Origin of the sequence: Klebsiella quasivariicola (assembly GCF_002269255.1) — a bacterium.
Classification (GTDB): Bacteria; Pseudomonadota; Gammaproteobacteria; order Enterobacterales; family Enterobacteriaceae; genus Klebsiella; species Klebsiella quasivariicola.
On the sequence record NZ_CP022823.1, the window covers coordinates 1712882 to 1943567 of the forward strand.

General features: G+C 55.9%; 196 protein-coding genes, 5 pseudogenes, 1 riboswitch and 1 other annotated feature (2 of these 203 cut by a window edge). Of the genes and pseudogenes, 107 read left to right on the forward strand and 94 right to left on the reverse strand.

Annotated elements, in window-relative coordinates; translation table 11 throughout:
* Together B8P98_RS08705 and B8P98_RS08715 are read left to right on the forward strand one after the other, a co-directional pair.
* Positions 1-275, forward strand: partial view of a Bcr/CflA family multidrug efflux MFS transporter gene (locus B8P98_RS08705; protein ID WP_095032880.1) — the 3' portion only. The gene continues 922 nt to the left of window position 1, outside the view; 275 of the gene's 1197 nt are visible here — the last part of the coding sequence; its start codon lies off the left edge, out of view; its stop codon occupies positions 273-275.
* A 330-nt stretch (positions 276-605) separates the two neighbouring features.
* Positions 606-950, forward strand: coding sequence for a YejG family protein (locus B8P98_RS08715; protein WP_025711629.1), 345 nt, complete (start codon positions 606-608; stop codon positions 948-950).
* 3 nt (positions 951-953) lie between these two features.
* On the opposite strand, the gene yejF is transcribed toward B8P98_RS08715, so the two are convergent.
* The 9 genes from yejF to B8P98_RS08760 all read right to left on the reverse strand — a co-directional run bounded on the left by yejF (position 954) and on the right by B8P98_RS08760 (position 12606).
* Entirely contained in the window at positions 954-2543 is a 1590-nt protein-coding gene (gene yejF, locus B8P98_RS08720) for a microcin C ABC transporter ATP-binding protein YejF (protein WP_087806199.1), read from the reverse strand.
* A 1-nt stretch (position 2544) separates the two neighbouring features.
* Entirely contained in the window at positions 2545-3570 is a 1026-nt protein-coding gene (locus tag B8P98_RS08725) for a microcin C ABC transporter permease (protein WP_080896932.1), read from the reverse strand.
* Positions 3570-4664 (reverse strand): microcin C ABC transporter permease YejB, encoded by a 1095-nt coding sequence (locus tag B8P98_RS08730; RefSeq protein ID WP_008804006.1) that lies wholly within the window; start codon positions 4662-4664, stop codon positions 3570-3572. The genes B8P98_RS08725 and B8P98_RS08730 overlap by 1 nt, the downstream gene beginning before the upstream one ends.
* A 9-nt stretch (positions 4665-4673) precedes the next feature.
* Positions 4674-6476, reverse strand: a complete 1803-nt coding sequence (locus tag B8P98_RS08735; RefSeq protein WP_095032882.1) for an extracellular solute-binding protein — start codon at positions 6474-6476, stop codon at positions 4674-4676.
* A gap of 68 nt (positions 6477-6544) precedes the next feature.
* Positions 6545-8107: a cyclic di-GMP phosphodiesterase gene (locus tag B8P98_RS08740; protein ID WP_025711634.1), complete on the reverse strand. Its 1563-nt coding sequence runs from the start codon at positions 8105-8107 to the stop codon at positions 6545-6547.
* Between the two features lie 187 nt (positions 8108-8294).
* Positions 8295-8864 (reverse strand): bifunctional murein DD-endopeptidase/murein LD-carboxypeptidase, encoded by a 570-nt coding sequence (gene mepS / locus B8P98_RS08745; protein WP_004201653.1) that lies wholly within the window; start codon positions 8862-8864, stop codon positions 8295-8297.
* Positions 8865-9290: 426 nt separating this feature from the next.
* On the reverse strand, positions 9291-10004 hold the full coding sequence (locus B8P98_RS08750) for a phosphatase PAP2 family protein (RefSeq protein ID WP_025711635.1): 714 nt from the start codon (positions 10002-10004) through the stop codon (positions 9291-9293).
* A 37-nt stretch (positions 10005-10041) separates the two neighbouring features.
* Complete coding sequence (locus B8P98_RS08755; protein WP_025711636.1) at positions 10042-11019, reverse strand: CobW family GTP-binding protein; 978 nt, start codon at positions 11017-11019, stop codon at positions 10042-10044.
* A gap of 120 nt (positions 11020-11139) precedes the next feature.
* Positions 11140-12606: a mannitol dehydrogenase family protein gene (locus B8P98_RS08760; protein WP_095032883.1), complete on the reverse strand. Its 1467-nt coding sequence runs from the start codon at positions 12604-12606 to the stop codon at positions 11140-11142.
* Positions 12607-12812: 206 nt separating this feature from the next.
* Between B8P98_RS08760 and uxuA the strand changes: the two genes are divergently transcribed.
* The gene (uxuA, locus tag B8P98_RS08765) at positions 12813-14003 is read left to right on the forward strand and encodes a mannonate dehydratase (RefSeq protein WP_025711639.1); all 1191 of its coding nucleotides are present in this window, start codon (positions 12813-12815) and stop codon (positions 14001-14003) included.
* Between the two features lie 641 nt (positions 14004-14644).
* Here the strand turns inward: uxuA and yeiP are convergent.
* Positions 14645-15217 (reverse strand): elongation factor P-like protein YeiP, encoded by a 573-nt coding sequence (gene yeiP / locus B8P98_RS08780; protein WP_002912951.1) that lies wholly within the window; start codon positions 15215-15217, stop codon positions 14645-14647.
* A 147-nt stretch (positions 15218-15364) separates the two neighbouring features.
* Between yeiP and B8P98_RS08785 the strand changes: the two genes are divergently transcribed.
* Complete coding sequence (locus B8P98_RS08785) at positions 15365-15619, forward strand: YkgJ family cysteine cluster protein (protein WP_025714775.1); 255 nt, start codon at positions 15365-15367, stop codon at positions 15617-15619.
* Positions 15620-15621: 2 nt separating this feature from the next.
* Here B8P98_RS08785 and B8P98_RS08790 read toward each other — a convergent pair whose 3' ends face one another.
* Entirely contained in the window at positions 15622-16554 is a 933-nt protein-coding gene (locus tag B8P98_RS08790) for a LysR family transcriptional regulator (RefSeq protein ID WP_025714776.1), read from the reverse strand.
* A gap of 214 nt (positions 16555-16768) precedes the next feature.
* Between B8P98_RS08790 and B8P98_RS08795 the strand changes: the two genes are divergently transcribed.
* Positions 16769-17113, forward strand: a complete 345-nt coding sequence (locus B8P98_RS08795; RefSeq protein WP_025713897.1) for a DUF3302 domain-containing protein — start codon at positions 16769-16771, stop codon at positions 17111-17113.
* 1 nt (position 17114) lies between these two features.
* A complete protein-coding gene (locus tag B8P98_RS08800; RefSeq protein ID WP_025713896.1) occupies positions 17115-18251 on the forward strand; it encodes an HlyD family secretion protein in 1137 nt (378 codons plus the stop codon).
* 33 nt (positions 18252-18284) lie between these two features.
* Here the strand turns inward: B8P98_RS08800 and setB are convergent, their stop codons facing one another.
* Positions 18285-19466 carry a sugar efflux transporter SetB gene (gene setB, locus B8P98_RS08805; protein ID WP_025713895.1) on the reverse strand — a complete coding sequence of 394 codons (1182 nt, stop codon included), beginning with the start codon at positions 19464-19466 and terminating at the stop codon, positions 18285-18287.
* Between the two features lie 334 nt (positions 19467-19800).
* On the opposite strand from setB, the gene fruB reads away from it, so the two are divergent.
* The 4 genes from fruB to B8P98_RS08830 all read left to right on the forward strand — a co-directional run bounded on the left by fruB (position 19801) and on the right by B8P98_RS08830 (position 24940).
* Entirely contained in the window at positions 19801-20931 is a 1131-nt protein-coding gene (fruB, locus tag B8P98_RS08815) for a fused PTS fructose transporter subunit IIA/HPr protein (protein WP_048292132.1), read from the forward strand.
* Positions 20932-21870: a 1-phosphofructokinase gene (gene fruK / locus B8P98_RS08820; RefSeq protein ID WP_004103928.1), complete on the forward strand. Its 939-nt coding sequence runs from the start codon at positions 20932-20934 to the stop codon at positions 21868-21870. It begins immediately after the preceding gene.
* 16 nt (positions 21871-21886) lie between these two features.
* On the forward strand, positions 21887-23581 hold the full coding sequence (gene fruA, locus B8P98_RS08825) for a PTS fructose transporter subunit IIBC (RefSeq protein WP_025713892.1): 1695 nt from the start codon (positions 21887-21889) through the stop codon (positions 23579-23581).
* Between the two features lie 103 nt (positions 23582-23684).
* Positions 23685-24940 (forward strand): IS3 family transposase gene (locus tag B8P98_RS08830; RefSeq protein ID WP_095032884.1). Its coding sequence is split into 2 segments (ribosomal slippage): positions 23685-24036 and positions 24036-24940, totalling 1257 coding nucleotides; the frame shifts between segments, so codons are not numbered across the junction.
* 9 nt (positions 24941-24949) lie between these two features.
* Here the strand turns inward: B8P98_RS08830 and nfo are convergent.
* Together nfo and B8P98_RS08840 are read right to left on the reverse strand one after the other, a co-directional pair.
* Positions 24950-25804, reverse strand: coding sequence for a deoxyribonuclease IV (gene nfo / locus B8P98_RS08835; protein WP_095032885.1), 855 nt, complete (start codon positions 25802-25804; stop codon positions 24950-24952).
* 72 nt (positions 25805-25876) lie between these two features.
* Positions 25877-26926: a YeiH family protein gene (locus tag B8P98_RS08840; RefSeq protein WP_012967550.1), complete on the reverse strand. Its 1050-nt coding sequence runs from the start codon at positions 26924-26926 to the stop codon at positions 25877-25879.
* A gap of 266 nt (positions 26927-27192) precedes the next feature.
* On the opposite strand from B8P98_RS08840, the gene yieE reads away from it, so the two are divergent.
* Together yieE and B8P98_RS08855 are read left to right on the forward strand one after the other, a co-directional pair.
* Positions 27193-28059: a DNA-binding transcriptional regulator YeiE gene (gene yieE / locus B8P98_RS08850; protein WP_095032886.1), complete on the forward strand. Its 867-nt coding sequence runs from the start codon at positions 27193-27195 to the stop codon at positions 28057-28059.
* 178 nt (positions 28060-28237) lie between these two features.
* On the forward strand, positions 28238-29707 hold the full coding sequence (locus B8P98_RS08855) for an amino acid permease (RefSeq protein ID WP_002912929.1): 1470 nt from the start codon (positions 28238-28240) through the stop codon (positions 29705-29707).
* A gap of 50 nt (positions 29708-29757) precedes the next feature.
* On the opposite strand, the gene B8P98_RS08860 is transcribed toward B8P98_RS08855, so the two are convergent.
* Complete coding sequence (locus tag B8P98_RS08860; RefSeq protein WP_080896980.1) at positions 29758-31086, reverse strand: IS4 family transposase; 1329 nt, start codon at positions 31084-31086, stop codon at positions 29758-29760.
* A 358-nt stretch (positions 31087-31444) separates the two neighbouring features.
* On the opposite strand from B8P98_RS08860, the gene cirA reads away from it, so the two are divergent.
* The gene (gene cirA, locus B8P98_RS08865; protein WP_025713887.1) at positions 31445-33418 is read left to right on the forward strand and encodes a catecholate siderophore receptor CirA; all 1974 of its coding nucleotides are present in this window, start codon (positions 31445-31447) and stop codon (positions 33416-33418) included.
* A 71-nt stretch (positions 33419-33489) separates the two neighbouring features.
* Here the strand turns inward: cirA and fghA are convergent, their stop codons facing one another.
* Positions 33490-34323 (reverse strand): S-formylglutathione hydrolase, encoded by an 834-nt coding sequence (gene fghA / locus B8P98_RS08870; protein ID WP_095032887.1) that lies wholly within the window; start codon positions 34321-34323, stop codon positions 33490-33492.
* A gap of 360 nt (positions 34324-34683) precedes the next feature.
* Between fghA and folE the strand changes: the two genes are divergently transcribed.
* The 6 genes from folE (at position 34684) to mglC (ending at position 41664) form a co-directional block, all read left to right on the forward strand.
* On the forward strand, positions 34684-35352 hold the full coding sequence (folE, locus tag B8P98_RS08875; protein ID WP_023290444.1) for a GTP cyclohydrolase I FolE: 669 nt from the start codon (positions 34684-34686) through the stop codon (positions 35350-35352).
* A gap of 15 nt (positions 35353-35367) precedes the next feature.
* Complete coding sequence (yeiB, locus tag B8P98_RS08880) at positions 35368-36525, forward strand: DUF418 domain-containing protein YeiB (RefSeq protein ID WP_080896936.1); 1158 nt, start codon at positions 35368-35370, stop codon at positions 36523-36525.
* 155 nt (positions 36526-36680) lie between these two features.
* Positions 36681-37703 carry an HTH-type transcriptional regulator GalS gene (galS, locus tag B8P98_RS08885; RefSeq protein WP_025713884.1) on the forward strand — a complete coding sequence of 341 codons (1023 nt, stop codon included), beginning with the start codon at positions 36681-36683 and terminating at the stop codon, positions 37701-37703.
* 297 nt (positions 37704-38000) lie between these two features.
* A complete protein-coding gene (gene mglB / locus B8P98_RS08890; protein ID WP_025713883.1) occupies positions 38001-38999 on the forward strand; it encodes a galactose/glucose ABC transporter substrate-binding protein MglB in 999 nt (332 codons plus the stop codon).
* A 118-nt stretch (positions 39000-39117) separates the two neighbouring features.
* Complete coding sequence (gene mglA / locus B8P98_RS08895; RefSeq protein WP_080896937.1) at positions 39118-40638, forward strand: galactose/methyl galactoside ABC transporter ATP-binding protein MglA; 1521 nt, start codon at positions 39118-39120, stop codon at positions 40636-40638.
* A 15-nt stretch (positions 40639-40653) separates the two neighbouring features.
* On the forward strand, positions 40654-41664 hold the full coding sequence (gene mglC / locus B8P98_RS08900; RefSeq protein WP_002912871.1) for a galactose/methyl galactoside ABC transporter permease MglC: 1011 nt from the start codon (positions 40654-40656) through the stop codon (positions 41662-41664).
* A 41-nt stretch (positions 41665-41705) separates the two neighbouring features.
* Here mglC and B8P98_RS08905 read toward each other — a convergent pair whose 3' ends face one another.
* The 9 genes from B8P98_RS08905 to B8P98_RS08945 all read right to left on the reverse strand — a co-directional run bounded on the left by B8P98_RS08905 (position 41706) and on the right by B8P98_RS08945 (position 48718).
* Complete coding sequence (locus B8P98_RS08905) at positions 41706-42152, reverse strand: helix-turn-helix transcriptional regulator (protein WP_012541033.1); 447 nt, start codon at positions 42150-42152, stop codon at positions 41706-41708.
* Positions 42149-42799, reverse strand: coding sequence for a HipA domain-containing protein (locus tag B8P98_RS32120; protein WP_223170034.1), 651 nt, complete (start codon positions 42797-42799; stop codon positions 42149-42151). Before B8P98_RS32120 ends, B8P98_RS08905 begins: the two co-directional genes overlap by 4 nt.
* Positions 42732-43253 carry a hypothetical protein gene (locus B8P98_RS32125; protein WP_025714688.1) on the reverse strand — a complete coding sequence of 174 codons (522 nt, stop codon included), beginning with the start codon at positions 43251-43253 and terminating at the stop codon, positions 42732-42734. The genes B8P98_RS32120 and B8P98_RS32125 overlap by 68 nt, the downstream gene beginning before the upstream one ends.
* 114 nt (positions 43254-43367) lie before the next feature.
* Positions 43368-44099 (reverse strand): outer membrane permeability protein SanA, encoded by a 732-nt coding sequence (gene sanA / locus B8P98_RS08915; RefSeq protein ID WP_008804033.1) that lies wholly within the window; start codon positions 44097-44099, stop codon positions 43368-43370.
* Between the two features lie 190 nt (positions 44100-44289).
* On the reverse strand, positions 44290-45276 hold the full coding sequence (locus tag B8P98_RS08920) for an IS110 family RNA-guided transposase (RefSeq protein WP_025714927.1): 987 nt from the start codon (positions 45274-45276) through the stop codon (positions 44290-44292).
* A gap of 305 nt (positions 45277-45581) precedes the next feature.
* Positions 45582-46466, reverse strand: coding sequence for a cytidine deaminase (gene cdd, locus B8P98_RS08930; protein ID WP_080898064.1), 885 nt, complete (start codon positions 46464-46466; stop codon positions 45582-45584).
* Between the two features lie 129 nt (positions 46467-46595).
* Complete coding sequence (locus tag B8P98_RS08935; protein WP_080898063.1) at positions 46596-47291, reverse strand: CidB/LrgB family autolysis modulator; 696 nt, start codon at positions 47289-47291, stop codon at positions 46596-46598.
* A complete protein-coding gene (locus B8P98_RS08940; protein ID WP_004201620.1) occupies positions 47281-47685 on the reverse strand; it encodes a CidA/LrgA family protein in 405 nt (134 codons plus the stop codon). Before B8P98_RS08940 ends, B8P98_RS08935 begins: the two co-directional genes overlap by 11 nt.
* A 127-nt stretch (positions 47686-47812) precedes the next feature.
* Positions 47813-48718: a LysR substrate-binding domain-containing protein gene (locus B8P98_RS08945; RefSeq protein ID WP_025713966.1), complete on the reverse strand. Its 906-nt coding sequence runs from the start codon at positions 48716-48718 to the stop codon at positions 47813-47815.
* Positions 48719-48845: 127 nt separating this feature from the next.
* Here B8P98_RS08945 and mhbT point away from each other — a divergent pair, with 127 nt between their 5' ends.
* The 10 genes and pseudogenes from mhbT to B8P98_RS08995 all read left to right on the forward strand — a co-directional run bounded on the left by mhbT (position 48846) and on the right by B8P98_RS08995 (position 60960).
* Positions 48846-50204, forward strand: a complete 1359-nt coding sequence (mhbT, locus tag B8P98_RS08950) for a 3-hydroxybenzoate transporter MhbT (RefSeq protein WP_080898062.1) — start codon at positions 48846-48848, stop codon at positions 50202-50204.
* 11 nt (positions 50205-50215) lie between these two features.
* Positions 50216-51253 (forward strand): gentisate 1,2-dioxygenase, encoded by a 1038-nt coding sequence (gtdA, locus tag B8P98_RS08955; RefSeq protein ID WP_080898061.1) that lies wholly within the window; start codon positions 50216-50218, stop codon positions 51251-51253.
* A gap of 17 nt (positions 51254-51270) precedes the next feature.
* Positions 51271-51972, forward strand: coding sequence for a fumarylacetoacetate hydrolase family protein (locus B8P98_RS08960; RefSeq protein WP_080898060.1), 702 nt, complete (start codon positions 51271-51273; stop codon positions 51970-51972).
* 8 nt (positions 51973-51980) lie between these two features.
* Positions 51981-52625 carry a maleylacetoacetate isomerase gene (maiA, locus tag B8P98_RS08965; RefSeq protein WP_025713962.1) on the forward strand — a complete coding sequence of 215 codons (645 nt, stop codon included), beginning with the start codon at positions 51981-51983 and terminating at the stop codon, positions 52623-52625.
* Positions 52626-52637: 12 nt separating this feature from the next.
* The gene (locus B8P98_RS08970; protein WP_025713961.1) at positions 52638-53831 is read left to right on the forward strand and encodes a 3-hydroxybenzoate 6-monooxygenase; all 1194 of its coding nucleotides are present in this window, start codon (positions 52638-52640) and stop codon (positions 53829-53831) included.
* 74 nt (positions 53832-53905) lie between these two features.
* The gene (gene dusC, locus B8P98_RS08975; protein ID WP_025713960.1) at positions 53906-54838 is read left to right on the forward strand and encodes a tRNA dihydrouridine(16) synthase DusC; all 933 of its coding nucleotides are present in this window, start codon (positions 53906-53908) and stop codon (positions 54836-54838) included.
* 352 nt (positions 54839-55190) lie between these two features.
* Positions 55191-56555 (forward strand): carbohydrate porin, encoded by a 1365-nt coding sequence (locus B8P98_RS08980; RefSeq protein WP_080898057.1) that lies wholly within the window; start codon positions 55191-55193, stop codon positions 56553-56555.
* Positions 56556-56710: 155 nt separating this feature from the next.
* Complete coding sequence (bglG, locus tag B8P98_RS08985; protein WP_080925013.1) at positions 56711-57544, forward strand: transcriptional antiterminator BglG; 834 nt, start codon at positions 56711-56713, stop codon at positions 57542-57544.
* A 31-nt stretch (positions 57545-57575) separates the two neighbouring features.
* Positions 57576-59550: pseudogene (gene bglF / locus B8P98_RS08990) on the forward strand (PTS beta-glucoside transporter subunit IIABC).
* Between the two features lie 15 nt (positions 59551-59565).
* Positions 59566-60960, forward strand: coding sequence for a glycoside hydrolase family 1 protein (locus B8P98_RS08995; protein WP_025713955.1), 1395 nt, complete (start codon positions 59566-59568; stop codon positions 60958-60960).
* A 33-nt stretch (positions 60961-60993) separates the two neighbouring features.
* On the opposite strand, the gene B8P98_RS09000 is transcribed toward B8P98_RS08995, so the two are convergent.
* Positions 60994-61728: a class I SAM-dependent methyltransferase gene (locus B8P98_RS09000; RefSeq protein WP_025713954.1), complete on the reverse strand. Its 735-nt coding sequence runs from the start codon at positions 61726-61728 to the stop codon at positions 60994-60996.
* A 128-nt stretch (positions 61729-61856) separates the two neighbouring features.
* Between B8P98_RS09000 and mdtQ the strand changes: the two genes are divergently transcribed.
* A complete protein-coding gene (gene mdtQ, locus B8P98_RS09005; protein WP_025713953.1) occupies positions 61857-63296 on the forward strand; it encodes a multidrug resistance outer membrane protein MdtQ in 1440 nt (479 codons plus the stop codon).
* A 33-nt stretch (positions 63297-63329) separates the two neighbouring features.
* Here mdtQ and B8P98_RS09010 read toward each other — a convergent pair whose 3' ends face one another.
* Positions 63330-63899 carry a DedA family protein gene (locus B8P98_RS09010; RefSeq protein ID WP_025713952.1) on the reverse strand — a complete coding sequence of 190 codons (570 nt, stop codon included), beginning with the start codon at positions 63897-63899 and terminating at the stop codon, positions 63330-63332.
* Positions 63900-64051: 152 nt separating this feature from the next.
* On the opposite strand from B8P98_RS09010, the gene B8P98_RS09015 reads away from it, so the two are divergent.
* Both B8P98_RS09015 and pbpG read left to right on the forward strand, forming a co-directional pair.
* Positions 64052-64639, forward strand: a complete 588-nt coding sequence (locus tag B8P98_RS09015; RefSeq protein WP_008804043.1) for a Yip1 family protein — start codon at positions 64052-64054, stop codon at positions 64637-64639.
* Positions 64640-64827: 188 nt separating this feature from the next.
* Entirely contained in the window at positions 64828-65778 is a 951-nt protein-coding gene (gene pbpG, locus B8P98_RS09020; protein ID WP_167382646.1) for a D-alanyl-D-alanine endopeptidase, read from the forward strand.
* A gap of 315 nt (positions 65779-66093) precedes the next feature.
* Here the strand turns inward: pbpG and B8P98_RS09025 are convergent, their stop codons facing one another.
* The 3 genes from B8P98_RS09025 to dld form a co-directional block, all read right to left on the reverse strand.
* The gene (locus B8P98_RS09025) at positions 66094-67116 is read right to left on the reverse strand and encodes an IS110 family RNA-guided transposase (RefSeq protein ID WP_095032646.1); all 1023 of its coding nucleotides are present in this window, start codon (positions 67114-67116) and stop codon (positions 66094-66096) included.
* Positions 67117-67343: 227 nt separating this feature from the next.
* Complete coding sequence (locus B8P98_RS09030) at positions 67344-67898, reverse strand: GNAT family N-acetyltransferase (RefSeq protein WP_008804045.1); 555 nt, start codon at positions 67896-67898, stop codon at positions 67344-67346.
* Between the two features lie 86 nt (positions 67899-67984).
* Positions 67985-69730, reverse strand: coding sequence for a D-lactate dehydrogenase (gene dld / locus B8P98_RS09035; RefSeq protein WP_095032889.1), 1746 nt, complete (start codon positions 69728-69730; stop codon positions 67985-67987).
* Between the two features lie 194 nt (positions 69731-69924).
* On the opposite strand from dld, the gene bglX reads away from it, so the two are divergent.
* The 5 genes from bglX to B8P98_RS09060 all read left to right on the forward strand — a co-directional run bounded on the left by bglX (position 69925) and on the right by B8P98_RS09060 (position 76102).
* Positions 69925-72222, forward strand: a complete 2298-nt coding sequence (bglX, locus tag B8P98_RS09040; RefSeq protein WP_095032890.1) for a beta-glucosidase BglX — start codon at positions 69925-69927, stop codon at positions 72220-72222.
* Positions 72223-72358: 136 nt separating this feature from the next.
* Positions 72359-73276: a glycine betaine ABC transporter substrate-binding protein OsmF gene (gene osmF, locus B8P98_RS09045; RefSeq protein WP_025713102.1), complete on the forward strand. Its 918-nt coding sequence runs from the start codon at positions 72359-72361 to the stop codon at positions 73274-73276.
* Between the two features lie 7 nt (positions 73277-73283).
* Positions 73284-74441: an ABC transporter permease gene (locus B8P98_RS09050; RefSeq protein ID WP_025713101.1), complete on the forward strand. Its 1158-nt coding sequence runs from the start codon at positions 73284-73286 to the stop codon at positions 74439-74441.
* Positions 74434-75381 carry an ABC transporter ATP-binding protein gene (locus B8P98_RS09055; RefSeq protein ID WP_095032891.1) on the forward strand — a complete coding sequence of 316 codons (948 nt, stop codon included), beginning with the start codon at positions 74434-74436 and terminating at the stop codon, positions 75379-75381. Before B8P98_RS09050 ends, B8P98_RS09055 begins: the two co-directional genes overlap by 8 nt.
* Positions 75365-76102 carry an ABC transporter permease gene (locus tag B8P98_RS09060; RefSeq protein ID WP_080924819.1) on the forward strand — a complete coding sequence of 246 codons (738 nt, stop codon included), beginning with the start codon at positions 75365-75367 and terminating at the stop codon, positions 76100-76102. The genes B8P98_RS09055 and B8P98_RS09060 overlap by 17 nt, the downstream gene beginning before the upstream one ends.
* Here the strand turns inward: B8P98_RS09060 and B8P98_RS09065 are convergent.
* Entirely contained in the window at positions 76077-76190 is a 114-nt protein-coding gene (locus B8P98_RS09065) for a protein YohO (protein ID WP_002912762.1), read from the reverse strand. The genes B8P98_RS09060 and B8P98_RS09065 overlap by 26 nt on opposite strands.
* Before the next feature lie 229 nt (positions 76191-76419).
* Here B8P98_RS09065 and B8P98_RS09070 point away from each other — a divergent pair, with 229 nt between their 5' ends.
* Genes B8P98_RS09070 through B8P98_RS09080 form a run of 3 tightly spaced genes read left to right on the forward strand, consistent with a single transcriptional unit; the run spans position 76420 to position 79339 of the window.
* Positions 76420-78108, forward strand: a complete 1689-nt coding sequence (locus B8P98_RS09070; RefSeq protein ID WP_025713098.1) for a sensor histidine kinase — start codon at positions 76420-76422, stop codon at positions 78106-78108.
* Positions 78102-78821, forward strand: a complete 720-nt coding sequence (btsR, locus tag B8P98_RS09075) for a two-component system response regulator BtsR (protein ID WP_080897445.1) — start codon at positions 78102-78104, stop codon at positions 78819-78821. Before B8P98_RS09070 ends, btsR begins: the two co-directional genes overlap by 7 nt.
* 47 nt (positions 78822-78868) lie before the next feature.
* Complete coding sequence (locus B8P98_RS09080) at positions 78869-79339, forward strand: YehS family protein (RefSeq protein ID WP_080897446.1); 471 nt, start codon at positions 78869-78871, stop codon at positions 79337-79339.
* Between the two features lie 110 nt (positions 79340-79449).
* Here B8P98_RS09080 and metG read toward each other — a convergent pair whose 3' ends face one another.
* Positions 79450-81483 carry a methionine--tRNA ligase gene (gene metG / locus B8P98_RS09085; RefSeq protein ID WP_002912753.1) on the reverse strand — a complete coding sequence of 678 codons (2034 nt, stop codon included), beginning with the start codon at positions 81481-81483 and terminating at the stop codon, positions 79450-79452.
* Positions 81484-81636: 153 nt separating this feature from the next.
* Between metG and apbC the strand changes: the two genes are divergently transcribed.
* Positions 81637-82746 carry an iron-sulfur cluster carrier protein ApbC gene (apbC, locus tag B8P98_RS09090; RefSeq protein ID WP_025713094.1) on the forward strand — a complete coding sequence of 370 codons (1110 nt, stop codon included), beginning with the start codon at positions 81637-81639 and terminating at the stop codon, positions 82744-82746.
* Here the strand turns inward: apbC and B8P98_RS09095 are convergent.
* Entirely contained in the window at positions 82743-83204 is a 462-nt protein-coding gene (locus B8P98_RS09095; protein ID WP_025713093.1) for a GNAT family N-acetyltransferase, read from the reverse strand. The genes apbC and B8P98_RS09095 overlap by 4 nt on opposite strands.
* Positions 83179-83496, reverse strand: coding sequence for an RcnB family protein (locus tag B8P98_RS09100; RefSeq protein ID WP_025713092.1), 318 nt, complete (start codon positions 83494-83496; stop codon positions 83179-83181). Before B8P98_RS09100 ends, B8P98_RS09095 begins: the two co-directional genes overlap by 26 nt.
* A 183-nt stretch (positions 83497-83679) precedes the next feature.
* Here B8P98_RS09100 and B8P98_RS09105 point away from each other — a divergent pair, with 183 nt between their 5' ends.
* The gene (locus B8P98_RS09105) at positions 83680-84579 is read left to right on the forward strand and encodes a LysR family transcriptional regulator (RefSeq protein ID WP_080897450.1); all 900 of its coding nucleotides are present in this window, start codon (positions 83680-83682) and stop codon (positions 84577-84579) included.
* Here B8P98_RS09105 and B8P98_RS09110 read toward each other — a convergent pair.
* Both B8P98_RS09110 and B8P98_RS09115 read right to left on the reverse strand, forming a co-directional pair.
* Positions 84569-85912, reverse strand: a complete 1344-nt coding sequence (locus B8P98_RS09110; RefSeq protein ID WP_080897451.1) for an NCS2 family permease — start codon at positions 85910-85912, stop codon at positions 84569-84571. The two genes, B8P98_RS09105 and B8P98_RS09110, sit on opposite strands and share 11 nt — an antisense overlap.
* A 2-nt stretch (positions 85913-85914) precedes the next feature.
* Positions 85915-87726, reverse strand: coding sequence for an adenine deaminase (locus B8P98_RS09115; protein WP_095032892.1), 1812 nt, complete (start codon positions 87724-87726; stop codon positions 85915-85917).
* Positions 87727-87846: 120 nt separating this feature from the next.
* Here B8P98_RS09115 and B8P98_RS09120 point away from each other — a divergent pair, with 120 nt between their 5' ends.
* Complete coding sequence (locus B8P98_RS09120) at positions 87847-88770, forward strand: LysR family transcriptional regulator (RefSeq protein WP_117125817.1); 924 nt, start codon at positions 87847-87849, stop codon at positions 88768-88770.
* An 86-nt stretch (positions 88771-88856) separates the two neighbouring features.
* Here the strand turns inward: B8P98_RS09120 and B8P98_RS09125 are convergent, their stop codons facing one another.
* The gene (locus tag B8P98_RS09125; protein WP_025713087.1) at positions 88857-90833 is read right to left on the reverse strand and encodes an alkyl/aryl-sulfatase; all 1977 of its coding nucleotides are present in this window, start codon (positions 90831-90833) and stop codon (positions 88857-88859) included.
* Between the two features lie 203 nt (positions 90834-91036).
* Between B8P98_RS09125 and B8P98_RS09130 the strand changes: the two genes are divergently transcribed.
* A complete protein-coding gene (locus B8P98_RS09130; protein ID WP_025713086.1) occupies positions 91037-91672 on the forward strand; it encodes a helix-turn-helix domain-containing protein in 636 nt (211 codons plus the stop codon).
* Between the two features lie 67 nt (positions 91673-91739).
* Here B8P98_RS09130 and B8P98_RS09135 read toward each other — a convergent pair whose 3' ends face one another.
* On the reverse strand, positions 91740-93716 hold the full coding sequence (locus tag B8P98_RS09135) for an alkyl/aryl-sulfatase (RefSeq protein WP_095032893.1): 1977 nt from the start codon (positions 93714-93716) through the stop codon (positions 91740-91742).
* A gap of 230 nt (positions 93717-93946) precedes the next feature.
* Positions 93947-94044, forward strand: a riboswitch (TPP riboswitch).
* Between the two features lie 34 nt (positions 94045-94078).
* On the opposite strand from B8P98_RS09135, the gene thiM reads away from it, so the two are divergent.
* The 3 genes from thiM to fbaB all read left to right on the forward strand — a co-directional run bounded on the left by thiM (position 94079) and on the right by fbaB (position 96849).
* Positions 94079-94852 (forward strand): hydroxyethylthiazole kinase, encoded by a 774-nt coding sequence (gene thiM, locus B8P98_RS09140; RefSeq protein WP_080897456.1) that lies wholly within the window; start codon positions 94079-94081, stop codon positions 94850-94852.
* Positions 94849-95649: a bifunctional hydroxymethylpyrimidine kinase/phosphomethylpyrimidine kinase gene (gene thiD / locus B8P98_RS09145; RefSeq protein WP_080897457.1), complete on the forward strand. Its 801-nt coding sequence runs from the start codon at positions 94849-94851 to the stop codon at positions 95647-95649. The genes thiM and thiD overlap by 4 nt, the downstream gene beginning before the upstream one ends.
* 147 nt (positions 95650-95796) lie before the next feature.
* Entirely contained in the window at positions 95797-96849 is a 1053-nt protein-coding gene (gene fbaB / locus B8P98_RS09150) for a class I fructose-bisphosphate aldolase (RefSeq protein ID WP_025712743.1), read from the forward strand.
* Between the two features lie 81 nt (positions 96850-96930).
* Here the strand turns inward: fbaB and B8P98_RS09155 are convergent, their stop codons facing one another.
* Positions 96931-97872 (reverse strand): sugar-binding transcriptional regulator, encoded by a 942-nt coding sequence (locus B8P98_RS09155; protein WP_025712742.1) that lies wholly within the window; start codon positions 97870-97872, stop codon positions 96931-96933.
* A gap of 206 nt (positions 97873-98078) precedes the next feature.
* Between B8P98_RS09155 and dalD the strand changes: the two genes are divergently transcribed.
* The 4 genes from dalD to B8P98_RS09175 all read left to right on the forward strand — a co-directional run bounded on the left by dalD (position 98079) and on the right by B8P98_RS09175 (position 102978).
* Positions 98079-99446 carry a D-arabinitol 4-dehydrogenase gene (dalD, locus tag B8P98_RS09160; RefSeq protein WP_025712741.1) on the forward strand — a complete coding sequence of 456 codons (1368 nt, stop codon included), beginning with the start codon at positions 98079-98081 and terminating at the stop codon, positions 99444-99446.
* A 9-nt stretch (positions 99447-99455) separates the two neighbouring features.
* Positions 99456-100919, forward strand: coding sequence for a xylulokinase (gene xylB, locus B8P98_RS09165; RefSeq protein ID WP_025712740.1), 1464 nt, complete (start codon positions 99456-99458; stop codon positions 100917-100919).
* A gap of 70 nt (positions 100920-100989) precedes the next feature.
* Positions 100990-102267, forward strand: a complete 1278-nt coding sequence (gene dalT, locus B8P98_RS09170; protein WP_080897460.1) for a D-arabinitol transporter — start codon at positions 100990-100992, stop codon at positions 102265-102267.
* A 48-nt stretch (positions 102268-102315) separates the two neighbouring features.
* Entirely contained in the window at positions 102316-102978 is a 663-nt protein-coding gene (locus tag B8P98_RS09175; protein WP_080897461.1) for an HAD family hydrolase, read from the forward strand.
* Positions 102979-103246: 268 nt separating this feature from the next.
* On the opposite strand, the gene yegS is transcribed toward B8P98_RS09175, so the two are convergent.
* The 8 genes from yegS to B8P98_RS09215 form a co-directional block, all read right to left on the reverse strand.
* The gene (yegS, locus tag B8P98_RS09180; protein WP_165931776.1) at positions 103247-104143 is read right to left on the reverse strand and encodes a lipid kinase YegS; all 897 of its coding nucleotides are present in this window, start codon (positions 104141-104143) and stop codon (positions 103247-103249) included.
* A gap of 242 nt (positions 104144-104385) precedes the next feature.
* Positions 104386-105747 carry a prephenate-dependent tRNA uridine(34) hydroxylase TrhP gene (gene trhP, locus B8P98_RS09185; protein WP_080897462.1) on the reverse strand — a complete coding sequence of 454 codons (1362 nt, stop codon included), beginning with the start codon at positions 105745-105747 and terminating at the stop codon, positions 104386-104388.
* Positions 105748-106065: 318 nt separating this feature from the next.
* Complete coding sequence (baeR, locus tag B8P98_RS09190) at positions 106066-106788, reverse strand: envelope stress response regulator BaeR (RefSeq protein WP_025712735.1); 723 nt, start codon at positions 106786-106788, stop codon at positions 106066-106068.
* Complete coding sequence (gene baeS, locus B8P98_RS09195) at positions 106785-108293, reverse strand: envelope stress sensor histidine kinase BaeS (RefSeq protein ID WP_025712734.1); 1509 nt, start codon at positions 108291-108293, stop codon at positions 106785-106787. The genes baeR and baeS overlap by 4 nt, the downstream gene beginning before the upstream one ends.
* Positions 108290-109705: an MFS transporter gene (mdtD, locus tag B8P98_RS09200; RefSeq protein ID WP_095032894.1), complete on the reverse strand. Its 1416-nt coding sequence runs from the start codon at positions 109703-109705 to the stop codon at positions 108290-108292. The genes baeS and mdtD overlap by 4 nt, the downstream gene beginning before the upstream one ends.
* A gap of 1 nt (position 109706) precedes the next feature.
* Entirely contained in the window at positions 109707-112784 is a 3078-nt protein-coding gene (gene mdtC / locus B8P98_RS09205) for a multidrug efflux RND transporter permease subunit MdtC (RefSeq protein ID WP_095032895.1), read from the reverse strand.
* The gene (locus tag B8P98_RS09210) at positions 112785-115907 is read right to left on the reverse strand and encodes an MdtB/MuxB family multidrug efflux RND transporter permease subunit (protein ID WP_080897464.1); all 3123 of its coding nucleotides are present in this window, start codon (positions 115905-115907) and stop codon (positions 112785-112787) included.
* Positions 115907-117145 carry an MdtA/MuxA family multidrug efflux RND transporter periplasmic adaptor subunit gene (locus B8P98_RS09215; RefSeq protein WP_095032896.1) on the reverse strand — a complete coding sequence of 413 codons (1239 nt, stop codon included), beginning with the start codon at positions 117143-117145 and terminating at the stop codon, positions 115907-115909. The genes B8P98_RS09210 and B8P98_RS09215 overlap by 1 nt, the downstream gene beginning before the upstream one ends.
* Positions 117146-117487: 342 nt before the next feature.
* Here B8P98_RS09215 and B8P98_RS09220 point away from each other — a divergent pair, with 342 nt between their 5' ends.
* Entirely contained in the window at positions 117488-118720 is a 1233-nt protein-coding gene (locus B8P98_RS09220) for a dicarboxylate/amino acid:cation symporter (RefSeq protein ID WP_227676603.1), read from the forward strand.
* 271 nt (positions 118721-118991) lie between these two features.
* Here the strand turns inward: B8P98_RS09220 and B8P98_RS09225 are convergent, their stop codons facing one another.
* From B8P98_RS09225 to yegD, 5 genes and pseudogenes are all read right to left on the reverse strand, one after another.
* Complete coding sequence (locus tag B8P98_RS09225; RefSeq protein WP_095032897.1) at positions 118992-119603, reverse strand: helix-turn-helix transcriptional regulator; 612 nt, start codon at positions 119601-119603, stop codon at positions 118992-118994.
* 116 nt (positions 119604-119719) lie between these two features.
* Positions 119720-119860: a small membrane protein gene (locus B8P98_RS31800; protein ID WP_042929430.1), complete on the reverse strand. Its 141-nt coding sequence runs from the start codon at positions 119858-119860 to the stop codon at positions 119720-119722.
* 225 nt (positions 119861-120085) lie between these two features.
* Positions 120086-120787 (reverse strand): response regulator transcription factor, encoded by a 702-nt coding sequence (locus tag B8P98_RS09230; protein ID WP_095032898.1) that lies wholly within the window; start codon positions 120785-120787, stop codon positions 120086-120088.
* Positions 120788-120801: 14 nt separating this feature from the next.
* Positions 120802-121245 (reverse strand): annotated as a pseudogene (locus tag B8P98_RS09235) (sensor histidine kinase); the annotation flags it as partial.
* 395 nt (positions 121246-121640) lie between these two features.
* Entirely contained in the window at positions 121641-122993 is a 1353-nt protein-coding gene (gene yegD, locus B8P98_RS09240; protein ID WP_095032899.1) for a molecular chaperone, read from the reverse strand.
* Between the two features lie 137 nt (positions 122994-123130).
* Here yegD and alkA point away from each other — a divergent pair, with 137 nt between their 5' ends.
* The 4 genes from alkA to asmA all read left to right on the forward strand — a co-directional run bounded on the left by alkA (position 123131) and on the right by asmA (position 127285).
* Positions 123131-123979, forward strand: a complete 849-nt coding sequence (gene alkA / locus B8P98_RS09245; protein ID WP_095032900.1) for a DNA-3-methyladenine glycosylase 2 — start codon at positions 123131-123133, stop codon at positions 123977-123979.
* A gap of 114 nt (positions 123980-124093) precedes the next feature.
* The gene (gene udk / locus B8P98_RS09250; RefSeq protein ID WP_002912442.1) at positions 124094-124735 is read left to right on the forward strand and encodes a uridine kinase; all 642 of its coding nucleotides are present in this window, start codon (positions 124094-124096) and stop codon (positions 124733-124735) included.
* 90 nt (positions 124736-124825) lie between these two features.
* Entirely contained in the window at positions 124826-125407 is a 582-nt protein-coding gene (gene dcd / locus B8P98_RS09255; protein ID WP_004151145.1) for a dCTP deaminase, read from the forward strand.
* A 30-nt stretch (positions 125408-125437) separates the two neighbouring features.
* Positions 125438-127285 carry an outer membrane assembly protein AsmA gene (asmA, locus tag B8P98_RS09260; protein WP_095032901.1) on the forward strand — a complete coding sequence of 616 codons (1848 nt, stop codon included), beginning with the start codon at positions 125438-125440 and terminating at the stop codon, positions 127283-127285.
* Between the two features lie 503 nt (positions 127286-127788).
* Here asmA and B8P98_RS09265 read toward each other — a convergent pair.
* The gene (locus B8P98_RS09265) at positions 127789-129375 is read right to left on the reverse strand and encodes a TerC family protein (protein ID WP_095033619.1); all 1587 of its coding nucleotides are present in this window, start codon (positions 129373-129375) and stop codon (positions 127789-127791) included.
* A 486-nt stretch (positions 129376-129861) separates the two neighbouring features.
* Between B8P98_RS09265 and B8P98_RS30410 the strand changes: the two genes are divergently transcribed.
* The 21 genes from B8P98_RS30410 (at position 129862) to ugd (ending at position 156753) form a co-directional block, all read left to right on the forward strand.
* Complete coding sequence (locus B8P98_RS30410) at positions 129862-130116, forward strand: hypothetical protein (RefSeq protein WP_157738359.1); 255 nt, start codon at positions 129862-129864, stop codon at positions 130114-130116.
* A 165-nt stretch (positions 130117-130281) separates the two neighbouring features.
* Positions 130282-131178: a UTP--glucose-1-phosphate uridylyltransferase GalF gene (gene galF / locus B8P98_RS09270; RefSeq protein WP_071887167.1), complete on the forward strand. Its 897-nt coding sequence runs from the start codon at positions 130282-130284 to the stop codon at positions 131176-131178.
* Between the two features lie 474 nt (positions 131179-131652).
* Positions 131653-132282: a phosphatase PAP2 family protein gene (locus B8P98_RS09275; protein WP_095032902.1), complete on the forward strand. Its 630-nt coding sequence runs from the start codon at positions 131653-131655 to the stop codon at positions 132280-132282.
* Positions 132283-133242: 960 nt separating this feature from the next.
* A complete protein-coding gene (locus B8P98_RS09280; protein WP_095032903.1) occupies positions 133243-134682 on the forward strand; it encodes a capsule assembly Wzi family protein in 1440 nt (479 codons plus the stop codon).
* 120 nt (positions 134683-134802) lie between these two features.
* On the forward strand, positions 134803-135939 hold the full coding sequence (locus tag B8P98_RS09285; protein ID WP_095032904.1) for a polysaccharide export protein: 1137 nt from the start codon (positions 134803-134805) through the stop codon (positions 135937-135939).
* Between the two features lie 2 nt (positions 135940-135941).
* On the forward strand, positions 135942-136376 hold the full coding sequence (locus B8P98_RS09290; RefSeq protein WP_153677462.1) for an arsenate reductase/protein-tyrosine-phosphatase family protein: 435 nt from the start codon (positions 135942-135944) through the stop codon (positions 136374-136376).
* Between the two features lie 17 nt (positions 136377-136393).
* The gene (locus tag B8P98_RS09295) at positions 136394-138550 is read left to right on the forward strand and encodes a polysaccharide biosynthesis tyrosine autokinase (RefSeq protein ID WP_095032905.1); all 2157 of its coding nucleotides are present in this window, start codon (positions 136394-136396) and stop codon (positions 138548-138550) included.
* Between the two features lie 142 nt (positions 138551-138692).
* Positions 138693-139967, forward strand: coding sequence for a hypothetical protein (locus B8P98_RS30415; protein WP_142381962.1), 1275 nt, complete (start codon positions 138693-138695; stop codon positions 139965-139967).
* A gap of 31 nt (positions 139968-139998) precedes the next feature.
* Positions 139999-141183: a glycosyltransferase family 4 protein gene (locus B8P98_RS09300; RefSeq protein ID WP_095032906.1), complete on the forward strand. Its 1185-nt coding sequence runs from the start codon at positions 139999-140001 to the stop codon at positions 141181-141183.
* Positions 141184-141198: 15 nt separating this feature from the next.
* A complete protein-coding gene (locus tag B8P98_RS09305) occupies positions 141199-142308 on the forward strand; it encodes a cellulase family glycosylhydrolase (RefSeq protein ID WP_095032907.1) in 1110 nt (369 codons plus the stop codon).
* 111 nt (positions 142309-142419) lie between these two features.
* On the forward strand, positions 142420-143484 hold the full coding sequence (locus B8P98_RS09310) for a glycosyltransferase family 4 protein (protein ID WP_095032908.1): 1065 nt from the start codon (positions 142420-142422) through the stop codon (positions 143482-143484).
* A gap of 18 nt (positions 143485-143502) precedes the next feature.
* Entirely contained in the window at positions 143503-144927 is a 1425-nt protein-coding gene (locus B8P98_RS09315; protein WP_095032909.1) for a mannose-1-phosphate guanylyltransferase/mannose-6-phosphate isomerase, read from the forward strand.
* A gap of 12 nt (positions 144928-144939) precedes the next feature.
* Positions 144940-146316, forward strand: coding sequence for a phosphomannomutase CpsG (cpsG, locus tag B8P98_RS09320; protein ID WP_095032910.1), 1377 nt, complete (start codon positions 144940-144942; stop codon positions 146314-146316).
* Positions 146317-146400: 84 nt separating this feature from the next.
* Positions 146401-147555: a glycosyltransferase family 4 protein gene (locus tag B8P98_RS09325; protein ID WP_095032911.1), complete on the forward strand. Its 1155-nt coding sequence runs from the start codon at positions 146401-146403 to the stop codon at positions 147553-147555.
* 122 nt (positions 147556-147677) lie between these two features.
* Complete coding sequence (wbaP, locus tag B8P98_RS09330; protein WP_095032912.1) at positions 147678-149108, forward strand: undecaprenyl-phosphate galactose phosphotransferase WbaP; 1431 nt, start codon at positions 147678-147680, stop codon at positions 149106-149108.
* 99 nt (positions 149109-149207) lie between these two features.
* On the forward strand, positions 149208-150188 hold the full coding sequence (locus tag B8P98_RS09335; protein WP_095032913.1) for a glycosyltransferase family 2 protein: 981 nt from the start codon (positions 149208-149210) through the stop codon (positions 150186-150188).
* 12 nt (positions 150189-150200) lie between these two features.
* The gene (locus tag B8P98_RS09340) at positions 150201-151091 is read left to right on the forward strand and encodes a hypothetical protein (protein ID WP_095032914.1); all 891 of its coding nucleotides are present in this window, start codon (positions 150201-150203) and stop codon (positions 151089-151091) included.
* Between the two features lie 56 nt (positions 151092-151147).
* The gene (locus tag B8P98_RS09345) at positions 151148-152680 is read left to right on the forward strand and encodes an oligosaccharide flippase family protein (protein ID WP_095032915.1); all 1533 of its coding nucleotides are present in this window, start codon (positions 151148-151150) and stop codon (positions 152678-152680) included.
* Between the two features lie 59 nt (positions 152681-152739).
* Positions 152740-153759, forward strand: coding sequence for a polysaccharide pyruvyl transferase family protein (locus tag B8P98_RS09350; RefSeq protein WP_095033621.1), 1020 nt, complete (start codon positions 152740-152742; stop codon positions 153757-153759).
* A 175-nt stretch (positions 153760-153934) separates the two neighbouring features.
* Complete coding sequence (gndA, locus tag B8P98_RS09355) at positions 153935-155341, forward strand: NADP-dependent phosphogluconate dehydrogenase (RefSeq protein ID WP_015583919.1); 1407 nt, start codon at positions 153935-153937, stop codon at positions 155339-155341.
* A gap of 245 nt (positions 155342-155586) precedes the next feature.
* The gene (ugd, locus tag B8P98_RS09360; RefSeq protein ID WP_095032916.1) at positions 155587-156753 is read left to right on the forward strand and encodes a UDP-glucose 6-dehydrogenase; all 1167 of its coding nucleotides are present in this window, start codon (positions 155587-155589) and stop codon (positions 156751-156753) included.
* Between the two features lie 422 nt (positions 156754-157175).
* On the opposite strand, the gene B8P98_RS30420 is transcribed toward ugd, so the two are convergent.
* Both B8P98_RS30420 and B8P98_RS09365 read right to left on the reverse strand, forming a co-directional pair.
* Positions 157176-157298 carry a small membrane protein gene (locus B8P98_RS30420; RefSeq protein ID WP_142381963.1) on the reverse strand — a complete coding sequence of 41 codons (123 nt, stop codon included), beginning with the start codon at positions 157296-157298 and terminating at the stop codon, positions 157176-157178.
* A gap of 399 nt (positions 157299-157697) precedes the next feature.
* Positions 157698-158702, reverse strand: coding sequence for an NAD-dependent epimerase (locus tag B8P98_RS09365; RefSeq protein ID WP_020956640.1), 1005 nt, complete (start codon positions 158700-158702; stop codon positions 157698-157700).
* A 1042-nt stretch (positions 158703-159744) separates the two neighbouring features.
* Here B8P98_RS09365 and rfbA point away from each other — a divergent pair.
* From rfbA to B8P98_RS09400, 7 genes are all read left to right on the forward strand, one after another.
* The gene (gene rfbA, locus B8P98_RS09370; protein ID WP_002912373.1) at positions 159745-160512 is read left to right on the forward strand and encodes an O-antigen export ABC transporter permease RfbA; all 768 of its coding nucleotides are present in this window, start codon (positions 159745-159747) and stop codon (positions 160510-160512) included.
* A complete protein-coding gene (rfbB, locus tag B8P98_RS09375; protein WP_002912371.1) occupies positions 160512-161252 on the forward strand; it encodes an O-antigen export ABC transporter ATP-binding protein RfbB in 741 nt (246 codons plus the stop codon). Before rfbA ends, rfbB begins: the two co-directional genes overlap by 1 nt.
* A gap of 15 nt (positions 161253-161267) precedes the next feature.
* Entirely contained in the window at positions 161268-163163 is a 1896-nt protein-coding gene (locus tag B8P98_RS09380) for a DUF4422 domain-containing protein (RefSeq protein ID WP_095032917.1), read from the forward strand.
* 15 nt (positions 163164-163178) lie between these two features.
* Positions 163179-164333, forward strand: coding sequence for a UDP-galactopyranose mutase (gene rfbD / locus B8P98_RS09385; protein WP_095032918.1), 1155 nt, complete (start codon positions 163179-163181; stop codon positions 164331-164333).
* Positions 164330-165223: a glycosyltransferase gene (locus tag B8P98_RS09390; RefSeq protein ID WP_095032919.1), complete on the forward strand. Its 894-nt coding sequence runs from the start codon at positions 164330-164332 to the stop codon at positions 165221-165223. The genes rfbD and B8P98_RS09390 overlap by 4 nt, the downstream gene beginning before the upstream one ends.
* On the forward strand, positions 165224-166366 hold the full coding sequence (locus B8P98_RS09395; RefSeq protein WP_025987645.1) for a glycosyltransferase family 4 protein: 1143 nt from the start codon (positions 165224-165226) through the stop codon (positions 166364-166366).
* A gap of 95 nt (positions 166367-166461) precedes the next feature.
* On the forward strand, positions 166462-167670 hold the full coding sequence (locus tag B8P98_RS09400; protein ID WP_040241566.1) for a glycosyltransferase family 2 protein: 1209 nt from the start codon (positions 166462-166464) through the stop codon (positions 167668-167670).
* A gap of 69 nt (positions 167671-167739) precedes the next feature.
* Here the strand turns inward: B8P98_RS09400 and B8P98_RS09405 are convergent, their stop codons facing one another.
* Positions 167740-169200 (reverse strand): glucosyltransferase domain-containing protein, encoded by a 1461-nt coding sequence (locus B8P98_RS09405; protein ID WP_095032920.1) that lies wholly within the window; start codon positions 169198-169200, stop codon positions 167740-167742.
* A gap of 1 nt (position 169201) precedes the next feature.
* Positions 169202-169429, reverse strand: a pseudogene (locus tag B8P98_RS09410) (glycosyltransferase); the annotation flags it as partial.
* A gap of 34 nt (positions 169430-169463) precedes the next feature.
* On the opposite strand from B8P98_RS09410, the gene B8P98_RS09415 reads away from it, so the two are divergent.
* Positions 169464-170432 (forward strand): IS5 family transposase, encoded by a 969-nt coding sequence (locus tag B8P98_RS09415; protein WP_015958259.1) that lies wholly within the window; start codon positions 169464-169466, stop codon positions 170430-170432.
* 57 nt (positions 170433-170489) lie between these two features.
* On the opposite strand, the pseudogene B8P98_RS09420 reads toward B8P98_RS09415, so the two are convergent.
* The 11 genes and pseudogenes from B8P98_RS09420 to hisL form a co-directional block, all read right to left on the reverse strand.
* Positions 170490-171248, reverse strand: a pseudogene (locus B8P98_RS09420) (glycosyltransferase family 2 protein); the annotation flags it as partial.
* On the reverse strand, positions 171245-171622 hold the full coding sequence (locus B8P98_RS09425; protein ID WP_004198893.1) for a GtrA family protein: 378 nt from the start codon (positions 171620-171622) through the stop codon (positions 171245-171247). The pseudogene B8P98_RS09420 and the gene B8P98_RS09425, both read right to left, overlap by 4 nt.
* Positions 171623-171815: 193 nt before the next feature.
* Positions 171816-172415 carry a bifunctional phosphoribosyl-AMP cyclohydrolase/phosphoribosyl-ATP diphosphatase HisIE gene (hisIE, locus tag B8P98_RS09430; RefSeq protein ID WP_004144136.1) on the reverse strand — a complete coding sequence of 200 codons (600 nt, stop codon included), beginning with the start codon at positions 172413-172415 and terminating at the stop codon, positions 171816-171818.
* The gene (gene hisF / locus B8P98_RS09435; RefSeq protein ID WP_017899707.1) at positions 172409-173185 is read right to left on the reverse strand and encodes an imidazole glycerol phosphate synthase subunit HisF; all 777 of its coding nucleotides are present in this window, start codon (positions 173183-173185) and stop codon (positions 172409-172411) included. Before hisF ends, hisIE begins: the two co-directional genes overlap by 7 nt.
* On the reverse strand, positions 173167-173904 hold the full coding sequence (gene hisA, locus B8P98_RS09440) for a 1-(5-phosphoribosyl)-5-[(5-phosphoribosylamino)methylideneamino]imidazole-4-carboxamide isomerase (RefSeq protein ID WP_019705192.1): 738 nt from the start codon (positions 173902-173904) through the stop codon (positions 173167-173169). Before hisA ends, hisF begins: the two co-directional genes overlap by 19 nt.
* Positions 173904-174494, reverse strand: coding sequence for an imidazole glycerol phosphate synthase subunit HisH (gene hisH, locus B8P98_RS09445; RefSeq protein ID WP_095032921.1), 591 nt, complete (start codon positions 174492-174494; stop codon positions 173904-173906). The genes hisA and hisH overlap by 1 nt, the downstream gene beginning before the upstream one ends.
* Positions 174494-175561, reverse strand: coding sequence for a bifunctional histidinol-phosphatase/imidazoleglycerol-phosphate dehydratase HisB (hisB, locus tag B8P98_RS09450; RefSeq protein ID WP_004184786.1), 1068 nt, complete (start codon positions 175559-175561; stop codon positions 174494-174496). Before hisB ends, hisH begins: the two co-directional genes overlap by 1 nt.
* Complete coding sequence (gene hisC / locus B8P98_RS09455; RefSeq protein ID WP_087806089.1) at positions 175558-176619, reverse strand: histidinol-phosphate transaminase; 1062 nt, start codon at positions 176617-176619, stop codon at positions 175558-175560. Before hisC ends, hisB begins: the two co-directional genes overlap by 4 nt.
* Positions 176616-177920, reverse strand: coding sequence for a histidinol dehydrogenase (hisD, locus tag B8P98_RS09460; protein ID WP_004184783.1), 1305 nt, complete (start codon positions 177918-177920; stop codon positions 176616-176618). Before hisD ends, hisC begins: the two co-directional genes overlap by 4 nt.
* A 39-nt stretch (positions 177921-177959) precedes the next feature.
* On the reverse strand, positions 177960-178859 hold the full coding sequence (gene hisG, locus B8P98_RS09465; protein WP_002912152.1) for an ATP phosphoribosyltransferase: 900 nt from the start codon (positions 178857-178859) through the stop codon (positions 177960-177962).
* Between the two features lie 47 nt (positions 178860-178906).
* Positions 178907-179029: a sequence feature (His leader region), on the reverse strand.
* On the reverse strand, positions 179005-179055 hold the full coding sequence (gene hisL, locus B8P98_RS30425; RefSeq protein ID WP_004899375.1) for a his operon leader peptide: 51 nt from the start codon (positions 179053-179055) through the stop codon (positions 179005-179007). (Overlaps the previous feature by 25 nt.)
* Before the next feature lie 176 nt (positions 179056-179231).
* Here hisL and B8P98_RS09470 point away from each other — a divergent pair, with 176 nt between their 5' ends.
* The 4 genes from B8P98_RS09470 to plaP all read left to right on the forward strand — a co-directional run bounded on the left by B8P98_RS09470 (position 179232) and on the right by plaP (position 182633).
* Positions 179232-180056: an SDR family oxidoreductase gene (locus B8P98_RS09470; RefSeq protein WP_004152513.1), complete on the forward strand. Its 825-nt coding sequence runs from the start codon at positions 179232-179234 to the stop codon at positions 180054-180056.
* A gap of 38 nt (positions 180057-180094) precedes the next feature.
* A complete protein-coding gene (locus B8P98_RS09475) occupies positions 180095-180985 on the forward strand; it encodes a LysR family transcriptional regulator (RefSeq protein WP_095032922.1) in 891 nt (296 codons plus the stop codon).
* Between the two features lie 237 nt (positions 180986-181222).
* Complete coding sequence (gene yoeI, locus B8P98_RS32005) at positions 181223-181285, forward strand: membrane protein YoeI (RefSeq protein ID WP_096335043.1); 63 nt, start codon at positions 181223-181225, stop codon at positions 181283-181285.
* Entirely contained in the window at positions 181275-182633 is a 1359-nt protein-coding gene (gene plaP / locus B8P98_RS09480; protein ID WP_004148994.1) for a putrescine/proton symporter PlaP, read from the forward strand. Before yoeI ends, plaP begins: the two co-directional genes overlap by 11 nt.
* 1488 nt (positions 182634-184121) lie before the next feature.
* Here the strand turns inward: plaP and B8P98_RS09495 are convergent.
* From B8P98_RS09495 to nifL, 4 genes are all read right to left on the reverse strand, one after another.
* The gene (locus B8P98_RS09495; RefSeq protein ID WP_025714615.1) at positions 184122-184637 is read right to left on the reverse strand and encodes a nitrogen fixation protein NifQ; all 516 of its coding nucleotides are present in this window, start codon (positions 184635-184637) and stop codon (positions 184122-184124) included.
* Complete coding sequence (gene nifB / locus B8P98_RS09500; protein ID WP_016161454.1) at positions 184637-186043, reverse strand: nitrogenase cofactor biosynthesis protein NifB; 1407 nt, start codon at positions 186041-186043, stop codon at positions 184637-184639. Before nifB ends, B8P98_RS09495 begins: the two co-directional genes overlap by 1 nt.
* A 164-nt stretch (positions 186044-186207) precedes the next feature.
* Positions 186208-187782: a nif-specific transcriptional activator NifA gene (nifA, locus tag B8P98_RS09505; protein WP_008804120.1), complete on the reverse strand. Its 1575-nt coding sequence runs from the start codon at positions 187780-187782 to the stop codon at positions 186208-186210.
* Positions 187779-189263: a nitrogen fixation negative regulator NifL gene (gene nifL / locus B8P98_RS09510; RefSeq protein ID WP_025714614.1), complete on the reverse strand. Its 1485-nt coding sequence runs from the start codon at positions 189261-189263 to the stop codon at positions 187779-187781. The genes nifA and nifL overlap by 4 nt, the downstream gene beginning before the upstream one ends.
* 319 nt (positions 189264-189582) lie before the next feature.
* Here nifL and B8P98_RS09515 point away from each other — a divergent pair, with 319 nt between their 5' ends.
* Entirely contained in the window at positions 189583-190113 is a 531-nt protein-coding gene (locus B8P98_RS09515; RefSeq protein WP_008804122.1) for a flavodoxin, read from the forward strand.
* A 22-nt stretch (positions 190114-190135) separates the two neighbouring features.
* On the opposite strand, the gene nifM is transcribed toward B8P98_RS09515, so the two are convergent.
* The 14 genes from nifM to nifH form a co-directional block, all read right to left on the reverse strand.
* Entirely contained in the window at positions 190136-190936 is an 801-nt protein-coding gene (nifM, locus tag B8P98_RS09520) for a nitrogen fixation protein NifM (RefSeq protein WP_012541105.1), read from the reverse strand.
* Complete coding sequence (locus B8P98_RS09525; protein ID WP_095032924.1) at positions 190936-191379, reverse strand: nitrogen fixation protein NifZ; 444 nt, start codon at positions 191377-191379, stop codon at positions 190936-190938. The genes nifM and B8P98_RS09525 overlap by 1 nt, the downstream gene beginning before the upstream one ends.
* Positions 191376-191633 carry a nitrogenase-stabilizing/protective protein NifW gene (locus B8P98_RS09530; RefSeq protein ID WP_008804125.1) on the reverse strand — a complete coding sequence of 86 codons (258 nt, stop codon included), beginning with the start codon at positions 191631-191633 and terminating at the stop codon, positions 191376-191378. Before B8P98_RS09530 ends, B8P98_RS09525 begins: the two co-directional genes overlap by 4 nt.
* Before the next feature lie 2 nt (positions 191634-191635).
* Positions 191636-192778, reverse strand: coding sequence for a homocitrate synthase (gene nifV / locus B8P98_RS09535; protein ID WP_025711192.1), 1143 nt, complete (start codon positions 192776-192778; stop codon positions 191636-191638).
* A gap of 15 nt (positions 192779-192793) precedes the next feature.
* Complete coding sequence (nifS, locus tag B8P98_RS09540) at positions 192794-193996, reverse strand: cysteine desulfurase NifS (RefSeq protein WP_023297938.1); 1203 nt, start codon at positions 193994-193996, stop codon at positions 192794-192796.
* Between the two features lie 15 nt (positions 193997-194011).
* Positions 194012-194851, reverse strand: coding sequence for a Fe-S cluster assembly protein NifU (gene nifU / locus B8P98_RS09545; RefSeq protein WP_016161450.1), 840 nt, complete (start codon positions 194849-194851; stop codon positions 194012-194014).
* A gap of 194 nt (positions 194852-195045) precedes the next feature.
* Positions 195046-195516, reverse strand: coding sequence for a NifB/NifX family molybdenum-iron cluster-binding protein (locus B8P98_RS09550; RefSeq protein WP_025711191.1), 471 nt, complete (start codon positions 195514-195516; stop codon positions 195046-195048).
* Positions 195503-196888: a nitrogenase iron-molybdenum cofactor biosynthesis protein NifN gene (nifN, locus tag B8P98_RS09555; protein ID WP_025711190.1), complete on the reverse strand. Its 1386-nt coding sequence runs from the start codon at positions 196886-196888 to the stop codon at positions 195503-195505. Before nifN ends, B8P98_RS09550 begins: the two co-directional genes overlap by 14 nt.
* A gap of 9 nt (positions 196889-196897) precedes the next feature.
* A complete protein-coding gene (nifE, locus tag B8P98_RS09560; RefSeq protein WP_012541110.1) occupies positions 196898-198271 on the reverse strand; it encodes a nitrogenase iron-molybdenum cofactor biosynthesis protein NifE in 1374 nt (457 codons plus the stop codon).
* Between the two features lie 715 nt (positions 198272-198986).
* Positions 198987-199649 carry a NifB/NifX family molybdenum-iron cluster-binding protein gene (locus B8P98_RS09565; RefSeq protein WP_049137988.1) on the reverse strand — a complete coding sequence of 221 codons (663 nt, stop codon included), beginning with the start codon at positions 199647-199649 and terminating at the stop codon, positions 198987-198989.
* 10 nt (positions 199650-199659) lie between these two features.
* Complete coding sequence (gene nifT / locus B8P98_RS09570) at positions 199660-199878, reverse strand: putative nitrogen fixation protein NifT (RefSeq protein WP_004203557.1); 219 nt, start codon at positions 199876-199878, stop codon at positions 199660-199662.
* A gap of 39 nt (positions 199879-199917) precedes the next feature.
* The gene (gene nifK / locus B8P98_RS09575; protein WP_095032925.1) at positions 199918-201480 is read right to left on the reverse strand and encodes a nitrogenase molybdenum-iron protein subunit beta; all 1563 of its coding nucleotides are present in this window, start codon (positions 201478-201480) and stop codon (positions 199918-199920) included.
* Between the two features lie 55 nt (positions 201481-201535).
* Positions 201536-202984: a nitrogenase molybdenum-iron protein alpha chain gene (gene nifD / locus B8P98_RS09580; protein ID WP_012541112.1), complete on the reverse strand. Its 1449-nt coding sequence runs from the start codon at positions 202982-202984 to the stop codon at positions 201536-201538.
* A gap of 16 nt (positions 202985-203000) precedes the next feature.
* On the reverse strand, positions 203001-203882 hold the full coding sequence (gene nifH, locus B8P98_RS09585; RefSeq protein WP_004203553.1) for a nitrogenase iron protein: 882 nt from the start codon (positions 203880-203882) through the stop codon (positions 203001-203003).
* Between the two features lie 403 nt (positions 203883-204285).
* On the opposite strand from nifH, the gene nifJ reads away from it, so the two are divergent.
* Positions 204286-207801: a pyruvate:ferredoxin (flavodoxin) oxidoreductase gene (gene nifJ / locus B8P98_RS09590; RefSeq protein ID WP_025711189.1), complete on the forward strand. Its 3516-nt coding sequence runs from the start codon at positions 204286-204288 to the stop codon at positions 207799-207801.
* Between the two features lie 16 nt (positions 207802-207817).
* On the opposite strand, the gene B8P98_RS09595 is transcribed toward nifJ, so the two are convergent.
* Complete coding sequence (locus tag B8P98_RS09595; protein WP_008804136.1) at positions 207818-208126, reverse strand: ArsR/SmtB family transcription factor; 309 nt, start codon at positions 208124-208126, stop codon at positions 207818-207820.
* 240 nt (positions 208127-208366) lie between these two features.
* Here B8P98_RS09595 and fusA point away from each other — a divergent pair, with 240 nt between their 5' ends.
* On the forward strand, positions 208367-210469 hold the full coding sequence (gene fusA, locus B8P98_RS09600; protein WP_016161446.1) for an elongation factor G: 2103 nt from the start codon (positions 208367-208369) through the stop codon (positions 210467-210469).
* Positions 210470-210518: 49 nt separating this feature from the next.
* On the opposite strand, the gene sbcB is transcribed toward fusA, so the two are convergent.
* The gene (gene sbcB, locus B8P98_RS09605; protein ID WP_021313318.1) at positions 210519-211943 is read right to left on the reverse strand and encodes an exodeoxyribonuclease I; all 1425 of its coding nucleotides are present in this window, start codon (positions 211941-211943) and stop codon (positions 210519-210521) included.
* Between the two features lie 180 nt (positions 211944-212123).
* Between sbcB and dacD the strand changes: the two genes are divergently transcribed.
* From dacD to cobT, 6 genes are all read left to right on the forward strand, one after another.
* Positions 212124-213287, forward strand: coding sequence for a serine-type D-Ala-D-Ala carboxypeptidase DacD (dacD, locus tag B8P98_RS09610; RefSeq protein ID WP_025711187.1), 1164 nt, complete (start codon positions 212124-212126; stop codon positions 213285-213287).
* A 176-nt stretch (positions 213288-213463) separates the two neighbouring features.
* Positions 213464-213937, forward strand: coding sequence for a DNA gyrase inhibitor SbmC (sbmC, locus tag B8P98_RS09615; RefSeq protein WP_025711186.1), 474 nt, complete (start codon positions 213464-213466; stop codon positions 213935-213937).
* Between the two features lie 98 nt (positions 213938-214035).
* Positions 214036-215094, forward strand: a complete 1059-nt coding sequence (locus B8P98_RS09620; protein WP_002911885.1) for an FUSC family protein — start codon at positions 214036-214038, stop codon at positions 215092-215094.
* Between the two features lie 167 nt (positions 215095-215261).
* A complete protein-coding gene (locus tag B8P98_RS09625; RefSeq protein WP_022631342.1) occupies positions 215262-215585 on the forward strand; it encodes a DUF496 family protein in 324 nt (107 codons plus the stop codon).
* A 314-nt stretch (positions 215586-215899) separates the two neighbouring features.
* Entirely contained in the window at positions 215900-216640 is a 741-nt protein-coding gene (gene cobS, locus B8P98_RS09630) for an adenosylcobinamide-GDP ribazoletransferase (RefSeq protein ID WP_025711185.1), read from the forward strand.
* 27 nt (positions 216641-216667) lie between these two features.
* Positions 216668-217735, forward strand: coding sequence for a nicotinate-nucleotide--dimethylbenzimidazole phosphoribosyltransferase (cobT, locus tag B8P98_RS09635; RefSeq protein WP_080897498.1), 1068 nt, complete (start codon positions 216668-216670; stop codon positions 217733-217735).
* A 42-nt stretch (positions 217736-217777) separates the two neighbouring features.
* Here cobT and B8P98_RS09640 read toward each other — a convergent pair whose 3' ends face one another.
* Positions 217778-218887: an adenosylhomocysteinase gene (locus tag B8P98_RS09640; protein WP_095032926.1), complete on the reverse strand. Its 1110-nt coding sequence runs from the start codon at positions 218885-218887 to the stop codon at positions 217778-217780.
* Between the two features lie 198 nt (positions 218888-219085).
* On the opposite strand from B8P98_RS09640, the gene B8P98_RS09645 reads away from it, so the two are divergent.
* Positions 219086-219817 carry an HPP family protein gene (locus B8P98_RS09645; protein WP_080897500.1) on the forward strand — a complete coding sequence of 244 codons (732 nt, stop codon included), beginning with the start codon at positions 219086-219088 and terminating at the stop codon, positions 219815-219817.
* 21 nt (positions 219818-219838) lie between these two features.
* Here the strand turns inward: B8P98_RS09645 and B8P98_RS09650 are convergent, their stop codons facing one another.
* Positions 219839-220228: a tautomerase family protein gene (locus tag B8P98_RS09650; RefSeq protein WP_004175282.1), complete on the reverse strand. Its 390-nt coding sequence runs from the start codon at positions 220226-220228 to the stop codon at positions 219839-219841.
* 115 nt (positions 220229-220343) lie between these two features.
* On the opposite strand from B8P98_RS09650, the gene B8P98_RS09655 reads away from it, so the two are divergent.
* Positions 220344-221300: a LysR family transcriptional regulator gene (locus B8P98_RS09655; protein WP_025711182.1), complete on the forward strand. Its 957-nt coding sequence runs from the start codon at positions 220344-220346 to the stop codon at positions 221298-221300.
* Here B8P98_RS09655 and B8P98_RS09660 read toward each other — a convergent pair.
* Together B8P98_RS09660 and shiA are read right to left on the reverse strand one after the other, a co-directional pair.
* Positions 221260-222000, reverse strand: a complete 741-nt coding sequence (locus B8P98_RS09660) for a lipoyl protein ligase domain-containing protein (protein WP_025711181.1) — start codon at positions 221998-222000, stop codon at positions 221260-221262. The two genes, B8P98_RS09655 and B8P98_RS09660, sit on opposite strands and share 41 nt — an antisense overlap.
* Positions 222001-222046: 46 nt before the next feature.
* Positions 222047-223366, reverse strand: a complete 1320-nt coding sequence (gene shiA / locus B8P98_RS09665; protein WP_025711180.1) for a shikimate transporter — start codon at positions 223364-223366, stop codon at positions 222047-222049.
* A 306-nt stretch (positions 223367-223672) separates the two neighbouring features.
* Between shiA and B8P98_RS09675 the strand changes: the two genes are divergently transcribed.
* The gene (locus B8P98_RS09675; RefSeq protein ID WP_042929064.1) at positions 223673-224170 is read left to right on the forward strand and encodes a putative pterin-binding protein; all 498 of its coding nucleotides are present in this window, start codon (positions 223673-223675) and stop codon (positions 224168-224170) included.
* A 10-nt stretch (positions 224171-224180) separates the two neighbouring features.
* Positions 224181-226091: a putative bifunctional diguanylate cyclase/phosphodiesterase gene (locus B8P98_RS09680; RefSeq protein WP_080897501.1), complete on the forward strand. Its 1911-nt coding sequence runs from the start codon at positions 224181-224183 to the stop codon at positions 226089-226091.
* A gap of 16 nt (positions 226092-226107) precedes the next feature.
* Here the strand turns inward: B8P98_RS09680 and B8P98_RS30780 are convergent.
* Positions 226108-226214: pseudogene (locus B8P98_RS30780) on the reverse strand (hypothetical protein).
* A gap of 97 nt (positions 226215-226311) precedes the next feature.
* On the opposite strand from B8P98_RS30780, the gene B8P98_RS09690 reads away from it, so the two are divergent.
* Together B8P98_RS09690 and B8P98_RS09695 are read left to right on the forward strand one after the other, a co-directional pair.
* Positions 226312-226644, forward strand: a complete 333-nt coding sequence (locus tag B8P98_RS09690; RefSeq protein WP_080924881.1) for a DUF1971 domain-containing protein — start codon at positions 226312-226314, stop codon at positions 226642-226644.
* Between the two features lie 6 nt (positions 226645-226650).
* Positions 226651-226986 carry a DUF1869 domain-containing protein gene (locus B8P98_RS09695; protein ID WP_095032927.1) on the forward strand — a complete coding sequence of 112 codons (336 nt, stop codon included), beginning with the start codon at positions 226651-226653 and terminating at the stop codon, positions 226984-226986.
* Positions 226987-226991: 5 nt separating this feature from the next.
* On the opposite strand, the gene B8P98_RS09700 is transcribed toward B8P98_RS09695, so the two are convergent.
* Positions 226992-227906, reverse strand: coding sequence for a LysR substrate-binding domain-containing protein (locus B8P98_RS09700; protein ID WP_048330529.1), 915 nt, complete (start codon positions 227904-227906; stop codon positions 226992-226994).
* Positions 227907-228037: 131 nt separating this feature from the next.
* On the opposite strand from B8P98_RS09700, the gene B8P98_RS09705 reads away from it, so the two are divergent.
* From B8P98_RS09705 to B8P98_RS09715, 3 genes are all read left to right on the forward strand, one after another.
* Positions 228038-228613 (forward strand): hypothetical protein, encoded by a 576-nt coding sequence (locus tag B8P98_RS09705; protein ID WP_095032928.1) that lies wholly within the window; start codon positions 228038-228040, stop codon positions 228611-228613.
* 178 nt (positions 228614-228791) lie between these two features.
* Positions 228792-229628 (forward strand): alpha/beta fold hydrolase, encoded by an 837-nt coding sequence (locus tag B8P98_RS09710; RefSeq protein ID WP_095032929.1) that lies wholly within the window; start codon positions 228792-228794, stop codon positions 229626-229628.
* Positions 229629-229833: 205 nt separating this feature from the next.
* Positions 229834-230686, forward strand: the 5' portion of a protein-coding gene (locus tag B8P98_RS09715) for a sensor domain-containing diguanylate cyclase (RefSeq protein WP_095032930.1). 119 nt of this gene lie beyond the right edge of the window; 853 of the gene's 972 nt are visible here — the first part of the coding sequence; it begins with the start codon at positions 229834-229836; the stop codon falls past the right edge of the window.

The window sequence follows — 230686 nt, forward strand, 5'->3', positions numbered from 1 at the left end:
CGCTGGTGATCGGCGTGGCGGCCTTTGTCGGCTGCGTATCGATGGTGTCGTCTAACGCCATGGCGGTGATCCTCGATGAGTTTCCGCATATGGCCGGCACCGCCTCGTCGCTGGCCGGGACGTTTCGGTTTGGTATTGGGGCGATTATCGGCGCGCTGTTGTCGATGGCGACGTTTACCACCGCGTGGCCGATGCTCATCTCTATCGCTTTCTGCGCTACCAGCTCTATTTTCTTCTCTCTTTACGCTTCCCGCCGGCGGAAAATCGCACGCTAGGTCACATTTTCAGGGGCGAAATCGCCCCTTTCTTGATGCATGTCAACCGGAATCGGCTTCAGGGTTCTGCGATTTGTTTCTTTTATGTAAAATCAATTAGTGTAAAAAGTCGCATTGTTGCGATAAAAAAGTTGTTTTGGATCACAGAAACGGGTACATATAGCGCCAATCGGCATGCTGGGTTAAAAAATAAAGCGCTGGATAATAAGTGCTTAACCCTGGCCTGTTGCGGCTGTAAACGTTTTCTGCGTCAAGGCAGGACTATTTGTCAACAGTGTGTTAATATTGATGTAAATTTATTGTGAAGCCTTTTGCTTCCGGGGAAACCACGTGAATACACAACAACTCTCTATCGTACACCGTCTGCCGCAGAGCTATCGCTGGCTGGCCGGTTTTGCGGGTTCCAGAGTTGAACCGATTCCGCAAAACGGCGCGCAGAACGAGAACAGTCTCGTTGCCCTGAAGTTGCTGAGTCCGGACGGTGAGAAAGCCTGGCCGGTTATGCATAAGCTCAGCCAGGCGTTAAGCGACATCGAAGTCGACTGTTCAGTCCTTGAGTGCGAAGGCGAACCCTGCCTGTTCGTTAACATGCAGGATGAATTCGCCGCCACCTGTCGTCTGAAAAATTTTGGCGTGGCCATCGCCGAGCCCTTCTCCGGCAACAACCCCTTCTGACCGTCAGCTCAGCGCCAGCAGCTGGCGGGTATATTCGTGCCGGGGTGCGCTGAAGACGGACTGGCACTCGCCCTGTTCAACCACCTCTCCCTGACGCAGCACCATCACCTGATGACACAGCGCCCGCACTACGCGTAAATCATGACTGATAAAAATATAGGCCAGCTGATGCTTTTGCTGTAACGCTTTCAGCAGGTGCAGGATCTGCGCCTGAACGGTTTTATCCAGTGATGAGGTCGGCTCGTCGAGGACGATCAGCTGCGGCTTGACGATCAACGCTCTGGCGATGGCGATACGCTGGCGCTGGCCACCGGAGAAGGCAGCCGGGTAGCGCTGGCGGCTGGCCGGGTCGAGCCCAACCTCCTGCATGGCGAGGATCACCGCCTGTTCGCGTTCGGCTGCCGTCAGCGTCGGCTGATGGACGCGCAATCCTTCCTCAATGATCTGTAGTGCCGTCAGTCGTGGGTTGAGCGACGAGTTCGGATCCTGAAACACCACCTGCATTTGCCGGCGCAGGGGCAGCAGCTGGCGGCGGTTACGTCCCTGAATGGGCTGACCGGCAAAGGTTATCTCACCAGCGGATGGGATCAGACGCAGCAGCGCCAGGCCGGTCGTGCTTTTCCCCGATCCCGATTCCCCCACCAGGCCCAAGGTCTCGCCGGCGCGCAGTTGAAAATGGAGACCGTTGACCACCCGATGCTGATCGACCACCCGGCGCAGGATCCCTTTACGAATGGCGAACGCCACGTTTAAATCGTCCGCCTGCAGCAGCACCGGGGCATCGGGGACCAGCGGCACCGGCTCACCGTCCGGCTCGCTATCCAGCAGGCGCTGAGTGTAGGGATGGGCCGGCGCGCTGAACAGCGCCCGACACTCATTTTGCTCCACACAGCGGCCATTCTGCATCACCGCTACCCGGTCAGCCAGCTGGCGGACAATGCTCAGGTTATGGGTGATAAACAGCAACCCCATATTCAGCTCCTGCTTCAGCTCGCGCAGCAGTTGCAGGATTTGCGCCTGCACCGACACGTCCAGGGCGGTGGTCGGCTCGTCGGCGATCAGCAGCTCCGGGCGCGTCAGCAGCGCCATGGCGATCATCACCCGCTGGCGCTCGCCGCCGGAGAGCTGGTGGGGATAGTCCGCCAGCCGCCGCGGCGCCTGACGGATCCCGACGCGCTCCAGGCAGTCGAGGATTTCTCCCCGCGCCGCCTCTTTGCGCATTCCCCGATGCAAAGACAGCACTTCGTAGAGCTGTTTTTCCAGGGTATGCAGGGGATTGAGCGACACCATCGGCTCCTGAAAGATCATCGCGATCCGGTTGCCGCGCACGCCGCGCAGGGTGGACTCATCAGCATGCAGCAGCGACTGGCCATGAAAGCGGATATCACCGCTGGGGTAGCTGGCCGGCGGCGTGGGGAGCAGCCGCAGCACCGACAGGGCGGAGATGCTTTTTCCGGAGCCGGATTCGCCAACCAGCGCCAGCGTTTCGCCGACCGCGACCTCGAGCGACAGATGGTGCACCACGGTCTGCGTCTCGCCCTGCTGGCGAAAGGCAATTGAAAGATTGTCGATAGCTAACAGCGGGTGGGTCATATTACACCGCCTTACTCGGGTCAAAGGCGTCGCGAACCGCTTCACCGATAAAAATCAACAGCGTCAGCAGTACGGCGACGGAGAGAAACGCGGCAATGCCCAGCCACGGCGCCTGCAAATTGTTTTTTCCCTGCAGCAGCAGCTCGCCGAGAGACGGAGAGCCCAGCGGCAGGCCGAAGCCGAGAAAATCCAGCGACGTTAGCGTGGTAATGGAGCTGCACAAAATAAAAGGCAGGAAGGTGAGGGTGGCCACTATCGCGTTGGGCAGCATATGCCGCAGGATAATTTGCCGGTCGCTGACCCCTAGCGCCTGCGCCGCCCGGATGTAGTCGTAGTTACGGGTACGGAGAAATTCAGCGCGCACCACGCCCACCAGCGTCATCCAGCCAAAAATGACAGTGATCGCCAGCAGCCACCAGAAGCCAGGCTGCACGACACTCGAGAGCAGGATGATCAGAAACAGGGTGGGCATACCGGACCAGACCTCGATAAAGCGCTGCCCCCAGAGATCGATTTTACCGCCGTAGTAACCCTGTATCGCCCCGGCCAGCACCCCGAGCACACTGGAGAACAGGGTCAGCAGCAGGCCGAAGAGCACTGAGATCCGCGTACCATAGAGGATCCGCGCCAGCACATCGCCGCCGTTGGCGTCGGTGCCAAGCCAGTTGCTGGCCGAGGGGGGTGATGGAAAGGGGACTGTGCTGGCAAAATTAATCGTCGTTGCGCCGAAGCGCACCGGCGGCCATAACGCCCAGCCGTGAGTCGCCAGCTGGTGCCTCAGCCACGGATCCTGATAGTCAGCGGCGGTGGCAAACTCACCACCGAACGTTTGCTCGGTGTAGTTTTTTAACACCGGAACGTACAGCTGGCCCTGATACTGCACCAGCAGCGGGCGATCGTTGGCCAGCAGATTGGCGCCGAGGCTGCAGGCGAAGAGAAGTAAAAACAGCCATAGCGACCAGTAGCCGCGGCGGTTGTGGCGAAAGCGCGCCCAGCGGGCCTGATTAACGGGACTGAAAAAAGACATTAGCGGCCCTCAAAATCAATGCGCGGGTCGACCAGCGTATAGCTGATATCGCTGACGATATTCAGCAGCAGGCCAATCAGGGTGAAAATATAGAGCGTGCCGAACATCACCGGATAGTCGCGGGAAACCGTCGCTTCATAGCCCAACAGCCCCAGGCCATTCAACGAGAACATCACTTCGATCAGCAGCGAACCGGTAAAAAACATGCTGATAAAAGTGGCCGGGAAGCCGGCGATCACCAGCAGCATGGCGTTGCGGAACACATGTCCCCAGAGGATCTGTTTCTCACCGACGCCTTTGGCGCGGGCGGTGACCACATACTGTTTGCGGATCTCGTCGAGGAAGCTGTTTTTGGTCAGCATGGTCAGGGCGGCAAAGCCGCCGATCACCGTCGCCAGCACCGGCAGGGTGATGTGCCACAGGTAGTCGAGGATTTTCTGATACCAGGGAAGGGTGTCGAAGTTCGGTGAGACCAGACCGCGCAGCGGGAAGAGGTCGAAATAGCTGCCGCCGGCAAAAATCACGATCAGCAGGATAGCGAACAGAAAAGCGGGGATCGCATAGCCAATAATAATCAGCGTACTGCTCCAGATGTCAAAGCGGCTGCCGTTACTCACGGCTTTGCGGATGCCCAGCGGAATGGAGACCAGATAGATAATCAGCGTGCTCCACAGCCCGAGGCTCACCGAGACCGGCAGGCTGTCTTTGATCAGTTGCAGTACTGAGGCGCTACGAAACAGGCTGTCGCCAAAATCGAAGCGCAGGTAATCGCCCAGCATCTTCAGGTAGCGCTCATGTAGCGGCTTATCGAAACCATAGCGGTGGGTGATCTCGGCGATGACTTCCGGATCGAGGCCGCGCCCGCCGCGATAGTGCCCCTCGCTGATATTGCCTGCGCCGGTGCGGGCATGGCTGGCGCCCATTCCGCCGTCCCCGGCACCCGGCATCCCGCCATGCTGACCAAACTCTATGGCGGCAATGGCCTGATCGACCGGGCCGCCCGGCGCGATCTGCACAATAAAAAAATTAATGGTGATGATGGCCCACAGAGTGGGGATCACTAACAGTAAACGGCGGATCAGGTAGCTGCCCATGATTTATCCTTAGCGTCTGTCCGCGGGAAGGGTGGCCGCTTTTTTCGCGTCATACCACCAGGTATCGAGGCCGGATGAATAAACAGGACGGGTCGCGGGAAAAGAGAATTTATTCCACCATGCGGTGCGGTCCTGTGCCATATACCACATCGGCAACATGTAGTTATTCCAGGTGAGCACACGGTCGAGCGCCCGTCCCAGGGGGAGCAACTTCTCCTTATTACCCTGCCACTGCAGGATCTGCGCTATCAGTTTATCCACCACCGGGCTTTGCACGCCGGGGGCGTTGTAGCTGGAATGAATGTAGTCGGATGCCCAGGAGATTTGCAGGTCGGTGCCAGGCCAGGGCATGGCGCGCCACAGGCTCGGCATCATGTCGTAATCGCGGCTGCGGCGGCGGTTGCTGTACTGCGAGTTATCGACCTGGCGGATATCCATAACGATCCCCAGACGCTGCAGGTTGTGCTGAAACGGCAGCACCCAGCGGTCATTGCCCCCGGCCGGCATCAGCAGCTCAAAGCGCAGCGGCTTGCCGCTGGCGTTAACCCGGCGCTGGTTCTTCACCGTCCAGCCTGCGGCATTGAGCAGGGCGTCGGCTTTAAGTAAGTTATCGCGGTCGAAGCCATCGCCCCGGGAGACCGGTGGCTGGTAAACCTGGCTGAAAAGCTCGGGCGGGAGTTCATTTTTCATCGGCGTTAGCAGCGCCAGTTCGGCCGCGTCGGGCAGGCCGCGGGCGGCATAGTCGGTATTCTGGAAATAGCTGTTGGCGCGCTGATAGGCGCTGTAAAACAGCGCTTTGTTCATCCATTCAAAATCAAACGCCAGAGTTATGGCCTGCCGCACCCGGCGATCGGCAAAAACCGGGCGCTGAATATTGAACGCCAGCCACTGGGTATCCTGTGCTGAGGTGTTGGCATGCTCATCTTTAATGATGTAGCCGCGGCTGAAGTTGCGACCAACATAGCGGGTGGCCCAGTTCTTGGCGACGGTCTCTTCCCGGCGGTCGACGCCCCCGGCTTTAAAGGCTTCAAAAGCGACGTTATCGTCAAGATAATAGTCATAGCGCAGCGTATCGAAGTTCCAGCGTCCGCGGTTGACCGGCAGGTCGGCCGCCCAGTAGTCGGCGACCCGGGAATAGGTAATGTATTGCCCCATTCGCCAGGCGCTGATGCGGTAGGGTCCGCTGGCCAGCGGCGGTTTTGACAACGGGTCGCTGAGTTTGTGATCGCGCCAGAACGCCTCCGGCATCACCGGCAGGGTCAACAGGCTCAGCATGTTCTCCTTACCGGGCTGGCCGAGGTCAATACGCACGGTCAACGGCGCGATGGCTTTGACGGTAGTGCCTTTATAAAACAGGCGGAACTGCGGCACCCCTTCAGTCATAAACTTATTGAAGGTAAAAGCGACATCGCGGGCGGTGATCGGCGTGCCGTCATGAAAACGGGCGCGCGGGTTGAGGGCGATCTCCATCCATGAATAATCTCCGGCGTAGCGCGCCCGCTCGGCTATCAGCGGATAGTAGCTGCCTGGTTCATCATCCGAGGTGGTGAACAGAGTATCGTAGAGCGCCTCCGTGCGTACGGCAGGATTACCGCGCAGCGCATAACGGTTGAAGTTGTCAAAGGTGCCGATCGCCGCCAGGGTGAGGGTGCCGCCTTTTGGCGCCCGGGGATCGACATAATCAAAATGGCTGAAACCAGCGGCGTATTTGGGTTCACCAATAATCGCGAAGGCGACGCTTTCCTGAATGGTTTTCGCTTTAGCGCTCAGGCTCAATACAGCAAGCAGAATCAGAAAGAGGCGCGCATACATAGGCGGCAGAATATCCTGTCATGGCCAGCCCCCATGGCCGACCTCTGTTCCCGCATCATAAGTGAGACTTAGCGCGTTGTGAAATAGTTCGCGGGTTCATCGTGCGCGGCCGCCAGCGCCGCCAGCGATAGCGGACGACTGATCCAGTATCCCTGCAGGAAATTGACCCCCTGAGCGCGGAGCCACTCTGCCTGTTCCTGGGTCTCCACCCCTTCGGCGACGGTCATTAACTTCAGCCGGCGGCTGAGGGTTAACACGGCGTCAAGCACCGGGGAGGTAACGGTTTCGGTGCCAATCGCCTGTACAAAGCCGCGATCGATTTTCAGGTAATCGAAGTTGTAGCGTTCGAGATAGATCAGCGCGCTATGCCCGGTGCCAAAATCATCAATCGCGATTTCAAAACCCTGTCGGTGAAGCCAGGCAAAGTTAGGAATCGATTTTTCTTTATCAATCATGGCCCGCTCCGTCACCTCCAGCACCACGTGAAAATGATCGGCGGGCAGTGCAGCGGCGAAGCGCAGCATATCGTCGCGGAAGCTATCGGCCTGCAGATGGGCAGGGGAAATATTGAGTCCCAGCTTGACGCCGCGGGGGAGAATTCGCTTGAGGACCGGCCCGTCGCCGGCGATCAGCGCCAGCAGGTGGTGGGTGAGCGGCACGATCATCTGTTGGGTTTCCGCCAGATTAATGAAAACATCGGGCGGGATTTCACCCACCACCGGATGACGCCAGCGCATCAGTACCTCTACGCCGCTGATCTGTAGAGTCTGCGCATTGACCACCGGCTGATAGACAATATAGAACTGGTTATTTTTGATCCCCAGCAGAATGGATTTGCGCGGATCCGATTTGATCGTTAGCACGTAATAGCAGAGCAGTCCCGCCAGCAGGCCGCAGACCACCCCGAGCAACAGGGCAAACTGGGTATTTTCCGCCAGCCAGCTGTTGGCATACAGGTAGACCTTGAGCGGTAAACCGTCGATCTGTACCTGGCGGATCGGAGTGTTGTGCAGGGCTTGCGGGTCCGCCAGCCGGTTACTGAAGGTGGAGATGGCGGTGTGGCCAATCGCCAGCGCAATACCGCTGAAATCGTTTTGCCGTGCGGAATAGAGAATATACGGCGTGAGATTAGCGTTAATCGACACGAAGATGCCGCTGTTTGCATCATCGGGTTTGCTTACCCACAGCGCCAGGGCTGCACTCTTCGGCATCATCGGGGTGCCCGGCAAAATCGCCATATCAACGGGCTTGCGGATATCGATAGTCGGGATGAGCTGGCTGAGGGGGGTATTCATCGTCCCGGTCGCGGAGGAGCAAAAGACGACGCCATTTTTTACCAGCAGAAAAGCGCGAACGTTAGGACTGAACGCGGCATGGGAGGTGAGCCCGGAGTCGATATTTTCACAGGGTTGGTCCACCAGCGGCTGCAGGCCGTCAATGGTCTGGCGCAGATTGTGAAAGTAGCTTTTCAGATAGGAGTTGACGTTATTGATAATGACGTCGAAACGCTCTGCCCGGTTATGGTAAATCACCATAAATTGAATGCTACCGGCCAATAACGCGACGATAATCCCCACGCACAGGCTGATTAACCAGGTGTTACGCTGGGGCGAAAAGTAGCGAGTCAGCATAGCCAGATTTTTTCCGTGTTATTGAAGCGCATCAACGGGGTGGAAGTCGTCGTTTTTTCTTTCCCACTTAAAAGGCATAGCTTATTTTGCGTCGTTGAGAATCCGGTGGCAAAAAAAAACACTGCCGGGGCAGTGTTTTTTTATCCCGCTTCCAGCCAAGGGATAACCGGCGGCGGTAGAGGACAGTTTACGAGCGGCTCAGAACTCGACGCGCTTCGTTATAACGCTTTTTCCAGTACGGCTCATCCATGCTGGAGATGGTCACTCCGCTGCTGGTGGAGGCGTGAACGAACTGGTTGTTGCCGAGGTAGATCCCGACATGGCGGCCAGTAGAACCGGCACGGAACAGAACCAGATCGCCAGTCCGCAGCTGGGTACGGGAAATCGATTTTCCGGTTTCCTGCTGTTCAGAGGTTGAACGCGGCAGTTCCAGACCAAATTGTTCGCGGAAGGTGCGCTGCACAAATGCTGAGCAGTCAATGCCTTTGCGAGTGCTGCCGCCGAGGCGGTAACGCACGCCTTTCCAGCTGGCATACTGATCCATCAAACGGGACTTCACGTCCAGGTTACGGACCATTGTTTCAAATTCATCCTGAGAGGCTTGCAGTGATGATAAATCGCCACTACCCACAGCATGCGTCTCAGAATGCATATTCCTGGCGGTACTTGTTGAACTACACGCGGAAAGCAGAACCGCTACTGCAATCGCGGGGGCTACCCGCAAGATGTATCTCAAAATCGGCTGAGATTTGACCATGCTGTTTATTTTCCCTTGTTGTCCTTAACGACAATGTCGTTATAAAAAATGCCAAACGTGTTAGAGCCTAAATACCCATCCGCAATGAGACAATTCCTTAAGGTTAAATTTGTGCAGTCACGCACAAATTTATTCATGCTCTGAATTAATGTTGCGGAAAAGGCAAAACGAGAACGAGATTACCCTATCAAACGCCGCATGGCGAGCGGTTTTGCGCGATTTCTTATAAGTATTTTGGTGACAAAAAGTGAATCATCGGGAAAGGACAAAATAGCGTCAATAACGGGTAAAAAACAGACAATTCCTTCATTTGTCAGGGGAATAATGTGACAAGAAGATGAACGTTATGTTTAAAAAAAGAACAAATGAAAAAAGGGACCCAAAAGGTCCCCTTATAGGTAATGCGACCAGCCAGCGCCGGAGACATTATTTCGCCGATACTCCGCCGGGCAAGTAGCGATCGAAGAAGGCGATCAATTTATCGCTCAGCGGCGTCATTAATACCCACGGTACGCCAATCAGAACGGCGCTCAGGGAGCCGACGGCAATATCGCTGAACCAGTGGGCGCCAATCATGACGCGAGGGAACGCAAAGACCACCACTATCACCAGCGCCACGGCCAGCGCACGGCAGCCGAAATAGCGCCACATAAAGCTCGCGAAGATCAGCAGCATCATCCCATGGTCGCCCGGGAAGCTGTCTTTCGAGGCATCCTTGGTAGGGAAGTTAACCACATCGCTGACGCGAGTGATATCGTCGAAAAAGAGCGACGGACTGGCGCGTTGAACCGGCATCAGATGCTGCGCCAGTTGGTTGATGATCACTGCCGCCAGCAGCATCACCAGGCCCATGATAGCGATCTGACGACGTCCGGCCGCCGGTGCTTTAAGCCAGTAGCTGAGCATCAGGCAGCCCATCGCCAGCAGCGAACAGGCGTCGAAGGCGCGATTGTTGATGATCGCCAACAGCCAGGCATAAGCATGACTGACGCTGACGCCATGGTTAAAGAAATGGAAGATCGCGGAGTCGACCGGCAACCACGCGCCATGGTTGGCTGGCAGATACCAGGAGCAAAATAGCGCCACACCCGCGATGTTAAGTAGCAGAATTAAAGGAATTCGGTTTTTCATCATAGCCATTGCGATTTTGTGACAGTCGGCGGCAACCTTAGCCGCCTTAACTTAAACGAAGCCTCAACAGTGAGGACTGCAGTGCGTTCCAGTCGGCTTCATTGGCGGAGATAAGCTCGATCCGGCTATCGGGCGGAGCAACGCTGAGGGTCTCGATATGCAGATCCTCGCCCTGGCGGTTGATCCGCACGCTCCCTTCTGCAATGCGCATCACTCCTTTCACGCGCGCCACGGGCGCCAGCCGGGCCCATTCGAGCAGGCCGATGGTGTCAAAGACCGTTTCCGCGTCGAAGATCCAGCCGCAGGCCTGATAACCCTGGCCGCTATTCAAATGGCGGCGCCAGCGCTGGTGCTCGGGAAGGCTGAGCGCGGCGAGACCGCTGGTTGGGTGAGAATGATGAATATGTTCCGCACTCGCCGGCAGCGGGGCGGTGTTGCGCCGCGGTTCATTGAGCAGAGCGAGGTCGATATTGCCCTGGGTCGCCAATACCTGGCGGCGATCGCCACCCCAGCGCAGCCACCAGTCAGCTAGCGCCCGGGCACTTTCGGGCGTTTCCCGATCGCTTTTATTGGCCACAATAATATCCGCCGCGGCCAGCTGATCGCGGAAGTTGTCATTGTTGACGACTTTCTCATCCAGCAACTGGCGGGGATCGAGGATGCACAGGGTGGCGCGCAGATCGATCCAGGGCTCATATACCGCCGCGGTGAGGATATCGAGGATCTGCTTTGGGTGGCCCAGACCGGTGGGTTCGATCAGCAGCCGATCGGGTTTGCCCTGGCGCAGCAGAGTATTCAGCCCAACCTGCATTGGCAGGCCATTGACGCAGCACATACAGCCGCCGGGGATCTCTTTGAGCAAGGCGCCACTGTCGGCCAGCAGTGCGCCGTCAATCCCGACTTCGCCGAACTCATTCACCAGTACGGCCCATTTTTCATCCGCAGGCTTCTGCGCCAGCAGATGAAGAATTGAGGTCGTCTTACCGCTGCCGAGAAAGCCGGTGATCAAATTGGTTCTGGTCACTCTTTTCTCCAGGATAAATGTAATGTTGTAACAGTTACGTCTATCCTGACGAAAAAAGGGGGAAAAGAGAAGTCCTGAGGCGGACAGAAGAGGATTCTGTCCGCATAAGCGCAAATATTGTTAAGAATTCAACGCACGGGCAACGGCCTCGCGGGCACCGTGCGTCGCCAGCTGTTGCCAGGCGGCGCGGATCCCGGCGACGAACTGCGCGTTCTGTGGCAGATCGCGGCCAAATATCTCTTCCAGTTCCAGCAGGGCATCAACGCGCTGCGGTTCATCGCTCTGCGCGACCCGTTGCTGGATCTTATCAATCAGCGGGTCGCGCACGTCGATTGCCTGACCGGCATCGTCAGTGCCGCTGACGTAGCGCATCCAGCCGGCAACGCCGAGGGCCAGCAGCGGCCAGCGGCTACCGCGCTCAAGATGCACGCGGATGCCGTCGAGCATCCGCTGCGGCAGCTTCTGGCTGCCGTCCATGGCGATTTGCCAGGTGCGGTGTTTGAGCGCCGGATTGCTGAAGCGCGCGATCAGACTGTCGGCATAGGCCAGTAGATCGACGCCGGTAATGGTCAGCGTCGGGGCCTGTTCGTCAAGCATCAACTGGCGTGCGGCGTGGCGGAAGATGTCATCCCGCATGCAGTCGCTGACGTGAGCATGGCCAGCCAGATAGCCAAGCCAGGCGAGGAAAGAGTGGCTACCGTTGAGCATCCGCAGTTTCATCTGTTCCCACGGCAGCACGTTGTCGGTCATCTGCACGCCTGCCGTCTCCCAGGCGGGGCGCCCGGCGACAAAGTGGTCTTCGACCACCCACTGAATGAAGGGTTCGCAGCTGATGGCGCAGGGATCTTCCACCCCCAGCACGGCGGCGATTTCCGCCAGCGACTCCGGAGTGGCAGCGGGAACAATACGATCCACCATGGTGCCCGGGAAACTGACGTTGTCGGCGATCCAGCTCGCTAGCGCCGGGCTGCGTTTTTCCGCCATGCCGAGGACGGCATTTTTCACCACGTGGCCGTTGTCGGGGATATTATCGCAGGAGAGTACGGTAAAGGGCGGCAGGCCGCGATCCCGGCGGCGGGCCAGCGCTTCGACTAAAATACCAGGAGCTGATTGCGGCAGCGTCGGATTTTCCAGATCGTGAAGGATGCGCGGGTGCATTGGATCCAGCTCGCCGGTCGCCGGATCGATGCAGTAGCCTTTTTCGGTGATGGTCAGCGAGACAATCGCCACCTGCGGCTCGCAAAATTTTTCAATAATCGCCGCCAGTGAATCGAGCCTGGCGTTCAGGCATTCGTGCACTGCGCCGATCACGATAGGCTGGTTACCGTCGGCGCCTTTTTCCAGCACGGTAAACAGGTGGTCCTGTTCGCGAAGCTGGCTCATCAGCGTATCGCCGCTGAACAGACTAATTTCACAGATCCCCCAGTCGCCGCCGCCGTTATTCAGCACGCGATCGGTCAGCAGCGCCTGGTGCGCGCGATGAAACGCGCCAAAGCCGAAATGGACAATACGCGAGCGGAGCTGGCTGCGATCGTACTGAGGACGTTGCACGCTCTCCGGTAGCGTAGCGGTTGCAATTGTTGTCATTCTTCACACACCTGTTTAACTGCATATTAACATTGCCAGTCTAAAGTTATATGACAGGAATTTAAATTGGTAAGCCGAAATTATCCGCTGACTGTGAGCTGGATCAATCAATGCGCCGGCACTGTTTGCAGCCTGGTGAGAAACATGTATGGTAGTCGTCATGAGTGTCGCCATTATTGGTATAACAACTTTTTGAGGGCATAGCGATGGAGCAAACCTGGCGGTGGTATGGGCCGAACGATCCGGTATCGCTTGATGATGTACGGCAGGCGGGGGCGACCGGCGTCGTCACCGCGCTGCACCATATTGCAAACGGTCAGGTCTGGCCGGTAGATGAAATTAAAGCGCGTCAGGCGCTGTTAGCAGAAAAAGGGCTGACCTGGTCGGTCGTCGAAAGCATTCCGGTGCACGAGGATATTAAAACCCACAGCGGGGAGTATGCGACCTGGATTGCCAACTATCAGCAGAGCATCCGCAACCTCGCGGCCTGCGGCATCGATACCGTGTGCTACAACTTTATGCCGATCCTCGACTGGACGCGCACCGATCTGGAATATGAACTGCCGGACGGCTCCCGGGCGCTGCGTTTCGATCAGATCGCCTTCGCCGCCTTTGAGCTGCATATCCTCAAACGCCCGCGGGCGGAAGCGGATTACAGCGAAGAAGAGCAGCGTCAGGCTGAGGTCTATTTCAAGGCGATGAGCGAAGCGGATATCGATAAACTGACCCGCAATATCATCGCCGGCCTGCCGGGAGCGGAAGAGGGTTACACCCTTGACCAGTTCCGCGCGCGCCTGGCGGAATATGACCATATTGATAAAGCGCAGCTGCGCGAGAATATGGCCTACTTCCTGCGGGCTATCGTGCCGGTGTGCGAAGAGGTCGGGATCCGCCTGGCAGTGCATCCGGACGATCCGCCGCGGCCGATCCTTGGCCTGCCGCGTATTGTGTCGACCATCGAAGATATGCAATGGCTGAAGGAGACGGTGGACAGCATTAATAATGGCTTCACCATGTGTACCGGATCGTACGGTGTGCGTGCCGATAACGATCTGGTGAAGATGGTGGAGACCTTTGGCGATCGCATCCATTTCACCCATCTGCGATCTACCTGCCGTGAAGCGAACCCGAAAACCTTCCACGAGGCGGCGCACCTCAGCGGCGACGTCAATATGGTGGCGGTGGTGGATGCGATCCTGCGTGAAGAGCAGCGGCGTAAACAGGCCGGCGATCTGCGCCCGATCCCATTCCGCCCGGATCATGGTCATCAGATGCTCGACGATCTGCGTAAGAAAACCAACCCAGGCTATTCGGCGATCGGCCGTCTCAAGGGGATGGCGGAAGTGCGCGGCGTCGAGCTGGCGCTAAAAATGACCAAATACCCTGAACTGCTGTAATCGCGGTAATAGGGATAATAAAAGGGACAGCCAGCGGCTGTCCCTTTTTACTGTCGGGGCGTCAGCCGGGTCGGGTAAGTGAAGCGTCATCACCCGACAAAATAACGGCGCAATGGGGTAGATACTGTGATCGGTTTGCAACAGTGTCGACCCTGGAAAAACCTGTGTTCTCTGTTATTTCCGGGTAGATTGCGCTCCCGATATTTCTTCTGCGTTATGTTACTCATGGTGCAGGGAGCGCACAGGGGGCGGCCAGTCGCCGCCGCCCCCTGTACCCCCGGGCTCCGGCCAGCAAAATCGCCACTGCGTGGTACCTTCGACTTATCCCTGCAGGCTTCGGGTCGGGCCGAGGCAGCGTCCGTGCAAAACACGGCCCTCAGCCCGCATCCATGCGGGCTGCCCCGGCCTTCCGGGAACGTCTCAGCGATGTTGAGGCCGCCAACACCGGCAGTTTCAGCAAGAATAGTGAATAACTTAACGACAGGGCGCCCGGATCGTAGGCCGGATAAGGCGTCAGCCGCCATCCGGCATCAATACGCGGACCGTGTTTGAGGAAATTATCCGGCAACAGGGGCATACCGCCGCCAAATAAAAAGGACAGCCAGCGGCTGTCCTTTTTCTTGTCAACTTCTCACGGTGGATTAATCCGCACGGCCCATATAGCGGCACTCTTCGATATGAATGCGGATTTTCTCACCGGTAGTCAGGTATTCCGGCACCTGAATCACCAGGCCGGTGCTCATGGTGGCTGGCTTGGTGCGGGAGCTGGCGGACGCGCCTTTAATACCCGGTGCGGTTTCGATAATTTCCAGATCAACAGTCTGCGGCAGCTCCAGCGCCAGCAGCTGGCCGTCCCAGGTCAGCACCTGCATGTCCGGCATTCCACCTTCCGGAATAAACTGCAGCTCTTCTTCGATCTGCTCTTTGGTAAAGGTGTAAGGGGTATAGTCTTCTTTATCCATGAACACGTATTCGTTGCCATCGACGTAGGAGAAATCAACGAAACGGCGGGTCAGGGTCACGGTATCGACGATATCGTCGCCTTTGAAGCGTTCTTCCACTTTCAGGCCGGTGCGCACGTCGGAGAAGCGCATTTTATACAGTGTCGCAGCACCACGGGCGCTGGGTGACTGAATATCAATATTTTTCACAATCAGCAGCTTGCCGTTGTAATTCAGCACCATACCTTTTTTAATTTCATTCGCTCTTGGCATTGCAGTAATCCTGTCACTTAACGAGTCAAAAATATCGCGTAAAACTACTCGCGCCCGGGCGTTCAGGCAAGCGGAATTCGCGAGTTTTGCTATCTTCTGGCAAAACGTTTAGGCTGTGGCGCAAAATGAGCGTTCGGGAGCCGGGTTGTGGAATGTCGTACTGATTGTGGCGCATGTTGCATCGCCCCCTCTATATCATCGCCGATCCCCGGCATGCCGCAGGGGAAGCCGGCTAATACCCGCTGTATCCAGCTCTCCGAGCACAACTTATGCCTGATTTTTGGCTCTCCTTTGCGCCCGAAAGTGTGCGCCAGCCTGCAGCCCTCACCGGAGATGTGCTTCACCCACCGCGATGAAGCCATTACCTGGCTGCTGGATCTTGAGCTGGCCACCGCGCCCTGAGCTTAAAGCAGCAGGTGAGACAGATTTTTAATATGGGCGCTGAGGCCGTCGAGCAGCGCCTGCACGCGTAACGGAAGAATGTCCCGCCGCTGGTAGATTAGCCAGGCCTGCAGGTCGATACAGCGCTCTTTTTTCAGACAGGGAACCAGCTGCCCTGCTGCCAGCTCGGTAGCGAGTGAATAATAGGGCGCATACACGATCCCCATCCCCAGCTTCGCCAGCTCCACCGCCGGCAGCGTGTTATCGCACACAAATCCCCCTCTAACGCTGAGGTCGAGCGGCTCGCCGCTTTTACTTTTGAACGTCCAGATATTGTCGCTGCCGCCCAGCATCCGCAGAGTAATGCACTCATGATCCACCAGCGCCTCTGGCTCGGCGAGAGGATGTTGCGCCAGGTAGTCTGGTGAGGCAAAGACGCCGGTACGAAAGCGGGTAAAGGGACGGGCGATAAGATTTTCATTTTGCGGCTTAAAAGGGCTAATCAGCAGATCGCAGTCGCTATTGAAGATCGCGCCGTATTTCTGTTCCCGCTCGCTGGGGTTGCGGGTGACCAGATTGATCTGCAACTGCGGAAGGGTTTTTCTCAACGCTGGCAAAATATATCGCCCAAGAAATTGATGGATGCCGATAGGGGCCCCGAGGGTGACTGCGCCCTGCAGCGTGTTCTTATAACGGTCGGCAAGGTTGATAAGCTGCTCGTGCTGCTCAAGAACGGCGCGGCTGGCGTGAATAAACTGTTCGCCAAACTCGGTGCGCACCAGTTCTTTAGCGGTGCGCAGGAAAATAGCCAGCCCGACTTTCCGCTCCACGCTGGTCAGCGTTCGTGAGACGTTAGACTGGGGCATATTCAGGCGCTGAGCGGCCCGGCTCACGCTGGCGGTTTCGGCGATGGTGCTGATGATTCTGAGTTCATCCATTTTGAAGTCTTTCAACATCTTATCGCTGCCTGATATCAGTAATATATCAAAAATGATATACCAGTTTGGCGGAATTGCCATGTGATTTATTTTATCGCTAACCGTATGATGACGTTTGCGTTGAACCGTCCAATTATTTAAGGAAAGCTGTGCGTTTTATCGCTTCTTTTGTGGTTCTCGATGTTATTAACAATAACGATTTCCCAGCTGACTTACAGAGTGTATATGCACCATGCTGCTTAATTATTTTGCTTTGTTTGTATTAATACTGGTTTTTCTTATATTATTTTATGGAGTGATTATTATCCACGATATTCCCTATCACATCGCGCAAAAACGGCAGCATCCTCATCAGGACGCGATTCATGTGGCGGGCTGGATAAGCCTGTTTACCCTGCATGCTATCTGGCCTTTTTTGTGGATTTGGGCCACGCTGTACCGCCCCGACCGTGGTTGGGGAATGGCGTCGCAGACCGAGGGCCAGCAGCAGCGAGTAGCGCTTGAACAACGTATTGCGTTACTTGAAGCGGCATTAAAAAACAGCCAGCAAGCGTCAGCGGGGAATAACGAGAAATAATATGGATCTGTTAATTATCCTTTGCTATGTCGCTATCGCCTGGGGCGTTTTTAAGATATTTCGTATTCCGGTAAATAAATGGACGATCCCCACGGCTATATTAGGCGGGATTGTGGTCGTAGGCGCGTTAATATTAACAATGAACTATAACCACCCCTATACGATGCGGGCGCAAAAAATTGTGGTTTCTGTTCCGATGGTGCCGCAGGTCTCAGGCGAGGTGGTGGAGGTCACCAGTAAAACCAACGTGTTATTAAAGAAGGGCGAACTGCTGTTCCGCATCGATGACACCCGTTATCGCGCGCGGCTGAACAAGCTGAAAGCCGATCTGGCGGCCGAGGAGGCGACGCTGCGGGCGAAGCAGGCAACCATTGACGATGCCAGCGCCCGAGTTCAGCAGGCGCAAGCGGAGTACGATCGCGTTACCCGCGATTATCAGCGTTATGCCCAGGGGGCGGCTATGCCGGTCAATCCTTTCTCGGAACAGGATGTGACTCACGCGAGGCAGCAGGTGCAGATCCAGACGGCGGTATTGCAGGCGGCGAAAGCGCAGTTACAAAACGCCAGAGAGCAGGTGTCGGGCCGCTATCACGGGCTGGATGCCAACATTGCCAGTCTGAAATCACAGATCCTTGAGGCGGAGTATAATCTGGCGCAAACCGTGGTTCGTGCGCCGAGCGACGGCTATGTCACACAGCTACTGGCGCGACCGGGGATGACCGCAGTGCGTCTGCCCTTCAAGCCGGTGCTGGTGTTCATCCCCCAGCAAAAGCGCCAGGTGGTCGCGGTATTTCGCCAGAACTCGGTCCTGCGACTGACGGCCGGGGACAGCGCGGAAGTTGTCTTTAACGGTCTGCCGGGCAGCGTCTACAGCGGGAAGGTTTCGCGGGTGCTGCCGACCGTTCCGGACGGTAGCTATCAGGCCAGCGGTGCATTGCAGGGGCTGAACGCCGGGGCAGGGAAAGAGGGTATCTATGTGCTGATTGATCTTGATCCGCACCCGGAAGTGGAACATTTACCGGACGGGGTTAGCGCGCAGGCGGCGGTCTATACCGATTATTTTGCCCATGTGTCGATTATGCGCAAAGTCCTGCTGCGAATGACCAGCTGGCTGCATTACCTCTATCTGGATCATTAACTTGCATTGCCCGGCCAGGGCCGGGCAATGTGTTTACACGTCCCTGATCCGCCACAGGCAGGCCTGAGTGGCTACGCCCATCGCCAGCGCAATCCAGAACACCGCATGATAGCTCCATATCTCTGCCACCACCCCCGCCAGTGAACCGGCGATGATCCAGCCGACGCGAGTCGTATTGGTATAGAGAGTGGTGGCCGCACCCGCCTGCCCGGGCATCAGATCCTGGAAATAGAGCATGCCGATCCCGGCGAGGATCCCAATATAAATGGCGTTCAGCGCCTGCATTGCCAGCAGCAGCGCCGGTGTATGCACCGTCAGCATCCCCACGTAAAACAGCACCCCGGCGACTGCAGAAAGACGCATCAGAAAGCGTTTGCCGAAGCGCCGGGCGTAGTAACCGGCAATCAGCATCGTGGGGATTTCCAGTCCAGCGGCGGTACCCATCATCAGTCCGGCCAGATTTTCCGGCAGATGCAGCTCGTTAATGATAAACAGCGGCATATTAATGATATACAGGCTGTTGGTGCCCCACATCAGCGTGCAGATGCTGAACAGCAGCAGCGCATCGCGGCGGTGCGTGCGCGGGGCTTCCAGTCGCCCGGTCGCCACCGGCTTTGCTTTGCGCATGCTGGGCAAGAACAGCCAGACCATGACCCCGCAGACGATAAACGCCGCCGCGGCGCTGAGATACATCGCGGTAAAGCCAAACCCCATCGCCAGGGCATAGGCCAGCGGGGGGCCAATCACCCATGCCAGCGAGACCTGGGCACGTAAAATGGAGCTGAACATGACCGCTTCCCGGCCGGTCCTGTCGGCGTGCTCGCGCGCCAGGGCAAACATCTGCGGGTTGGCGGTCGAGCCAAAGCTGCTGAGAAAAACGCCGATGAACAGCAAGATGAAGTAGTTGCGGTTCCAGGCAAAGAGTACGCAGGCCAGCACCCCCAGCAGGCAGCAGACGACAATCAGCTGCTTGCGGTCGCCCTGACGATCGGAGCGGCCGGCGAGGAACTGGCTGACCAGAATGCCAATAACCGCGCTGCCGGTAAAAAAGAAGCCGACCATCGCCGGACGGACGTGTACTTCGTTGGTCAAAAACAGGCTCAGGGTTGGGGTTTGCAATGCCCCGGCAATGCCTGTCAGAAAGGCGACGATCAAGAAGGCGGAAGAGGTTACATCGAACCCGCGTCGGGGAAGGGCGGCGCTACGGTTTTGCATGTTCGGTTTTCTGTAGTTTCAGGAGACGGCGCGGAGTTTACGCCTGCTGGCTGAAAATAAACAGTAGTATGGCACGATAAATTAAAAAGCTGTTTCAAAATATAAGGTTCAGCAAAAAGCTGACGCCAGGAGTGAAAGTGCGGATCGGCTTCAGCAAAAATGTGCTGTATCTCTAAGTTCTGCGATCAAGTCGCTGACGTACCTTGCGCGTTGAGCAAGAAAGGTACAGAATTCTTGAAACGTTTCAGCGTCATTCGACAATCCGTTCACCGTCAGATGGCGCCTTTTTTCTCAAGTTAGCTGAAACGATTCAATTCAGCAGGAGAGGAGAACCATGTTCCAGTTATCTGTGCAGGATATTCATCCCGGCCAGCAGGCCGGTAATAAAGAAGAGGCCATCCGGCAGGTCGCCGCCGCGCTGGTCAGCGCCGGCAACGTGGCTGATGGCTATGTGAACGGCATGCTGGCACGCGAGCAGCAGACCTCGACCTTCCTCGGCAACGGGATTGCGATCCCGCACGGCACGACGGACACCCGTGACCAGGTGCTGAAGACCGGCGTCCAGGTGTTTCAGTTCCCGCAGGGCGTCACCTGGGGGGAAGGGCAGACCGCCTATGTGGCGATCGGTATTGCCGCCAGTTCAGATGAACACCTCGGCCTGCTGCGTCAGCTGACCCATGTGCTGAGCGATGACGCGGTCGCCGCCCAGCTGCAGTCAGCGACCACCGCGGAAGAGCTGCGTGCGCTGCTGATGGGAGAGAAGCAGAGCGAAGCGCTGAAGCTGGACAACGAGACCCTCAGTCTCGACGTCGCGGCCAGCGATCTGCTGACGCTGCAGGCGCTGAACGCCGCGCGTCTGAAAGAGGTGGGCGCCGCCGATACCGCTTTCGTTAGCCACGTCATTAACGACACGCCGCTGAACCTCGGTCAGGGCATCTGGCTGAACGACAGTGCGGAAGGCAATCTGCGCAGCGCTGTGGCGGTTAGCCGCGCCGCTAACGCCTTCACCCGCGACGATCAGCCGGTTTCCCTGCTGGTCACAGTGGCAATGGTTGACGAGCAGCCGACCGCGGTGCTGAACCGCCTGAGCAAACTGCTGCTGGACAAGAAAGCTGACCATCTGCTGAAAGCCGATGCCGCCACCGTGCTGGCGCTGCTGACCAGCGACGATGCCATTGCCGAAGATGTGCTGAGCGCCGAGTTCGTGGTGCGCAATGAGCACGGCCTGCACGCCCGTCCGGGCACCATGCTGGTCAACACCATTAAACAATTTTCCAGCGACATTACCGTCACCAATCTCGACGGTTCCGGCAAGCCGGCTAATGGCCGCAGCCTGATGAAGGTCGTGGCGCTGGGTGTGAAAAAAGGTCACCGTCTGCGCTTTACCGCGCAAGGTGAGGATGCGCAACAAGCGCTGGATGCGATTGGCGAAGCGATCGCCGCAGGCCTTGGGGAGGGCGCATAAATGAGCAGACGTGTAGCAACTATTACTTTAAACCCGGCATACGATCTGGTGGGGTTCACCCCGGAGATTGAACGCGGCGAAGTGAACCTGGTGCGCACCACCGGCCTGCACGCGGCCGGGAAAGGCATCAACGTCGCAAAAGTGCTGAAAGATCTTGGTATTGACGTCACCGTTGGCGGCTTCCTCGGTAAAGACAACCAGGACGGCTTTCAGCAGCTGTTCAGTGAGCTGGGCATCGCCAACCGTTTCCAGGTGGTGCAGGGCCGCACCCGCATCAACGTTAAGCTGACGGAAAAAGATGGCGAAGTAACCGATTTTAACTTCTCCGGCTTTGAAGTGACCCCGGGCGACTGGGAACGCTTCGTCAACGACTCCCTGAGCTGGCTCGGGCAGTTCGATATGGTCTGCGTCAGCGGCAGCCTGCCGTCTGGCGTTAGCCCGGAAGCCTTCACCGACTGGATGACCCGTCTGCGCAGCCAGTGCCCATGCATCATTTTCGACAGCAGCCGCGAAGCGCTGGTTGCCGGACTGAAAGCGGCGCCGTGGCTGGTGAAACCGAACCGGCGCGAGCTGGAGATTTGGGCTGGCCGTAAGCTGCCGGAGATGAAAGATGTTATCGAAGCCGCCCATGCGCTGCGTGAGCAGGGTATCGCCCACGTGGTGATTTCGCTGGGCGAAGAGGGCGCGCTGTGGGTTAACGCCTCCGGTGAATGGATTGCCAAACCGCCTTCAGTGGAAGTGGTCAGCACCGTCGGCGCTGGCGATTCGATGGTGGGCGGCCTGATTTACGGCCTGCTGATGCGTGAATCCAGCGAGCATACCCTGCGCCTGGCGACCGCCGTCGCAGCCCTGGCCGTCAGCCAGAGCAATGTCGGTATTACCGACCGTACCCAGTTGGCCGCGATGATGGCGCGCGTCGACTTACAACCCTTTAATTGACAGCAGGAGAGGCATAATGAAAACGCTGCTGATTATTGATGCCGGACTCGGACAGGCGCGCGCCTATATGGCGAAAACCCTGCTGGGGGCCGCGGCGCCAAAAGCGCGCCTTGAACTGATTGATAACCCGAATGACGCCGAACTGGCCATCGTGCTGGGGACCGCGTTGCCGGCCGATAGCGCGCTGAATGGCAAAAACGTCTATCTGGGCGACATTAACCGTGCTGTCGCCCATCCGGAGCTGTTCCTGGGAGAGGCGAAAGACCACGCTAAACCCTACGTTGCGCCAGCGGCGGTAGCCGTTCCGGCCGCCGCTCAGGGGCAGAAACGTATTGTCGCCGTCACCGCCTGTCCGACCGGTGTTGCCCATACCTTTATGGCGGCAGAAGCTATCGAAACCGAAGCGAAAAAACGCGGCTGGTGGGTGAAAGTGGAAACCCGTGGCTCCGTCGGCGCTGGCAATGCCATCACCCCGGAAGAGGTGGCCGAGGCGGATCTGGTGATCGTCGCCGCCGATATCGAGGTAGACCTGGCAAAATTTGCCGGCAAGCCGATGTACCGCACCACCACCGGTCTGGCGCTGAAGAAAACCGCCCAGGAGCTGGATAAAGCGGTGGCCGAAGCCAAAACCTATCAGCCATCCGGCAAACCGCAGGCGGCTGCTGAAGGGAAAAAAGAGTCGGCGGGCGCCTATCGCCACCTGCTGACCGGCGTCTCCTACATGCTGCCGATGGTAGTGGCCGGGGGCCTGTGTATCGCGCTCTCCTTTGCCTTCGGGATCAAAGCGTTTGAAGTGAAAGACACGCTGGCGGCGGCGCTGATGCAAATCGGCGGCGGCTCGGCCTTCGCGCTGATGGTGCCGGTGCTGGCAGGCTTTATCGCCTTCTCCATTGCCGACCGTCCGGGTCTGACCCCGGGTCTTATCGGCGGTATGCTGGCGGTTAGCGGCGGCTCTGGCTTTATCGGCGGGATCATTGCCGGTTTCCTTGCCGGTTACGTGGCGAAAGCCATCAGTACGAAGCTGAAACTGCCGCAGAGTATGGAAGCGCTGAAGCCTATCCTGATCATTCCGCTGGTCTCCAGCCTGATCGTGGGCCTGGCGATGATCTACCTCATCGGTAAACCGGTCTCCGGTATCCTCGCCTGGCTGACCCACTGGCTGCAAACCATGGGCACCGCCAACGCGGTTCTGCTGGGTGCGATCCTCGGTGGGATGATGTGTACCGACATGGGTGGCCCGGTAAACAAAGCGGCTTACGCTTTCGGCGTTGGCCTGTTGAGTACCCAGACCTACGCGCCGATGGCGGCGATCATGGCGGCCGGTATGGTGCCTCCGCTGGCGATGGGTATCGCCACGCTGGTGGCGCGCAACAAGTTCGATAAAGGGCAACGCGAAGGGGGTAAAGCCGCACTGGTTCTCGGCCTGTGCTTTATCTCGGAAGGGGCGATTCCTTTTGCCGCCCGCGATCCGATGCGCGTTCTGCCGTGCTGTATCGTCGGCGGCGCGGTAACCGGCGCTATCTCCATGGCGGTCGGCGCGAAACTGATGGCGCCGCACGGCGGTCTGTTTGTCCTGCTGATCCCAGGGGCGATTACGCCGGTGCTGGGCTACCTGCTGGCGATTGTTGTCGGAACGCTGGTGGCGGGCCTCTCCTACGCTGTGCTGAAACGCCCGGAAGCGCAGGCAGCAGAAGTCGAAAAAGCGGCATAATCCATCCGCAAGAAAAAAAGGGCCGATCGTTCGGCCCTTTTTTACGTCTATGACCCGTCCTGAATAGCGTTGACACGTTCCTGACTTAAATCCGGAGAACGTGATGATGACTGAGTTCAAACGCACCCAACGTGATTATCCTCTATCCTTTAAAATAGCTGTTGTAGAGCAAGTTGAAAAAGGCGAGATGACCTATAAACAGGCCCAGCAGCGGTATGGCATTCAGGGGCGCTCCACCGTTCTTGTCTGGCTGCGTAAATATGGCCGGCTTGACTGGAGCCCCGTACTTCCTGACAAGGTGAAGAGGAAACTGCCCGTGGCCCAGACGACTATCCCGCTTACACCCGAGCAAAGAATCAGGGAACTTGAAGAACAGCTTGAGCTGGCAAACCAGAAAGCTGAGTTTTTTGAGTCGGTTATCAATGTTCTGAAAAATGATTACGGGGTAAGTGTCGTAAAAAAGCGGCCCGGCAAGTGCTCGCGCAAAGTCCGGCCCCAAAAATAACCGTTACGCGTGCATGCCAGTTTCTGGGGCACAGCAGACAGGCGTGGTATCAGGACAATACAAGACGCACAAAACGACAGGAACAATATGCTCATGTCCTTGATTTTGTTTCCCGGGTCAGGTGTCGTCAGCCACGAATCGGTACACGTAAACTGCACTATCTGCTGAACACTCAGGTCGGCAAAAGGCTGAATATCGGACGGGACCGTCTGTTTAGACTGCTGAGCGAACACCGGCTCCTGGTGCCAGTGAAACGGGCATATCACAAAACCACCAACAGCCATCATCGATTTTACCGGCATCCTAATCTGCTGAAACCCGGCCCTGAACAAGCTACCGCCCTTGAACCAGAACAGGTCTGGGTCGCTGATATAACTTACCTTCCGCTGTGCAGCGGCACGGCTTATCTGAGTCTGGTCACTGATGCCTGCTCCAGAAAAATCGTGGGTTACCATGTTGGGGAGAACCTGCAGACAGAAAACGTGGTAAAAGCGTTAAGACAAGCACTGAGGGGGAGAAAAACGACAGGTCCGCTGGTCCATCACTCTGACAGAGGACTGCAATACTGTTCGGTACTTTATCAGTCAGTTCATGAGAGAAATGGGATAACCTGTTCAATGACCGATGGTTATGACTGCTACCAGAATGCGCTGGCTGAGCGGGTAAACGGTATCCTGAAAAATGAATTTTTACTCTCGCGCCCTGCGGACCTGGCGCAGGCCCGGGAAATGGTAAAAGAATCCGTGTCAATTTATAACCATGAGCGGCCACACCTGGCCCTGAAATACAAAACGCCCGATGAAGTTCATCAGGCGTTTTACAGACGAAAAGCTGTCAACCTATATCAGGACTAGTCACTATATTTACGCCACTTCGGCGATCTGCTGCGCCCGCAGCCAGGCAATCTCTTCCGCCCAGATATCCGGGTTGATGGTTTCCAGAATCAGCGGAATGCCGTCGAAGCGGCTGTCCTGCATAATCCAGCTGAAGCAGTCGTGGCCGATATTGCCTTCCCCCAGGCTGTGGTGTCGGTCGACCCGGCTGCCGAAGGTACTCTTGGCATCGTTGAGATGCATCCCGCGCAGATACTGAAAGCCAACGATGCGATCGAAGGCGGCGAAGGTTTTTTCGCAGGCTTCGGCGCTGCGCAGATCGTAGCCGGCGGCGAAGGCGTGACAGGTATCGATGCAGACGCCGACGCGGGATTTATCTTCCACCCCGTCGATGATGGCCGCGAGGTGCTCGAACTTAAAGCCGAGGTTGCTGCCCTGGCCGGCGGTATTTTCGATAACCGCTGTGACGCCTTCGGTCTTCGCCAGCGCGATATTGATCGATTCGGCGATGCGCGCCAGGCACGCCTCCTCCGGGATCTGCTGCAGATGGCTGCCGGGGTGGAAGTTGAGCAGCGTCAGCCCCAGCTGCTGACAGCGGGTCAGTTCATCGATGAAGGCATCACGGGATTTTTCCAGCGCCTCTTCCACCGGGTGGCCGAGGTTAATCAGGTAGCTGTCGTGCGGCAGGATCTGCCCGGGGCCAAAGTGATACTTTTCACAGGCGGCTTTGAATTCGGCGATGGTCTCATCGCTGAGCGGCGCGGCGCGCCACTGGCGCTGGTTCTTGGTGAAGAGGGCGAAGGCGGTTGCTTCGATTTCGGCGGCGCGAATGGCGGCATTGGCCAGTCCACCTGAGGCGCTTACGTGCGCTCCTACGTATTTCATAAAAAAAACTCCAGTTAAAGCCGCTGGGGGGTGGGTAATGATAGCGGCTTAACTGGAGAAAGATGTAGTGCTTTATGCCATCAGGCTGTGGATAGCGACGTTAATGGCCCCGCCGCCGACAATCAGCCAGACGAAGAGCATCAGCGCCATCAGCAGCGGTTTCGCCCCGGCTTTTTTCAGCGCGCTGACGTGAGTGGTGACCCCGAGGGCGGCCATCGCCATCGCCAGCAGAACGGTATCCAGCGTCACCAGCATATCCACCACGGCTTTCGGCAGCAGATGGAAGGAGTTAAACACCGCCACCAGGATGAACATAATGGCGAACCACGGAATGGTGATTTTGCTTTTCTCGCCGTTACCTGCCGGGGTCAGCTGTTTAACACGCGCCGCCAGGAACAGCAGGAACGGAGCCAGCATCATCACGCGCAGCATTTTGGCGATCACCGCCGCGTTCTCGGCGTCCGGGCTGACCGCATGGCCGGCGGCAACCACCTGCGCCACTTCATGCATGGTGGAACCCATATAGATCCCGTAGGTCTCCGGGGTGAACCAGTGCGCCAGCAGCGGATACATCGCCGGGTAGAGGAAGATGGCGATGGTACCGAAAATCACCACCGTGGCGACGGCGACCGTCACTTTACTGGCTTCGGCTTTGACCACCGGCTCGGTGGCGAGCACGGCCGCCGCGCCGCAGATGCTGCTGCCGGCGCCGATCAGCCAGCTGGTGTGTTTGTCGAGACCAAACACCTTCTGGCCAAGGAAGCAGGCGATGAAAAAGGTGCTGGAGAGCGTCAGAACGTCAATCAAAATACCGCTCACGCCGACGTCGGCAATCTGGGCGAACGTCAGGCGGAAGCCGTAGAGGATGATCCCCAGGCGCAGCAGATGCTGCTTGGCGAAGATCACCCCGCCGTCGCAGGGCTGCCAGATTTTCGGATAGACCGTGTTGCCGACGACCATCCCGAACAGGATAGCGAGGGTCAGGGCGCTAAAGCCTGCGCCGGCGATGGCCGGGAAACTCCCGGCCCACAGGGCGGCGCCGGTCAGCGCGGCGGTCAGCGCCAGGCCTGGGACAAAATGCCACAGGGAACGATGTTTGGTGGGTAAAGTGAGTGCTGTCATAACCTTCTCCTTTGTCTGCCTAAAGGTTACGCCGCGCGCGGTTAAATATAAAATTGATTATATGTTTATAATCAATCGTAATAAGTGGTTAAGGACCGCATCGTCGCTGACAAGGGGGCAGGGGAGCGATGCGGCGAAAGCGGGGTGGTTTCTCCGGCAAGATGATGATTTTGTGACATAAGCGGATTTTCCTTCCTTCAGCCGCCTCGATTTGTGTCACCATAGTAAGGAAGGTTATTCAGGTTGGATTACTAAACGGGTGGGTTATGCATATTACGCTGCGGCAGCTGGAAGTGTTCGCCGAAGTCCACAAGAGTGGCTCAACCACTCAGGCGTCACAGATGCTGGCGCTTTCGCAATCTGCGGTCAGCGCCGCGCTGACCGATCTGGAAGGGCAGCTCGGCGTGCAGCTGTTTGACCGCGTCGGTAAACGGCTGGTGGTGAATGAGCACGGACGGCTGCTGTACCCACGTGCGCTGGCGCTGCTGGAGCGGGCGCTGGAGATCGAACAGCTGTTTCGCGGCGACAACGGGGCGATCCGGGTCTACGCCAGCAGCACTATCGGCAACTATATTATGCCGGAGATCATCGCCCGTTATCGCCATGACTTCCCGGATTTGCCGGTCGAACTGAGCGTTGGCAACAGTCTGGATGTGATCAACGCTGTCGCCGACCTGCGGGTGGATTTCGGTTTGATAGAAGGGCCATGCCATGCCGCCGATATTATTGCCGAGCCGTGGCTGGAAGATGAGCTGGTGGTGTTCGCCGCCCCCAACTCACCGCTGCTGGCGGGGGAGGTGACCCTGCAGCAGCTGGCCGAGGCGCCATGGATCCTGCGCGAGCATGGGTCCGGTACCCGGGAGATTGTCGATTATGTACTGCTGTCGCATCTGCCGGCGTTTCATATGGGCATGGAGCTGGGCAATTCGGAGGCGATCAAGCACGCCGTCCGGCATGGCCTGGGCATCAGCTGTTTATCGCGGCGGGTAATTGCCGAACAGCTGGCTGCGGGCACGCTGGCGGAGCTGAAGGTGCCGCTGCCCAGGCTGACGCGCACGCTGTGGCGGATCCATCACCGGCAGAAGCATATTTCCAAAGCATTACAACGTTTTCTGCACTATTGCCAGGTGTAGAAACCTGGTTTTTACGCTCGCTAACGGGGGGAATTCGCTGGCAATTCCGCAGGTTAGTGCTTTACTAATAATTTGCGGGCGATCATGAAGCTCTCTTATAACTTTGCATTTGTACCGGATGGAACCCCGATCGTCTGCTACAATCGCGCCTCATTTTTTGGATGGATAGCATTATCACATGGTTTCGGAAACTAAAACCACAGAAGCGCCCACGCTACGTCGTGAACTAAAGGCGCGCCACTTGACCATGATCGCCATCGGCGGTTCCATCGGTACGGGTCTTTTTGTTGCCTCTGGCGCAACGATTTCGCAGGCAGGTCCCGGCGGGGCGCTGCTGTCTTATATTCTGATCGGTTTGATGGTCTATTTCCTGATGACCAGCCTGGGTGAACTGGCGGCGTTTATGCCGGTATCCGGTTCTTTCGCCACCTACGGGCAGAATTATGTGGAAGAAGGCTTCGGCTTCGCGCTGGGCTGGAACTACTGGTACAACTGGGCGGTAACGATCGCCGTTGACCTTGTCGCCTCACAGCTGGTGATGAGCTACTGGTTCCCTGACACGCCGGGCTGGATCTGGAGCGCCTTGTTCCTCGGCATTATGTTCCTGCTGAACTGGATCTCGGTGCGCGGCTTTGGCGAGGCGGAATACTGGTTCTCGCTGATTAAAGTGGCCACCGTTATCATCTTTATCATCGTCGGCGTGATGATGATTGTCGGTATCTTCAAAGGGGCACAGCCGGCCGGCTGGAGCAACTGGGGGATCGCGGATGCGCCGTTTGCCGGCGGCTTCTCGGCGATGATCGGCGTGGCGATGATTGTCGGCTTCTCTTTCCAGGGCACCGAGCTTATTGGTATCGCCGCCGGTGAGTCTGAGAATCCGGAGAAGAACATTCCGCGCGCGGTGCGCCAGGTCTTCTGGCGTATCCTGCTGTTCTATGTTTTCGCGATCCTGATTATCAGCCTGATCATTCCGTATACCGATCCGAGCCTGCTGCGCAATGATGTGAAGGATATTTCCGTCAGCCCGTTCACCCTGGTGTTCCAGCATGCAGGTCTGCTGTCGGCGGCGGCGATCATGAACGCCGTTATCCTGACTGCCGTGCTGTCGGCGGGTAACTCCGGGATGTACGCCTCCACGCGTATGCTGTATACCCTGGCGTGCGACGGTAAAGCACCGCGCATTTTCTCGAAGCTGTCGCGTGGCGGCGTGCCGCGCAACGCGCTGTACGCGACCACCGTTATCGCAGCGCTGTGCTTCCTGACGTCGATGTTTGGCAACCAGACGGTATACCTGTGGCTGCTGAACACCTCCGGGATGACGGGCTTTATCGCCTGGCTGGGGATTGCGATCAGCCATTATCGTTTCCGTCGCGGCTACGTCCTGCAGGGTAACGATATTAATAATCTGCCGTATCGTTCCGGGTTCTTCCCGCTGGGGCCGATCTTCGCCTTCGTGCTGTGCCTGATTATCACCCTCGGACAGAACTACGAAGCGTTCCTCAAGGACACCATTGACTGGGGCGGCGTGGCGGCGACCTACATCGGTATTCCGCTGTTCCTCGTCATCTGGTTTGGATACAAACTGGCGAAAGGCACCCGCTTTGTTCGCTATAGCGAGATGACCTTCCCGGACCGCTTTAAGCGTTAATCTTCGCGATTGTGCGTAAAAGGCCCTCTGAAAAGAGTAATGCCAGTCAGTTAAGCAACTGACTGGCCCTTTCTCAGGGCGGTGGTGTATTTCTGAGGCCTCTCTTTCACCACCCTTGGGAAGACCCTTTCCCTCCTTATCGGTAACTTGACTAACTGCCCCATACTTTCAAGATCACGCATCAACTCCGGGATACGACCCGGTGAAGCGCCCTGCAACGTCATTAGCATCCGCATCACCATCCCGCAGGACTCTGAGAAGCTCAGCTGATTTGGCCAGTATCCTTTCAGTTGCCCTGCCATTTTAATCATCTGATATCTCACCAGATTATAAGCCAGCAACACGCCCCACAACTCCTGCTCCACAAGCTCCGGCTTTTTACTTCTCAGTGTCAACCTGCTCAGTTGCATCGTCTGCTTTATCTCCCGGTAACCCAGCTCAATTTCCCAGCGATAGCTATACAGATCCGCCATTTCCCCGCCGGGGTAGCGCATGGCGTCCGTCATCGACGTCAGCAGATGGCAGACTTTTCCTTTGCGCGTGATGGTCAGCAGGCGGGCTGTCATCTCATTTCCCAGACCCGGCCACTTTTTTCGTGCCTGCGGGCTGGTTTTCAGCTTCACCAGGTGGTCGCCTTTACCCAGTTTTCTGACCTCTTCGTACTGCGCGCCTTTTTTCAGAGGGATCAGCCAGTGCCGGTGTTCTCCCGCCTGGTTCCATGCGTTCAGCAGACCCAGTGAGTAATAGCCTTTATCCATTAGCGTCAGGGTGTTATCGCCGGTTTGCTCTATAAGTTTCTCCGCGAGCGCATTTTCGCTGTCTTTCATCGTGCCGAAGGCTGCTGCCGTCAGCAGATGGCTGGTCAGCTCCATCTGGCAGACCATTTTAACCTGTGGGTAGAGTGCCGGGTTTCCGCCATGCGTCTGGCGGGGGAAGGCGATATCGTTCTCTGGTGTGTCCGGTGTGCGCCAGAACACACCATCAATGGCCAGCAGGGTCAGGCCGCACCAGTGTGGATGCGGCGTGGCGTTATGCCAGAGCTGTGCTGTCTGCGAGAATACGCGGCGGACGGCTTCGCTTCCCAGACGCTGACGGGCCTGGATCACCGCGCTGGGGGCGACGAAGGGACGACTGCCCGGCAGCATGATGTCCAGACGGTTGACGATCTGATGAAGGGGTTCTTTACGTTCAAGCGCCATGCCGACAATGCACCAGACCATCATTTCCAGCGGCAGGCGACGCTTGCGCAGGGTGACGGTACCGGCTTCGGCCAGACAGCGGGAAATGAGTTCCGGGTCCAGATAGTCGCCCAGAGAAGTCAGTGGGTTACGCAGAGAATCGTAACGGGATACCAGATCAAGAGCCTGTCCAATGTGCATAAAAAAATCCGGAAACGGGTGAGCATTTCCGGATTCTTACACAGCCACTGGATCGATCAACTGATCCTTAACTGATCGGCATTACTCTGAAAAGAGGGCTTTTTTTATGTCTGTGCGGTTACAGCTTGTCACAATTCTTCATAATTATATTGATAATCGTAATCATTATCTTTATCATTTTCGCCCATTACGGATGAAGCCACTCCCCGTCTCTGTCGCTTGTACAGACTGACATCGGGCGACCAGCCACATCGACAAGAAAACAGCGCGAGCATGCCGCCGACAGAGCGGCACATCGCCAGCGCGTGTGAGCAGCACCTTTTTGTTTGTTTGGTTGTACACCTCATGGAGATTTGGAATGTTCAGGTTAAACCCTTTTATCCGGGCGGGATTGTCTGCGTCCGTCGTATCGTTGGCGTTTCCGGCCCTTGCCGATGTGAATGAAGAAACGCTGGTGGTGACCGCCTCGGCCACTGAACAGAGCGTCAAAGACGCGCCGGCGAGCATCAGCGTCATCACCCAGCAGGATTTACAACGCAAGCCCGTCCAGAACCTGAAAGATGTACTGCGCGACGTCCCCGGGGTCCAGCTCACTAACGAAGGGGATAACCGTAAGGGCGTCAGCATTCGCGGTCTGAGCAGCAGCTATACCCTGATCCTGGTTGACGGAAAGCGCGTCAACTCCCGTAATGCCGTTTTCCGCCACAACGACTTCGACCTGAACTGGATCCCGGTGGATGCCATTGAGCGTATCGAAGTGGTGCGCGGCCCGATGTCCTCCCTCTACGGCTCCGATGCGCTCGGCGGCGTGGTCAACATTATTACCAAAAAAATTGGCCAAAAATGGACCGGGACGCTGAGCGCCGATACCACCATTCAGGAGCACCGCGACCGCGGCGATACCTGGAACGGACAGTTCTTTACCAGCGGCCCGCTGATCGACGGCGTGCTCGGGATGAAGGCCTACGGCAGCCTGGCAAAACGCGCCAAGGACGATCCGCAATCTTCCAGTAATGCCACCGGCGAGACGCCGCGCATCGAGGGCTTCACCAGCCGCGATGGCAATGTTGAATTCGCCTGGACGCCGAACGAAAACCACGATTTTACCGCGGGCTATGGCTTTGACCGTCAGGATCGTGATTCCGATTCCCTTGACCGCAACCGCCTTGAGCGTGAGAACTACTCCCTGAGTCATAACGGCCGCTGGGATATGGGCAACAGCGAGCTCAAGTTCTACGGCGAAAAGGTGGATAACAAAAATCCAGGGCAGAGCGGGACTATTACCTCGGAAAGCAATGCTATCGACGGGAAGTACGTTCTGCCGCTGGGCATGATTAACCAGCTGGTGACCTTCGGCGGCGAATGGCGCCACGACAAACTGAAAGATCCGGTCAACCTGAGCAGCGGCGGCCAGTCAACGTCGGCCAGCCAGTACGCTCTCTTTCTTGAAGACGAATGGCGCATCATCGAGCCGCTGGCGCTGACCACCGGCATTCGTATGGACGACCATCAGACCTATGGCGATCACTGGAGCCCGCGCGCCTATCTGGTGTATAACGCCACCGATACCGTCACCGTCAAAGGCGGCTGGGCGACGGCGTTTAAAGCCCCGTCGCTGCTGCAGCTTAACCCCGACTGGACCACCAACTCCTGCCGCGGCTCGTGCAGCATCGTCGGTAACCCGGATCTGAAACCGGAAACCAGTGAAAGCTTCGAGCTCGGTCTCTACTACCGTGGGGAAGAGGGCTGGCTGCAGGATGTCGAAGGCAGCATCACCACCTTCCAGAATAATGTCGACGACATGATCGATGTTCTGCGCACCTCCAGCGCCAGCGAAGCGCCGGGCTACCCGAACTTTGTCGGCTGGAAAACCGTTAACGGCAAGCGTGTGCCGATCTTCCGCTATTTCAACGTCAACAAAGCCCGCATCAAAGGGGTGGAGACGGAGGTGAAGATCCCGTTTGGCGATGAGTGGAAGCTGACGGTGAACTACACCTACAACGATGGTCGCGATCTGAGCAACGGCGGCGACAAACCGCTGCAGACGCTGCCGTTCCATACCGCCAACGGCACGCTCGACTGGAAACCGCTGGACGACTGGTCCTTCTACGTCACGGCCAACTATACCGGTCAGCAGCGCGCGGTGAGCGCCACCGGCAAAACGCCGGGCGGCTACACCCTGTTTGACGTCGGTGCAGCATGGCAGGTCACCAAAAACGTGAAATTGCGCTCCGGGGTGCAGAACGTGGGTGATAAAGATCTGAGCCGGGACGACTACAGCTACACCGAAGAGGGCCGTCGCTACTTTATGGCGGTCGATTATCGCTTCTGATCGTCGGCACTAAAACGCGGCCTGCGGGCCTGAATATGCGCCGCGAAGCTGCTTCGCGGCGCATTTTGCGTTTAGGCAAAGAGATGCTGCGCATGGAAGCGCAGATGGTCTTCAATAAACGAGGCAATGAAGTAATAGCTGTGGTCGTAACCGGGCTGGATACGCAGGGTTAACGGCCAGGCTTTCTGCCGCGCGACCTCTGCCAGCACCGCTGGCTGTAATTGCCCGGCGAGGAACGGATCGTTATCGCCCTGGTCGATCAGCGTCGGCACGGCGTCAGCCGGCTGGCTGGCCTGCATCAGCGCGCAGCTGTCCCACGACTGCCACGTCGATTCATCGGCGCCAAGATAGGCGGTAAACGCTTTCCTGCCCCATGGCACCTGGCCGGGATTGACGATCGGCGCGAAGGCGGAGACGCTGGCGTAGCGGCCCGGATTTTTGAGCGCCATCACCAGCGCGCCGTGACCGCCCATCGAGTGGCCGCTGATGGCGCAGCGTTCGCCGACGCTAAACTCGCTGCGGATCAGCGCGGGCAGTTCATCGCGCAGATAATCATACATCCGATAGTGCGCCGCCCACGGCGCCTCGGTGGCATTCAGGTAGAAGCCGGCGCCTTGTCCCAGATCGTAACCGTCGTCGTTGGCCACCTCGTCACCGCGCGGGCTGGTGTCCGGCATCACCAGCGCGATGCCGAGATCGGCAGCAATGCGCTGGGCGCCCGCCTTGGTGGTAAAGTTTTCGTCGTTACAGGTCAGCCCGGACAGCCAGTACAACACCGGTGGCGGCGTTTCGCGCTCAGGCGGTAAAAAAATGCTGAACGTCATGGCGCAGTTCAGGACAGGGGAGTGATGACGCCAGCGTTGTTGCCGGCCGTCAAAACAGCGATGCTCTTCAAGCAGTTCCATGCAAGGCTCCTCGGAAGGGGTGTGCGCGTAAATATCCATAATACAGATATTTCATAAGCCGGTGAGTAACTTTCACTTTCTCCTTTTGAGAACTTACTGCATCATTAATGCAACTTATAGCCAACATGCTGGCGTAGCGATGGCGCTTATGGATGCGTACAGCGGTTAGATCATTCCGGATTCGGCGATAAGGATTTGGTGCCGCGCCTGAGGCGCGGCTTCAGGCCTTAATAAAAGGCAGCGCCAATTTCAATAATTATCGTGACGGCTACTGGATTCTGTGCGCCACCTCACGCACAATGAATACAAACTTTGCCCCCAGAAAAAGCAAAGAGCGCCACACCTGCAGGAGAAACCCAAATGTCATCACTGAGTAAAGAAGCCGTCCTCGTTCATGAAGCGCTGGTCGCTCGTGGGCTGGAGACGCCGATGCGTGCGCCAGTACAAGAAATTGATAACGAAACACGCAAGCGTTTGATTACCGGTCATATGACCGAGATTATGCAACTGCTGAATCTGGATCTGAGTGATGACAGTCTGATGGAGACCCCGCATCGCATCGCCAAAATGTATGTCGATGAGATCTTCTCCGGGCTGGATTACTCCCGCTTCCCGAAAATCACCGTCATTGAAAACAAAATGAAGGTTGATGAAATGGTTACCGTGCGCGATATCACCCTGACCAGCACCTGCGAACACCATTTCGTCACCATCGATGGTAAAGCGACCGTAGCCTATATCCCGAAAGATTCGGTGATCGGCCTGTCGAAAATCAACCGCATAGTGCAGTTTTTCGCCCAGCGTCCGCAGGTTCAGGAGCGTCTGACCCAGCAGATCCTGATCGCGCTGCAGACGCTGCTCGGCACCAGCAACGTGGCGGTATCCATTGACGCAGTGCATTACTGCGTGAAAGCGCGTGGCATCCGCGACGCGACCAGCGCCACCACCACCACCTCTCTCGGTGGCCTGTTTAAATCCAGCCAGAATACCCGCCAGGAATTCCTGCGCGCAGTACGTCACCACAACTAAAACGGAGCAGGGTACATGGAGAGAAATGTCACGCTGGACTTTGTCCGCGGCGTCGCCATCCTCGGTATCCTGCTTCTCAATATCAGCGCCTTCGGCTTGCCGAAGGCCGCTTACCTCAATCCCGCCTGGTCAGGAAGCGCGTCCCTCAGCGATGCCTGGACCTGGGCACTCCTCGACCTGCTGGCGCAGGTAAAATTCCTTACCCTGTTCGCGCTGCTGTTTGGCGCCGGTTTACAGCTGCTGCTCCCCAGGGGAAAACGCTGGATCCAGTCGCGGCTGACGTTGCTGGCGCTGCTCGGTTTCATTCACGGTCTTTTTTTCTGGGATGGCGACATTCTGCTGGCTTATGCCCTGGTGGGGCTGGTGAGCTGGCGCATGGTGCGTGAGGCGCAGCATGTTAAATCGCTGTTCAACACCGGAGTGGTGCTCTACCTCATCGGTATTGCGGTGCTGGTCCTGCTGGGGGTCATCTCCGGGACGGCGGCGAATCGCTCCTGGGTGCCGGATGCGGCGAACCTGCAGTATGAGCAGTACTGGAAGCTGCATGGCGGCATGGAGGCGGTCAGCAACCGGGCGGATATGCTATCGGATAATCTGCTGGCCCTGGGCGCTCAGTATGGCTGGCAGCTGGCGGGGATGATGCTGATGGGCGCGGCGCTGATGCGCAGCGGCTGGCTCAAAGGGCAGTTCAGCCTGCGTCACTACCGGCGCACAGGCGCCCTGCTGGTGGTGGCCGGGATGGCGGTCAATCTGCCGGCAATATTCGCCCAGTGGTATCTGGCCTGGGACTATCGCTGGTGTGCGTTTTTGCTGCAGGCGCCGCGCGAACTGAGCGCCCCGTTGCAGGCAATCGGCTATGCCTCGCTGGCCTGGGGTTACTGGCCGCAGCTGTGCCGTTTCCGGCTGGTGGGCGCTATCGCCTGCGTCGGACGCATGGCGCTGAGCAACTACCTGCTGCAGACCCTGATCTGCACCACCCTGTTTTATCATCTCGGGCTGTTTATGCGCTTCGATCGCCTGCAGCTGCTGGCCTTTGTTCCCCCCATCTGGGCCGTTAACCTCCTCGTCTCATGGCTCTGGCTGCGCCGCTTCCGCCAGGGGCCGGTGGAATGGCTGTGGCGTCAGCTAACCCTGCGTGCGTCAGGCACATCACTCAAAGACACATCCAGATAACGATCTCGATCACAATCATTAACAAAACGGATGTAAACGTTTCCAGCCGTGTGACTTCACTCACGTAGCGGACCGCGGGTCACTGCCAGAATAGCCTCCTTGCTGAGCACAGGAGGTGAATGTGACGTGCTGTAATTCTCTAAAGGTCGCTGAGTATGATCACCATTCGTGATGTTGCCCGCCAGGCGGGTGTATCCGTGGCCACTGTGTCGCGGGTGCTGAACAACAGCGCGCTGGTGAGTCCGGATACGCGCGACGCCGTAATGAAAGCGGTGACCCAGCTGGGCTACCGGCCCAACGCCAACGCCCAGGCGCTGGCCACCCAGGTGAGCGATACCATCGGCGTGGTGGTGATGGACGTCTCCGATGCCTTCTTTGGTGCGCTGGTGAAAGCGGTGGATACCGTCGCCCAGCAGCATCAAAAATATGTGTTGATCGGCAACAGCTATCACGAGGCGGAAAAAGAGCGTCACGCCATCGAGGTGCTGATCCGCCAGCGCTGCTCGGCGCTGATCGTCCATTCGAAAGCGCTCAGCGATGAAGAGCTGAGCGACTTTATGCAACATATCCCGGGAATGGTGCTGATCAACCGCATCGTGCCGGGCTTTGCCCATCGTTGCGTCGGGCTCGACAACGTCAGCGGCGCGCTGATGGCCACCCGCATGCTGCTCAATCACGGTCACCAGCGCATCGGCTATCTCTCCTCAAATCACGGCATTGAAGATGACGATATGCGCCGGGAAGGGTGGAGCAAAGCGCTGCAGGAGCAGGGCATCATCGCCCCGGACAGCTGGGTCGGCTCTGGCTCCCCGGATATGCAGGGCGGCGAGGCGGCGATGGTCGAACTGCTGGGGCGTAATCTCGGTCTCACCGCAGTGTTTGCCTATAACGACAGCATGGCGGCCGGCGCGCTGACGACCCTGAAGGACAACGGCATTGTCGTGCCGCAGCATCTGTCGCTGATTGGCTTTGATGATATTCCTATTTCCCGTTACACCGATCCGCAGCTCACCACCGTGCGCTATCCGGTGATGTCGATGGCAAAGCTGGCTACCGAGCTGGCGCTGCTGGGGGCGGCCGGCAAGCTGGATCGCGAGGCGACGCACTGCTTTATGCCGACGCTGGTGCGCCGCCATTCTGTCACCCAGCGGCAAACTGTGGGGCCGATCACTAACTGAAGCGGCGACGGTATGTAACCGCTTTCAATTTGTGAGTAAATTCACAGTATATTAACATTCTCCTGATTATGATGGCAGCGTTTACCAGTCTGAACCACAAGGTGATGAGTAATCCTCACTTTTTTAAGTAGGAACAAGGCGTTAAACGAGTAGTAGAGTCGTATTTTCCTGGAGCGTTACCCGACACGGAAGACCGAATTTTCGTCGTGAAATGCGTTGTGCGGTAACACTAATGCAACAACCCCCCGCCCGCATTCTTTCACAATAATGACCCTGCATAATAAAACCGGAGATTCCATGAATAAGAAGGTGTTTACCCTGTCTGCTGTAATGGCTGGTCTGTTATTTGGCGCCGCCGCACACGCAGCAGATACCCGTATCGGCGTGACAATTTATAAATATGACGACAACTTTATGTCGGTGGTGCGTAAGGCGATTGAAAAAGATGGCAAATCCGCGCCAGACGTCCAGCTGCTGATGAATGACTCACAGAACGATCAGTCGAAACAAAACGATCAGATTGACGTGCTGCTGGCGAAAGGCGTGAAGGCGCTGGCGATCAACCTGGTTGACCCGGCGGCTGCGGGAACGGTGATTGAAAAAGCGCGCGGGCAGGATATTCCGGTGGTGTTCTTCAACAAAGAGCCTTCCCGCAAAGCGCTGGATAGTTACGACAAAGCTTATTACGTCGGTACTGACTCGAAAGAGTCCGGGATTATTCAGGGCGATCTGATCGCTAAGCACTGGAAAGCCAACCCGAACTGGGATCTGAATAAAGACGGCCAGATCCAGTTCGTCCTGCTGAAAGGCGAGCCGGGCCATCCGGATGCGGAAGCGCGTACTACCTACGTTATCAAAGAGCTGAACGATAAAGGTCTGAAGACCCAGCAGCTGCAGCTGGATACCGCCATGTGGGATACCGCACAGGCGAAAGACAAAATGGACGCCTGGCTCTCTGGCCCGAATGCGAACAAGATTGAAGTGGTGATCGCCAACAACGATGCCATGGCGATGGGGGCGGTTGAAGCGCTGAAAGCGCACAACAAGAGCAGCATTCCGGTATTCGGCGTTGATGCCCTGCCAGAAGCGCTGGCGCTGGTGAAATCCGGCGCAATGGCCGGTACCGTGCTGAACGATGCTAACAACCAGGCGAAAGCGACCTTCGATCTGGCGAAAAACCTCGCCGAAGGTAAAGATGCCGCAGCGGGCACCAACTGGAAAATTGACAACAAGATCGTTCGCGTACCGTACGTGGGCGTCGATAAAGACAACCTGAGCCAGTTTACCGGCAAATAATCGTGATGTGAGTTGCGGGCGTGGTTTAACCACGCCCGATTATTCCTGATACAGAACCAGACTCCTGCTGGCGCTATTGCGCCGGACGGGGCGTGCATGAACGCAGCCAGGTATAACTATGGTCAGCAATAATAGCGAACGGTCAGGCGAATATTTGTTGGAGATGACCAACATCAACAAATCGTTTCCTGGCGTCAAGGCTCTTGATAATGTCAACCTGAAGGTTCGTCCGCACTCCATTCATGCGTTAATGGGGGAAAACGGCGCCGGCAAATCGACATTATTAAAATGCCTGTTTGGGATCTATCAAAAAGATTCCGGTAGCATTCTTTTTCAGGGAAAAGAGATCGATTTCCATTCGGCGAAAGAAGCCCTGGAAAACGGTATTTCGATGGTGCATCAGGAATTAAACCTGGTATTACAGCGTTCGGTCATGGATAACATGTGGCTCGGGCGCTATCCCACCAAAGGTATGTTTGTCGATCAGGACAAAATGTACCGGGATACCAAGGCCATTTTTGATGAGCTGGATATTGATATTGACCCGCGCGCCCGCGTCGGCACCTTATCGGTATCCCAGATGCAGATGATTGAGATCGCCAAGGCGTTTTCCTATGACGCCAAAATCGTCATCATGGACGAACCGACGTCATCGCTGACCGAAAAAGAGGTCAACCATCTGTTTAAGATCATCCGCAAGCTGAAAGATCGTGGCTGCGGTATCGTCTATATCTCGCACAAAATGGAAGAAATTTTCCAGCTGTGCGATGAAATAACCATCCTGCGCGACGGCCAGTGGATCGCCACTCAGCCGCTGGAAGGGCTGGATATGGACAAGATCATCGCCATGATGGTCGGGCGCTCGCTCAACCAGCGTTTTCCGGATCGCGAAAATACCCCGGGGGAAGTGATCCTTCAGGTGCGCAATCTGACCTCGCTGCGCCAGCCGTCGATTCGCGATGTCTCCTTTGATCTGCATAAAGGCGAAATTCTCGGTATCGCCGGCCTGGTTGGCGCTAAACGCACCGATATCGTGGAGACCCTTTTCGGCATCCGTGAGAAGGCCAGCGGCACCATCACCCTGCACGGGAAGAAGATCAACAACCACAGCGCCAACGAGGCGATTAACCACGGTTTTGCGCTGGTGACCGAGGAGCGGCGCTCCACCGGGATCTATGCCTATCTGGATATCGGTTTTAACTCGCTGATCTCCAATATTAAGAAATATAAAAACAGCGTCGGCTTGCTGGATAACGCGCGAATGAAGAGCGATACCCAATGGGTTATTGACTCGATGCGCGTTAAAACTCCCGGCCAGCATACGCAGATCGGTTCGCTTTCCGGTGGTAACCAGCAAAAGGTCATTATAGGCCGCTGGCTGCTCACCCAGCCGGAGATCCTGATGCTGGACGAGCCGACGCGCGGTATCGACGTCGGCGCCAAGTTTGAGATCTACCAGCTGATTGCCGAGCTGGCTAAAAAAGACAAAGGGATCATTATTATTTCTTCCGAAATGCCGGAACTGCTGGGGATTACCGACCGCATTCTGGTGATGAGCAATGGCCTGGTCGCGGGCATTGTTGAAACTAAAACCACCACGCAAAACGAAATACTGCGTCTTGCGTCATTGCACCTTTAAGATCAGGGGCTTCACATGAGTGCGTTAAATAAAAAGAGTTTTCTCACTTACCTGAAAGAGGGTGGGATATATGTCGTCCTTCTGGTCCTGTTAGCTATTATTATTTTCCAGGATCCGACATTTTTAAGTCTGCTCAACCTGAGTAATATCCTGACCCAGTCCTCGGTGCGTATTATTATTGCCCTCGGCGTGGCCGGGCTTATCGTCACGCAGGGGACCGACCTCTCCGCTGGCCGTCAGGTGGGACTGGCGGCGGTGATTGCCGCCACCATGCTGCAGGCGGTGGATAATGCCAACAAAGTGTTCCCGGATATGGCAACCATGCCGATCCCACTGGTGATCCTGCTGGTATGCGCCATCGGGGCGGTCATCGGCCTGATTAACGGGATCGTTATCGCCTACCTGAACGTGACGCCGTTTATTACCACCCTCGGCACCATGATCATCGTCTACGGCATTAACTCGCTGTATTACGACTTCGTGGGCGCATCGCCGATCTCCGGTTTTGACAGCCACTTCTCCCATTTTGCCCAGGGATTTGTGGCGCTGGGCTCGTTCCGCCTGTCCTACATTACCTTCTACGCGCTGATTGCCGTCTTCTTTGTCTGGATCCTGTGGAACAAGACGCGCTTTGGTAAAAACATCTTCGCTATCGGCGGTAACCCGGAAGCGGCGAAAGTCTCCGGGGTTAACGTGGCGTTAAACCTGCTGATGATCTATGCCCTTTCCGGCGTGTTCTACGCCTTCGGCGGTCTGCTGGAAGCCGGGCGTATCGGCTCGGCGACCAATAACCTCGGCTTTATGTATGAACTGGACGCCATTGCCGCCTGCGTGGTGGGCGGCGTCTCGTTCAGCGGCGGGGTAGGGACGGTGTTTGGCGTGGTGACCGGGGTGATTATCTTTACCGTCATCAACTACGGCCTGACCTACATCGGCGTCAACCCTTACTGGCAGTACATTATTAAGGGGGCGATTATTATCTTCGCCGTGGCGCTGGACTCCCTGAAATATGCCCGTAAGAAATAAGATTGAACGCATCAAAAACCCGCGCCAGGCGCGGGTTTTTACTATTTAAATAGAGAAGAAATAAGTGTTTTAGAAATAGGGACGAGTCCTGTTTCAAGGCCAAACGGCTTATAGATTTTATTAATGATCTCGGCAGAATAATTGCCTTTATCATTTTCCACATCAGATAAGGTCTTACGAGAGACATCCACTAGCCGGGCATATTCATCCTGGCGTAAACCCAGAACTTCTACTCTCAGTTTTTTCAGGGCCTCTCCCTGGCTGATGGCGCCTAGCATGATGTCATGGATAATGGCGTGAATGACCGCCTGACGATCGACCGTTTTGACTTTTTTTAAACCAGCCGAGACGCGTTGTCTGCTTATCTCTGAACGAGCTTTTTTTTCCGTAGCCGTTACCCCGGTGGCGGGTAGGGATGGTGGGTTATCCGCCCGCAGCCTGGCTAAGGTATTTTGGATTTCTGTTTCTTTTTTATTCAGGGTCTTCATAACAGCCCCCAGCGAGCGAGTTTGTCAGGTATAAATTTAAAACCAATGGATGGCATTTCCAGAATCTGAACAGGAACGCCGCGTGCTTTAAGACGGGATGGTAAATCAACGAGTTGAGATGCGGTTTCACTTAAAGCATTAAGCAATGTGTCAGGGGCGATCCATTCAGCCAAAGCTTGTGCGATGGCGCCAAAGTTATATTCGCCTCCTGATTCGCAGGCTAATGACCACTTCATCGTGCGCGGTATACCTTCCGGGTCGGCTTTCATTGGTGCAAAATCGTAGATTGGCGCAAGGGTAATTTCATTATCTGCTTTCATAAATGCAGTATTACGTCCATGGTTATCACTATTGCCAAAAATAATGTTTAATAAGTCTCGACGTACCCAATCGATGATAAATCCTTGAACATCAAAGCGATAATTCTGTACTCTTACCATATTACTGGATGTGATCTTTTCGATCAGGATCCGCAGCGTGGTTTCATGATCAAGTATCGTCGCTGGCGCTTTTTGTAACAGAGAATAGACTGACTCCATTCCCAATCTCATTATCCGGCCATCATCGTCTCTTCTGATATCAAATCGCGGCAACCAGAGAGAGGGATAATGTAGCCCCTCCTGCTGCGGCTCCTCGTTCCTGGGCATAGTCGAGAAAATCACTGGCACGATTCATGACATCAGTGACAGAGAACGTTTTACTGCTTGCCAGACTATCCCAGTCCGGCACCGAGTCTTTAATGCGTAAATTTCCCACTGGCGACATCGTGCCGAATTTGAGCAAGATGAAATTCTGCTGGCCCTGAGGAAGTTCACTGATATCTAAAAAGTTAACCCAGTAACGTCGGCTGGCGCCGCCTGGAATGATATCGTCTATAAATCTTAACCATCCAGGATTTCCGTGATCCTCAAAATAAAGCGAAACGGGATGGTTGAGCGACACGGCGTGATAGTCATCGCGTTCCAGAAAGTCGATGGCGTAATCGGTAAGATAGTCGATTTGTGTTGTAAACCAGTCCCCTTGCTCACTACCGGGGAATTTTATCAACGCAATGTCTTGCCACTCCGCATTGAGAAAGGCTTGTACCGTTAATGTTTCCATCTCGCCCTCCAAAAAAGATGATGAGTGAAATATTACGCATTAAAGAGCATTTATGAAATTAACGTTACTTATAATACGCATTGTTTTGGCATCGCATGATTAATGCATCTTATATCACTCATTGGCGGGTTTTGTGTTTTTCTGCAGCTCCAGCAGCTGCTCCGGAGTGACTGCAGGGTAGGACTGGGCGTCATCCGGTACGTCATGCTGTTGAGCCGGAATCGGGATGAGAGGGCCGAGAAAGCGCGGTTCCCGTTTGAAGATATAGAGGTCCGCCAGCGCGCCAAAGCGGGCGCCGAACTCGCGCAGCCGCACGCTCCACATATCCTTCGGCGACGGCACCGCGTAGCACTGGGCCTGGATCCCCATATGCAGGGCGATAAACAGCGCCCGTTCGCAGTGGAAGCGCTGGGTGATGATAATGAAGTCGTTGGTATCGAACACTTTGCGGGTGCGGACAATCGAGTCGAGCGTACGGAAGCCGGCATAGTCCAGCACGATATCGGCAGGATCGACGCCGCCTTTAATCAGGTCCCGACGCATGGTCATCGGTTCATTGTAGCTTTGCAGAGCATTATCGCCGCTCAGCAGCAGATAGTTGACCTTGCCGCTGTTGTAGGCGTTCAGCGCGCCCTGGATGCGGTAGCGGTAATACTGATTGATGACGCCGGTGCGGTAATATTTGGCGGTGCCCAGCACCACGCCGACCTGACGGTAGGGCAGGTCCTGCAGCTCATCATAGATATAGGGCGCGGTTTTCCAGCTCATCCAGCGGTCAAGGCCCAGCACGGTCAACAGCAGCAGGCCGAGCAGGACTAACAGGCTGTAGAACACACGCTTTAACATGAACTTGGCTCAATAATAGACAACGGAGTCTTCAGGCTACTTTACCCGCCGGGTAAGCGCAAGAAACCCGCGTTTGATTGCGGGGATTTTCAGCAATATAGACAGATCGCCGAACGCAGGTCGGGTAAGGCGTGAGCCGACACCCGGCATAGAGATCTTCAGCTCGCCATGGCGCGAACCGTAGATACTGTTATGCCATGCAAGCATTTTCCGTATGCTGCGTGGCATCGAACGGGCGTCCCGATTTCAGGACCCCGTACGCCACCTGTGCCAGCTTCCGCATCATTGCACCGATGATCAGCTTTGCATTTTTTCCGCTCTTCTCCAGTCGTTCCCTGAATATCCGACCCCATTCTGTCTTGTACAGCGTCACCATTGCCGGCATGTACAGCGCACGGCGCAGCGACATATGACCCATTTTACTCATCCGACTCACCCGCCGGATGCTGCTGCCTGATTCATGCTGCTTTGGTGTCAGACCCGCGAACGCCGCGAACTGCCTCGCTTCCAGGAATCTGTTTTTCAGCCCCACGTAAGCCAGCAACACCGCCGATGTTTTCGCTCCGATCCCCGGGATACTGTCCAGCAGTTTGCGACGGTGCTTCATATCCGGATCATCATCCGTCAGGTCTTTTATCTGCTTTTCGATACGCTTCAGTTCCGTCTCCAGCCACAGCAGGTGCATGTCGATACTCGGCAACTGAACTTCACGGGCACTTTCCCGCCGGTTCTGCTCCTGAACATGCATTTCCGTCAGTGCCTGATGCCGCAGCACCAGCGCCCGCAGGGCCCGCTCAACCGGATGGGGGGCTTCCCATATCACCGGGCGTTTCTCCCGGCAAAAATACGCCAGCTGGCGGGCATCCACCGTATCGGTTTTGCTGCGTATTCCCTGGCTCTGGACGAACGCTTTGCTGAGCAACGGATTGATAATGGAGACCAGATACCCCGCGTCAGAGAGATGAGCGGCGACATCTTCCATATACGTCCCGGTCGCTTCCATGCAGACGTGGGCATTGCTGACCTGATGACCGCACAACCAGCTGACGAGCTCGTTATGGCCTTTTGGGGTGTTGGCAAATTTCTTGCTGCGGTGACGGCCATCAGGGCGCAGCATATCGACATCGAGTTTAGCTTTGGCAACATCAATGCCGATAAAGTGGAGTTTGTTTTCCATGGTGTAACCATCCTTGCAAATGCGGGGTACCGGGTGTTCCGGTCCATGATACTGTTCGGTTTATCACTTGTGGAGGAGCGCAGTCCGGTGCGAATTATCTACGACACAGATTTGAGGATCTAAGGTCGGGTGCGGCATCCGGACTGCATGGCAGAAAGAACTGGCCGGTTCTCTCTGCACGAAAGGAATAATACAAGGTCGGGTAAGCGTAGCGCCACCCGACAACATCTCGGTATATCAGGTCGACGGTATATCAGGTCGGCCGGATAAGGCGAAACCGTCATCCGGCAATCTGCTCAGGCTGATCAACCTAACAGGACGCGCTCGATATTCTGGCAGCCCAGCGCCTTCAGGGTGGCGACGGTGGCATCCCACTGGATCAGCGCCGCGTCGGCTTTCTCCGCGAGGATTGCCCGCTGGATAGCGGGATAATCATAGCCGTTGAGGCTCAGGAGATTCAGCGCCCCCTGCAGCGGCGGCAGCGTCGGATTGAACGCCGCGTTTTCCGCATAGCTGCCGCTGAAAATGGTGCCGTCTTTCAGCTCCAGCGCCACGCCGGAGGGCGAGTGGCTGTAGGGCGCATGGCAGCGGTTGGCGGCCTGAATGGCTGCCTGGGTCAGGGCATCGCCGCTCACCGGGAAGCCATGGTCCTGTGCATCCATCAGCAGGGTTTTGATCTCCAGATCTTTCGGACCAAAGGCGTCCGGCAGATAGTGCTCCAGGGCATGCGCTTCGCGGCCCGGCAGATGAATGCGCAGCGCCAGTCCGCTGTTCAGTTCGTTCATAAACTGACGGCAATGGCCGCACGGCGTGTAGTTCACCGTAATAGCGCGCAGGGAGGTCTCGCCGCGCAGCCAGGCGTGGCTGATGGCGCTCTGCTCGGCGTGAACGGTCTGCTGCATGGTGGCGCCAGGAAACTCCATGTTGCCGCCGAAGTACCAGCGACCGCTGACGCCGCGGGCGATAGCCCCGACGTTAAAATGAGAAAGGTCGGCGCGCGCGCAGGCCGCGGCAAGCGGCAGTAGCGCAAAGGCCAGCGCGTCTTCGTCCAGACCTGTCGCATGTTGCAGCGTCGCCACCTGTTCGGCTTCAAGCAGCGCCGGGAAGTGCGGGTCGGCGAGCATCGGGGCGATGGCCGCCTGCAGGTCTGCTGCCAGAGTCGTCAAAGCAGCTTGAAAACGTGAGTGCATAGCGTTGCCTCATAACAATGTAATGGGAAGCCAGTGTACGGGCGTCCAGGGGGTTCTGGTGTGATTTACATCTCATTGTTCGTGCAACTTTAATTTGTTGCACTAATAAATGTGATATATATCACATTTTCAACCCACTACCACGAGAATGAGCGGAAATAAAAACGGCGCCAGCAGGGAGGTGATGATCCCGCACAGCACCAGCGCCAGAGAGCTGAAAGCCCCTTCCTGATAGTCCAGTTCCGCACAGCGGGCGGTGCCGAGGGCGTGCGAGGCGGTGCCCATCGACAGGCCGCGCGATGCTTTAGTGCGAATGCGCATCAGGTTAAGCAGGGTGTGACCAAACACCGCCCCGAGGATGCCGACAAAAATTACGCACACGGCGCTGATGGCCGGAATGCCGCCGATACTGCCGCTGACCGCCATGGCAATCGGCGTTGTGACTGACTTAGGCAGAATAGAGGCGGCAATTTGCGGTGTGGCGCCCATCAGCAAGGCGACGGTGGTACCGGTGATCATCGCCACGCAGCTGCCGATAAAGCAGATCGTGATGATTGATTTCCAGCGCGCGCGGATCTGGTGCAGCTGTTCATACAGCGGAAAGGCCAGCGCGACCACCGCCGGCTGCAGCAGATCGTTGAGAACTTTGCTGCCGGCAAAATAACGCTCATAGGAGATCCCGGTCAGCAGCAGAAACGGAATTATCACCACCATCGCCACCAGCAGCGGGTTGAGCAGCGGGAATTTAAACCGGGCCGCCAGTTTGCGGGCGAGGAAAAAGACGATCAGGGTTAGCGGCAGCGACCACCAGATTTCATGCATCATTTTTCTTTTCCTTTTGCCCAATCACTTTACGTTCGCCATGCACCAGGTGAGAGCTCCAGCTCACCACCACAAACACCACAAGGGTGCTGATGGCGCAGGAGATAACGACCGGCCCCAGCTGAGCGCGCAGCAGATCCCAGTACTGCATCACGCCGACGCCGATGGGGACGAACAGCAGCGCCATATAGCGGATGAGGATATTGCAGCCAGGATTGACCCATTGCGGCGGCATAATTTGCAGCGCCAGCAGCACGAAGAGGATCAGCATGCCGATGATGCTGCCGGGGATAGTGATGGGCAGCAGCCCGGCGATAAAAATTCCGGCGTATAAGCAGGCGTAAATCAGGACGAAGGCCCGCAGGTACTGCCAGATAATAGTCAGCGATTTACTCATGGTATTAACCCTTGATGAACTGCATTCATCATACAATTAATCCCTAAAATGTGCTACCGATCACATCATGAATTCTGCGCATCCCGGACATAGACAACAGGAACCGACCGGTTATTCGGCGAGCACGCTAGGCGGCGAGATAGTGCAGAAAGCGGGCGAGGGCCTGGGAGGGCACTTCGCTTTTGCGCCAGAACACCCCAACGCTACCTTTTTGCTCTATACGCGGCAAATTAAGAATCGCCAGCTGGCGATGTTCGGCGTAATGCTGCGCCAGCCGCAAGGAAAGAATAGAGATCATATCGCTGCTTTGCAGCAAATTGCTGGTGACGTTCATCGAGGCCGACTCAATGGTGTTCTCCGGGAGCATCACGCCGTTATCCACGAGGGCGTTATCAATACTCTGGCGAATGGGGGTGCCGGTGGGCCAGACAATCCAGCGCCAGGCGGCGAGATCCGCCCAGCTCAGGTGCGCCCGGCTGGCTAACGGATGGTCGGGACGGGCGACAAAACAGACCGGTTCGGTATACAGCACCCGATAGTTGAGCGGCAGTTCGAGCGCGCGTCCACCGACCCGGCCCACGACCACATCCACCACCCCGGAGAGCAGATCGTGCAGCAGTGGGGTCATCACTTTCTCTTCAATATTCAGATGCAGGGTCGGCATCTCGTTGAGCAGGGCGAGGATCGCCTGCGCCACGCAGTCTGTCGCCACCGGTGAGCAGCCGATCATCAGGCTGCCGACCAGACCGCCTTGCTTAAAGCGCTCAATCTCATACTGCGATCGCGACATGTCGTTGATCAGCCGCTGGGCGTGCTGGATCAGCAGTTTCCCCCCTTCCGAAGGGCGCAGTCCCTTACTGTGGCGCTCAAAGAGCGGCATGCCTACCTCATCTTCAAACTGCGTCAGCCATTTGGAGAGCGCGGGCTGGGTAATATTCATCATTTTCGCCACCTGGGTCAGGTTGCCTTGCTCACCCAGCGCCACCAGCATTTTCAGATGCTGCAGCTTCAGTTTTTGCGTCCAGTTCGCCATCAGTCGATAACCTCCAGGTTATGTCTGCGCCCGAAAAGCCATTGTACATTTCATCGCCATGATTACAAAATCGCAACATAAAAGAAATAAATACAACATCTACCCTGACCTGCACTGAGGCATCATTATGGCTCAACGACGTGAACTACAGACCTTACTCAACGCAGCGCCGGTTGGCGCCCTGCAGTGGCGTGTGATTATCTGCTGTTTTCTGGTGGTGATGCTTGATGGTTTCGACACCGCCGCCATTGGTTTTATCGCCCCCGATATCCGCGTTCACTGGCAACTGAGCGCCAGCGAACTCGCGCCGCTGTTTGGCGCCGGACTATTGGGATTGACCGCCGGGGCGCTGCTCTGCGGCCCGCTTTCCGACCGCTTTGGCCGAAAACGGGTGATTGAGTTCTGCGTCGCGTTGTTTGGCTTATTTAGCCTGCTCTCCGCGTTCTCGACGAATCTTGAAATGCTGGTGATCCTGCGTTTTCTCACCGGTCTGGGATTGGGCGGGGCGATGCCCAACACCATTACCATGACCTCGGAATATCTGCCCGCCCGCCGCCGCGGGGCGTTAGTGACCCTGATGTTCTGCGGTTTCACGCTTGGCTCGGCGCTGGGCGGCGTGGTCAGCGCGCAGCTGGTGGCGCATATCGGCTGGCACGGCATTCTGGCGCTGGGCGGGATCCTGCCGCTGCTGCTGGCTGTCGCGCTGCTGTGGGTGCTGCCGGAATCGCCTCGCTGGCAGGTGCGCCGCGGACTGCCGCAGGCGACCATCGCCAGAACGGTCAGCGCTATCACCGGCGAGCGCTACCCCGATACCCATTTCTGGCTGGATGAACCGGCGGCCGGGCCGAAAGGCAGCATTGGCCAGCTGTTTGTCGGCCGCCAGCTGGCGATCACCCTGATGCTCTGGGTGGTGTTCTTTATGAGCCTGCTGATTATCTATTTGCTCTCCAGCTGGATGCCGACGCTGCTTAACCATCGCGGGATAGATCTCCAGCATGCCTCGTGGGTCACCGCCGCGTTTCAGATCGGCGGCACGATGGGTGCTTTACTGCTCGGCGTCCTGATGGACCGCTTTAATCCCTTCCGTGTGCTGGCGCTGAGCTACTGTCTGGGCGCGCTGAGCATCGTGATGATTGGTTTAAGCGAAAACGGACTCTGGCTGATGGCGCTGGCGATCTTCGGTACCGGCATCGGCGTCAGCGGTTCACAGGTGGGGCTTAATGCGCTAACCGCCACGCTCTATCCCACCCAAAGTCGCGCCACCGGCGTCAGCTGGTCTAATGCCGTCGGCCGCTGCGGCGCCATCGTCGGCTCGCTCTCCGGCGGCATGATGATGGCGATGAATCTCTCTTTCAGTACGTTGTTTTACGTTATTGCGGTTCCGGCTGCGGTCAGCGCGGGGATGCTTATCCTGCTGACGCTGGCGGTCCGCCACTCTGGATCGGTACCCGACGCGCTGCCCTCCACCGGCATCGTGAATAAGTAAGGAGAAGAATAATGACATCATTCACCACCGAGGCGAGCCGCGATCGCCAGCAGTTCTATCACCAGATTTCCGGGCAGAATCTGACCCCGCTGTGGGAATCGCTGCACCATCTGGTGCCGCAAACGCCGAATGCCAACTGCGCCCCGGCGTACTGGAACTACCAGGAAATTCGCCCGTTGCTACTGGAGAGCGGGCAGCTCATCGGCGCCAAAGAAGCGGTGCGCCGGGTACTGGTGCTGGAGAACCCGCAGCTGCGCGGCCAGTCGTCTATTACCTCATCACTGTATGCCGGCCTGCAGCTGATCATGCCCGGTGAGGTGGCGCCGAGCCACCGTCATAACCAGTCGGCGCTGCGCTTTGTCGTGGAAGGCCATGGCGCGTTTACTGCCGTCGACGGCGAGCGCACGGCCATGAGCCCTGGCGATTTTATTCTCACGCCGCAGTGGCGCTGGCATGACCACGGCAATCCGGGGGAGGAACCGGTTATCTGGCTGGATGGTCTCGATTTACCGCTGGTCAACTATCTCGGCTGCGGTTTTGCGGAGGATTATCCGCAGGAGCAGCAGCCGGTCACCCGTCAGGAGGGCGATTACCTGCCGCGCTACGCGGCCAACATGCTGCCGCTGCGCCATCAGGTGGGAAATTCCTCGCCGATTTTTAACTACCGCTACGACCGCAGCCGCGAGGCGCTGCACGACCTGACCCGCTTCGGCGAGGCCGACGAGTGGGACGGCTACAAGATGCGCTACGTCAACCCGGTCACCGGCGGCTATCCGATGCCCTCGATGGGCGCTTTCCTGCAACTGTTGCCGAAAGGGTTCCACTCGCGGGTGGCGAAAACCACCGACAGCACCATCTACCACGTGGTGGAAGGCTGCGGTCAGGTGACGATTGGCGAACAAACCTTCATCTTCCAGGCGAAAGATATCTTCGTGGTGCCGACCTGGCACGGCGTGTCGTTCAACGCCAGCGAAGAGTGCGTGTTATTCAGCTTCTCGGACCGTCCGGTACAGGAGGCTTTAGGCCTGTTCCGCGAAGCGCGTTATTAATAATAAGGAAAACCATCATGACTCAATACGTTTTTGCACCCCAGGCGCCGATTAGCATCCCCGTTGTTGGCAGCGATGAGCAGTTCCCGGTACGCCGCGTGTACTGCGTTGGCCGTAACTATGCCGCTCACGCCCGGGAAATGGGCTTCGATCCCGATCGCGAGCCGCCGTTCTTCTTTTGCAAACCGGCCGATGCGGTCGTACCGGTGGCGGCAGGCGAAACGCTGGATTTACCGTATCCGGCGCAGACCGACAACTATCATTACGAAATTGAGCTGGTGGTGGCGATTGGTAAGCAGGGGCGCGATATTCCACTGGAGCAGGCGCAGGAGTATATCTGGGGCTACGCCACGGGTCTCGATATGACCCGTCGCGACCGCCAGATGGAGATGCGCCAGATGGGGCGCCCGTGGGAAATTGGCAAAGCCTTCGATCTTTCCGCTCCCATCGCGCCGCTGCATAAAGCCGCCGATGTCCACAATGTCACTCAGGCCGGGATCTGGCTGCAGGTGAATGGCGAGGATCATCAGCGCAGCGATATTCGCCATCTGATCTGGTCGGTGAATGAAACCATCAGCTATCTCTCGGGCTTTTTCGAACTGCAGCCAGGGGATCTCATTTTCACTGGCACCCCGGAAGGCGTTGGCGCGGTAGTGAAGGGCGATGTGATCACCGGCAACGTTGACGGACTGACGCCTGTTGCCGTTCGCGTGGTGTGAGGTGAGCGATGAAGCTGTACAGTTTTTTTAACAGCTCGGCCTCCTACCGGGTGCGTATTGCGCTGGCGCTGAAGGGGATTGATTATCAGGCCGTTGGGGTCAATATCCGCATCGGGGCGCAGAATGCGCTGGAGTACCGGCGGCTCAATCCGGTGGGGCTGGTGCCGACGCTTATCACCGATGAGGGTGAATCGCTGGGCCAGTCGCTGGCGATAATCGACTGGCTCGACCGCCACTATCCGCAAATGCCGCTGCTGCCGCAGGAGGATCCGGCGCGGATGCGGGTGCTGGAGATGGTCTACGCCATCGCCTGCGATATTCATCCGATTAATAACATGCGGGTTTTGCGCTACCTGAGCGACGAGCTGAAGGTCAGCGAAGAGGAGAAACAGCGCTGGTACGCCCACTGGATCCAGCAGGGGTTGAGTGCGCTGGAGCAGTTGCTGCGCCAGGCGAAATCTGGCGATTACTGCGTCGGTAATACGCCGACGCTCGCCGACTGCTGCCTGGTGCCGCAGTGGGCTAACGCGCAGCGGATGGGGTGCGATCTGAGCCATTATCCGCGCTGCCAGGCGGTTTACGACGCCTGTACCCGGCTACCGGCGTTTATCGCCGCCGCGCCGGAAAATCAACAAGACAAAATTCCGGCCTAGGGAGGAGGGAAGATGGCGAAAGTGACGCGAGCAATTATCGTCGGCGGCGGCATTGGCGGCGCGGCGACGGCGCTCTCCCTGGCGCGCCAGGGGATCAACGTGATGCTGCTGGAAAAGGCGCATGAAATCGGTGAAATCGGCGCGGGTATCCAGCTGGGGCCGAATGCGTTTTCGGCGCTGGATAGCCTGGGCGTCGGCGAAGTGGCGCGCCAGCGGGCGGTATTTACCGACCATATCACGATGATGGATGCGGTGAATGGGGAAGAGGTGGTGCGTATCGAGACCGGCCAGGCCTTCCGCGACCATTTCGGCGGCCCGTATGCGGTGATCCATCGGGTGGACATTCACGCCACCGTGTGGGAAGCCGCGCTGACCCATCCCGGTGTGGACTACCGGACGTCGACTCAGGTGGTGGATATCCGTCAGACCGCCGATGACGTGACGGTCTTTGACGATCAGGGCAACAGCTGGACCGCCGATATCCTGCTGGGCTGCGACGGCGTGAAGTCAGTGGTGCGCCAGAGTCTGCTCGGCGATGCGCCGCGGGTCACCGGCCACGTGGTGTACCGCGCGGTGGTGGAAGCGGCTGACATGCCGGAAGACCTGCGGATTAACGCGCCGGTGCTGTGGGCCGGGCCGCACTGTCATCTGGTGCACTATCCGCTGCGCGGCGGCAAACAGTACAACCTGGTGGTTACCTTCCATAGCCGTGAAAGCGAAGAGTGGGGCGTGCGCGACGGCAGCAAGGAAGAGGTGCTCTCTTACTTTAAAGGGATTCATCCGCGGCCGCGGCAGATGCTCGACAAGCCAACGTCCTGGCGCCGCTGGTCTACCGCCGACCGCGAGCCGGTTGCAAAGTGGGGCAACGATCGCATTACCCTGGTTGGGGATGCTGCCCATCCGGTGGCGCAATATATGGCGCAGGGTGCCTGCATGGCGCTGGAGGATGCGGTCACGATCGGTAAAGCGCTGCAGCAGTGCGACGGCGACGCTGCCCGCGCCTTCGCGCTGTATGAGTCGGTACGTATTCCGCGTACCGCGCGGATTGTCTGGTCAACCCGTGAAATGGGGCGGATTTATCACGCCGCGGGCGTCGAGCGGCAGGTGCGTAATCTGCTGTGGAAGGGCAAAAGCCAGCAGGAGTTCTATCGCGGCATGGAATGGCTGTACGGCTGGAAAGAAGACAACTGCCTCGAACCGCGCTGAGGCTCTGCATTGAGATCTTTCAACCGACGCACAGAGGCGCTACCATAGCGCCTCTTTTTTTTCCGGGTAACGATATGCGTGTATTACTGGCGCCGATGGAAGGCGTGCTCGATTCGCTGGTGCGCGAGCTGCTGACCGAGGTTAACGATTACGATCTGTGCATCACCGAATTTCTGCGCGTGGTGGACCAGCTGCTGCCGGTAAAATCGTTCTACAGGCTGTGCCCGGAGCTGCACCATCAGAGCCGCACCCCATCCGGCACCCGCGTGCGCGTCCAGCTGCTGGGACAATATCCCGAGTGGCTGGCGGAAAACGCCGCCCGCGCGGTGGCGCTGGGTTCGTGGGGCGTGGATTTAAACTGCGGCTGTCCGTCGAAGCTGGTGAACGGCAGCGGCGGCGGGGCGACGTTATTGAAAGATCCCGAGCTTATTTATCGCGGGGCGAAAGCCATGCGCGAAGCGGTGCCCGATCATCTGCCGGTGACGGTGAAAGTTCGTCTCGGCTGGGACAGCGGCGAACGGCGCTTTGAAATCGCCGACGCGGTACAGCAGGCGGGCGCCAGCGAGCTGGTGGTGCATGGCCGCACCAAAGAGGATGGCTACAAAGCTGAACGCATCAACTGGCAGGCGATCGGCGAGATCCGCCAGCGCCTGACCATCCCGGTGGTCGCCAACGGTGAAATCTGGGACTGGCAAAGCGCCCAGGAGTGCATGGCCGCCACCGGCTGCGATTCGGTGATGATTGGCCGCGGGGCGCTTAACGTGCCGAATCTTAGCCGGGTGATCAAATACAACGAACCGCGCATGCCGTGGCCGCAGGTGGTTCAGCTGTTGCAAAAATATACCCGCCTGGAAAAGCAGGGCGACACCGGTCTGTATCATGTGGCGAGAATTAAGCAGTGGTTAGGCTATTTACGCAAGGAATATACCGAGGCGCTGACCCTGTTTAATGAAATTCGCGCTCTGCAAACCTCAGCTGAAATAGCGGCGGCGATCGCCCGCTATTAAAATATTGTTATTTGCTTCACATATTATTACTTACCTGCCTATTGATGGTAGGCATGAGTTGAATAAAGTGATAATGTGCAGTCAATCAATTCAGGATTGCTACTGAACCCAGGCAAAACCTAAGCACTTTCGTCATTCGTGGCGCAAAGTGCTTAGGTTTTTTTTTGGCTAAAATTCAATGGTGAAAAAATGGTTATGTAAAACAATAGGTTGTAATTAACGTTTTCTCTGGCATCGTCGCGGTTTTATTACCGGCGGACGCCCTTTGCCATTCATTTTTTAAAAAAGAAAACAGGTAAATAAATAACCTGGGGATCCCCTTTGTTTTTATTCAGTCACGGTGGATATCACAATGCATAACAAAAAAATAAATCAGCTTCTGATCGGCGCGGCGCTGGCGGTAATGGTGCCTGCCGTGAGCGCCGCGGAAACTCCGGCGTGGAACGGCAGCGTGCTGGGGTTCGAAGCCGGGCAGCAAGGGCTGTTGGGCGATATGCTGGGCATTCGTCCGATCCTCGAAGAGAACGGCTTTCATTATAATCTCGGCTATCTGAATGAGATGGCCTACAACGCCGGCGGCGGTTATGACCATGATAAACACCTGGCCTATATTGACCAGGTGGCGCTGACCTTTACCCAGGATCTGGAGCGCTGGACCGGCATACCGGACGCCCGACTCGAAGGCAATATCGTCAACCGCAACCACGATGATAACCTCACTACAAAACGGCTGCAGGATCCGCGGGTGAGTTTCAACGATCTGTCGCAGGAGAGCTGGGGCGGCGGGTCAGTCACCCGTCTTGGCTGGCTGACCTTTGCCCGCAGCTTTGACGACCGTCGCCTGACCTGGCGCATCGGCATGATGAACAAGGTGCAAACCTTCGACCAAATCATACCCTGCGATTTTCAACTGCTGACCCAGTGCGGCGGCAAATCGGCCAACTCGCTGACCTGGAATAACTGGAATATCCACACCTGGGGGACCACCCTCGAGTACAAGCTGACGCCGACGGTCACTCTGAAAGGCGGGGTGATGGAGCAGAATCCGCAGGCCGCCTCGCGCAGCCACGCCTGGAGCTGGTCGACGAAGGGCAGCAAAGGCATTTTACTGCCGATGGAGATCGAAACCCGTCCGCTGATTAATGGCCTGCCGGGGGCTTATAACCTCGGTGTGGTCTGGACTAACGCGCCGCAAAGCGATCTCTACAGCGGCAAATCCGGCGGCGCCGGGGCGACCGATCCGCAAGGCTATGCCGAGCACGACAGCACCTGGTTTATGTACGCCGGCCTCAACCAGCAGATTACCCGTCACGCCGACGATCCGCTGCGGGGAATGAGCGTCTCGCTGAGCGGCAGCCTCAGCGACCAGCGCAGTAACTATATACACTCCGCCGTCGCCGCCTCCATGCGCTACCGCGGGCTGTTTGACGCCCGTCCGGAGGACTGGATTGGCTTCGGCCTGACGTGGATCGACATGAGCAGCCACTATGCGCGGAATCAGCGCTATATGAACCAGCTCAGCGGCGCCACCGACTATAACGATCCGGCTTATCAGCCGGTGGCCGGCCACTCGCTGAACGGCGAGCTCTATTATCGCTTCCGTCCGGTCTCCTGGCTGGAGCTGCAGCCGGGCCTGCAGTACTGGCACCGTCCGGGCGGCGTTGCGCAGACCCAGGACGCGTGGGTGGTGGAGTGGAAAACCGTCGTGACCTTCTGATAGTCGCGATCTTAATCACGTTTTTTCACTTGTCAGGTTGAGCGCGCAGCAGAAGTTGTTACAGTGCGGGTGTTGGATTGCAACTGCTGCGGCAGGCAAAACCTGATCACCTGGCGTTTCGTCGGGGGTCAGGTTTTTTTGTTTCTGGGGTCTATATGCAAATCGCCAAAGTACTCAATAACAATGTGGTGGTGGTTCTTGACGAGCACCGGCGCGAACAGGTGGTGATGGGGCGAGGGCTGGCCTTTCAGAAACGCCCGGGCGACGTGCTGGATGACAGTAAAATTGAAAAAGTTTTCGCCTTACAAAGCGATGAGCTGGTTGGTCGCTTAGGGGAGCTGCTTAGTCAGATACCGTTAGAAGTGATGACCACCTGTGACCGGATCATTGAGCTGGCCCGCGGGCGGCTGGGTAAGTTACAGGACAGTGTGTACATCACGCTAACCGACCACTGTCACTTTGCTATCGAGAGGCAGAAGAACGGCGTCGCGCTGCGTAATGTACTGCTGTGGGAGATCAAGCGGCTGTATCCGAAGGAGTTCGCGCTGGGTCAGGAGGCAAGGGCCATTATTGCCAAAAGGCTTGGCGTGGAGCTGGCGGAGGATGAAGCCGGATTTATCGCCCTGCATCTGGTGACGGCGCAGCTCAACAGCGAAATGCCGGAGGTCATGCACGTGACCCGGGTGATGCAGGAGATCCTGCAGCTGGTGAAGTATCAGCTGCAGCTGAATTACGATGAAGAGTCGCTAAGCTATCAGCGTTTCGTTACCCACCTGAAATTTTTCGCCCAGCGGATGCTGACGCGCACGGTGGTGGAAGATGACGACCTCTCGTTGCACAGCGCGGTGAAAGATAACTACGCCAAAGCGTGGAAATGTGCGGAAACGGTGGCGACGCATCTGCAAAAGCAGTATCAGCGCGCGCTGACCACCGAAGAAATTATGTTTCTTGCCATTCATATCGAACGGGTAAGAAAAGAGGGGCGTTAATTCTCCCCCAATAAAACTGGATTGTTACTGCATCATGCAGGCAAAACCTGAGCGCGACGCCCACCGGCGTGGTTCTCGGGTTTTTTTATTTTTTACTACTCAGTCGCCGGTTGTCTGCGGGCAGCGGCAGTAAGGAAAAGAGCATGGAATATAAAGCACTCGCGCAGGATATTCTCAACCGCGTCGGCGGCAAAGAGAACATTGTGAGTCTGGTTCACTGTGCGACACGTCTGCGTTTTAAACTAAAGGATAACGGTAAAGCCGATGCCGAAGGGCTGAAGGCCAATCCGGGCGTCATTATGGTGGTGGAGAGCGGCGGCCAGTTTCAGGTGGTGATTGGCAACCATGTCCATGATGTCTGGCAGGCGGTGCGTCAGGAGGCGGGATTGAGCGATGATAGCGAGCCGGTTGCCGGGGAAAAAGCGGCAAAAGGGTCGGTGTTAAGCCAGCTTATCGACATCATTTCCGGCATTTTTACACCGTTTATCGGCGTGATGGCGGCGACCGGTCTGCTGAAAGGGATGCTGGCGCTGGCGGTGACCTGCGGCTGGCTCATGCCGGAGCAGGGAACCTATAAAATCTGGTTTGCCGCCAGCGACGCGCTGTTCTTTTTCTTCCCGCTGTTTCTTGGCTATACCGCCGGTAAAAAGTTTGGCGGCAACCCGTTTATCTCGATGGTGATTGGCGGGGCGTTAACCCACCCGCTGATGATTCAGGCCTTTGAGGCCAGCCAGGCGCCGGGGGCGGCGGTGGAGCACTTTCTTGGCATCCCGGTGACCTTTATCAACTACAGCTCATCGGTGATCCCGATTATTCTTGCCTCATGGGTCTGCTGCTGGCTGGAGCGCAAGAGCAACGCGCTGCTGCCGTCATCGATGAAAAATTTCTTCACCCCGGCGATTTGCTTGGCGGTAGTGGTGCCGCTCACCTTCCTGGTGATTGGCCCGGTCGCCACCTGGCTCAGCCATCTGCTGGCCAACGGCTACCAGTTTATCTACGCGTTTGCGCCATGGCTGGCGGGCGCGGTACTGGGCGCGATGTGGCAGGTGTGCGTGATTTTCGGCCTGCACTGGGGGCTGGTGCCGTTGATGATCAATAACATGACGGTGCTCGGTCACGACTCCATGCTGCCCATTATCCTCCCGGCGGTGATTGCCCAGGTGGGTGCGGTTCTGGGGATTTTGCTGGCCACCCGCGATGCGCGCCAGCGGGTGCTGGCGGGGTCGGCCTTCTCTGCCGGGCTGTTTGGCATCACCGAGCCGGCTATCTATGGCCTGACCCTGCCGCTGCGTCGTCCGTTTATCTTCGGCTGTATCGCCGGCGCCATCGGCGGGGCGATCACCGCCTTCAGTAATAGCCATGCTTACTCGTTCGGTGTGCCGAATATCTTTTTCCCGGCGCAGATGATCCCGCCTGGCGGGATTGGCGCCAGCGTCTGGGGTGGGCTTATCGGCACCGGCGTGGCTTTCGTGCTCGCCTGCTTGCTGACCTTCTTCGCCGGTCTGCCGCGTGCCAGCGCTGCACAGGGCGCCGTAGCGGTAGCCCCGGCCTCGGCAAACGACATTCTGGCGCCGATGAGCGGTAGCGTTATCGCCCTCGATCAAGTGCCGGACAGCACCTTCGCCAGCGGCTTACTCGGTAAAGGGATTGCCATTATCCCGGCGGTGGGCAAAGTGATTGCGCCATTCTCGGGCGAAGTGGCCTCCCTGTTTCAGACTAAACATGCCATTGGCCTGCAGAGCGATAGCGGCATTGAGCTGCTGATCCACGTCGGCATCGACACCGTTAAGCTCGATGGCGCGCCGTTTACCGCGCATGTTAAAGAGGGCGACAAAGTTAAAGCGGGCGATCTGCTGATTGAGTTCGATCGTCAGGCGATTCTGGACGCCGGTTACGACCTGGCGACCCCGATTATTATCAGCAACAGCGACGACTACCGGGAAATTGATACGGTGGCGTCCAGCGCCGTCGAAGCCGGTCAGCCGCTGTTGTCAGTCAGCCATTAATCACAGGAGAGAGAGATGAAAACATTCCCGGCGGATTTTTTATGGGGCGGCGCGACTGCGGCGAATCAGGTGGAAGGGGCTTACCTGGAAGATGGCAAAGGCTTATCCACCTCCGATGTGCAGCCGCACGGCGTGTTCGGCGAAGTGGTCGAGCGCGTACCCGGCGACAACGGGATTAAGGATGTGGCGATCGATTTTTACCATCGCTATCCGGAAGATATTGCCCTGTTCGCTGAGATGGGCTTCAACTGCCTGCGGGTGTCCATCGCCTGGACCCGCATCTACCCCAACGGCGATGACGCCGAACCAAACGAAGCCGGCCTCGCGTTCTACGACACGCTGTTTGACGAGATGGCGAAGTACAACATCACCCCGCTGGTGACGCTGTCGCATTACGAAATGCCGTGGGCGCTGGTGAAAAACTACGGCGGCTGGGGGAGCCGGGAAGTGATTGGCTTCTTTGAGCGCTACGCCCGGACGGTGTTCAGCCGTTATAAAAATAAGGTCAAACTGTGGCTGACCTTTAACGAAATCAATATGTCGCTGCATGCCCCCATGACCGGGGTCGGTCTGCCGGCCGGCAGCAGCAAAGGCGAGGTGTATCAGGCGATTCACCACCAGCTGGTGGCCAGCGCCCTAGCGGTCAAAGCCTGTCACGAGCTGGTGCCTGAGGGCAAAATCGGCAATATGCTGCTCGGCGGGCTGATGTATCCCCTGAGCTGCAAACCGGAGGATGTGTTTGAAACGCTGCAGGAGAATCGCAGCTGGCAGTTCTTTGGCGACGTGCAGGCACGCGGCGCGTATCCCGGCTATATGCAGCGCTATTTCCGCGACAACGGCATTACGCTCACCATCACCGACGCCGATCGTGAAGCGCTGAAAACCACCGTCGACTTTATCTCTTTCAGCTACTACATGACCGGCTGCGTCACCGCCGACGAGGCGCTGAACCAGCAGGCGCGCGGCAATATTCTCAGCATGGTGCCGAACCCGCATCTGGCGAGCTCGGAGTGGGGCTGGCAGATAGATCCTCTCGGTCTGCGCACGCTGCTGAATGTGCTGTGGGATCGCTATCAGAAACCGCTGTTTATCGTGGAAAACGGTCTGGGCGCCAAGGATAAGGTGGAAGCCGACGGCAGCATTCACGATGACTACCGCATCAGTTACCTGAACGACCATCTGGTGCAGGCGCGGGAAGCCATTGACGATGGCGTTGAGCTGATGGGCTTCACCAGCTGGGGGCCGATTGACCTGGTGAGCGCCTCGAAGGCAGAGCTGTCGAAGCGCTACGGCTTTATCTATGTCGATCGCCATGATGACGGCACCGGCACCCTGGCGCGCAGTAAGAAGAAGAGTTTTGACTGGTATAAGGACGTGATTGCCAGCCGCGGCGCCAGCCTGAAAGCGTAAAGAATACCCGCCCGGCCAGCGCCGGGCGGGCGATTAGCCCGGTTTGCGCGCGCGCAGTAAAAAGATCATCGGGCGCTCTTTCTCCTCCTCCAGCGCGGGCTGGGCGGCAATCTGTTCGGCGGTGGGCCCCCATTCATCCAGCTGCTCCAGCACAAAACCCGCGGCGATAAGCGCGTTTATCCAGCTTGCGAGCTTGCGATGCTGCTTGATGACGCCCTCGGCAAACCAGTTGCTGACGCGCTCACCCTCCTGCTGATAGTGACTGACCGGCCAGCTTTTCTGTCCCTGCTCATCCACCTGCCAGCCCTGCTGCAAGGGGGCGGTATAGATGGGATGTTCAGCGGAAAAGACCAGTGTGCCGCCGGGAACCAGCGCCCGATGCAGGGTGGCAAAGAGCGGAGCAATGTCCGGTAAATAATGCAGCGCCAGCGAACTGTAAACCAGATCGCAGCAGTTGGCGGGCAGCGTCAGGGTTTGCAGATCGGCGCAGCGATAGTCAATCTCATCCCTGCGGGTCATCTCCCGCGCCTGCGCCAGCATGCGCTGGGAGATATCGAAACCGGTTATCTGGCGGGCTCCCTGCTGTTGTGCCCAGCGGCAAAACCAGCCGTAGCCACAGCCGAGATCTATCACTCGTAAACCGGTTACTGGCGGCAGTATCGCCTGCAGAGATGACCACTCGGGTGCGCCATCCAGCCCCTTCACCGAGCGATCGAGGGTCGCATAGCCGGCAAAAAACTGCGGGTCGTCATAAATATTCTGGCTCATATTCATCCCTTGAATTTGTAAGGTTGTTTATTTTTAGCAAACTAATAATTTAGTCACACGCTTTACTAAACGGGTAAAATTCAATTAATTTATGATAACTATCCTGATTAAGTTATCTGACCTCTCTAATGAAATTGATATTAAATAAAAGCGTGCTGGCGGCATTGCCTCTGGCCATCGCGCTGGCTGGCTGCGCGCCATCTCATGAGATTGCTAACCCGCCGCAGCAGCAAATTCCGGCTTCCCACGTGTCGATGGAGCTCCCTGCCGCCGTCAAAAATGGCTGGCCGCAAACCGAGTGGTGGAAAGACTACCACGACCCACAGCTCAATAATCTGATCCAGCGAGCGTTAGCCAACGCCCCGGATATGCAAATTGCCGAACAGCGGATCCGTCTGGCGGAAGCCCAGGCCAGAATGTCGCAAGCCAATCTTGGCCCGGAGATGGATTTCTCCGCCGATGTTGAACGCCAGCGCATGTCGGCCGAAGGCCTGATGGGGCCGTTCGCCACCGACACCGACGGCAACACCGGCCCGTGGTACACCAACGGTACCTTCGGCCTGACCGCCGGCTGGGATCTGGACCTGTGGGGCAAAAACCGCGCACTGGTTAAAGCGCGCATCGGCGAGCTGAAAGCCCAGGTGGCCGAGCAGGCCCAGACCCGCGAATTGCTTTCCGGCAGCGTGGCGCGTCTGTACTGGCAGTGGCAGACAGAAGCGGCGATCAAAGCGGTGCTGCAGCAGGTGAAGAGCGAGCAAAATAATATTGTGACGGTCGATAAGGCGCTGTTCCAGCGTGGGATCACTAACTCTGCCGAAGGGGCAGAGAACGATATTAACGTCAGCAAAACTGACCAGCAGCTGGCGGACGTAGCAGGCACGATGAAAGAGATCGAAGCGCGGCTGATGGCCCTGACCAACAGTCAGAGCCAGTCGCTCAATCTCAAACCCGCCGGCCTGCCGACGGTCAGCGCGCAGCTGCCTGATACTCTCGGCTATGAGCTGCTGGCGCGCCGCCCGGATCTGCAGGTCGCCCACTGGTACATTGAGGCGTCGCTGAGTGAAGTGGACGCAGCGAAAGCGGCGTTTTATCCGGACATCAATCTGATGGCTTTCCTGCAGCAGGATGCCCTGCACTTAAGCGACCTGTTCCGCCACTCGGCGCAGCAGATGGGCGTCACCGCTGGTCTGACGCTGCCGATCTTTGACAGCGGCCGCCTCAATGCCAATCTGGATATCGCCAGCGCGCAGAACAGCCTGTCGATCGCTCAGTACAACAAAGCGGTGGTGGATGCCGTTAACCAGGTGGCGAAAACCGCCAGCCAGGTCGAAACATTAATGGCGAAAAGCCAGCAGCAGCAGCAGGTTGAAAAAGACGCCCAGCGGGTGGTGGACCTGGCGCAGGCCCGGATGAACGCGGGGATCCTCCCTGGCTCGCGGGTAAGCATGGCTAAGCTGCCGGCGCTGCAGGAGCGGATTACCGCGCTACGCCTGCACGGCCAGTGGCTCGACGCCAGCATTCAGCTGACCTCGGCCCTCGGCGGCGGCTACCACCAGACGGTGAAGTAACCGCCACCCACGGCGCGCCCGCGGGCGCGCCGCTTAGTCTTTCTTTTTCCCCTCGCGCCGCCTGAGCCACCAGTGGGCGGCCACCACCACCACCACCGCCAGAATAAGCCAGATCCAGTGTTTCAGATGAGCATCCAGATGGTGTAGCCACGGGCCGATCACCTCGCCGCCGAGATAGCCAATAGTGGTAAACAACAGCGCCCATACCAGCGCCCCGAGGATATTTAGCGGCAGGAAAACCCGTGGCGACAGGCGGCTGGCGCCGATCAGCAGAGGGCCGATCACTCGAAAGCCGTACATAAAGCGTGAGCCAATGACAAACAGCCACGGCCGGTGCTGGATCATGCGCTGCGCTTTACGTATTCGCGTCTTCTGGCTGGCGAAACGGCGCAGAATGCGCCCGCCAAAGCGGCGGCCAAGCAGGTAGAGCAGCTGATCGCCAATCATCCCGCCGAGGGCGACGGCGATCACCACCAGGGGAAACTTCAGTAGCCCCTGATGCGCCGCGACGCCGCCCAGCAGGGTAATGGTCTCACCTTCCGCCATGCTGCCGACGATCAGCGCCGCATAGCCATACTGGGAAATCAGGTGATTGATATCCATAAACAGCTTATCTCCTTATTTCATCATTATTAATCATACACCCTGCTGACCAAAACGCGGCGAAGGAGATTTTTTGTGCTGTACACAAAATAATCTACAGGCTGAATTATACTTGGATCAGTGCTGTACGAAGCCGTGACAAGGGGGACGCTATGAACCATGTCTGGGGGCTCTTCGCTCATCCCAACCGGGAGATGAGCGTGATTAAGAGCGAGAATGAAACCATTTCTCATCACTATACGCATCATGTGCTGCTGATGGCGGCGGTTCCGGTGGTCTGCGCCTTTATCGGCACCACGCAGTTGGGCTGGAACTTCGGCGATGGCACGGTGATTAAACTGTCGATGTTGACCGGGCTGGCGCTGGCGGTACTGTTTTACGCGGTGATGCTGGCCGGGGTAGCGATCATGGGGCGGGTAATCTGGTGGATGGCCAGACAATATCCGCAACAGCCTTCGCTGAAACGCTGCATGGTGTTTGCCGGCTATGTGGCTACGCCGCTGTTTCTGAGCGGGATCGTGGCGCTCTATCCGCTGGTCTGGCTGTGCGCGCTGATCGGTACCATCGCGCTGTTTTACACTGGCTATCTGCTCTATCTTGGCATCCCGACCTTCCTGAGCATTAACCGGGAAGAGGGGTTAAGCTTCGCCAGTTCGACGTTGGCCATTGGGGTACTGGTGCTGGAAGTTCTGCTGGCGATCACCGTGGTGCTGTGGGGGTATGGCTACCGACTCTTCTGATCGGACGGCTCGGGTAAATATGCATTGCCGGCAAATATGTATTTTGTGTCGGCAATGCAGCATTTCTTCACGATTCTTATTAGGCACAGGGCCTTACGGCGCGGTATGATGGCGTTTGCCAGCGATGTTGCCCACTTAACCTCGCGGCGTACGTTCCATAACGTGCAAAAATACTTTTCAGAATGCCCATGATGCCGAAATTTCGAGTCTCTTTGCTCAGCCTGACTTTGCTGCTGGCTGTGCCTTTTGCGCCCCAGGCGTTAGCAAAAACCTCCGCGGCGGTTGCCGCCTCGCAGCCGGACATTGCCTCCGGCAGCGCCATGATCGTCGATCTGGCCACCAAAAAAGTCATCTACGCCAGCCAGCCGGATCTGGTGCGCCCGATGGCGTCGATCACCAAAGTGATGACCGCCATGGTGGTGCTCGACGCCCATCTGCCGATGGATGAAATGCTGACAGTGGATATCAGCCATACCCCGGAAATGAAGGGGATCTACTCCCGGGTGCGCCTCAACAGCCAAATCAGCCGCCGCACGATGCTGCTGCTGGCGCTGATGTCTTCCGAGAACCGCGCGGCGGCCAGCCTGGCGCATCACTACCCGGGCGGCTATGACGCTTTTATCCGTGCGATGAACGCCAAAGCGCAGGCGCTGGGCATGACCCATACCCGCTACGTGGAGCCGACAGGCCTGTCGGTACATAACGTCTCTACCGCCCGCGATCTGTCCAAACTGCTGATCGCCAGCGAGCAGTATCCGCTGATCGGCCAACTGAGCACCACCAAAGAAGAGACTGCCACCTTCGCCCATCCGGCCTACAGCCTGCCGTTCCGCAACACCAACCATCTGGTGTATCGCGATAACTGGAATATCCAGCTGACTAAAACCGGCTTCACCAACGCTGCCGGCCACTGCCTGATTATGCGTACGGTGATTAACCAACGCCCGGTGGCGCTGGTGGTGATGGATGCCTTCGGGAAATACACCCACTTCGCCGACGCCAGCCGCTTGCGGACCTGGATCGAGACCGGGAAAGTGATGCCGGTACCCGCCTCGGCGCTGAGCTATAAAAAGCAGCGCGAATCGCAGATGGCAGAGGCGATGCTGAAAGGCGGCGCGCAGACCGCGCAGAACGATTAATCTACATGTCCCCCGGATGGCGGCTCGCGCCTTATCCGTATATGGACACCTCCCGTTATGCAAGTCATCTCTGCATTTTGTGTAACGGGGTAAGGTGCGTTCGTATATCCGGCCTCTCTTACGATACCGTCGTATCCGGGCCATGATGTTATCTGCGCATCTGTTTCCATTCGGGCTAGCGGCTTTGTTTTCCAGGGAGCCTTCGGATAAGTCGGAATGACAGATGCCGGTCTTACCTGTTACTCATCACACTTTGCTGACTGCACTCTCACGGCAGGTTATTGCTCTTTTACTGCATGGGTTACAGGCCGCCGGTTAACCGGCGGCCTGTAACCCATGGTAATCTTCTTCGCGGCTCAGTATCGCCCATGCTATTCGCGCATTCTTGTTCGCCAGCGCCACCGTCGCGATATTCCGGTTTCGCCTTTCCGATAACGCCTTCAGCCACTGGCTGCGTCTGTCGGTTTTATTCTGACACGCGTTCAGCACCGCACGCGCACCGTGGATTATCAGCGTCCGCAGGTAACTGTCTCCCCGTTTGCTGATAGACCCCAGCCGCGCTTTCCCGCCACTGGAGTGCTGCCGCGGGACCAGACCCAGATACGCCGCCATCTCCCGACCACTTTTGAACTGTCTGCCATCGCCGACCGCCGCCACCAGCGCACTGGCCACCACCGGCCCCATACCCTCTATCGCCAGCAGCCTTTTTATCCGGATATCATCCCGTGCTGACTGCTCAAGCCGCCTGTCATGGCGGGCGACCCGCTCATCCAGCATCTGCAGCTCTTCCGCCAGTTCGCTCAGCAGGCGGATAAAGCGGTCATCCCACAGCTCTTGTTGCGACAGTATCTCCGGCAATGCCTTACGTAGCTGCCTTATTCCCACCGGCAGTACCAGACCAAACTCACCCAGCAGTCCCCGCATCTCATTACTCAGGGCTGTCCGGGCGCGGACGAGCCGGGCCCGGACGCGGTGCTCTGCCTGCAGCGTCTGCTGCCGCTCTGTCTTCATGGCCACAAAGCGCATTCCGGGACGGCTGATAGCCTCGCAGATAGCTTCCGCGTCGTTGGCGTCATTCTTCTGCCCTTTAAGATAGGACTTGACCCGCTGAGGCGGGATAATGCGTACGGTATGCCCCATACGGGTCAGCTCGCGGGCCCAGTAGTGGGCGGCGCCGCAGGCTTCAATCCCGATAAGGCAGGGAGAGAGTTGAGAGAAAAAGGCGGTCATGCGGTCCCGGCGCAGGGTTTTACGCAGGACAACATGTTCATGGTGATCCACGGCATGTATCTGGAAGATATTTTTAGCCAGGTCGAGACCAATACGTTTAATATTCATGATGGACACCTCCTCCGGGGATCTGGGGTTAACACCTCAGTCTGGCACTTTGATGCCGTAAGGTGGGAGGTGTCCATCACATCGGGCTACGTGATTTGGCACCCGGTTCGCCCCTTTCATAGGCACTGCGTTTGTGCCGGATGGCGGCTAACGCCTCTACGGAACCGCGCTGAACGGTAGCCCGGCTAAGGCGGTTACGCCGCGAGCCGGGGATTTGACACCAGATATCACTCCGGCAGCGTCCAGTCGCCGTCACCCAGCGCACGCTGCATAATCAACGTATCCCGCCAGTCGCCCATCTTGTAGCCCACGCTGCGCAGTTGACCCGCCACGGTAAAACCAAACTTTTTATGGATCGCCAGCGAACCAGCATTGTTATGGCCATCACCGATGATCGCCAGCATCTGCCGCCACGGGCCTTTCTCACATTCGGCGATCAGCCGCGACAGCAGCGCGCTGCCGATACCGCGCCCGCCCATTCCCGATTCCACGTAGATCGATTCCTCAAGCGTGTAGCGATAGGCCGGACGGGGCCGATAGAAGGTGGCGTAGCAGTAGCCGACGATAGCGCCGCGCCACAGCGCCACCAGCCAGGGCAGCCCGTTATCGCGGACGGTTTTGATCCGTTTACGCATTTCGTCAACGGTAGGGGGGATCTCTTCAAAGGAAGCGCGGCCATTGAGCACGTGCCAGACATACAGCGCGGCGATGGCGTGCGCATCGTCGGGCAGCGCTTCACGAATTTCTAAATCACTGTCGAGTAACGGGGCCTCTGCGGGCATGGCGGCGCTCCTGAATCTGCCGGAGAGACATTCTCCGGCGTGCAGCGTAATACAGAAGCGCCAAGGCTGAATAGTCCTGCCGCTGATTATTGCGGATCCGCCGGGGAGACCGGCGTTGGTGCCGCTTCACCCCAGTATTTCTGCTTACTGGTTTTACCAATCCCTGGGTTCATGCTGTTGGTCGGATCGTTCTGGCGATAGAACTGCTGCAGGCTCTCCGGGGCCTCATACAGATGACCCACGTTATGCTCCGCCGGGTACTGGGCGCCGCGCGCTTTCAGTAACTCCAGCATCTGCTCTTTCAGCGCGTGGGCGTCGACCCCTTTCTTGACGATGTAATCCTGATGGAAAACATGGCACATAAAGTGGCCATAGTAGAGCTTATGCACCAGCTGGCTGTCGATCTCCGGCGGCAGATGTTCGAACCACTCGGTATCGTTGCGGCGTAGGGCGATATCCAGCGCCAGAATATCTTCGACTTCATCAGCATGCACCGCCTGATAGCGGATGGCCGCGCCGGCGGCGGCAAAGCGGTGCAGGAATGCCTTGCTGCCTTCTTCTGGCGTACAGGCGAAGAAATCTCCCTCGGCCTGCTGGAAGTATTCCGTCAGCCAGCGCTGCGCTTCTTCGATGCCATCCCCGGCCATCTTCAGCAGCAGATGGTGTTCATATTTATCACGCCAGGTTTTCATCCGCTCCGGTAAGTGCGCCGGGAAGACGTGGCCGAGCTTCTGCATAAAGCGGTCGGTAAAGTGCGGCTTAAACAGCGAGACTTTATCCAGCATCGCGTCGGTGCGCCCCTTCATGGTGAAGAAGAACGGCATTTTGTCGGTGCCGAGCTTGTCGATCATCAGGAAGGTGTCCTTGCCATACTTCTCGGCGATATCGTAAATATCGCGGTGCATATATTCCCCCGCCACCGGCAGATGCTGGAACTCGGCGAGGATATGGCGGCGGATCTCGGTCAATACCTGCGGCTGGTTGGTGCCAATGTAAAACACCTGCTGGCGTTTTTCCGCCGGGAAGGTATCCAGACGCGCGGCGAAAACCGCCAGCTTTCCGGCGCAGCCGGAGGATTCGAACAGGCGGTCCGGGTCGGCGTTGTAGCGCGCCGGAGTGTCGGCATCGACATCGCGCACGCGGGTCACATAGTCGTGATCGTGGGCGTGGCGGCCGTCGTGCAGCACATCGCTATCGCTGATGCGCTCGTCGTCGAGGCGGCTGAGGATCTGCTCCGGCGTGCTGCCGAGATCAATGCCCAGATGGTTGACCAGCTTCAACTTGCCGTCGGCGTCAATCTGCGCGAACAGCGACATCTCGGTATAGGCGGGCCCGCGCTGCACCAGCGAACCGCCGGAGTTGTTGCAGATCCCGCCGATCACCGATGCGCCGATGCATGACGAGCCGATCACTGAGTGCGGCTCGCGACCCAGCGGTTTGAGCGCTTTTTCCAGCGAATAGAGGGTAGTGCCGGGCCAGGCCAGCACCTGCTCGCCTTTGTCCAGCAGATGCAGTTTATCCAGGCGCAGAGTGCTGATAATCACGATCTCGCGATCGTAATCATTGCCGTTGGGGGTCGAACCTTCGGTCAGGCCGGTGTTGGCCGCCTGCATCAGAATAATTTTATCGGCGTCTACGCAGGCGTTAAGCACGCGCCAGAGTTCCAGCAGGGTGCCGGGAAAGACAACCGCCAGCGCCTCGCCCTGACCGGAGCGGAAGCCTTTGCGGTAGCGTTGGGTTTTTGCCGGGTCGGCCAGCAGATGCGAAGGGCCAACCAGGCGCGCCAGATCCGCCAGAAACGTTTTATGGGTATTAGTGGGTGCAGATGACATGTTCCACTCCTTGTGGTGGTGCGCGAAATATCGAGGATAAGCATAGCGCTTTGTATGACAATTTGATGCATGAATGTTTCGCAAAAATCAGAGAAGAACCTTAGCATTCTGCGGGCGCGTTGTTTATATATATGGCAAACTGCGGTTTTTATTATGTTTTACCGAGTCCCCGTCTGAGAAAAAGCGAGATAACAATGAAATGGCTCTGCACTGTAGGCGTCGCCGTGAGTCTGGCGCTGCAACCCGCGCTGGCGGATGAACTGTTTGGTAACCACCCTCTGACCCCGCAGGCGCGGGATGCCTTTGTCACCGACCTGCTGAAAAAAATGACGGTGGACGAGAAAATCGGCCAGCTGCGTCTGATAAGCGTCGGCCCGGATAACCCGAAAGAAGCGATCCGTGAAATGATCAAAGACGGTCAGGTGGGGGCGATTTTTAACACCGTCACCCGGCCGGATATCCGCACGATGCAGGATCAGGTGATGCAGCTTAGCCGCCTGAAGATCCCATTGTTCTTTGCCTATGATGTGCTGCACGGCCAGCGCACCGTCTTCCCGATAAGCCTCGGCCTGGCCTCATCGTTTAACCTTGACGCGGTGAAGACCGTGGGCCGCGTGTCAGCTTATGAAGCCGCCGATGACGGCCTGAACATGACCTGGGCGCCGATGGTCGACGTCTCCCGCGACCCGCGCTGGGGACGCGCTTCCGAAGGGTTCGGGGAAGACACGTATCTGACCACGATGATGGGCCAGGCGATGGTGGAGTCGATGCAGGGCAAGAGTCCGGCGGACCGCTATTCAGTGATGACCAGCGTCAAGCACTTCGCCGCCTACGGCGCGGTGGAGGGCGGGAAAGAGTACAACACGGTCGACATGAGTCCGCAGCGCCTGTTCAACGACTATATGCCGCCGTATAAAGCCGGGCTGGATGCCGGCAGCGGCGCGGTGATGGTGGCCCTGAACTCGCTGAACGGCACCCCGGCGACGGCCGATCCCTGGCTGCTGAAAGACGTCCTGCGCGACCAGTGGGGCTTTAAAGGCATCACGGTTTCCGACCACGGCGCCATCAAAGAGTTGATTAAGCACGGCGTGGCCTCCGACCCGGAAGACGCGGTGCGCGTGGCGCTCAAGTCCGGCATCAACATGAGCATGAGCGACGAGTATTACAGCAAGTACCTGCCGGAGCTGGTGAAGTCCGGCAAGGTGACCATGGCCGAGCTGGATGACGCCACCCGTCATGTGCTCAACGTGAAATATGACATGGGGCTGTTCAACGATCCGTACAGCCACCTGGGACCAAAAGATTCTGACCCGCAGGACACCAACGCGGAAAGCCGCCTGCATCGCAAAGAGGCGCGCGAAGTGGCCCGCGAAAGCCTGGTACTGCTGAAAAACCGTCTCGAGACGCTGCCGCTGAAAAAATCCGGCACCATCGCGGTGATTGGCACGCTGGCAGACAGTAAGCGCGACATGATGGGCAGCTGGTCCGCGGCCGGGGTGGCCGACCAGTCGGTGACCGTCCTGACCGGCATTAAAGAAGCGCTGGGCGATAACGGCAAAGTGATTTACGCCAAAGGGGCGAACGTTACCGACGATAAAGGCATTGTCGATTTCCTTAACCTGTATGAGAAAGCGGTGCAGGTTGACCCGCGCTCGCCGCAGGAAATGATCGACGAAGCCGTCGCGGCGGCGAAGCAATCTGACGTGGTGGTTGCCGTGGTGGGCGAAGCGCAGGGCATGGCGCATGAGGCCTCCAGCCGCACCGATATCACCCTGCCGCAGAGCCAGCGCAATCTGATTGCCGCCCTCAAAGCCACCGGCAAACCGCTGGTGCTGGTGCTGATGAACGGCCGTCCGCTGGCGCTGGTGAAAGAGGATCAGCAAGCCGATGCGCTGCTGGAGACCTGGTTTGCCGGCACCGAAGGCGGCCACGCCATCGCCGATGTGCTGTTTGGCGATTACAATCCGTCGGGCAAACTGCCGATGTCTTTCCCGCGCTCGGTGGGGCAGATCCCAACCTACTACAGCCACCTGAATACCGGCCGGCCGTATAATCCGGAGAAGCCGAACAAGTACACCTCGCGTTACTTCGATGAAGCCAACGGCCCGCTGTATCCGTTTGGTTACGGCCTCAGCTACACCACCTTTAGCGTCTCCGATGTCACCATGTCGTCAGCCACCCTGCCGCACGACGGCAGCGTGACCGCCAGCGTGCAGGTGACCAACACCGGCAAACGTGAAGGGGCAACGGTCATTCAGCTGTATCTGCAGGACGTCACCGCCTCCATGAGCCGGCCGGTGAAAATGCTGCGCGGCTTTAAAAAGGTCACCCTCAAGCCGGGCGAAACGCAAACCGTTAGCTTCCCGATTGACGTCGACGCGCTGAAGTTCTGGAACCAGCAGATGAAATACGTTGCTGAGCCGGGCAAATTCAATGTCTTTATCGGCGTGGACTCTGCCCGCGTGAAGCAGAGCGAGTTTGAACTGTTGTAAGGAATAGCCCTTAAGCCCAACGTGACACTTAAAAGGCCGATTAATCGGCCTTTTCTTTTTCGCATCATCAGCAAATGGACTACGCTTTTCTCTTAAGCTTCTGTAAGCGAAGCGCAAAAGAACTGAGGGAAGCGGGATGAAGATGGCGACGAAATGGTCCGGTGCGCTGGCGCTGGCCGCCCTGATAAGTGTGCCGCTGCAGGCGGCGGAGCCGGTGAAGGTCGGCTCGAAGATTGATACTGAAGGGGCGCTGCTGGGCAATATGATCCAGCAGGTGCTGGAAAGTCATGGCGTAAAAACGATAAATAAAATCCAGCTTGGCACCACGCCGGTGGTGCGCGGGGCGATTGTCGCCGGCGAGCTGGATATCTACCCGGAATATACCGGCAATGGCGCTTTCTTCTTTAAAGATGAAAACGACCCGGCGTGGAAGAATGCCCAACAGGGCTATGAAAAGGTGAAGCGCCTCGACCAGGAGAAGCATCAGCTGGTATGGCTCACCCCGGCGCCAGCGAACAACACATGGACCATCGCGGTGCGCCAGGACCTGGCGGAGAAAAATCACCTGACCTCGCTGGCCGACCTCAGCCGCTATCTGCAGCAGGGCGGCGAATTTAAGCTGGCGGCCTCGGCGGAATTTATTGAACGCCCGGATGCACTACCGGCCTTTGAAAAAGCGTATGGCTTTAAACTTAACCAGAACCAGCTGCTGTCGCTGGCCGGGGGCGATACGGCGGTGACCATCAAAGCGGCGGCGCAGCAAACCTCCGGCGTCAACGCGGCGATGGCCTACGGCACTGACGGCCCGGTGGCGGCGCTGGGATTGCAGACGCTGAGCGACCCGCAGGGCGTGCAGCCGATTTATGCCCCGACGCCGGTGGTGCGCGAGGCGGTGCTCAAAGCCTATCCGCAGATCGCCGACTGGCTGAAGCCGGTCTTTGCCAGCCTCGATGAAAAAACCTTGCAGCAGCTGAACGCCCGCATTGCGGTGGAAGGCCAGGATGCGAAGCGCGTGGCGGCAGATTATCTGCAGCAGAAAGGCCTGCTGAAGTAAGCCACCGGTGACCATTCGTTGTACTCACCGCGTCGGCCTGCTGCTGACAGGTCTGTTGCTGGTTACGCTGGCGCTGCCGTTTATCACTTACGCGCCGAATCGCTTACTCTCCGGCGAAGGGCGTGGGCTGTGGCTGGTGATGCCCTGGCTCGCCGGCGTTCAGCTGGCGGCAGCCCTTGTCGGGATGCTGCTTTGCTGGCGGCCTGGCAGGGTCGCGCCGCTTCTTCACCTGCTGCTGGCCGAACTGCTCTTCCCGCTGCTTATCTGGGGCAGCGGCCAGGCGGCGCTTGAGCTCTCCCGGCATGGCTCGCCGCTGGCGCGCACCTCGCCCGGCAGCGGCCTGTGGCTGTCGCTGGCGCTTTGTCTGCTGCTGACCAGCGAGGCCATCCGTCATCTTACCGTCCGGCCGCTGTGGCGCTGGCTGCTTAATGCGCAAGTCTGGCTGTTGCCCATCATCCTGCTTGCTACCGGGGCGCTCGATCAGCTCTCTCTGCTGAAGGAGTATGCCAACCGTCAGGAGGTATTTGACGACGCCCTGCGCCAGCATCTGCTTCTGCTGTTCGGCACCCTGCTGCCGGGCCTGCTCATTGGCCTGCCGCTGGGGGTATGGCTGTGGCGACGTCCGCGCTGGCAGGCGCCGGCCTTTACCGTGCTCAATGTGATCCAGACTATCCCGTCGGTGGCGCTGTTCGGCCTGCTGATTGCGCCACTTGCCGGCCTGGCGCGCTATTTCCCGGTGCTGGGCGAGCTGGGCATCTCCGGGACCGGCGTGGCGCCGGCCCTGATCGCCCTGACTTTGTATGCGCTGCTGCCGCTGGTGCGCGGGGTGGTGACCGGCCTGCAGCAGGTGCCGCAGGATGCTCTGGAGAGCGCGACGGCGATGGGCATGAGCGCCGGGCAGCGCTTTCGTCAGGTGCAGCTTCCCCTGGCGATGCCGGTACTGTTGCGCAGCCTGCGGGTGATCAGCGTGCAAACCGTCGGCATGGCGGTGGTGGCCGCGCTGATCGGCGCCGGCGGCTTTGGCGCGCTGGTGTTTCAGGGGCTGCTGAGCAGTGCGCTGGATCTGGTGCTGCTGGGCGTGGTGCCGACGATTGCCCTGGCGGTGGTGGTGGATGCCCTGTTCGCCCTGTGGGGCGCCTGGCTGAAAGGAGAGGCCAATGATTGAGTTTGAAGGGGTCAGCAAAGTGTTTGCCGGCCATCCGGCGGTGAAGGATCTGACCCTGCAACTGCGCGAAGGCGCTTTCTCGGTGCTGGTGGGGACCTCCGGCTCGGGCAAGTCGACGACGCTGAAGATGATCAACCGCCTGCTGGAGCCGGACCAGGGCACCATTCGTTTTGCCGGGGAAGATATTCGCCAGCAGTCGGTCCTGACCCTGCGGCGGCGGATGGGCTATGCCATCCAGTCCATCGGCCTGTTTCCGCACTGGACGGTGGCGCAGAATATCGCCACTGTGCCGCAGCTGCAAAAATGGCCCCGGGCGAGGATCGCCGACCGGGTCGACGAGCTGATGGCGTTGTTAGGGCTGGAGGCGACGCTGCGCGACCGTTACCCGCATCAGCTCTCCGGCGGCCAGCAGCAGCGGGTGGGGGTGGCGCGGGCGCTGGCGGCGGATCCGGAGGTGCTGTTGATGGATGAGCCCTTCGGCGCCCTCGACCCGGTGACCCGCGAGGCGCTGCAGCAGGAGATGCTGCGCATCCACCGCCTGCTGGGGCGGACGATTGTGCTGGTGACCCATGATATTGACGAAGCGCTGCGTCTGGCGGACCACCTGGTGCTGATGGACGGGGGCGAGGTGGTCCAGCAGGGGGCGCCGCTGGAGATGCTCCTGCGGCCGAAAAATAATTTTGTGCAGACCTTTTTTGGCCGCAGCGAGCTGGGCGTGCGCCTGCTGTCGCTGCGCGAGGTGGGGGACTATCTGCGTCCCGACGAACGGCTGGCGGGCGAGGGGCTGACCGTCACCATGACCCTGCGGGAAGCGCTGTCGCAGTTTGTCGCCCGGCGCTGCGAGGCGCTGCCGGTGGTGGATGCCGAGGGGCAGCCCTGCGGTACGCTGCATTTTGCCGATCTGCTGCGCCAGGAGGCGAGCCATGAAGGCGCTTCGTGAGCCGCTGTGGTGGCTTATCGCGCTGTTTATCGGCCTGCTGGTAGGGCTGCCCTACAGCGCGCCGCTGTTCAGTCGGCTGTTCCCGGAGCTGCCGCGGCCGGTCTATCAGCAGGAGAGCTTCTGGGCGCTAACCCTCGATCACGGCTGGCTGGTGGTGGCGTCCAGTCTCGCGGCAACTGCTGTGGGACTGGGGGCAGGGGTGGCGGTCACCCGGCCCGCCGGCAGCGCGTTTCGCCCGCTGGTGGAGACCATCGCCGCTATCGGGCAGACCTTTCCGCCGGTGGCGGTGCTGGCGATGGCGGTGCCGGTGCTGGGATTTGGCTGGCTGCCGGCGCTGATTGCCCTTGCGCTGTATGGCATACTGCCGGTGTTGCAGGGGACGCTGGCCGGGCTGGGGTCGATACCGTCGGGGGTGACAGGGGTGGCCGAAGGGATGGGAATGACCGGCTGGCAGCGTCTGTATAAGGTGGAGCTACCACTGGCGGCCCCGGTGATACTGGCGGGGATCCGCACCTCGGTCATCGTCAATATTGGTACCGCGACCATTGCCTCGACGGTGGGGGCCAGTACGCTCGGGACGCCGATCATCATCGGCCTGAGCGGCTTTAATACCGCCTATATTGTACAGGGGGCGCTGCTGGTGGCGCTGGCGGCGATTATCGTCGACCGCGCGTTTGAGCGTCTGACCCGCTGGATCAGCCGACACCGCCACGCACAATAAAGGAATAGCCGGCCAGCATCACGCCGCTGATCCCGCCGATGGCCATAAGTAAGAAGAGGGTGACGACCGCGATTTTCGCTGGCTTCATAATAGGCTCCTGATGTTAACAGGGGGATTATACGGTGAAGCACAGGTGTTAATGAAACATTAATTGCGGTTTAGCGCGCCGCGCCGGGGTTTTTGCCGCGTTTACTGCGCAACGCGCCGGAAAAAAGTGTGATCCTGTCCGTCATTTTTCATTTTTATGCAGGGCTTCAAAGAAAGTTTTCGCCAGTCAGGGTATGGTACGCGCTTTCAGGAATGTGTGGTTTGCGGGTATGTACGAGTTTGATCTGGTGTTGCTGCTGCTTCAGCAGATGTGCGTATTTTTGGTCATCGCGTGGTTGATGAGCAAAACCCGACTGTTTATCCCCCTGATGCAAGTCACCGTCCGCCTGCCGCACAAGCTGCTGTGCTACGTCACCTTCTCCATTTTCTGCATTATGGGGACCTATTTCGGTCTGCATATCGAAGACTCCATCGCCAACACCCGCGCCATTGGCGCCGTGATGGGGGGCCTGCTCGGCGGCCCGGTGGTCGGGGGGCTGGTGGGGCTGACCGGCGGTCTGCACCGCTACTCGCTGGGGGGAATGACCGCCTTAAGCTGCATGATCTCCACCATCGTCGAGGGGCTGCTGGGCGGGCTGGTGCACAGCGTGCTGGTCAAACGCGGCCGGCCGGACAAAGTCTTTAGCCCGCTGACCGCCGGGGTGGTCACCTTTGTGGCCGAGCTGGTGCAGATGATGATCATTCTGCTGATTGCCCGCCCGTTCCAGGACGCCCTGCATCTGGTGCAGAGCATTGCCGCGCCGATGATGGTCACCAACACCGTCGGCGCGGCGCTGTTTATGCGCATTCTGCTGGATAAACGGGCGATGTTCGAGAAGTACACCTCCGCCTTTTCCGCCACCGCGCTGAAGGTGGCGGCATCGACGGAGGGGATCCTGCGCCAGGGATTCAACGAAGAGAACAGCATGAAGGTAGCCCAGGTGCTGATCCAGGAGCTGGATATTGGCGCGGTGGCGATCACCGATCGCGACAAGCTGCTGGCGTTTACCGGCATCGGCGACGATCACCATCTGCCGGGCAAGCCTATCTCCTCCTCGTATACGCAACGGGCGATTGAAACCGGGGAGGTGGTCTACGCCGACGGCAACGAAGTGCCTTACCGCTGCTCGATTCATCCGCACTGTAAGCTGGGGTCGACGCTGGTGATCCCCCTGCGCGGTGAGAACCAGCGGGTGATAGGCACCATTAAACTGTATGAGGCGAAAAATCGCCTGTTCAGTTCGATTAACCGCACCCTCGGGGAGGGGATTGCCCAGCTGCTGTCGGCGCAAATCCTCGCCGGACAGTACGAGCGGCAGAAGGCGCTGCTGACGCAATCTGAAATCAAGCTCCTGCACGCCCAGGTCAACCCACACTTCCTGTTTAACGCGCTTAACACCCTGAAGGCGGTGATCCGCCGCGACAGCGATCAGGCCGGCCAGCTGGTGCAGTATCTGTCGACCTTCTTTCGCAAGAACCTGAAACGGCCGACGGAAATTGTCACTCTCGCCGATGAGATCGAGCATGTTAACGCCTATCTGCAGATTGAGAAGGCCCGCTTTCAGGCTAACCTGCAGATCCAGATGGCGGTGCCCGAGGGGCTGGCGCATCACCAGCTGCCCGCTTTCACCCTGCAGCCGATCGTGGAAAACGCCATTAAGCATGGTACTTCGCAACATCTTGGCGTCGGCGAAATTACCATTCGCGCCAGCCAGGACGATCGCTGGCTGCAGCTGGATATCGAAGATAACGCCGGGCTGTACCGGGCTAACCCCCAGGCCAGCGGGCTGGGGATGAATCTGGTGGACAGGCGGCTGCGGGCGCGATTTGGCGCCGACTGCGGCATCAGCGTTACCTGCGAGCCGGAGCGCTTTACCCGTGTCACCCTACGTCTGCCCCTGGAGGAGAATGCATGCTGAGAGTATTGATCGTCGACGATGAGCCGCTGGCGCGGGAAAACCTGCGTATTTTGCTGGAGACTCAGCGCGATATCGAGATCGTCGGCGAGTGCGGTAACGCGGTGGAGGCCATTGGCGTAGTCCATAAGCTGCGTCCTGACGTGCTGTTTCTCGACATCCAGATGCCGCGCATCAGCGGTCTGGAGATGGTCGGGATGCTCGACCCGGAGCATCGCCCCTATATCGTGTTTCTCACCGCTTTTGATGAGTACGCGGTGAAAGCCTTTGAGGAGCACGCTTTTGACTATCTGCTCAAGCCGATTGAGGCCGCGCGGCTGGAGAAAACCCTCGCCCGCCTGCGCCAGGAGCGTAATTTGCAGGATGTGTCGCTGCTGGATGATGCTCAGCAGACGCTGAAATACATACCCTGTACCGGCCACAGCCGTATCTGGCTGCTGCAGATGGAGGATGTGGCCTTCGTCAGCAGCCGGATGAGTGGGATCTATGTGACCGACCGCGAGGGAAAAGAGGGCTTTACCGAACTGACCTTGCGCACCCTCGAGAGCCGTACGCCGCTGCTGCGCTGCCATCGCCAGTATCTGGTGAATATGGCGCACCTGAAGGAGATTCGCCTGGAAGAGAATGGCCAGGCGGAGCTGCTGATGCGCGCCGGGCAAACGGTGCCGGTGAGCCGGCGCTATTTAAAAAGCCTGAAAGAAGCGATTGGCCTGTAAAACTGCTACACTGCGCCCCATTGCAACATCGACAGTAAAAGGCACTCATGCTCAGTAATGATATTCTTCGTAGCCTGCGCTACACCCTGAAAGCCAATAATAACGATATGGTGCGCATTCTTGCGCTTGCCGATATGGAATCCACCGCCGCCAGCGTCGATACCTGGATGACGAAAGAGGATGAAGAGGGTTTTGTCCGCTGCCCGGATATTATCCTGTCGGGTTTCCTCAACGGCCTTATCTACGATAAGCGCGGCAAAGATGATTCGGCGCCGGAGCTGGCGCTGGAGCGCCGGGTGAACAACAACACGGTGCTGAAAAAGCTGCGGATCGCCTTCTCGCTGAAAACGGATGATATTCAGGCGATCATGAGCGAGCAGAAATATCGCGTGTCGGTGCCGGAGATCACCGCCATGATGCGCGCCCCGGAGCATAAAAACTACCGCGAGTGCGGAGATCAGTTTCTGCGTAATTTCCTGCGTGGGTTAACCCACCGGGTGCATCACCCGAAACCGTGATGTTTAGCCGGGTAGCGGCTTCGCCTTACCCGGCCTACAAAACCCGTAGGCCCGTGCAAGCGTAGCGCCGCCGGGCAAAAAAAAGCCGGAGAGTATCTCCGGCTTTTTGGTTATTTCACCTGCTGACCCGGCTTCGCGCCGTCGTCGGGGCTTAACAGGAAGATATCCTTCCCGCCAGGGCCGGCGGCCATCACCATCCCTTCCGAGATACCGAAGCGCATTTTGCGCGGCGCCAGGTTGGCGACCATCACCGTCAGGCGGCCAATCAGCGGCTGCGGATCCGGATAAGCGGAGCGGATGCCGGAGAAGACGTTACGTTTCTCGCCGCCAAGATCCAGCGTCAGGCGCAGCAGCTTGTCGGAGCCTTCAACAAATTCCGCGTTTTCAATCAGCGCCACGCGCAGGTCAACTTTGGCGAAATCGTCAAAAGTGATGGTCTCCTGAATCGGATCGTCCGCCAGCGGACCAGTGACCGGCGCCGCGGTGGCTTTCACCTCTTCTTTAGAGGCTTCCACCAGGGCTTCGACCTGCTTCATCTCGATGCGGTTGTACAGCGCTTTGAACGGATTCACCTTATGCGCCAGCAGCGGCTGCTGAATGGCGTCCCAGCTCAGCTCGCTGTTGAGGAACGCTTCCGCACGCGCCGCCAGCTGCGGCAGTACCGGCTTCAGCCAGGTCATCAGCACGCGGAACATGTTCAGCCCCATGGTGCAGATGGCCTGCAGGTCGGCGTCGCGGCCTTCCTGTTTCGCCACCACCCACGGCGCCTGCTCATCGACGTAGCGGTTAGCCACGTCGGCGAGGGCCATGATTTCGCGGATTGCTTTACCGAACTCGCGGCTGTCCCACGCTTCGCCGATGCTTTCCGCTGCGTCGGTGAAGGTTTTGTACAGCGCCGGGTCGGCCAGTTCAGCGGCCAGCACGCCGTCGAAACGCTTGCTGATAAAGCCGGCGTTGCGCGAGGCGAGGTTAACCACCTTGTTGACGATATCCGCGTTCACGCGCTGCACGAAATCTTCCAGGTTCAGGTCGATGTCATCGATGCGCGAGGAGAGCTTGGCGGTGTAGTAGTAGCGCAGGCTGTCGGCATCGAAATGATTTAACCAGGTGCTGGCCTTGATAAAGGTGCCGCGAGACTTGGACATCTTGGCGCCGTTGACCGTCACATAGCCGTGCACGAACAGGTTGGTCGGCTTACGGAAGTTGCTGCCTTCCAGCATCGCCGGCCAGAACAGGCTGTGGAAGTAGACGATGTCCTTGCCGATAAAGTGGTACAGCTCGGCCGTGGAGTCTTTCTTCCAGTATTCGTCAAAGCTGGTGGTGTCGCCGCGCTTGTCGCACAGGTTCTTGAAGGAGCCCATGTAGCCGATCGGCGCGTCCAGCCAGACGTAGAAATATTTGCCCGGCGCGTTGGGAATTTCGAAGCCGAAGTACGGCGCATCGCGAGAGATATCCCACTGCTGCAGGCCGGATTCGAACCACTCCTGCATCTTGTTCGCTACCTGTTCCTGCAGCGCGCCGCTGCGGGTCCACGCCTGCAGCATTTCGCTGAACGACGGCAGGTCGAAGAAGAAGTGCTCGGAGTCACGCATCACCGGCGTGGCGCCGGAGACCACCGATTTCGGGTCGATAAGCTCGGTAGGGCTGTAGGTCGCGCCGCACACTTCGCAGTTATCGCCATACTGGTCCGGAGATTTACATTTTGGACAGGTGCCTTTTACAAAACGGTCCGGCAGGAACATGCCTTTTTCCGGATCGTAGAGCTGAGAGATGGTGCGGTTTTTAATAAAACCGTTCTCTTTCAGGCGGGTGTAGATAAGCTCCGACAGCTCGCGGTTCTCGTCGCTGTGCGTCGAGTGATAGTTATCGTAGCTGATGTCGAAGCCGGCAAAATCGGTCTGATGCTCCTGACTCATCTCACCAATCATCTGCTCCGGGGTAATACCGAGCTGCTGTGCTTTGAGCATAATCGGTGTGCCATGGGCGTCGTCGGCGCAGATGAAGTTGACCTCGTGGCCGCGCATTCGCTGGTAACGGACCCAGACATCAGCCTGGATGTGCTCCAGCATGTGGCCGAGGTGGATAGAGCCGTTGGCGTACGGCAGGGCGCACGTTACCAGAATTTTCTTCGCGACTTGAGTCATAGTGAGCATTACATCTTCTGTTGTAAAAAGGGCTTCCGATATTATCAAAAGGGCTGTGAGTGCGCCATAAATGGCTGCCCATATATGGATAATCGTTAGCTGTGATAAACTCTGTGATTACTGAAAGCATCTCAAAACAACAAAGGAGTCGGGATGAATTCGCAATCCCAGGCCAAATCCCCTGAGCGCCTACGTGCGATGGTCGCCGGGACGCTGGCCAATTTCCAGCACCCAACCCTGAAGCATAATCTCACCGCCCTCAAGGCGCTGCACCATGTCGCCTGGCTGGACGATACCGTTCATATCGAGCTGCAGATGCCGTTCGTCTGGAGCAGCGCCTTCGAAGCGCTGAAAGCCCAGTGCAGCGCCGAACTGCTGCGCATCACCGGGGCGAAGGCTATCGACTGGAAGCTGACTCACAGCATCGCGACGCTTAAGCGGGTGAAAAACCAGCCCGGGGTTAATGGCGTGAAGAACATTATTGCCATCAGCTCCGGCAAAGGCGGCGTTGGTAAATCCTCTACTGCCGTAAACCTGGCGCTGGCCCTGGCCGCGGAAGGGGCGAAGGTGGGCATTCTGGATGCCGATATCTATGGTCCGTCGATTCCGACCATGCTGGGCGCCGAAGACAGTCGCCCGACTTCGCCGGACGGCACCCATATGGCGCCGATCATCAAGTATGGCCTGGCCACCAACTCTATCGGCTACCTGGTGACCGACGACAACGCCATGGTCTGGCGTGGTCCGATGGCCAGCAAGGCGTTGATGCAGATGTTGCAGGAGACCCTGTGGCCGGATCTCGACTACCTGGTGCTGGACATGCCGCCGGGCACCGGCGACATCCAGCTGACCCTGGCGCAGAACATTCCGGTGACCGGCGCGGTGGTGGTCACCACGCCGCAGGATATCGCGCTGATCGACGCCAAAAAAGGCATCGTGATGTTCGAGAAAGTGGAAGTGCCAGTGCTGGGGATCGTGGAAAACATGAGCATGCATATCTGCAGCAACTGCGGGCACCACGAGCCTATCTTCGGCACCGGCGGCGCGCAAAAACTGGCCGAGAAATACCACACCCAGCTGCTGGGCCAGCTGCCGCTGCATATTACGCTGCGGGAAGATCTGGATAACGGCACGCCGACGGTGGTGGCGCGTCCGGACAGCGAGTTTACCGACATCTACCGCCAGCTGGCGGGCCGGGTGGCGGCCCAGATGTACTGGCAGGGAGAAGTGATCCCGGGTGAGATTGCCTTCCGCGCCGTTTAAGGCGGCGGCGAGCGCATCAGCCAGTATCTGCCCTCGGGCGACGCGCCCTGTGCTTCGATGGTCCAGCCATGACGCTGGTAGAAGCGCAGGGCGTTTTTATTTTCCATCAGGCACTTCAGCGTTCCGCTGGCGGTAAAGGTCCGTTCGACCTGCGCCAGCAGCGCGCTGCCGATATGTTTGCCCTGCCAGTCGGGGTCGACAAACAGATGGTGAAGGAAATTATCGGCGGTCCATACGGCGGCAAAGCCCACCGGCTGGCCGTCGCATTCTGCCACCCACAGCTGTTCATCCGCGGTGGCGGCATCGAAATCCTCCAGCCGCCACGCCGCGGCGGGAAGCCAGGTCCACGACACACTGCGCGCCCGCAGGAAGATCTGGCGCAGCGCGGGAGAGTCCGCTGGCTCGCCGGGTCGCACGTGGAGGTTGCGCGGATCAGCGGTGATAGAAGATCTCGCCATCGTACACTTTGAGGATTTTGCCTTCGGTATCGGTGATCAGCACGTAGTTACCGCCCATGTAGGTCCAGTGGCTACCGGCGTCCGGCGCTGGCAGATTACGCTGCTGCCACTGTTTGATGTTGTATTCCGGGGTGAGGTACATCGGCGGAACGGTGTCACCGATGTGGAACTGGGTGAAGTCGGCGGTGAACTCTTTCAGCGCATACTGATCGATCCCCGCGGCAGTAGCCGTCCAGCTGGCGCCAGCGGTGGCAAGAAGTACGCCCAGAAGCATCATTTTTGTTTTACGCATAGTTTCCTCAATATTACCTGGACTCAAAATAGCAGCCTCGTATCATTCCTGATGCGTTGCTGAAATGGCAAGCACTGGATTTTTAAAAAGTGTAAGCAAAACACGGCGCAAGTCTTGCGCCGCTTGCGTTGCGGCGACGGTAATGCGTATTTTGGGATCAATCTGAAGCAGGGGAGAATCGGCATGTTCAGGCTGGAAGATCTGACCTTATTTGTCCGCGCCGCGGCACTGGGCAGTTTTAGCGACGCGGCGCGCGAGGCCGGGCAGCAGCCGGCGCAGGTGAGCGCGGCGATTAAACGTCTGGAGACGATCCTCAATATTCGCCTGTTTGCCCGCTCAACGCGCAGCCTGCGTCTGACGCCGGAGGGGGAGACCTGGCTGCCCTATGCCACCCAGATGCTCGATACCCTCGAGGCCGGCCTGCAGAAGATCCAGACCCCGGACGATGAAATTCGCGGCATGTTGCAGATTGCCGTGCCGTCGGATCTCGGGCGTAACCTGCTCCTGACCCTGTTCCGCGATTTCCGCCAACGCCACCCGGCGCTGCGTCTGCGGCTGCTCTTTTCCGATCAATTAACCGACGTGTTTAAAGATCCGGTGGACGTCGCCTTTCGCTATGGCAATAACGACGATGCTTCGTTTATCTCGCTGCCGGTGGCGCCGGAAAATCGCCGGGTGCTGGTGGCCTCGCCCGAATGGATTGCCCGCCACGGCGAGCCGCAGACCCTCGAGGAGCTTGGCCAGCACAATGCGTTGATCTACATTTTGCGCGGCCGGCCGTTCGACCGCTGGTCGCTCAGCCTGGACGGCGTGGTTCAGCAGCAGAAGGTTTCCGGCACGGTGATGAGCGATGACGCCGAGGTGATCCGTCGGCTGGCGGTGGCCGGGGAGGGCATCGCCTATAAATCGATGCTCGACGTCAGCGACGATCTGCGGGCGGGGCGCCTGCGGCGCCTGCTGCCGCGCTATCAGGGGGATGTAGTGCCGTTGAATCTGATTTGTCCGCACCGCAAACAGCTCTCTGCCGCGGTGCGTTTGTTATATGAAGAGGTGAAATCACATTGTGAAGGACTTAATGCCTGACTAAGGTCGCGAAGTAATACACCAGCGGGACAGCCAGCACCCACAGGCCAATCGGGATTTCCCGCCACTTGCCGGCGATAGCCTTGATCACAATGTAAAACAGCAGCCCGCCGGCAATCCCGGTGCCGAAGCTGTTGGCGATAAGCGTAATCATCACCATCATCAGCACCGGCAGCCCGTCGGTGAAATTGCCAAGATCCACTTTGCGCAGGCCGCTGAACATGTTCAGGCCAATCAGGATCAGCGCCGGGGCGGTGGCTTCTTTCGGGATCATCAACGCCACCGGCGTGAACAGCAGCATCAGCAGGAACATTACCGCCGCCGACAGGGCGGTGAGGCCGGTTTTGCCGCCCGCTTCCGCTGCCGCCGAAGACTCAATCAGCGCCGTCGCCGCCGGGATGCCCACCCACGGGCCGAGCGCCGCGGCAATCGAATCGACCATAAACGGGCGATTAATCTGCGGCATGTTGCCTTCGTCATCCAGCAGCCCCGCCTCGCCGCCCACCGCCAGCGTTGTCCCCATGGTGGAGAAAAACTCAGAGGCGAAAAAGACGAACAGGAACGGCAGGAAGGCGATGTTTAACGCCCCCAGCAGGTCAACCTGTTCCAGCACCGGGGTTAGCGAGTGGGGGGCATCGATAAAACGTGTCGGCAGATGGGTGACGCCGAAGGGGATGCCCACCAGCGTGGCGAAAAGAATGGCCCACAAAATGGCGCCCGGTACCTTACGCGCCTGCAGGGCTATCGCCAGGAACAGGCCGCACAGCGCCACCAGCGCGCCAGGGGCGAGAAAGTCGCCGAGCGTCAGCGCGTTGGTTTTCGCATTGGCCAGCACCAGCCCGGCATTGCGAAAGCCGAGGACGGCGACAAACAGGCCGATGGAGGCCGTCAGCCCCAGCTTGATCGACTGCGGTACCGAGCGGGTGACCACTTCACGCAGGCCAAAGCGGGTCAGCAGGAAGAAGAGGATCCCCGACCAGCAGGCAATCCCGAGGCCAGTCTGCCAGCCAATCCCTTCGCTACCGGCCAGCGTCACCCCCACCAGCACCGAGCCGCCAATGCCCGGGCCGACGATAAACGGCAGGTTGGCATAAAACGCCATCAGCAATGAGCCAACGACGAAGACCAGAATGGTGCCGGTGGTGGCGGCGCCTTTGTCCATCCCGCCGATCGCCAGCAGTCCCGGAATGACCACCAGTAAATAGGCGGCGGCGAGAAAGCCGGTGATCCCGGCCAGGCATTCGGTGCGTAGCGTGCCGCCGCGAGCGCGCAACGCAAAGCGGCGCTCCAGCCAGTTAGCGCGGGCGGAAGAGTGAAGTGTGTTATCGGCCATGCTCAGGCTCCCTGAGGATTATTGTTGTGATCGATTGGCTCCGGGATCTCCCGGCAGGCTATCAACGGGTCGACAATCTGACGGCTGCCGCCGTCGGTCAGACCCAAATCGGTTAAATGCGGCCCGGCGTTACAGGCAAGGCAGGTGCCTTCAATGGCCTTGAAGACCCGGTACGGCGGCTCCCAGTCGGCGACTTGGCTGCTCAGATCGCGCAGCGCGCGGAACTGACGCGCCAGCTCGGGGGCCGGAAGATCCGACAGCATGCCGGCAATCGGCATCGCCACAAGGGCGAGGATCTCGCCCTGTTGCGCCAGCGCCATCCCGCCGCCGGAGGCGATAAGCTGGTTGGCCGCCCGCGCCATATCATCAGCGTCGCGTCCGAGCACCACCAGATTGTGCGAGTCATGGGAGTAGCTGGTGGCGATGGCGCCGCGCAGCTCGCCCCAGCCTTCGAGCAGGGCGATTTGCGGCGTCGCCTGGTGGCGGCCATGGCGGTGCTTAACCCAGATCAGGCTGAAGCCGGCGGGCAGCTGGACCTTTCCGTCACGAACCTGCACTTCCACTTCGCCCCACTGGGTGAAGCGCGCGCCGCGGATATGGCGCAGGCGGGCGACGCCGTGGCGAATGCCCTGGAGGCGCAGAACAAAGTCATCGGCGCACAGGGGGGCGATCTGTAAGGTATCGCGCGGCGGGGTGACGCCCGGCGCGGGGGCGATCGGCTTTAGCAGGCGGCCGGCATGGGCCAGCCGTTCCCCTCCAACGTAGACTTCACGGGCCACCAGTTTCTCCAGGGAATCAAACACCACCAGGTCGGCGCGCCGTCCGGCGGCAATCAGCCCGAGGTCGTGGCGCTGCAGGCGAATAGCGGCGTTGAGGGTGGCGAAACGCAGGGCGTCGACCGCCGGTAAACCGTGCTCGATCAGCAGATTAAGCAGGGCGATGATCCCGCCTTTCTCCAGCAGCATATCCGGCGGCACGTCATCGGTGCAGACGGTGATTTGCGAGGAGAGGTGCGGCAGCGTGTTTAACGCCGCGACGATATCCGGCAGCAGATAGGGGTGCGAGCCGCGGATCTCGATCGTCAGCCCGGCGCGCAGTTTTTCCAGCGCATCGTCCGCCGAGGTCAGTTCATGATCGGAGGTGACGCCGGCGGCGAGGTACGCCTGCAGGTCAGCGCCGCTCAGGCCGCGGGCGTGGCCTTCAATCAGTTTGCCGCTGTTAAGACCGGCCTGGACAATCTCCTGCATCCGCTCGCTACCGTGCAACACGCCGTGCATATCCATCACTTCCGCCACACCGCGCACTTCCGGCCAGCCGAGCATGGTTTCCATCTCCGCGCCGGCGAAATCGGCACCGGACATTTCGAGGCCGGGCGTGGAGGGGACGCTGGACGGGCCGGCGACCATCACCTGCAGCGGCAGATGGCGGCTGGCGTCCACCGCGTAGCGCACGCCAGCGACGCCGAGGACGTTGGCCAGCTCATGCGGATCCCAGAACACCGCGGTGGTGCCCTGGGTGAGGACGATTTCGGCGTAGCGCTCCGGCGGCAGGTGCGAGCTTTCGAGGTGGACATGGGTGTCCATCAGGCCAGGCGACAGGTAGCTGCCGGCCAGGGAACGCACTTCATGGGCGTCGGCGCGGCTGCCGCGCGGGTGGACGCTGGCGATCATCTCGCCGACGATACCAACGTCAGCGGGGCGAATTTCGCCCGTCGCCATATCGACAATCTGCGCATCGACCAGCAGCAGATCAAACGGGGATTCGCCGCGCGCGGCCTGCACGGCGCGACGGCGGACTTGAGCATTGCTGGACATAACCACTCCGGCACAAGGATAATGCGGATACTCTAGGGGCACAGCAAACGTTTGCCCAGATGAATAAATTTATCACCCGATAAGCTCGGGTTATTGTGCAGGACCAGCGTAGCGAACCCGATGATGAACGAACCCTGGCAGCGTCTGCCCGCGCTCTCTCTTAAACAGCTTCAGTATTTCGTCACCCTGGCCCAGCTGCGCCACTTCACCGATACCGCCAGTCGGCTGGCGATTAGCCAGCCGGCGCTGAGCAGCGCCCTGCGGCAGATTGAAACGGTGCTCGGCGGCAAGCTGGTCAACCGTACCGCTTCGGCGGTCACCCTGACTGAACTGGGGGCGGCGATTTTACCCCACGCTCAACGGATCCTCAGCGTGGCGCAGGCAGCCTTTTTCGATATGCAGCAGATCGTCGAGGCGGGCGGCGACGGGACGGTGCGCATCGGTCTGGTGCCGTCGGTCAGTTCGCTGCTGTTTCCGCTGCTGCCGCAGACTCTGGCCCAGGCCTTTCCGCGTCTGCGTATCGAATTTCACGATCAGACCAACGATGCGCTTATCCAGGCGCTGCAGCGCGGCGAGATTGATTGCGGCATCGGGGCGATCGACAGCTCACTGCCCGCTGAACTGCTGGTCTATCCGCTGCGCGAAGATCCCTTCGTGGCGGTGCTGCACCGTGACGATCCGCTGGCCGCGCAGGCGCACTTGCCGTGGAAACAGCTGGTGGGGCGGGATATGGCCGTGTTCTCGAAAGGTAATATTCAGCGGCTGGTGGCGGCATTAGTGGAAAGCCATCGCCTGACGCTGACCACACGCTACCAGGTGGACTATATCGAAACCCTGTATGGCCTGGTGCGCTCGCGTCTGGCGGTGGCGATCCTGCCAGAGCTGTACACCACCCATCTGCAGGACCCGGCGCTAAAGGTCGTTCACCTGCAGCAGCCAGCGCTGACCCGTACGGTGGCGCTGATGCGCGGGCCGCAGGCCCTGCCGCCGCTCATTGAAGCCTGTTTTTCCCTGCTGCAGGCCGAATTGCGCCAGGGCAGGTAGGCGAACCGCCTCTTTTTGTGCGTTGAGCGGTGGCAAAAAAATCCCCCGCGACCAGACCGGCGACGGGGGATGTCAGCGTCAAACGCTTACGGTGTGACGATATTGAACCAGAAGGCAAAGGTGTCCATATAGCTCAGCATCTCGTCGAGCTTAGCGCCATTACCGCTAATCTTGACCTCGCCCTGAGCCTCAGCCTGCTTCAGGGTTTCCTGCTTGAGGATAATCTTATTCAGGGCATCGCGACTCAGGGCGATGCTGGCATCGGCATTGTCCGCCACCGCATTGGCGGTATGGTTTAACACACCGTTTTCCAGCTCCAGTTTGTACTTGCCGCCGTCTTTGCCCAGGTCGATGTTGAAGACCGCTTTCGCCGCCCCGGCTTTTTCGCCATTGATATGCACCGCGAGGTAATCGAAGAACATTTCTGGCGTCATCGCCCGCACGGTATCCGGGCTGGCGGTGTTTGGCGTCGGCAGTTTCTGCACGCCGTTACGCAGCTCCTGGGCGCCGGTGAGGTAGAAGTTGCGCCAGGTACCGGCTTCCGCCTGATAGCCGAGCTGCTCAAGGGCGTCGGCTTCCAGATCGCGCGCCTGCTGATTGTGCGGATCGGCGAAGACGATTTTGCTGGTCACCTGGGCCACCCAGCGGTAGTTCCCCTGCTGGTAGTCGGCTTTGGCTTTCTGCATGATCGCATCAGCGCCGCCCATATATTCCACGAACTTCTTCGCCGCCTGTTCTGGCGGCAGCTCGTCGAGGGTGGCCGGGTTGCCATCAAACCAGCCGAGATAGAAGACGTAGGTCGCTTTTACATCGTGGCTAACGGAACCGTAGTAGCCGCGGCTCGACCACTGTTTCTCCAGGGAGTCCGGCAGCCTGAAGCTGGCGGCGATCTCATCGCGGGTCATGCCTAAGTTCGCCATCCGCAGAGTCTGGTCGTTGATATAGCGATACATATCGCGCTGACCTTTCATCAGCTTAACGATATTATCGTTCCCCCAGGTCGGCCAGTGGTGCTGAGCGATAATCACTTCCGCCTCGTTGCCCCAGCGGTCGATGGCGGCGTTGATGTATTTCGACCACGCCAGCGGATCGCGGATTTTGGCGCCGCGCAGCGAGTAGGTGTTGTGCAGGGTATGGGTCACATCCTCTGCCGCCTCGATCATTTTCTTCTCTTTGACATACCACAGCATTTCCGACGGCGCTTCCGAGCCCGGCGCCATCATAAAGTCATAGGTCAGGCCGTCGATCACCTCCTGCTGACCGGTATGGGTAATGTAATGGGTCGGCGGGATCAGCGTAACGGTTCCTGCCGAGGTGGTGGTGCCGAGGCCAGCGCCGACCTGGCCCTTGGCGTCCGGCTTCAGCAGGTTACCGTACATATAGCTGGCGCGGCGGCTCATCGCAGTACCGGCCATGATGTTCTCGGAAACCGCTTCCTCCATAAAGCCCGCGGGGGCGTAAATCTTCACTTTACCGGCTTTCACGTCGGCTTCATTGACTACGCCGCGGATACCGCCGTAGTGGTCCACATGGCTGTGGGTAAACAGCACCGCCACCACCGGTTTTTTCGGCCGGTGGGCAAAATACAGCGCCAGCGCCTCTTTAGCCGGTTCGGCGCTCAGCAACGGGTCGATGACCGTAATCCCGGTTTTACCTTCGATAATCGTCATATTGGAAAGATCGAGATTACGGATCTGGTAAACGCCGTCGGTGACTTTGAATAAGCCGCCGATGTTGAGCAATTGCGACTGTCGCCACAGGCTGGGATTGACGGTGTCTGGTGCCTTTTCACCTTCTTTAACAAAATTATATTTGGCGGGATCCCAGATAATATTTCCCTGTGCGCCTTTGAGCATCGTCGACGGCAGAGGGGCAATAAAACCCTGATGGGCATTATTAAAGTCGGTTTTATCCGCGAACGGCAGTTTGCGGTATAGCGCCTGGTTCGCCTCACGCGTGGCCGGTGTGGCATCCTGTTGTGGCGCGGCGGCGAAGGCGGTGATTGATAAAGAGGATAACATTCCGGCCAGGGCCAGGTTTTTGGCTATCTGATTTAATTTCATTACTATCTCTCAGGTAATTTATTCCGCGGAAATAAAAGCAATATTTCCCGTTTTTAAAATGAATGGCTTGTGGTTTATTCTAAAGACAAATATTGCGCTGAATAGTCCCATATGGGACTGGCGCGTGGTCGCTTAAGGATCCGCTCGTCTTTGCCGGAGGAGGACTGCTATACTGTTGCTAACGGCAAAGGCGAGGGCAGAGGATGAATTTTCAGGAAATACATAGTTATTATAAAACGTTAGCCATCGCCGACTTTTTTGCCGACATCGTTACGGAAGGTGAAGAGATTATTCTTACCGCCAATAAAAAATGGCGCCCGGAGTTGGGTTATATTTATTTTTGTACCGAGGGTTCGTTATCAATATTAATGCCGGATGATGGCTTGAGTATTGGTAATTCCATTGAGCATATGCCAATTGGCCTGATGGAGCGGTATTGCCCGCTGGCGAAATTTGAATATACCGGCAGCGCTCCGGTGACGCTGCGTAAAATTACCTACGCGACCTTCGATCGGCTGTTTATTGCCAATCACCCACAGCGCGTTGAGGCGCTGGCGAAAGTGCTGGTGTTCATGAGTATCTTTACCATCGATCTGCACAATGAACGCCGCCAGGTCACCAGCTATCAGACGATTCGCCCCATGCTGTATCGCTATCTGTATCGACAGCATACGCATGAGGGGGAAAATGAGGGGCTGGCGTTATTTATCATCAGGCGTACCAATCTTTCACGCACCCATGTGTTTCGCGTGCTGGCGGACTTAAAGGCGGGAGGATACATCACCATGAAACGCGGCAAGCTTGTCTCTATCGATCGACCGCTGCCTGCAGAGTACTAAACGTCGCTGAGAAGGTAACAAGGCGGCATTCTCCGCCCTGCTACCCACGACGCCAGTCAGCGAATCATTACGGCGTTACAATGTTAAACCAGAAGTCAAACGGGTCCATATAGCCCAGCATTTCATCGAGTTTAGCGCCGTTACCGCTGATTTTAACTTCCCCTTTCTCTTCCGCCTGCTTCAGAGTCTCTTCTTTGAGAATGATTTTATTCAGGGTGGCGCGATCCAGCGTCAGGGTGGTATCGGCCTCTTTCGCTTGCGCATTCGCGGTGTGGTTCAGCACGCCGTTTTCCAGCTCCAGCTTATATTTGCCGCCGTCACTGCCCAGATCGATATTGAACACCGACTTCGCGTTACCTGCTTTCTCGCCATTGATATGCACCGCCAGGTAATCAAAGAACATTTCCGGGGTCATGGCGCGGACGGTGTCCGGGCTGGCGGTATTCGGGGTCGGGCCTTTCACCACACCGTTACGCAGCTCCTGGGCGCCGGTGAGGTAGAAGTTACGCCACGGGCCGGATTCCGCCTGATAGCCTAGCTGCTCCAGGGCATCGGCTTCCAGATTACGCGCCTGCTGGTTATTAGGATCGGCGAAGACAATTTTGCTGACCACCTGGGCGACCCAGCGGTAGTTACCCTGGTCGTAATCCTCTTTCGCTTTCTGCAGGATGGCATCGGCGCCGCCCATGTACTCAACGAATTTCTTCGCCGCTTCTTCCGGCGGCAGTTCGTCGAGGGTGGCAGGGTTGCCGTCGAACCAGCCGAGATACAGCACGTAGGTGGCCTTCACATCGTGACTGACCGAGCCGTAGTAGCCGCGGTTAGCCCAGGTGTTGGCGAGGCTGTCCGGCAGCGTAAAGTTAGCGGCGATTTCATCGCGGGTCAGGCCTTCGTTAGCCATCCGCAGGGTCTGATCGTTGATGTAACGATACAGGTCTCGCTGGCTCTTCAGCAGGTTAACCACGTTTTCGTTGCCCCAGGTCGGCCAGTGGTGCTGAGCCATAATGATCTCAGCCTTATCGCCCCAGCGAACGATCGCCTGGTTGATATATTTTGACCACGGCAGCGGTTCACGGATCTTCGCCCCGCGCAGCGAGTAAGTGTTATGCAGGGTATGAGTGACATCTTCTGCGGATTCGATCAGTTTCTTCTCTTCGATATACCACAGCATTTCTGACGGTGCTTCGGAGCCCGGCGCCAGCATAAAGTCGTAGGTCAGGCCGTCGATGACTTCTTTCTGGCCGTCCTTGTCAATAATGTTGGTTGGCGCAATCAGGGTGACGGTACCCGCAGAGGTAGTGGTGCCCAGACCGGCGCCCACCTGGCCTTTGGCGTCGGGTTTCAGCAGGTTGCCGTACATATAGCTGGCGCGGCGGCTCATGACGTTCCCGGCCATGATATTTTCCGCCACGGCGGCTTCCATAAAGCCGGACGGCGCGTAGATTTTCACGTTGCCCGCTTTGACGTCGGCTTCATCAACCACGCCGCGCACGCCGCCGTAGTGGTCAACGTGGCTGTGGGTGTAGATCACCGCGACGACCGGTTTTTTGCCGCGGTTTTGGTAGTAGAGATCCATCCCAACTTTGGCGGTTTCTGCCGAGACCAGCGGGTCAACGACGGTGAGCCCCTCTTTGCCCTCTATGATCGTCATATTGGAGAGATCGAGGTTGCGGATCTGGTAGACCCCATCGGTCACTTCAAATAGGCCGCTGATGTTGATCAGCTGCGACTGCCGCCACAGGCTCGGGTTCACTGTCTCCGGCGCTTTTTCCCCTTCTTTGATGAAGGCATACTGACCCGGATCCCAGATGATATTGCCTTGTTCGCCTTTAATGACCTCCGGCGGCAGGGCGGCAATAAAGCCTTTATGCGCATTGGTGAAATCGGTGTTATCGGAGAAGGGGAGTTGATTGTAGAGGGCATCGTTCGCTTTTTTGGTCGCTTCGGTCGCCTCTTTGGCTGACGTATCCGCCCAGGCGGCGAAAGCGAGACTATTTAACAAACCCGCTAACGCTAACCCTTTAACTATCGGGGTCAATTTCATTGGAATCCTCATTAATGGCATGGTTCGTTCGGTTTAACCGATATAACGCAGGTGACTGTTTGTTACAGATTTTTTAAATATAACTATGCATTAACAAACATCCATTTTTGTTTACAAAAAAAGTGAGCTTTACTCCTTATGTAGTACGGCTACAGAAGGGAAAAGAAATCAGGTTGGCTTGTGTTACCGCGCCACATTTCGTACCCTGCTGACTGAAAATGTTGTACCGCTTTTATGACTCGGGGTGCCCTTCTTCGTTGAAGGCTGAGAAATACCCGTACCACCTGATCTGGATAATGCCAGCGTAGGGAAGTCAGAGACCGCAGGGTCATTGCTTCCCCCTCGTCTGGCGGGAGCAAACCATGCCTGAATTGCTGAATCCTGCGTCTGTCGCGCACCTGCGCCATCTGCTGCGCGCCCATTCCCCCCTTGTGCACTGCATGACTAATGACGTGGTGCAGACCTTTACCGCCAATGTCCTGCTGGCCGTCGGCGCCTCGCCGGCGATGGTGATCGATCCCCGCGAAGCGGCGCAGTTTGCCGCTATCGCCGATGCGCTGTTAATTAACGTCGGTACCCTGACCGAAGATCGCGCGGTGGCGATGCGCGCCGCGGTGGAACGCGCCCGCCAGGCCGGCAAGCCCTGGACGCTGGATCCGGTGGCCGTCGGTGCCTTGACCGTGCGCACGGCCTTTTGTCACGAGCTGCTGGCCCTGCAGCCGGCGGCCATTCGGGGCAATGCCTCTGAAATTCTGGCACTGGCCGGGATGAGCGCCGGTGGGCGCGGGGTGGATACCACCGATACGGCCGCCGCGGCGCTGCCGGCGGCCCAGGCGCTGGCCCGCCAGTTGACCACCATTGTGGCGGTTACCGGCGAGGTGGATTACGTCACCGACGGCGAACGGGTGCTTAGCGTGGCGGGAGGCGATGCGCTGATGACCCGGGTGGTGGGCACCGGCTGCGCGCTGTCGGCGGCGGTGGCGGCAAGCACGGCGCTGCCGGGAGACCAGCTGGAAAATGTAGCCGCTGCCTGCGGGCTGATGAAGCAGGCCGGGGAGATCGCCGCCCGCCAGGGAGGCCCTGGCAGCTTTATTCCGGCGTTTCTCGACGCGCTGTATCAGGAGGTGCAGGGATGAAACGTATCAACGCCCTGACTATTGCCGGCACCGATCCCAGCGGCGGGGCCGGTATCCAGGCCGATCTGAAAACCTTCTCCGCGCTGGGCGCCTACGGCTGCTCGGTGATCACCGCCCTGGTGGCGCAGAATACCCGCGGCGTGCAGTCGGTCTATCGCATCGAACCAGATTTTGTGGCGGCGCAGCTCGATTCGGTGTTCAGCGATGTGCGTATCGATACCACCAAAATCGGCATGCTGGCGGAGACCGATATTGTGGAAGCTGTGGCCGAGCGGCTGGCGCGCTACCGGGTGGCCAACGTGGTGCTGGATACGGTGATGCTGGCGAAAAGCGGCGATCCGCTGCTGTCGGCCTCGGCGGTGGAGACCCTGCGTCAACGATTGCTGCCGCAGGTGTCACTGATCACGCCGAATCTGCCGGAAGCGGCCGCGCTACTCGATGCCCCCCATGCGCGCAACGAGCGCGAGATGCTGGAGCAGGGGCGGGCGCTGCTGGCGCTGGGCTGTGGCGCAGTATTGATGAAGGGCGGCCATCTCGACGATGCCGAAAGCCCGGACTGGCTCTTCACCCGTGAAGGGGAACAGCGGTTTACCACGCCGCGGGTACAGACTAAAAATACCCACGGCACCGGCTGCACGCTCTCTGCGGCGCTGGCGGCGCTTCGCCCGCGTCATGCGGACTGGGCGGCCACCGTCGCCGAGGCGAAGGCCTGGCTGTCGGCGGCCCTGGCGCAGGCCGACTCTCTGGAGGTGGGCCACGGCATTGGGCCAGTGCACCATTTCCACGCCTGGTGGTAAATGGCAGCGCAACGGGACAGCAGAATCTCCTGAAAAAATGGCCCCCCGGCTGGAAAATAGGCTAAGTCGGTACCAGGCTTAACCTGCCCAAAAAAATTGGGTTGGGATAATGCATGCCGGCTTCGGCCGGCCTTACGGGAGATTGCTATGACTGATATTGCGCAGTTGCTTGGCAAAGATGCCGACAGCCTTTTACAGCACCGTTGTATAACCATTCCTGCCGACCAGCTGTATCTGCCGGGCGCAGATTATGTTGATCGGGTGATGGTGGATAACAACCGACCACCGGCGGTGCTGCGGAATATGCAGACTCTATACAATACTGGACGCCTGGGGGGGACCGGCTACCTTTCCATTCTGCCGGTCGACCAGGGCGTAGAGCACTCGGCGGGCGCCTCCTTCGCCGCCAACCCGCTGTACTTTGATCCGAAAAATATCGTCGAGCTGGCCATTGAGGCCGGCTGTAACTGCGTGGCGTCGACCTACGGCGTTCTTGCCTCCGTGTCGCGCCGATATGCGCACCGCATCCCTTTTCTGGTGAAGCTCAACCATAACGAAACGCTGAGCTACCCTACCGAATACGACCAGACCCTCTACGCCAGCGTTGAGCAGGCGTTCAATATGGGCGCCGTGGCCGTGGGCGCGACGATCTATTTTGGCTCGGAGCAATCGCGTCGCCAGATAGAAGAGATCTCCGCCGCCTTTGAGCGGGCGCATGAGCTGGGCCTGGTCACCGTGCTGTGGGCCTATCTGCGTAATTCGGCGTTCAAGAAAGACGGCGTCGACTACCATGTTTCCGCCGACCTGACCGGGCAGGCCAACCATCTGGCGGCCACCATCGGCGCCGATATCGTTAAGCAAAAGATGGCGGAGAATAACGGCGGCTATAAAGCGGTTAACTTCGGCTATACCGACGATCGGGTGTACAGCAAACTGACCAGCGATAACCCTATCGATCTGGTGCGCTACCAGCTGGCGAACTGCTATATGGGCCGCGCCGGGCTGATTAACTCTGGCGGCGCGGCGGGCGGGGAGACCGACCTTACCGACGCGGTGCGCACGGCGGTGATCAATAAACGCGCCGGCGGCATGGGGCTGATCCTTGGCCGTAAAGCGTTTAAGAAATCGATGGCCGACGGCGTGAAGCTGATCAATGCCGTGCAGGACGTCTACCTTGACGGGAAAGTGACTATCGCCTGATAAGCCCCACGCTCGTCGGGTTCCCCGGTGGCGCGACGCGCACCGGGGTTAACGTTTTGTATGGGTCTTCAGCCTGCGCCGTTAGCGGGTCAACAGCCAGCGGGCGGTATGTTCATCGGTCACCAGACCATTGATCCAGCCGCCTTTAAGGGCCGCCAGGATCGCCGGCCGTTTGTATTCTCCACACGCCGCGGCAATACGCGGGCAGTGGTTCTGACGGATATCATAGCTGGTGATCATGCGGTTGATCTCGCTGTCTACCACGTTGCCTTCCGCATCAATAAACCGTCCGAGGATCTCCCCGATGCCGCCGCGCGCGGTCAGCTCATCCATTTGCGCCTGATTAATAAACCCGTCCTTAAAAATTGGACTTTGCGTGCCCAGGGGACCAATGCCGACAAAAATTACGTCTGCCTCGCGGGCGACGCCGGAGACGCTGCGGAATAAGCGGTTGCTGCACCACATCTCATACTCCTCCGCGCTCTGGGCGTAGCGCGGCGCCGGCCACTGATAGTACTTGGCCTTTATTTTGCGGGTTAGCAGCAGGGGCACGTCATCGTAATAATTGCACTGCCCGTCGGCATTCATGGCGCTGATCAGCGCCACGCAGCGGGTATTCAGGCTGTCAAAATCGATGCGCTGCAGCGCTTTTTTCAGGGTCAGGCCCGAGCCCAGACCGATAATTTTCTCTTTATCATCCTGTAAATAGCGAGCCATCAGCTGATAGCAGCCAAACGACACGCTATCGAGGGTGCTCTCTTCGCTGAAGGCGGGGACCACATTGCACTCGATCAGTTGATACTTTTCCTGCAACAACTGCGCATAATCGAGGCAGTTTGCCACCGGATGGTGCAGATTAATCGACACAATCCCTTCTTCTTTCGCGGCGGCGATCAGCCGTTGCACCACCGGTCTGGAGGTGCCCAGCTGGCTGGCGATCTCGCTCTGATTCTGACCGGCGATGTAGTACATCCACGCGGCACGCACCTTCTGATCCATCCGGATATCGTCTTCTTTACTCATGGTTTCCCGCCCTAAGTTGCTGACCAGGGCTCGCAATTGGCCCGGCGAATACCCGCATTCTCGCCGTGGTTGGGATAACTGGCAAGCTTTTGCTCTTATCTGGTCATTTGTAATTTAATTGGGTAATTGTTCTTTTGTGATCCACGGCTCTTATTTTGGTCAAATGATCAATTACAGTGGCGCCATCAACTCAAGGAGAGCAGAACATGAACAATCAATTCACTTGGCTTCACATCGGTCTGGGTTCTTTTCACCGCGCGCATCAGGCGTGGTATCTGCATCGTCTGATTGCGTCCGGGGATAAGCGCTGGCACATCGCGGCGGGAAATATTCGTAACGACGCCGAGCAGGTGGTCCAGGCGCTGGCGGCGCAGGGAGGACGTTACGTCCTGGAAACCGTCAGCCCGGAAGGGGAGCGCGACTATGAAGAGATCACCTCAATCCAGAAACTGCTGCCGTGGCAGGCCGGGCTGCAGCCGCTGATTAACGAGGGGGCAAACCCGCAGACCAAAGTTATCGCCTTTACCGTGACGGAAGGGGGGTACTACCTGAACACCCGCCATCAGCTGGAAACCAGTAACCCCGATCTGCAGGCCGACCTGCAAGGCGAGTGCAAAACCATTTACGGTACCCTCGCGCGGATCCTGGAAAAACGCATGGCGGACAACGCCGGGCCGCTGACCCTGCTCAACTGCGATAACGTGCGCCATAACGGCGAGCGTTTTCACGACGGGATGGTGGAGTTCCTGCAGCTCACCGGCAAACAGGCGGTCATTGACTGGATGGCGGCCAATACCACCTGTCCGAACACCATGGTGGACCGCATCACCCCGCGTCCGGCGGCCGATCTGCCGGCCCGTATCAAAGCGCAAACCGGGATTGATGACAAAGCGCCGGTGATGGGGGAGACCTTTATCCAGTGGGTGGTGGAGAACCACTTCCGTGATGCCCGCCCGAACCTGGAAGCGGTCGGCGTGGAGATGGTCGAGTCGGTCATCCCGTATGAAGAGGCGAAAATCCGCATTCTGAACGCGTCGCACAGCTGCATTGCCTGGGCGGGAACCTTAATTGGCCAGCAGTATATTCATGAAAGCACGCTGACCGATGCTATCTACGCCATTGCCGACCGCTACGTCACGGAGGATGTCATCCCGTGCCTCGGCGATAACGGCATTGATTTGCCGACCTACCGGGATGTGGTGCTTAAGCGCTTTACCAACCCGTATATCCAGGACACCAACCAGCGCGTCGCCGCCGATGGCTTCTCGAAAATTCCGGCGATGATCGCCCCCACGCTGCAGGAGTGCTATCAGCGCGGCGTTCGCCCTGAGGCGACCGCCATGCTGCCGGCGCTGTTCTTCGTCTTTATGGAGCAGTGGCATAAGGGAACGCTGCCGTATGAGTACCAGGACGGCATCCTGGATGCGCAGGCGGTGCATGAAATGTATGAGGCTCAGGATCCGGTGGCTGTCTACGCTCGCGATAAAGCCCTGTTTGGTGACCTGGCCAACAACGCGGATTTCCTGGCGCTGATGCGCGAGAAAGTCGCCGCCGTTTACACGCTGATTAAATAAGAGGTGGCTATGTATCTGGGTATCGATCTCGGCACATCGGAAGTCAAAGCGCTGGTCATTGATGAGAACTATGAGGTTATCGCCAGCCATAGCGCGCCGCTGAGTATTCAGCGGCCCCATCCGCACTGGTCAGAACAAGCGCCGGAGTTATGGTGGGAGGCGACGGAGTATCTGATGACCACGCTGCGGGAAAAATGCGCGCAGCACTGGCCGGCCATCAAGGCGATTGGCCTCTCCGGGCAGATGCACGGCGCGGTGTTGCTGGATGAAAAGGGGGAGACGATCCGTCCGGCCATTCTGTGGAACGACACCCGCTGCGCTGCAGAGTGCGCCGAGCTGGAGGCGATGGCGCCGGAGCTGCATCAGGTGGCGGGAAACCTGGCGATGCCGGGCTTTACCGCGCCGAAGCTGCTGTGGGTGCGCCGTCACGAGCCGCAAAACTTTCAGCGCACCGCCACGGTGCTGCTGCCGAAGGATTATCTGCGTTACCGGATGACCGGGAAGAAAGTCTCCGATATGTCGGACGCCGCCGGGACGCTGTGGCTGGACGTGGCGAAGCGCGACTGGTCCGACGCTCTGCTGGATAAGTGCGGCCTGTCACGCAGCCAAATGCCGACGCTGGTCGAAGGCTGCGAGGTTTCTGCCACCCTTGACCCGCAGGTGGCGGCGCGCTGGGGGCTGAACGCCTCGGTGGTGGTGGCCGGGGGCGGCGGTGATAACGCGGTCAGCGCCATTGGCGTCGGCGCGGTCTCGCCGGGGGATGCGTTTATTTCGCTAGGTACCTCCGGGGTGCTGTTTGTGGTGACCGACGCCTATCGTCCGGCCCCGCAGTCGGCGGTACATGCGTTTTGTCACGTGCTGCCAAACCTGTGGCACCAGATGAGCGTCATGCTGAGCGCCGCCAGCTGTTTGCAGTGGTTCTGCCGCCTGACCGGTACCACGGAAGTGGCGCTGCTGGCGGAAATTGCCGAACTCAGCGAGGAGGAGAAAGCCCACGCTCCGTTCTTTTTGCCCTATCTCTCCGGTGAACGTACTCCGCATAACGATCCTGATGCGCGCGGCATGTTCTGGGGCCTGACCCACGCCAGCCTGCGCGCGCAGCTTGGCTACGCGGTGCTGGAAGGGGTGAGCTTCGGTATCAACGACGGCCTGCAGGTGTTGAAAGAGAGCGGTACGTCGATCGCGCAATGCTCGCTGGTGGGCGGCGGCGCCCGCAGTCCGTTCTGGGCCCAGCTGCTGGCCGATATTCTCGCTATGCCGGTGGTGACCCATAAAGGGGGAGAGACGGGCGGCGCCCTGGGTGCGGCGCGGCTGGCCTGTCTGGCAGCGGGCAAACCGATTGCCGCGGTGTGTGAGAAACCGGAAGTCTGGCAGACCTGGCGTGCGGATCCGCTTCGCCACCACTCTCTGATGCAACGCTACGCGCAGTTTAAGGCGCTGTATTTTAACGATCTGAGTTATCGGCAGCACTGATTTTCATCATAACAGCCGCTGCGTTGCACGTCGCGGAGCGGCCACCCTGTACCCTGAAAACGAGGTCATTATGTCTATCAATAATAAACAGTGGCTCGGTTTACCCCTGAACCTACTCTGGGGATACATTGCCATTGCCGTATTTATGACCGGCGACGGTTTTGAATTAGCCTTTCTGTCGCACTATATCAAAGCGCTTGGCTTCTCCCCGGCGGAGGCCTCCTTTGCCTTTACCCTCTACGGCCTGGCCGCCGCGCTGTCGGCGTGGATTTCCGGCGTGGTGGCGGAAATTATCACTCCGCTGAAAACTATGATGATTGGCTTCGTGCTGTGGTGCGTGTTCCACGTGCTGTTCCTCGTTTTCGGCCTCGGTCACGCCAACTATGCGCTGATCCTGATTTTCTACGGAATCCGCGGCTTCGCCTATCCGCTGTTCCTCTACTCATTTATCGTGGCGATTGTCCATAACGTCAAAAGCGACAATGCCAGCTCGGCCATCGGTTGGTTCTGGGCGGTGTATTCCATCGGCATCGGCGTGTTCGGCAGCTATATTCCGAGCTTCACCATTCCGCACATTGGCGAACTGGGGACGTTGTGGCTGGCGCTGGCCTTCTGCGTCACCGGCGGCGTGATTGCCCTGGCTTCCCTGCGCCATATTCAAACGCCGCAGCATATGCAGAATCTCACCACTCGCCAGAAGTTTTCCGAGCTGGGACGCGCCGCGACGCTGCTCTATACCAACCGCAATATTCTGCTGTCGAGCATGGTAAGGATTACCAATACCCTCTCGCTGTTCGGCTTTGCGGTCATTATGCCGATGATGTTTGTCGATGAGCTGGGCTTCACCACCTCGGAATGGCTCCAGGTATGGGCAGTCTTCTTCTTCACCACCATTTTCTCTAACGTGCTGTGGGGGATCCTGGGGGAAAAACTGGGCTGGATGAAGGTGGTGCGCTGGTTCGGCTGCATCGGTATGGCGCTCTCCAGCCTGGCGTTTTACTACATTCCTCAGCACTTTGGCCATAGCTTTGCGATGGCGCTGATCCCCGCCATCGCCCTCGGGATCTTTGTCGCCGCCTTCGTGCCGCTGGCCGCCGTGTTCCCGGCGCTGGAGCCGAAGCATAAAGGCGCGGCCATTTCGGTTTATAACCTGTCGGCGGGGATGTCGAACTTTCTCGCGCCGGCGATTGCCGTGGTGCTGCTGCCGTTCTTCAGCACCATCGGGGTGGTGATCGCCTATACCGCATTGTACGTGGTGGCCTTTTTCCTCTGCGCTTTTATCCGCGTGGAGCAGCCGGGGTTCTCCCATAAGGAAACGACCGCCTCCGAGCAGGTTGAATTCTCTTAGGTGATGCGGCTGGCATGAAGCGCATGCCAGCCTTAATGAGGTGAACGAATGGATATGCAGGCGGTTATTTTTGACATGGACGGCGTGATTATTGATTCCGAGGCGCTGTGGCGACAGGCGCAGATTGACGCCCTCGCGCAATGGGGAGCAACGGCGAGCGTGGATGAATGTGAAACCCTGACCAAAGGCAAACGTCTTGATGAAATCGCCGGCACCTGGTGCCGCTATTTCCAGCTCAACCTTGCCCTGTCGTTGCTGGAAGACGCCATAATGCAGCGCATCACCGGCCTGATTGCCGCGAAAGGCGAACCGATGCGCGGGGTGCTTGAGGCGTTACGCTATTTTCGCGAGGCGGGCTATCAGATTGCGCTCGCCACCTCATCATCCCGCCAGGTTATTGCCGCGGTGCTGAACAAGCTCTCGCTCTGGCATTTTTTCGACGTGGTCTCCAGCGCGGATGATGAACCACGCGGCAAGCCGCACCCGGCGGTGTATTTGACGACGTTGCGTAAGCTCAACCTTGCGGCCAGCCAGTGTCTGGTGATTGAGGATAGCTTTACCGGCTTTTGCGCGGCCCAGGCCGCCGGTATTCCCACGGCGGTGGTTGCCGAAGACAGCCAGCAGGAGCGCTATCAGGCCGCCGTGGGTCGGTATCAAACCTTACCTGAACTGCTGGAAGCGCTTACCGCGGAGCCAGCGGTGGCGGTATAAGTCAGCCATTTGTGGGCGCAGACATTCCCGGGATGTAGCTGGTCGGTTAATCTCTTCTCTGCGCTCACACCCCTTTTATTGCCTTAATCCGCTCAGGAGCTGCACCGGCATCCGTCGCCGTACCGGTGTTGATGCCGGGTGGCGGCTGCCGCCTGACCCGGCCTACATTGACTCACCGGCTGGCGCGGCGCTTATTCGGGCGACATAAAATGTGCGGACCATAGGCCCGGCCAGCGCAGCGTCGCCGGGCGATGGGCTCCTGTCCGCCTCAGCGTAGCAGCGGGCAGTCGGGCGGCAGTCGGCAGCGCAGGGCCGCCGGTAACAGCTCCATACGGAAGGTTTTGCCGCTGAGCGGCTCGCCGTCAAGGTTAAACGTCATCTCATGGGGGGCGGTGATCTCAAACCACGAGGAGACACCGTCAACAATATTCGGCGAGTTTTCCGGATTCGCCAGCGTGCTGAACAGGGCAGGGATCAGCTCTTCGCCGGTGAAAATACGTAGATGCAGCAGACCATCGTTAATTAACGCCTCCGGACACAGCTGCTGGCCGCCGCCCGCCTGGCGGCCGTTGCCGATGCCGATGACCAGCGCATCGCCCTGCCAGTGAAAGTTCTCCCCGCGGATCTCACAGCGGTCCGGCTTCAGGGTATCCATACGCATCAGGCCGTGGATTAAATACGAGACACCGCCGAGCGCGGCTTTGAGTTTTTCCGGCGTTTCGGTGGTGATCCGGGTGCCGAACCCGCCGGTCGCCATATTAATAAAGCCGGTTTTATCATTAACCCGGGCGATATCTATCGGTACATCGCGGCCGACGATCGCCAGCTTCAGGGCGCTGGCCAGATCCTGTGGAATACCGACGCTGGTGGCGAAGTCGTTAGCCGTGCCCAGCGGTAAAATCCCCAGCGCCATGTTGCTGCCGCGCTCCACCAGCGCGGTCGCCACTTCATTAATGGTACCGTCGCCGCCGCCGGCGATCACCGTTTCAACATTCAGCTGCCGGGCTTCATCGATATAGCGCACGGCATCGCCCTTTTCCCAGGTAACGCGGACGTGAATATCGATCCCTTCGTCGCGTAACAGGTTAACCGCCTCGCGTAGCTGCGGTTCATTGGCACCTTTGCCGTTAAGGATCAGTAAGCTGGCTGGAAACGTAGACATCATCAAGGGAACCTTTATTGCTCAGTGTTGCATAAAGTGTACCGCATGACGAAAGCGAGGACCGAAGGAGAGACAAAAAAATAAGCCCGCGTAAGGGAGATTACGCAGGCTAAGGAGGTGGTTCCTGGTACAACTAGCATTTATGGGTTATGTTTTTCAGCGAAATGGATGATACCTGTTTCAATCGAAACGGTATGTGATCCGATTCTAATATCCTTACATCGTGAAAAAATAACGCAAATTAACTAGTTACCGTGCGGGTTTCTGGTTGTCTGACCAGTAAAGTTGCGCATCAGCAGCGCATACTGCAGGGGCAGGTCGTCCGGCACAGGCAACCATACGGTATAACCGTCGCCCGGAGCCACCGGCATGGCTTCACCTTTGCCATTTTCCATATGCTCGAGGGTGAAGTTGACGTTACCCTGCGGGGTCATCAGCTCGAGGCTGTCGCCGACGCTGAACTTATTTTTTACCGCCACGGCCGCCAGCGGGCCGTTACGCTCCCCGGTGAATTCGCCGACAAACTGCTGGCGCTCGGAGACGGAGTAGCCGTACTCGTAGTTCTGATAATCGTCATGAGTATGGCGGCGCAGGAAGCCTTCGGTATAGCCACGGTGGGCCAGCCCTTCCAGCGTCTCCAGCAGGCTGGTATCGAACGGTTTGCCGGCGGCGGCATCGTCGATCGCTTTGCGGTAAACCTGAGCGGTGCGCGCGCAGTAGTAGAAGGATTTGGTGCGGCCTTCGATCTTCAGCGAGTGAACGCCCATCTGGGTCAGACGCTCAACGTGGGCGATAGCCCGCAGATCTTTCGAGTTCATGATGTAGGTGCCGTGTTCGTCCTCAAAGGCGGTCATGTACTCGCCTGGACGTTTAGCTTCCTCGATCATAAACACTTTATCGGTCGGCGCGCCGATGCCGAGGGTGGGCTCCACGGTCTGCACCGGGATCGGCTCATATTTGTGGACGATATTGCCGACGTCGTCTTCTTTACCTTCCGCCACGTTGTATTCCCAGCGGCAGGCGTTGGTGCAGGTCCCCTGGTTCGGATCGCGCTTGTTGATATACCCGGAGAGCAGGCAGCGGCCGGAATAGGCCATGCACAGCGCGCCGTGGACGAAAATCTCAATCTCCATCTCCGGCACCTGGCGGCGAATCTCTTCGATTTCATCCAGCGACAGTTCACGGGAGAGGATCACACGGGTCAGGCCCATCTGCTGCCAGAATTTAACCGTCGCCCAGTTGACGGCGTTGGCCTGCACCGAAAGATGGATCGGCATATCAGGAAAGTTTTCCCGCACCAGCATGATTAAACCCGGATCGGACATGATCAGCGCGTCCGGACCCATCTCCACCACCGGCTTCAGATCGCGAATAAACGTTTTCAGCTTGGCGTTATGCGGGGCGATGTTGACCACCACATAGAATTTTTTACCCAGCGCGTGGGCTTCATTGATGCCGAGCTGCAGATTTTCGTGATTGAATTCGTTGTTACGCACGCGCAGCGAGTAGCGCGGCTGGCCGGCATAAACGGCATCGGCGCCATAGGCGAAAGCGTAACGCATATTTTTCAGCGTTCCCGCCGGGGAGAGGAGTTCAGGTTTAAACATGGTGTTCTCGTTCTGATGACAGGTCAGATTCGCCGCACCCGGTGCGGCGAGTTGGGGAGTGTCCCCACATTAAGGGCGGGCATTGTAGCGCCGCGGCGAAGGGGAGTAAATATCAGATGGGTATCTTTCAGTATGGCTAATTTGTTTGCCATTTTTAACCTGGGCAGTGCTCACACTGACAGCACTAATAACGCCTGGCGGGATAGGCGCTATGGAGTTTCCCGGGTTGCGGCGTAAACGCCTTACCCGGGATATGGATTGCAGATGACGGTGAAGTTGTAGCCCGGCCAGGCGCAGCGCGAGCCGGGAAGAGGCTCACTACGCCAGTCGGCAGGCGTCCGCTTCCCAGCGATAGCCAACGCCATACACCGCGCGGATAAACGACTGCTCGGCGTCCAGCGCCTCCAGTTTGCGCCGCAGGTTTTTGATGTGGCTGTCGATGGTGCGGTCGGTCACTACCCGATAATCGTCATACAGATGGTTGAGAAGCTGTTCGCGGGAGAAGACCTTGCCCGGCTCCTGGGAGAGGGTTTTCAGCAGCCGGAACTCGGCGGGAGTGAGGTCCAGCAGCTTGTCGCGCCAGGAGGCCTGAAAACGACTCTCGTCGACAATCAGCGGGCTCTGGGCATCCAGCGCCAGCAGATCGCGCTGCGGCTTGCAGCGACGCAGGATAGTTTTCACCCGGGCGACCACTTCCCGCGGGCTGTAGGGCTTGCAGATATAGTCGTCGGCGCCAATCTCCAGCCCCAGCAGGCGGTCGATCTCTTCGATTTTCGCCGTCACCATCACCACCGGAACGTCGGAGAAGCGGCGAATTTCCCGGCACAGGGTCAGGCCGTCGGTGCCGGGCAGCATCAGGTCCAGCAGGATCAGGTGCGGCGGCGTCTGCCGGACGTAGGGCAGGACCTTGTCGCCGTGGTTGATCAGCGTAGGCGCGTAGCCCGCCGCCTGCAGATAATCAATCAGCAGCTGGCCGAGCTTGGGTTCATCTTCCACGATAAGAATGCGTGGGGTGTTTTCATCTACAGACAATTCAGTCATACGTCTCTCGGTAAATCATGTTCCAGAGGTAACTCAACTTTAATGCTAACCCCGCCAAAAGGCGAATGGTCGGCACGCAGGGTGCCGCCGTGGGCTGCCACAATATTCAGGCAAATCGCCAGCCCGAGGCCGGATCCGCCGCTGGCGCGGTTGCGCGATCCTTCCGCGCGGTAAAAGCGTTCACACAGGCGGGCCAGCTGTTCATCGCTGACGCCGGGGGCGCTGTCGGCAAAGTCGATGACCAGCATCCGGCCGCTGCGGCGGGCGGTGATCTGCAGGCTGCCGCCGCTGTCGGTATAGCGCAGGCTGTTCTCCAGCAGATTGTTAAAGAGCTGCATTAGCCGGTCGCGGTCGCCGAAAATCATCGCCTGCTCCGGGAGCGACACCTGAATGCTCAGCTGCCGGCTGGCGAAGCGCTCGCGGAAGGCGCCTGCGGCGACCTCCAGCAGGGTGATGATATCCAGCGAAGTTTTCTGGTAGGCCAGCGCCCCCTCATCGGACATCGACAGCTGGTGGAGGTCGTCCACCAGCTTGGTGAGGGTGGCTACCTCGGCCTGCAGGGAGGGAATAGACTCAGGGGTAAAGCGCCGCACCCCGTCCTGAATCGCCTCCAGCTCGCCGCGCAGCACCGCCAGCGGGGTGCGCAGCTCGTGGGAGATATCGGCCATTAGATCGCGACGCATCTGCTGGTTGCGCTCAAGCGTGCTGGCGAGCTGGTTAAAATCCTGTGCCAGACGGCCGAGCTCATCGCTGCCGGTCACCGTCACGCGGGTGGAAAAATCACCGGCCGCCAGCTTGTGGGTGCCTTCCACCAGTCGCTTCACCGGCGCCAGCAGGCCGCGGGCCAGCGGGAAGGTGGCCAGCGCGGCAAGCAGGGTGGCAAGGGCGACAATCAGCCAGCTGGTGCGCTTCTGCTGCCGGTCAAAATTAATATCGGTATTGCGCGTCAGCCGCTCCACCGGCGAGGCGATCACTTTGCCGACTTCGACGCCGTTGACCACAATGCTGCGCTGGGTGCCGTCCTCCGGCACGCGCTCACGCGGCCCCACCAGCACGCGGCCAGACTGATCGACCACCCAGAACATGGTGCGCCAGCCGTGGGGCGGCATTTCCGGCCTCGGACGTGCGTCGTCACGCGGGCCGTCGGGCGGCCCATCCGGCGGCGGCCCGTCCGGACCGGCGCCAGGCGCTTCCATCGGCCCCGGCTTCATCGCGTGCCCCGGCGGCGAACGGTCGTCATTATCCCGTTCGAAGGTGCGCAGCAGCTGGAAGATAAAACGGTCGTTGTTGCGCAGAAACGCCCAGCTGCCGTGCTGGGCGTACTGCTCGCTCAGCGCGTCGCCAAGCATGGTTAACCGCTGTTCGTTGCCGCGCTTGATGTAATCGATAAATCCGCGTTCGAAACTAATGCGCACCGCCCAGTGCATGCTGATCAACAGCACGATACAGGTGGCGAAAATAGCAAGGAACAACTTACCGGTAATGCCCGGGCGCCAAAGTTTCACGATTCACTCCTGTTGCGTCGGCGGATAACGGTATTGCTGCCGACGTCATCCGGTACCCGGGAGAAAATGAGCGCCGGGAGGGCGATGATCGCCGCCATGCTCAGATAGGTATAGAGAAAGACCTGATGGGTGCTGGCGGCGTCGAGGCTCAGATGCTGTTGGCCGTAAAGCCCCAGCAGCATCCCGGCGATGGTCACGCCAATACTCATCGACAGCTGCATCACCATCGACAACAGACTGTTGCCGCTGCTCGCCAGATCGTCCGGCAGATCTTTCAGCGTCAGGGTATTCATCGAGGAGAAGCGACTGGAGTTGATCATGCCCTGTAAAAACAGGATCAGCGGCAGCACGTAATACCAGCCGGCAAGAGCGCTACACATAAACAGCAGGCTGACAGCGGCCAGGCCCAGGGTGCTGGCAACCAGTACCCGACGATAGCCAAAGTGGTTCACCACCTGAACCACGATCCGCTTCATACCCATGCTGCCGAGCACCATCGGGATCATCATCAGCCCGGCGTGAAAAGGGGAGAAGCCAAGGCCGATTTGCAGAAATACCGGCGTCATAAACGGCAGCATGCCGCTGCCGATACGACCGGTGAAGCTGCCGCTGAGGCCGAGGGAGAAGGTGCGGTTGCGAAACAGATCGAGACTGAACAGCGCCCGGGCGTTGTCGCGGGCATGCCACAGGTACAGCAGCAAGGCGCCGAGGCCAGTGGCCACCAGGCCTGCCAGCCACGACGACGACATGCCCAGCCCTTTCTGGCCGTCCAGCGCCAGGGTCAGGGTCGCCATCCCGGCGGCCAGCAGCACAAAGCCGGAGAGATCGAAGCGCAGGGTTTGCAGGGTGTAGTTGGGCATCAGGCAGAGAGTGGCGATCGCGCCGATGATCCCCACCGGGATGTTAATGAGGAAGATCCAGTGCCAGGAGGCGTACTCCACCAGCACCCCGCCCAGCGCCGGGCCGAGCAGCGGGCCAACCTGGCCCGGCAGGGTGACGAAAGTCATCGCCGCCATGTACTGATCGCGCGGGACGATCTTCATCACCGTCAGGCGACCCACTGGCACCATCATCGCCCCGCCGACCCCCTGCAGCACCCGCGCCATCACCAGCTGGTCGAGGGTGTTGGCCTGGGCGCAAAACAGCGACCCGGCGGTAAACAGCACGATGGCGGTGAAGAAGATATTGCGCACCCCGACCCGGTCGGCCAGCCAGCCGCTGGCCGGCAGCATGACCGCTACCGTCAGGACATAGGAGACAATGATCATATGCATATGCAGCGGGCTCTCCCCGAGGCTTTTGGCCATCGAGGGGAGGGCGGTGTTGACGATGGTGGTGTCCAGCGACTGCATAAAGAAGCCGAACGCCACTATCCATAGCTGCCAGCGCACGCTGGCCGGGAGGTCTGTCATGTTATTCGCTTACCGGTTGAGTGGAGTGACGCGAAAAACGCAGTCGCAGACGGTCAAAGAACAGATAGACCACCGGCGTGGTGTAGAGCGTTAACAGCTGGCTCATCACCAGACCGCCGACAATAGTGATCCCCAGCGGCTGGCGCAGCTCGGAGCCATCGCCTCCGGAGAGCACCAGCGGCAGGGCGCCGAACAGCGCCGCCAGGGTGGTCATCATAATCGGCCGAAAACGCAGCAGGCAGGCCTGGAAAATCGCCTCTTCCGGCGCCAGATTGCCGTTACGCTGCGCCTCAAGGGCAAAATCAACCATCATGATGGCGTTTTTCTTCACGATGCCAATTAATAACATGATCCCGATAAGGGCGATTAGGCTGAACGGGGCATCGAATATCTCCAGCGCCAGCAGGGCGCCGACCCCGGCGGAGGGCAGCGTCGAGAGAATGGTCAACGGATGCACGTAGCTCTCGTAGAGCATCCCCAGCACGATATAGACCGTGGCGATGGCCGCGAGGATCAGGATCACCTGCGCGTTCATGGTCTGCTGGAACACCTGAGCGGTACCGGCAAAGGAGCCGCGCACGCTCGACGGCACCCCGAGCTGGGTCATCGTGCGGTTAATGGCGTCGCTGGCTTCCGACAGCGAGCGGCCGGTGGGCAGGTTAAAGGAGATAGTGGATGCCGCCGACAGCCCCTGATGGTTGACCGACAGCGGGGCGTTGGCTGGCTGCCATTTGGCGAAATAAGCCAGCGGGATCGGCTTACCCTCGCTGTTGATGACAAACATCTTGTCCAGGGCGCTGACGTCCTGGGTGTAGACCGGATCCACTTCCATCACCACCTTATACTGGTTGAGCGGCTGGTAGATGGTGGAGATCTGCCGCTGGCCGAAGGCGTTGTTCAGCAGGTTGTTGGCGTCCTGGACGCTGATGCCGAGGCGCGACATGGTATCCCGGTCGTAAACCAGGTCCATTTCGGCGCCATTGTCCTGCTGATCCGAGTTGACGTCCGCCAGCTCAGGCAGCGCCGCCAGCGCTTTGCGGATCTTCGGCTCCCATTCGCGCAGCGCCGACAGGTCGTCAGACAGCAGGGTGTACTGGTAGCTGGCGTTCGACTGCCGGCCGCCGACGCGAATATCCTGCACCGCCATCAGGAACAGGTTGGCCCCGGGCTCGTTGGCCAGCTTTTTGCGCAGCCGGTCGATCACCTGCTGCGCCGTCTCGTGGCGCTGGTCGCGCGGCTTGAGGGTGATAAACATCATCCCGCTGTTGACCCGCGAGCCGCCGGTGAAGCCGGTGACGTTATCCACCGCCGGATCTTCGCGAATGATCTTCATAAAGTCCTGCAGCTTGCCGCGCATCGCCTGGAAGGAGATGCTCTGGTCGGCCTGAATGCCGCCCATTAGCACCCCGGTGTCCTGCTCCGGGAAGAAGGTTTTCGGGATCGAAATGTAGAGCCAGACGCTGAGGGCGATAGTGCCCAGCACCACCAGCCCGGTCAGCCGGCTATGCTTGAGCACCCATTTTAACGACTTACCATAGCCGCCCTGCACGGCCACCAGCAGGCGGCCAAAGCCGCGATTGCGCGTCGGCTGATGGGGCTTACCGCTTTTCAGCAGCCAGCCGCACATCATCGGCGTCAGGGTAAGCGACACCGCCAGCGAGATGCCGATCGCCACCGACAGGGTGACGGCGAACTCGCGCAGCAGACGGCCGGGCAGGCCGCCCATCAGCAGCAGCGGCAGGAACACCGCCACCAGCGACAGGCTCATCGACAGCACGGTAAAGCCGACCTCGCGGCTCCCCTGTAGCGCCGCCTGCAGGGGCTTCATCCCCGCCTCCAGATGGCGGGAGATATTCTCCAGCACCACGATGGCGTCATCGACCACGAAGCCGGTGGCGATGGTCAGGGCCATCAGCGACAGGTTATTGAGGCTGAAACCGCACAAATACATCGCGGCGAAGGTACCGATTAAGGAAACCGGGACGGCGACGGCCGGGATCAGCGTGGCGCGCCCGGAACGCAGGAACAGGAACACCACGAGGATCACCAGCGCCACCGAAATCACCAGCGTCTGCTCCACCTCCTCCAGCGAGGCGCGGATGGTCGGCGAGCGGTCCTGGGCGATTTGCAGGTCGATGGCCGCCGGAATCGTCTGCTGCAGCTCCGGCAGGCGGGCGCGGATGCTGTCCACCGTCTGGATAATATTGGCTTCCGGCAGTTTGCGGATCATCAGCAGGATCGCCGGTTTGGCATTGGTCATCCCGGCGTTACGTACGTCCTGCACCGAATCCGAAACGGTGGCGACATCTCCCAGCCGCACCGCCGCGCCATTCTGGTAGTGGACGATCAGCGGCTGATAGTCGGCGGCGGTCTTCAGCTCATCGTTGGTCTGCACCTGCCAGCGGTGCGCGCTGTCCTCCAGCGCCCCCTGCGGTTTGCGCACGTTGGCGTCGCTGATGGCGGTGCGCACCGCGTCCAGCGACACGCCCTGATTGAACAGCGCCTGCGGGTTGAGGTCGACGCGCACCGCCGGCAGAGAGCTGCCGCCGACGTCGACATCACCCACGCCGTCGATCTGCGCGATGGCCTGCGCCAGCTGGGTGGAGGCGAAATCATACAGCTCACCCTGGGAGTAGGTGTCCGAGGTCAGCGTCAGGATCATGATCGGCGCATCCGACGGGTTGGCTTTGCGGTAGGTCGGCCGGCTGGGCATCCCGCTTGGCAGCAGGCTTTGCGCGGCGTTGATCGCCGCCTGAACGTCGCGCGCCGCGCCGTTGATATCGCGGTCGAAGTTAAACTCAAGAATGATGCGGGTACTGCCCAGCGAACTGGAGGAGGTCATCTCATTGACCCCGGCAATCCGTCCCAGGGAGCGTTCCAGCGGGGTGGCCACCGACGAGGCCATGGTTTCCGGCGAAGCCCCCGGCAGCGAGGCGCTAACCATGATTACCGGGAAGTCCACCTGCGGCAGCGGGGCTACCGGCAGCAGCCGGAAGCCGAGAATGCCGCACAGGGTGATGGCCAGCGAGATGAGGATCGTCGCCACCGGGCGGTAAATGAAGAGGGCAAAAAACTTCACTTACGCCTCCTCTTCCTGACGCGGGAAGCGGCGCTTCAGGTGCAGCGACAGGCGGTCAAACAGCAGATAGATCACCGGGGTGGTGAACAGGGTCAGCACCTGGCTGAGCATCAGACCGCCGACCATGCCGATCCCCAGCGGACGCCGCAGCTCGGCGCCGACCCCGGTGCTCAGCATCAGCGGCAGGGCGCCGAGCAGGGCGGCGAGGGTGGTCATCAGGATCGGCCGAAAACGCAGCAGACAGGCCTGGTAGATCGCTTCCCGCGGCGGCATGCCCTGCTCGCGTTCAGCGGCCAGCGCGAAGTCGATCATCATGATGGCGTTCTTCTTCACGATGCCGATCAGCAGGATGATGCCGATAATAGCGATCACGTCCAGCTCGCTGCCCGCCAGCCACAGCGCCAGCAGCGCCCCGACCCCGGCGGTGGGCAGGGTGGAGAGGATCGTGATCGGATGGATAAAGCTCTCATACAGCACCCCCAGCACGATATACATCGCCACCACCGCGGCGACCACCAGCCAGACGGTGCTGCCGAGCGCCGACTGGAAGGCCAGCGAGCTGCCCTGGAACTGGGTGCGGATATCGGTCGGGAAATCCAGCGACTGTTCGGCGGCGAGGATCGCCTCCACCGCTTCGCCCAGCGAGTAGTTGTCCGGGACGTTGAACGAGATGGTGGTCACCGGGAACTGATCGAGGTGGTTCACCGACAGCGGGGTAAAGCGCTGCTCCACCGAGGCGATGGCGGTCAGCGGCACGATACCGCCGTCGCTGCTGGTCAGGCGGATATTATCCAGCGCCGCCAGGCCCGGCGTCGCCTCGGTATCCTGCTCGAGCACCACGCGATACTGATTTGCCTGAGTGTAAATGGTGGAGATCAGCCGCTGGCCGAAGGCGTTGTACAGCGCGTTATCCACATCGGCCATTGAGATGCCGAGGCGGCTGGCGCTGTCGCGATCCACCTTGATATACGCAGCCAGGCCCTTGTCCTGCCAGTCGCTGCTGACGTCGGCCAGCTGCGGCTGGGCCTGCAGGCGGCTGAGCAGCGGCGGCACCCAGGTGCTCAGCGCCTCCAGGGAGTTCGCCTGCAGGGTGAACTGATACTGGGTGCGGCTCACCGTGGTGTCGATGGTCAAATCCTGGGTCGGCTGCAGGTAGAGCGCTACGCCCGGAACGCCGGCCACCGCCTGCTGCAGGCGGCCGATCACCATCTGGACGCGGTCGTCGCGATCGTCGAGCGGTTTGAGGTTGATCTGCAGACGGGCGCTGTTCAGCGCCGGGTTGGTGCCGTCGACGCCCACAAATGAGGTCAGGCTTTCCACCGCCGGATCCTTAAGGATAATGCTGGCCACCTGCCGCTGGCGCTCGGCCATGCTGGCGAAAGAGACCGACTGCGGCGCCTGGAGGGTGCCCTGAATAATGCCGTTATCCTGGATCGGGAAGAAGCCTTTCGGGATAAAGACCCAGAGGATAATCGACAGCGCCAGGGTACTCAGCGCGACGCTGAGCGTCAGCCACGGATGGTTCAGCACCCGGCTCAGCCAGCGGCCGTAGACGGCGATCACCCGTTCGAAGAAACGCTCGCTGGCACGCGAGAAACGGTTCTGTTTGCGCAGCGATTCGTGGCTTAACATGCGGGCGCACATCATCGGCGTCAGAGTCAGGGAGACCACCGCCGAAATGAGAATAGCGACGGCAAGGGTGACGGCGAATTCGCGGAACAGGCGGCCGACGATATCGCCCATAAACAGCAGCGGGATCAGCACCGCGATCAGCGAGAAGGTGAGGGAGATAATGGTGAAGCCGATTTCCCCCGCGCCTTTCAGTGCGGCGGCCAGCGGCTTCTCGCCTTTTTCGATATAACGCGAGATGTTCTCGATCACCACGATGGCGTCATCCACCACAAAGCCGGTGGCGATGGTCAGGGCCATCAGCGTCAGGTTGTTGATCGAGAAGTCGAGGAACACCATTACCGCGAAGGTGCCCACCAGCGACAGCGGCACCGCGACGCCGGGAATGATGGTCGCCGGGACGTTGCGCAGGAACAGATAGATGATCATCACCACCAGGGCGATGGCCAGCATCAGCTCAAACTGGGTGTCGTGTACCGAGGCGCGAATGTTGGTGGTCCGGTCGGAGAGCACCTGCACCTTCACCGATTTCGGCAGACTTTCGGTAAGCTGCGGCAGCATCTGGCGAATGCTGTCGGCGGTGTCGATGATGTTGGCTCCCGGCTGGCGCTGGACGTTCATCACGATGGCCCGCTGCTGGTTGGCCCACGCCCCCAGCCAGCTGTTTTCGGCGCCTTGCTCGACGCTGGCGACATCGCCGAGACGGATCGGCGCCCCGTTCTGATAGGCGATAATCAGGCGGCGATAATCCTCCGCCGACTGCATCTGATCGTTAGCGGAAAGCGTCACCGCCCGGGCCGGGCCGTCGAGGCTGCCTTTCGCGGAGTTAACGTTGGCGCTGGTGATAGCGGTGCGCACGGTTTCGCTGGTCAGGCCGAGGGCGGCGATGGCCTGGGCGTTAAGCTTCACCCGCACCGCCGGGCGCTGGCCGCCGGCGAGGGTCACCAGACCGACGCCGGAGACCTGGGAGATTTTCTGCGCCACCCGGGTCTCCACCATATCCTCCACCTGGGTCATCGGAATGGCGGAAGAAGTGACGGCGAGGGTCATGATCGGCGGATCCGCCGGGTTCACCTTGCTGTAGACCGGCGGGTTGGGCAGATCGCTCGGCAGCAGGTTGGTGGCGGCGTTAATCGCCGCCTGCACTTCCTGCTCGGCGACGTCCAGCGGCAGGGTCAGCTGGAACTGCAGCGTGACTACCGAGGCGCCACCGGAGCTTTGCGACGACATCTGTTTGAGGCCGGACATCTGGCCGAACTGGCGCTCCAGCGGGGCGGTGATGGCGGAGGTCACCACGTCCGGGCTGGCGCCCGGATAGAGGGTAACCACCTGGATGGTCGGGTAATCAACCTCCGGTAACGCAGAGACCGGCAGAAAGCGGTAGCCGATGATCCCGGCCAGCAGGATAGCCACCATCAGCAAAGTGGTGGCGACCGGACGCATAATAAACAGCCGGGAGGGGCCGCCGGTGCGGCCTGGGGGTAACACCTGCATCAGGAACGCGCTCCGTGTTTACCGCTCTGGCGCGGGGCAGGCTGTGCCTGCTCGCCGCTGCTGGCGGTGACGACTTCCACCTTCGCCCCTTCGGTCAGGCGGTCGATTCCGTCGGTGACCACGCGATCGCCGGCGGAAAGCCCGGCGCTGATCACGACTTTCTGGCTGTCCTGGATCCCCGGCGTGACGCTGTGTTTGCTGACTTTATTCTCATCGTTCAGTACCCACACGAAATGCCCTTCGTTACCCATTTGCAGGGCGGCGGCAGGGATCACCACCGCGTTCTGCTGGGTATCCACCAGCAGGCGGGCGTTAACAAACTGGTTAGGGAACAGCGCGTCGTCCAGGTTGCTGAAGCGCGCCTTCAGCTTGATGGTTCCGGTGGTGGCATCGATCTGGTTGTCGAGACTCAGCAGCTCGCCGACGCTGATTTTCTGCTTATTAGTGCGATCCCAGGCTTCGACGCTGAGCGTTTTGCCCGCTTTCTGCGCCTGTACCACCGTGGCGATGCTGTTTTCCGGCAGGGTAAAGACCACGTCGATCGGGTGCGTCTGGGTGAGAACCACGATCCCGGTGGTGTCCCCACTGGATATCTGGTTGCCGATATCCACCTGCTTTAAGCCCACGCGGCCGTCAATCGGCGCGGTGATGCGCGTCCAGTCCAGCTGCAGCTGGGCGCTGGCGACGGCCGCTTCATCGGCCTTCACGGTGCCGGCGGATTCCACCACCAGCGACTGCTGGGTGTCGAGCTCCTGGCGCGAGATCAGGTTGGTTTTCACCAGTTGCTGGTAGCGGGCAAGATCGCGGCGGGCGTTGGCGAGGGTGGCGTTATCTTTCGCCAGCTGGCCCTGCGCCTGGGCGAGGGCGACTTTAAACTGACTGGGGTCGATCTGCGCCAGCAGGTCGCCGGCTTTCACCTGCTGCCCTTCCTGAAAATGAAGGCTCAGCAACTGACCATCGACCCGGCTGCGGACGGTCACCGTATTGGCCGCTGTCACGGTACCCAGGCCGGTAAGATAGCGTGGGACCGCTTCTTCGGTGGCGGTGGCCGCCTGCACCGGCGCCAGCGCGCCGCCAAAGCGGCCATGGCGTGCGCCACCCGGCCCCTGTGGACCTTGCCCGGCGGCGGGGGGCCCGCTGCTGCTCGTCCCACGATCGTGCCAGAACCAGTAGGCGGCCCCGGCGATAATCACTACCGCCAGCGCGGCGCCCCAACGACGTATGTTACTGCCTTTCATTAGTTTACGGTCTCATCCTGAAGCGTTTCGCTGAATGATACTAGTTTAGTGAGGGAAGGGGCCGTAAAAATGGAGGAATTATGAAAAGAAGGTTGAGAAATGTCTGGATAACCACCGCGACGCCGGGCGGTCTCGTTGTCGATTTCCGGGGTGATATCAACTTTTAGTTTAAAAAAGCAAAAAACAGTTGTATCCGGAGAGGCTTTAATTAGATTTATGCGGTGAATAAATCAGTGCATTCCCATAATAATAACAGATGTACTTTAAAATCAACGTGTTAAATAATCAGGGGTCATTGCTGTGGCAAACGCAAACAAACTCACGCTCTTCATCGTCATCTTTATGCTGATGGGGATCCTCTCCGGCGCGGCTATCCATGCCTATGCGACGCCGACCACCATCTCCGCCTGGGCGGATAACATTACGCTGCTGACCGATCTGTTTCTGCGGTTGATCAAAATGGTCATCGCACCGTTGGTGTTCAGCACCCTGACGGTCGGTATTATGCGTCTCGGCGAGACGGCGACCATTGGCCGGGTGGGCGGTAAGGCGATGGTGTGGTTTATCACCTCGTCGGTGTTATCCATTCTCGTTGGGTTGGTGATCGTCACCTTTCAGCACCCGGGCAGCGGGTTAAACCTGGCGGTGCCGAAAGAGGCCGTGGATACCGGCCTGGCGGTCAGCGGCATGAGCCTGAAAGGGTTCTTGTCGCATACCATCCCCACCAGCATCACTGAGGCGATGGCTAACAACGAGATCCTGCAGATCGTGGTGTTCTCGATGTTCTTTGGCATCGCCGGCGCGTCGCTGGGCGAGAAGTTTAATGCTCCGCTGGTGGCGGCCCTCAACGTGGTGTCGCACATTATGCTGAAGGTGACGGGCTATGTGATGTATGTTGCGCCGCTGGCTATCTTCGCCGCTATCTCCTCAGTGATTGCCTCGCAGGGGCTGGGGATCCTGCTCAACTACGCTTCGTTCATCGGCGGCTACTATCTGGCGGTGCTGTTAACCAGCGCGGTACTGATTGCCGTCGGTTATATGGTGCTGAAAAAAGAGGTTTTCCGTCTGCTGAATATGCTGAAGGATCCGGTGCTGGTAGCCTTTACCACCAGCAGCTCGGAAGCGGCCTACCCGAAAACGCTTGAGCGCCTGGTGAAGTTTGGCTGCTCACGCAATATCGTCTCGTTCGTCCTGCCGATTGGCTACTCGTTTAACCTCGTTGGTTCGATGGTCTACTGCTCCTTCGCGGCGATGTTTATCGCCCAGGCCTATAACGTGCCGCTGAGCTTTAGCGAGATTACGGTCATGATGCTGACCCTGATGCTGGCCTCGAAAGGCATCGCCGGGGTTCCGCGCTCGGCGCTGGTGGTCCTGGCGGCGACGATCCCCAGCTTCAATATTCCGGTCGCCGGGATCCTGCTGCTGATGGGTATCGACCATTTCCTCGACATGGGGCGCTCCGCCATTAATGTGTTGGGTAACGGCATCGCCACCGCGATGCTGTCGAAAAACGAAGGTCTGCTGACAGACGAGGACGTCCAGCCGGACTGGGAAGCCGAGAAAGCGGAAGCCTGATTTTGCCGCGCTTTCCTTGAGGGCGCTATTCCACGCAGAAAAAAAGACCCCTGACAGGCACGTCAGGGGCAATGTGACGAAGTATCCGTTTTCCTCTTAAATAGTCTTTTTTCTTATATAAAAACGCGCGCGAACGTCTTTATATCGAGGAAGCGTCAGAGTTTAACGTTATGTCTGGCCGCGCTGGCGATTTTTTCGCATTCTGCTGTTATTTTCGGATTTTAGACAATATCATCTGGTGAATATCCTATTTTTGTGTTCGCTATTTTCCCTACCAGCGTTCACGTAGCAGATTCATAAACTGGAAAAAGTCGTGGTTATTATTCAGACGGTATTTTTCCATGATCTTATTTTTATGGTAGGCGGCAGTACGCGGCGTGACGCGCTGCAGAGCGGCGATTTTACTCATATCCAGCCCTTCCAGAATGCCGTGCACGACGGCGGTCTGCGATCGCGATAGCACGCGATGCGGGCAGCTGGCGCAGCTCAGTTCCCGGCTGGCGGCGTCAATCGCCAACGGATCCATACAATGCTGGAGCTCGCTTTTAATGATCGCCAGCAGCTGCGGAATACTGGCCGTTTTCAGCGAAACAAAAATGACTCCCTTCAGGCAATTGATCATGAAATCATCTTCCGGCAACTGCTCATAGCTGTGAAGGACGATCAGCGAGCTGCCTTTTTTCCTGTTCTTAATCAGCGAATTACACAGGTAAATTTCGCCGGGGATCACTTCATAAATAATGATGTCTTCGCCTGACAGGTCGTCGTTGCGCCAGGAAAAACGCGTCTGCATATCATCCCGGGTCAGGTCATTGACCATGGCGACCAGCGATTCACGTACAAAGGTATTGCGGGTATTAATAGTGACATTAATGTTTCTCATGGCGTTATTTCCTTATGCAAAAACATAACGCCATGCTGTGACCAATCCTCCGGGCGTATGCGGTGTGTTGACGGTATAAAAGTACCTGCAATAATTTTTTATTATTTTAAAGTGAATTATTTACGACGAGCGGAACGCTTGTCGTTAAAAGTAAATTTCTGCCGTCTCCTGTCTTTCAGATAGGAAATAAAGCTGTATACAGAGATGCTGAAGAAAAAAATGCATAGCAATAAAACTAACCACGTTTGCATGGCCATCGTTTTTACCTTGTTTGTGTTGCATGATCTCAGAATTTGCCACGAACGGCTAATACGTTTTGTTATATGCTTTTCTGTCCACTGAAAATCATACGACATCATCCTGATGTGGTAGCACTATAAGAAAGTTCTTAACAGCATCGTCAGTCTCATTCCTCTCATTTCTCTCAGAAAATGAGAAAAATTAACCCCGTCACGTGATTCCGGTCCTCAGCGCGCCGTCCATCAGGAAATAAAGGCCAGCCCCTTACCAAAGATCGCGCGTACGGGCAGGTGAATTCCCTGCTGGCGTGCCTTATGGCGCAGGCGGCTAATCACCACGTCGATGCGGTGCAGGTCAGGCTCGCTTTCGTGGGAAAACAGGCAGGCATGAAGCTCCAGTTTGCTGCACACTTCGTTGCGATTGCGCATTAACAGCTCCACCAGGCGATATTCTTGCTGGGTGAGCTCCAGCGTTCGGGCGTCGGGGGAGATAAGTTTATCCTCCTGCAGACGCCACAGCCCGGTGGCGGTGGATGGCGTGGTGTTGGCCACCTCGGTCTGGTGGGGTGCCGGACGGTCCTGCTCCATTCGGGCGCCGAGGGCGGTTAGCGTCTCCGCCAGATGAGCGAAATTAACCGGTTTAATCAGGTAGGCATCGGCCCCGAGGCTCAGCGCCTGCAGTTTATCCTGCTGCTGGCCGCGGGCGCTAACCACCACCAGCCCGTAGTGCCCCAGCTCATGCAGGTAGCTCAGCACGCTGAAACCATCCTCGCCGGGCAGACCAATATCAATCAGCACGATATCCACCGGATGGCTGTGTAGTTGCCGCCAGAAGGCTTCGGCGCTGCGCGAGCCCCACACCTCGAAGCCGCGATAGCCCAGCCAGGCCAGCAGTTCATCCAGCAGATCGGCGTTATCTTCAATTATCGCCAGCCGTAAAGCCATACGTCGTTCTCCTCTTAAGCAACCGTGGGGAGGGTGAGAATAAAGGTGCAGCCGTCCGGGCCATGCTCGGCCAGCCACAGTTTGCCATCATGAGCCTGCACGATCTGACGCGCAACATACAGTCCGAGACCGGTGCCGCCCGGCACCGGCGACGTGTGCTCGCCGCGGCGGTAGCGCTCAAAGATCAGTTCCGCTTGCCCGTCGGGCAGGCCCGGGCCGTGGTCGCGAATGCGCAGCTCGGTATGCCCGGCTTCGGAGCGGATATCGATGGCGATTTCACCGGGGGGCGAATACTTCACCGCGTTATCCAGCAGATTAGCGATGGCGATGCACAGCAGGCCGGCATCGGCCTGCAGCTGCGGGCTTTCCACCGCGCCGTAATGGCGGATGTTCAGGTAATGGTCGTGGGAGATGGCCACCACCGAGGCGGCCATGTTGATCACCGACAGCAGGGCGGAAAAGCGATCGAGGGTCATCTGGCCGCTGTCGTCCGTATACCACTGGACCGGAATATCAATGCCCACCTGGCGCGTTGTCGCCTGCGCCTGCGGGATAGCCAGCAGAAAGAGTAATCCACAGCTGGCCAGCCAGCCGGCCAGCAATCGCAGCCGGCGATGCCGCACTGCCGCCAAGATCGCAGACACCCTTTTCAATCACGCCCCCTTGCGGCATGCCAACGATACAGACCGCAGACGTCTGGCTACGGTATGGGTAATAGACCCCGGATGCGGGGAGAGTGGACAGGCCTGTCCGGACAAACAGGCCATTTTGCGTGGGAGCCCAGGAATATTCCAGCGTATTTTGCAGCGCCAGGATCAGGACAGACCTGCTGTGCGGCGACGGTGGGCTGGGGTTAGCGGAAAACCACCTGCGCCCAGCGGGCCAGCCCGGCGGTTACCGAGCCAAAATCATCGCCACCGGCCAGCGGAATACCCGGCAGCTGGGCGGCCAGCGCCTTTTTGATCAGCGGCGAGCGGGCGCTGCCGCCGGTAAGATAGATCACGTCCGGGGTGGTCTGGCTGCTGTCGAGCGCGAGCTGCACCTGTTCCATAATGCGGGTCAACGGTTGATCCAGCGCCGCTTCCAGTCCCTGCCGGGCAATAGCGGTGGCCAGATCGTCCTGAATAAATGGCAGCGCGGTTTCGACGCTGGCGGCGCTGGAGAGGGCGATTTTGCTCTCTTCGGCGCTGCGCACCAGACGATAGCTGAGACGCTGGCGCCAGACCTTCAGCAGCAGAGCCACCTTGTCGGCATCCCGGGCGCTGCGCAGCAGATCGTTAAGCAGACGGCCATTGGCGGTGCTGTAGAAATCGCTCTGCGCCGGCACGTCGTTGATCGCCACCGCGTTCCACCACGGGAGGATCGGCAGCGCGGTGCCTTTTTCCGTTTCGCCGCCCATGCCGAGGAGGGGCATCAGGCATTTGAAGGCCAGGGCAATGTCGAGATCGTTACCGCCGATGCGGCAGCCGCTGTGGCCGAGCAGGCTCTGCTGGCGGTCGGCGCGTTCCCGCCATTGCGGGCCCATCAGCAGCAGAGAGCAGTCGGTGGTTCCGCCGCCGATATCGACGACCAGCACCCGTTTTTCTTCATTGAGGGTCGCTTCGAAATCGAGCCCGGCGGCCACCGGTTCAAACTGGAAGACCACGTCGCGGAAACCGGCGCGGCGGGCGGCCCGCTCCAGGATGCCCTGCGCCTGGGCGTTCGCCTCGTCGCCGCCGAGGCCCTGGAAGTTAATCGGTCGGCCAATCACCGCCTGGTCGATGGGCTCGGGCAGCTGGCTTTCGGCCTGCAGCTTGATGTGCAGCATCATGGCGCAGACCAGGTCTTCAAACAACGCCACCTGCTGCGGCTTAAGCCCGCTGGCGCCGAGGAAGGATTTTGGCGATTTAACGAAGTAGACCTCTTCCGGATCCTCAACATACTGCTGTAGCGAGGCGAGGCCGAACTGCACGCTGTTGCGCAGTACTTCGATGTCTTCATCGCGGTTCGCGGCGATGGCCCGACGCAGCAGCGCCTGGTTTTCGTCGCTGTGGGTGGGCACGTCGTGATGGCGATAGAGCCACTCGCTAACCGCTTCGCGCGTTGGCGCGCAGAGCATCGAGGGCAGCAGCGCGCTGCCGTTTTCCAGCGTCAACAGCTGGGGTTTGTTTTCCCGCATCACGGCCACCGAACAGTTGGCGGTGCCGTAGTCAAAACCAATAAACATCGTCTGCAAAATCCCCATGCCGGTGAAGAAGGGGGGCGACTTTAGCGGATTGCCGCCATGCCGACAACCGGAATTTAAAAGCAAGGCGCCGATGGCCGTGGGCGACTATCATTGAAACGCTATATAAAGGAGAGCTTATGGTGTTGTTACCCTGGATCCCCCCCTACGACTGGGCGTGGATGGTTGGTTTTCTGCAGGCGCGTGCCGTCGCCGGCGTTGAGCGCTTTCATGATGGAGGCTATAGCCGCAGCTTTGCTGTGGCGGGCCATCGTGGTCTGATCCATCTGACGCCAGATGTAGAGGCGCAGGGCCTGCGGGTGACCCTTTCCCCGGGGCTGCAGCCGGTGGCGGAGATCTGCTATACGCGAATTGGCCGGCTGTTTGATCTGGCCTGCGATCCGCGGCAGGTCGCTTGCACGCTCGGCGGCCTGGCCGAGGCGCGGCCGGGGCTACGTCTGCCGGGGGCGCTGGATGCCTTCGAGCAGGCGGTGCGCGCGGTGCTGGGCCAGCTGGTGAGCGTGGCGATGGCCGCCCGGCTCACCGCCAAAGTGGCGGCAGGCTGGGGCGAACCGCTGGCGGAGGCGCCTGGCTATGTCTTGTTCCCGACGCCGGACATCTTGTCCCGGGTCGAACCGCAGGCGCTGAAGGCGCTGGGCATGCCGCTTCGACGCGCAGAGGCGCTGATCCATCTCGCCCGGGCGGCGCTCAGCGGCGAGTTGCCCCTGACCGCGCCGACGGACATCGACGCCGGGCTCAGGCAGTTGCAGACATTCCCCGGGATTGGCCGCTGGACGGCAAACTACTTTGCCCTGCGCGGCTGGCAGGCGAAGGATATCTTTTTGCCGGACGATTACCTGATTAAACAGCGCTTTCCGGGAATGACCCCGGCCATCATCGCCCGCTATGCCCGCCGCTGGCAGCCGATGCGATCCTATGCGCTGTTGCACATCTGGTATACCGATGACTGGACGCCGGTGGTGGAATAGCCGTCCGGGGCGCATACCACTGGTATCGGGACGCTGAAATCCCTATAATTGCCGCGTTTGGCGGTCCGCCGCCACCCTCCATCTCTATCCAGGTTAATCAGGTCGCAAAAATTTATGACTGATATGTCCCATCAGTGCGTCATTGTAGGCATCGCCGGCGCATCGGCTTCTGGCAAAAGTCTTATCGCCAGTACTCTCTATCGCGAATTGCGTGAACAAGTTGGCGACGAACATATTGGCGTCATTCCGGAAGACAGCTATTACAAAGATCAAAGTCATCTGTCGATGGAAGAGCGCGTCAAAACCAACTACGACCACCCGAGCTCAATGGACCACAGTCTGTTGTTCCAGCACCTGCAGATGCTGAAAAGCGGCCAGCCGATTGAACTGCCGGTCTATAGCTACGTCGAACATACCCGCACGCCGAACACCATTCACGTCGAGCCGAAGAAGGTGATTATCCTTGAAGGGATCCTGCTGCTGACCGACGCGCGCCTGCGTAACGAGCTTAACTTCTCTATTTTCGTCGACACTCCTCTCGATATTTGCCTGATGCGCCGTATTAAGCGCGACGTTAACGAGCGCGGCCGTTCTATGGATTCGGTGATGGCCCAGTATCAGAAAACTGTACGTCCGATGTTCCTGCAGTTTATTGAGCCGTCGAAGCAGTATGCCGACATCATCGTGCCGCGCGGCGGCAAAAACCGCATCGCCATTGATATTCTGAAGGCCAAAATCAGTCAGTTCTTTGAATAACCTGGCCGAATTGTGTAACGTGCAAAGAGTAGCCCTATTGCCCTGTCCGCCGCGAAGCGTGCGGGAAGCAGCCTTATAAGGAGAAAGCCCATGCGTCTGTGTGACCGAGATATCGAAGCCTGGTTGGATGAAGGGCGACTCGCCATCAATCCACGCCCGCCCGTTGAGCGTATTAATGGCGCGACGGTTGATGTACGGCTGGGTAATAAATTCCGCACGTTCCGCGGCCACACGGCGCCGTTTATCGATTTAAGCGGACCGAAGGCTGAGGTCAGCGCCGCGCTGGACCGGGTGATGAGCGAAGAGATCGTCCTGCCGGAAGGGGAGGCGTTTTTCCTGCATCCGGGCGAACTGGCGCTGGCGGTGACCTACGAGTCGGTCACTCTGCCTGCCGACCTGGTGGGCTGGCTGGATGGACGCTCCTCGCTGGCGCGCCTGGGGCTGATGGTGCACGTTACCGCGCACCGCATCGATCCGGGCTGGTCCGGCTGCATCGTGCTTGAGTTCTACAACTCTGGCAAGCTGCCGCTGGCGCTGCGCCCGGGGATGCCTATCGGCGCGCTGAGCTTTGAGCCGTTATCGGGCCCGGCGGCGCGGCCGTATAATCGCCGTGAAGACGCCAAATATCGCGACCAGCAGGGCGCGGTGGCGAGCCGAATCGATAAGGATTGATAACGTCAACGGGGTGTTGCTGAGGGTGCCATGAGACGAATACTGACAACGCTGATGATCCTGCTGGCGGTGATTGTCGCCGGGCTTACCTCGTTGGTATTGCTGGTCAATCCCAACGATTTTCGCGCCTATATGGTGCATGAGGTGGCAGAGCGCAGCGGTTATCAGCTTGACCTTGATGGCCCGCTGCGCTGGCACGTCTGGCCGCAGCTCAGCATTCTCAGCGGACGGATGACGCTGACCGCCAGAGGCGCCGAAGAGCCGGTGATCCGCGCCGACAATATGCGCCTCGACGTGGCGCTGCTGCCGCTGCTCTCGCATCAGCTGCAGGTGAAGCAGGTGATGCTCAAGGGCGCGGTGATCCAGCTGACCCCGAAAACCGAGGCGGTTCGCGACAGCTCAGCGCCGGTGGTGCCGCATGACAACACCCTGCCGCTGGCCCCGGAGGATCGCGGATGGTCCTACGATGTGCGTCAGCTGCAGGTGGCCGACAGCGTGCTCTTCTTCCAGCACGAGAACGGCGAGCAGGTGACCGTGCGCGATATCCGTCTGCAGATGGAGCAGGATGAGAATCACCGGGCCACCGTGGATTTCTCCGGCCGAGTGAACCGCGACCAGCGCGACCTGGCGCTGAACTTCTCCGCCACCGTGCAGGGCGGCGATTATCCGCACTCCTTAAAAGCCGACTTTACCCAGCTTAGCTGGCAGCTGCGCGGCGCCGAGCTGCCACCGGACGGCATTAATGGTCAGGGGAGTCTGCAGGCCAGCTGGCAGGAAGATGACAAGACCCTGCGTTTTGACAACCTGAATCTGATGGCTAACCGCAGCACCGTTACCGGCAGCGGCAGCGTGGTGCTGGGGGATCGCCCGGACTGGTCGCTGGATTTGCACGCCACCACTCTCGATCTCGATAGTCTGCTGGCGCAAAGGTCGCCGGCGACGGACAGTAGCGCCAGTCAGCAGGGCCAGAGTCAGACGCGACCGCTGCGCCCGGTGATCGCCGACAGCGATGAGCGCGAAGATTACCAGAGCCTGCGCGGCTTCAACGGCCGAATGGCCCTGAGCGCCGACCAGCTGCAGTGGCGCGGTCTGAACTTCACCCAGGTGCAGAGCGAAATCAGCAACCAGCAGGGGCTGCTGACGGTCAGCAAAATGCAGGGCAATCTTGACGGCGGGCAGCTCTCTCTCCCTGGCACCCTGGATGCCCGCGGCGACACGCCGCTGGCGACGTTCCAGCCGGCGCTGCAGAATGTGGAGATCGGTTCGCTGATCAAAGCCTTTAACTATTCCTTAAACCTGACCGGCAAGCTGTCGCTGAGCGGCGAATTTTCCGGAACGCGCATTGACGCTGATGATTTCCGTCGCCACTGGCAGGGACAGGCTCAGCTCCAGATGGCCGATACCCGCACCGAAGGGCTGAACTTCCAGCAGCTGGTGCAGCAGGCCGTGGAGCGCAGCACCAACGTGCGGGCGCAGGAAAATTACGACAATGCCACCCGCCTGGATTCCGTCAGCAGCAGGCTGACGCTGGATAACGGGCTGGTGACGCTGAACCGCCTGCAGGGGCAGTCCGACGTGATGGCGATGACCGGCGAAGGACAGCTCGATCTGCAGAAAGAGAACTGCGATATGCGCTTCAACGTGCGCGTGCTCGGCGGCTGGAAAGGGGAGGGCAAGCTTATCGACCGCCTGAAACAGACCGCTATCCCGCTGCGCATCTACGGCGAGTGGCAGTCGCTGAGCTACAGTCTGCAGGTCGATCAGATCCTGCGCAAACAGCTGCAGGATGAAGCTAAACAGCGGCTTAATGACTGGATTGAACGGAATAAAAACAGCCAGGACGGGAAAGAGGTGAAGAAGTTGCTTGAGAAACACTAACCGGAATTGACCGGTGGAGCGACTTTACCGGCCCGGATAGCGGCGCTAATGCCTTATCCGGGCGACCTGATCGCACTCTCCCTGTAACCCCGGTAAGCGCAGCGCCAGCGGGGAAGCCGACAGATGCAGGTTGAAAGGTTACCACAATGGTTTTCCCGGATAGCGGCGCGAACACCTTATCCGGGCAACCTGAACGGACTTTCCCTGTAGCCCCGGTAAGCGCAGCGCCACCAGGGAAGCAGACAGATGCAGGTTGAAAGGTTATCACGGTGGTTTTCCCGGATAGCGGCGCTAATGCCTTATCCGGGCTACCTGAGCGGACTCTCCCTGTAGCCTCGATAAGCGCAGCGCCACCGGGGAAGCGGACAGATGCAGGTTGAAAGGTTATCACGGTGGTTTTCCCGGATAGCGGCGCTAATGCCTTATCCGGGCCACCTGAGCGGACTCTCCCTGTAGCCTCGGTAAGCCTAGCGCCAGCGGGGCGTATCTATCGACTGCGGGGATTACACTTCGTAGCTCAGTTCATCTTCCCGCGGCGGCGGCGGGATAATCTGCACTTTCTGTACCCGGTGGCTCTCGACCTGCAGCGTACGTACGATGTAGTCGCCGATTTTCACCTCTTCTCCCGCTTCGGGGACATGCTGCAGATTTTCCATCAACAAACCGGCAATCGTGTGATACTCGCGCTTATCATCGAGCGGCAGGGGAATGTACTGCACTAAATCTTCCAGCGGCATATGCCCATTGGCGGTCCAGCTGCCGTCGGGATTTTTTGCGATATCGTGGCGGGCATCAATCTCTTCAGCTTCGTTGGGTAAATTGCCGGCGATGGTTTCCATCACATCGCTCAGGGTCACTACCCCCTCAACGGAACCAAACTCATCCACCACGAAAGCGAAATGGGTCCTGGCATGGCGGAACTGCTCCAGCGCTGGCAACAGAGGCAGCGTCTCAGGGAACACCAGCGGCTGACGAAGCAGGACGCGCAGGTTGAGCGGTTCATGACGCAGCGATTGCTGTAGCAGGTCGATGACGTGAACCACGCCGAGCAGATCTTCATCATCATTTCCGCCGGTGACGACCAGTCGGGTATGCTGGTTTTTCTCCAGCAAGGCGCGAATTTCCTCTTCCGGGGCGCTAAGGTCTATATGCTCGATATCATGGCGCGAGGTCATAATGCTGCTGACGGTGCGCTGGTTGAGATTAAGCACCCGCTCAATCATCCGGCGTTCCTGGGGGTTGAACAGCGGGTTATCGACATGGCTGTCGATCAGCGCTGCCGTATCGCTGCTGAGCTCGGCGTGTTCTTTATGCCCGCTAAGTAGATTCATCACCGCTTCGGTTGTGCGCTGGCGGAGCGTGAGATTGGCGGAGAGGAAGCGACGGCGGTTGAACAGCGCCAGCTGGTTCAGCGACTCAATGATGACGGAGAAGCCAATGGCCGCATACAGATAACCTTTCGGGATGGGGAATCCAAACCCTTCGGCAATCAGGCTGAAACCAATCATCAGCAGGAAGCTCAGACAGAGAATAACGATAGTCGGGTGGCTGTTGACAAAACGCGTCAGCGCTTTGCTGGCGAGCAGCATCAAACTCATGGCAATAACTACCGCTGCCATCATCACCGCCAGATGGTCGACCATGCCGACGGCGGTGATCACCGAATCGAGGGAGAAGATGGCATCCAGCACCACAATCTGAGCGACCACTCCCCAGAACTTCGCGCCCTTGCGCTGAACCGGATTATCGCTGCCTTTGCCTTCCAGTCGCTCATTGAGCTCAACAGTCGCTTTAGACAGCAGGAATAACCCGCCAAACAACATAATCAAATCTCGCGCGCTAAAGCTGAGATCGTGGTAGGTGAACAGCGGTTTGGTCAGGGTGACCAGCCAGGAGATCGAGGCGAGCAGCAGCAGACGCATCATCATCGCCAGCAGCAGGCCAATTACCCGCGCGCGGTCACGCTGAGTCGCAGGGAGCTTTTCCGCGAGGATCGCGATAAAAACGAGGTTATCAATACCGAGGACCAGCTCTATAACCACCAGCGTTATGAGACCGGCCCAAATTGAGGGGTCGGCAATCCATTCCATCATTCGCTAAAACCTATACTACCTGAGAGTGCCATCCGACGATCATGGATAAGCGACCGATAAATTGCAATATATTCTCGTCTTATGACGTCAGGTTGGCGCGGGGACGGGAGAAATGCCGCGGCTGGCAATATTAAACTGCATGAATTATAGCCGTGCGCGCTTATTTTTTATGCAAATAAGCTTATTAATAAAAGATATGACTGTGGAAGACTGAATATAAACTTGCAGAGAGTGCACTGGATCAATAATGCCGGTTATTGCCCTTTCTGACCAAACAGAAGTATGAAAATCAGACGGATTCAGAAGCAGAGGTGTAAACACCCGATTCAATCACTCAATCGTAGCGATCCAGGTTTTCATACTACTGAATGTCGTGGCTTGCAAAATATCTTGTTTAATCAGACGATATCAGCAGCTTTTAATCAGGTGTAAAAGCCAGTGCCGATGGATGACATGGATAGCGGGCAACAGGTGAAGGAGGGCATGATGAGCGCAGCAGTGAGCTTTCTGCGCTATTTTCTATTGAAAATAGTGTATTCAGATTATTTTTATGAATTATGTCCTGGTGTTCATGGGAATAAACCCTCTTTTTTTCTGCATTTTACGCATTATCCAAACGCTTCTTCTACAGTATTCTCTGCCGGGAATACAGCGATAAGTCCTGCGGGTGAAGAAAGTGCAGAGGAAAATCCTGAGGCAGTGCGCCATATGACTCCTGAGTCATCAGAATTTTCTTAAACCGCTCTGTCGGAGCTAATACTTTGAGTGTATTCTCTGATGAAACATGTAGTTTCGGAATTTTGCTGGAAGTCGGACTGATAGCAAAACGGTAATATCATAGATTGATACCAGGGGAACCTGTAATCAGGCGGGTATCGAAGATTTATCACTATATGGGTGGATATGAGAATGGCAAGTTTGAAAGCAGTTATTCCGGTAGCCGGATTGGGGATGCATATGTTGCCGGCCACCAAGGCGATTCCGAAGGAGATGCTGCCAATCGTTGATAAGCCAATGGTTCAGTATATCGTCGACGAGATTGTGGCGGCAGGCATCAAGGAAATTGTACTGGTTACCCACTCGTCTAAGAATGCCGTGGAAAACCATTTCGATACCTCCTATGAACTGGAAGCGCTGCTTGAGCAGCGTGTTAAACGTCAGCTGCTGGCTGAGGTACAGGCAATCTGTCCGCCGGGCGTGACTATCATGAACGTACGCCAGGCGCAGCCGCTGGGGCTGGGACACTCTATTCTCTGCGCGCGCCCGATCGTCGGAGATAACCCGTTCGTTGTGGTGCTGCCGGACATCGTACTGGACGATGCCAGCGCTGACCCGCTTCGCTATAACCTGGCCGCGATGGTGGCCCGTTTTAATGAAACCGGGCGCAGCCAGGTGCTGGCCAAGAGAATGGACGGCGACCTGTCGGAGTATTCCGTGATCCAGACCAAAGACCCGCTGAACGTGGAAGGGCAGATTGGTCGGATCGTTGAGTTTATCGAGAAACCTGACGAACCGCAGACCCTGGATTCCGATCTGATGGCCGTAGGACGCTATGTGCTTTCCGCCGATGTGTGGGCCGAGCTGGAGCGGACTCAACCTGGCGCATGGGGCCGTATTCAGCTGACCGATGCGATCGCGGAACTGGCGAAGAAGCAGCCCGTTGACGCGATGCTAATGACCGGCGATAGCTACGACTGCGGTAAAAAAATGGGCTATATGCAGGCCTTCGTAAACTACGGGCTGCGTAACCATAAAGAAGGCACGAAATTCCGCGAGAGCATTAAGAAGTTACTCGCGTAAATAGGCTCTGTCGCATTTCAGAAGTGTGAAAATGTAGGGTTTACAGAAGTATGTGGCTTAAGTCCGCGATGTTGCATGCTTCTGTAGAAAGCCCTGCGGATTAAATAAGGCTATTTTAGATAAATATTAATCAATATAAATCAGATGGTTATGCTGATTTGCTGAAACACGCTTAATATGTAAACAAAAAGCGACTTCAGAGACATCTGGTTGCTGTGCTGGCCCTCCTGTGATGGAATGGTCGGAGTAGCATAATTTTATGTTTGCTAATAATGAGTTAGCCGGAATCTTCTTAAAAAAAATATGCCTGCCGCTGGCTGTCATAAAAAAATAAAACTTGACTGAGATCATGCTTACGCATTAAACAACAGTGATGCATGCATAAAAATGTGAAGTTATCGGATGTGTATGCCCATACCAACGTCATGGACAAAGGCGCTGCGAACTGGAAAATCGTCAAAGGATGAAAAATAAATGAACTGGCAGTGGGTCTCTTTTTTTGGCGATAGTACCGTGCTGTTACCCAGCGCGGCAGCCGTGTTCATGGTTTTATTTCTGCGCAGGCCTTCCAGACAGATTGCCTGGCAATGGGGATTGCTGTTTGGCATTACCGGCGCCATCGTCAGTGCATCAAAACTGGCGTTTATGGGCTGGGGCATCGGCATCCGCGAGCTCGATTTCACCGGTTTTAGCGGGCATACCGCTTTATCTACCGCCTTCTGGCCTATTTTCTTATGGCTGCTCTGCGCTCGCGGTAGCGTTGCTTTACGCCGGACTGCCATGGTGATGGGGTATCTGCTGGCTGGCCTCGTGGGGTATTCCCGTCTGGCGATTCATGCCCACTCCCCATCTGAAGTGATTGCCGGGCTGCTGCTTGGCGCCTGCGGTAGCGCGCTGTTTCTGCTGCTACAGCGGAATTCGTCGCGTGTGGTCAATGCACAGCTCTCCTGGGGCGGGGTGCTCAGTCTGATTATCATCCCCGTCGTGCTGCTAAATACCGGCGCTAAAGCGCCAACTCAGTCTCTGCTGGGTGAAATAGCCGTTAAGCTGGGTTCGCTGGAAAAGCCCTTTACCCGCGCGGATTTGCATAAGCGTTTTTACTGAATGTGCTGCTGACGATGAATGGGACCAGAGAAAATAATAGAATCAGTCCCGGTTTTGTACATTCATATTCGTGAAATAAATAGTTGCTACTACATTCTGCAGAAATATTTTTGCTGGCACAGGAAATAACGTGGCTGAGAACAATCCTAAATAGGCAGGCTGCCCCTTATTCTTGAAGTTAAATTATGTTTGTCAAGTATAAAAAATGAATGGCAGGTATTAATTTTTGTAGTTGACGGAAGTGACGAGAATTAGCGTGGTTAATATACTCATCCGATAAAAGCCTTAAAAAACATAGCGTTGCTTTGGTTGTGGTACGTAAGTATGCATCTTGAGCTGGAACGATGAGATATTATTAAACAATCTTATTGAGGTGTCGTCCGCTTGTCGGAGGAGTCAGATTGGGTTGTTTTTATAAGCGAATAGTTGTCATTTTTACTCCCATTTGCCGGCAGAATCGCGTAAACTTGATGCCGCTAAAATATTGTCAGTGACTAATAATCACGCGGACGCTGTGCCAGCGAAAATGTATAAATGAAGTACAGTGCATTGGTAGCTGTTAAGCCAAGGGCGGTAGCGTATCGAAACCGCCAGCGTCAATTCTGCAGTCATCTTCTATATGTTAGAAATTCCTAAAACCGGTTGCGACGGATGATTATCCGCAAACACCGTATATAATCGGCACTCTTTCTGACTCTACAGCGTGTTATCCCTCTAGTTAACTTGAGATAGCTCATGTCCATGGTGGGTGGTGATCGGTGTGATGGGAGTCGTTGGCGCTTTGGCTGTTGCACTGACATTTCAAATACTGCGTGGCTGATTACGTTCAAAGGTACTGCTTATTGCATCATCACTGCTGAACAAACATACTACGACTGGCGTCTGCGTGCGCTCTCTAAACTCATATTTCCCCATGACTCGCCAGCTTGCGGAAACGGGGCTAAAAATGGATCTTGTATAATGATGAAAATCGCGCGTCTTGCACTTGCTTTGGGGCTGTTGACATCGGTGAGTGCGCAGGTTTATGCCTCTGGTCTGGTACTCAATGATAACGAACTGCGCAACGATCTCTCCTGGCTGTCTGATCGGGGAGTTATCCAGCTTAGCCTTTCGACCTGGCCCCTGAGTCAGGAAGAGATTACCCGGGCGTTAAAAAAGGCCAAACCCTCCTATTCTTCCGAACAGGTGGTGCTGGCGCGTATTAATCAGCGGCTTTCCTCATTAAAAGCTGATTTCCGCGTCAGCGGCTACACCTCTACCGATCAACCGGGAACCCCGCAGGGCTTTGCACAAAGCCAACCGGCAGATAATTCGCTATCGCTGGCCTTTAATAACAGCGGCGACTGGTGGGATGTGCATCTGCAGGGCAATGTAGAAGGCGGTGAGCGTATCAGCAACGGCTCCCGGTTCAATGCAAACGGCGCGTACGGCGCGGTGAGGTTCTGGAACCAATGGCTGTCGTTTGGCCAGATGCCGCAGTGGTGGGGACCGGGCTATGAAGGGAGCCTGATCCGCGGCGATGCTGCGAGGCCAATGACCGGATTCCTGATGCAGCGCGCCGAGCAGGCCGCACCGGAAACCTGGTGGCTGCGCTGGATTGGTCCATGGCAGTATCAGATCTCCGCCAGCCAGATGAATCAATATACTGCCGTGCCGCATACCAAGATTATCGGCGGCCGTTTGACCTTCTCCCCATTCCAGTCTCTGGAACTGGGTGCTTCACGTATTATGCAGTGGGGAGGAGAGGGGCGGCCTGAATCCTTTAGCAGCTTCTGGGATGGGCTGACTGGCAAAGATAATACTGCTGGCAATGATCCAAATGAACCGGGTAACCAGCTAGCCGGGTTTGATTTTAAACTTAAGTTAGAACCGATCCTGGGCTGGCCTGTTAGTCTCTATGGACAGATGATTGGTGAAGATGAATCTGGCTACCTGCCATCGGCGAATATGTTTCTTGGTGGTATAGAAGGTCATCACGCTTGGGGTAAAGATGCGGTTAACTGGTACGTAGAAGCGCACGATACTCGCAGTAATATGAGTCGCACAAATTATAGCTATAACCATCATATTTATAAAGACGGCTACTATCAGCAAGGTTATCCACTGGGGGATGCAATGGGCGGTGATGGTCAGCTGTTTGCTGGTAAAGTCGAACTGGTCACTGAAGATAACCAGCGCTGGAGTACGCGTTTAGTCTTCGCGAAGGTAAATCCCGAGAATCAATCGATTAATAAGGCATTTCCATATGCGGACACATTGAAAGGGGTACAGCTAGGGTGGAGTGGAGACGTATACAAAACCGTACGACTGAATACGTCACTCTGGTATACCGATGCTAATCATGGTGATAGCGATGATGTCGGGGCCAGTGCTGGAATAGAAATACCATTTAATTTATAGGCTGACTGCTGCAAATAACAAAGAGAAAATGATGTTCTCTTTCAAGCCAGTTAGAAGAAACTGGCGGATGTATAGCAGTTCGGAAATTGGGAAATTTTGTTTTACTGATGATGTGACTTTATGAAGAAAAAAATTGTTAGATTTTCGGCACTGGCATTAACGATAAGTTTTTTATCGGGGTGTACCATTCTTCCGGGACAAGGATTGAATAGCTTGCGCAAGAATGTTGTTGAATTGCCGGACAGCGATTATGATTTGGACAAGTTGGTTAATGTCTACCCGATGACACCAAGTTTAATTGATCAACTTCGTCCGGATACTATACTGGCTCGCCCAAATCCTCAGTTAGATAATTTAATTAAAAGTTATGAATACAAAATTGGTGTAGGTGATGTGTTAATGGTCACCGTTTGGGACCATCCTGAACTTACAACTCCTGCAGGTCAATATCGCAGTGCGAGTGATACCGGTAACTGGGTAAATGCAGATGGCACGATCTTTTATCCATATATTGGAAAGGTTACGGTAGCTGGTAAAACGATAAGTCAGGTACGCCAGGACATCGCTAGTCGGCTGACAACTTATATCGAAAGTCCTCAGGTTGACATCAGCATTGCAGCATTCCGTTCTCAGAAGGCTTATGTAACAGGAGAAGTAATAAAATCTGGTCAGCAACCGATCAGTAATATTCCTTTAACTGTAATGGATGCTATCAATAATGCTGGGGGTCTTGCAACAGATGCTGATTGGCGAAATGTAGTATTGACGCATAATGGTAAAGATACCAAGATCTCATTGTATGCATTAATGCAAAAAGGTGACTTGACAGAGAACCGCTTGCTTTACCCGGGGGATATACTATTCGTGCCTCGCAATGATGATCTTAAAGTCTTCGTTATGGGTGAAGTAGGCAAACAAAGTACACTCAAAATGGATCGTAGTGGGATGACTCTTGCAGAGGCGATAGGGAATTCCGACGGGATGTCGCAAACTGCATCTGATGCGACGGGTGTTTTTGTTGTTCGTCAGCTAAAAGATAATAAGCAGGGTAAGATAGCTAACATTTATCAGCTTAATGCACAAGATGCATCAGCGATGGTTTTAGCTACAGAGTTCCAGTTAGAACCTTATGATATCGTATATGTTACGACAGCTCCTTTGGTACGTTGGAACCGTGTGGTGTCACAACTTGTACCGACAATCAGTGGTGTTCATGATATGACTGAAACTATTCGCTATATCAAAACGTGGCCATGATTATGTTTGATTCAATATTAGTTATTTGCACAGGTAATATCTGTCGCTCACCCATAGCTGAACGCTTATTACGCAAAGCGATGCCTGCTAAAATAATAGATTCTGCAGGAGTTGGTGCATTAGTTGATAAACCAGCTGATGCATCTGCGCAAAGAGTCTCTAAAAAATATGGGTTGTCTTTAGATGGACATAAAGGGAGACAGTTTACGGGCTCTTTAGGAAGAAATTACCAATTAATTCTTGTTATGGAGCAGCAACAATTAGAACAAGTAAGCCGTATTGCACCGGAAGCAAGAGGTAAAACCATGCTGCTTGGTCATTGGTTGGGAGGCAAAGAAATACCTGATCCTTATAAGAAAAGTGATGAGGCATTCGAATCTGTTTTTCAATTGATTAATCGAGCCTGCAACGAATGGGCTGCTAAACTAGTAAGATAATTTTCAGGAAATATTGAATGATATCGAAAGTCAACGAGAAATCACCTAATACAGATGGAGATGAAATCGATCTGGGACGGTTGATTGGTGAATTAATTGATTATCGCAAACTTATCATAGCGGTAACTTCCATATTTACATTTCTAGCTCTAGGCTATGCATTGCTTGCAACTCCAATCTATCAAGCTAATGCATTAGTTCAGGTTGAGCAAAGACAAGGTAACGCTATTTTAAATAGCCTTAGCCAGATGCTTCCTGATGGCCAGCCTCAATCTGCACCTGAAATGGCATTATTACAATCACGAATGATTCTTGGCAAAACAGTTGATGATCTTAACTTACAAGCACAAGTAACTCAGAACTATTTTCCAATATTTGGCCAAGGCATAGCCAGACTTATGGGGGAAAAGCCAGGGAGAATTAACGTCAAACACCTATTTATTTCTGATGCTGAATTAGTTAAACCAGAAATAAATTTAACTGTTATAGATGATAAAAACTTCCAAATTGATGGTGATTCCTTTTCATTTAAAGGAAAGGTTGGCGAGTTACTAGAAAAGCACGGGGTTTCTATATATATCAGTAAAATAGATGCTAAACCAAATACTAGTTTTACTGTTAAATATTTCACTCGTTTACAAGCAATATCAAATCTTTTGGATGCATTCAGTGTTGAAGACCAAGGTAAAAATACGGGGATACTTAATTTAACATTAATCGGGGACGATAAAGAATTAATCGCAATAGTTCTCGATAGCATTAGTCAAAATTATCTTGAGCAGAACGTGGATCGCCAAGCTGCGCAGGATGCGAAGAGTCTGGATTTTTTAAATCAACAGTTACCAAAAGTACGAGCTGAATTAGATGCTGCTGAGGATAAATTAAACAACTATCGTAGGCAGAAGGATTCAGTTGACTTAACTATGGAAGCAAAGTCAGTACTTGATCAAATCGTAAATGTTGATAATCAATTGAATCAGCTAACATTTAAAGAAGCTGAAATATCTCAATTGTTTACACCGGAACACCCAAGCTATAAAGCTCTAATAGAAAAAAGACAAGCCTTACAACATGAAAAGGAAAAATTAAATAAGCGTGTAAATACAATGCCTACAACACAGCAAGAAGTATTGCGATTGAGCAGGGATGTTGAATCCGGCCGTGCAGTATATCTTCAGTTGTTAAACAGACAGCAAGAACTCAACATTGCCAAATCAAGTGCGATAGGTAATGTCAGAATTATAGATAACGCAATAACTCAACCGAAACAGGTAAAACCTAAAAAAGCACTTGTTGTTATTATTGGAATATTTTTAGGTTTATTTGCATCAATAGGTCTGATCCTACTACGTGTTCTATTGAGGCGGGGTATAGAATCTCCAGAGCAGTTAGAGGATATGGGGATTACTGTTTATGCCAATGTTCCTATATCTGAAGCCCTTGTGGAAAAAAATCGTCGGACTGGAGCTCGTAAAAAACAAGAAAGCAGCGCCTTATTAGCAGTAGAAAACCCTGCAGATTTAGCTATAGAAGCTATTCGTGGCTTACGTACGAGCCTACATTTCGCAATGCTAGAAGCGAAAAATAACGTCTTAATGATTTCTGGGGCTAGTCCAAATGCGGGGAAAACCTTTATAAGCAGCAACTTAGCAGCTGTTATTGCACAAACAGGACAGAAGGTACTATTCATTGATGCTGATATGCGCAAAGGGTATGCGCATAAATTGTTCGGCAGTGCCAAAGTTGAAGGACTTTCAGACATTTTATCGGGAAAAAATGACCTCGAATCAGTAGTTGCTAAAGTTACAGATGCCGGTTTTGATTATGTTTCACGTGGTAATATCCCACCTAATCCAGCAGAATTACTTATGCATCCTCGTTTCGAAGATTTCTTGAAAAAAGTATCAGAACTATATGATCTAGTAATTGTTGATACGCCACCGATTCTGGCGGTAACTGATGCTGCGATTACTGGCCGTTTAGCAGGAACAACATTGTTGATTGCCCGTTTTGAAGAAGACACAGCAAAAGAGATCAGTGTTAGTATGAGACGTTTTGAGCAATCAGGTGTTACCGTCAAAGGTTGTATTTTGAACGGTATCGTAAGAAAAGCAAGTAGTTACTACGGTTATGGTTATAGCCATTATGGATATTCATATACTGATAAAAAATAAATAAGAGTATTAAGCCCTAAAGTTAGGGCTTAATACTTACTACACTCACTTCTTGAATATTTTTTTCGGATGATTGTATTTATGAAGTGTTTGATAATTTCATAAATATATTTATACTAATATTATATCTTAAAGGTATGCTATGGATTTATGGGGTATCACATGGACTGCTTTAGCATTAGTTTTATTCCCCTTTGGGTATAAGCCAATGTTGTTTTTGCTAGTCATGTCATCAATATTTCAAGGTAGTTCGGCATTATCCATGGGAGCATTAAATATCCCATTGTCTCCTTTTGTAGAATGCTTGTTCGTAGCCAGGCTATGCCTACCAATGGAAGGTAAAGGGTTTGTAAATCTTAAAAATAAAAAAATCCTCGTAGCCATATTATGGATAGTGATTATATGGATATACACTTATTTTAGTGCAAATCTATTTTCAGGTTTAAGAGTCTACTCTTCACTACAATCATTTGAGTCGAATTTTGTAACCCATGGCATGCCGTTAAGATGGAGTGGAGCGAATTTAAACCAACTAGTGATATTATCTACTCATATATTAACGTTATCACTCATCTATTACCGCAGAGAAGATATTGATAAAAGCTTTTTTTTAAATTGCATATTGTTCACGTTGGTGGTGTTTATTGGTATTTGTATCGTCTGGAAAATTTTCCCTGCTGTATATACCGCACTATCCTTATTAATTTTTAATAATACTTCTTATTCTGTAACTGCGTTATATGAAGCCAGGGTCTCTGGAACATTTGTTGAACCCTCATTAGCTGGTTTATATATATGTACGTTTGCTGTGCCGCTACTTTGTGCCAAGAAGAAAGTTTATAAAATATTAGGTCTTGGATGTGTTTTTGTATTTGCACTAAATCTGTCTACATCAGGTTTGTTTACACTGGTCATATCGGCTCCTATAGTATTTATTTTATTATTTCGGAAAACTATACAAAACTATTTTTTATGTGCACTTGTCTCGATAACAATGACTCTCGCAATAATGCCTGTAATTAATCTTTTTTCAAAATATGCAGAACAAAAATCAAGCAGTGATTCAGGTGTCATGAGGGGGGCTGCTAACTTAAATGCCTTCGAAAATATTTTTAATAGTTATGGCTTTGGATTAGGAGTTGGCAGCGAACGAGCATCTTCATTATTAATAACAATAATAAATAATTTTGGGATTGGGATTGGTTTAATATTCGCTTTGTATGGATATAGATTATTAAAAAATAGAAATAAAAATAGTGATGCTAATCAATTATTGATAACTTTGTTTACTGTGTCATTTTTTGGGTCTTTCTCTGCAAATCCTGAGTATACTCTAGCATTTATGTGGATACTTCTTTATGCATGTATTGTTAAAGGTGGGGAATTAGACGTAGTTGCAGAAAAGAAGTCGTACTAATCACGAAATTATATTCAATAATGGTCGCTCAATGAATATTTTGATAGTAAATACACTTTACACTCCTTATAAAATTGGAGGGGCAGAGAGATCTGTTCAGCTTTTAGCTGAGATGCTAGCAAAGAAAGGCAATCAAGTGACCGTAGCCACTCTTCATGACAGAAAGGATATTACAACAGATAAAATTAATAATGTTACAATAGTCAGATTCCCACTCGCTAACTTATATTGGCCATATGATGACAGTAATCAAAAAAAATTGAATCGTGTAATATGGCACTTCAGGGATATATATAATAAGAGAGTGTCTAAACTATTCAATAGCCACTTCGGGAAAGCAAAATATGATGTTATCCATACGAATAATATCACAGGATTCTCGGTGTCAGTATGGCACTGGGCTAAAATAAAGAATATACCAATAGTACATACATTAAGGGATTACTCGTTACTACATCCAAATGGTACATTATTCAAAAATGGGAAAAACATGCGTCCAAATTCTTTTGGAGGGCTTGCTTTTTCTTTTGTTAAACGTTATTTTTCTAAAAATGTTGATGTCGTCGTAGGAATCAGTGAGTATATAAAAAAATTACATACAACAAATGGCTTTTTCAAAAATGCGAAATCGGTGACTATTTTTAACAGCACAAATCAACAAGCTTATAAAGTTAAACATAAGAATAAGGAAACAGTGTTTGCGTTTTTAGGAAGAGTTGAAGCTGAGAAAGGGATTGAATGTTTATTGGATTCATTCAAGGGATTAACAAATTGCCAATTAAAAATTGCCGGAAATGGGAAAAAAGATTACGTTGAATATTTAAAAGAAAAATACGGGATGCATAATATAACATATCTAGGTAGTGTTGATATCCAAAATTTTTTCCCTGGAATTGATTACTTGGTAGTTCCCTCGCTGTGGCATGAGCCAATGGGCAGAGTTGTTATAGAAGCATCATCGTTTGGTGTTCCAGTTATAGCAAGTAATAGAGGGGGGATTCCAGAAATTGTTGAAGAAAATGAAACTGGCTACATCTTCAGTCCAGATAGCAAATACGAACTTTACTCTGCTCTTGTTAAATCAATAGGAAATAACGATGAGCAGTATACCATGATGTCAAGAAAATCATGGGAATATAGCAGACATTTCAATTCTGATGGCATTGTTGATGAATATTTAGAAGCTTATAAAATAGCAATGAATAAATTAAGCTAAGACCGGGTGATTACTATGATAATGTATAAAATGAGACATCTTTTCTGGGCATTATTTATTTATATTCCATTCGGCAGCAGCCTAGAGGTGGGAGTGGGTACACATATGATATACTCAAAAAACACCCCACATGAAATGTTAAAATTAATTAGTGATTATGGTTTTACTTCATTTCGTGATGGGATTTCATGGAATGCTACCGAGAAGTCTAGTGGAGTTATGGGTGTAACCGGATTAAGTCAAAGGCTAGATGATATATATATGGGCGAGAAGACACTCATAGTAAATAATTCAATGTTTATACTGGCATATGGAAATCATAATTATACTAATAATGGAAGACCCCAAAATAGAGAGCAAGTTGATGCATTTGTTAACTATGCAAAATGGATTGCAAATAGATACAAAGGTAGAGTGAAGTATTATGAAATATGGAATGAATGGCTCATTAATACCGGTGTAGATAAAAAAACATCTATTCCACCAGATGAGGTTTATTTGTACCTAGTACAAGAAACTTATAAAGTTATAAAAGAAGCAGACCCTAATGCCATAGTTGTTACCGGTTCAATTGACCCTATATATGATGATCAAGTTGCTTGGATCAAACGTTTGCTCAAAATGGGTATGGGGAACTGTATTGATGGTATTTCAATTCATCCATACACTTATTTTGAAACTAAGCGTAAAGACTTGATTGATCCCAATTCAGACATGAAAGTGATTGATATATTCGAAGATAAAATTAATAGATTTTCCGGAAGGAAAATTCCATTATATATCACTGAAATGGGATACCCTACTACTACTTCGATACCTGGAGGGGTTACTGCTGATATTGCCGCGAAATATATCTACGAGTATACATTATTAGCTTCTCAGCGAAATTATATCAAAGGGATTTGGTGGTATGAATTAGTCGATAGTGGAACAAATTTAAAAAATAAAGAAAATAATTTTGGTTTGTTTTACTCCAACTTAGAACCAAAGGAATCGGCTAGGGTTATGAAGAAATTATTGCCTATAATCAAAAACAAAGTTGATGCCTTGGAAATGAACGAGAGTGATATTTCATTCACGTCAGGTCATACTCAGTATCATTGGAACGAGTTCAAAAGTAAATAAACACTATTTTTTGATTGAGTGTGGTTAGAAAAAATCAATATAATAATAATTTTCTGTTAATAAATAATATGTATAAGTGTACTTTGAGTTTATATTTTCAAAGAGGGATTTATGATCTATATCAATGGTAGGTTTTTGACACAACAAATCACGGGTGTGCAGCGATTTGCATTGGAAATATCAAAAGGTTTAGAATTACTTCACTCAGATATGGTTTTCTTAGTACCAGATTTAAATGCATTGATTGATGAAAATTACAAATCGATCTTTAATATAAAAGAGATAAAAGGGGGCGGTGGACATTATTGGGAGCAAGTAACGCTTCCTTTGTTTTTAAAAAAAAATAATAATCCAGTGCTCATTAATTTATGCAATACAGCGCCTGTTTTATACAAAAATCAAATTGTTACACATCATGATGTTACTTATATCAGGTATCCGCAGAGTTTCCCATTTAAGTTTAGAGTGTTATATCGACTGTTAACACCTTTAGCGCTAAGAAACGCACGGAAGGTTATTACTGTAAGTGAATTTTCCAAAAAAGAGATTTGCAGTGTATATAAAGTAAATAGTGAAAAAGTTTATGTTATTCATAATGCAGTTAGTTCAATATTTACTTCAATTACACCAAGCCGTGACCAAGTAAACGAGAGACCATATTTACTTGCTGTTTCTTCACAAAATTATCATAAGAATTTTCAAGGTCTCATAGAAGCGTTTATAGCAACTGATTTGAAAGTTCAATTAAAAATCATAGGTCATAAAAATAGTATTTTTTCAAACATTCACATTTCACCAACTGATGAAAGAGTCATTTTTTTAGGCCGTGTAGATGATAAAAGTCTAACGGCTTTGTATCAAAATGCACGAGGATTTGTGTTCCCATCTTTGTATGAAGGATTTGGTATTCCTCCACTTGAAGCTCAAGCCTGCGGTTGTCCTGTTGCATCGTCCGATAGAGCATCGATGCTGGAGGTATTAGCGAATAGCGTAATTTATTTTGATCCTGAAAATAAAGTGCAAATATCTAACGCTCTAAGAAGTCTTGTTGAAGATTACGAAATCCGTCAACAATTAGTGATTCAAGGGTATAACAATGTAAAAAGGTTTTCATGGAATGATTCAGCTAAATTAGTTGATGATTTAGTCAAAATAGTTTGCAATGAAATAAAATAAGCTTATCAAGAGGTGGATATGATTCTCCCTGTAATTATGGCCGGTGGTACGGGTAGTCGTTTATGGCCAAAGTCACGTGAACGATTTCCTAAGCAATTTTTACGATTGCATGGTCAACAATCTATGTTGCAGGAAACAGTCACAAGATTGGAAGGTCTTGATGTAAATGAACCATTAGTTATTTGCAACGAACAACATCGCTTTCTTGTCGCTGAACAACTAAGGCAGCTTAATAAGCTTTCTAACAATATTATTCTGGAACCTATAGGACGTAATACTGCGCCTGCTATAGCATTGGCAGCTTTTAGTGCAATTCAGAAGAATGAAAATGAAGACCCTTTGCTCTTAGTTCTCGCTGCAGATCACATTATCGATAATACGGATTCTTTCCACAAGGCGGTACTTGATGCTGTTCCTTATGCTAATGCAGGAAAATTAGTTACTTTTGGAATTGTCCCTACCGGTCCTGAAACGGGCTATGGTTACATACAGCGGGGTACAAGTATTGGTACTGAAAATGAGCAAGCTTTCGAAGTCGGACGTTTTGTTGAGAAGCCAGATTTAGAGGTTGCTACCAGATACTTGGCGAGTGGGCAATACTATTGGAATAGTGGGATGTTTCTGTTCCGTGCAAAACGATACCTGGAAGAGCTTGCTACATACAGGCATGACATTTATTCTGCATGTAAACAAGCAATGGAGCATCTAGAGCCTGACTCTCAGCAAGACTTTATTCGTGTTGATCAAGAGGCATTCACTGCTTGTCCTGATGAATCAGTCGATTACGCAGTCATGGAAAAAACTTCCTCAGCAATTGTTGTTCCTCTCGATGCCGGCTGGAATGATGTTGGTTCTTGGTCTGCTTTATGGGAAGTTAATGAGAAAGATGCTAATGGAAATGCTTTAAGCGGTGATATCTTCACACATGATGTTACAAGCTGTTATATAAATAGCGAAGAACAGCTAGTTGCCGCAATTGGCGTTAATAATTTAGTCATTGTCAGTACGAAAGATGCAGTTTTGGTTATCGATAAATCCAAAGTACAAGATGTTAAAAAAGCCGTTGAGTTTTTGAAAGATAAAGCTCGTAGAGAATATCGTCTGCATCGTGAAACATATAGCCCATGGGGCAAAAATGATCAAATCGTTAGCACTACACGTTATTATATTAATAAAATAACAGTTAAACCTGGTGGTAAATTCTCGCTGCAAATGCATCATCATCGTGCTGAACACTGGATTATACTATCAGGTACAGCTCAGGTTACTCTTAATGAGAAATCATTTTTGTTAACTGAAAATCAATCTACGTTTATTCCAGCCGGTGCAACGCACATGCTAGAAAACCCGGGTAAAATACCCCTTGAACTTCTTGAGATTCAGTCAGGTTCATACCTTGGTGAAGATGATATTATTCGTATCAAAGATCATTACGGAATTTAATAAGGAAATGAAATGCCTACTAAATTAACTTGCTTTAAGGCTTATGATATACGTGGAAAATTAGGTTCAGAACTTAATGAAGATATCGCATATCGCATTGGCCGAGCATATGGTGAATATTTAAAACCGCAAACAATGGTTGTTGGTGGTGATGTTCGTTTAACTAGTGAAGCTCTGAAATTAGCTTTGGCCCGAGGGTTGCAAGATTCTGGTACAAATGTGATCGATATTGGGCTTAGCGGTACGGAAGAAATTTATTTTGCAACTTCACATTTAAATGTTGATGGTGGTATTGAGGTTACTGCAAGCCATAATCCAATGGATTATAACGGAATGAAACTTGTTCGTGAGAAATCACAACCTATTAGTGGTGATACAGGATTACGTGAAATTCAGAGGTTAGCGGAGGAAAATAACTTCATCGATCCTGAATCGAACAATTGCGGCAGTTATACTAAAACATCAACCTTAGAAGCATATATCGAAAAGCTTCTTAGCTATATTGAATTTGATAATTTTACCCGTCCTTTGAAACTTGTCGTCAATTCAGGCAATGGAGCTGCAGGACACGTAATTGATGCATTGGAAGAAAAGTTTAAAAAGGGTAATGTCGCGCTAGAATTAATCAAAGTGCACCATAATCCCGATGGTAATTTCCCCAATGGTATCCCAAATCCCTTATTACCGGAATGCCGTCAGGATACAACTGATGCAATTATTCAGCATAAAGCGGATATGGGGATAGCTTTTGATGGCGATTTTGATCGGTGTTTTCTCTTTGATGAGCACGGACGTTTTATTGAAGGCTACTATATTGTAGGCTTGTTAGCGGAAGCATTTCTTGAAAAAAACCCAGGCTCTAAAATCATACATGACCCAAGATTAAGCTGGAACACTATTGATGTAGTTCAGAAAGCGGGAGGAGTACCTGTAATGTCTAAGACAGGGCATGCTTTCATAAAAGAACGCATGAGACAGGAGGATGCAGTCTACGGAGGCGAGATGAGTGCCCACCATTATTTTAGAGATTTCTTCTATTGTGATAGTGGTATGATTCCATGGTTACTTGTAGCCGAATTACTTTGCATTAAAGCACAAACGTTAAGCCAGCTTGTCAGCGATCGTATGCAATCATACCCTGCCTCCGGTGAAATTAATAGTACTATACAAGATCCTGACGCTTCTATAGCTCGTGTTTTGTCTGAATATAAATCAAATGCCCTGCTAGTAGACCACACAGATGGAATTAGTGTTGAATTTGACGAATGGCGATTTAATCTGCGTAGTTCTAATACAGAACCCGTCGTTCGTTTAAATGTTGAGTCAAGAGGTAACCATCAATTAATGAAAAATAGGACAGAAGAAATTCTGGCAATTCTACGTAAATAGAAAGGATGCAGATGGCTTAATGCCGTCTGTATTTTTTGGTTTGGAGAACTATATATTACTGTGTGTAAATTTCAGGAATTTGATATGCTAAAGGATAAAAGTATTGGTATTGTTGCTGACTGGTTAGTTACATATGCAGGATCAGAAAAAGTTATTAAGGAGTTTCTAAGTGTTTATCCTGACGCAAATTTATATTCTGTTGTGGATTTCTTAAACAAAGAGGACCGTGCGTTTTTCCGTGGAAAAGAAGCTACTACGACGTTCATTCAAAGATTGCCATTCGCTCGCAAAAAATATCAAAAATATCTCCCAATAATGCCATTTGCGATTGAACAGCTAGATGTGTCAAAGCATGACATTGTGATATCCAGTAGCCATGCAGTAGCAAAGGGCATACTCACTGGACCTGATCAACTGCACATTAGTTATGTCCACTCACCGATACGTTATGCTTGGGATTTACAGCATCAATACCTGCGTGAAGCAGGCCTAACTAATAATCTAAAAGGGTTAATTGCAAAATGGATGCTTCATAAAATACGTTTGTGGGACTATCGTACAGCAAACGGTGTGGATCATTTTATTGCAAACTCTCAATTTATTGCAAGACGTATTAAGAAGGTATATGGAAGACATGCGGATGTGATATATCCCCCAGTTGATGTTGACAGATTTTCTCTTTGCGAATACAAAGATGATTATTATTTTACAGCGTCTCGAATGGTGCCATACAAACGTATAGATGTAATCGTTGAAGCTTTTAATTTGTTACCGGATAAAAAATTAATAGTTATTGGTGATGGTACTGAAATGGACAAAATTAAGAAAAAAGCAGGGAGTAATGTCGAAATTCTTGGCTATCAGCCAAATGATATAATGACTGAATATATGCGAAAGGCGAAAGCATTTATCTTTGCTGCAGAAGAAGATTTCGGAATAACTCCAGTTGAGGCGCAAGCATGTGGGACGCCTGTTATAGCCTTTGGCAAAGGAGGTGCACTTGAAACAATTCGCCCCTATGGTGAGATAAATCCTACAGGCGTTTTTTTCCAAGAACAAGAGCCAATATCAGTGAAAGAGGCTGTTGAGTTTTTCGATAATATTCACCAGTTTTTAACTCCCCACAATTGTAGAGAAAATGCTCTTCGTTTCTCTGAACAGCGGTTTAAAAACGAAATTAATAGTTATATTTCTGAGAAATGGGAATTGTTTGATAAAGGAAAAAAAATAGAATATTAACCATTTAACCGCTCTTATTAATAAATGATTGTATGGATAATCACTTATTTATAAATCAATAATTATTCTGATGCTGATAATATATCCATACTACATTTTATCAGAGTATATAGTGAGGATCTATGACTCGTTTAGCCCGCAACTTCTGGACAGGTGCATCTTTAGCGCTGTCCGATTTTATCGGATTTACTATTGCAATATTTTTTGCGGTACCATTGTCAAAATTTGCAATTTCTGACGCTGAAACCATTATTTTAAATTCACATATTAATGACTGGATTTTCCTTCACATATGTCTTGGTGGATGCTGTGTCGCATGGTATTCAATACGTTTACGACACTATTTTTATCGTAAAACTTTCTGGTTCGAATTGAAAGAAATTCTGCGAACGTTAGTTATTTTTGCCGTTATTGAAATTGCTGTTATGGCATTTGCACATTGGGAGTTCTCCAGAATAGCTTGGGTAGTCACATGGATCTCTGTTGTCATTTTGGTGCCAACATTCAGAATGTTAACAAAAGAAATTCTTGATAGAAGTGGATTATGGAAGCGACAGGCTATCATAGTGGGTAATGGTGACAACGCTTTTGAAGCCTGGAAGGCTATTAATAGTGAGAAAAATTTAGGTTTTGATGTTATAAGTTTCATTGCAGTAGAAGAGGGAACCAGTGACACCAAGTCAATAAGTAATATTCCAGTCATTTGTTGCAGTCCTGCAACCTTGCCAGAATATGTAGATAAAAGAACACAGTTCATAGTTGCATTAGAGACTAGTCAAGGAAATATTCGTAATGCTTGGCTTCGCTACTTTATGATTAATGGTTTTAGATATGTATCTGTAATTCCAACATTGCGCGGAATGCCGCTGGATAGTACTGATATGTCTTTTATTTTTAGTCATGAAGTCATGATATTTCGAGTGCATCAAAATTTAGCAAAATTATCTTCTCGAATTTTAAAGCGCACGTTTGATATTGTTGGTTCATTGTCTATTATATGTGCACTTTCACCACTTCTTGCATATATAGCATATAAAGTAAAAAGCGATAAAGGTCCAGCAATTTATGGACATGAACGAATTGGAAAGAATGGTAAACCATTTAAATGCCTAAAATTTCGCTCAATGGTCATAAATTCGAAAGAAGTTTTAGAAGAACTATTGAAATCAGATTCCCAAGCGAAGGCTGAATGGGATGCAACTTTTAAGCTTAAAGATGATCCGCGTGTTACAAGTATTGGTAAGTTTTTGCGCAAAACAAGCTTGGATGAACTTCCGCAACTTTTTAATGTACTCCGAGGTGAAATGAGTTTAGTTGGACCAAGGCCTATCATTACTGCAGAACTTGAACGTTATTCCGATGAGGTGGATTATTACTTACTTGGTAAACCGGGAATGACTGGCCTATGGCAAGTTAGTGGTCGAAGTGATGTTGATTATGAAACACGTGTTTACCTGGATGCATGGTATGTTAAGAATTGGTCAATGTGGAATGATATTGCTATATTATTTAAAACTATAGGGGTAGTAGTGAAAAAGGATGGCGCCTATTAAGCGGTTATAAATATTAATAGTACCTTTATTATATGCAAACTGTTAGTTGTTTCATTTCACATGCTATGGGGCCAATGGATTTATTCATGAGGGGTAGGAATGTGTAAGGTAAGTGTCATTATTCCCGTTTATAATATTGAAAAGTTTCTTCCTGAGTGCATCGAATCACTTATAAAACAAAATCTTGAGAGTTCCGAGTTTATTTTCATTAACGATGGAAGTACCGATTCTTCGGGTAAGATACTTGAACAGTATATAAAAAAAGATAAACGAATAAGAGTATTAAATAAGCCAAACGGTGGAGTGGTGACCGTAAGACCACTGGGTATTAAAGAAGCAAAAGGAGAGTTTATATTTTTCCTTGATGGCGATGATAGTATCCTCCCGGATACACTACATAAGCTTTATGATATAGCGAGTAGCAACCACTGTGACATTGTTTCAGGAAGTCATTTGGCGGAGCGTGATGCTATTGAAGAATGGCATTTTAGGTGGGGTGATAAGTTATACACGTCTAATCTAGATTTTCTAACCGATTCGATTAAATATAATAATTTCTATATTTGGGGGAAACTCTTTAATGCTAAAATTTTCACTTCCGAATTTTATTACGGAGATTCGAATTATGGTGAAGATGGTGTTTTCTTGCTTCAGTTGATAAATCGTGCAAACAGGATTTATGCAACCAGTGATATTGTATATCGTTACCGTTTGCGGGAGAATAGCTTAACCTCTGCCCCAACAGTACAGTCATATCTCGGTAGGTACCAATCCTCAAAGTTTATTTATGATTATGTCAGTACTAATTACCAAGATCAAAGAGCAAATTCCATAGCAGAGTATTACTTTTTATGTCAGGTTTATAAAACAATATTAGATTGTGGCAATGCGTTTGCTGCGCAAAGCCCCCAATCCGTAATAAGTTTGGAAATGGTTGAACGGCATAAAAAGGAGCTCAAAGACAGATATGCATTGGCGTATGTAATCCTAAAAATATATACATTTAACACCAAGCTATCTATTGGACTTGTTCAGCTATCTAAGAAACTAAAAAAAATCATTCGCTTAATTAAAAAATGAGAATCACATTTAATGAAAATTTGTACTTTTTTCAAAAGATGCTATCGTTACTATTCGTTTCATTTTCAAGAACCTGTGCTTTCTTTACTCAAAACAAAGCAACTAGAAAAGAAAAATAGGGTATCAAATTTAAACCTTAATGACTCAAAGAATGTTCTCGAAGATGTGGTTGTTAGTTTAACCACGCATGGTGATAGAATTAATAGCGTTCATATCACTATAGAATCTATTCTTGATGGGAAAGATGTGCCTTCTCGAGTTATTTTATGGTTGGATAACATAGATACGTTTAATAACTTACCATTATCACTACATCGGCTCATAAAACGAGGAGTAGAGGTGAAAATGGCTAAAAACTATGGTCCTCACACAAAATACTATCCTTTTATTTCTAGTGAGATACTTAAAGATTACCTTGTAACTGCTGATGATGATATTATATACCCAAGATATTGGCTTTCAAATCTTTATCGGAAGGCTAGTCTCTCGCGTAAGGAAATAATTTGTCATCGTGCACATGAGATAACTTTTAATGATGAGAGAAAGTTCTGTTCATATAATAAATGGAAACCATGTTCAGTTACTAATAAAAGCATTAGATATTTTGCAACTGGTGTTTCAGGTGTTATTTATCCTCTTCATTTTCAACAGTGTTTAAAATTGGCAGGCGAGGCATTTCTAGATAAATGCCCAAAAGCTGATGATATTTGGTTGCATTATATAGCTTATAAGAATGGTTATAAAGTAAAGCAATTAACTAATCGAAGCATACATTTTCTTACCATTAATAATACACAACATTTAGGGTTGATGAATGCTAATGTGTGGGATAATCAGAATGATATACAGATAAATAATACATATTCAAGTGATGATATGACTGCAATTTATGCTGATAACTAATTGTTTTAAAGTTATTGGTGCTGTAAAACATCACTTCAAATAATCATGAGAAGAGTATGTCTAAAAACAAACTCATAGTGAAGAATACAATTTTTCTGGCCACCAGAACATTATTTTCCTTACTTATCGCTTTTTACACGACCAGAGTCATTTTACACCAACTTGGTGTATCGGATTATGGACTTTTTAGCGTCATTTATGGCACTGTTGCTTTTTTTGTTTTTATTGTATCTGCAATGAACGACTCGGTGCAAAGATTCATATCTATTAATTTAGGAAACAATGATTATATCGCAGTCAGTAACACAATAAAAAATAGTGTCTTGATCTATTTTCTTGGCGGAATGATTTTTTGTCTTCTCTTGCTTCTAATTCGAGATTATGTTGTTGAACATCTGCTTACAATCGATGTTAATGCGTTAGCTGTAGCAAAAAAAATATATGTAATAGCATTATTGTCAATATTTATTTCAATTATTCAGACGCCTTTCAATGCAATTGTATTAGCGCATGAGAAAATGTCTTTCTATGCATATATGACAATATTTGATTCTTTGTCAAAACTTATTGTTTCATTTTCTCTTATTGCGATACCTTATAATAAATTGATCGTATATTCTTTATTATTACTGCTGTCTGCTCTGACGAGTTTCTCTATATATGTATATTATTGCTTTAAAAGCTTTCCTTTGTCTCTCAAAGGAGGTGTGTTAAGTCGGAAGATTATCAAAGATATTACAATGTTTTCATTTTGGAATACATTTGGTAATTTTGCATATGTTTGTAGAACGCAAGGTATTAATATTGCAATCAATGTTTTTTTTGCAACCACTGTTAATGCTGCTTATGCTTTATCATCAACTATACTTAATGCTATTAACTCTTTATCTCAGTCGCTAGTATCAGCAATCCGACCACAGATATTTAAGTCTTATGCGGAGAATAATGAACAAAGATATCTTACTTTGGTAACGTACTGTTCAAAATATACATTCTCATTTCTTTTTTTAGTATCAGGCCCGGTGCTTATATGTACGAAGGAGTTATTGTCTTTGTGGTTGGTTAGCATTCCACCTTACACAATAGGATTTGTTCGATTAGTTATTGTTGTTGCGTTAATTGATAGTTTTTCTTCTAGCATAATTGCAGGTGTGCAGGCGGTTGGAAAAATAAAGGTTTATCAATTGACTGTCAGTTTCTTTGTTTTTATTAGTCTGCCATTTTCATATTTACTTTTTAAGTTAGGTTTCCCTCCTTTTAGTGCATATATTCCTTTGATAATAACGGCAGTTATAAATTTATTTCTAAGGTCGTATTTTCTTGCCAGGTATACAAGCTTCGACTTTATTGGTTTTGTTTTTAAGATTGTTTTACCATGTGTTTTTTCAGCAGTTGCAACTTATGCTGTTTCGTACTACATTAATGGAGTGATCTCCCCTGAAGGAATATTTTCGATATTACTCACGTGTTTTTTTTACTCTTTTATTTATTTGATGTTTGCTTTGGTTTTTGTAGTAAGTAATGTTGAGAAGAAGATTGTTTTATCTGTATTGACCTCAAAATTCCATACCTTGCGCGAAAGGAAATAACTTTGTGCTTTAGGGCCATTTTTAGCACGGCGAATATTTTTCTTTTTTTTGGAGCTATAATGAAACTGTATTATTATAAAGATGTTGTTGGTAATTTCGGTGATGATTTGAATTCGTGGCTTTGGGATACTCTCCTTCCAGACTTTTTCGATCAAGATGATTCTGTTAGAATGTCAGGAATCGGAACTATTATAAATACAGCAATGCCTAAGACTAATAAGTGGATTGTTTTTTCTAGTGGAGTTGGTTACGGGAATCCACCTGCTAATTTTGGTGATGACTCATGGGATATTTTATCTGTTAGAGGACCTTTGAGTGCTAAAGTACTCGGATTGCCTCAAGATAAATATATAACCGATGGAGCTGCCTTATTGAATACACTTGAGGAGTTTAAGCCATTATCCGAAAGCGAAAGAAGTGGTGTAATATTCATACCACATCATCATGCACTTTTAACTGGAAACTGGCAGCATGTGTGCGAACAGGCTGGTGTTGAATTTGTAAATCCACAATGGGATGCTAAGCTTGTTATAAATAAAATACGGGGAGCAAAAATGGTTTTAGCAGATGCAATGCATGCTGCTATTATTGCTGACGCGATGCGTGTTCCATGGATTCCTTTAATCACATCTCCTCAGATCAATACCTTCAAATGGTTAGATTGGACTCAAACAATAAAAGAGAATTATTCTCCAATTGTCTTAGGTAGTAGTAGTTTGCGCGAGTCACTTCGCAGCAAAGGTCTGGGCCTTTATGGTGAGAATTATCATATCAAGGACTTAACTCTTGAGTCCGCTCTTACCGATTTTTATAATAAGAGAAAGTATAAAGGTAAAATATGGTGGCCGAAATATAATAAGATTGCAAAGAAGATGATATCTACGATTCCAGATCAAATTTTATTATCCTTCGGGGAGGCTACTCGCAACAAGTTAGATGTAAAATATATTGAGTCTGCCGTTAAAATGCTTGAATCTTGTAAGGCTAAACAACCCTTTTTAAGCAGTGATGATGTTTTTTATGAAAACGTAAGTAAACTTATGTCTTGTATTGATAAAATTAAAAAGTATAAAGCATGATTTTGTGTATAAGCTCTTTTCATAAATTGTATTTGCAAAATTGCTTGTCGAAAAGTACCTCTCTTACAAGAGAATGATATAGTTTATGCTATGTGTCTTCCAAGATCTAAGCTAACATAATGTTATTTTTAAACTGCGAACGCGTCGCAGTGATCACACCAGACAGGAGTATGTAATGTCCAAGCAACAGATCGGGGTTGTCGGTATGGCAGTGATGGGGCGCAACCTTGCGCTCAACATCGAAAGCCGTGGTTATACCGTCTCTGTTTTCAACCGCTCCCGTGAAAAGACCGAAGAAGTGATTGCCGAGAATCCGGGCAAGAAACTGGTCCCACATTATACCGTTAAAGAGTTTGTTGAATCTCTCGAAACTCCACGCCGCATCCTGTTGATGGTGAAAGCAGGCGCTGGCACTGATAGTGCGATCGATTCTCTTAAGCCATATCTGGACAAAGGTGACATCATCATTGACGGGGGTAACACCTTCTTCCAGGACACAATTCGTCGCAACCGCGAACTGTCTGCTGAAGGTTTTAACTTCATTGGTACCGGTGTTTCTGGTGGGGAAGAGGGCGCACTGAAAGGCCCGTCTATCATGCCTGGTGGGCAGAAAGAAGCTTATGAGCTGGTTGCGCCAATTCTTGAGCAGATCGCTGCGCGCGCCGAAGACGGTGAACCATGTGTCGCCTATATTGGTGCTGACGGTGCTGGTCACTATGTCAAGATGGTGCATAACGGCATCGAGTATGGCGATATGCAGCTTATCGCGGAAGCATACTCTTTACTGAAAGGTGGCCTGGCGCTTTCTAATGAAGAACTGGCAACAACCTTTACCGAGTGGAACGAAGGCGAGCTCAGCAGCTACCTGATTGATATCACCAAAGACATCTTCACTAAAAAAGATGAAGAAGGTAAATACCTTGTTGATGTGATTCTTGATGAAGCGGCCAACAAAGGTACCGGTAAATGGACCAGCCAGAGCTCACTCGACCTGGGTGAACCGTTGTCCCTGATCACCGAATCTGTCTTTGCGCGTTACATCTCTTCACTGAAAGAGCAGCGTGTTGCAGCGTCTAAAGTCCTGTCGGGGCCAAAAGCTCAACCGGCTGGTGACAAGACTGAGTTTGTCGAGAAAGTTCGTCGCGCTCTGTATCTGGGCAAGATCGTTTCTTATGCTCAAGGCTTCTCCCAACTGCGTGCTGCATCGGATGAATACAACTGGGATCTGAACTACGGTGAGATTGCCAAAATCTTCCGTGCCGGTTGCATTATTCGTGCGCAGTTCCTGCAGAAGATCACTGATGCCTACGAGCAGAATGCGGGTATCGCCAACCTGCTGCTGGCGCCGTACTTCAAACAGATTGCTGATGAATATCAGCAGGCACTGCGTGATGTCGTGGCTTATGCTGTTCAGAACGGCATCCCTGTTCCGACATTCTCTGCTGCCATTGCCTACTACGACAGCTATCGTTCTGCAGTCCTGCCGGCTAACCTGATTCAGGCTCAGCGCGACTATTTCGGTGCCCATACCTATAAGCGCACTGATAAAGAAGGCGTATTCCATACTGAGTGGATGGAATAATCGTTTCTGATCAACGGTAATCAAATCCCGGTTATTAAATAACCGGGATTTTTCTATAAATATCTCTCATTTTGAATACATTCTGTTAAGAATGTTTGCCTCATATTAAAGCTCTGCTACTTGCTCTCTACCATCCCTGGTCTGTTTCTTGACATGCATCAGGACAGAGAGTAAAACCGCCAGAAGTATTGATTACAGGGTGGCTACTATGCCGCCGTCCAGTTAACTGATTAAAGTGTGATCGAATGAAAATTACTATTTCCGGTACCGGTTATGTTGGTTTATCGAACGGCATCCTGATTGCGCAGAACCACGAAGTGGTTGCGCTGGATATCCTACAATCTAAAGTCGATATGCTTAACCAGAAGATGTCGCCGATTGTCGATAAAGAGATTCAGGAATATCTGGCAGAAAAACCGTTAAATTTCCGGGCCACCACGGACAAGCACGACGCATATCGTAATGCCGACTACGTGATCATTGCCACGCCGACCGATTATGATCCCAAAACTAACTACTTCAACACCTCTACGGTGGAAGCGGTTATTCGCGATGTTACAGAGATCAACCCGAACGCGGTGATGATCATTAAATCGACCATCCCGGTGGGGTTCACCCGCGACATCAAAGAACGTTTAGGGATTGATAATGTTATTTTCTCTCCTGAGTTCCTGCGTGAAGGACGTGCGCTGTACGACAACCTGCACCCGTCGCGTATTGTCATCGGTGAGCGCTCTGCGCGTGCCGAACGTTTTGCTGATCTGCTGAAAGAAGGCGCGATCAAGCAGGATATCCCAACCCTGTTTACCGACTCCACCGAAGCGGAAGCGATCAAACTGTTCGCTAACACCTATCTGGCGCTGCGCGTTGCCTATTTCAACGAGCTCGACAGCTATGCTGAAAGCCAGGGGCTGAACAGCAAGCAGATTATCGAAGGGGTATGCCTGGATCCGCGTATCGGCAACCACTATAACAACCCGTCCTTTGGCTACGGCGGCTACTGTCTGCCGAAAGATACCAAGCAGCTGCTGGCGAACTACGAATCGGTCCCGAACAATATCATCGCGGCTATCGTCGATGCTAACCGTACCCGTAAAGACTTTATCGCGGATTCTATTCTCGCTCGTAAGCCGAAAGTGGTGGGTGTGTATCGCCTGATCATGAAGAGTGGTTCGGACAACTTCCGCGCCTCTTCTATTCAGGGCATCATGAAGCGCATCAAGGCGAAAGGTATTCCGGTCATTATCTATGAACCGGTAATGCAGGAAGATGAGTTCTTTAACTCTCGCGTTGTGCGCGACCTGGCTGCCTTCAAACAAGAGGCGGATGTGATCATCTCTAACCGTATGGCGGAAGAGCTGGCGGATGTCGCGGATAAGGTTTACACCCGCGATCTGTTTGGCAACGATTAATTCTGCCGGTCTGACACTGGCGGCTCCCTGCCGCCAGTATGCTTCTTTATCTCCCCGCTCTATCCCTCACTACGCGTATTTCTCGCACATTCAGATTAACCTCAGTAAATTGTGATGGACATTACGATCTTGTACGAAACCCGTTGCGGGCGCAGTACAGGTCCGATAAGTTAAACTTACCTTGTGAAGAGCTACCGTCACTGTGATGTAGATGCCGGAGATAAGCGCCGGGAGGTAAAACAAAGCCTGCAACGCAGGCTTTTGTTATTTCTGTGTGCATGGAAAATGATGAGCATGGCCAGCCAAGAGTGCTTTTCTCATGCCTTTATGCCATGGCAAATCACAGAATGAATAGTCATTCTGTCATAAAGTTATTTTATCTCTTAATATTATCTTAATGTCATTGTAATATGAAGCCAGCCTTACCACTTACGTTTATTCAACGTCAGTTTCGTTTTTTTTCTGTCTTTTAAATAAGAAATTAAAAAATAAACGGAAATAGCAAGTAGTATGGCAGCCACCACTAAGAAAAATAGGTTTTCCATAATATCTACCACATAGCGTATGTTGATTAAATTATTAGCTTGATAAGCAATGCGCCAGTTTTGTTCTGTAGCATGGCTTGCTATAACATATCCTGGATTTAGGAAAATTCCTACAGAGTGTAATGTTTTTTATTACTCAGTATTTCATGCTACTTTTTCGATTGGAAACGGCATGGATACAGCCGAAGTGCAGTACTGTGGCATGTGGAGATTTGCTTTTTTAACAAAGGCTGGATGAAACTGGTTTCAGTTAGGCCAACTAAAGGGTAAAAAAATATGCTATAGCATAAAATATTATATATAACGTAATGCAGCTGCAGTTGATTCACATAACGTAAGAGTATGCAGAGTAGTTGCAAGAAGTTGCCGCAACCTGACGATTGCGGCAGGGCAGGGGGATTAGATCTGATAGTAATCCTTGTACCACTCCACGAAGTTCTTCACGCCTTCCTTCACTGACGTTTGCGGCTTAAAACCCACCAGGTCATACAGCGCTTGGGTGTCTGCGCTGGTGTCCAGCACATCGCCCGGCTGGATCGGCATCATATTCTTCTGCGCTTCCATTCCCAGCGCCTCTTCCAGGGCGGTGATGTAGTCCATCAGTTCCACCGGTGAGCTGTTGCCAATGTTATATACCCGATACGGCGCGGAGCTGGTGGCCGGGGAACCGCTCTCAACGGTCCAGTCGGCATTGGCCTGCGGGATCACATCCTGCACCCGAACCACCGCCTCGACGATGTCGTCGATATAGGTGAAGTCGCGCTTCATTTTGCCGTAGTTGTAAACGTCGATACTTTTTCCTTCCAGCATCGCTTTCGTGAACTTGAACAGCGCCATATCCGGGCGACCCCACGGACCATACACTGTAAAGAAGCGCAGCCCGGTGGTCGGGATGCCGTACAGGTGAGAATAGGTGTGCGCCATCAGCTCATTAGCTTTCTTGGTGGCGGCATACAAGGAGACCGGATGATCGACGGAATCTTCGGTGGAGAACGGCATTTTACGGTTGAGGCCGTAAACCGAGCTGGAGGAGGCGTACACCAGGTGTTTCACCTTGGTATGACGGCAGCCTTCCAGAATGTTCAGATACCCCATCAGGTTAGCGTCTGCGTAGGCATACGGGTTTTCGAGTGAGTAGCGCACACCGGCCTGGGCGGCCAGGTGGATCACGCGGTCAAATTGCTCTGTGGCGAACAGCTTTGCCATACCTTCACGGTCGGCCAGATCCAGCTGCTGGAAATGGAATGCCGGAGAAGCCAGGCGATCCAGACGGGCCTGCTTCAGGCTGACGTCATAATAGTCGTTCATGTTGTCGATTCCGACAACATCATGCCCTTCATTCAACAGGCGCTGCGCGATATGGAAGCCGATAAAACCTGCGGCACCAGTGACCAAAAACTTCATATTTTTCCTCCGGGGTGTGGATATCCCGTTCTACATAAGTGCCGATTTTACACTGGCTTGCGGTTGGGATCACTTGGTTTACCATGACAAGATATGCAAGTACCTGTAAACAGCGGCGTCAGAGAGTAAATGTCATGTAATTAATTATCATTCGCGAAAGACATTAAGACATTCAGAAGTTGAAAATAATATAAAACCCAATATAAACAATGGGTTGGGTGTTTGCTTCGGTATTATCGAGTATTACGAGGTTTAGACGCGGTCTGGCCTCGTAGAGTAAAGATGGTTACTTTAGTTTGCCCGGTGTGTTTGTTTGCCGAGAGCTCATTTAGCGATAATGCCATGATATCGTCTAAAGTGTGTCCATTTTTACATTGAAAAAGCCATGCACCGGATTTTTACTTTAATTCCTTACTTGCAGAGTTATAATACGCTGCCGTTCTATTTAGCAGACTTAGGTATTGCTTGATAAATCATCACCAAAAGTTGTTATTAATATGCAAGAAATTATTTCGAATTTCATGCTGTCCTTAGATGGTTCTTTTGCATGTAAGGGCGTGATGAGCAGGCGAGGGGAGTGCTACGCCAGGCATGCTGCTTGCGGAAATGAGAAAGTCCTGATAGCTAACGGAGAAGGGAAACGCCAGAGTAAAGCCTTTTTGTAGCTAAGGTAACGAGATGCATGGCTGTACTAAACAGTAATGCCATCTGCAGTGCGGTTTGAACGGATGTGAGTGCTAAAAACTCGGTGGATCACGCATTTTGGTTGCGATAGCCAATGGCGGTAGCGTGGAAGAAAACATAAGGTGATTTTTTAATTTATTGAATTAAAAGGGTTTTTATCGTTTATGGCTGGGGTGTCGCTTGCGCTTCCGTTCAAATCATTGGTTGCAGTCGATGAATGGCAGCTGACCTGATAAACTTTGCCCGCAGCACAAAGCAGTCAGTTTCTCGATTGTTGAGCCTGACAGGATCGGCGAGGTAGACCTGGTATGACTAACTCATTCAGTGGATATTTGCAGAATAATTTATGAGTATAAAGATGAAGTACAATTTAGGGTATTTATTTGATTTACTTGTTGTGATAACAAATAAAGATCTAAAAGTGCGCTATAAGAGCAGCATGCTAGGCTATTTATGGTCAGTAGCAAATCCATTGCTTTTTGCCATGATTTATTATTTTATATTTAAGCTGGTAATGAGAGTACAAATTCCAAATTATACAGTTTTCCTCATTACCGGCTTGTTTCCGTGGCAATGGTTTGCCAGTTCGGCCACTAACTCATTATTTTCATTCATCGCTAACGCTCAAATTATCAAGAAGACAGTTTTTCCCCGGTCCGTGATTCCGCTAAGTAATGTGATGATGGAAGGGTTGCATTTTCTTTGCACCATCCCGGTTATTGTTGTCTTTCTTTTTGTTTATGGCATGACGCCGTCCTTGTCCTGGGTTTGGGGTATACCTCTCATTGCTATTGGCCAGGTGATTTTCACCTTTGGTGTTTCAATCATCTTTTCAACGCTGAATCTGTTTTTCCGTGACCTGGAGCGCTTTGTAAGTCTGGGGATTATGCTGATGTTTTATTGTACGCCGATTTTATATGCGTCTGATATGATTCCGGAAAAATTTAGCTGGATAATTACCTACAATCCGCTAGCGAGTATGATTCTTAGTTGGCGTGATTTATTCATGAATGGGACTCTTAATTATGAGTATATTTCTATACTCTATTTTACGGGAATCATTTTGACGGTTGTCGGTTTGTCTATTTTCAATAAATTAAAATATCGATTTGCAGAGATCTTGTAATGCACCCAGTTATTAACTTCAGTCATGTTACAAAAGAGTATCCTCTGTACCATCATATTGGCTCAGGAATCAAAGATTTAATTTTCCATCCGAAACGCGCTTTTCAGTTGCTGAAGGGGCGGAAATATTTAGCTATCGAAGACGTATCCTTTACAGTTGGCAAAGGTGAGGCTGTTGCCCTGATTGGACGTAATGGGGCAGGAAAGAGTACCTCTCTTGGTCTGGTTGCCGGCGTGATTAAGCCAACTAAGGGAACCGTCACCACTGAAGGACGGGTGGCATCGATGCTTGAACTCGGCGGAGGCTTTCATCCGGAACTTACCGGGCGTGAGAATATTTACCTGAATGCTACTCTGCTGGGCCTTAGGCGTAAAGAGGTCCAGCAACGTATGGAACGTATTATTGAATTTTCGGAACTTGGAGAATTCATCGACGAGCCCATCAGAGTATATTCAAGCGGAATGCTAGCTAAGTTAGGTTTTTCGGTCATCAGTCAGGTTGAACCGGATATTTTAATTATTGATGAAGTTCTGGCAGTAGGTGATATCGCTTTTCAGGCTAAATGTATTCAGACCATCAGAGATTTTAAGAAAAGAGGCGTGACGATACTCTTTGTTAGCCACAATATGAGTGACGTTGAAAAAATCTGCGATAGAGTCATCTGGATCGAAAATCATAGACTCAGAGAAGTGGGGTCTGCCGATCGAATCATTGAACTGTACAAGCAAGCAATGGCTTAATCATTGGGTAATATAATGAACAATAGCGTTAAAATCTATACCAGCCACCATAAGCCTAGTGCTTTTCTTAATGCTGCAATTATCAAACCTCTGCATGTCGGCAAAGCCAATTCTTGTAATGAAATTGGTTGTCCAGGAGATGACAGTGGCGATAATATTTCCTTTAAGAATCCGTTTTATTGCGAACTAACTGCGCATTATTGGGTTTGGAAAAACGAAGAGCTGGCAGACTATGTCGGTTTCATGCACTATCGCCGTCATCTTAATTTTTCCGAAAAACAAACTTTTTCTGAGGATACCTGGGGGGTCGTGAACCACCCATGCATTGATGAAGAATATGAGAAGATCTTTGGATTAAACGAAGAAACAATTCAACGGTGTGTCGAAGGTATTGACATCTTGCTGCCAAAAAAATGGTCTGTCACTGCGGCGGGAAGTAAAAATAATTACGATCACTATGAACGAGGTGAATACTTACACATTCGTGATTATCAGGCTGCCATTGCCATCGTTGAAAAACTATATCCAGAGTATAGCACGGCAATAAAAACGTTTAATGATGCCAGTGATGGCTATTACACAAATATGTTTGTCATGCGCAAAGATATTTTTGTTGACTATTCTGAGTGGCTCTTTTCCATTCTGGATAATCTCGAAGATGCCATCTCGATGAACAATTATAATGCCCAGGAAAAACGCGTTATTGGGCATATAGCTGAACGGCTGTTTAATATTTACATAATTAAGCTGCAACAAGATGGTGAGCTTAAGGTAAAAGAATTACAGCGTACCTTTGTCAGCAATGAAACATTCAATGGTGCACTGAATCCAGTTTTTGATTCTGCGGTTCCAGTGGTTATCAGTTTCGATGATAATTACGCAATCAGCGGTGGCGCATTAATTAATTCCATTATCCGACATGCGGACAAAAATAAAAATTATGATATCGTCGTACTCGAAAACAAAGTTAGCTATTTGAATAAAACGCGGTTGGTAAATCTAACCTCTGCTCATCCGAATATTTCTCTTCGTTTTTTTGACGTTAATGCCTTCACTGAAATTAACGGTGTGCATACCCGAGCGCATTTTAGCGCATCAACGTATGCCCGTCTTTTTATTCCTCAACTGTTCAGACGATACGATAAAGTCGTATTTATTGATTCGGATACCGTTGTAAAGGCTGACCTGGGTGAACTGCTTGATATCCCTCTGGGCAATAATTTAGTTGCAGCGGTTAAGGATATCGTCATGGAAGGTTTTGTAAAATTTTCTGCAATGTCGGCATCAGATGATGGCGTTATGCCGGCAGGCGAATATTTACAGAAAACCTTAAACATGAATAACCCTGATGAATATTTTCAGGCAGGGATTATTGTTTTTAATGTCAAACAAATGGTCGAAGAAAATATTTTTGCTGAATTGATGCGGGTATTAAAGGCAAAGAAATACTGGTTCCTCGACCAGGATATCATGAATAAAGTATTCTACTCTCGAGTCACATTTCTGCCATTAGAGTGGAACGTTTATCATGGTAATGGCAACACGGATGATTTCTTCCCTAATCTTAAGTTTGCAACGTATATGAAATTTTTAGCAGCTCGCAAGAAGCCTAAAATGATTCATTATGCGGGTGAGAACAAACCATGGAATACCGAAAAAGTCGATTTTTATGACGACTTTATTGAGAACATCGTTAACACTCCATGGGAGATGGAAATCTATAAACGTCAGATGTCGTTAGCGGCTTCGATTGGTTTAACCCATAGCGAGCAGCAACAACAAATCTTGTTCCAGACCAAAATCAAGAACGTACTGATGCCTTATGTTAATAAATATGCACCAATAGGCACGTCAAGAAGAAACATGATGACTAAATATTATTACAAAGTACGCCGTGCTATTCTTGGATAATAAAAGAGACAACAGATGAAAAGTAAAAAAATATTGATCGTAGGTGCTGGCTTCTCTGGTGCAGTTATCGGTCGCCAACTTGCTGAGAAGGGACATCAAGTCCACATTATCGATCAGCGTAATCATATTGGGGGAAATTCCTATGATGCACGCGACTCTGAAACGAATGTGATGGTACATGTTTATGGGCCCCATATTTTCCATACTGACAATGAAACAGTGTGGAACTATGTCAATAAGCATGCAGAGATGATGCCCTATGTGAACCGGGTTAAAGCGACAGTTAATGGTCAGGTATTTTCCCTACCTATTAATTTGCATACTATCAATCAGTTTTTCTCAAAAACTTGTTCTCCTGATGAGGCCAGAGCGCTCATTGCTGAGAAAGGGGACAGCACTATTGCTGATCCACAAACTTTTGAAGAGCAAGCGTTACGCTTTATTGGTAAAGAGTTATATGAGGCCTTTTTTAAAGGATATACGATTAAACAGTGGGGGATGCAACCCTCGGAACTGCCCGCATCTATTCTTAAACGTCTTCCTGTTCGTTTTAACTATGATGATAATTATTTTAACCACAAATTTCAGGGCATGCCGAAATGTGGTTATACGCAGATGATTAAGTCCATTCTCAATCATGAGAATATCAAGATTGACTTACAGCGGGAATTTATCGTTGAAGAGCGAACTCATTACGATCACGTATTCTATAGCGGTCCATTAGATGCGTTTTATGGCTACCAATATGGCCGTCTGGGCTATCGAACATTAGATTTTAAAAAGTTTACCTATCAGGGTGATTACCAGGGCTGCGCAGTGATGAACTATTGTTCTGTGGATGTGCCCTATACTCGCATCACTGAACATAAATATTTTTCTCCCTGGGAACAACACGACGGCTCTGTTTGTTATAAAGAGTATAGCCGTGCTTGCGAAGAAAATGATATTCCTTACTATCCTATTCGTCAGATGGGAGAAATGGCTCTTCTTGAAAAATATTTGTCACTGGCCGAGAATGAAACCAATATCACTTTTGTCGGTCGTCTTGGAACCTACCGTTACCTTGATATGGATGTGACCATCGCCGAAGCATTGAAAACGGCAGAAGTCTATTTAAATTCACTCACTGAAAATCAGCCAATGCCTGTGTTTACGGTTTCTGTACGATGAAATATACGGCATTGATAGTGACATTCAATCGGCTCGGTAAACTGAAAAAAACCGTTGAAGAGACCCTCAAACTTGAATTCACTAATATTGTTATTGTCAATAACGGGTCCACGGATGGGACCCAAGCCTGGCTTTCGTCAATTGTTGATACACGAGTCATTGTATTAACCCTCACCGAGAATACCGGTGGGGCGGGGGGCTTTAAAACCGGTAGTCAGTATATCTGTGAACAGCTGGCAAGTGATTGGGTATTTTTCTACGATGACGATGCTTACCCCTATCCAGACACGTTGAAGTCCTTTTCACAGCTGGATAAGCGGGGATGTCGGGTATTTAGTGGACTGGTGAAAGATCCGCAAGGAAAACCGTGTCCGATGAATATGCCGTTCTCGCGTGTGCCAACTTCCCTTGGCGACACTGTACGCTATTTACGCTACCCTGCAGAGTTTATCCCGGCAGCCAATCGTTCTATGTTCGTACAAACGGTTTCATTTGTTGGGATGGTCATACATCGTGATCTGCTCGAGACCAGTCTTGACTACATTCGCGAACAGCTCTTTATCTACTTTGATGATCTTTACTTTGGCTATCAGCTATCATTAGCTGGTGAGCAAATTATGTATAGCCCGGAGTTGCTTTTTTATCATGATGTGAGTATTCAGGGCAAACTTATTGCACCTGAATGGAAGGTTTACTATCTATGCCGTAATTTGATCCTGTCGAAGAAAATATTCCAGAAAAATGGCGTGTATAGCAATTCAGCGATAGCGATACGCATCCTAAAATATATATTAATCCTGCCATGGCAACGTCAAAAATATTCCTATATGAAATTTATTCTTCGTGGAATTTCACATGGCATAAAAGGTATTAGTGGTAAGTATCATTAAGTGGGCATAGCAATGAGAAAATTGTGTTATTTCATAAATTCGGATTGGTACTTCGATTTACACTGGATCGATCGTGCCATCGCCTCCCGTGATGCAGGTTATGAGATTCACATCATCAGCCATTTTATTGATGACAATATAATAAATAAATTCAAAACATTCGGCTTTATTTGCCATAATGTTACTCTTGATGCTCAATCTTTTAATGCATTAGTTTTCTTTCGTACTTACCATGATGTGCAAAAAATTATTAAAAATATAAAACCGGATCTCTTGCATTGCATCACTATCAAACCATGTTTGATTGGTGGTGTGCTCGCGAAGAAATTTAATCTGCCGGTCATCGTAAGTTTTGTTGGGCTTGGAAGAGTATTTTCTTCAGACAGCATGCCTTTAAAATTATTGCGGCAGTTTACTATTGCTGCATATAAATATATTGCCAGTAATAAGCGCTGTATATTTATGTTTGAACATGACCGTGACAGAAAAAAACTGGCTAAGTTGGTTGGACTCGAAGAACAACAGACTATTGTTATTGATGGTGCAGGCATTAATCCAGAGATATACAAATATTCTCTTGAACAGAATCACGATGTCCCTGTTGTATTGTTTGCCAGCCGTATGTTGTGGAGTAAAGGACTGGGCGACTTAATTGAGGCGAAGAAAATATTACGCAGTAAGAATATTCACTTTACTTTGAATGTTGCTGGAATTCTGGTCGAAAATGATAAAGATGCAATTTCCCTTCAGGTCATTGAAAATTGGCATCAGCAAGGATTAATTAACTGGTTAGGTCGTTCGAATAACGTTTGCGATCTTATTGAGCAATCAAATATCGTTGCTTTGCCGTCAGTTTATTCTGAAGGTGTTCCGCGAATTCTTCTGGAAGCATCTTCTGTGGGTCGCGCTTGTATTGCTTATGATGTTGGTGGTTGTGATAGCCTTATTATTGATAACGATAATGGAATTATTGTTAAAAGCAATTCACCTGAAGAGCTGGCTGATAAACTTGCCTTTTTGCTTAGCAATCCTAAAGCACGCGTTGAAATGGGTATTAAGGGGAGGAAACGTATACAAGATAAATTTTCAAGTGTTATGATTATCGATAAAACATTGCAAATATATCATGATGTAGTTCGATGATGTGTAAGTTTCACATTTATTATTGTGAAAAACCTTCATATTGATAATAGTAATGTTTATATAATGTAATTCAATATACTACTAATGGGATTTTTATGGCTCATGAAAAAAGTGATATAATTGTTTCGGTCGTTATTCCTGTTTACAACGCCGAAGAGTATATTGCAGATACTCTAAAAAACATTGTTTCACAGTCATTGTATGAAATTGAAATTATAATAATCAATGATCATTCGAGTGATAATACATTAAATATCCTTAAGGAGATTGCATCCAGCGATGAAAGAATACGAATTATTGATAACGCTGTAAATATTGGAGCTGGCATATCACGTAATATAGGTCTTTCAGAAGCAAAGGGAGAATATATAATATTTCTTGATGATGATGATTATGTCGATACGAACATGTTGAAGCACATGTCTGATTGTGCGGAGCTATCAGGGGCAGATATCGTTGTATGCAGAAGCCGCTCATTTAATCTACAATCTCTCCAGTATGCTCCAATGCCAGATTCAATTCGAAAAGATTTATTACCTGAAAAAGCAGTTTTCTCGCCTGGAGATATTGAGCGAGACTTTTTCAGGGCATTTATATGGTGGCCATGGGACAAACTATTCCGACGTGAATTTATTATTCAGCACTCGTTGAGCTACCAAGATTTAAGAACATCAAATGATCTGTTTTTTGTGTGTGCATCTATGCTTAGTGCCGAAAAGGTAACTATTCTTGATGAAATATTGATTGCTCATACGATTAATCGAAAAACATCATTGTCTTCAACTCGCTCCGTTTCCTATCATTGCGCACTTGATGCACTTGTTGCTCTAAGGGATTTTCTTTTTAAAAATGGCATGATGCAAAAGCGACAAAGGGATTTTTATAATTACATTGTCGTATTCCTTGAGTGGCACTTAAATACGCTATCGGGTGAAGCCTTTAATAAACTGTTTCAAGATGTCAAATTATTCATCAGCAGTTTTGATATCAATAATGAAGACTTTTATGATGAGTTTATTCTTTCTGCTTATCGACGAATCGCTGATATGTCTGCTGAAGAGTATCTTTTTTCATTAAAAGATCGGGTTCTTAATGAATTAGAGGATGCCCAACGAAATATTTTGACCTTACAAAACGAAGTTGAGGAGATAAAACAGCAGCTTCAACAAAAGGACGAAATGATTGCTTCTATGAATAGGGAGAATTTAGCTATTAAAGCAGATAATAAAATTCTCGAAAATTACAATGAAGAACTAAAGACTGTACAAACAAAGTTTCTTAAACTACTCTCAAGCAAAGACTAGTATTTAAAAGCGTATTTTATGATTACTGTTATAGTGCCCCCATAAAAAATGAGGGCGGCACAGAAATTACTAATAATTTATCGTGGACCTTCGCATTGCATCTGACGTTTTGATAACCATACAATCATCAATACATCGATTGGTCTCAGAAATTATAACGTTGTTAGATAGTTTGAAATTAAATCCTTTCATAATTCTGATCTCTTCAGCCATACCTTTGAGCGCCCAGGGTGCTGCTAATGAAATATTCCCAAACTCATCATATCTCTGTGTTTTTGTAAAGGCATTGTAAGCAGGATCTGTGAGATCGAACATTAATTTTCCTGTATAATGCTTAGGTATTTTATTAGTTATTTCCGCAGCAAGTGCCTGAATTTCAGAGCGTTGAGGAATAATAAATCCATTTATAATATTATACTGAGCTATTATCATAATTGTTAAAGCGATAAGAGGCCAGACAAAGGCTTGCTTAAGTAGTCTACTGACAATGCTATTTATGCCAATAAGAAATAGAGTTGATATAATAAGTTCTAAGGCCACTAACGAGCGGAATGCTGCCCAATTTTCTTTTGTCGCTAAATTTGGAGCGTAGGAACCGATCCCGATCGCTATGACTATTAACGTTTTCCATCTGCCTGATTTTCCCATCAAAATAGTATATAAGCCGATTAAAATTGCAAACGCGGAGAACCAGGAATATATTTTTGCTGGTTGTATGTTATAGTTATTTACAGCGTTTATTAGTGATTCATTTATGAACCATTTCATTTTTCCACCGAAATCTGCGGTTAACTCAGCTCTCGATAATGATTCCCCATATAGCCAGACAGGAAATACTTTTGACATGATAAAACTGCCTGCAACACCAATAACTAAAATGATAAAACATGTCGCAACCTTTTTTACAGTTAAACTATTTTCTTTTTTTACGCAACTATCAAGCATAAAAAAGAATAAGAACGTAATTGCTGTCGGTTGATATATTGCAAATGCCACCCATAAGACAACAATGGATGCTAATTTTTCTGGCAATGACGACCGCTGCTTCGAATGTGGAAAGCATTTATTATAACTAATACCTGCAAGCAACACTGAAATAGTGAATGGGAAACATGTTGCCCATGAAGCATAAACTTGAAACGCAGGGAGTAGGCAAATTAACAGCGGAAATATTACTTTGAACGCGAGGTTGTCAAATATTTTTCTGCTGTCTATGAAGTTGTAAATGAAGCCACTTAAGGCAACAAGACTTAATATATTAAAAAGTCGCAAATACGAAAATGAAGAAATATCATTAATTAGCATTTGCCCATAGTAACGGAACACAGCATAAACGGGACGACCAGATTGGACATCCCACTGAAAAGAAGAGCCGTTTCTTGTTATAGCATCAAAGAATGTGGACCAGTCGTCTGAAAATGCATATGAAAAGAAAATTACTGGTGAAAATGTTAACATAAGCAAAAAGAAATAAAAAATGTAAACGTTTTTTTTATTTCCCTCTGCTAAAGGATTGATCAGATTTTGCATGTTATTTTCCATTGCTATCATTACCTACGCTTTCATCAATGAAATATTTAGGTCTATTTTTTGTCTCTATATAAATTTTGCCGACATATTCACCTATAATACCTAAGGAAAGCATTTGCACACCGCCAAGAAAGAATATAGCGATCATGACTGATGTCCATCCCTCAACTGTAGTACCAGTTGTTTTTTGAATTAAAGCATAAATCGCTGCGATGGTAGATATTATGCAAGGGCTTTGTTGAATAAATCGAACTTTTGCTGAGTTGAAGGATCAGATCACGCATCTTCCCGACAACGCAGACCGTTCCGTGGCAAAGCAAAAGTTCAAAATCACCAACTGGCCCACCTACAATAAAGCCCTCATCAACCGTGGCTCCATAACTTTCTGGCTGGATGATGAAGCTATTCAGGCCTGGTATGAGTCAGCAACACCTTCTTCACGAGGCAGACCTCAGCGCTATTCTGACCTTGCCATCACGACTGTGCTGGTCATTAAACGCGTGTTCAGGCTGACCCTGCGGGCTGCGCAGGGTTTTATTGATTCCATTTTTGCCCTGATGAACGTTCCGTTGCGCTGCCCGGATTACACCAGTGTCAGTAAGCGGGCAAAGTCGGTTAATGTCAGTTTCAAAACGTTCACCCGGGGTGAAATCGCGCATCTGGTGATTGATTCCACCGGGCTGAAGGTCTTTGGTGAAGGCGAGTGGAAAGTCAAAAAGCATGGCCAGGAACGCCGCCGTATCTGGCGTAAGCTGCATCTCGCCGTTGACAGTAAAACACATGAAATCATCTGCGCTGACCTGTCGCTGAACAATGTGACGGACTCAGAGGCCTTCCCGGGTCTTATCCGGCAGACTCACAGAAAAATCAGGGCAGCATCGGCAGACGGCGCTTACGACACCCGGCTCTGTCACGATGAACTGCGCCGCAAAAAAATCAGCGCGCTTATCCCGCCCCGAAAAGGCGCGGGTTACTGGCCCGGTGAATATGCAGACCGTAACCGTGCTGTTGCGAATCAGCGGCTGACCGGGAGTAATGCGCGGTGGAAATGGACAACAGACTACAACCGTCGCTCGATAGCGGAAACGGCGATGTACCGGGTAAAACAGCTGTTCGGAGGTTCACTGACGCTGCGTGACTACGATGGTCAGGTTGCGGAGGCTATGGCCCTGGTACGAGCGCTGAACAAAATGACGAAAGCAGGTATGCCTGAAAGCATGCGTATTGCCTGAAAACACAACCCGCTACGGGGGAGACTTACCCGAAATCTGATTTATTCAACAAAGCCTTATGCAAGTTATAAAACCTGTCATGGCTATAATTCGTAACGGTGTAACTGATAATGAGGTAATTCCCTCGAGAGCCAGCGCAAGCATTTTTTTAATTGGATATTTTGATTCGCCTGCAATTCTCTCTTCACGGCTATATTGCACCTCGATCGAGGGATATCCCACAAGAGGCACTAATCCACGTAAATATATATTTTGCTCTTTATATTGTTTAAGCGCCTCCAACGCACGATTACTTAATAATCGATAATCTGCATGATTTGGAGTTTGATTTACACCCATGTGGGACATTATTGCGTAAAATGCATTAGCTGTTGTACGTTTAAAAAAAGTGTCACTGTCTCGATTACATCTTACGCCGTATACTATGTCATATCCCTGGCTGTAAGCGTCAATCATTTTTTCGATGCAATTTACATCATCTTGTAGATCCGCATCGATGCTAATGGTTACGTCTGTATCGACCGAGCGTAACCCTGCCATTAAGGCAATTTGATGTCCTTTATTTCTTGATAATTTTATTCCTCGCACATAGTGATAAGCGGTCGAGGCATCTTTAATTTGTGCCCAAGTATTGTCACGACTACCATCATCGACAAACAAAAGATAACTATTGTTGTTAATTTTATTTCTGGCTATCAATGAATTTAGTACATTCGAAAGCTTTTCGAGACAGAAAGGAAAAGCCTCTTGTTCATTATAGCAAGGTACCACAATAGCTAAAGAAGGAGTGCTTTTTATATCAGTTGAGGTTGTCATTTCATCGCCCAGAACTTGTTTAAAATAAAACCTGTGATAGTGTATGTGAACATCCCAAGGATTTGTGCTGAATATATTTTTTCTGGCATAAAAACGAAGAATATTTTTATGACAATGATATTTGCCACATAACAAATGAAGCAAACACATAAAAATTTTATGAGTCTATTGATACTAATTGGTTGCGTAAATGTAAATATTGTGTTTGCTATGAAGCTGAAAACAATACCTACAACATAACCCATCGCATTGGACAGATAAATGCCAAGACCCAAATGCATTAGCAGGAAAATTACAACTGCCGTAATTAGTGTATTGACTATCCCAACTAACCCATATTTCATTAGTTGCCATAATGGGCCTGAACTTGGCATTATATACTCCGCTAGTGTTCCAATTGGATGTTAAAGGCGGCAGCATTCTAACAAACTACATCTGTCATGTGAATCCAATTCACATCTCAAATATTAGGTTGTAAAGGATATTGGGGGAGTATTTCGAGGGCTGCGTGAAGGGTTCATTTAGAAAGAGTAATTAATGGCGGTTTTATAACCGCCATGTCTTATATTACCTATGCCGTGCTCTTAAATTATCAATCACTTCCCCGAGATCCAGCCCCTGGTCCTGCAGCAGCACCAGCAGGTGGTACATCAGGTCCGACGCCTCATTCTTCAGCTCGAAGCGGTCGTTCACCGTGGCGGCCAGCGCGGTCTCCACGCCTTCTTCTCCCACTTTCTGCGCGATGCGCTTGGTGCCGCTGGCGTACAGCTTCGCCGTGTAGGAGCTCTCCGGGTCGGCGTGTTTACGCTCGGCCAGCAGCTGCTCCAGCTGATAGAGGAACAGCCACTGGTGGCCGGTTTCGCCGAAGCAGCTTGTGGTGCCTTTGTGGCAGGTCGGTCCGATCGGGTTTACCAGCACCAGCAGCGTATCGTTGTCACAGTCCGGCGTGATGCTCACTACATTGAGGACATGGCCCGAGGTTTCACCCTTGGTCCACAGCCGCTGCTTGGTGCGCGAGTAAAAGGTGACCTTGCCGGTGGCTTCAGTTTTCTCCAGCGCCTCCTTGTTCATGTAGCCGTGCATCAGTACTTCGCCGGATACGGCGTGCTGCACGATGGCCGGCATCATGCCGTCCGTTTTTTCCCAGTCCAGCTGTTCAGTCAACATACCCTTATCTCCACGCCCTGTGCCGCCAGGTACGCTTTCAGTTCGCCAATATTAATAATCTGTTTGTGGAATACCGAGGCCGCCAGCGCGCCGTCAACGTCGGCGTCGCGGAAGGCTTCGAGGAAGTGTTCCATGGTTCCCGCGCCGCCGGAGGCGATCAGCGGCACATGGCACACCGCGCGGACCTTCGCCAGCTGCTGGAGGTCGTAGCCGTTGCGCACCCCGTCCTGGTTCATCATGTTAAGGACGATCTCGCCCGCGCCGCGCTTCTGCACTTCCTCCACCCAGTCGAGGGTTTCCCACTGTGTCACCCGGGTGCGGCTCTCGTCGCCGGTATACTGGTTGACGTGATACTTGCCGGTCTGTGCATCAAACCAGGTATCAATCCCCACCACAATGCACTGCACGCCAAAGCGGTCGGCAAGGCGGGTGATCAGCGTTGGGTCGGCGAGAGCAGGGGAGTTAATCGAGATCTTATCGGCGCCGAAGGAGAGGATCTGCGCTGCATCTTCCAGCGACTTGATCCCGCCCGCCACGCAGAAAGGAATGTCGATCACTTCCGCCACGCGCGAAACCCAGCTCTTGTCGACCACCCGGCCGTCGCTGGAGGCGGTGATATCATAGAACACCAGCTCGTCGGCCCCTTCGTCGGCATAGCGCTTGGCCAGCGGAACGATGTCGCCAATGATCTCGTGATTACGGAACTGCACGCCTTTCACTACCTGGCCGTCGCGGACGTCGAGGCAGGGGATTATCCGTTTTGCCAGCATTGAATGGCCTCCGTTACGTTGAATTTACCTTCCAGCAGCGCGCGACCAACAATCACGCCGCGCACCCCGGTGCCGCGCAGGGCGGCAATATCATTGAGATCGCCGATGCCGCCGGATGACTGAAACGCCACCTGCGGGTAGCGGGCGCAGACTTCCTCGTACAGCGAAACGTTAGAGCCCGCCAGCGTGCCGTCGCGGGAGATATCGGTGCACAGCACGTGCTGCAGACCGACCGGCAGATAGCTCTCCACCAGCTCCTCCAGCGTTACGCCGGAGTTTTCCTGCCAGCCGCTGACCGCCACCTGCTTGTTGCCGTCGGCGTCAATGCGCACATCGAGCGCCAGCACCAGCCGTTCAGGGCCAAAGCGTTTAAACCAGCCTTTTACTTCTTCCGGTGACTTCACCGCGGTGGAGCCGACCACCACGCGGGCGACGCCGGCCTCAAGCAGAGCCGCGACATCCGCTTCGGTCCGCACGCCGCCGCCAACCTGTACCGGGACGTCAACCCCGGCGACCAGCGATTTCAGCAGCGGGATCTGGCGCTTCGCCGGATCCTTCGCCCCGGTCAGGTCGACCAGGTGCAGGACTTTTGCCCCCTGAGCGGCATAGGCCTGCAGGCGCGGCAGCGGATCGCTGCCATAGTCGCGCTGCTGGCCGTAATCGCCCTGATGGAGACGAACGACGGTGCCGTCGATTAAATCTAAAGCAGGAATAATCATCACATCTCCAGGAAGTTTTTCAGCAGCTGCGCCCCGGCGCTCCCGGAGCGCTCCGGGTGAAACTGCACGCCATAGAAGTTATCTTTCTGCACCGCGGCGGTGAACGCCTCGCCGTAATTGCACTGGGCGATGGTGTACGGGTTGACCGGCATGGCGTAGCTGTGCACGAAGTAGAAATACGCGCCTTCTTCAATGCCGCGGAACAGCCGATCGCCAGCTTTGGCATACACCCGGTTCCAGCCCATGTGCGGCAATGGCAGACCGTGGTCGGTCATCTTCGGCACCGCTTCTTCGATAATGCCCAGCAGATCGACGCCGTTGTTCTCCTCGCTGCGCTTGCCGAGCAGCTGCATGCCCAGGCAAATCCCCAGCACCGGCTGGGTACAGGCTTTGATCAGGTCGATCAGTTCCCGGTCGCGCAGCTGATCCATCGCCGCCTGGGCGGTGCCGACGCCGGGAAGAAACAGTTTATCGGCACGCAATACCACTTCCGGATCGCGGCTGACCACCGGCTCATAGCCGTGGCGGCCAATCGCCGATTTCACCGAATTGATGTTGGCGCAGCCGGTATCAAGGATCACCACATTCATTACAGCACCCCTTTGGAAGACGGCAGGGCATCGCCCTGGACGCGGATCGCCTGGCGCAGCGTACGGCCAAAGGCTTTGAACAGGCTCTCCACGCGGTGGTGATCGTTCTTGCCCTTGGTTTTCAGGTGCAGGGTCACCGCCATGGTGTAGGAGAGCGAGCGGAAGAAGTGTTCCACCATCTCGGTGCTCAGATCGCCGACGCGCTGATAGGTGAAGTCCGCCTTATACTCCAGGTGCGGACGGCCGGAGATATCCAGCGCGCAGCGGGCGAGACACTCGTCCATCGGCAGCACGAAGCCGAAGCGGTTGATGCCGCGCTTGTCGCCAAGGGCCAGCTTCAGGGCTTCGCCGAGGGCCAGGCCGGTATCCTCCACCGTGTGGTGATCGTCGATGTACAGATCGCCGCCGACGTTAACCTCCATGCGGAAGCCGCCGTGGGTGGCGATTTGGTCGAGCATATGGTCAAAAAAGCCGACGCCGGTATGGATCTTGCTGCCGCCTTCGCGGTCCAGCCACACTTTCACATCCACCTGGGTCTCTTTGGTGACGCGCTCGACGTGGGCATAGCGGTCGCGGCGGGTCAGCTGCTCGCAGATGGTCGGCCAGTCGAGCGTCTCGCGGTCATAGCGCAGACCGGTAATTCCCATGTTATCCGCCAGCTCAAGGTCGGTGGCCCGGTCGCCAATCACATAGCTGTGGGCTTTATCCAGCACGCCCTCTTCCAGCCACGGCAGCACCAGCTGCGTTTTCGGCTTGCGGCAGGCGCAGTTGTCGCCCGGGAAGTGCGGACAAATCAGCACCTCTTCGAAATTGACGCCCTGCGAGGCGAAAATCTGCATCATCAGGTTGTGCGGGCCATCAAACGCTTCCTGCGGCAGGCTGTCCGTCCCCAGACCATCCTGATTGGTGATCATCACCAGCTTATAGCCTTCCTGCTGCAGCTTAAGCAGCGCCGGGATCACCTGCGGCTCAAACGCCAGCTTGTCGAACCGGTCCACCTGGAAATCCTCCGGTGGTTCGGAAATCAGGGTGCCGTCACGGTCAATAAAGAGATACTTCTGGGTCATACATTCTCCGCAGTCAAGGCGTCAATCACGCGCTGGCTCTCGGCACGGGTACCGATAGTGATACGCAAACAGCCGCTTAATGAAGGTTGTTTATTCTGGTCACGTAAGATAATGCCCTGATCCCACAAAGATTTAAACACTGCGCTGGAGGCGGTTATCCGCGCCAGGACATAGTTCGTTTCGGAATCGAAGACCTGCTCTACGCAGGCGATGCCGCGCAGTTGTTCCACCAGGTAGCGGCGCTCGTCAAGGATCTGCGTGACGCGCTGGCGCATTGCCGCGATGCCTTCCGCGCTCAGGGCCTGGGCGGCGATATCGGCCACCGGCGTGGAGAGCGGGTACGGGGCGATCACTTTCAGCAGCACGTTAATCACCTCGGCGTTGGCGAGGGTGAAGCCGCAGCGCAGGCCGGCGAGGGCGAAGGCTTTGGACAGCGTGCGCAGCACCACCAGGTGTGGATAGTCGCTGAGCCAGCCGGCCAGCGTCGCCTGCGGGCAGAATTCAATGTAGGCTTCGTCGGCCACCACGATGGCTTTGCCGCGGGTCATCTCCAGCAGGTCGCGCATCGACTGCGGGTCGATAATCTGCCCGGTCGGGTTGTTCGGGCTGCAGACGAAGACCACCTTCACCCCGTCCAGTTGCGCTTCGATACCCGGCAGGTCGAGCTGCCAGTCGGCCAGCGTCGGCACAGTGCGGCATTCGACGCCGATGGTTTCGGCGCTGACGCTGTACATGCCGTAGGTCGGCGGGCAGTAGAGCACGGCGTCCTCACCTGGTTCACAGAAGGCGCGGATCAGCAGCTCGATGCCTTCGTCGGCGCCGCGGCTGACCAGCACCTGCTCCGGTTTGACCTCGGCGTAGCGGGCGTAGCTCTCAATCACGGCCTTCGGCTGCGGCTCCGGATAGCGGTTCAGCGTCTGCTCGGTCAGCTGGAAGGCCACGGCGGTGGGGAATTCGTTGGCGTTGAGCCAGACATCGCCTTTACCGCCCAGGCGGCGAGCGGATTGATACGGGGTCAGCGCGCGGACGTTTGCGCGGGCTAAATCTTCAATGCTCATGCTTGCTCCTTCAGGGCGGCAACGCGCAGCGTTACGGCGTTTTTGTGGGCGTCAAGGCGCTCGGCGGCGGCCAGGATCTCAATCGTTGAGGCGAGGGCGGCAAAGCCGTCGCGCGACAGCTCCTGCACGGTCATCCGCTTCTGGAAGTCAGCCAGACCGAGGCTTGAGCAGGTGGCGGTATAACCATAGGTCGGCAGGACGTGGTTGGTGCCCGAGGCGTAGTCGCCCGCGGATTCCGGTGACCAGTCACCGAGGAAAACCGAGCCGGCGCTGGTGATGCTGTCCACCAGCTCGCGGGCCTGACGGGTCTGAATGATCAGGTGCTCCGGGCCGTACTGGTTGGAGATAGCCACGCACTGCGCCAGGTCGCGGGCCACGATGATCCGGCTGGCGGAGAGCGCCACGCGGGCGGTTTCTGCGCGCGGCAGGGCGGCCAGCTGGCGTTCAACCGCCTCGGCGACACGGCTGCCCATCCCGGCGTCCGGGGTCAGGAGGATCACCTGCGAGTCCGGGCCGTGTTCTGCCTGCGACAGCAGGTCGGAGGCAACAAAGTCCGGGTTAGCGCCGCTGTCGGCGATCACCAGTACTTCCGACGGGCCGGCCGGCATGTCGATCGCCGCCCCGTCCAGACGCTGGCTGACCTGGCGTTTGGCTTCCGTCACGTAAGCGTTGCCCGGGCCAAAGATTTTATCCACCTTCGGCACCGACTCGGTACCGAGGGCGAGGGCGGCGATGGCCTGCGCGCCGCCGACGTTAAAGATGGTTTTCACGCCGCACAGCTGCGCGGCATAGAGGATCTCATCGGCAATTGGCGGCGGCGAGCAGAGCACCACCTGCTGACAGCCGGCGATGCGCGCCGGCGTCGCCAGCATCAGCACCGTGGAGAACAGCGGCGCTGAGCCACCCGGAATGTACAGCCCGACGGAGGCGATAGGGCGGGTAACCTGCTGGCAGCGCACGCCCGGCAGCGTTTCGACATCCACCGCCTGCAGCTGTTGCGCGTTGTGGAAGGTCTCGATGTTTTTCACCGCCACCGCCATCGCCTGCTTCAGCTCATCGCTGAGGCGCTCGCCGGCGGCGGCGATCTCCGCCTCGCTCACCTGCAGCGCGGCGACGGTGGTTTTATCAAACTTCGCGCTGTATTCGCGCAGCGCCGCGTCGCCGTTGGCTTTGACGTTATTCAGGATCTCCGTCACCGTTTTACTGATGCTGTCGGAGGCGGAAATCGCCGGGCGCGTTAAGAGTTGCTGTTGTTGGTCTGCGCTACAGCCGTTCCAGTCGATGATTGTGTTGAAGCTCATGATTGTATTCCCCTGTGTGTCCCGTGACCGGCTGGCCGATTACTCCATCATTTTCTCAATCGGCAGCACCAGAATGGAGCTGGCGCCCAGCGCCTTCAGTTTTTCCATGGTCTCCCAGAACAGGGTTTCGCTGCTGACCATGTGCATCGCCACGCGCTGCTTGTCGCCTGCCAGCGGCAGAATAGTCGGCCGCTCGGCGCCCGGCAGCAGGGCAACCACTTCTTCCAGGCGTTCGGTCGGGGCGTGCATCATGATGTATTTCGACTCGCGGGCCTGAATCACGCCCTGAATACGGGTCAGCAGGCGGTCAATCAGCTGCTGTTTGGCGTCGGCCATTTCGCCGTCGCGCTGGATCAGACAGGCTTTGGAGCGGTAAATCACTTCCACTTCGCGCAGACCGTTGGCTTCCAGAGTGGCGCCGGTGGAGACGAGGTCGCAGATAGCGTCGGCGAGGCCGGCGCGCGGCGCCACTTCCACGGAGCCGTTCAGCAGACAGGATTTAAAGGAGATACCTTTTTGATCGAGGTAGCGCTTCAGCAGGTGCGGGTAAGAGGTGGCGATACGTTTGCCGTCCAGCGCCGCCGGGCCGTTCCAGGCTTCATCCACCGGAGTCGCCAGCGACAGGCGGCAGCCGCCGAAGTCGAGACGGCGCAGGGTGAAGTAGCGCGGGTCTTCGCCCTGGGCGCGGCGGCTGAGCAGCTCTTCTTCCAGCACGTTTTCGCCGATAATGCCGAGGTCGACAACACCGTCCATCACCAGGCCCGGGATATCGTCATCACGCACGCGCAGAATATCGATTGGCATATTTTCCGCCAGCGCAATCAGACGCTGGGTGTGCAAATTGACTTTAATGCCGCAGCGGCTGAGTAATTCGCGTGAATCTTCGCTTAAACGGCCTGATTTCTGAATAGCTATGCGTAAACGGGTGTTGTCTAACATTGTTCTTTTCCTCTGAATACCTGTCTGAATCTGTCCGAATTTGGTCCAAAAAAAAGCCCCCGGAAGTGAATCTTCCGGGGGCTCTCTGCGCGTTCATGCACCACTGGAAGATCCAAACGTCTTCCAGCACACATCGCCTGAAAGACTAGTCAGGATGATGGTGATGATGGTGGTGTTTAAATTGAACGCGGTTCATAAAAATTCTCTGTGAATGACTATGCATTTGATGTCCTTTAACCTAAACCACTTCCGCCGCAGAAAGCAAGGGCTTTTTTCTATCATTAATTCATTTCATATTGAGCGAAGAAATTGTCAGTTGCCGCTGGCTGGCGTAGCCTGTAATCAGCACAGCGAAAGAGTCAGGAGCCTGGGATGAAAAAGGTCGCGATAGTCGGTTTGGGATGGCTGGGGATGCCGCTGGCGCTGTCGTTGACGGCGCGAGGCTGGCAGGTTACCGGCAGTAAAACTACGCAGGATGGCGTGGAGGCGGCGCGGATGTGCGGGATCGACAGCTATCCGCTGCGCCTGGAGCCGCAGCTGGTCTGTGATACCGAGGACCTCGACGCGCTGATGAACGTCGATGCGCTGGTGATCACCCTGCCGGCCCGGCGTACCGGGGCAGGGGAAGGGTTTTATCTGCAGGCGGTGCAGGAGATCGTCGATACCGCGCTGGCTTACCATATTCCGCGGATCGTCTTCACCAGCTCCACCTCGGTGTATGGCAACGTCAACGGTACAGTGAAGGAGAATTCCCCGCGTCTGCCGCAAACCGCCAGCGGACAGGTGCTCAAGGAGCTGGAGGACTGGCTGCACAACCTGCCGGGGACATCGGTGGATATTCTGCGCCTGGCCGGGCTGGTAGGGCCTTCCCGCCATCCGGGACGTTTTTTTGCCGGCAAGTCGGCGCCGGATGGCCAGCACGTGGTCAATCTGGTGCATTTGCAGGATGTGGTGGCCGCTATCGAACTGCTGCTGCAGGCCCCGAAGGGTGGGCACATCTATAATTTATGTGCGCCCCGCCACCCTGCGCGCGGCCTCTTTTATCCGCAGATGGCCCGCGAGCTCGGTCTGCCGCCGCCGGTGTTCAGCGACAGCCCGGACGGCGGCCAGGGCAAGATTGTGGATGGCAATCGTATCTGCAATGAGCTGGGGTTTGAGTACCAGTACCCCGATCCGCTGGTGATGCCGATGGAGTGATCCGCCAGCGGTGATTCGCATACCGTAAGGGGGTAGCGATGAAACCACTGCTGGATGTCCTCGTGATCCTGGATGCCCTGGAAAAAGAGGGGAGCTTTGCCGCCGCGTCGGCAAAGCTCTTTAAAACGCCCTCGGCGCTGAGCTACACCATTCACCGCCTGGAAAGCGATCTCAATATTCAGCTGCTCGACCGCAGCGGCCATCGCGCGCGCTTTACCCCCAGCGGACAGATGCTGCTGGAGAAAGGGCGGGAGGTGCTGCATATCGCCCGCGAACTGGAGAACCGGGCGGTTAAGCTGCAGCAGGGATGGGAGAATAGCCTTCGTCTGGCGGTGGACAGCACCTTTCCCGTGGCGCTGCTCTCGCCGCCAATCGCGGCATTTTATCAACAACAGCCGCTGACCCGGCTGCACTTCACGCTGAACCCCTCCCTGCTGGACTGGCGGCCGCTGACTGACGGGCAGGCCGATCTGCTGCTGGGGGCGCTCGGCGAACCGCCGCCGCTGAGCGGTTATGACTATCTCCCCCTCGGCGAGCTGGAGCTGCTGCTGGTCGTTGCCCCACAGCATCCGCTGGCGCGACACCGCGCACCGTTGAGCTGGCGAACCCTACGCCGTTACCGGGCGGTGGCCACCGGCGAGGGCGGGGCGCTACTCAGCGATCAGGAGACCCTGACGGTGTGTGACGCCGCGGGGCAGCTGGCGCTGCTGCGCCTGGGGCTGGGCTGGGGGGGCCTGCCGCGCTATCAGGTGCAGGGTCTGCTGGACAGCGGCGAGCTGGTCTGCATGACCGTGCGCGGGCTTTCGCCTCGTCAACGCGCGTGGATCGCCTGGAATGACGCCACCTGCGGTTTGGCTGGCAAATGGTGGCGGGAAACGCTATTAGCAAATAGTGCTATTTTTACAATTTATCATACGGAAACCGTATAGATATTAGCACGTTAAAAATTATGCTTACGCAATGAACTTCATAACATCTTGTCAACGCCGTTGAATTTGTTGCAAAATATGCGGCCTGAAAACCAGAGACTAGCCGACGCTTTTTTTTAAAGTGTCGGTTATTTTTTTGGTCGAAAGACACATCATTCAATACCAAGAGGCCGGGCTTCGTACCGGATAGATATTTACTAAAAACCGACAGTCGTTGTCGCTGAGGAATAGAAAGAAATGGGGCAATTTTTTGCTTACGCGCTGGCGTTCACCGTAAAAGGGGATAACTATGTCGCATAACGCTACTCCAAATACCTCTCGCGTGGAATTACGTAAAACGCTTACGTTAGTTCCGGTTGTAATGATGGGCCTGGCCTATATGCAGCCGATGACGCTGTTCGATACGTTTGGTATCGTCTCTGGTATGACCGACGGTCACGTGCCGACGGCCTACGCCTTTGCGTTAATCGCTATCCTGTTTACTGCTCTGAGCTATGGCAAGCTGGTACGTCGTTACCCTTCTGCCGGCTCGGCGTATACCTATGCGCAGAAATCCATCAGCCCGACCGTTGGCTTTATGGTGGGTTGGTCCTCGCTGCTCGACTACCTGTTCGCGCCGATGATCAACATTCTGCTGGCGAAAATCTATTTTGAAGCGCTGGTGCCTTCGATTCCGTCGTGGGTGTTTGTTATCGCGCTGGTCGCCTTTATGACCGCCTTTAACCTGCGCAGCATTAAATCCGTCGCCAACTTCAACACCGTGATCGTGGTGCTGCAGGTGGTGCTGATTGCCGTTATTCTCGGCATGGTGATTTATGGCGTGTTTGAAGGCGAAGGCGCCGGTACGCTGGCCAGCAGCCGTCCGTTCTGGTCCGGTGACGCGCACGTGATCCCGATGATTACCGGGGCGACGATCCTGTGCTTCTCGTTTACCGGCTTCGACGGCATCAGCAACCTGTCTGAAGAGACCAAAGATGCAGAGCGCGTCATCCCGCGGGCGATCTTCCTGACCGCGCTGATTGGCGGCCTGATCTTCATCTTTGCCACCTACTTCCTGCAGCTGTACTTCCCGGACATCTCGCGCTTTAAAGATCCGGATGCGTCACAGCCGGAAATTATGCTCTACGTAGCAGGTAAAGCCTTCCAGGTGGGCGCGCTGATCTTCTCCACCATCACCGTACTGGCGTCCGGTATGGCGGCGCACGCTGGCGTGGCGCGTCTGATGTACGTTATGGGCCGCGACGGCGTGTTCCCGAAAAGTTTCTTCGGCTACGTCCACCCGACCTGGCGCACCCCGGCGATGAACATCATCCTGGTTGGCGCTATTGCGCTGCTGGCGATTAACTTCGACCTGGTGATGGCGACGGCGCTGATTAACTTTGGTGCGCTGGTGGCGTTTACCTTCGTTAACCTGTCGGTGATTTCGCAGTTCTGGATCCGTGAGAAACGCAACAAGACGCTGAAAGACCACTTCCAGTATCTGTTCCTGCCGATGTGCGGCGCCCTGACCGTTGGCGCGCTGTGGGTCAACCTGGAAGAGAGCTCGATGATTCTGGGCCTGATTTGGGCCGGTATCGGTCTGGTCTATCTGGCCTGCGTGACCAAAAGCTTCCGCAACCCGGTGCCGCAGTATGAAGATGTGGCCTAAGGCATAGCGTAGTGTGAATGAGAAAAGCCGGAGGGAAACCTCCGGCTTTTTTTCGTTTGGCCCGGTGCGATACCCTTTTGCCCGGCGGCGCTGCGCTTGCGCGGGCCTACGGTGATGGTTAACCTTCTGAAATTTAATGGTTATGTAGGCCGGGTCAGGCGCAGCCGCCACCCGGCAATATGTTGGCCACGGAAACGACGACCGGACGGTTCCCTCTCCCTCCGGGAGAGGGTTAGGGTGAGGGGAAGCACCATCGTGCGATCCTTTATGTTATTAGTGGCTTCAGCGCACATTGCGCTCCCGGTTAGTTTTCTGCGTTATGTCTCTCATGGCGCAGGGAGCGCACAGGGGGCGGCCAGTCGCCGCCGCCCCCTGTACCCCCGGGCTCCGGCCAGCAAAATCGCCACTGCGTGGTACCTTCGACTTATCCCTGCAGGCTTCGGGTCGGGCCGAGGCAGCGTCCCTGCAAAACACGGCCCTCAGCCCGCATCCATGCGGGCTGCCCCGGCCTGCCGGGAACGTCTCAGCGATTTTGAGGCCGCCAGCACCGGCAGTTTCAGTGGCCCCTGATCCAGTGGTGATTTGGGGTTGTAGGCTGGGTAAGCGAAGCGCCACCCGGCACAAAAGCGGCTCCGCGCCCGCTGTCCTTGCCCGGCGGCGCTGCGCTTGCCGGGCCTACGGTGTTGAGTAACCTTCTTATATGTAAATGTCTTTGTAGGCCGGGTAAGCGAAGCGCCACCCGGCAACATGTTGGGCACGGAGCCTGATGTATTGCCCGGCGGCGGGGAGACTGTTATCGGTTTACCACGTTCTCAGACTCCGTAGGCCGGGTCAGGCGCAGCCGCCACCCGGCAATATGTTGGGCACGGAAACGACGACCGGACGGTTCCCTCTCCCTCCGGGAGAGGGTTAGGGTGAGGGGAAGCATTGCAGTGTGGTTGTTTATGTTATCAGTGGCTTCAGCGTAGTTTGCGCTCCCGGTTAGTCTTCTGCGTTATGTCTCTTATGGCGCAGGGAGCGCACAGGGGGCGGCCAGTCGCCGCCGCCCCCTGTACCCCCGGGCTCCGGCCGGCAAAATCGCCACTGCGTGGTACCTTCGACTTATCCCTGCAGGCTTCGGGTCGGGCCGAGGCAGCGTCCCTGCAAAACACGGCCCTCAGCCCGCATCCATGCGGGCTGCCCCGGCCTGCCGGGAACGTCTCAGCGATTTTGAGGCCGCCAGCACCGGCAGTTTCAGCGGCCCCTGATCCAGTGGTGATTTGGAACTGTAGGCCGGGTCAGGCGTAGCCGCCACCCGGCAACATGCTGGGCACGGAGCCTGATATATTGCCCGGCGGCGCGGCGCTTGCCGGGCCTACGGTGATGGTTAACCTTGTGATATATAAATGGCTTTGTAGGCCGGGTAAGCGAAGCGCCACCCGGCAGAAACCCGCGTAAAGCGCTAAAACGCGAGTGTGGTTGGGTCAGCCGCAGGGGGCTACGGCTTGTTTATAGCGGCGGCGGTTCGAAGCAGAGGCTGCGCTCCAGGCACTCGTCGCAGCTTGGCGATCGGCAGACAATCTCCCCCTGCGATTGCAGGCAGCGCTGGCGGTAAAAGAACTTTTTCCAGCGCATATGGTGGACGTTCTGCACCACCAGCTGTGGAAAGCAGTCGCTCATCAGTCGGCCCAGTTCCGCCCGCGAATCGAGTCCCAGATCCTCCCACAGATGGTTAAACGCCAGCGCCACCTCGGCAACGATCTGCGCCATCGGTTCAGCTCCCGGCACCATCGACTCCGTCAGCCACTGCCCCAGCTGCCGACGCTCTTCGTCGCGGGTGGCATTCAGCTCGGTCATCAGCCGACGGCGGCTCAGCGTCGCGCTGTCCAGCGGCGTCGCCACCTCGCCCAGCCGCTGCTGCAGCGCCCGCCATGCCGCGGGCGTCAGCCCCATCCGCAGCGGAAAGCAGCCTTTTCCGGCGTGATACAATCGCCACAGGCGGGTCAACCAGTCGACGGGCGCCATCAGGCGACCCCCTGACGCAGACGCGATGCCGCCAGGCTCTGGCGCCGCCGCTGCCACCAGGCAGGCAGCACCTCGGCGACCGAACGCCACGCGCCGTCCACCTGCGGCTCAATGCCCTGCAATTCCAGCTGCTGCCATGGCGTATGGCCGATACGCACGCAGAACACCGCTTTCACGTCGGCGAGCAGCGCCAGCAGCGCCGCCAGTCTGGCCTCGTTCTCCTGTGGATCACACTCCTCTTCGCCGCGGCAATATTTTGGCGTAAAGCGCTCGCCCACCAGCACCATACCGGCGGCCGACAGGCTGTAGATCGAGAAGCGGTCGGCATGGCCAAAATGACAGTCAATGACCTCGCCGTGGCGGGAGGCCACGGCCACCAGACAGGCGTCATCCGCGTCCGACTCCCCCTGCGTGGCGAGGCTGGCATGAAGTTCGGCGCGCTGGTGGAGGATGGGCAGCCAGTCGGGGAGGCTGTCCGGGTCCGGCAGCCGGGTGAACTGCTGGCTGCGATCTTCGCCCAGCATGCCGATGGCGTCGGCACGGCACTGATGGCAGTGGGTCATCTGCGGCATCACCTCCCCGCACTGGCTGCGGATCGCGGCGAGCATCCCGGCGTCCGGCTCCGGCTGGCCGTTGAGACCAAAAACCGTGCCGTGCTCCGGTCTGGCAATCAGCGGCATAATATTGTGAATAAACGCGCCGCTTTCCCGCAAACGACGGCCGACCTCGGCCATGCCGCCGTCGTTGATCCCCGGGATCAGCACCGAGTTTATCTTGACCAGCACTCCCGCGGCGGTCAGCCTGCGGACTCCTTCAAGCTGGCGGGCAATCAGGATCTCCCCGGCTTCCCGGCCGCAGTAGCGTTCGCCGTCGAGCCACAGCCAGGCATAGATTTGCCCGGCGATATCGGCATCCAGGGTATTGATGGTCACCGTGACGTGATCCACGCCGACCTCCAGCAGGCGATCGACCGCGTCGGGCAGCATCAGCCCGTTGGTCGACAGGCATAATTTGAGATCCGGAAGCTGGTCGCGGACCAGCTCCAGGGTGCGGAAGGTGCGGGTCATATTGGCCAGCGGATCGCCGGGCCCGGCTATGCCGACCACCGACAACTGCGGGATGGCCTGGGCCACCTGGCGCACTTTCAACACCGCCTGCTCGGGAGTCAGCAGCGTCGATGACACCCCGGGACGGGACTCATTGCTGCAGTCGAATTTACGGTTGCAGTAGTTGCACTGCAGATTGCAGGCCGGGGCGACCGGAAGATGCATCCGGGCGAAACGGTGGTGCCCGCTGCGGGAGTAGCAGGGGTGCGCGGCGACCTTGTCGGCCACCCGCGGCGCTAACGCGCTGGCGTCCGCCGACTGACAGGCGTTACCGCCGGAAAAAGAAGAGCAGGAAGTCATGGTCGTACCTTCATGGTTGGGCGATACCTTCCTGCTGCAAACGACGTACCAGTGACGAATTTTTTATCTGGCTGAAAAATAAAGCGTTATCCCGCGTCCCTGCGGCACAACATTGTCGCGTTCCTGCCGTACTGACGACAATGTCCTGAACCTGACACCGCGGCCTACAGACGCGGCAGGGTGATATCCATGATCTGGATCCGGTAAGCGACCTGGCGCGGCGTCATCCCCAGCAGCCGTGCCGCCTTGGCCTGCACCCAGCCGGCTTTTTCCAGCGCGGCGATCAGTCGCTGACGTTCGTCCAGGCTGTTGTCCAGCCAGCTGTCTTCCGCTGGCCCGCTGGCAGGCAGGGCTTTGGCGGGACGATCCTGGTGAGTGAAGAGGATCACGTCGCGATCGATCAGGCCACTCTCCGACATCACCGCCGATCGTTCGAGGCAGTTCTCCAGTTCGCGAACGTTACCCGGCCAGCTGTACTCCATCAGCAGGCGGATCGCGCCCTCGCTGATCCGCAGCGTGCGCCCCTGATGCTGGCCGATTTTGCGCACCAGGAAGTGCGCCAGCTCGGCGATGTCCTCCTGACGCTCGCGCAGCGGGGGCAGGGCGATGGGCATCACGTTCAGACGATAATAGAGATCCTCGCGGAAATGGCCCAGCCGGACCTCCTCCTCCAGGTGACGGTTGGTGGCGGCGATGATGCGGACATTCACCCGCAGGGTCTCATCGCCGCCGACCCGCTCCATCTCCCCCTCCTGGAGGATACGCAGCAGCTTGGCCTGGAACGAGGCGCTGCTTTCACCAATCTCATCGAGGAACAGGGTGCCGCCATCCGCCAGCTCAAAACGTCCTTTACGCTGACGCACCGCCCCGGTAAAGGCGCCTTTCTCATGGCCGAACAGTTCGCTTTCCAGCAGGGTGTCCGGCAGCGCCGCGCAGTTAAATTTGACGAAGGCGGCGCCAGCCCGTGGCGAATGGTGATGGATGGCGTTGGCGATCAACTCTTTCCCGGTGCCGCTTTCGCCGCGTACCAGCACGGTGGTGTCCCAGCGCGAGACCTGACGGATCACCTCCACGATCTGGCGCATCGCCGGGCTCTTGCCGACCATATTGTCAAGGCCCACGCCGCGCGACGACGAGCAGGCCGGCGGCCGTTCCACCTTCGGCGGCTGGCGGCTCGACAGGGCGGGTGAGGCCGGAAGGATCATCAGCCGGATGGTCTGGGCGACGAGGTTGGCGACGGTTTCGAGAAAACGGGTGCAGGCCGGCAGCCGCTCTTCCTGGCGCGCCATCGGCTGGGCCGCCAGCACCCCTATTGGCCGGGCGTTGGGCCCCATCAACGGTACGGCGATAAACGGCAGATCGTAATCGTAGAGGCTCAGGCGGTCGAGAAAACGCTGATCGTCGGCGACCCGGGGCAGCACCAGCGACTGCCCCTGGGCCAGCACGGTCCCCACCAGTCCCTCGCCGGGGCGATAGCGGATCTGCGTGCTGCCGGGGAGGGGCTGCTGGCCGGTTTGCTGCAGCGCTTCGATACTGAGGATCTCCTGCTCGCTGTCGTACAGGCAGATCATCCCGTGCTGCATAAAGGCATCGTTGTGTAATACGCTGAGCACCTCCTGCAGCGTTTTGCTGGCCTCGGTGGCCCGGCTCAGCACCACGCTTATCCGCTGCATGGCGGTGAACTGCTGAGAGAGGTCGAAGCGTCTGACGGTGGTGTCCGGGTCGGATTCAGGGATCATGCTTCACCTCCGGTCAGGGTGTTAAACAGCGGGAAACGCAGGGTCAGGCAGGTGCCGCCCTGCGGTCGGGAAGCCAGCTCAATGGCCCCGCGATGGTGCGCCACCAGGGTCTGGATCAGCCGCAGCTCCATGCCTTTGCCCGGCGAGTTCAGCGCGTCGGGGGAGTGAGCGTAGCGCACCTGCAGCAGCGGTACGTTGTCAGTCAGATACAGCGACAGCCAGCCGTCGTTCTCCTCGGCGTAGAGCTGCATCGCCAGCGGCACGGAGGGGAGTTCGGCGGCGAGGGCCAGGGTGCGATCGAGCCACAGGCTTAAGCACGCCAGCAGTGGGGTGCGCTGGCCAAAGCCGATCAGATGCGGTGAGGCCATGTCGACCTGCAGCCCGTCGGGATCGAAGCGGGTACGGTAGAGGGCGCACAGATCGTCGAAAAAGGGCTGCAGCGGCCAGACGGCGGGGTTTTCGAGTTCCAGCGATGGGCGACAGCGCTGGAGCCGCGCCATCGCCTCTTCCCCTTCACGCCAGGCGGCCTCCAGCGCCACATTCCCGCTTCCCTCGCCGTTCAGCCGACGGGCTGCCGCCAGCATATTAATCGGGCAGTTCAGCTGGATCAGCGCGGCGTCCAGCGACTCGCGGATCGCCGCCAGCAGCTTGCCGGCGGTCATTTGCTGCTTCAGCCGGTCAAGGCGCCCTTGCTCCTGCTGCTGACGCTGCTGGGTACAGTCGGCGATCACCACCAGGGTCCGCGCCAGCGCGCTGTCGATAAAGTAGCGGCTGGCCTCTTCACTGACGCCGGGCAACGGCCAGCAGGTTACCGACAGCCAGCGCGCGGCCCCGCGCAGCGCCACCGGCAGGATCGCCTCCACGCCGGGCGTCATCCGGCCAGGGGAGACCTGCAGCTCGGTGAGCAGCTCCCGGCCGCCGCAGTCAGCGCAGAAGGTTTTGTAGGCGAGGTTGTCCATCACCACCCGATCCTGCTCGTCCACCACTACCACGGCGGCGGGGATATTATTCAGCACCGCCTCCATCAGGGTCATATGGTTGCGCAGCCGCTGTTCGAGGGTGTAGCTGACGCTGATATCCCGCTGCATCGCCAGATAATGCTCCAGTTCCCCTTGCGGGCTAAGCACCGGGGTGATGTCAATCTCCACCAGGTACAGGCCGCCGTCCCGACGCTGATTAATCAGCTGACCGCGCCAGGGCTGACGCTGGAGCAGGGTATGCCACATCTCCTGATAGATCTCGCGCGGCGTCTGGCTGCTGGCCAGCAGGCGCGGGTTCTGGTTTAACAATTGCGCCAGCGAATAGCCGGTCTGGCGGCAAAACGCCGGGTTGGCGTAAATGATCCTGGCGCTGGCATCGGTGAGGGAGATGGCCACCGAGGCCTGTTCCACCATGGTAAAAAACAGCCCCGGATGTTGTTGAGTCAGCGCGCCGGCGATGGCCTCCGGCGCGGCGTTATCGAGCATCATATTCAGGGTCATCGCAAACTCCTGTGTCGCAGTTATGACAAATTGTCCGACACCGTGCGCAAAACGCGGCGGGGTAAGCCGAACCCGGATAACCATGCAAAGTGTGCGCCCTTATCGGAACGACCACGCGAAACATTGATCCGACAGGGGGAAAATTCACGGATTTTTACCTTTCGCCCCGCCGGGTGCGCCTTTGGCGCGCGGCATCGTGATGCGAAGCGATCCTGATGGGGCAGGGATGGGCCGTCGCGGTGCAGGGCAACCTGGCACAGCCTTCGCAATACCTCTGTCGTCATTCCTTTTTTCAACACCATTCCGACAGGAGCGTACTATGGCGAACATTGGCATTTTCTTTGGTACCGATACCGGTAAAACCCGCAAGATCGCGAAAATGATCCACAAGCAGCTGGGGGAGGCCGCCGCCGCCCCGGTCAATATTAACCGCGCCACGCTGGCGGACCTGCTGGCCTACCCGGCCCTGCTGTTGGGGACGCCGACGCTGGGCGACGGCCAGCTGCCGGGCCTTGAGGCCGGGGGCGAGAGCGAGTCGTGGGCCGAGTTTATCCGCAACCTCGGCGACGTTAGCCTGCAGGGGAAAACGGTGGCGCTGTTTGGCCTCGGCGATCAGCGTGGCTATCCGGATAACTTCGCCAGCGGGCTGCGGCCGCTGTACGACGCCCTGCGTGCCCGCGGGGCGACGATGATCGGCAGCTGGCCGAACGAGGGATATGAGTTCAGCGCCTCATCGGCGCTGGAGGGGGATCGCTTTGTCGGACTGGTGCTGGACCAGGATAACCAGTTCGACGAGACCGACGCGCGGCTGGCGACCTGGCTTGAGGAGATTAAACCGCATCTGCTGTAGGCGATGGCGGGTAGCCTGTCGGCTACCCGCACAGCCCCGGCTGGCGCGCTAGCATCTCGGCCAGCCACTGGCGCTGGTGGCGGCGCTGGCTCTGTTGACTGAGGTAATCGCGGGCGCTTTCCAGCGCCTGCTCAGGCGTCATCGGCGCGGCAGGGCGAATGGCCTCACACCAGACCAGATGCCAGCCGAGCTCACTGGCCACCGGCGCGCTCAGCGCATTTTCCGCCAGCGCAAACAGCGCCTCCTCCAGCTGCGGATAGAGCAGCCCCCGGCCGATCCAGCCCAGCAGTCCGCCGTCCAGCGCGCTCGGGCAGTGGGAGTGTCGCTGGGCCAGCGGCGCAAACGCCTCGCGGGAGGCTTCGATTTGCCCATGAAGCTCCCGTATGCGCGAGTAAACCGTCTGGTCGTCGCCATCGACGGTGAGCAGCAGATGGCGGGTCAGGCGCTGTTCCGGGCGCATAAACTGCGCCTGATGCCGCAGATACCAGGCCTGCACCGTGGCGGGATCCGGCCGCGGCGCCTGGCTGGCAATCCCGGCGAAGGCGGTTTCCAGCCGGGCGTGGTGCAGGACGATCGCCGCCCGCTCCGCTGGCGTAAATCCTCCCTCATCCAGCCAGGCGCCCAGCGAAGTGGCGAGGCCCTCCTGCAGCGCGGCGGGGATCGCCTCCGGCGCAATCTGGGCGACAATAACCTGCTCCATCTGGGCCTGGCGCTGCCAGGCCGCCTCGAAGGCCTGCCGGTCGACCGCGGCGATGGCCGCCGGCTCGCAGTTCCAGCGGCTCTGCGCCAGCCGCTGCCGGCCAAATCGTTGCCAGGGCTCCATTATTCTTCCTCCTCTGCCTGCGCCAGCGCGCTTACCGGGACCTGGAACCAGCGGCCGCCGAAGTCGACGATATAGCCGTCGCCGTGCTCGCCCCGGTCGGTGGCTTCGATGCGCCCCAACTGACCGACGCTGACCACCATCTCGCCCTGCATCGCCAGCGCCGTCTGACAGATTACGCTATCGCCATACTGCAGATTGCCGGCCAGCCAGGGCCGATCGCCGGCAATCAGCTCCTGTTCGCGACAGCCGACCACCCGGTCGCAGTCCGGGAAGTGGATCTGGTAGATGATCTGGTCCTGCAAGAATACTCCCCAGTCGCGGACATAGCCGATGCTGCCCCGGCGCACCAGCAGGGCGCCGGACGGCAGGCCCGCATAGGTGCCATCGTTACGGATGGCGCGCACGACGCGGACCGCTTCGCTAAAGGTAAATCGGGGTCTCATGGCGTGTTCTCCTCGAACTGTTGCTGATAACTCTCCGCCAGCAGTCGGCGCGCCAGCAGCCAGTGCGCGCGCGGGTTATCCTCCAGCTGGTTGAGCAGAGGCACTTCCGCCTTCAGCTTGCGGTGAAAGGTGGCCAGCACCGGCAGGCTGCAGTGGGCCAGGCGCTCGGGCTGGTAGGGAACGGCGAAAAACTGAAAGAACGCATCGGCGGAGCGCAGGTCGCCCACGCCGGGGATCTGATAAAACCACTCCATACTCACCCCCTGGCCTGCAGCGTTTCGGCGCTGCAGAGCGCGTGGTAGATTGCCGCCAGCTCATCATCCCGCGGGCTGCGTTTGCCGTTTTCGGCAAAGCGACGGAGCGCTGGCAGCAGCTGGTCAATTTGCGCTGATGTCAGGTGATAACCCATCCGATCGAAGACGCCGTTAACCGCCTGGCGACCGGAGTGTTTGCCCAGCACCAGCCGATAGCCGCGGCCCAGCAGGGCGGGGTCGATCGCCTGATAGCTCTCGCTGTCGCGCAGCAGCGCCGCAACGTGCACGCCGGATTCGTGGGTAAAGACCAGCTCACCCACCAGCGGCTGCTGGGGATCCACCGGGCGGCGGGTGGCGAGGGCCACCTGTTCGCACAGCGCCGGCAGGGCGGTGAAACGCACGCCGGTCTTGAACTCCAGGCAGCGCTCCAGTCCGAGCGCCACGGTCTCCAGCGCCGCGTTGCCCGCGCGTTCGCCCAGGCCCAGCACGGTGGTGTTCACGCTGGTGGCCCCGGCGCGCACCGCCGCCAGGGTGTTGGCGGTAGCCAGGCCCAGATCGTTATGGGCGTGCATCTCGAGTTCGCCGGGCCAGACGCGGCGCAGGGCGGTGATCTGCGCCGCGGTGGTGAACGGGTCGAGGATACCGACGGTATCGGCATAGCGCAGACGGGTGGCTCCCGCCTCCCGGGCCAGGTGGGCAATGTCCTGCAGCGTCGCGTCGCTGGCTCGCGAGGCGTCCTCACAGCCAATGCAGACCTTCAGGCCAAGGGTGTGGGCGAGGTGGATCAGGGCCGCCAGCCGCTCCAGCAGCAGCGGTAAGCCTTCGCGCAGTTTGTACTGCCGCAGCTTGTCGGAGGCGGGGATGGAGATATCCACCCAGTCCATGCCCAGGTCGGCGCTCTGGCGAATTTCTCCCGCCTGCATCCGGCACCAGGTCATCAGCGTGGCGCCCGGGAGCTGACGGCGCACCTGCCGGATGCGGGCGCACTCCTCCTCGCCCATCGCCGGGGTGCCGACCTCCATGGCTTCGATCCCCGCCGCGTACAGCGCCTCGGCGATGGCGATCTTTTCGCTGGCCTGAAAGGCCACGCCGGGACTCTGTTCACCATCGCGCAGGGTGGTGTCGTTAATCAGTACGCGTCCCATCATTGTCTCCCCGCCTTAGCCGTAGACCGGCGTGAAGGCGCCATCCTGCAGGTGCGGCTGACCCTGTCGCCAGTAGGGCGACAGGGCGCGCAGCCGGTCGATAACCGACGGCAGGGTGGCGATGACGTAGTCGATCTCTTTTTCCCGGGTATAGCGTGAGAGGGAGAAGCGGATGGTGCCGTGGGCCGCAGTGTAGGGGATATTCATTGCCCGCATGACGTGCGACGGCTCCAGCGAGCCGGAGGTGCAGGCGCTGCCGCTGGAGGCGGCGATCCCGGCCTGATTCATCAGCAGCAGGATTGCCTCGCCCTCGATACACTCGAAGGCCAGATTGAGGGTGCCGGGCACCCGCGGCTGGCTGCCGCCCATCACCGTCACCGCCGGGATAGTGGCCTGGAGATGCTGTTCAAGACGATCGCGCAGCTGGCTAATCTGCGCCATGCCCGGCAAATGAACCTGCGCCAGCTCGCTGGCGGCGCCCATCCCGACAATGCCGCTGATATTTTCTGTACCGGCCCGCCGGCCATGCGCCTGGTGGCCGCCGCGCAGCAGCGGGCGAAAACGCGTTCCCCGCCGCAGCCAGAGGCAGCCCACCCCTTTGGGACCGTGGAATTTATGCGCCGAGCAGGAGAGCATATCGATCCGCGTCTGGCTGAGCGCCATCGGGATTTTGCCCACCACCTGCACCGCGTCGCAGTGAAACAGCGCGCCCTGCTCATGAGCCAGCTCCGCCAGTTCGGGCACCGGGAACATGACGCCGGTTTCGTTATTGGCCCACATGATGCTGACCAGCGCCACGCGCGGGCTAAGCGCCGCCCGAAATTGCGCCATATCCAGGGCGCCCTGCTGATCCACGGCGATACGGTGGATCAGGTATCCCTGGCGCTCCAGCTGCTCGCACACCGCCAGAGTGGCGGGATGTTCGACCGCGCTGGTGATGATCTCGCGCCGCTCCGGCATCAGGGCCACCGCCGAGGCGATGGCGGTGGTGGTGGCCTCGGTGGCACAGGAGGTAAAGATGATCTCGCTGGGGTAGTCGGCCCCGAGCAGGGCGGCCACCTGCTGGTGCGCCCGTTCAAGGGCCGCCTGCGCCGGCAGACCAAAATCGTGTATCGACGAAGGGTTGCCGTAAAAGTCGGTTAAAAAGGGCATCATCGCGTCGAGAACCATCGGGTCGAGACGGGTGGTGGCGTTGTTATCGAGATAAACAGGTTTCATCGTATCCCCCTTGGGTTAGTTAACCGCGGCCGGGGCCGCCACCACGTCCATGTAAGTTCCGGTACGCTCCATCAGCTTTTGCTGCAGCCAGGCGAGGGTCATGTCGGTCATCATGCAGCCGCTGCAGCTGCCGGAGAGGCTGACGGTCACCTGACGCGGGGTGACGTTGAGCAACGTCATGTCGCCGCCGTCGGCCTGAATGTGAGGACGCAGTTCGTTGATGGTATCGACCACGCTTTGCCAGTGCGCATCGTGGGTCGTCTCCGCTGGCAGGGGGGCTGGCGGCTGTTGGGCGAGGATCGCCGCCAGCGCCAGCTCAATTTTTTCATGGCAGGCGGTGCAGCCGCCGCCGGCTTTGGTGTAGTTGATCACTTCCTCGAGGGTGGTCAGGCCGTTGTTCACCACGGCCCGGCGAATATGCCCTTCGTCGACGCCGAAGCATTTACAGATCAGCTTGCCCTCCTCATGCTCCTCCTCAAGGCTTTCGCCGCGAAAATGGGCGATGGCCGCACGCAGCGCTTCCTGGCCCATCACCGAGCAGTGCATTTTTTCCGGCGGCAGACCGTCGAGGTAGTCGGCGATCTGCTGGTTGGTGATCTGCCCGGCTTCGGTCAGGGTGTGGCCGATAATCAGCTCCGTCAGCGCGGAAGAGGAGGCGATGGCGCTGCCGCAGCCGAAGGTCTGGAAGCCCGCCTCCTCGATGATCTCGGTCTGCGGATCAACCCGCAGCATCAGGCGCAGCGCATCGCCGCAGCTTAATGAACCCACATCGCCCACCGCGTTGGCGTTGTCGACCACGCGCGCGTTGCGGGGATGAAAAAAATGGTCTTTCACTTTCTCGGAGTAGTTCCACATGCTGTCAGCTCCAGGGATGATGACGAAAACGCCGGGGCGCGGTACACCGCAGACTGGCGGTGGTACTGACCCCCAAGCAATTGCGATACCAACGCATAAAAACCTTATTTGTTAATGACCTGGCGGGTTAACCGCTCCCGACAGGGCCGACACTGTTGTGGCGTTTTGTGGGCTTTGTCACATAAACGACAGGATCAGGGGAGCGGGTCGGGCTCCTCCCGCCACTCCGGCTCCTCCAGCAGGCGGTTAAAGCGCTGCGGATCGCGTTGCCGCGCGCTGCGGCGCTGCGCTTTTTCATACCAGGAGAGCTGGATCTCCTGCAGCAAGCCGAGGATGGTGGTCTGGTCAGGGACGCGTTCGGCGCGGACGCCCACCTGCAGCAGCTGGCGAAAAACCGCCTCGCCAATCGCCACGCAGAACAGGGTGACGCAATCCTCAAGGGCGTGGATGCGCTCGGCTATCTTCTCGGTCTGGTGACCGCTGGCGACCGGGAACTCCACCACCCGTAGCAGGGTGACCCGGTCGGCTTTGACGCCGTAGACCACCAGCCGCGGCGTGGCGCCGAAATGCTGATCGACGTGGCGGTAATCGGAGCTGGCGAAGGCGACTTTCATCGACCACTCGTCGGCGTGGACCATATCAAACTGACGGTTAATGGGCGGCATAAGCGTCTCCTGAAGCCGGCTGGGGAGCGGCGCCCTGGCGAAGCGGCGAGCGGTAGAGGGCGGTGTGGTGATGGCGGTCGCGCAGCAGATTGGCCAGCTCAAACAGCGTATCTCGCATACCGGCGTACCCCTGGCGGACGCGACGAAACTCACCGAGCCGGTCGAAGAGGGGAAAACCGACGCGGATCAGCGGCAGGGCAAACTGCTCCGCCAGATCGCGGGCGTGAGAGTTAGCCACCAGCAGATCGGCGGGTTGGTGGCTCAGCAGCTGCTGCAGATCCTCAAGATCCCCCGGCACGACTTGCTCGACCGGCAGCTGGCGCAGGCTGGGGTGGCTGGTGGGGGCGACCAGCGGGCCGGGCTGCATCCCCTGGCTGCGGGCGAAATCACACCACGCCGCCAGCAGGTCGCCCTCCGCCGCCATCGCCATGCGCTGGCCCTGAAGCCACATATGGCAGTCGATCATCGCATCCTGCAGCTGGCCACGCTGGCGCTCAATCCAGGCCGGTACGCGGCGTCCGGACATCTTCGCCAGCTGATGGATAAAGGTATCGCAATGGTCGAGGGTCATCAGATGCGGCAGGGCGATCACGTCGCCGCGGCTGCGTTGGGTCAGGAGCGATGCCGCCCGCTGGAGCGACACGCCAATGGCGAAGCTGCCCAGACTCTGGCCCATCTGGGCAATCTGGCGCAGCGAGGCGCCGCCCTGGGTCAGGGGCGTAAAATCCCCTTCACCGAGGTGGCCATCCATTGACTGCGAGAGGTCCGGCAGGATCACCGGCTGCAGGCCAAAGGCCTCCACGCAGCGGCCCAGCCATTCGATATCCCCTGGCGAACAGAGGTGGCTGACCAGCAGGTTGACCCGCCGGGGCCGCTGCCCCGGACGCGGCGTCGGCGCGACCCACTGCTCGATCACGCTCTCGATCACCGCGCTGTAGCCGTTTTCCATAGAGCCAAAAAAATCCGGGGTATTGACGGTGAGGATCGCCACGCCGTTATGGCGCGGATGCGCCTCGCGAAACTGGCGCACCACCCGGGCGATATCGCTGCCCTGCGCTTCCGCCAGACCGGTGCTGAGCAGCACGATGGCCTGCGGGCTGTGGCGCTGGCAGAGGGTGTCGAGCGCGGTGAAGATATTGCCGTCGGCCCCCATGATCGTGGCGGTCGGATCCATGGCCGTCGACTGCAGCGGCACCGGGTCATGGAAATGCTGAATAAAGAAAACTTTGGCGAAGGCGCTGCAGCCCTGGGCGCCGTGGACCAGCGGGATGGCCTGGGCCAGCCCGAGGCTGGCGAGGATCGCCCCGAGCGGTTGCCCGGTTTTAATCGGGCTCACCGCCAGCGGTTTTTCACTGCGGATAATATCTGCCATGGTGTTCTCCTAGCGCCACGGGGCGCGGGTATGCGTTTGCGGCCAGACGGGGCTGGCGAGGGTCAGACAGAGCTGGCGGGCGAGGGTGATGATGCCCTGATAGCCGGCGTAGGCGTGCTCGCGCTCCTGATTGATATCGAGAAACGGCAGCCGGGCTTTCCAGGCGGTGTACATATTGCGTCCGCCGGCGATCATCAGGTCGGCCTGATAGCGGTACACCACGTCGAGCAGGGTGCGGGCATTGCCCTCCTCAAGCATCACCGCCTCGTCGCCCATCAGCTCACGGATCCGCTGTTTGTCCTCCTCGGTGGATTTACGCGTGCCGGTGGCCACCACGGTCATGCCGAGATCCTGCAGGGCCGATACCACCGACCAGGATTTCACGCCGCCGGTATAGAGCAGCACTTTGCGCCCGCGGAGCTGCTCACGCCACGGCGCAAGAGCCTGCTCCGCCGCCTGCTCTTCGCGGGCGATTAGCGCGTCGGTGCGGCGGCGCAGGTCGTCATCCCCCAGCAGCGTCGCCAGCTGGCGCAAGGCGTCGGAGGTGGCGCGGATCCCGTAGAAGCTGCCTTCAAACCACGGCGTGCCGTAGCGCAGCTCCAGCCCCCGGGCGACGTTGATCAGCGCGCGCGAGCACACCAGCATATTGGCCTGCGCCCGGTGCAGGGTCTGGATCTCGGCAAAGCGGCCGTCGCCGGAGAGGCTGCCGAGGACGCGGATCCCCAGCTCGTCGAGCAGCGGCTGGACCTGCCAGAACTCGCCGGCGATATTGAATTCGCCAATCAGGCCGATATCGTGGCGCTGGGCCGGGGCAAAGGGCGTGTTGTCTGGCCACGGGGCCGGTTCGCGCTGGCCAATCACCTGCCTGAGCATCACGTCGCCCGCCATTCGGTTGCCAAGATTTTTACTGCCGTAGAAACCGGCGGCGTCAATAGCGATGACCGGGACGCCGGTGGCGGTCTGTGCGGCCTGGCAGACCGCCTCCAGGTCATCCCCCTCCATCGCCGGTACGCAGGTGTTGTAGATAAAGACCGCCGCCGGATGATAGCGGTCGACGATGTGACGCACGGCGTGGAACAGGCGGCGTTCGCCGCGGCCCATAATCACATCCTGTTCGTTAAGATCGGTGGTAAAGCCGAGCCGGTTGAGGGCCGGGCCGGCGCTGACGCTGCCGCGGTTATCCCACGAGCTGCCCGCGCAGCCGATGGGGCCGTGCACCAGGTGCGCGACGTCGGCGATGGGCAGGAGCGTTATCTGCGCGCCGTCGAAGGCGCAACCGCCGGCGGTAGCGCCGGGCTTAGGGGCGCTGCAGCCGGATTTTTGCTTCTGGTTGTGCTCGCAGGCGGGTTCGTCCAGCAGCGCCAGAATTTCCTTTCCCTTCATAGTGACCTCGTTGACGGTGGGAGACCGGAGAGGTGATGCAATTCGCGCTCCAGGGAGAGGGAGATTGATTTTTAAGGGAAAAGGGTTGTGGGTTTTGCGACAAAGGCAACAATCAAACAGGGGGAAGGCATGATTTATCGCGCTGATAACTGGATTTACCGCGACAGTATTACTGCAGATTGGTGAAAGGTGGGAGGCGACGATAAGGTGGAATATTCCGTTCACCGACCTTCCTCTTTATTTCATCGCGCCCTCTGCGGGTGAACGGCATGGGGGGCGTTTCGCCCGCCCCCCATGACCCCCCGCATGGCGCTGAAAATTGCCGCTGCGCGGTCCGCTCCACTCCGGCTTCATCTGGCGGAACGGGCGGACTCGACATCCTTGTCTCGACCGCCCTCTGGCCGCCGTCCTGGCGGCCAGTCCTGGATGCGCGCCTGCGTTCTCGCCAATTTTCCTGATGCGCCCAACCCCCCCGCTGTCACTTTTGTCCCTGTCCTGCGGCGCTTGCCTTGCTGAAAGAAAGGATGTCCCCTGCGGGACAAAAAAAGGCCCGCGGGGTCGGCGGGCAGCAAGCACAACATTTCCTGATGCGCCCAACCCCCCGCTGTTACTTTTGTCCCTGTCCTGCGGCGCTTGCCTTGCTGAAAGAAAGGATGCCCCTGCGGGGGCAAAAAAAGGCCCGCGGGGTCGGCGGGCAACAAGCAAAACGCAACGATTAAAAAACACGTTCCTCCAGAGGGTTATCCCGGTTGAGGCGCTTCGCCAGCCACGGCGGCAGCCGACCGGCCAGCATCGCGCTTACCGCGTCGCACTGAGCCTGAATCGTCGTGCCCGGCGGCGCTTTCATCGGATGGATCTGATGGCGGATCAACCTCGCGGCGGCAGGCCCGCCAATCTCCTGACAAAACAGCAGATGGCAATCCTCCAGCAGTCTGGCGCGCATCTCGCTGGCATCAGACGCCGCAGAAGAAGAGGCATAGCGGCGCAAATCCTCCAGCCAGCCGCCCTGGTCATCGAAGGCATAGATAAAAAACAGCCGGTTCTGGCCAAAATGACCATTGATGGCCAGGCCATCCTGCGAGCAAAAAGCGACCCGCAGCTGCGGCGTTCGCTGAGGGGGGCGGGCGATGCGCAAATGGCCGGGCAGTACCCCCTGCAGGCAGGCGATGACCCGCGCCCAGCGGGCCGGGGACATCACCGCCGTCGCCGAAGGAAAACTGGCGGCCAGCTGAGGCTGCGTCAGGGTGGTTAACCGTGCCGGGGTCAACGTTTCGCCGCACTCCTGCGCCAGCCAGTCGACGACTTGCACCGGCTGCAGCTCCGGCAGCGTCTGGAACAGCGCCAGCAGACGCCAGAAAAGGGTATCGTTGTCGGACATTTCCAGCTCCTTATAGCAGCGTGCTGCGGGTGGCGCGCAGGCTTATCGGGAAGACGGGTCGCCCCGGCTGCGGATTGACGTAGTAGCGACGTCCCCCTTCAAGGGCAATCGCGCCGCCCCAGCGGTCCGTCTCGTCATGTTCGACCTGGAGCACCCGGGCCTCCAGATCCTGTTTGGCGATATAGGCATACAGCGCCTCGCCGCGCTCACGGAAAATCACGATGGGCATACTCCCTCCTGGCCCCGCCTGCGGCGGGGCGCCTGATGGTTAACGAACGAGGTCGAAGCTGTAATCGGTTTTGCCCAACTGGCTGGTGCCGTGGTCCAGTTTTTCCAGCACGGCGTTCACCAGCGTCGTGACGATGTTCATTGCGCCTTCATAGCCCCAGGTGGTCTGGCGGTGCAGATGATGGCGGTCGAACAGCGGAAAGCCCAGACGGATCAGCGGCACTTCGAAGGCTTTGCCCTTTGCCAGGGTATCGCGCTGGATAAACTTGCCGTAGGAGTTACCGATCATAAAGTCCGGCTGACGGGTGAACATCAGCGACCGGAAGTGCCACAGGTCGCAGTTGATGAACACTTCGCTTTCCTGACCGTACGGCGAGGCATCAAGCATTTTCTTCATCGCTTTTTGCCAGCGTTTATTGGCGTTATGGCTGAGGATCACCGTCGGCTCGCAGCCCAGCTCCAGCAGGAAGCGCGTCAGCCCCATCACGAAATCTGGATCGCCGTAGAGGCCGAATTTTTTGCCATGCAGCCAGGTGTGGGAGTCCAGCATCATGTCGACCAGCCGGCCGCGCTCAAGGGTGAGGGCATCGGCGATCGGTTTGCCGGTCAGCTGACTGACGGTCATCAGCAGCGCGTCGGTGGCGGCCAGGCCCAGCGGAACGGCCACCTCGGTGGCGGGCTGGTTCCACATCTCCTGAACCACCTTTTTGCTTTTCACCAGCTGCCACGGCTGCAGCAGCAGGGTGTCAATGGCGTCCGGCGCGGTTTTGATCTCCTGCTGGCTGGTGCCGCCGGCGTACATCCGGTAATGGCCGTCGGCGGGGGTGTCGAGCACCTCTGATGGGTCGGAGAGCAGGCTGCACGGGACATCCATCTGCGCCATCATCCGTTTCAGCACGCGGAAGTTGCCGAGATAGGTCTCAAATCCGGTCACCAGATTGAGCTTTTGCTGTTTGCCCGGCTGCCCGGCGTAGTCAGCGGTAAAGGTCTTCGCGAACCCTTCGAACATATTGTCCCAGCCGGTGACATGGCTGCCGATAAAGCTGGGGGTATGGGCGTAAGGAATGGCGATGCTGTCGTCAACAAATCCCTCTTTTTTGGCGTTGGCGATAAACGCCTGCAGATCGTCGCCGATCACCTCGGCCATACAGGTGGTGGAGACGGCGATAATCTCGGGTTTATACAGCGCGCTGGCATTCTGCAGGCCCAGATTCATGTTGTTGTTGCCGCCGAACACCGCCGCGTCCTCGGTCATGGAGTCGGAGACGCAGGCGACCGGCTCTTTAAAATGGCGGTTAAAGTAGGTGCGAAAATAGGCGACGCAGCCCTGGGAGCCGTGCACGTAGGGCAGGGTGCCGGCGAACCCCAGCGCGCAGAGTACGGCGCCGAGCGGCTGGCAGGCTTTGGCCGGGTCGACGGTCAGCGCCTCGCGCTGGAAGTTCAGCGCTTCATACTCGGCGGTGGTGGTCCAGGCAAAAACCTCCTGCACACGCTGCGCGTCGTGCGCCTCTTCAAGGGTCTTTTTATTCTGGAACAGGGTCTGGTATTCATCCTGTTCAAACAGCGGATAACAGCTGTGAATTTTATCGATCGTTTGGCTCATGGTGTTCTCCTCCCGCGCCACAAATCGGTGGACTGACGGGACAGTGAAGGGGCAATCACGCAGACTTCAGCCACGGGGCAGTCAGTTCGTTCCACGCCGGATTGTTCAGGGTCATATCCATATCGCGGGCAAAGATGGCGAAGCCGTCATAGCCGTGATAGGGGCCGGAATAGTCCCAGGAGTGCATCTGGCGGAACGGCACCCCCATTTTCTGGAAGATATATTTCTCTTTGATCCCGGAGCCGATGAGGTCAGGTTTCAGCGCTTTGACGAAGGCCTCCAGCTCATAGCTGCTGGCATCGTCAAACAGCAGGGTGCCCTCTTTCAGGTCCGGCAGGGTGCGGTCGTAATCATCGTTATGGGCAAACTCGTAGCCGGCGGCGATGATCTCCATCCCGAGATCCTCATAGGCGCCGATGACGTGGCGCGGCCGCAGCCCCCCCATGTACAGCAGCACTTTGCGCCCCTCCAGCCGCGGGCGATATTTGGCGATGATGGCCGCCATCTGCCCCTCATATTTGGCTATCACCGCTTCCGCATTGGCGCGAATGGTGTCATCAAATTGATCGGCGATCTTGCGCAGCGATTCGGCGATTTTGGTCGGGCCGAAGAAGTTATATTCCATCCACGGGATCTGATGTTTCTCCTCCATATGGCGGGCGATATAGTTCATCGAACGGTAGCAGTGGACGAGGTTAAGCTTAACGAATGGGGTGTTCTCCATCTCCACCAGGGTGCCGTCGCCGGACCACTGCGCCACTACGCGCAGCCCCATCTCTTCCAGCAGAATGCGCGAGGCCCAGGCGTCGCCGCCGATGTTGTAATCGCCAATGATGGCAACATCATACGGGGTGCTGGCAAACGGCTGCCCTTCGCGATTGTTCAGCACCCAGTCGCGCACCACGTCGTTGGCAATATGGTGGCCCAGCGATTGCGATACGCCGCGAAAGCCTTCGCAGCGCACCGGGATCACCGGTTTATCCAGCGCCTTGCTGCTGGCGTTGGCCACGGCGCTGATGTCATCGCCGATCAGGCCCACCGGGCACTCCGACTGGATGGTGATCCCTTTGGTCAGCGGGAACAGCAGCTCCATCTCTTCGATCAGTTTGGTCAGCTTTTTATCGCCGCCGAAAACAATATCGCGCTCCTGAAAATCAGAGGTGAAGTTCAGGGTGCCGAAGCTGTCGACACCGCTGACGCCGGTATAGTAGTTGCGCCGTCCGGCGCGCGAGTACTGGCCGCAGCCGATGGGGCCGTGCGAGATATGGGCCATGTCTTTGATTGGCCCAAACACCACCCCTTTCGAGCCCGCATAGGCGCAGCCACGCACGGTCATCACCCCGGGCTGCGATTTACGGTTCGAGATAATGCACTTGCCGACGCTCTCCATCTGCGGATCGCTGATCATCATGTGCTTTCTGCGCTCTTTGCGCGCGGTTTCGGGAAACACCTCCAGGACTTCCTGGATGAGCGCAAGGTTACGTTCGCCTGTTGCGTTGGTCATGGTGAGGATCCTGTGCTCAGGCCGCGTTTTCTTCAGCGGCGGTTTTACCAATGATGCTGGTGTCTTCTTCTTCCATGATGCCGAACTCCATCAGCAGCGATTCCAGCTCGTCCATGGTGCACGGCGTCGGCACCACTTTTTTGGTGTTATTGACGATCTTCTGCGCCAGTTGACGATATTCGTTGGCCTGCTGACAGGTCGGGTCGTACTCGATCACCGTCATCCGGCGGATCTCCGCGCGCTGCACAATGTTGTCGCGGGGAACGAAGTGGATCATCTGCGTGCCAAGCTTCTCCGCCAGGGCGATGATCAGTTCGTCTTCCCGGTCGGTTTTGCGCGAGTTACAGATCAGGCCGCCGAGGCGCACCTTGCCAGATTTGGCGTACTTCACGATCCCCTTGGAGATATTGTTGGCGGCATACATCGCCATCATCTCGCCGGAGCAGACGATGTAGATCTCCTGGGCTTTGTTTTCGCGGATCGGCATGGCGAAGCCGCCGCAGACTACGTCGCCGAGGACGTCATAGAAGACGAAATCCAAATCTTCCTCATAGGCGCCTTCTTCTTCGAGGAAGTTGATGGCGGTGATCACCCCGCGTCCGGCGCAACCGACGCCTGGCTCCGGGCCGCCGGATTCGGCGCAACGGACATCGCCATAGCCGATTTGCAGCACGTCTTCGAGCTCCAGATCCTCGACCGAGCCCACTTCCGCCGCCATCTCCATGATGGTGTTCTGGGCTTTAGCGTGAAGGATCAGACGGGTGGAGTCCGCTTTCGGATCGCAGCCGACGATCATCACTTTCTTACCCATCTCGGCGAGGGCCGCGACGAGATTCTGGGTGGTGGTGGATTTACCGATACCGCCTTTACCGTAGATAGCGCATTGACGCATGGTCATGGTGACTTCTCCTGTTGTTGAGTGTTTGCCAGCAGAGAAGTGCAGGGAACGTACCAGCTGCGAATTTTTGCTCAGTTATTTGATAAATAAGTATTTTTTGTAAAACAGCCGCGCCGGGAGGCTGAGCAAACGGCACAATAACGCTACCAAATGTGCGAAACAGAACAATTTCCCGCCACGGGCCCGGCGCGGCGCTTTGTCACCTGTTCAACAGCTTGTCGCGCACAGTGTCTTATTCCCCGCAATCCTGCCGGACGGGCCTGCGCGTTTCTTCCCTTAACCTGTTGAATTGATAAGCGACAGGCGGCAATCCGCGAGCTGGCACAGGCTGTGCTTGGAGAGGTGACAGGGTTTGCCGCGGGCTGCCGCGGTAAAGAGAACGCTCACCTTTGAGGATTGAACGATGTCCGGAAACATGAAAACAATGGATGGCAACACGGCGGCGGCCTGGATCTCCTACGCCTTTACCGACGTGGCGGCCATCTACCCCATCACCCCCTCCACGCCGATGGCGGAAAATGTCGATGAATGGGCCGCTAAGGGTAAAAAGAATCTGTTTGACCAGCCGGTGCGCCTGATGGAGATGCAATCCGAAGCCGGTGCCGCCGGGGCGGTCCACGGCGCGCTGCAGGCGGGAGCGCTCACCACTACCTACACCGCCTCGCAGGGGCTGCTGCTGATGATCCCCAATTTGTACAAAATTGCCGGTGAACTGCTACCGGGCGTTTTTCACGTCAGCGCGCGGGCACTGGCGACCAATTCGCTGAATATTTTTGGCGATCACCAGGACGTGATGGCGGTACGCCAGACCGGCTGCGCCATGCTGGTGGAGAATAACGTTCAGCAGGTGATGGACCTGTCGGCGGTGGCGCACCTGGCGGCGATCGCCGGGCGGATCCCGTTTATCAACTTCTTCGACGGCTTTCGCACCTCGCACGAAATACAGAAGATTGAGGTGCTGGCGTATGAGCAACTGGCGACGCTGCTGGACCGCCCGGCGCTGGAGCGCTTTCGTCGGCAGGCGCTGCACCCGGATCATCCGGTGATCCGCGGCACCGCGCAAAATCCGGATATCTACTTCCAGGAGCGGGAGGCCGGTAACCGCTTCTACCTCGCGCTGCCCGATTTGGTGGAAAGCTATATGGCGAAGATCACCGCGCTGACCGGGCGGGAATATCACCTGTTTAATTACCACGGCGCGCCGGATGCCGAGCGGGTAATTATCGCCATGGGCTCAGTGTGCGACACCGTCCAGGAGGTGGTGGAGACGCTGAATGCGGCGGGGGAGAAGGTGGGGCTGCTCAGCGTCCATCTCTATCGGCCGTTCTCGCTGGCGCACTTTTTCGCGCAACTGCCCGCCAGCGTGCAGCGTATTGCCGTCCTTGACCGCACCAAAGAGCCGGGGGCGCAGGCGGAACCGCTGTGCCTCGACGTCAAGAACGCCTTCTATCAACGCGACGATGCGCCGCTGATCGTCGGCGGTCGCTACGCGCTCGGCGGTAAGGACGTGCTGCCCAACGATATCGCCGCGGTGTTTGACAACCTCAGGCAGCCGCTGCCGAAGGACGGCTTTACCCTGGGTATTGTCGATGATGTCACTTTTACCTCGCTGCCCGCCCGGCAGGAACCGCTGGCGGTCTCCCATGCCGGGATCACCGCCTGTAAATTCTGGGGGATGGGCTCGGACGGCACCGTCGGGGCGAACAAAAGCGCCATCAAGATCATCGGCGATAACACGCCACTCTACGCCCAGGCCTTCTTTTCCTACGACTCGAAAAAGTCCGGGGGGATCACCGTTTCGCACCTGCGCTTTGGCGACCGGCCGATCACCTCGCCCTACCTGATCCACCGGGCCGATTTTATCGCCTGCTCTCAGCAATCCTATGTCGACCGCTACGACCTGCTGGAGGGGCTGAAGCCGGGAGGCACCTTTCTGCTCAACTGCAGCTGGTCCGAGACAGAGCTGGAGCAGCACCTGCCGGTCAGCGTCCGGCGCTATCTGGCGCAGGAAAAGATCGACTTTTATACCCTTAATGCGGTGGACATTGCCCGCGAGCTGGGCCTCGGTGGGCGCTTTAACATGCTGATGCAGGCGGCGTTCTTTAAGCTGACGGCGATTATCGATCCGCAAACGGCGGCAGACTATCTCAAGCAGGCGGTGGAGAAAAGCTATGGCAGCAAAGGGGCGAGCGTCATTGAGATGAACCAGCGGGCTATCGAGCTGGGGATGGCGGCGCTGCACCGGGTGACGGTACCCGCCCACTGGGCGACCCTCGAGGCGCCGGCACCGCAGGCGAGCACCCTGATGCCGGACTTCATCCGCGATATCCTGCAGCCCATGAACCGCCAGCGTGGCGACCTGTTGCCGGTGAGCGCCTTCGCCGGAATGGAAGACGGCACCTTTCCCTCCGGCACCGCCGCCTGGGAGAAGCGCGGCATCGCGCTGGAGGTGCCGGTCTGGCAGCCTGACGGCTGTACCCAGTGTAACCAGTGCGCCTTTGTCTGCCCGCATGCGGCGATCCGCCCGGCGTTACTGAACGCTGAAGAGCAGGACACGGCTCCCGCCGGGCTGCTGAGTAAACCCGCCCAGGGGGCCAAAGACTATCACTATCATCTGGCTATCTCGCCGCTGGACTGCTCCGGCTGCGGCAACTGCGTGGAGAGCTGCCCGTCGCGCGGCAAGGCGCTGCAGATGGTCTCCCTCGACAGCCAGCGGGCGATGGCTCCGGTCTGGGATTACGCCCTGGGACTGGCGCCAAAAGATAACCCGTTTCGCAAAACGACGGTCAAAGGCAGCCAGTTCGAAACGCCGCTGCTGGAGTTTTCCGGCGCCTGCGCGGGTTGCGGAGAAACGCCCTATGCCCGGCTTATCACCCAGCTGTTTGGCGACCGGATGCTGATCGCCAACGCCACCGGCTGCTCTTCGATCTGGGGCGCCAGCGCGCCTTCGATGCCCTATACCACCAACCATCGCGGCCACGGGCCGGCGTGGGCAAACTCGCTGTTTGAGGATAACGCCGAGTTCGGCCTCGGCATGATGCTTGGCGGCCAGGCGATCCGCCAACAGATCGCCGAGGAGCTGACCGCCGCGCTGGCGCTGCCGGTCAGCGACGCGCTTCACGCCGCGATGCGGCAGTGGCTGGCGCAGCAGGATGAGGGGGAGGGGACCCGCGAGCGCGCGGACCGCCTCAGTGCGTTGCTGGCGGCGGAAAAAGAGGGCGTCCCGCTGCTGGAGCAGCTCTGGCAGAACCGCGACTATTTCGTCCGGCGTTCGCAGTGGATCTTCGGCGGCGACGGCTGGGCCTACGATATCGGCTTCGGCGGCCTCGATCATGTGCTGGCCAGTGGGGAAGACGTCAATATTCTGGTGTTTGATACCGAGGTCTACTCCAACACCGGCGGCCAGTCGTCCAAGTCGACCCCGGTGGCGGCGATCGCCAAATTTGCCGCTCAGGGGAAACGCACGCGTAAAAAAGATCTCGGCATGATGGCGATGAGCTACGGCAATGTTTACGTCGCCCAGATCGCCATGGGCGCCGATAAAGATCAGACCCTGCGGGCCATCGCCGAGGCCGAGGCCTGGCCGGGACCGTCGCTGGTGATCGCCTATGCCGCCTGTATCAACCACGGTCTGAAAGCCGGGATGCGCTGCAGTCAGCGCGAGGCGAAGCGGGCGGTGGAGGCGGGATACTGGCACCTGTGGCGCTATCATCCGCAGCGGGAAGCCGAGGGCAAAACGCCGTTTATACTGGACTCCGAAGAGCCGGAAGAGAGTTTCCGCGACTTTTTGCTCGGCGAGGTGCGCTATGCCGCGCTGCATAAAACCACGCCGGATCTGGCGGACGCGCTGTTCCGGCAAACGGAGGACGATGCCCGGGCCCGTTTCAGGCAGTATCAGCGGCTGGCGGGAGAGGAGTAGGCTGTGGGTTAGCGATTCACGGCTGCTGCATCACGTTCAGCAGCGTATCCAGCAGGCCGGGAAAACGGGCGTCCAGATCTTCCCGGCGCAGCGAAATCATGTTCTCCCGTCCCTGAGGCCGTTGCCAGATCACACCGCTGTCGCGCAGGACGCGCCAGTGGTGGGTCATGGTGGACTTGGCCACCTCTTCCTGGCGCAGGGCGTTGCAGCTCAGCTCGCTGCCGTCGGCCAGCGTGCGGATGATCTCCAGTCGCAGTGGGTTACCGAGCGCGGAAAGGACATTTTCCAGGCGAATTTGTTCTCGTTCGGGGTGATTGGCGATCATAATAATCCTGTGTCGGCAGTGGCGCGGCGCATAGCAGCCGCAGCCCATATCGGCGGCTGGCGGCTACTATACCCAAACTCCGGTTCTGATGCCACGCGCGCCGCCGCAACCTGACCAATCATAATAATAGCAAAAATAGTTCGAATATACTCGTACAGTTGTACTATGATAGGCGGCAGTTAAATGAACTGCGGATCATTCCGACCGCAGACTGACAGTCAAAACGACTAAGGACGCATCATGCCCCGACCCATCCCCCTCGAACGTTATCGCAACATCGGTATCTCCGCGCATATCGATGCCGGTAAAACCACCACCACCGAGCGCATCCTGTTTTACACCGGGATGAGCCATAAGCTGGGTGAAGTACACGATGGCGCGGCAACCACCGACTGGATGGCCCAGGAGCAAGAGCGCGGGATCACCATTACCTCGGCGGCGGTAAGCTGCTTCTGGCCGGGTATGGACCGCAGCTTCGAGCCGCACCGGATCAATATCATCGACACCCCGGGGCACGTGGATTTCACCATTGAGGTGGAACGTTCCATGCGCGTGCTCGACGGCGCGGTGATGGTGTATGACTCCGTCGGTGGGGTGCAGCCCCAGTCGGAGACCGTCTGGCGCCAGGCGAATAAATACCACGTTCCGCGGCTGGCCTTCGTCAACAAGATGGACCGCCCCGGCGCGGACTTCTTCCGCGTGGTGCAGATGATGATCGACCGTCTGAAGGCTAACCCGGTGCCGATTGTGATCCCCATTGGCGCCGAAGAGCATTTCACCGGCGTTGTCGATCTGGTGAAAATGCGCGCCATCCTGTGGGATGACGCCACCCAGGGCATGACCTTCAGCTATGGGCCTGTCCCTGACGATCTGCTGGCGACGGCACAGCAGTGGCGGGAGAAAATGGTCTCGGCGGCGGCGGAAGCCAGCGATGAGCTGATGGATAAATACCTGGAAACCGGTGAGCTGGACGAGGCGGAGATCGTTGCCGGTCTGCGCCAGCGCACGGTGAAGGGGGAAATCCAGGCGGTGCTCTGCGGGAGCGCCTTTAAAAACAAAGGCGTGCAGCGCATGCTCGATGCGGTGGTGGAGCTGATGCCGTCGCCGCTGGATATTCCGGCGATACAAGGCGTTGATGAGAAAGGCCAGCCGGCGGAACGCCATCCGAGCGACGATGAGCCGCTGTCGGCGCTGGCGTTTAAACTGATGACCGACCCCTACGTCGGCCAGCTGACCTTTATCCGCGTCTACTCCGGGACGCTGAAGAAAGGCGATGCGGTGTGGAACCCGGTGAAGGGCAAGAAAGAGCGCATCGGGCGTATCGTGCTGATGCAGGCCAACGACCGCCACGAAGTTGACGAACTGCACGCCGGGGATATCGCGGCCTGCGTCGGTCTGAAGGATGTGACCACCGGTGATACGCTGTGCGATCCGGATGCGATCATTACCCTCGAACGGATGGAGTTTCCGGAGCCGGTGATTTCGCTGGCCATCGAGCCGAAGACCAAAGCGGATCAGGAGAAAATGGGCATCGCGCTGCAGCGGCTGGCGGCGGAAGATCCGTCGTTCCGTCTACATACCGATGAAGAGTCCGGCCAGACGATTATCTCCGGCATGGGCGAGCTGCATCTGGAGATCATTGTCGACCGGATGAAGCGCGAGTTTGGCGTCGAGGCCAACATTGGTCGTCCGCAGGTCACCTACCGCGAAACCCTGCGCAAGAAAGTGATGGACGTGGAAGGCAAATTTGTGCGCCAGTCCGGCGGCAAAGGGCAGTACGGGCACGTTGTGCTGACCCTGGAGCCGCTGGAGCCGGGCAGCGGTTTCGTCTTCGAGGACGCCACCAAAGGCGGCGTGGTGCCACGCGAGTACATCCCTTCCGTGGAGAAAGGGCTGCGCGAAGCGATGGGCACCGGCGTGCTGGCGGGTTATCCGGTGGTTGACGTGAAAGCGACCCTGACCTTCGGGTCGTACCACGACGTGGACTCCTCGGAGATGGCGTTCCGCATGGCGGCGATCTTTGGCTTCCGGGAAGGCGCGCGCAAAGCGGATCCGGTGATCCTTGAGCCGGTGATGCACGTCGAGGTGGAGACGCCGGAAGAGTACGCCGGGAATATTATGGGCGATCTCTCTTCCCGTCGCGGGATGGTGCAGGGGATGGAAGAGCGCTTCGGCAGCCAGATCATCCGCGCCGACGTGCCGCTGGCGGAGATGTTTGGTTATTCCACCACGCTGCGCTCGATGTCGCAGGGACGGGCAACCTACAGCATGGAGTTCCACCATTACGCGGAAGCGCCGCGTAATGTGGCGGATGAAATCATCGCCAGCCGCGCGAAAAGCTAAGCAATGTTCCCGGGTAAGGCGTTAGCCGCAACCCGGGAATTTCAGCCAATCAGACAATATCCTGTGCGTACTGCCACAGCGCCTTCAGCTGCGCCAGCTTCTCTTTATCATCCGCATACTGCTGATACAGCATCTGCAGCTCATCGGCATAGGCTTGCAAAAACTCTGGCGTAAACACCTGACGACGGTGCTCTAACCAGCGCTGCTGCTCATGTTCATCGAGCGTGCCGGGGAAGTTGCGCGCCCGGTAGTTAAACAGCAGGCGTTCGATGCGCTTGTCGGCGAAGGTGATATCCAGCGCCGGCAGATTGCGCGGTTCGGTTTCCAGCACGATTTTCATCGCCGCGCGGTCGGCATCGCTAAAGAACCCATTGTACAGCTGGGCGTCGACGTTTTCGGACGGCACGAACGGCTCGGCTTCGGCATAGACCGCCACCACTTTCTCCCGCACCTGCGGATTCGCCCGCAGCAGCTGGGCATTCTCCAGACAGCGCTGAATGGAGATCCCCAGCCGGTCGGCATCCTGCGGGCGCAGGGTATTGGCCTGAGCCAGCACCGGACATTTATTGAGATGCACCAGCTTGATCGGCGCTGCCGGCAGATCGCCAAGCTCGGCGCGCGGGGTGTAAAGCCGCTCGCGCAAGGCATCGGCATCCAGTTCCAGCAGCGGCGCCATATCGCCCGCCAGATCGACCATAATCACCGCATTGCGGTTTTCCGGATGCCAGGCCAGGGGCGCCACCAGGCTGGTGTTGCCGCGCGCGGCGCCAAACATGCCGGAGACATGCACCAGCGGTTTCATCTGCGGCACGTCGATGAGCGTCGCCAGCTTGCGCTTATTGCGGTGGCTGTAGAGATAATCAAACAGCCGCGGCTGCCGGGTTTTCACCAGCTTCGCCATGGCGATGGTGGCGTACACATCGGCCATCGCGTCATGGGCGTTCTGGTGTTCAATACCGTTGGCGACGGTCAGATGTTCAAGCCGGAAGCTCGGCAACCCTTCGTCATTCTCCGGCCAGGCGATCCCTTCCGGGCGCAGGGCATAGCAGGCGCGCATCACGTCGAGCAGATCCCAGCGCGAGTTATCGTGCTGCCAGCTCCAGGCATAAGGGTCATAGAAGTTGCGATAGAAGATATTCCGCGTCACTTCGTCATCAAAGCGCACGTTGTTATAGCCGACGATACAGGTTTGCGGCACCGTGAACAGATCGTGGATGCGGCGGGCAAACGCGGCCTCATTATCCCCTTTGGCCAGCGCTTCCTGCGGGGTGATCCCGGTGATCATCACCGCCTGCGGCTGCGGCAGGTAATCGTCAGCGGGTTTGCAGTAAAACACTTCGGGCTCGCCGAGCACATTCAGCTCCGCGTCGGTGCGGATGGCGGCGAACTGCGCCGGCCGGTCGAGGGAAGGGCTGGTGCCGAAGGTTTCATAATCGTGGAATAAAAATCCGGGCTGGTTGACGCTATCTTGCATAGTCTGTTCATTATCCGTGGTGGCGTGCGACCGGTATGGTAAACGATTTGCCCGGTCATCAGAAGGGTCGCGGCAAGCAACTTCCTCTGCTGTGTCATATTTTCTTGCAATTAAACCCTGATATGAAACGCGAAGTTCCGTAAAAAGGACGGCGGATCTGTAAATCTAGAGGATATGCCGTTGAAAGGCCGTTTGTTTATTGCTGTATCTTTGCTCGCTTCGAGCGTTTCCTGCGCATTTGCCGTCGACTTACCTGCTACGGTCGCGCCGCCTTCCATTCAGGCTGGCTCCTGGGTGCTGATGGATTACACCACCGGTCAGGTCCTGACCGCGGGTAACGAACATCAGCAGCGCAATCCTGCCAGTCTGACCAAACTGATGACCGGCTACGTGGTCGATCGCGCCATCGACAGCCATCGTATCACCTTTGACGATATCGTCACCGTGGGTAAAGACGCCTGGGCGAAGGGCAACCCGGTGTTCGACGGGTCATCGCTGATGTTCTTAAAGCCAGGGGATCGCGTCAGCGTCCGCGACCTCAGCCGCGGGCTGATTGTCGACTCCGGTAACGACGCCTGCGTCGCGCTGGCCGACTATGTCGCCGGCGGCCAGCCGCAGTTTGTCGCCCTGATGAATCAGTATGTCGAAAAACTGCACCTGCGGGACACCCATTTCGAAACCGTCCACGGCCTCGACGCTCCGGGCCAGCACAGTTCGGCCTATGACCTCGCGGTGCTCTCGCGGGCGATTATTCATGGCGAACCTGACGTCTACCACATGTACAGCCAGAAAAGCCTGACGTGGAACGGGATCACCCAGCAAAACCGTAACGGTCTGCTGTGGGATAAAACCATGAACGTCGATGGCCTGAAAACGGGCCACACCTCGGGCGCCGGGTTCAACCTGATCGCCTCGGCGGTGGATGGCCAGCGCCGGCTGATCGCCGTGGTGATGGGGGCGGACAGTCCGAAAGGCCGCGAGCAGCAGGCCGCTAAACTGTTGCACTGGGGGCAGCAGAACTTCGACACCGTGCAGGTGCTGCAGAAGGGCCAGAAGGTCGGCAGCGAACGCATCTGGTACGGAGATAAAGAGCAGATTAAGCTCGGCACCGATCAGGATTTCTGGTTAGCGCTGCCGAAGGCGGAAGTGTCGCGGATTAAAGCGAAATATGTGCTGGATAAGAAGGATCTGGAGGCGCCGATCGCCGCCAACCAGCGGGTCGGCGAGATTTCGCTGTATGACGGCGACAAGGTGGTGGGGCACTATCCGCTGGTCACCCTCGAAAGCATCAATAAAGGCGGGGTGTTCTCGCGAATGAGCGATTACCTGCACCACGAGCTGTAACCATGATAACCGCCTCTTTGCAGGCGGTTTTTTTTCGTCTGTCGCTCCTGCTGGCGGGGCGCCTGTTTTTTCAGCAGTGTGATGGCGACTCTGTGAATTCGCGCACATACTGAGGGGGGATCTCCTGTTAAATTAACTGTATATTAATACAGTCCTTTATTTCCAAAGGAGGCAAGATGAACTACAGCGTCACCACCCTCGGCAAGAAAACCATTGCCGGTTTCCATCTGGTCGGGCCCTGGGAGCACACGGTCAAGCAGGGGTTTGAGCAACTGATGATGTGGGTTGAGAACCGTCAGGTGCCCGCCCGGGAATGGGTGGCCGTCTACTACGATAACCCGGAGGAAGTGCCAGCGGAAAAACTGCGCTGCGCGACGGCGGTGACCGTTGATGAGAATTACGTCATTCCCGCCAACAGCGAAGGGGTGATACTGACGGCGATTGCCGGCGGGGATTACGCCTGCGCCCGCGCGCGGGTGGTGGATTACGACTTCGCCACCCCGTGGATGCAGTTTTTTGACAGCCTGCAGCAGAGCACGGCGTATCGCATCGCCCCCCAGCCCTGCTTTGAGGTCTATCTTAACGACGGCAACCACGACGGCTACTGGGATATCGACATGTATGTTCCCGTTGAGCGCGTCGCGTCGTAGCGGTTTACCCCTGTTTCGGACAAGGTTTTTTACATTCCCGGCATGCTCCGGGCGAAAAAGCAGTTACAATTGGCCTTTTCGTTTTGCCGGAGAGGGTTGTGCGCGCTGATAAATCACTCAAGCCATTTGAGATCCGCTTGTATCGCCATTATCGGGTGGTGCATGGTGTGCGGATTGCGCTGGCCTTTGTGCTCACCTTTTTGCTGGTGCGGCTGCTGAACGTGCCTGAGGGAACCTGGCCTCTCATCACTCTGGTGGTGGTGATGGGGCCGATCTCCTTCTGGGGTAACGTCGTGCCGCGGGCGTTTCAGCGTATCGGCGGCACGATCCTCGGTTCGGCGCTGGGGCTGGTGGCGCTGAAGCTTGAGCTCATCTCTCTGCCGCTGATGGTCCTCTGGTGCGCGGCGGCGATGTTCCTCTGCGGCTGGCTGGCGCTGGGCAAGAAACCCTATCAGGCGCTGCTGATCGGCATTACTCTGTCGGTGGTGGTCGGGGCGCCGCCCGGCGATATGCATACCGCGCTGTGGCGAAGCGGCGACGTGATCTTCGGCTCGCTGCTGGCGATGCTGTTTACCGGCATCTGGCCGCAGCGGGCGTTCATCCACTGGCGCATCCAGATGGCCAGCTATGTCACCAACTTTAACCGCCTCTACCAGGCCGGCTTCTCGCCAAATCTGGTGGATCGACCGCGGCTGGAAAAGCATCTCCAGCAGGCGCTGAACGACGTGGTTAAAATGCGCGGGCTGATCACCCCCGCCAGCAAAGAGACGCACATCCAGAAGGCGATCTTCGAGGCTATCCAGACCGTCAGCCGCAACCTCGTCTGCATGCTGGAGCTGCAGATCAACGCCTGGTGGGCAACGCGTCCGGGTCACTTTGTGATGCTCAATGCGCACACCCTGCGGGAGACGCAGCAGATGACCCAGCAGACGCTGTTGTCCATCGCCCACGCGCTGTACGAAGGGAACCCTCAGCCTGTGCGCGCCAACAATGAAAAGCTGACTGAGATCGTCCTCGAACTGCGCCAGCTGCTGAAAGAGCAGGGTGATGACGGCCTGGCGGAAACCCCGGTCCATGGCTATGTTTGGCTCTCAATCGAACTGGCGCGCCAGCTGGAGCTGCTCTCGCATCTGATCTGCCGCGCGTTGCGCAAATAAACACCAGATGCACCGGGTAACCACATGGGTTGTTTCGATTCAGCAGCGTTTAGGGTTATGATAAACGCAAAGGAAAAAACATTGTCATCAGCGGCTGCTAGCAGTTATGTTAGCCCTATAACGCAGTCGCTTTACGAATCCGAATCTCAATTATTAGGGGTGTAAAAATGGAAACAACTAAGCCTTCTTTCCAGGACGTACTGGAGTTTGTTCGTCTGTACCGTCGTAAGAACAAACTGCAGCGTGAAATTCAGGACGTTGAGAAAAAGATCCGTGATAACCAGAAGCGCGTTCTGCTGCTGGACAACCTCAGCGACTACATCAAACCGGGCATGAGCGTGGAAGCCATCCAGGGCATCATCGCCAGCATGAAGAGCGATTACGAAGATCGCGTTGATGATTACATCATCAAAAATGCCGAGCTGTCCAAAGAGCGCCGCGACATCTCGAAAAAACTGAAAGTGATGGGCGAAGCCAAAGTCGAAAGCTAAACCCTGCCGGTCCGGCGGCGGTCAGCGTCGCCGGGCTGTTCCGCGTTTCCCTCTCTTCCCTGCTTTTTTCTGCGAAAACTTTGTTCCGGCAACTGCCTCTCCTCACCGACACTTTGCTATACTGGCCCGCGAAAAACGTATTGATATCGGAAAGGTTTCTCTCATCCTGGCCGGGCATCTGACGCAGCGGCGTCAGGGCGATATCTCAACACCTCTCACCTCTCCGACGATCGATTCGCCAGAAGACAAACTCAGGTGCTGACCGGGCGCGACAGAACTCTTCCGCTGCTTTCGCCGACAGGAGTCAACCTCACGTGATTAAGTCATTCTTTGCTGCACTCTCGTTTATCAGCCGCCTGCCGGTCCCGGCGCGGTTATCTCAGGGCCTGGAGATCGAACAGTACCAGCGCAGTATCGTCACCTTTCCGCTGGTCGGTTTACTGCTTGGCGCCATCGCCGGCGCGGTGGCGCTCCTCCTGCATCCGTGGTGCGGCGTCCCGCTGGCGGCGCTGTTCGGCGTGCTGGCGCTGGCGCTGCTCACCGGCGGATTCCATCTTGACGGGCTGGCTGATACCTGCGACGGCATTTTCTCCGCCCGCACCCGCGATCGGATGCTGGAGATCATGCGCGACAGCCGGCTGGGCACCCACGGCGGGCTGGCGCTGATCTTCGTACTGGTAGCGAAAGTGCTGGCGATCGGCGAGCTGCTGCTGCGTGATATCCACCCCATCGCAGCCCTGGCGGCGGCCTGCGCCGTCGGTCGCGGGATGGCGGTGCTGCTGATGTATCGTCATCGCTATGCGCGGGAAAAGGGGCTGGGCAATCTGTTTATCGGCAAAATTAGCCTGCAGCAGACGCTGGTGACGATGGCGATGGCGATCGCGCTGGCCACCGCCCTGCTGGGGCTGCAGGGGCTGCGCGCCGCGCTGATCACCCTGGTGCTGATCTGGGGTCTGGGATGGGCGCTGAAGCGAACCCTCGGCGGGCAGACCGGAGATACCCTCGGGGCGGCGATTGAGCTGGGCGAATTACTCTTTTTACTGGCGCTGCTGTAAGGCCTGACGCCAACGGTGAGGAACAGAATGGAAACACTTTCGGCGTTACTGGCTGCCATTCCGCAGCCCGATGTGGCGGCCATGGCGCGCGCTCAGCAGCATATTGATGGCCTGTTAAAGCCGCCCGGCAGCCTTGGCCGTCTGGAGTCGCTGGCGGTGCAGCTGGCCGGTCTGCCTGGCTTGCAGGGGCAGCTGGCGCTGGCGGAGAAAGCGATCGTGGTCATGTGCGCCGACCATGGCGTCTGGCATGAAGGCGTGACCCCTTCGCCGCAGGGGGTGACGGCCATTCATGCCGGCAATATGGTGCGGGGCAACACCGGCGTCTGCGTGCTGGCGGCGCAGGCCGGGGCCAGGGTGCAGGTGGTGGATGTCGGCATCGATGCCGACCCGCTGCCGGGCCTGATTAACCTCAAGGTGGCCCGCGGTAGCGGGAATATCGCCCGGACGGCGGCGATGAGTCGCCAGCAGGCGGAGACGGTGCTGCTGGCCAGCATGCATCTCACCCGCCAGCTCGCCGCCGACGGGGTGAAATTTTTTGGCGTCGGCGAACTGGGAATGGCCAATACCACCCCGGCCGCAGCCGTGATCAGTGTCCTGACGGGCAGCGATCCTGACGCCGTGGTGGGCTGTGGGGCCAATCTGCCGCTGGCGCAGCGGGGCCATAAGGTGGCGGTGGTGCGCCAGGCGATAGCCCTTAACCAGCCGAACCCGGAAGAGGGGCTGGATGTCCTGGCGAAGGTGGGCGGTTACGATCTGGTGGGCATGACCGGGGTGATCCTCGGGGCGGCCTCCTGTGGCCTGCCGGTGGTGCTGGATGGCTTCCTCTCCTATGCCTCTGCCCTGGCCGCCTGCCGCATGGCCCCGTCGGCGCACCCTTATCTTATTCCTTCACACCTGTCGGCGGAGAAAGGAGCGCAGATCGCCCTCGACGCGCTGGGTCTGCGGCCGTATCTCGATATGGACATGCGCCTGGGAGAGGGCAGCGGCGCCGCGCTGGCGATGCACCTGTTGGATGCCGCCAGCGTGATGTACAACCAGATGGGAACGCTGGCGCAGAGCAATATTGTGTTGCCCGATAGCGCGCCGTCATCCTGATGGTAAAGCGCATCGTCCCGCGATGGGGGCGATGCGCCGGGTTTACAGGGCCTGCTGCCAGACCGCCTGGGGTAGGAGATAAACCTTCGCCGGGGCGCGCATGCCGTCGGTGACAATATGGCGGATGCCGCTGGCCATCACCGCGAGGGTGACGTCAAAGGCGTTCAGGCTGTCGCCGAAGCCCGCGGTCAGATTGAGCATTGAACCATTGGCCAGCAGATAGACGGTTTTGTCGGCCATGCGGTAGGCGTTGATATACGGCATCACCTCTTCCTGGGGGTACTGGCGCAGGTACTCGCCGTCGATCTCTTCCGCCACGTGGCCGACGTTAAGGATAAAGACTCCCGCTTTCGCGCGGTCCAGCGCCTGGCGATTAACCACGTTTTTACCGCCTGTCGCCGTGGCCACCACGTCCGCCGAGGCGATCGCCTCCTGCAAATCCACCACGTGCCAGCCGTCGTAAGCCGCCTGCAGACGGCGGGCAGGATCGATCTCCGCCACCATCACCTGGCCACCAAAGGCTTTCGCCGCCGCGGCGACACCCTGACCGACCAGGCCGTAGCCGATCACCAGCACTTTTTTCTCATGCAGGGTGAGATGAGTGGTCTGGAAGAAGGTGTGCCAGGCGGTGAGACCGACCATATGGCGGTTGTGCAGCCCCTCTTTTACCGGCAGATCGTCCCAGTTAAAGATCGGATAACCGGGCTGAATATCGCCCAGGCGACTGACGCCGGAGCCGGTGGCTTCCAGACCGGCCACGATGTTCCCGAATTCGCCGCGCTGGTGGAGCAGGGTGGTGATATCGGCGCCCATTTCGCACAGATGGGTTGGCTGCCAGGCAATTGCCTTTTCCCATGACTGATGCCAGTCGGCATCGCGCATATTGCGCCACGCGCAGGCCTCGGCGCCGCGCTCCACCAGCCAGGCTACCACCTCGTCCTGCACGGTGGTGGGGTTACAGGTGGTTAAAAAGACCTGAGCGCCCTTGTCGAGGATCCCCTGCACCAGCGGGATCATTTTCATGTCGAGGTGCATACAGCAGGCCAGACGCACGCCGCTGAGGTCGGGCAGCGCGGCGACCTGACGCAGGGTACGCGGCATATTCTGGCTGGCCCATGCCACTTCTTTCGCTAAAGAGATTTTATTATTCACTGGGTTATGACCTTCAATTCGCAAAAGGGGTATCCCCCTGACCGAAAAGGGATTCTATCAGCCCCCGCGAGAATTCACAGCACAATGCCGTCGGACATCGCCGCCCGCGCTATCCCCTGCGAAAGACAGGGTTGTTAATTTAAGGTTAAAAAAAGAAAATAAAATATAAGTAATTCCTATGACCTAAGCGATAAAGCGATGTTGAGTGTCATTTCTGCGGGGCTGTTTTCACGGCTGCGGATTTTCCTTGGGCGCCTGAAGCCGCACGCGCTGCCGGTGGCCCGCCGGCATATCGTGCTGGGATCTATTGGCGCCGGCACCGGGCTGGCGGTAACCAGCATGTTCAGCCACTGGCTGCTCGGCGAAGTCAATTTGTGGTTTATTGCCCCCATGGGCGCGTCGGCGGTGCTGTTATTTGGCGTGCCGAGCAGCCCGCTGGCGCAGCCGTGGTCGATTGTCGGCGGCAACGTGCTGTCGGCGCTGATCGGCGTCACGGTCGGTATGCTGGTCCCCGATGCGGCGCTGGCCTGCGGTCTGGCGGCGGCTCTGGCCATCGCCGGGATGTATTTTCTGCGCTGTCTGCATCCCCCCGGCGGCGCGGTGGCCCTGACGGCGATCCTCGGCGGCGCCGGGGTGCACAGCGAAGGCTATCACTTTGTGCTGACCCCGGTGCTCCTCAACTCGCTGATGCTGGCGCTGCTGGCTATTGTGTTTAATAACCTGGTTGGCCGCCGTTATCCGCATCCGCTGGCGGCAGAGGAGGTCAAATCCAGGGCGGTGCCGCTGGGTATTTCGGTCACCCGGGAAGATATTCACGCCGCGCTGCTGGAAGGCCAGTTCCTCGACATTGATGAAGACGATGTCCAGGAGTTGCTGGAGAATATCGAGCAGCAGGCGCGGCAGCGTATCGCGACGGCAGCCCGCCGCTAAGGGCGTACAGCGGGCTGCGGATTACAGATCGCCGGTAAGATACTGCGCGACCCCGCGGCCAAAGCTCCAGTCGCCTTTCTGGTTACTGATAATCGACACCATCAGATCATCGCCGCTCAGGCCGCAGTGTTCCGCCAGCTCCTCCTGCAAAATGGCGAAGAAGCGCTGCTTCTGCGCCTCGCTGCGCGGGCTGGTATAGACCCGCACCACCACCAGATCCCGCGTGCGGGTCAGTCCGAGGCCGGTATCTTCAATCACCATATGGTGGGCTTTGTTTTCATGAACAATCTGGTAACGGTCGCGTTCTGGTACCTCGAAGGCGCGTAGCACGGCGCGATGGGCGGCATCCAGCAGGGTTTTGACCTCCTGTTCCGTACGGCCTTCAATCAGGTCAAATGTCAGTAATGGCATGCAGGTGCTCCTTATCGTTAGGGAATAATGATGGGCTCAACAAGATGCTAGCCGATGCCGCCGTCGGCAAAAACCGCTATAGTTGAATACATTGTTTTTACTGGTGAACAATCACATGAGCGAGAGTCGTCCGGAGAGTTACTGGCTCCATCTGTACTGGCTGACGGTGCTGGAAGAACAAAAAAGCTATACCCGGGCCGCGGAAAAGCTGGGGATCAGCAAGTCGGCTATCAGCCAGAAAATCAGCGAGCTGGAGCGGGTGATCGGTAAAACCCTCGTCCATCGCACCACCCGCAGCGTGAGCCTCAGCGACGACGGACTGCGGCTGGTGGCGGAACTCAACGAGCCGTTTGGTCAGTTGCGGGATATTTTCACCGTCGCCTGCGATGAGGGCGGGCCGCTGCGGGGAACGCTGCGCCTGACCGCGCCGGTGGCCTTTTCCCGCCAGCAGCTGGTCCCGGCGATCGCGCCGTTTTTGCATCAGCATCCCCAGCTGCATTTGCAGCTGGAGGTGACCGACCGGCTGGTCTCTCTGGCCAGCGAAGGGTTCGATCTTGCCATCCGCCACTGTCGGCGCGAGGCGTTCCCGGACACCCACGTCGCCTGGCCGCTGTGTCACACTGCGACGCTGATCGTGGCGTCCGCCGACTATATTCGCCGCCATGGCCGCCCGGAGACCCCCGACGATCTGCGCCACCACCAGTGCCTGACCTATCCCCGCGGGCCACAGCGCCCGCAGTGGACGTTCACCTCCCGCCAGACGCCCGATGCACGGGTGACGATCAACGTGCAGGGGCCGTTCGCTACGAATAACAGCGAGTCGCTACGTGATGCGGTGCTGGCGGGGCTGGGGGTGGCGCTGCTGCCGGATTTCAGCGCCCGGGAGGCCATCGGTCGCGGGCTGGTGCAGGAGCTGCTGCCGGCGTGGCAGCCGGTGGAGGTGTTTGCCGATAAGCTGTACGTCATCCGGCCCTATACCCCGCGCGTGTCGCGCGCGGTGGAAACCTTCAGCCGCTACCTGAAAGCGACCTTCAGCGAGCCGCGTCCAGCTCCCGCGCCAGCGCCTCGCTAAAGCGGGGAAGCAGATGGCGCTCGCCGGGAAGCCGTTGTGCGAGGGTGATGGTTTTGTCGGCGCAATAGACCCGCTCGCTGCCGAGCTGCGCTTCGAAGGCGTTTGCCGCCTGATGCGCCGCGGTAAGATCAGCGTCAATAAGGATCACCGCATGGGCCAGCACGACATGGCCGCGGCCTGCCGCCAGCGGCCGCCAGTACTGGGCGGTGCCAACAATCTTGCGCGCCGCCTCGCCCTCTCCGCAGGCGAGGTTGTACCGGCCATCGCAAAAGGAACCGTTTACCGCCCGGGCGTGGCTGGCAACGCCGAAGCGCGCCAGGGTACGCTGCAGCACAGCGCACAGCGAGTGATAGATAGGTTCGGCGGCCTCGCCGAGCGGCTGCTGCACCGGCCAGGCGAGGCTAAGGTTGATAATACCCGGCCCCTGGGGTACCAGACCGCCCCCGGAGCGGCGGAGCCATACCGGCCAGCCGCGCGCGGCAAAATGCGCGCTGACCGCCGGCAGATCCGCAAACTGACGATAGCTCCCCGGCACCACAAATCCCTGCGGTGCCTGCCAGAGCTGGGCGACGGCTTCCCCGGCGCAGGCTTTGGCAAACAGCGGCTGTTCCGCCTGGGTGGGGTCCTCGCAAAACTGCAGCGCCAGCGAGGAGGGGGTAAAACGGCGAGGCCAGCAGTCGGCCAGCGATAACAGAGACATGCATTCTCCTTACCGGAGGGCGCGGGTCACGCCCTCCGCTTGTGGGTCAGTGGACGGTCTGTTTTTTCATCAGCAGGGCGGTGAGCGCCGACAGCAGGCATCCCGCGGTCAGATAGAGGGCCACGCTGTGCCATGAACCGCCGGAGAAGGTGACCAGCGCCGCGGCGATAAACGGCGTAAAACCGCCGCCGACCACGCTCGCCACCTGGTAGCCGACGCCGGCGCCGCTATAGCGATAGCTGGCGCCGAACAGCTCGGTAAACATCGGCTGCTGGACGCAGACCACCATATCATGGGCGATATTGGCCAGCATCAGGGCGAAGAACAGGATCCAGAAAACAGACTGACTCTCCAGCGCCATAAAGAACGGAAAACCGCTCAGCGTGCCGATCAGCGCGCCGGTGATATAGATCCGTCGGCGACCAAAGCGGTCTGCCAGCCAGGCGAAGCAGGGGATAGTCAGGCAGCTAAGACCGCCCACCAGCAGGCCGATGTTGAGAAACAGCTCGCGCGACAGGCCGAGGTTTTGCGTGGAATAGTTGAGGGCGAAGGCGGTGACGATATACATCGTCAGCAGTTCGCACAGCCGCAGGGCGATAATCAGTAAAAACGCTCCCGGATGGCGAAGCAGGGCTTCCACCACCGGTAGTCGCTTTTTCTCCGGCTGAAGGTTGGCCTGGCTCTGCTGCGCTTCAAATTCCTGCGATTCCGCCATGCCGTTACGGATCCACAGCGCAATAAGGACCAGCACCACGCTGAACAGGAACGGTAAGCGCCAGCCCCAGTTGAGGAACTGCTCGTCGGTGGTCAGGCTGCTGATCAGCGATACCAGTCCGGTGGAGAGCAGCAGGCCGACGCCGTAACCCACCTGCACCCCGCTGCTGTAAAAGGCTTTTTTCCCTTTCGGCGCATTTTCGACGGAGAGCAGCGCGGCGCCGCCCCATTCGCCGCCGACGGCAAATCCCTGCACTGCCCGCAGGAACACCAGCAGCACCGGCGCCCACCAGCCAATCTGATTGAACGAGGGGAGCAGGCCAATACAGGCGGTGGCGATGCCCATCATCCAGACGGTCATCATCAGCATCCGTTTGCGCCCGAGACGGTCGCCAAAATGACCAAAGATGATGCCGCCGAGCGGGCGGAAGAGAAACCCGACGCCAAAGGTCGCGAACGCCGCCAGCGTCCCCATCGCCGGACCAATCTGCGGGAAAAACTCGCGGTTGAATACCAGCGCGGCGGTAATGCCATAGAGAAGAAAATCGTACCAGTCGACCACGGCGCCGGCAAAACTGCCCCATGCCGCCCGACGGGCGCGATGCAGTGCATCCGCTGGCTCGGCGGGCTGCACGCTTATTGTTGAATCCATACCCTGTCCTGTCAGTCACGTAATTTGTCGTTATTGGAATGAGACGCTTTTACCCTGGCGCCTGTCCTGAGACTACCGTGCCGTGCCGGTTCAGGAAAGCGATTTGCATGGCAAAAAACAGAATGGTGCAAAAAATAAGCGACTGGAATGGCGGGCGAAATCACAACCTGTGGTAAACATTCTGGCAATTTGTCCACCAGCTTATACTTTTAATTAAATCAACGGATAGCAAAGAGGGACATCTTTTAAGAATTGACGTAAATGGTTTACACTTAACACGTCTCCTTCTCTGGAATGGTGAGTTAAATGCGTTTACTTCTTGCAGTTTTATTTTGTTCTGTGATGTTACCTTCTGCTTACGCTGAAAAACTGCCTGCGCCGACAGGAAAACCTGTGCTGACCATTTCCGGAAAAATCGGAAATACAAACGTCGGTGACAAGGCCGTTTTTGATCTCGCAATGCTGGAAAAACTGGGGATGAAGACGGTGGAAACCACCACCCCCTGGTACACCGGTAAGGTCCGTTTTGACGGCATTCCCCTTAATAAACTCATGGATTTAGTCGGCGCGAAAGGCACATCTGCTCGCGTGCTGGCGCTGAACGACTACACGACCATTATCCCGATGGATGATTTTTATAAATTCCCGGTCATTATGGCGTTAAAAATGAACGGCGAATATATGCGTATTCGAGATAAAGGCCCATTATTTATCGTCTACCCTTACGACAGTAGTGCTGAATTACAGAACCAGATCTATTATTCCCGATCGGCCTGGCAAGTTTCAAAGATTATTATAGAATAAGGGTTGGATCTTGAATCGAATACTCACGGCTATTATTTTGTCGTTATTTATTGTTACCGGATATATTACCTATCTGGTGCATGAGCGACAAAGTGAGTTGCAAAAATTTACCCGCTATACAGACTCCTGGTCAATGTCGCAGATGGTGTCGGAATATATGCGACTGGAGTCTCGTCTGGCGGGAATGGCGATCGGGGCCGAAGGGGCGGACCACGATGAGGTGCGCCTGCGCCTGGAGATCATGATGAGCCAGATCGAACTCCTGCAGCAGGGCGATCTGGGTAAATTTATTAATAAAAGCGAACAGCGGAAGGCGGTGGTCGCGACGCTGATTCGTAATCTTCATCTGCTTGATAAACAAGTTGATACCATGACGCCGGAGCAGGTCAAACAGATCCTGCCGGTGTTGAGTGAACTGGATGGCCCCCTGACCTCAATGGCCGCCGCCACGCTGACGCAAGATATTAATATCGTTAATGTCACGCATGATAAAATTCAGCATCTCTATTATATCTACTCGGTGATCTCCATTCTGCTGATCGCCATGTGTATTACCCTGGGTTTGCTGATGCTGCGGCAGAATAATAACCTGCGTCGCGCCCATGTTCGTATGAAGACCCTGGCCAACGATCTGCAGATCTCAAAAGAGAAGCTGCAGGTGCAGAACCGCCGTCTCCAGTACGATGCCTACCATGATTCACTAACCGGCATGCCCAACCGCCTCTCTTTCTGGCAACGACTGCAGGAGATCGTCAATCAGGTGCGTCCTTATAAGGGATCCGCCGTGGTGATGCTTTTCGACCTCGACAGCTTTAAGGATGTGAACGACACCCTCGGCCATGATGCTGGCGATAAGCTGCTGCAGGATCTGGCCAGTCGTCTCTCCTTTTTTCGTAAAACCACCGAGACGCTGTATCGCCTCGGCGGGGATGAGTTCGCGATGCTCTCTTACGATCTGACCGAAGAGATGGCCCTTGAGCGGGCCAATGTTATCCGCGAAAAAATCAGCCAGCCCTATCAGATCTATGATGCGCAAATTAATATCGACGCCTGCATTGGGATCGTGATTTCAGACGGCGAAAGCCGTACCGATTATTTGTACAAATGTGCCGACCTCGCGCTGTATGAGGCGAAAAAAGAGGGCAGCGGGCATGTGCAAATTTTCCGACCCGGGATGCTGCAACGTTTGCAGGAGAATAAATCGTTCGAAGACGATCTGCTGCTCGCGTTGGCCCATGACGAATTCAAAGTTTACTACCAGCCGATCGCCGATACCGTTACCCGCGAAATCTATGGTTATGAAGCGCTGGTTCGCTGGTTTCATCCGGTACGCGGCGCCGTGCCGCCGACGGTATTTATTCCGGTGGCAGAGAAAATCGGCCTGATTAATGCCCTTGGTGAGTGGGTACTGAAGACCGCCTGTGCCGAAGCGGCCAGCTGGGCGACGCCGCTCAAGGTCTCGGTTAACGTTTCACCTATTCAGCTGATGAACACCTCGCTGACTGACACCATTATCAGTGTGCTGCAGCAAACCGGCCTCGATCCGCGACGCCTGGATCTGGAGATCACCGAATCCGATGTCTTCAACGAGAACACCCGCTCGCTGGAAATTCTCAGCCAGCTGCGTGAGCAGGGCATTCAGATCTCCATTGATGACTTTGGAACCGGTTATTCCTCCCTGTCGCGCCTAAGCTACTTCCCGTTCGACAAAATTAAAATCGATCGCTCGTTTGTTATTAATATTCCGGCGCAAAAAGACGATCTCGATATCGTTCGTCTGATTATCAGTATGGGAAAGAGCCTGCATATGCGTATTGTGGCGGAAGGCGTGGAAACCGAAGAACAGTTGACCTCGCTGCAGGCGCTGGGGTGTGATCTGGTCCAGGGGTATTTAATCGGTAAGCCAAGTCCACTGCGCTAGCAACTCCCGAACACGTTTATATTATTATTCCGGGTGATTTCAGGATCCTGAAATCGCTTTTTTATTTAAACGTGTCGCTAATCCCTGAGGGGTATAAAAAGGGGTAGGGGTAAAATTCGACAATAAAATAATATCCTCAACGTTTAAAAGAGGTATATGATATGCATCATATAGGCTATTTCTGACCGCCTCGTTTGCGGCGGTAAAGTGAGGCACCATCATGCAGCGAATCATTATTCCCACCCATTACGTTCACACCCGCAGCACGCCGCTGTGGACCAAAGAGACCGCCCCGGCCTCTATCTGGCGCCGCCATCTGGATGCCGGCACCCGACAGGGGGTTTACCCTCGTCTTTCGGTGATGCAGGGGGCGATCCGCTATCTCGGCTATGCCGATGAAACCAGCCCCGATCCTGTGGAAACCCTGACCATTGAAGCTGGACAGTTTGGCGTCTTTCCGCCGGAAAAATGGCACTGTATTGAGGCGCTCACCGAAGACACGGTGTTTAATGTCGACTTTTACGTTGATCCGCAAATACTCATAGAGGGATAAAAAGAGATGACCAGTGAAAATAAAGGCTATGCTTTAGCGCTGGAAAACTGCCAGCTACACCAGAAGCGTGAAAAAATATTCCTCAAACCGATGGCGCTGTATATTCCGCAGCAGGCAGTGGAGGCCGTTAATAGTCTGCTGAATGACCTGCCGGGTGGCAATGAACAAGGAGAGTGGGTATTGACCGTCACCAATAATAATAACGGCGTCTCGGTTGATAAAACCTTTTCCTCGCTGGCGGCGCTGCGCGACCCGTTCACCGCCGCTGATACGGTGAAGGATCTGATCAATATCGTTCGCGGCTACGAGTCCGATGAAGAGACCAACGTTTGCGGCTGGTAAGCCCGCTACTCTTCCGCCGGATGGCGACCGTCACCTAATGCCATCTGGTCGACCAGCCACTCCCGTAGATCGATAATATCCGCGCGCTGCGCCACTGACTCGGTGGTGACCAGGTAGTAGCAGGCGCCCGGTAATGCGCAGGAAAACGGCGCGGACAATACCCCGCGCTGCAGCAGATCCCGTGCCAGCAGTTCGCTGGCGATCACCACCCCCTGGCCGGCCACCGCCGCCTGCAGGGCATGGGTCTCATCGCTAAAGGTTAACCCCGCATCAATATTCAGCGTCGACGGCCCATAGCGGCGGCGCCAGTTCTCCCAGTTTGGCGAGTCGGCCGGCACGCGGCGGTTGGCGACGTGAAACAGCGTCACCCGCTGCAGATCTTCAGGCCGGGCGAGGCCCAGGGACGGGCTGGCGACCACGATAAAACGATCCTCATACAGCAGCGTACAGCACAGGTCTGGTTCCGGCGTTTCACGATAGCGAATCGCGGCGTCCACGGTACCCAACTGTAGATCCACCCGTTCGACGCTGGTGTGCAGACGCAGGTCGATAGCCGGAAAGCGAGCGGTAAAGTCCGCCAGCCGTGGCACCAGCCAGTGGGTGAGAAAATTGGAGGTGGTGGTGACGGTTAAGGATGGTGGCTGACGGGCATGAGCGATCTGGACGACGGCCTGTTCCAGGGCGCTAAAAGCGCGCTGCGTGGCGGCGTAGAGGATCTCGCCATCCGCAGTCAGACTAACGCCCTGTGCGCTGCGTTCGCACACCCGGCACTCCAGCACCGACTCCAGCAGTTTAATCTGATGGCTGACCGCCGTCGCGCTGACGCCGAGCGCCCCGGCGGCCTGTTTAAAACTGCGGTGGCGGGCGACGGCATGAAAGGCGCGCAGCGCCCCCAGCGGCGGTAGACGGGGTGTTCTCATGGCTGAGTTTTTCTCATCTATGGCTGAAAACTATGCGTTTGTGTAAGGCAATATAGTGGCGCTAGGCTACGGGCATGTAAAGACAGTGGCATGAATTAAATTCATGCTGCTTCGCCTGTCAGGAGTCAATTATGCACGTTGTAAGCCGCTACACCGCCGCGGACGCGGCGGGGATTATCGAGCCGCGTGGCCGCGCCATCGCCCTGAGCGTGGCTTTTGCCGCCGGAGCCTTGCTGTTAAACATGGTTCCCGTTATCGGCGTGACCGGCACGCTGAGTCTGCTGACGGCACTGAGCGCCGCCTGCGGCGCCGGGTGGGGATCCACACGCGGGCATTCCTGGCTTTATCGCTCGCCCCTGGCGGCGACGCGCTGGGCCTTTCTGCTGTCGGCGGCCGGCTGGCTGCTGGCGCTGGTGGCCTGGTATGGCGGGCAGGACTGGTCCGCCATGCTGCCGGGCGTGGCGTGCGGCGGGGCGGGGGCGGCTGTCGCCTGGCGGATTGCGGCGGGACGGTCGATGCAGTGTGGGCCCAGACTCGGTGGCGCAACGCTGCTGAGCGTGGTCGTTGTCATCGCGGCGACGCTATTGGCCCAACACACTGCCGGGGCCGGGCGCAGCGGCGTGTGCTTCGCCTTCGCCGTGCTGCTGGACCTGTCGCTGCTCGGCGCGCTGATCGTGCGCATCAGGCAGCTGGAGAGTGCGGCGTAAGTGAGTCCGGGAGGCAAATGAAACGAGACGGGGTAAGTCACCCGGCGTGGTGACAAATTTCTTCTACACTGTTACAGGCATCACATTCCTGTGCGGTCGGCACTCCTGCCGGCCGCCGTCGGCGTTCAGCCCAGGCACGGGCCTGCAGGCTGGTTATCCTGAAAGAGGAGTCTGTAACATGGCATTTGTCACCACCCAAGACGGCGTCAACATTTACTTCAAAGACTGGGGTCCAAAGGAAGCTCAGCCGATTGTCTTTCATCACGGCTGGCCCTTGAGCGCCGACGACTGGGATAACCAGATGTTGTTTTTCCTTGCCGAAGGTTTTCGGGTCATCGCTATCGACCGTCGGGGTCATGGCCGCTCCGATCAGGTTAGCGAGGGGCACGATATGGACCATTACGCGGCGGACGTTTCGGCGGTGGTGGAACATCTGGATCTGTACAATGCGGTCCACGTCGGGCACTCCACTGGCGGCGGCCAGGTTGCCCGCTACGTCGCCCGCTACGGCCAGCCGCAGGGGCGGGTGGCGAAAGCGGTGTTAATTAGCGCCGTCCCGCCGCTGATGGTGAAAACCGAGCAGAATCCGGGCGGTACGCCGATCGAGGTGTTTGATGGTTTCCGCAAAGCGCTGGCGGCGAACCGCGCCCAGTTCTATCTCGACGTCGCCTCTGGCCCGTTCTATGGCTTCAATCGTGACGGGGCAGAAGTGTCGCAGGGGACGATCCAGAACTGGTGGCGACAGGGAATGATCGGCAGCGCCAAGGCCCATTATGAAGGTATCAAGGCGTTTTCAGAGACTGACCAGACGGAAGACCTTAAGTCGATCACCTTGCCGGTGCTGGTGATGCAGGGGGATGACGACCAGGTGGTTCCCTATAAAAATGCAGCCATTCTGCAGGACAAACTGCTGCCGAACAGCCAGCTAATCATTTATCCTGGCTTCCCGCACGGGATGCACACCTCTCACGCCGATACCATCAACGCCGATCTGCTGGCGTTTATCCGCGCCTGATCTTCCCCTTTTGCCGGGCAGAGTGCCGTTAATGGCATTCCGCCAGCGCCCTGGTCGCCAGTCGCCGGGGCGCGCTGGTTGACGAGCAGGGGAAATCTGCTTAACTCATGGGATACCTGACGACAATTTCCCCCTGGCAGGATAAAACGCCGGGTTTCTCTGTGGAAACCCGGCAGAATTCTGCGCAAGAGACAAGAGAGAGACAATGAAATTAGCCGGCCTTCATCCCGACGAGCAGCGTCGCCTGCAATCGCTTCGCTCCTCCGGGCTGTTGAATAGCGGAAAAGAAGAACGTTTCGATCGCCTGACCAGGCTTGCTCGTTCGCTGTACAACCTGCCTGTCGCCTCCATTAGTCTGGTGGGGGAAGATCTGCTGCATATCAAATCCTGTGCCGGTCTGGATGTGGACACGGTGCCGAGAGATATATCATTTTGCGCCCATACCATTCTGCAAACCGACCCGCTTATCGTCAACGACATGCAGCAGGACGTGCGCTTTCATGATAATCCGCTGGTGATCCAGGCCCCGTTTATCCGCTTTTATGCCGGCTATCCGGTACAACTACCGGATGGTGCCACCGTGGGGTCTTTCTGTCTGATGGATCATCAGCCGCGTTCGTTTTCCGCCCATGAAATCCAGATCTTAAGCGATCTGGCGGCGATCGTGGAGGATGAGTTTAAGGTGCTGGATGCGGCAACCTCAGATGAACTCACAGGGTTATTTAATCGTCGGGGATTCCTCACCCTGGCAGAGTATGCCCTGCTGACCGCTCAGCGCCGCCATGAGCCGATGAGTCTGGCGTTTGTCGACCTCGACCGCTTCAAACATATCAATGATACCTGGGGGCATGAAGAGGGCGATCGCGCGCTGATCGCCATCGCCGATCTGATGAAAGCGGCCTTCCGCGAGTCCGATATTCTCGCCAGGCAGGGGGGCGATGAGTTTATTATTCTGTTCGCCAATACCGGCCGCCACGATGCCGCAACAGCAATGGAGACACTGAGCCAGAATGTGGCCCGTTTTAACCAGCAGGCGGCTCATCCCTGGCAGCTGGCTT

Bases quoted from the DNA above. Each gene is read 5' to 3' on its own strand.
- thiD (WP_080897457.1), top strand. From the start codon at position 94,849: ATGAAACGTATCAACGCCCTGACTATTGCCGGCACCGATCCCAGCGGC.
- B8P98_RS09405 (WP_095032920.1), bottom strand. From the start codon at position 169,200: ATGCAAAATCTGATCAATCCTTTAGCAGAGGGAAATAAAAAAAACGTT.
- yejF (WP_087806199.1), bottom strand. From the start codon at position 2,543: ATGACCCACCCGCTGTTAGCTATCGACAATCTTTCAATTGCCTTTCGC.
- B8P98_RS09290 (WP_153677462.1), top strand. From the start codon at position 135,942: ATGTTTGATTCAATATTAGTTATTTGCACAGGTAATATCTGTCGCTCA.
- B8P98_RS09710 (WP_095032929.1), top strand. From the start codon at position 228,792: ATGGCATTTGTCACCACCCAAGACGGCGTCAACATTTACTTCAAAGAC.
- B8P98_RS09295 (WP_095032905.1), top strand. From the start codon at position 136,394: ATGATATCGAAAGTCAACGAGAAATCACCTAATACAGATGGAGATGAA.
- B8P98_RS08760 (WP_095032883.1), bottom strand. From the start codon at position 12,606: ATGACAACAATTGCAACCGCTACGCTACCGGAGAGCGTGCAACGTCCT.
- nifL (WP_025714614.1), bottom strand. From the start codon at position 189,263: ATGACCCTGAATATGATGCTCGATAACGCCGCGCCGGAGGCCATCGCC.
- B8P98_RS09530 (WP_008804125.1), bottom strand. From the start codon at position 191,633: ATGGAGTGGTTTTATCAGATCCCCGGCGTGGGCGACCTGCGCTCCGCC.
- baeR (WP_025712735.1), bottom strand. From the start codon at position 106,788: ATGACTGAATTGTCTGTAGATGAAAACACCCCACGCATTCTTATCGTG.
- B8P98_RS09705 (WP_095032928.1), top strand. From the start codon at position 228,038: ATGCACGTTGTAAGCCGCTACACCGCCGCGGACGCGGCGGGGATTATC.
- B8P98_RS09030 (WP_008804045.1), bottom strand. From the start codon at position 67,898: ATGCCCGCAGAGGCCCCGTTACTCGACAGTGATTTAGAAATTCGTGAA.
- shiA (WP_025711180.1), bottom strand. From the start codon at position 223,366: ATGGATTCAACAATAAGCGTGCAGCCCGCCGAGCCAGCGGATGCACTG.
- B8P98_RS09695 (WP_095032927.1), top strand. From the start codon at position 226,651: ATGACCAGTGAAAATAAAGGCTATGCTTTAGCGCTGGAAAACTGCCAG.
- sanA (WP_008804033.1), bottom strand. From the start codon at position 44,099: ATGTTAAAGCGTGTGTTCTACAGCCTGTTAGTCCTGCTCGGCCTGCTG.
- B8P98_RS09110 (WP_080897451.1), bottom strand. From the start codon at position 85,912: ATGGCCGATAACACACTTCACTCTTCCGCCCGCGCTAACTGGCTGGAG.
- B8P98_RS09305 (WP_095032907.1), top strand. From the start codon at position 141,199: ATGATAATGTATAAAATGAGACATCTTTTCTGGGCATTATTTATTTAT.
- B8P98_RS08945 (WP_025713966.1), bottom strand. From the start codon at position 48,718: ATGGCGAACTGGACGCAAAAACTGAAGCTGCAGCATCTGAAAATGCTG.
- pbpG (WP_167382646.1), top strand. From the start codon at position 64,828: ATGATGCCGAAATTTCGAGTCTCTTTGCTCAGCCTGACTTTGCTGCTG.
- apbC (WP_025713094.1), top strand. From the start codon at position 81,637: ATGAATTCGCAATCCCAGGCCAAATCCCCTGAGCGCCTACGTGCGATG.
- osmF (WP_025713102.1), top strand. From the start codon at position 72,359: ATGAAGATGGCGACGAAATGGTCCGGTGCGCTGGCGCTGGCCGCCCTG.
- sbcB (WP_021313318.1), bottom strand. From the start codon at position 211,943: ATGCAAGATAGCGTCAACCAGCCCGGATTTTTATTCCACGATTATGAA.
- B8P98_RS09210 (WP_080897464.1), bottom strand. From the start codon at position 115,907: ATGCAGGTGTTACCCCCAGGCCGCACCGGCGGCCCCTCCCGGCTGTTT.
- xylB (WP_025712740.1), top strand. From the start codon at position 99,456: ATGTATCTGGGTATCGATCTCGGCACATCGGAAGTCAAAGCGCTGGTC.
- B8P98_RS08935 (WP_080898063.1), bottom strand. From the start codon at position 47,291: ATGATGCATGAAATCTGGTGGTCGCTGCCGCTAACCCTGATCGTCTTT.
- B8P98_RS08750 (WP_025711635.1), bottom strand. From the start codon at position 10,004: ATGGCTATGATGAAAAACCGAATTCCTTTAATTCTGCTACTTAACATC.
- mglC (WP_002912871.1), top strand. From the start codon at position 40,654: ATGAGTGCGTTAAATAAAAAGAGTTTTCTCACTTACCTGAAAGAGGGT.
- dld (WP_095032889.1), bottom strand. From the start codon at position 69,730: ATGTCATCTGCACCCACTAATACCCATAAAACGTTTCTGGCGGATCTG.
- B8P98_RS08800 (WP_025713896.1), top strand. From the start codon at position 17,115: ATGGATCTGTTAATTATCCTTTGCTATGTCGCTATCGCCTGGGGCGTT.
- B8P98_RS09315 (WP_095032909.1), top strand. From the start codon at position 143,503: ATGATTCTCCCTGTAATTATGGCCGGTGGTACGGGTAGTCGTTTATGG.
- B8P98_RS09155 (WP_025712742.1), bottom strand. From the start codon at position 97,872: ATGAGTAAAGAAGACGATATCCGGATGGATCAGAAGGTGCGTGCCGCG.
- B8P98_RS09230 (WP_095032898.1), bottom strand. From the start codon at position 120,787: ATGGCTTTACGGCTGGCGATAATTGAAGATAACGCCGATCTGCTGGAT.
- dcd (WP_004151145.1), top strand. From the start codon at position 124,826: ATGCGTCTGTGTGACCGAGATATCGAAGCCTGGTTGGATGAAGGGCGA.
- hisA (WP_019705192.1), bottom strand. From the start codon at position 173,904: ATGATTATTCCTGCTTTAGATTTAATCGACGGCACCGTCGTTCGTCTC.
- bglG (WP_080925013.1), top strand. From the start codon at position 56,711: ATGCAAATCGCCAAAGTACTCAATAACAATGTGGTGGTGGTTCTTGAC.
- nifJ (WP_025711189.1), top strand. From the start codon at position 204,286: ATGTCCGGAAACATGAAAACAATGGATGGCAACACGGCGGCGGCCTGG.
- B8P98_RS09025 (WP_095032646.1), bottom strand. From the start codon at position 67,116: ATGAATATTAAACGTATTGGTCTCGACCTGGCTAAAAATATCTTCCAG.
- B8P98_RS08840 (WP_012967550.1), bottom strand. From the start codon at position 26,926: ATGACAGCACTCACTTTACCCACCAAACATCGTTCCCTGTGGCATTTT.
- B8P98_RS08960 (WP_080898060.1), top strand. From the start codon at position 51,271: ATGACTCAATACGTTTTTGCACCCCAGGCGCCGATTAGCATCCCCGTT.
- nifA (WP_008804120.1), bottom strand. From the start codon at position 187,782: ATGATCCCTGAATCCGACCCGGACACCACCGTCAGACGCTTCGACCTC.
- mepS (WP_004201653.1), bottom strand. From the start codon at position 8,864: ATGGTCAAATCTCAGCCGATTTTGAGATACATCTTGCGGGTAGCCCCC.
- fbaB (WP_025712743.1), top strand. From the start codon at position 95,797: ATGACTGATATTGCGCAGTTGCTTGGCAAAGATGCCGACAGCCTTTTA.
- B8P98_RS08940 (WP_004201620.1), bottom strand. From the start codon at position 47,685: ATGAGTAAATCGCTGACTATTATCTGGCAGTACCTGCGGGCCTTCGTC.
- B8P98_RS09175 (WP_080897461.1), top strand. From the start codon at position 102,316: ATGGATATGCAGGCGGTTATTTTTGACATGGACGGCGTGATTATTGAT.
- rfbB (WP_002912371.1), top strand. From the start codon at position 160,512: ATGCACCCAGTTATTAACTTCAGTCATGTTACAAAAGAGTATCCTCTG.
- B8P98_RS09495 (WP_025714615.1), bottom strand. From the start codon at position 184,637: ATGGCGCCCGTCGACTGGTTGACCCGCCTGTGGCGATTGTATCACGCC.
- B8P98_RS09285 (WP_095032904.1), top strand. From the start codon at position 134,803: ATGAAGAAAAAAATTGTTAGATTTTCGGCACTGGCATTAACGATAAGT.
- B8P98_RS08795 (WP_025713897.1), top strand. From the start codon at position 16,769: ATGCTGCTTAATTATTTTGCTTTGTTTGTATTAATACTGGTTTTTCTT.
- B8P98_RS08855 (WP_002912929.1), top strand. From the start codon at position 28,238: ATGGTTTCGGAAACTAAAACCACAGAAGCGCCCACGCTACGTCGTGAA.
- B8P98_RS09115 (WP_095032892.1), bottom strand. From the start codon at position 87,726: ATGTCCAGCAATGCTCAAGTCCGCCGTCGCGCCGTGCAGGCCGCGCGC.
- yegD (WP_095032899.1), bottom strand. From the start codon at position 122,993: ATGTTTATTGGTTTTGACTACGGCACCGCCAACTGTTCGGTGGCCGTG.
- rfbA (WP_002912373.1), top strand. From the start codon at position 159,745: ATGAAGTACAATTTAGGGTATTTATTTGATTTACTTGTTGTGATAACA.
- nifK (WP_095032925.1), bottom strand. From the start codon at position 201,480: ATGAGCCAAACGATCGATAAAATTCACAGCTGTTATCCGCTGTTTGAA.
- B8P98_RS08735 (WP_095032882.1), bottom strand. From the start codon at position 6,476: ATGTATGCGCGCCTCTTTCTGATTCTGCTTGCTGTATTGAGCCTGAGC.
- fruK (WP_004103928.1), top strand. From the start codon at position 20,932: ATGAGCAGACGTGTAGCAACTATTACTTTAAACCCGGCATACGATCTG.
- nifU (WP_016161450.1), bottom strand. From the start codon at position 194,851: ATGTGGAACTACTCCGAGAAAGTGAAAGACCATTTTTTTCATCCCCGC.
- B8P98_RS09650 (WP_004175282.1), bottom strand. From the start codon at position 220,228: ATGCCATTACTGACATTTGACCTGATTGAAGGCCGTACGGAACAGGAG.
- maiA (WP_025713962.1), top strand. From the start codon at position 51,981: ATGAAGCTGTACAGTTTTTTTAACAGCTCGGCCTCCTACCGGGTGCGT.
- mdtQ (WP_025713953.1), top strand. From the start codon at position 61,857: ATGAAATTGATATTAAATAAAAGCGTGCTGGCGGCATTGCCTCTGGCC.
- B8P98_RS09515 (WP_008804122.1), top strand. From the start codon at position 189,583: ATGGCGAACATTGGCATTTTCTTTGGTACCGATACCGGTAAAACCCGC.
- mhbT (WP_080898062.1), top strand. From the start codon at position 48,846: ATGGCTCAACGACGTGAACTACAGACCTTACTCAACGCAGCGCCGGTT.
- fruB (WP_048292132.1), top strand. From the start codon at position 19,801: ATGTTCCAGTTATCTGTGCAGGATATTCATCCCGGCCAGCAGGCCGGT.
- dalD (WP_025712741.1), top strand. From the start codon at position 98,079: ATGAACAATCAATTCACTTGGCTTCACATCGGTCTGGGTTCTTTTCAC.
- mglB (WP_025713883.1), top strand. From the start codon at position 38,001: ATGAATAAGAAGGTGTTTACCCTGTCTGCTGTAATGGCTGGTCTGTTA.
- mglA (WP_080896937.1), top strand. From the start codon at position 39,118: ATGGTCAGCAATAATAGCGAACGGTCAGGCGAATATTTGTTGGAGATG.
- hisIE (WP_004144136.1), bottom strand. From the start codon at position 172,415: ATGTTGACTGAACAGCTGGACTGGGAAAAAACGGACGGCATGATGCCG.
- B8P98_RS32120 (WP_223170034.1), bottom strand. From the start codon at position 42,799: ATGCCCAGGAACGAGGAGCCGCAGCAGGAGGGGCTACATTATCCCTCT.
- B8P98_RS30415 (WP_142381962.1), top strand. From the start codon at position 138,693: ATGGATTTATGGGGTATCACATGGACTGCTTTAGCATTAGTTTTATTC.
- dusC (WP_025713960.1), top strand. From the start codon at position 53,906: ATGCGTGTATTACTGGCGCCGATGGAAGGCGTGCTCGATTCGCTGGTG.
- B8P98_RS30420 (WP_142381963.1), bottom strand. From the start codon at position 157,298: ATGGAAAACCTATTTTTCTTAGTGGTGGCTGCCATACTACTTGCTATT.
- B8P98_RS09125 (WP_025713087.1), bottom strand. From the start codon at position 90,833: ATGAAATTAAATCAGATAGCCAAAAACCTGGCCCTGGCCGGAATGTTA.
- B8P98_RS09565 (WP_049137988.1), bottom strand. From the start codon at position 199,649: ATGTCCGACAACGATACCCTTTTCTGGCGTCTGCTGGCGCTGTTCCAG.
- hisH (WP_095032921.1), bottom strand. From the start codon at position 174,494: ATGAATGTGGTGATCCTTGATACCGGCTGCGCCAACATCAATTCGGTG.
- B8P98_RS09100 (WP_025713092.1), bottom strand. From the start codon at position 83,496: ATGCGTAAAACAAAAATGATGCTTCTGGGCGTACTTCTTGCCACCGCT.
- B8P98_RS09350 (WP_095033621.1), top strand. From the start codon at position 152,740: ATGAAACTGTATTATTATAAAGATGTTGTTGGTAATTTCGGTGATGAT.
- B8P98_RS09470 (WP_004152513.1), top strand. From the start codon at position 179,232: ATGAAAAAGGTCGCGATAGTCGGTTTGGGATGGCTGGGGATGCCGCTG.
- B8P98_RS09015 (WP_008804043.1), top strand. From the start codon at position 64,052: ATGAACCATGTCTGGGGGCTCTTCGCTCATCCCAACCGGGAGATGAGC.
- setB (WP_025713895.1), bottom strand. From the start codon at position 19,466: ATGCAAAACCGTAGCGCCGCCCTTCCCCGACGCGGGTTCGATGTAACC.
- B8P98_RS09525 (WP_095032924.1), bottom strand. From the start codon at position 191,379: ATGAGACCCCGATTTACCTTTAGCGAAGCGGTCCGCGTCGTGCGCGCC.
- B8P98_RS09105 (WP_080897450.1), top strand. From the start codon at position 83,680: ATGTTCAGGCTGGAAGATCTGACCTTATTTGTCCGCGCCGCGGCACTG.
- nifN (WP_025711190.1), bottom strand. From the start codon at position 196,888: ATGGCAGATATTATCCGCAGTGAAAAACCGCTGGCGGTGAGCCCGATT.
- B8P98_RS09625 (WP_022631342.1), top strand. From the start codon at position 215,262: ATGGAAACAACTAAGCCTTCTTTCCAGGACGTACTGGAGTTTGTTCGT.
- cirA (WP_025713887.1), top strand. From the start codon at position 31,445: ATGTTCAGGTTAAACCCTTTTATCCGGGCGGGATTGTCTGCGTCCGTC.
- B8P98_RS09325 (WP_095032911.1), top strand. From the start codon at position 146,401: ATGCTAAAGGATAAAAGTATTGGTATTGTTGCTGACTGGTTAGTTACA.
- B8P98_RS09010 (WP_025713952.1), bottom strand. From the start codon at position 63,899: ATGGATATCAATCACCTGATTTCCCAGTATGGCTATGCGGCGCTGATC.
- B8P98_RS09655 (WP_025711182.1), top strand. From the start codon at position 220,344: ATGAGCGAGAGTCGTCCGGAGAGTTACTGGCTCCATCTGTACTGGCTG.
- bglX (WP_095032890.1), top strand. From the start codon at position 69,925: ATGAAATGGCTCTGCACTGTAGGCGTCGCCGTGAGTCTGGCGCTGCAA.
- B8P98_RS08980 (WP_080898057.1), top strand. From the start codon at position 55,191: ATGCATAACAAAAAAATAAATCAGCTTCTGATCGGCGCGGCGCTGGCG.
- B8P98_RS31800 (WP_042929430.1), bottom strand. From the start codon at position 119,860: ATGGCCATGCAAACGTGGTTAGTTTTATTGCTATGCATTTTTTTCTTC.
- nifH (WP_004203553.1), bottom strand. From the start codon at position 203,882: ATGACCATGCGTCAATGCGCTATCTACGGTAAAGGCGGTATCGGTAAA.
- nfo (WP_095032885.1), bottom strand. From the start codon at position 25,804: ATGAAATACGTAGGAGCGCACGTAAGCGCCTCAGGTGGACTGGCCAAT.
- asmA (WP_095032901.1), top strand. From the start codon at position 125,438: ATGAGACGAATACTGACAACGCTGATGATCCTGCTGGCGGTGATTGTC.
- fruA (WP_025713892.1), top strand. From the start codon at position 21,887: ATGAAAACGCTGCTGATTATTGATGCCGGACTCGGACAGGCGCGCGCC.
- galS (WP_025713884.1), top strand. From the start codon at position 36,681: ATGATCACCATTCGTGATGTTGCCCGCCAGGCGGGTGTATCCGTGGCC.
- nifE (WP_012541110.1), bottom strand. From the start codon at position 198,271: ATGAAGGGAAAGGAAATTCTGGCGCTGCTGGACGAACCCGCCTGCGAG.
- B8P98_RS09275 (WP_095032902.1), top strand. From the start codon at position 131,653: ATGAACTGGCAGTGGGTCTCTTTTTTTGGCGATAGTACCGTGCTGTTA.
- yeiB (WP_080896936.1), top strand. From the start codon at position 35,368: ATGGAGAGAAATGTCACGCTGGACTTTGTCCGCGGCGTCGCCATCCTC.
- B8P98_RS09310 (WP_095032908.1), top strand. From the start codon at position 142,420: ATGATCTATATCAATGGTAGGTTTTTGACACAACAAATCACGGGTGTG.
- B8P98_RS09425 (WP_004198893.1), bottom strand. From the start codon at position 171,622: ATGCCAAGTTCAGGCCCATTATGGCAACTAATGAAATATGGGTTAGTT.
- B8P98_RS09690 (WP_080924881.1), top strand. From the start codon at position 226,312: ATGCAGCGAATCATTATTCCCACCCATTACGTTCACACCCGCAGCACG.
- udk (WP_002912442.1), top strand. From the start codon at position 124,094: ATGACTGATATGTCCCATCAGTGCGTCATTGTAGGCATCGCCGGCGCA.
- B8P98_RS09595 (WP_008804136.1), bottom strand. From the start codon at position 208,126: ATGATCGCCAATCACCCCGAACGAGAACAAATTCGCCTGGAAAATGTC.
- yegS (WP_165931776.1), bottom strand. From the start codon at position 104,143: ATGATGTCTACGTTTCCAGCCAGCTTACTGATCCTTAACGGCAAAGGT.
- B8P98_RS09380 (WP_095032917.1), top strand. From the start codon at position 161,268: ATGAACAATAGCGTTAAAATCTATACCAGCCACCATAAGCCTAGTGCT.
- B8P98_RS09280 (WP_095032903.1), top strand. From the start codon at position 133,243: ATGATGAAAATCGCGCGTCTTGCACTTGCTTTGGGGCTGTTGACATCG.
- B8P98_RS08970 (WP_025713961.1), top strand. From the start codon at position 52,638: ATGGCGAAAGTGACGCGAGCAATTATCGTCGGCGGCGGCATTGGCGGC.
- hisB (WP_004184786.1), bottom strand. From the start codon at position 175,561: ATGACCCAGAAGTATCTCTTTATTGACCGTGACGGCACCCTGATTTCC.
- B8P98_RS32125 (WP_025714688.1), bottom strand. From the start codon at position 43,253: ATGGAAACATTAACGGTACAAGCCTTTCTCAATGCGGAGTGGCAAGAC.
- dalT (WP_080897460.1), top strand. From the start codon at position 100,990: ATGTCTATCAATAATAAACAGTGGCTCGGTTTACCCCTGAACCTACTC.
- cobT (WP_080897498.1), top strand. From the start codon at position 216,668: ATGGAAACACTTTCGGCGTTACTGGCTGCCATTCCGCAGCCCGATGTG.
- B8P98_RS09340 (WP_095032914.1), top strand. From the start codon at position 150,201: ATGAAAATTTGTACTTTTTTCAAAAGATGCTATCGTTACTATTCGTTT.
- B8P98_RS09365 (WP_020956640.1), bottom strand. From the start codon at position 158,702: ATGAAGTTTTTGGTCACTGGTGCCGCAGGTTTTATCGGCTTCCATATC.
- B8P98_RS09645 (WP_080897500.1), top strand. From the start codon at position 219,086: ATGTTGAGTGTCATTTCTGCGGGGCTGTTTTCACGGCTGCGGATTTTC.
- B8P98_RS09060 (WP_080924819.1), top strand. From the start codon at position 75,365: ATGAAGGCGCTTCGTGAGCCGCTGTGGTGGCTTATCGCGCTGTTTATC.
- B8P98_RS09095 (WP_025713093.1), bottom strand. From the start codon at position 83,204: ATGGCGAGATCTTCTATCACCGCTGATCCGCGCAACCTCCACGTGCGA.
- fghA (WP_095032887.1), bottom strand. From the start codon at position 34,323: ATGGAACTGCTTGAAGAGCATCGCTGTTTTGACGGCCGGCAACAACGC.
- B8P98_RS09120 (WP_117125817.1), top strand. From the start codon at position 87,847: ATGATGAACGAACCCTGGCAGCGTCTGCCCGCGCTCTCTCTTAAACAG.
- plaP (WP_004148994.1), top strand. From the start codon at position 181,275: ATGTCGCATAACGCTACTCCAAATACCTCTCGCGTGGAATTACGTAAA.
- B8P98_RS09390 (WP_095032919.1), top strand. From the start codon at position 164,330: ATGAAATATACGGCATTGATAGTGACATTCAATCGGCTCGGTAAACTG.
- B8P98_RS09550 (WP_025711191.1), bottom strand. From the start codon at position 195,516: ATGCCGCCCATTAACCGTCAGTTTGATATGGTCCACGCCGACGAGTGG.
- uxuA (WP_025711639.1), top strand. From the start codon at position 12,813: ATGGAGCAAACCTGGCGGTGGTATGGGCCGAACGATCCGGTATCGCTT.
- B8P98_RS08725 (WP_080896932.1), bottom strand. From the start codon at position 3,570: ATGTCTTTTTTCAGTCCCGTTAATCAGGCCCGCTGGGCGCGCTTTCGC.
- nifT (WP_004203557.1), bottom strand. From the start codon at position 199,878: ATGCCCATCGTGATTTTCCGTGAGCGCGGCGAGGCGCTGTATGCCTAT.
- folE (WP_023290444.1), top strand. From the start codon at position 34,684: ATGTCATCACTGAGTAAAGAAGCCGTCCTCGTTCATGAAGCGCTGGTC.
- B8P98_RS09660 (WP_025711181.1), bottom strand. From the start codon at position 222,000: ATGTCTCTGTTATCGCTGGCCGACTGCTGGCCTCGCCGTTTTACCCCC.
- B8P98_RS09400 (WP_040241566.1), top strand. From the start codon at position 166,462: ATGGCTCATGAAAAAAGTGATATAATTGTTTCGGTCGTTATTCCTGTT.
- yeiP (WP_002912951.1), bottom strand. From the start codon at position 15,217: ATGCCAAGAGCGAATGAAATTAAAAAAGGTATGGTGCTGAATTACAAC.
- cpsG (WP_095032910.1), top strand. From the start codon at position 144,940: ATGCCTACTAAATTAACTTGCTTTAAGGCTTATGATATACGTGGAAAA.
- wbaP (WP_095032912.1), top strand. From the start codon at position 147,678: ATGACTCGTTTAGCCCGCAACTTCTGGACAGGTGCATCTTTAGCGCTG.
- rfbD (WP_095032918.1), top strand. From the start codon at position 163,179: ATGAAAAGTAAAAAAATATTGATCGTAGGTGCTGGCTTCTCTGGTGCA.
- cdd (WP_080898064.1), bottom strand. From the start codon at position 46,466: ATGCACTCACGTTTTCAAGCTGCTTTGACGACTCTGGCAGCAGACCTG.
- B8P98_RS09225 (WP_095032897.1), bottom strand. From the start codon at position 119,603: ATGAGAAACATTAATGTCACTATTAATACCCGCAATACCTTTGTACGT.
- btsR (WP_080897445.1), top strand. From the start codon at position 78,102: ATGCTGAGAGTATTGATCGTCGACGATGAGCCGCTGGCGCGGGAAAAC.
- hisF (WP_017899707.1), bottom strand. From the start codon at position 173,185: ATGCTGGCAAAACGGATAATCCCCTGCCTCGACGTCCGCGACGGCCAG.
- B8P98_RS08920 (WP_025714927.1), bottom strand. From the start codon at position 45,276: ATGGAAAACAAACTCCACTTTATCGGCATTGATGTTGCCAAAGCTAAA.
- nifM (WP_012541105.1), bottom strand. From the start codon at position 190,936: ATGGAGCCCTGGCAACGATTTGGCCGGCAGCGGCTGGCGCAGAGCCGC.
- ugd (WP_095032916.1), top strand. From the start codon at position 155,587: ATGAAAATTACTATTTCCGGTACCGGTTATGTTGGTTTATCGAACGGC.
- B8P98_RS09070 (WP_025713098.1), top strand. From the start codon at position 76,420: ATGTACGAGTTTGATCTGGTGTTGCTGCTGCTTCAGCAGATGTGCGTA.
- B8P98_RS09135 (WP_095032893.1), bottom strand. From the start codon at position 93,716: ATGAAATTGACCCCGATAGTTAAAGGGTTAGCGTTAGCGGGTTTGTTA.
- B8P98_RS08860 (WP_080896980.1), bottom strand. From the start codon at position 31,086: ATGCACATTGGACAGGCTCTTGATCTGGTATCCCGTTACGATTCTCTG.
- B8P98_RS08740 (WP_025711634.1), bottom strand. From the start codon at position 8,107: ATGCTGACTCGCTACTTTTCGCCCCAGCGTAACACCTGGTTAATCAGC.
- B8P98_RS09215 (WP_095032896.1), bottom strand. From the start codon at position 117,145: ATGAAAGGCAGTAACATACGTCGTTGGGGCGCCGCGCTGGCGGTAGTG.
- B8P98_RS08905 (WP_012541033.1), bottom strand. From the start codon at position 42,152: ATGAAGACCCTGAATAAAAAAGAAACAGAAATCCAAAATACCTTAGCC.
- B8P98_RS09220 (WP_227676603.1), top strand. From the start codon at position 117,488: ATGCTGATGGGGATCCTCTCCGGCGCGGCTATCCATGCCTATGCGACG.
- gndA (WP_015583919.1), top strand. From the start codon at position 153,935: ATGTCCAAGCAACAGATCGGGGTTGTCGGTATGGCAGTGATGGGGCGC.
- B8P98_RS08730 (WP_008804006.1), bottom strand. From the start codon at position 4,664: ATGGGCAGCTACCTGATCCGCCGTTTACTGTTAGTGATCCCCACTCTG.
- B8P98_RS09265 (WP_095033619.1), bottom strand. From the start codon at position 129,375: ATGGAATGGATTGCCGACCCCTCAATTTGGGCCGGTCTCATAACGCTG.
- hisD (WP_004184783.1), bottom strand. From the start codon at position 177,920: ATGAGCTTCAACACAATCATCGACTGGAACGGCTGTAGCGCAGACCAA.
- B8P98_RS09700 (WP_048330529.1), bottom strand. From the start codon at position 227,906: ATGAGAACACCCCGTCTACCGCCGCTGGGGGCGCTGCGCGCCTTTCAT.
- B8P98_RS09065 (WP_002912762.1), bottom strand. From the start codon at position 76,190: ATGAAGCCAGCGAAAATCGCGGTCGTCACCCTCTTCTTACTTATGGCC.
- B8P98_RS08790 (WP_025714776.1), bottom strand. From the start codon at position 16,554: ATGTTGAAAGACTTCAAAATGGATGAACTCAGAATCATCAGCACCATC.
- hisG (WP_002912152.1), bottom strand. From the start codon at position 178,859: ATGTTAGACAACACCCGTTTACGCATAGCTATTCAGAAATCAGGCCGT.
- nifV (WP_025711192.1), bottom strand. From the start codon at position 192,778: ATGGGACGCGTACTGATTAACGACACCACCCTGCGCGATGGTGAACAG.
- B8P98_RS30410 (WP_157738359.1), top strand. From the start codon at position 129,862: ATGATGAGCGCAGCAGTGAGCTTTCTGCGCTATTTTCTATTGAAAATA.
- thiM (WP_080897456.1), top strand. From the start codon at position 94,079: ATGCCTGAATTGCTGAATCCTGCGTCTGTCGCGCACCTGCGCCATCTG.
- trhP (WP_080897462.1), bottom strand. From the start codon at position 105,747: ATGTTTAAACCTGAACTCCTCTCCCCGGCGGGAACGCTGAAAAATATG.
- nifS (WP_023297938.1), bottom strand. From the start codon at position 193,996: ATGAAACCTGTTTATCTCGATAACAACGCCACCACCCGTCTCGACCCG.
- yieE (WP_095032886.1), top strand. From the start codon at position 27,193: ATGCATATTACGCTGCGGCAGCTGGAAGTGTTCGCCGAAGTCCACAAG.
- alkA (WP_095032900.1), top strand. From the start codon at position 123,131: ATGGTGTTGTTACCCTGGATCCCCCCCTACGACTGGGCGTGGATGGTT.
- B8P98_RS09475 (WP_095032922.1), top strand. From the start codon at position 180,095: ATGAAACCACTGCTGGATGTCCTCGTGATCCTGGATGCCCTGGAAAAA.
- sbmC (WP_025711186.1), top strand. From the start codon at position 213,464: ATGAACTACAGCGTCACCACCCTCGGCAAGAAAACCATTGCCGGTTTC.
- B8P98_RS09080 (WP_080897446.1), top strand. From the start codon at position 78,869: ATGCTCAGTAATGATATTCTTCGTAGCCTGCGCTACACCCTGAAAGCC.
- metG (WP_002912753.1), bottom strand. From the start codon at position 81,483: ATGACTCAAGTCGCGAAGAAAATTCTGGTAACGTGCGCCCTGCCGTAC.
- mdtD (WP_095032894.1), bottom strand. From the start codon at position 109,705: ATGACAGACCTCCCGGCCAGCGTGCGCTGGCAGCTATGGATAGTGGCG.
- fusA (WP_016161446.1), top strand. From the start codon at position 208,367: ATGCCCCGACCCATCCCCCTCGAACGTTATCGCAACATCGGTATCTCC.
- B8P98_RS09675 (WP_042929064.1), top strand. From the start codon at position 223,673: ATGCGTTTACTTCTTGCAGTTTTATTTTGTTCTGTGATGTTACCTTCT.
- gtdA (WP_080898061.1), top strand. From the start codon at position 50,216: ATGACATCATTCACCACCGAGGCGAGCCGCGATCGCCAGCAGTTCTAT.
- hisC (WP_087806089.1), bottom strand. From the start codon at position 176,619: ATGAGCATTGAAGATTTAGCCCGCGCAAACGTCCGCGCGCTGACCCCG.
- galF (WP_071887167.1), top strand. From the start codon at position 130,282: ATGAGAATGGCAAGTTTGAAAGCAGTTATTCCGGTAGCCGGATTGGGG.
- nifB (WP_016161454.1), bottom strand. From the start codon at position 186,043: ATGACTTCCTGCTCTTCTTTTTCCGGCGGTAACGCCTGTCAGTCGGCG.
- B8P98_RS09130 (WP_025713086.1), top strand. From the start codon at position 91,037: ATGAATTTTCAGGAAATACATAGTTATTATAAAACGTTAGCCATCGCC.
- B8P98_RS09000 (WP_025713954.1), bottom strand. From the start codon at position 61,728: ATGAGCCAGAATATTTATGACGACCCGCAGTTTTTTGCCGGCTATGCG.
- B8P98_RS08995 (WP_025713955.1), top strand. From the start codon at position 59,566: ATGAAAACATTCCCGGCGGATTTTTTATGGGGCGGCGCGACTGCGGCG.
- B8P98_RS09335 (WP_095032913.1), top strand. From the start codon at position 149,208: ATGTGTAAGGTAAGTGTCATTATTCCCGTTTATAATATTGAAAAGTTT.
- B8P98_RS09300 (WP_095032906.1), top strand. From the start codon at position 139,999: ATGAATATTTTGATAGTAAATACACTTTACACTCCTTATAAAATTGGA.
- B8P98_RS09055 (WP_095032891.1), top strand. From the start codon at position 74,434: ATGATTGAGTTTGAAGGGGTCAGCAAAGTGTTTGCCGGCCATCCGGCG.
- nifD (WP_012541112.1), bottom strand. From the start codon at position 202,984: ATGACCAACGCAACAGGCGAACGTAACCTTGCGCTCATCCAGGAAGTC.
- B8P98_RS09345 (WP_095032915.1), top strand. From the start codon at position 151,148: ATGTCTAAAAACAAACTCATAGTGAAGAATACAATTTTTCTGGCCACC.